Here is a 230,686-nt window from a genome sequence, read left to right as displayed (position 1 = left end):
AGCCCGAACCGCAGCGCCCCCCGAACGCGCCGAACCGCTGGTGAATGCCCACGGCGTGGACGTACAACTGCAAAACAGCCTGCCCACGGCCCAAATTGAAAGTAAAAACCGCGTTTCTGAACACCATAACTATTTTTTGGGTAACGATGCCAACCGCTGGGCGAGTGCTGTTCCGGCTTTTGGCGAAATCGTTTACCACGACATTTATCCCGGTATCGATCTGCGATTATTTGCCTATTACCAGACGATGAAATACGAGTTTCTGGTAAAACCGGGCGCCGATCCGTCGGTGATCCGATTGCGGTATGACGGGGCGTCGTCGGTCCGTTCGGAAAAGGGACAATTGGTAATTGAAACTAGCCTCTTGCCCTTTCGGGAAGAAAAACCGTATTCGTTTACCGAAAAAAACAACAAAACCACAGAGGTTCCGGCGGATTGGGTGCTGGAAGATAAAACCGCCACGTTTCGTTTTCCAAACGGCTACGACAAACAGCAACCGCTCACCATCGACCCAACCCTGATCTTTTCAACCTACTCAGGCTCGGTCAGCGACAACTGGGGACATACCGCGACCTACGACAACGACGGCAATCTCTATACTGCCGGAACCGTGTACGGAACCAGTTTTGTGCCAACCACCGGCGCGTTTCAAACCCGGTATGGGGCCGAAATGGATGTGGCGATTATGAAATTCAGTCTGGACGGCAAGCAATTGCTGTATGCAACTTACCTGGGCGGAGCTACCGGAGAAACGCCTAATAGTCTGATTGTGAACAGCAAAAACGAGTTGCTGATCTACGGCGTTACCTCATCGGCAAATTTCCCGACGACCGCATCGGCCTACAGCCGGAAATTTGCGGGCGGTACGGGATACATTCCCATTGGAAATGGATTGCCCGAACCGGGCAGTCTCTACGGAACCATCTACTTCCGAACCGGAACCGATTTGTTTTTAGCCAACCTCAGCACCGATGGCCGGACCTTGAAAAGCAGTACGTATGTCGGCGGTTCGGCGAACGACGGCATCAACGTGGCCGATCAGTATCTCGGCATCTACAATTACGGCGACGACCTGCGGGGTGAAATTATGGTCGACAAAAACGACAATGTGTATGTGGCCACGGTTTCGTTTTCCGCTGATTTTCCGGTGACGGCCAACGCTCCGCAGCCCAAGCTCAATGGCCCGGCCGATGCGGTTTTGCTGCAATTGAGTCCGGATTTAAGTCAGTTGCGTTGGAGTACGTATTTTGGCGGAAGTGGTTACGACGTCGCCTACGCGTTGCGAATCGGCGAGTCGGGGTCATTGTACGCCGTTGGGACGACCCGGAGTGCGGATTTGCCCGGTATCGCTGGAGCTTTTAAACCCACCATCGGCGGTCGGGAAGACGGTTTTCTGGCCAAATTTTCCAACAACCAGCTCGAACGAAGTACCTATCTGGGCACTACTGCCGACGATGCCGCCTACCTAATCGACCTGGATCCGCAGGAAAATCCGCACGTATTCGGACTAACCCGGGGGACGTACGCGGTTACGGACAGTGTTTACCAAAATGCCCGAAGCGGCCAGTTCATTCACGCATTCGACCCCACGCTGTCAAAAACCATCTTTTCAACGGTGATCGGTTCCGGTAGGGTAGGGCCGGATATTTCGCCGACGGCTTTTCTGGTGAACGAATGCGGCAATATTTATTTGTCGGGCTGGGGCGGCAACGTGAACGTCCGGAGTGCCAATGTCAACAGCAGTACGCGTGGGTTGCCTGTCACGGCGGATGCCTTCCGAAGAACGACCGATGGCAGTAATTTCTGGCTGGCGTTGCTGGAGCAGGGCGGAAAATCGCTTTTGTATGCCACCTATTTCGGCAGCGAAAACCCGGTCGGGCGCGGTGACCATGTCGATGGCGGAACCAGCCGTTTCGACAAAAGCGGGGTCATTTACCACGCGGCCTGTGCCTGCGGAGGATCGTCCTTTCCGGCGACGGCCCAGGTGTGGTCGACAACCAACAAAAGCCCCAACTGCAACAATGCGGCCTTCAAATTTGACATCGACCGGCTGAAAGCCACCTTCGATGCCTATCAGGGAACGCAGAAAGACGTCATTCAGGGATGTACGCCATTGACGCTCAATTTTGTCAACACCAGCGAAGGCGGTATTACTTACGCGTGGGATTTTGGCGATACCGGCACCTCGACTAACCCGGCGCAGGTGAGCCACACGTTCGATAAGCCGGGGGAATACACGGTTACGCTGACGGCCTATAACCGGCTGACCTGCAAGCGGGTCGATGTGGCGCAGAAAGTGATTAAAGTCTTTCCTGCCAATTTCAAGATCAGCAAAGACACCACGATTTGTCCGGGGCAGCCGGTTCAACTATTGGCGGAGGGGGGCGCCACCTACGCTTGGACGCCCACGCAGGGATTGACCAGCGCGACGGTGGGCAACCCGGTGGTGAATCCCACCAAAACCACCACGTACTCCGTAAAAATCACGAACGAAAACGGGTGTTCGACCACCAAAAACGTGACGATTACCACCGATGATTCCTTCCGGCCCGTTGCCGAGGTGCGGCTCAGTTCGGAATGCGGGCGGCCCATGAAAGTGGAACTGGTCAATAAAACCACGGGAGCCACCGGCCTGGCGTGGGCGATGGGCAATGGTGACACTCTGCGGACTAATTCGCCCGAGCCGTATCAATATCCGCAATCCGGGCAGTATGAAATTACGGTAACGTCCTCCAAAAACGGGTGCAGTCTGGCACTCAATCTGCCGGTTATCATTGAGAATATGAGTGAGGTTCCGAACGTCGTAACGGCCAACAACGATGGGAAAAACGATGTGTTCAACGTGGGATTCACAGGAGCAAAGCTGGAGATTTTTAACCGTTGGGGCAAACTGATTTACCGCAGTGAGAACTACACGAACACCTGGGGAAATGAGGCACCGGGCGGCTTGTATTATTACCTGCTGACGACGCAACGGGGAACACAGTGCAAGGGTTGGGTGGAGGTGCTGGAGTGAGTTTTCGTAACCAATTGAAGATTCTTTAAGCTTCGTCATAGAATTTAATATTAGAATTCCCATTGAATTCCAACCTATATTTCTGCAATATATAAAGTTTACTTATATATTGCAGAAATATAAGCTGCTACCCTAAATTCTATGATAAAATCACTCTATTTATCCGCTCTAATCCTGGCTGCCGTGATCAGTGTAGCTGATGCACAGACCGTTGATGCGCAGGTTTCAACGGATAGTGTGTATACTAAAGTGGATCAAATGCCTCAGTTTTCGGGTGGGATGAAAGCGCTGATGAAACTGGTAGATGGAAATCATCATTACCCAAAAGAAGCCCGGAAGAATAAGATCCAGGGCAAAGTTTTTTTAGAATTTGTTATTCACGAAGATGGAACACCCGGCAACTTTAAAGTAACCCAAGGTTTGGGCTATGGGTGTGATGAGGCAGCGTTGGAGGCATTCAGAACCATGCCCAAATGGGTGCCGGGTAAACTGGCGGGAAAACCGGTAAAAGTAAAGTTAAGAACCGCTTATCTGTATGGGATGTAAGGAAGACAGGATTTGAAATATCCTGCTAAACAGTTGGGTAATTGATGTTTGCGGAAGTGTTCATCCTATGAACTTTTTAAGTACCTTTAATGGCACTTAAATTACCAACGATATGGTATTGGCATGGTTTATATCCGTCGTTATCCTGGCCTGGTATTGCGGAAAAGCACTGCGCGCCCCTGGCAAACCGAATTGGCATAAAGCAATTGTGTCTACTCTGTTCTGGCCCTTATCCATTCTGACGAACTGGCAGGCGGAAAAAGAGGAGAAAAAATGAGTGTAAATGCCTGAACCTTAAGCTGAGACCACGGTTTTGACGATGTCCTCTACGGTATAAAAAACCGTACTATCGGCGTATGCCTCCAGTACGTCGGCGCGGGTGTAGCCCCAGGCAACGCCACCGAAGGCAATACCGGCTTCTTTTGCAGCTTCCAGGTCCCGAATTTCATCGCCGACACAAAGAACTTCGCCGGGCTTAACGCCAACTTTTACCAGGGCTTTTCTGAATTTGTACTGTTTCCCGAACAGCGAGCTACCACAGCCGTAGTGCGTGATGAGGGCTGCGGTTTCGGGGCCCAGCACCCGGCGGATATTCTCTTCCGAATTGGAACTGACGATGGCCAGCCGGACGCCCTGATGCGACAACTGCTTTAACAGATCGGGCACACCCTCAAACAACGGAATTTGCGCAATGTCTTTGCCCATCTGGCGAATAAAGGCATTGGCAATGAGCGGTATTTTCCAAGCGGGCAGCCGGGCGTTTTTCATCAACTGACGGGCATCCATGCCCCGGAGCTGATCGACATTCTCAGGATCGATGGGTGGAAAATGATAGGTCTCTGCCAGCACGTTTACCGTTTTCAAAAAATAGGGAAAGGAATCAGCCAGCGTGCCATCGAAATCGAAAATAACCAGTTTGTAGTTCATAGTAATCGTTGTTTACTTGCAGATTTAAACGCCTGAAAGGCACTTTGGATTGGAACTTGTTCCGGGCCAATGCCGACAAACTCCCAAATGTCAGGCTGATAACCGGTTTTTCCATCCATTCCCATCCAACTTTCTTTTCTATTAAAAACTTTTTTTTCAAAACCGCGTAGGGGGAGAGCTTCCGACGCGGGTCATAGCAGCATACAACAGCAAATACATCCACAAATCGCTATGACAACCATGAAATTCACCACCATTCTTTCCGCTTTTTTTCTTTTCGCTCTGGTGTCGCTGACCTCCTGCGACTTTGAACACGTCGGCCCTTATGAAGAAGACGACCGCTCGTTTGGCCTGACCAACTTCGACCGGCTCGATATGGGCAGTGCCTTCAACATCAGCGTTGAACAAGGCAGTAACTTTAGTATTGAAGCCCGCGGAAACAGCCGGGATCTCGATGATCTCGAGATCTACACCCGGGCCGGTACGCTGTACGCCCGCTATCGCAATGGCTCGTCGCGGAACCGGCGGTACGACATGAACATCACCATTACGATGCCGACCCTGCGGGGCGTCGATTTTTCGGGCGCTTCGCGGTCCGACATCACCGGTTTTCAGGGATTGCGGGATTTCGACATCAAACTAACGGGCGCATCCCGTTCAACCGTCGATCTCGACGCCGACCGGACTAACATCGATCTGTCGGGCGCATCGGATCTCGACCTCAGGGGAGCGAGTGGGCTGCTAATCGGCGAACTGTCGGGAGCCAGCAAAGTAGAAGCCTTTGATTATCCGGTCGATGAAGCCGAACTGGATTTATCGGGAGCCAGCACGGCCCGTGTCCGGGTATCGAAACGGCTCGAAGTAAAAGCCAGTGGCGCCAGCAGCGTGCGGTATCGGGGCGCACCCGAGGTAAAAACCAACATATCGGGTTCAAGCACCGTGCGCAAGGACTGATTTCAAAGATGAAAGAAGTGAGAGTAGAGAAAAAAGACTTTTTAACCAAAAAGGAGCACTTGTCGGTGCTCCTTTCTTTTGTACTTGCTTTGCAAAAGCTCAGAAGTTGTTTGAATTAAGGCCGGAGGCCTGTCCTGTCAATAGGCAACCTACATCAGCTAGTGACAGACCGCCCTTCCAGGGCTCTCCCCGGTTAACTCAAACTGCTTGTCAGTCAATCGCCTGCGCTACTTCCAGTTCCTGCGGTTTTTTCGGTTTTACTTTCTTTCCGGTAAACCGGGCGATAATCCGATCGACCACCAGATACATCGATGGAACGATCAGCAACGTCAAAATCAGCGACGACGTCAGACCGCCGATGATGACCCAGGCCATCCCGTTTTTGGTTTCGGCACCGGCACCACTGGCCAGCGCAATCGGGAGCATCCCCAGAATCATCGCCAGCGTAGTCATCAGAATCGGGCGCAACCGCTCTTTTCCGGCTTCGATCAGGGCATCGACCACATCGTGCCCTTCGGCTTTCAACTGATTGGTAAAGTCGACGATCAGAATGGCATTTTTGGCCACCAGACCGAGCAGCATGATCATCCCGACAATCGAGAAAACCGTCAGACTTTCCATCGTCAGGGCCAGCGCCAGCAAGGCGCCTACCAGGGCTACCGGGATGGAGAACAGGACGACGAACGGATAAACCACGCTTTCGTAGAGTGCCACCATGATAAAATACACCAGCAGAATGGCAATCATCAACGCCAGTCCGAGGCTGCCAAACGCGTCGGATTGTTGCTGCAACTGACCCAGATACTGAATCGAAACGCCTTCCGGCAGCTTCACGTTCGCCATTTTGGTTTGAATATCCGTACCAACGGTTCCCACCGGACGACCCACCACCTGGGCGTTAACCGTCACCGAAGAAAGCCGGTCGATGCGTTCCAGCACGCTTTCGCCAATTTGTTCCTGAACCTGAGCAAACTGCGAGAGTTCAAACGTTTTGCCCTGGTTATTGACAAACGTCAACCGGCTGATGTCTTCCGGTTTGGTGCGATCGAACTGATCCAGGCTGATGAGAATATCATACTCATTCCCCTTCTGCTTAAATTTCGACAGGTCGTTACCCCGGAAAGCATTCTGCAACGCAATCCCGACTTCAGAAGCATTGATCCCCAATTGGGCCATTTTATCCCGGTCGAGATTAACCGTTACTTCCGGTTTTGGGTCTTTTACCGAATACTTCACATCCTGCGTGCCCGGCACCGACTGGGTCACTTCCTTCACCTGCGCAGCGGCTTTCCGGATGTCGGCCAGGTTCGTTCCTTTCACGGCAATCTGAATCGGCGCCTGCGAAGCTCCCACAAGACCCACCGGAACAACCGTTACTTTCACGCCCGGAATTTTTCCCACTTCTTCTTTCAGCAATTGACCGAAGCTCTCAGTCGATATGGTGCGCAGTTTTTTATCGATCAGTTTCACGTTCAGATCGGCAATATTGCTGTTCGAGGAGGTAGCAATCCCGCTGCTGGTATACCCCACATTGGTGAACACATTGGTCACTTCGGGGTGTTTCATAATAATTTGCTCCGCCCGCTGCGCTACGGCATTGCTCTGATAAATGGAAGCCGTTGGTGCGAGCTCAATCTGGATGCTCATTTCACCCTGATCACTGGCCGGCATAAAAGCGCCCCCGATAAAACCGGCAGGAACTAAGGCAATGGAGCCCACCAGCAAGGCAAAAATCCCGATGAACACGTAGCGTTTGTGGCCCAGTACCCAGACCAGAATCCGGCCATAAGCGGCCGTCAGCCGGTCGATCAGGCTTTCAAAGCCCAGGTTTAGACGTCCCCACAAAGAGCTTTTGCTGAGGACTTCGATCTTGCCGAAGCGCGATGCCAGCAAAGGCGTCAGCGTAAAGGAGACGAGCAAACTCATCAGAGTCGAGAAAACCACCACCAAGGCAAATTCCCGCAGGATGTTCCCGATCAAACCGCCGGTCATGGCCAATGGCACGAACACCACGACGTCCACCAGCGTAATCGCTAAAGCGGTGAAGCCAATTTCACTCCGTCCGTCCAAAGCTGCCGTCCGTTTGTCTTTCCCCATTTCGAGGTGGCGGTTGATGTTTTCCAGCACCACAATCGAGTCATCGACCAGAATACCGACCACCAGCGATAAGGCCATCAGTGTCATCAGGTTCAGCGAAAAACCCATGATGTACATGAGCGCGAAGGTCGGAATCATCGACGATGGCAGGGCCACCAGCACGAACATGGCCGAGCGGAAACTGTGCAGGAAGAGCAGCATGACCACCGACACAATCAGGATCGCCAGTCCCATGTCAAAGACGACGGCATTGGCCGAAGCCAGGGTGTAGATCGACTGATCGGAGGCAATGTTGAATTTCAGCTTGAACTGGCTGTACTGTTTTTCCAGTTGCGTCAGCTTGACCTGCGTCAACTGGCTGACTGATACCGCATTGGCATCCGACTGTTTCTGAATTTGCAGCCCGATGGCCGGCAGGGCATTGATGTGGTTGATGGCGGTCGGTTTGGTGGTTGCGTCCACCACTTCGGCCAGATCCTTGAGCAACACCTGGCTGCCGTTGGTTTTGCGGACAATGATCAACTCGCGCAGGCGGTTGGTCGTTTCGACGGAAGCATCAAAACGAATCGAATACTGTGACTCCCGCGTTTCCAACTGACCGGCCGGATAACTGGTATTGGCTGCGTTGATGGCCTGCGAAACCTGACCAATCGACACGCCGTAGGCACGGAGTTTTTCCGGGTTGACGTTCACCTGAATTTCGCGTTCGTTCCCGCCAATGACGTTGACCTGACCCACGCCGGAAACGTTCGACAACTGCGGTTTGATATCATTATCGATCAGGTCGTACAGCGCCGTCGGTGACATATCGGCCGTAACGCCCATCCGCAAAACCGGGATTTCGTCGGTCGAGAATTTGTTCAGAATCGGGCGGTCGGCTTCGTCGGGCAACAGGTTGACAATCTGCTCTACTTTGCGCTGGGCATCCTGCTGGGCCAGGGTGGTGCTGATGCCGTTTTTAAGCTGAATAATCACAATGGAGGCTCCTTCCTGCGAGGTTGAGGTCATGCGATCCAGCCCTTCCAGCGACGATAGGGCGTCTTCAATGCGCTTGGTCACGTTGGTTTCCACCTCGTCGGCGGAGGCTCCGCGGTAGGTCGTGGCCACGCTGATGACGTTGGCTTCGAACTTCGGCAACAGGTTGTAAGACAGTTGCTTGTAACTCAGTGCCCCAAACAGGATGAGTACAATAAAGATGGTGATTACCAGCAACGGACGTTTGACCGCTATTTCGGATATGGACATGGTTTGAGTCGTTTAAGCCGTGGGTACGGTTATTGGGTGATCTGTACGGTTTTGCCGTCGCTCAGGTTCAGTTGACCCGTCGTTACCACCTGATCGCCAGCCGATAACCCCTCCAGCACTTCGATGGAATCGTCGAATTCCCGGCCTACTTTGATGATACGTTTCTGCACGGTAGTGCCATTCACCACATAGACGTACGGATTCTTGATGCTCTCGACCAGGGCCATGCGCGGAATTTGCAGGGCTTTCTGGTTGGATTTCTGCGAGAAATCAACGTTGACAAACGTTCCGGCTTTCAGTCCACCGGCGTTGTCGATGGTGATCTCAACCGGGTAATTGTGTTCCTCGGTTCCCTGCGGAGCGATGTACGAAATGCGGCCGCTGAACGTTTTTCCCGGAAACACATCCGCCAACACGCGGACCGTCTGGCCTTCGCGCAACCGGTACACGTCGCTTTCGTTGACTGGCACCTGCACTTTCAGCCGGGCTACGTCCAACACCGTTCCCAACACCGTCCCGACCGTAATGTATTCGCCCGGTTCGATGTTTTTCTTCACAATCCGGCCGCTGATCGGCGCTTTCACGTTGGCATCCGCAATCTGCTTCTGAATCTGCTCGGCCTGATTGACGGCGTTTTCGTAGTTATATTTTGTCTCATTCAACTGAATTTCAGTGGTTGCATTGCCCGCCAGCAGCGTGGTATACCGCGTCACGTCTTTTTTCAGCTTTTCAATGTTCAGTCGGGTGGCTTCCAGCGACAGTTCTTTCAGTTTGTTATCCAGTTGAACCAGCGTCGCGCCCTGCCGGATCGAAGAACCCAGATCAAAATTCACCTGCGTCACTTTGCCGGCGGTTGTGGCCGTAATGTCGGCTTCCTTGAACGGAATCAAATTGCCGGTTTTGACCAGTTGCTGGCTAACGGTTCCTTCTTCAACCGGCGCAACGGTCACCGGAATGGCGGTGTTGGTGTTAGTCGGCATCTGGTTTTTTTCATCGATTTTCTTCTTGTTGGAAGCCAGCCGGAAGCCGATGAGCGACGTAATGGCCACGAGAGCGACGATGACGATAATGGTGGTCTTTTTCATTTTATTCGGTTGTATTTAGCAATCAGAGCTGGTTATAGAAAGTTAACAACGTGCCCTGCGATTGTTCCAGATCGAGCCGGGCCTGGTAAAAATTAATGAGCGAATTGATGTAGTTTGACTGTGCTTGCCGGTATGAATTGTCGGCGTTGATCAGATCCGTCAGCGGTTTGGTTCCCTGCTTATATTGCAAGGTCGTGATGTTGTAGACCTCCTGGGCCAGCTTCACGGTTCGTTCGTCGTTTTCGGCGTTCAGTTTCGCTTTCTGAATTTGCGATTGGGCATTGCTGAACTGGAGTTGATACGAAGCCGTATTCAATCGTTGCTGTTCTTCCTGCGTCAGCACGGTTAATTTCGCCTGTTGCACCTGCGCGTCCCGCTGGAATCCGTCGAAAATGGGCACATTCAAGCGAAGTCCAATGCTGCCGTACCCGATAAAGTTCTTGAAGGCATTGTCGAATTGATTTGCGAAGTTCAGCGTACCGTAATTGGCCGTAAAATTCAGTGCAGGCATATAACCGGCCCGGATCCGCTGGAGTTGCAGCCGTTGCAGCGCCAGGTTCGTCTCGGCCTGCTGAAAGGTCACCAGATTTTTGGCGTCGAACTGGGTTTGTTCCACCACGGGAGCCACTTTCATCAGCAACGAGTCCGACAGGGTCAGCGGCTGATCCTGCGATAAGCCCATTTGGTATTTCAGACGGTTCAGGGCCAGGTTTACATCGTTCTCAGCCAGCGACAATTGCGAACGGGTGTTGTTGTAACTCACTTCCGTATTCGTATAATCCACGGGTTGAATCACGCCGTTATCCCGTTGCAGTTTCAGAATGTTCAACACCTGCTGCGTCCGCTCCAGGTTGTCTTTCAAGAGGGCGATCTGTTGCTGGGAAATGAAGACCTGGTAGTAATTGCTCGTGATGTTGTAAATAACGTCTTCGCGGGTTTGCCGGTTGTTGAGGTCGGCCAGTTGCTGATTCGGTTTATTCGCCTTGAGACCGAGCAGTAAAGCTTTGTCGTAAAGCGGCTGAGTGAGCTGAGCGGAAACGTTGTTCTGGTATTTTTGACCGAAGGTCAGCCGGATTGGTTCGGGCGACAGCGGTCCCGCCGGGATGATGGACGTTTGCAACTTGACGTTATCCGTAAATGTCGCTGAGCCCGACACCTGTGGTAAATAAAGCCCCAACGCCTGACGAGCCTGCTGGTGGGCGGTTTCAACCTGATAGCTAGCAATCTTCACGGTTCCAAAATGCTGAAGACCGTAATCAATGCACTGTTTCAGCGACCAGTTCGTCTGCGCCAAACCGGGCAGCGAAGCGGTTAATGAGAGGGATAAAAAGAGGGCAACGATCTTTTTCATAATTGGGAATAAACGAAGAAAAACTTATATTGTTGATAGGTCTACTGTTGATATGTCAACAATATGGATAAATAAAAATCAACTTTCAACCAAAGCTGTCAACTTCCGGAGGAGTTTGAGCAGCGTATCGACCTCTTCCGGATCAAGCTGGCTTCGCACTTCCTCGTCCTGCCTTTTGGCCGCTTCGATAATCTGATCGATAATCATCTTGCCGGCCGGGGTCAACTGGATCAGGTTTTTGCGTCGATCGATGCTATCCGGGGTAATCCGGAGGTAGCCGTCGCGTTCTAGGGTACGAATAGAGCGTTGAATGCCTGATTTGTCCTTCTGTAACGCATTGGCAATGTCCTGTTGCGAAAGCAAGCCATCGGGCGCAAAGTTGACGACAAAAAGCACCGGAAGTTGTTCATACTGGAGCGTAAAACCGGCTTTTGCCAGATCCCGGTTGGCCTTCTTGGCAACCTGGTGTAAAAAGTGGTTGACATTGAATACCACGAATCCACCCATCTGATTGAATATCTTTTCCCGTATACTGATTTCTTCTTGCGTGATCATGGTCACAAACTTATAATAGGTTGATATATCAACCAAATTTATTCTGAAAAAGTTTTGTATTTTTTGAGGATGCGGTCAATGCAAAGGATGAGCGGTAAAAGCTACCCATTCTTCATCAGCCGGTCGGCCAACGCGGGTGAGAGACGCTGGAGTAGCCGGAGCAGTTTGGTTTTCCCGATCCGGCTTTCGAACTGGTTCTTCCGAAAATGGCGAATAAACTCATCCACCAGTTGCTGGGGCGTGAGTTTACCCGTTCCCCGGCCGGCCGTCATGGGCGTATCAACCAGCGCCGGAATAATTTCGAAGACGTTTATGCCGGTTTTCTCAAGCTGATACCGCAGGGCTTTCGTGGTCGTGTGAATAGCGGCTTTGGTTCCGCAATAGACCGGCGCCGATTTTTTAGGCGCATAAATCAAACCGGATGACACCGTCACCAGAGCGGCCTCGGGGTGTTTCAATAAGATCGGCAGAAGGCCGTAGGCTAATTGCAACGGGCTGGTCAGGTTAATCGTGATTTCGTCGCTGATTTTCTGATACCCATCCGATTCGGTTAGCCAATCGTACGGGTATTGAACCCCCGCATTGTTGATCAGCACATTGATGTCTGGATAATCCTCCCGGCACCGCCGGATCAGGGCCTTGACCTGCATCGAATCAGCAAGATTGCAGGGAATGGTGTCGATGTCAGGCAATTGACGGCGGAGGTTGGATAACTTGCCCGGATCGCTGGAAACCACAATCAGCCGGTTGCCGAGTTCATAGAACCGCCTTACCAGTTCATACCCAATGCCCGAAGTGCCGCCGGTCAGCAGAATCGTATTGTTCGTGACTTTCATAGAATAGGCTGTCAATTGATAGTAAACCACTGAAAGAGAGTTTACTGACGCATCTTTTGCCGCCAAAACTACCGGACACGAAATGAAAAAAAAATGACATAGGTAAAGGAATCAGCGCTGTGCTATTTTTCGCCGGATGCGGCTTAACTGCGTCGGGGTGACGCCCAGATAGGAAGCAATGTGGTATTGCGGAATGCGTTGTTCGAGGCCGGGATAGTGTTGCTGGAAGAGCGCATAGCGGGTTTGGGCATCCAGCAAAACAAGTTCAATTTCCCGTTCTTCTTTCTGAACAAAAAACCGTTCCGCCAGCATCCGGGCCGCCCGTTCGAGATCGGGAGCGCTGTCATAAAGGGCCGAAAGGGCCGCAAAATCGGCAACCAGCAAGCGGCAGTTGGTCAGGGCCTGCTGCCAGATCTGGTTGGGTTTGCCGGTAATCAGCGAGGCATAACCACCCGCGAAGGAATTCGGGATAAAAAAATGCTTGTTGTATTCCGTACCGTCCTGATTCCGGTAAAAGGCCCGGATGATGCCTTCCGTTAGAAAGCCAATCTGCGCGGCTTGGCGTCCCTCTTCCAGAAAAAACTGGCCTTTTGGCAACCGGATTTCCGAAAAAAGCGGTTCCACCCTTTGCCAGGTTTCAGGACGAAGGGGTGTGAGGGTGTTCAGGAAGGCTTTTAAGGTTTCCAAGAATCCACAGTGCCTAAACCGCATACCGGCCGGTAGCCGAGTAATGCTTCAGCTCGATGGTATCACCCGGCAGCGGTTTGGTATTCCAGTGGTGGTGAATCGCCAGGGCCGACCCCAGGGCCGTCGCCTGCGCCATCGAAGCGGCAAACACTTCAATTTGTGGAAAAGCCGATGCCAGCAAATTCATGTAAATCGGGTTTTTGCTGAAGCCACCATCCACAAAAATGCGCTTGACGGGCGAGTTTTCCAGCACCAGGTTGGTGGAGATCAACTGTTGCGACACAATGTCGAGCATCAACTGGTGATAAGCTTCTTCGTAGGACCGGAAAACCGACAAATCGCGGTGGCGGAACAACGATTCCTGGAGCGGGGGGGCTTTGACGCCCTCAAACCGGTTGTCGGAATTGGGCCGCGATTCCCGCAAATACTGAATCAGTTCCGAATCAAAATCGACCTGCTTGTACTGATCGACCGGTGTCTGGAAATGGGCGGCAATTCGTTTGGTCTGCTGTTCGTGTTCATACCCCGCAAACAGACGCGACGCCTTGATCGGCTGGCCCTGGTAATGCAGGTAACACAGGCAATCGTACTGCAACTCCTCCGCCGTCAATGGAATGGTATTGAACGGATTGAGGCTGATGGACCAGGTTCCGGTCGAAATCAGCACAAACGGTTCCTGAAAAGAGGCCAGATAGGGGATTAAAGCCGCCGAACTGTCGTGCAAACCGACGCCGACCTTGAGCGGATGGTTCAGCCAGATGGCGTTTAGCACACTGTCCGATGTGAAAATAGGGCCAAAAAGTTTATCCAGTTGCTCGGCAATGACCCAGTCGTGGTATTGATTTTTGTTGAAATCCCACAGCATCGTGTGGCAACCGATGCTGGTGACGTCTGTCAGCACCTGTCCGGTAAACAGGTAACTCAGGTACTGGGGTAAATGCAGCGAATACCAGATCCGGCGGAACAACTTCGGTTTGTCGTACTTGATCCGGTACAGCATCAGGCCCGAATTCAGGCTGTCCAAAGCCGGGGAAGCGGTTTGCATCGCCAGCGTCGTTTCGTCGCCGTACGTGCTGTAGAACTTTTGCCGGATTGCGGCCGGATACGGTTTCAGGTAATTATAAAGGTAGCCGATGGGGCGGCTTTCCTCGTCCAGATGGACAAAACTGGCTCCGTAGGTCGAAAAATTCAGCGCCCGGATGTCAAACTCAGGTAACTGCAAGACTTCCCGCAACAGGGTCTGCACCCAGCCTGTGAGTCGGGTCAGGTCTTCGCACGGATCGCCATCGTCGTCCACGATTTCGTCAAACGGTTCCGATCGCTCCCACACGATTTCGTACCGTTCGTTAAACAGAAATAGCTTCTTGTTCGTCTTCCCGACGTCGAAAATGGCAATAACGGGCGTTTTCATATTTAATGAGTGAATGAGTGAATGAGCGAATGAGTGAATAAAGTACCATGAATCCGGCAGGTTATTCACTCATTCGCTCATTCACTCATTCACAATTGAATTTAAAGTCCTGTGGCGATGGTTTTCAGGCCGCGTTCGCCGATAAGTTGCTGGCGAATGTTCAATTGTCGGAAGAGAGCCAGGGGTTGCAAAGCGCCACCGGCCCGCCGACGGGCTTCGGCCACCAGGGGCCGGACATCGGTGCGGTAGGCTTCCTGCAAAATCTCCTGCGCCTTCACCACATCGTTGGCGTCGCGGGCTTCTTCCAAAGCCGACCGGTCGACCAGCAGTGCCTGCGCGTACGCTAGCTGAATGGCTTCGACCGATTGCAGCAAATCTTCCAGCGGATCTTTGACGTTGTGGCTGGCGTCGATCATCCAACCCAAATCGGTCGCATGGTTCATGCCCTTGGCATCCATGCCTTCGATCAACTCGTTGAAAATCAGAAATAACTGATACGGTCGAATGCTACCCACCGTCAAATCATCGTCGCCGTATTTGGAGTCGTTGAAGTGAAAACCGCCTAATTTGCCTTCCATCAACAGCAATGAAACGATTTGCTCGATGTTGGCATTCGGCAGGTGGTGACCCAGATCGACCAGCGTGTAGGCTTTCGGTCCAAGTTTATTGGCAAATAGGAGTGATGCACCCCAGTCGCCGACGGTCATCGAATAGAAATTGGGTTCAAACGCTTTGTATTCGACGAAGACCTTCCAGTCGTCGGGCAAAGCTGCGTAGATTTCCTGCAAACTTTCCTGCGTGCGTTCAAACGCTTTCCGGAAATTAAGCTGTCCCGGAAAACAGGAACCGTCGGATAGCCAAACCGTTAATGAGGTGGAGCCCAGTGCCACGCCGTGTTTAATCACGTCGATGTTGTGGTCGATGGCCTGTTGCCGAACCGCCCGGTCGACGTGTTGCAGGGAACCAAATTTGTAGCTGTGTTGCTGATTGGGCTGATCCTGAAACGTGTTGGAGTTCATGGCGTCAAACCGCAAGCCGAAACTGGCCGCCAGACTTTTGATGGCTTCGCCGTCCTTCGGAATGTCCCACGGAATGTGCAGCGAAATCGCCCCGCTCGATTGGTTGAGGGCGTGCAATAGGCCCACGTCCTCGATTTTTTCTTCCAGCGAACGCGGTTCTCCACCGCCCGGAAAACGCCCGAACCGGGTGCCGCCGGTGCCGAGCGCCCAACTCGGAATAGCAATCTGAAAATCGATCAGCTTCTGAATGATGGGTTCGGCATTTGCGATTTCATCCGTCCAGTAGGATAGCTTACGCTGGTGCGCTTCCAGTGCCTTCTGGTTATGATCGGCTATTTTATACGCTTCGAGTTGCATAAGGATTTAGGATTTTAAAAGAGTTATTTCGCGGAGTTAAAAAGAGTTTATCAGAGAAAAAAACTCTGCGTACCTATGATTTACTCTGCTAAACTCTGCGAAATAACTTCTTTCTGCTTTCTATCGAACAAATGCCATCGCTACACCACCATCCACGTTCAGGACGTTGCCGGTGGATTTGCTCAACAGTCCGCCGACGAAGGCGAAACAGGCGTTGGCAATGTCGTCCGGCAGAATGATTTCGTTCAGCAAGGTGCGTTTGGCGTAATACGCTGGCAGTTCGGCCACCGTCACCCCGTAGGCTTTCGCCCGGCCTTCGGCCCAGGCACCCGCCCAGATTTTGCTGTCGGAAATCACCGCATCCGGATTCACGACATTGACCCGAATGTGGTCTTTGCCCAGTTCGGCGGCATTGAGTCGGCTCAGGTGCAATTGAGCGGCTTTGGCCGAACCGTAACCCGCATTGTTCGGCCCGGAAACCAAACCATTTTTGCTGGCAATGTTAATGACGTCGCCCCCCAGTTTCTGCTTCCGCATGATCTCAACGCCCTTCTGGGTGACCAGAAACTGGCCTTTTACCAGGACATCATACAGCAGATCCCAGTCTTTTTCGGTGTGCTCTTCAATCGGTTTCGAGATCGACAGACCGGCGCAGTTCACGACAATATCCACCCCGCCAAACGCCAGCGCAGCCGCTTCAAAGGCCTTGCTAATGGTTTCGGCACTGGTTACGTCGAGGGTTGCGGAGGTGTGCGTATCGCGACCGTATTGCTGGCGGAATTCCTCATCCGCGCCTTTCAACCGTTCCGGATCGTTGTCGTTGATAACCACCACCGCGCCTTCGGCGACAAACCGCTTGGCAATGGCTTTTCCGATTCCACCGGCACTGCCCGTGATCAGCGCAATTTTGCCCGACAGCGGTTTGGGCTTCGGCATCCGTTGCAATTTTGCTTCTTCCAGCAGCCAGTATTCAATGTCAAACGCTTCCTGACGCGGCAGGGAGGTGTATTCCGAAATGGCTTCGGACCCCTTCATCACATTGATGGCGTTGGTATAAAACTCAGCCGCGACGCGGGCGGTTTGCTTGTCTTTGGCGAAAGCGAACATTCCGACCCCCGGCCACAGAATAACTACCGGGTTTTTATCACGGATGCCCGGACTGTTCGGGTGTTTGCACGTTTCGTAATATTCCTGGTACATCGCCCGGTAGGCTTCGTACGCCGGAGCCAGTTTTTCCTGAATCGCTGCGGCATCCGTCACGTCCTCGTCCGGTTTCAGATCGAGCACCAGCGGGCTGATTTTGGTGCGCAGGAAGTGGTCGGGGCAGGAGGTTCCCAGTGGGGCCAGCCGCTCCAGGTCGTTGGAGTTGATGAATTCCAGCACGCGTTCATCGTCCGAAAAATGGCCGACCATCGACGTGTTGTTTGAGCAGAAACCGCGCAGAACCGGTGCCAGTGTGGCGGCTTGTTTCAAACGGGCGTCTTTGTCCAGGCTTTCCAGTTTGGAACCGCCGAAAACCGGGCGGGTTTTGCCGTAGTTTTCTTCCAGGTATTCCGCACATTTCTCAATGACTTCCAGCGTGTTGATGTAGCTTTCGTAGGCCGTATCACCCCAGGTGAACAAACCGTGTGAGCCCAGCATGATGCCCCGGATACCCGGATTTTGCTCCAGACATTCGGCCATTTTCAGGCCCAGGTCAAAACCGGGACGTTGCCATTCCACCCAGCCAATGGTGCCGTCGAACAGTTCCTGCGTAATTTTTTTGCCGTCTTTGGCAGCCGCAATGGCGATGGCCGCATCCGGGTGTAGGTGGTCGATGTGGGCAAACGGCAGAAAACCGTGCAGGGGGGTATCGATCGACGGCGCTTTGGAGGCTAAATCGAAAATGCAGTGGTTGAATAGCTCGACCATCTCATCTTCAAATTCGATTCCCCGGTAGATGTTTTCCAAACTCCGCAGCCGGTCGACGTAAAGAGCCGCCAAACCGCTGCGTTTCAACGTGCCGAGGTCGCCCCCGGAACCTTTGATCCACATTACTTCGGTATCTTTGCCCGTCAATGGGTCTTTAGCCGTTGTTTTGCAGGACGTGTTCCCTCCGCCGTAGTTGGTCAGCCGGAGGTCGGCACCTAAAAGGTTAGAACGATAGATGAGGAGGGCTACTTCGTCACCGGCCAGTTGAGCGGCTTTGGCTTCGTCCCACAAGTAGCTTACATGACGAAACTCGTTCGCCTGCCGTGTTTTGTTCGTACTGAGCATATCGAATTGATGTCGGAACGCCGACGCGATTGAAACTTCAGAGCCTTATTCTGTACTAAAAAGCGGTTTTAACCAAATTATACCCAAAGATAATGGCTTCCGACAGGCTTACTTTCATGTACTGTCCTATTTTGTGCCTGAAAAATGAATTTTCTGTCTGTCAATCTGTCCCTTTTCGGACGGCAATCCGCCAATTGAGTGCGTTTAAACTCTTTTCTGTTAATTGGGTTTTTTTAATAAAGAATATAAAAACTGTATGTTGACCGTCGCACCCGTAACCATTCGGAAAATTAGCCAAGCCCATGAACCTCAGGATCACAGCGATTTGCTGGCAGTGGAAGAACCACTGGAAATCCGCCTGGGGTTTGGCCCGCCCGACGACCGCCAGCAGCGCAGCGTGGCCGTGACGATGCGGACGCCGGGCCACGATGAAGAACTGGCCCTGGGCTTTTTATTTACTGAAAATATACTTTCTACGCCTTCCCAAATCATTTCCGTTCGCCATTGCGTCACCAATTCGGAGAAAAAAGGCAATGTTCTCCGTGTTGAACTGCAACCGGACGTGGAAATCGACTGGCACCGGCTCGAACGGCACAGTTATACGGCTTCCAGTTGCGGGATTTGCGGAAAAGCGTCGATTGAAGCCGTTCAAACCGTTTGTAAAAAACCGCTTCCCGGCGATTTTGCGGTCGATTCGGAAATCATCCACACCTTACCGGAAAAACTGCGGGCTGCCCAACGGACGTTTGACTATACGGGGGGGCTACACGCAGCGGCTTTGTTTGATGAAACCGGGCAGTTGTTGCTGGTTCGGGAAGACATCGGGCGGCACAACGCGCTGGACAAACTCATCGGTGCGGCTTTCTGGCAGGGCTGGTTGCCGTTGAGCCGGTTTGGGGTGCTGGTCAGCGGGCGCGTCGCGTTCGAACTGGTGCAGAAATGCTGGATGGCGGGTGTTCCGCTGCTGGCGGCTGTGGGTGCCCCGTCGAGCCTGGCCGTGGAACTGGCGAATGAAGCCGGGATGACGCTGCTCGGTTTTGTCCGGGAAAACCGGTTTAACAATTATACGCCGGTTAGGAATGTTGTATAGCCCTGAAATTGAATGAATTGGATTGGGTAGCCCACGGTCAGAACCGTGGGCATTGATGATTGCGATACCTACTGCTTCAGGGCCGCCAGCCCCTGCACAGCCGAGGAGTCGGTGGGCGTATTGAGCAAAGCCCGGTTAAACAGTCCGCGGGCTTCGTTCGCTTGTCCCAGCATGTATTTGGTCCAGCCCAGCATGAGCAGGCTGTCATGATCGAAGGGATACAGTTTGAGTACCTTCTGAAAATAGACCTCGGCGGTTTTGTATTCCTTGCGGTAATAAAATACCAGCCCCATTCGATAATTGGTAACGGTATGGTTAGGGTCGAGTTTTAATACCGCCTGGTATTGTTCCGTTACCAGGTCCCAGTGGTTAAGGCTTGAGGCCGGTAGCGCGTAGCCCAGCCGGGCTTCAATGGAAGTTGGTCGCTGCATGATTGCCTTTTCGTAGTAGGTAACAGATTCGGGTAATAAACCGGCGAGGTAGTGGAGCCAGCCTTGCCGCAGGTTGATTTCATACGAATTGTCATTCGTTTTCTTCAGAGCTGCGATGGCTTGTTTATACTCTTTTTTGGCTTCCAGTGTATAGCTTTCCTTGAAAGCATTTAGCGTTTGGGCGTGTAGTGATGCCAGAGAAATGGCCCAAAAAACAAGGATGGCAGCAGTTTTTTGTGTGGTTTTCATCGTGTTAGGTAATTTAAACAGAGATTAAAATGGAATGGTAAAACCGCCCGTAACGGTCAGGTAGTGGTAATTTTGATTCAGGATATTCGATCCTTTCCGTTCGTATTGGCCGAGCAAATAAAATGACGTGCGTTTGCCGACACCAAAGTTGAACAGCAGGGTGGTTTTATCGCGCGTCGGGTCGGGTACGTTGTTATAAATGGCCGTGGTCGATTCCAGAAAATTAGTGGTTTGGAAATAACCGTAGCCTGTCTTGATGCTAAACTTCGGCGAACTCGTAAAAACCGCATTCAGGCTCCAGAGTGGATCCCAGGTGCTTGTGAGCGATTTATTCTGAAGCTCATAACTCCCTTGAAACCGTACCCGATGAATGGCATATTCTCCGCCCAGCCCGATTTGCCATTGGCTTTCTTTGTTCGGAATTCCCCCTCCTGGTGGTGGTCCCTGATCAGGTGATGGGTTACCGCCATTGCTGATTTGCGAATATGTCAGCAACGGAAATACTTTCCATTCGTTTCCGCTTCGGGTCAGGTTGAGGTGAAAAACCGTTCCGCGCTGTTGAAAGCCGGTCATGGTAGTGCCGGTACCAGTGACCGAAAACCGATGAAAGGCGGGTGAAACGAGCCAACCGGGTGATAGACGCAGGTCCGTACGAATAAAATACTGGAGCTGAATGAGATGGATATCAGTGCCGTAGCCTTGCGAAAGTCGACTAAGCGACTGGTATAGGTGCATAAACGGACTAAGGCGGTGCTCCAGGCCAACCGTTAGATACGTGGCATTTCCGACCTGATCTGGAACCGAACTGACCTTGATTCCACTTTCCAGGTTCAGGGAGGTAATGAACTGGCGGGCGCGAAATCCCAGGCGTTGTTGCAAAACCGTCGGAAACGCATCGGCACGGGCTACGGCTTCGGCAGGGCGACCATCATACAGCAAATTATAGTAGAGATAAGCTTGTGCAACCGAATCGCGGTGATTGAATTGACGCGCTACGTTCAGATGCACAATACTTTGGCCGAAATCGCCCCGGAAAAAGCTGGCAATCCCGGCACGCTGGCGTAACGCCAGATAGTCGATTTGGTTGTTGATTGATAATTGGCTTATTTTCAGTACTTTCCACCAGTTTCGTTGTGCGTAGGTTTCCTGTATCTGGGCTTCAATACTGAGGTAATCCGGTTTGTTCTGGGCAAACCCATCCTGTATCACCACCCCAAAGAGGATGGTGATAATCAACACGGCGGCTTTTTTCATACGGTTTCCTCGATTAAAACAGGAGCGGGTAAAACGTCGGTAGAATCGGTAAACGGCAAAATCTGGCGGACAATCAGGGTGCGGTTCTGATGACGAATGGTGAATTGGGCAATGGTTTTGTTTTCGAGCAGCATCTCGAAATCGTATAGTTTCACCGACTTGCCCAGTACTTCCCTTTTTACAGAAGATTGGATCTGTATCATTTTCGGCCGGATGTAATTATCCATCTGTCCGTAGATCAGCCGGTAGGGGTAATGGCGGTAAATTGCAAAGGGAGCCAGAAAATCCTGCACCAAACGCCCCGGGCCCTGATCGATCTGATGGAGTGGAATCTCATCGTCGATTGTGGTATTCCTGTAAAATCCCAGCATTACTTTATAGGCAGCCAGGTAGAAATAGTACAAGAGCGTGTGGCGCGGACCCGTGTATGATGAAAAATAGAACATCGTTCCGTCATTGACAAAAAAAGCCGTCGAACCGGTTACAGCGCAGTGCAGATAAGCTTGATTCAGGCTCGTTGTGCCCACCACCCATTCCTCTGCAAAGCGTTCAGTCTCCGATTCTCCCTGAAATTGCAGCACCTGTCCAGGCACAAATCCGAAACTTTCGCGGAGCAGCGGGGTCGTCCGGATGTTGGCTATCGTCTCGTTCTCCTGCGGCACATCGTAACTTTTCAGGCCGATTTCGGGATTGTTTCTCAGCAGGTAATAGGTAATCGGATACTGAATCGTTGGTGCGCCCACGTCGGGTGTTGCCTGCACCTGAAAATGGATGTGTGGCTCTGGCGACCGACCCGAATTACCCAGGATGCCAACGACATCGCCCTTGCGTACATAATCGCCCAGCCGCACGGTGAAACTGTCTTTTTTCAGGTGTGCAATCTTGGAATACAGGTAATCGGCGTGTTTGATGACTATCGCGTTGCCCCAGTTTTCCTTCATGTTCATGTTGCCGATGGGGTTGTCTTCGATACCGTCTACAATGGTCACGACGTAGCCCGAAGCCGGCGCTACCACCGGCATGTTGTAGCCATAGTAATCGTCGGGGGTGAGGCCGGTGGTCCGGAAGGATTTTTCGGCGACATCCCGGATCACAAAGTCCCAGGCAAATCGGTAGGCGTCTTTGTGGGTGTGTTTTCCGTTATAGCCTTGATAAACAGTCCATTCTCCAAAAAAAGGCAGGCCGATTTCTAGGTAGGTCGATTTCCCGAACCGTTGCCGGTAGTTTCGAAACGAATACAGATTGATCTCCGGTGCATCGTGCTGATGGGTCACTTCCACCATTTCCGGAACCAGGCCACCCTTGCGCAGAGCATACATCACCAGCGGGACAATCATCACAAACGGCAGCGACAAAACGGGCAAATCCGCCTTGCCGAACAGGTTGGTGCCTGCAACGATCAACAACACGACCACTGGCATTACCAGTAAAACCAGCCCGTAGGTACGCCAGTTGGGAATGTACATAAATCCGCCCAGTGCAAGGGCTGTCAGGACGAAATTGAAGCCGATAAAATGGTCGCTGATGTGAACGGGGTTACCACCGAGGCTGCTGAAAAAACCGTATCCCGTCAGAAATCCCAAAACCGATAACGTAAAACTGATGCGGGAAGCCCACAGAATGCCCAGGACCACCAGCAAGCCGGCCACCACATTACCCTGAAACAAAATACCACCCAGCGATTGCAGGTAGAACCGTATCCAGTCGGGCAGCGGCCCGTATTGAACAAAACCGTACCACCGGGCTGACTGGTCGGCAGAAACCGGCTGGAGGTGCAGTTCCGAAAAACCGGTTACGGCCAGCATGACGATCCAGTAAACGCTCACAAAGGCCATGCTCAGTGAGGGGAGGTTCAGTTGGCTCATTTGATGAAAAAAGGCGATGGAAAGCCCTACCGTCAGCAGACAAGCGACCCCGAATAATCCAAGAAAAGCCCCGTTTACCTGAAGAGTCGATGCCAGCCCCAGCGAAACCAGCACACCATTGTAGCCGATCATTCCCTGTTTCAGCAGGGCCGGATGGGTTCGGATCAAGAGCCCCAGGAGGTTACATACTACCGCCCCCGTCAGCCCCCACAGGCCCACGGATGGGTTTGTGAACGATGCCAGCAGCACCAGCACACCCGTTACTTTGCTTTGCGTAAAAAACAATTGCGCATAGCTATTCAGGACCCCCGTAAAGAGGGTTTTGACGGTATTTTTCATAGATAAAAAGGATTGAAAGAACCTATAAATCGAGTGATTCCAGGTGGGTTGGGGTCGATTCCAACTGGGTGAGGTCTGCCACCGTTTCGTGTTTGCGGATGAGGTGTGGCTGGCCGTCCTGATCGATGAGCACGATGTTGGGGCGAAGGGCGATAAACTGCATCCACTGCGTCATGTTATAGGCCCCGACCCGGTGTACAACCATCTGATCGCCTTTGTTCAGGGGTGGGAGTTTGACATTCTCGCGCACAACGTCGATGTTCATGCAAAGTGGCCCATACAAAACCGCATCTTCGGCATACTGACTGCAATCCTGGGCGGGCGAAACGGCGTGTTCATACCAGAATGACGTAAAGAGCAAATTGACCCCAAAATCCATGATGGTAGCCCGCCGACCGTCCGACAACCGCTTGTTGGCCAGTACAGTACCGAGCAGATAGCCCGCATCGTCGATTAAAGCCCGGCCCGTTTCCAGAATCAGCAATGGCAGTTCTTCCGACCGAAAACCGGCTTTAATGAGCGTTGTGCAGATCTGTTCGGCATAGTCGTGAAAAGAGGGGGTAATGTCGGTTCCGCTCAGATAAGCGCCTTTCAGCGTATTTTTCGAGGCAAATCCACCGCCCATGTCGAGGTACTGAATGTCTAAACCGAACTGCCGTTTGATATTCAGGGCGAGGTCGGCCATTTTCGAAGCCGCTACCGCATAGGCGCTGGTGGTCAGCATAAAAGTGCCAATGTGGCAATGCAAGCCCACCAGGTCCATTTTGTCGGTCTGGATGATTTTGGTAATGGCATCCCACGCCTGGCCATTTTCGTAGTTAAAGCCGAAGCGATCCCACATGGGCAGTACGCCCGTGTCCATGTTCACACGGATTGCTACTTTCGGACGTTTGCCAAGTTTGGTACTGACCTCGATTAATCCGTACAATTCGTCGAAATGGTCAATGTGGATCGGCGAATTATTCAGCACCGCCACTCGGTGGTCGTCAGCGGTTTTGTCGGGACCGTTAAATAGGATCTTGTCGCCGGGCACGCCGTTGCCCAGTGCTTTTTCATATTCAAAGCGCGATACCACTTCGGCCCAGGAACCTTCCTGGTGAAAAACGCGGCAAACGGCGTTCATGTAATTGGTCTTATAGGACCAGGCAAACTGCACATTCGGATAGCGGTTGGCGAACGCATTGTAAGCTTCCTGATACGTCTGGCGGATGGTGCGTTCTGAAATCACAAACAGCGGAGAGCCGAACCGGGCCGTCAGGTCTTTCACGGCCAGACCATCGATGTGTGTATGGGGAATAAAGCCGGTTTGGGCTCCGAATTTATTGGTAATACCCGCATTAAGTTGCTTAATGACCGGGCGTTCGTATTTTAATTTCTGCGAGGTTTCCATTTTTAGTGAGTGATTGAGTGAATGGTTTACGCCAGTTCCAGCGGATGGATGGCCACTTCGCCCGTGGTGGCGATTTCCTGAAAGCGGCTCAGGTCGCAAATCATATCCCAGGAATATCGAACGAACATTTTGCCCGCTTCATAGTCTTGCTGCGGGGCCACGTCCTGATCCAGGGCCAGCCGCACCAGCATTTCGGGGTGGTTTTGCCCGCAGGCCGTTGCCAGATAAACCCAGGCCGGAAAACGGGGATTGATTTCGATCAGGTAGACGTTGCCGGTGCTGTCTTCCTTCATCAGTTCAAGCTCCAGACCGCCACCCCAGCGGGTTTGCGTAACCACCCCACGGGCCATGTCAAGCAGGTTTTCATCGTCGATCGAAACACCGGCCCATCCTTTGCCCGTGGACGTTATATAGGTTTTTCGCATCGCTACGGCGCCCATAAGCCGCCCTTTTCCGTCGCCGAGGGCGGTGATGTTGTACTCCTGGCCTTTTATGAATTGCTGGAGAATGATCGGGGTGCCCCATTTGGTCGCCAGTTTATGGAAGTAACCCTGGGCCTGTTCGGCAGTTTGGGCGACGTAGGCTTCGTAAAATTTGCCTTTGACCACCACCGGGTAGCTAAATTCACTGAGTGCCAGCGCCAGTTCGTCGGTGTTGAAAACCGTCAAGCTTTTCGGAACGTCGATGTGAAAGCGTTCGCCAAATTCAACCAGTTTACCTTTGAGCCGGGCATCGAACTGCTCCTGCGTGGGCAGCAAAGTCCGTATGCCCATCCGCGTCAGCCGATCGCTGATTTTGATAAAACTGAACAATTCCGCATCAAAATTGGGGATAATCAAATCAAGTTGTTCCTGTTCGTGGATGTAGACCAGCCGCGCGAGCAGGGTCTCGTGGCCCAGCGACGGATACGGAATGGCGTAAACCATGTCAACCATGCCGTCCATGTAAATGCCTGGTTCGAGGTTTTCGTAAGAGAGCCCGATAATCCGGACGGCGAGGTGACGGCTTTCGCGCAGACTGCGGATGACGGGAATGCCGGGGCCGGGATTGTCGGAATTGTTCAGGCCCGTGACCGCGATGGTGAGGGGTATCTTTTTCATGCTTCGATCAGGTTTTGTTGGTTCAGCATTTTGATGAAGTCATACAGGTCTTTCTCACAGGTCGCTTCGTCGATTTCGTATTTTTTCAAAAGCAGCGCCTTCATTTCAGTATCCGTTTGGCCTTCCCGGAGCCAGTTAAGAATCTGGGTGCCAGTCGGGTTTGTCGAGAACGAATCCCCCCGCGACGCGTTAAAAACAAAGCCATTTTCGCTAATGGCAACGCTTTTTTTGAGTTTCATAAAGAAGTTGGCATTTAAGTGACATCTGCAGTAAAGACGACGTCTAATAGAGAAAGCCTTCGGACGATTCAACCAAAACACCGAATTGTTCAGTAAACGGACCTATCGTTTCAGCTAACGGAATATGACGACCAACGCCTTTGAATCTCTCCATTGTCTGATTTATGAAGACACTTTTGACGCTGGTCGCTGGCTCAAACATGGGCTGCCCGGTTTGTCGGAGAAACCGCTGATTCGGGTTGTCAGCGAAATAGGGCAATTGGAACAGCGGCTCCGGGAAGACGATTATCATCTGGCATTTCTGGTGGTCAGCCAACTGGAAATCAACGATTTCTTGTTTATCCAGAAGCTGGATTTCTGCCCTCCCTTTCTCGTATGCAGTTCCAATCGGGCCGTAGCCGCCGATGCCTTCGTATTGGGGGCATCCGGTTTTTTGTCCAGCGAAATCCAGCCGAAACACCTGAGCCAGCAGATTGGGCAGCTATTGGCAAAAAATACGATGAGCCTGGGTGCTAGTCAGCGCCACCGGCTTCAGATGCCTTTTATCTTTGTCAAATCGGATTATAAACTGGTTCGACTTAATTTCGACGATATTCTGTTTGTCGAAGGGTTGGGCGAATACCTCCGAATCTATACGGATACAGCCAAATATGTTGTATTACAGTCATTTTCCCGGCTTATGGAGGTCCTGCCTACCCAGCAGTTCCTGCGAATTCATCGTTCATACCTCGTCAATCTGTATAAAATCAATTTTATCCAGAACAATGTAGTATCGGTTGGAAACCATCAACTACCGATCAGCAAAAGTCAAAAGAAACCTTTTCTGGAATTGATTGAACAGGTGGGGCTCTTATAACAATACCTTGGATAGCAGCCAGGAATGAACGAAGGACAGGATCTATTTTTAGCGATTCAGGGCATTCGGGAAGGCAACGAAACGGATTTCCGGCGCTTTTATGAACAGACTAAAAACCGGGTGTATAACCTGGTGCTGGGCTATGTGCGCAACCGCGAAGACGCCGAAGAAATTATGCAGGATGTATTTCTGGAAGTATTTCTTTCGTCTCATACGTTCAAAGGCGATGCCAGCGTAACGACGTGGCTATACCGCATTGCGGTCAATAAGTCGCTCGATTTTCTGAAACACCGGAAACGGCAAAAACGCTTTGCTTTCTTTACGAGCCTGTTCGATACCCAATCGGGCGAAGTGCTGCACCATCCCACCGACTTTTTTCATCCCGGTATTGCGCTCGAAAACCAGGAGAACGCGGCCCGGCTTTTCCGGGCCATCGATACCCTGCCCGACAAGCAAAAAACCGCTTACCTGCTCACAAAAGTGGAAGGGCTGAGTAACATCGAAACCGCAGCCATCCTGGCCGCCAGCGTGGGGGCGGTGGAATCGCTTTTGCAGCGGGCAACCGAAAATCTGAAGAAACAGTTGGCCCGCGTTTACAAATCCGTACAGGAGGGCGGTTAAATTCAACCCGATTCGTTGGCACTATTGATGCAAAATAAGTTAAGTAACAAATCTTTATCGTAACCCGCAGGAATCGGTTACACTTGTCGTCTCAACCGCTATGGAACCAAAAAAAGAACAATGGATTAACGATATACTGAACAGTACGGATGGAATGCAGCGGGCGGAACCTGGTGCTTTTCTGTTTGCCAAAATCCGTAATCGGCTACCATCGGGTGCCCCGCCGGTGTATGTCTCGCCCATAACCGTGTGGCTGACCGTCGCTACTTTCGCCTTGCTGATCCTGCTCAACTGGCGGGTGGTTGATTGGCCGTCAAATGCTGCGACCTCCCAATCCGCAGATTTAACCAACGTTGCCACGGAGATGAATCTTTTCCCGACAGGCAATCAACTCTATTAAAAGATGGAGCGGACAAAATTGCTGACTTTTGCAGTTGTTGGACTGATCCTGCTCAATCTGGCAACCATTGGCTTTCTGGTGTTTAGCCCAGGCGGTGGTCCGCATTCCGGTCGGCCAAACGGCCCACACGGTCGGGAAGAACCCGCCCGAATCATCATCGCACGGCTTCGTTTCGATCCGAATCAGCAACAGGCTTACCAAAAACTGATCGAAGAGCACCGGAGACAGGGAAACAGGCTGGCTGAACAGATGAAACAACTGCACCAGCAGTATTACGGTCTGTTGGCAGCCACAACCACCGATTTGGCCCGGCAAACGGCTTTGAGCCAACAAATTGCCGACAACCAGAAAGCACAGGCGGAATTAAATTTCCGGCATTTTGAGCAAATCAAAGCCTTGTGTCGCCCCGATCAGCAAGCCGATTTTCGGGCGTTGGCAGCCGATTTGTCCGGTTTGTTCGGTCGGCCTCAACCACCCCGGCCGGGTGCCGGAGGGCCGCCAGAAAATTTTCCGCACAGGCCGTAGGAATTCCGTTGGTGGCATCGTCTAACGGTGAAATTAACCACCAACCACCATGAACCGACTCCTGTTCTGCGCTTTTTTCTCGGCCCTGGGCCTTACCCTTTCCGCCTGCCATAATACGGAAGACGAAGCGTCGCCTTCTACGGGCACAACAACCGGCACCGGCAGCACGACGACCACCGTTGGTTCTGGCGTTCCGGATGTGTATAAAAAAATTTATGGGGCCACCAGCATCACGACCGACGGAACGTATGTAACTATCAAAACCACCGGAACGCCCGACCACAAAAGTATTTATTATGCCACCACGAACAGTTTGTACGAAACTTTTTCGGGCAAAACCTTCGGCGATAACACGTTTTCCAAAAACCCCAACTCCATTGCGACGCAGAATTTTACGTTTAAGATACCGCTGAATCCGAAAGTGGCGTCCACGCACTCTGCCACCAACCTGGGCGCTATCGGTGTTTCGCTCAATGGGGTTCCTTTTTTTAATCAATACGCCGGTCCCAACCAGCCGCTCTCCGGCGAAATTGTCTCTTTCGATCAGTGGTGGGGCCACCCGGCTCCCACGAGCGAATACCACTACCACGTCGAACCGAAATACCTAACCACCGTCAAGGCAACCAAATCGTCCCTGCTGGGCTTTTTGCTGGACGGTTTTCCGGTTTACGGGCCGGAAGAGAATGGTGCTTTGGTCGTCAGTTCGTCGTTGGATGCGTATCACGGCCACGCGCACGCAACGGCTGATTATCCCAACGGTATTTACCATTACCACATCACGGCGTCGGACCCATACATCAACGGAAGTGGCTATTATGGCACGGCGGGTACATTTTCCAAATAAAATTCTGGCACTTCTGGCCCTGCTGGTTGCGTGTTCCGACTCAAACGAGTCGGAACAGATGCCGGTCGTTAACGCTGCGGACGTAAAAATTCAGGCGCAAAATGGCGTGGCTTTCGCCGACAACCGACCGTTTACCGGCATCGTCTACACCTTGTGGGCGAACAAAAAAGACACGGCGGAAATTGTCGGTTTCCGGAATGGCGTCGAACACGGCGAATGGAAACGGTTTTATGAGTCCGGAAAATTGATGGAAAGACGGTTTTTCAGAAACGGAAAAAAAACAGGGGACTATGTCGCCTGGTGGTCCAACGGCCGTAAAAAACTGGACTACCATTTTGAAAATGGCGAATACCACGGGGTTTGTAAAGAATGGTCGGAGTCGGGATTGCTCCTGAAAGAAATGACGTATAAACAGGGTTACGAAGAGGGGCGTCAAAAAGCGTTTTATGACAACGGTAAAGTAAAAGCCAATTACATCATCAGCGAAGGAAGAAGGTATGGGTTACTGGGAACAAAAAACTGCGTCAATGTGGCCGACAGCGTATTTAAGAACTAGTTTCTGGCTGTTTCTGGCGGTCTGTTTTGGCTGTCACCCGTCAGAAACCAGCCACAGTTTGCCGTATTACAACACCCCGGATTTTACCCCGGTATTTATTGGAACGGCTGACCGTGTGGCCGAAAAAATCCCGCACACCATCGGTGATTTTTCGTTCCGCGATCAGAATGGCGCGACCATCAGCCAGAGCGATATTGAAGGCAAAATTCACGTTGCCGATTTTTTCTTTTCTTCCTGCGGAGTCATCTGCCCTACGATGACCAAACACCTGAAGCTGGTCGAGAAGGCGTTCCCGAATGACAAAAAGCTGGTTTTGCTTTCCTACAGCGTGACGCCCTGGATCGACAGTGTAGCGCGGCTGAAGAAGTATAGCCAGGCCAACGATATCCAATCGGAAAACTGGCATTTACTGACGGGCCGAAAATCCGAGATTTACCAATTGGCCCGGCAATCCTACTTCGCCGAAGAAGAATTGGGGTATAATAAAGACAGCACCGAATTTCTGCACACCGAACATTTTTTACTGGTCGATAAACAAAAACGCATCCGCGGCATTTATAATGGAACCCTTGAACTTGAAATACAGCAACTCATTGCCGATATAAAGACTTTGCAGCAAGAGCGTTGAATGAAAGTTTCACCGGAATCGTACTTTTGTTTTTACGCTACCGTAAAGAAAGCCCGTTATGAAACTTGCTCCTGATACCTTAACCCATTTAAAAATTACCAAACCGAAAGAAACAGCCGCCGGTCTGACCGCTGTAACCGAATCGTTTCGACACGTGTTCCGCCAGACGGAACTGGTGCGCGGCTGGAAAGCGCTGTATCAGCTCAACCAGAAAGACGGCTACGATTGCCCGAGTTGCGCCTGGCCCGATCCCGACGACAACCGCTCATCGATTGCGGAATATTGCGAAAGTGGTGCCAAAGCCGTCGCCGATGAAGTGATGACGAAACACACGGCGTCGCCGGTTCTGTTTCAGCGGTATTCGGTGGCGGACTTACTGCAAAAAGATGATTTCTGGCTCGGACAGCAGGGGCGGTTGACGCAGCCGCTGGTGATTCGGAAAGGGCAGACGCACTACGAACCCATCGCCTGGAACGATGCTTTTCAACTCATTGCCGACCACCTCAATGCGCTCGGTTCGCCGGACGAAGCGGTTTTTTATACGTCGGGCCGAACCAGCAACGAAGCGGCTTTTCTGTACCAGTTGTTTGTCCGGCAATATGGCACCAACAACCTGCCGGATTGCTCCAACATGTGCCACGAATCGACCTCCGTTGCGCTGGCCGAAACCCTCGGGCTGGGTAAGGCATCGATTGTGTATGAAGATTTTGAAAAAGCGGAGGTAATCATGATCATGGGCCAGAACCCCGGCACCAACGCCCCGCGCATGTTGACGCCCCTCGAACAGGCCAAGCGCAATGGCGCCACCATCATCGCCGTCAATCCGCTGGTGGAAACCGGCTTGCTGGCCTTCCAGTTTCCGCAGAGTGTGCGGGATATGGTGCTGGGCGGACAGAAACTGACCGATCTCTACCTGCAAATCCGGATCAACTCGGACCTGGCTTTCCTGAAAGCCATCTGTAAACTGTTGCTGGAAGAGGAAAAGAAAACACCGGGCAAAGTCATTGATCACGCTTTCATTGAGGAATATACGGCAGATTACCAGGAGTTTATCAGTAGTTTGGAACACTATGACCTGAGCGAACTGGTGGGCCAAACCGGATTGTCGCTGGCGGAAGTTCAGCAGACGGTCGATCTGCTCAAACACAAAAAGAAGATCATCATTTGCTGGGCGATGGGGTTGACGCAACACCGCAATTCTGTTCAGACCATCAACGAAGTGATCAATGTGCTGTTGCTCAAGGGCAGCATTGGCATCGAAGGCGGAGGGGCGGCTCCCATTCGCGGGCACAGCAACGTGCAGGGCGACCGGACGATGGGCATCTGGGAACGACCAAAACCGGAGTTTCTGGACCAACTGAAAACCGTCTTTGGATTCGAACCCCCACGCGAACACGGTTTTAGTGTCGTCGAAGCCGTGAAAGCCATGCACGAAGGAGACGCCAAAGTGTTTTTCGGAATGGGGGGCAATTTCCTGATGGCGGTTTCCGATACGAACTACACTGCCGAGGCCCTGCAACGCTGCCAACTCACCGTTCAGGTGTCTACCAAGCTGAACCGCAGCCACCTGGTTCATGGCGAAACGGCCTTGATTCTGCCTTGTCTGGCGCGTTCCGACCGGGATGCGCAGGCTTCGGGCGATCAGTTTGTGACAACCGAAGCCACCACCGGCGTGGTTCAACAATCACACGGCACCCTGGAACCGGTTTCGAAACACCTGAAAAGCGAACCGGCGATTGTGGCTGAACTGGCCAAAGCGGTTTTCCAAAATCGTCCGAACACCGTCGATTGGGACAAGGCGATTACCAATTATGATTACATCCGCGACCTGATCGAGCAAGTCGTTCCCGGTTTTGACAACTACAACGAGCGTGTTCGAAAACCGGGCGGTTTTTACCTGCCCAACGGCCCCCGCGAACGGAAATTTCCGACCAAAGACGGCAAGGCGCACTTTTCGATCAATGTCCCCAGCCAGATCGCCTTGCAACCCGACGAACTGCTGCTGATGACGATCCGCAGCCACGATCAGTTCAACACGACGGTGTATGGCCGGGATGACCGTTACCGGGGCATTTACGACGAACGGCGGGTGGTGTTTATGCACGCCGACGACATCGCAAGTCGGGGCCTGAAACCGCAGCAGGTGGTGAATCTGCAAAGCCGGTATGACGGAAAAATCCGCACCGCCGAGCGGTTTATCGTGGTTCCCTACAACATTCCGCGCGGCTGCACGGCGGCTTATTTCCCGGAAACCAACGTGCTGCTGCCCATCGATCAGTTTGCCGAAGGGAGCCTGACGCCCACCTCGAAGTCGATTGTGATTACGGTATATCCTTCCTGAACCGAACGTCTTTGACTTCCATCAGGTCAATGACCGTCAGGCGGTTCCGGAAAACAATGTAGACGTCGTGTTCACCCGTCACCGGTTTGATGGGTAGGGTTTTCTCGACCCACACTCTCCGCTTTCCGGTTGCGGGCGCATCCATTTCGCCCACCAATTCACCGGCAGGGCTGTCGAGCCGAACTTCGATGCTGGTGCCTTTGGTTTCGGTCGCGAGGGTGAAGTCGACGGCGCGAATACCGGTGAGGTTGAACTGGCGCATCATCACCCAGCCCGCTTTGTGAATGTCGTACAGAATGTCACTGCGCTGAAGCTCGTAATGTGCATCAAAATCCTGGGCCGTCAGCACGGGTGGGCGCAGCACCACCGTCGACTGGCGGGTCAGCGGTCGGGCGGTTTTATTCCCTTTGTCGGTGTAGGTGGCCGTCAGCACATACGTGCCGTGAGCGGCCGGGTCGGTAGAAAATTTACCTTCGGCGGGTACTTTTTTCTCGGTTTTTTCGTCTGACAACGACAGGATATAGCGCACCATTTCCGACGTTACCTCATCCGAAAGCTGCGGGTGAGCGCTCATGTTGGTTGGCCCCCACACGCCGGAACCGCCTTTCAGAATCTTTTTACTGAGTTGCTCGATGAGCGCCGGATCGGTTTTTTTCGGCTGGTACTTCACGGCAATCTCCCGAAAACTCGGCCCGACGGATTTGTCGTTCAGCGCGTGGCAGGCTTTGCAGTCGTTCTCCTCGATCCAGGTGTAACCGCGTTGGTTAGGCAATGTCAGTTCGCCTTTCTCCGAAAGTGAAACGGTTTTTCGGGTAGGCAGATACGTCAGTTTCACCTGAATTCGGGCCGGATCGACGCGGCCATCTTCGGCATCCTCCACCTTTGTCCGGTACGAAACCGCCGGGCCATACAGCCGCCCCGGTTCGGCCAGTTCAATCGTTACTTTGGGCGGATTGTTGCCCGCATTCACCACGGTTTCTGTCGCCGAACGCAGCCCCGCCCGGTCGCTGACCACCAGTTTGACACGGTAATTGCCCGGTTTCCGAAACGTGTAGGAAAGGTCGGCGGTCGTCTGGCTAAGCGGTTTTCCGTTGATGAACCAGCGGTAGGTGAGTTGGTCGTCTTTGTCGTAGTCCAGCGAGTTTTTGGCCGAAAACTGAACCGGCAACGGTACGGCCCCAGCTTCGGTCGTTTTTTCCAGCTTCGCCACCGGCGGACGGTTTCCGGCAATGTATTCAATCCGGACCAGGCGCGAATCGCTGTTTCCACCCCACAAGGCTCCAAATTCGATAAGATACAAAGCGCCATCCGGGCCGAATCGCATGGCAATCGGCTTGCGAAAAGCCGTGGAAGGCATGAACGATTCGATGGCTTTCAGGTTTTTCTGGTCATCGAACGACACGGTTTTCATCCAGTTCCGCATCCATTCGCCCAGAAACAGTTTGCGGTCGAAATAGGCCGGGAATTTAATGGGGGAGGGGTTTTTCGGGTCAAAATAGTAAATCGGTCCGGCCACCAGCGTTCGCCCACCGGAGCCTAATTCCGGGTGTTCGGTCGACACGTCGTAGGGATACGCCAGAAAAGCCGGTTGGGCCGGGGGCAAATCCCGTAAACCGGTGTTGTTCACCGAGGTGTTGATGGGATGCTGCGGATCGAACTGAAACAGGACGGAATCTGTCGTAAAATCCACCTTGGCATAGGGTTCGTTGTTGCCGATGAAAAACGGCCAGCCGTGGTTACCGGCTTTGCGGGCCTGATTCAGTTCATCGTAGCCCCGGGGGCCGCGCGATTCGGTGTCGCTGGCATCGGGGCCGATTTCGCTCCAGTACACAAAATCCGTGTCCTGATCGACCGTCACTTTAAACGGATTCCGGCAGCCCATGACGTAAATTTCGGGCCGGGTTAAGGTGTCTTTGGAATCGGCAAACAGATTGCCCTTCGGAATGGTGTAAGTGCCGTCGGGTTCGGGGTGAATCCGGAGAATCTTCCCGCGCAAATCGTGCGTGTTGCCCGCCGAACGCTGGGCATCGAAGATTTCCCGGCCGGGCCGTTCGTCGAGCGGGGCAAAATTGGTGCCGAACGGATTGGTGTTGTCGCCGGTGGTCAGGTACAGATTTCCGTGTCGATCGAACGTCATGCCCCCGCCCGAGTGGCAGCATTCCCACGAATCGGGTACTTCCAGCATCATCTTCTCCGAACTCAGATCGAGTGAATCACCCCGGAGCGTGAAGCGCGACAGCACGTTGACGTTCTGGCGGGTTTTCGGGGCATAGTACAAATACAGGTGCCGGTTTTGCATAAATCCCGGATCGAGGGCAATGGATTGCAGCGTGGCTTCCGATGGCTGCGGATCGATTTTTCCAAGCAGTTTGTTTTCTTTGGTCGCAATCCGGTGGACATACAGTTCACCGCGGTGGCCGATGTAGTACACATCGCCATTCGGGGCAATGTCCAGTTCGACCAGATCGCGGAGGTTGCCGGTGAGTTCCACTTTCCGAAACCGGTGTTCGTCGGGTGCTTCGGTCGGGCGGTCCTGCCGAAAAGCAGCCGAAAGTATACCAACGAGGATCAGTGGCAAAAAAAGACGGACTATTTTCATAGCGTGTTTAGGGACGACTCATTTAGTCAAATGTAATTCAATCCGGTTTTGTTTTGGAATAGGCCCGTTCCATTCCTTACATTTGACTTTTAGCCTGATCAACACAACACCCTATGTCAACCGTATTATTGACCGGAGGAGCCGGTGGTCTGGGCCGCTCCATTACCCAACAGTTGCTGAAAAGCGGCCATACCGTCATTGCCACCCTCGAACCGGGCGGACACACCCTCGACGCGCAGTCCAATCTGGTGACGCACGAACTTGACCTGACCGACGAAGCGGGTTGTCGGGCCCTGGTTCAGAAGGTGGTGGCCGAACACGGTGGCATCGATGCGACCATCCTGCTGGTGGGCGGTTTTGCGATGGGGTCGATCACGGACACCGATTTTGCTGCCATTGACCACCTGTTCCGGCTGAATTTTCAGACGACCTACCAGGTGGCCCGCCCGGTTTTTGAGCAGATGAGCCAGCAGGCGCAGGGCGGACGGTTTGTGCTGATTGGTGCCCGCCCGGCCCTGGTTCCGTCGGCCGGGAAGAGCATGGTAGCCTATGCCCTCTCGAAATCGCTGGTGATCCAGTTGTCCGAAATTCTCAATGCCGCCGGCAAAGACAAGAATATAATTTCAACGGTTCTGGTGCCGAGCACCATCGACACGCCGACCAACCGCAAAGCCATGCCCGACGCCGATCCGGCCAATTGGGTAAAGCCCGAAGATATCGCCGAACTGATTGATTTTGTGACTTTTGGTGCCGGACAGATGCTGCGTGAATCAGTTTTGAAAGTATACAACAAGGCCTAGAGAAACCGCAATATCTACCCGTCAGTTGGTCCGCCGGATTTCGTCATCGGAGCCGGAGCGCCGTTGCCGGGCGGCTTTTACCTGCTGGTTGCCAAACGAATACGTCAGGTTGAGCAGGGCGATGCGCGTATCGAAGGTCAGAACGCCCTTCTGGTTGGCCATTGGGGTGTTGACGCTGGGTCGAAACCGGTTGGTGTGAAACACATCCTGAACGCTGAATTTCAGTTTGAGGTCCGACGAAACCGCTTTCTGAATACCGGTGTCCAGCGCCCCCAGCCAGGGCGATGTCCAGATGCCGTTCACGGCGGGGGAGCTAACCCAGCCGTTGAGTTCCGCCGTCCAGCCGTGGCCCAGTGTGAAGGCATTGTTGCCGTTCAGCCGGCCCGCAACGTTCTCGATTTGCAGGATCGTACCTTCGTAATGATACCGGAAGCGGTTGTAGTAGCCCAGCACATTGGTCTGCAGTTGCCAGCCTTTCATCACGGTTACCGGCCAGCTCAGGGTTCCGATGTAGCCCTGCGAACGGCCGAGATTCTCCATCGTGACGTACGTCTTATTCCCTTCGGTGGCATGGATGGTGAAAAACATGAGGTCGGTGGTATAATTGGCTCCCAGCGAGGTAAAAATGCCATTTTTGAAGCTGAGTTTCCCCTCCAGCGCGTGCGTAAACTGGGGTTTCAGGTACGCATTGCCCTGGCTGTAGGCATACGGATCGACATACCCCCGCGCCGGGTTCAGATTCTGGTAGTTTGGCCGGTCGATCCGGTAGCTATACGAGAAGGTCAGCGTCTGGTTGGGCGACAGCGCACGCGACACGAACAGGCTCGGGAACCACTTCAGGTAGTCGCGGGCGACGATCTGGTTCAGGGTCAGTGAATTGCCTTCCGAATGCGTATGCTCCGCCCGCAAACCCGCCTGGATTTCAGTCTTCGGGCCATCGCCACGGCCCAACTGCCCCGAGAAGCTGATGTACCCCGCATTGACCCGCTCGGTATACTGAAAGTGGTTCGACAGGGCCGGGTCCGGCACCAGCACCCCGGCGGGTCCGCTGCTCAGGCTGAGGTCGTTATCGGTTTTCACGAAGGCACTTTTCAGGCCCGTTTCCAGCTTCCAGCCGTTCGACAGCGTTCGGTTGTAGTCGGCTTTGAACGTCTGGATGTTCACCGTCGACGGCTGCGTAATCAGAAGCGCACCGGCGGGAGGCTGCACCTCGCTACCGCTGGTTAAAACGAGGGTTTCCGTGAGCAGGCTGTTGGTATACTGCCGGGTAAAATGGCCCAGGTCGACATCCATTGTCAGTTGCCCCTTCTTTTCCCCGAAAGCGTGCTGGAGGTTCAGATTGCCAACCTGATTCTGACTCAGCACGTCATAGGTTTTATGTGTCTGCGTTTGCAGATAAACCGGTCCGCCCGTATTTCGCCGGAACGTGGCGCCAGCGGGACCTTTTTCACGGTGATCGCTCCAGAAACCCGTCCAGACGACGCCGATGGTGGTGGTTTTGGTGGGCGAATAATCCAGTCCGGCCTTGGCGTTCTGGCCCAGATCCCGAAACGTCAGGTAGGAGTACTGGCTGACCAGATTGCGCCGAAAGGCATCCGACGGGCTGGGATCGGGCTGGTTGCGGACGAGCTGAAAATCCCAGTAGTTACCGCCCCGGTTCAGGCTGTAATTGCCGAAAAGGTTCATTTTCTGCGTGCGGTGGTTCAGTTGCAGGCTTCCCCGCTCCCGGTCAAACCGCCCCGAACCCCCGGCAACCGATACCGTTCCGTTCGTCCCCAGATTGCCGTTTTTCTTGAGTCGGATGTTGATGATGCCTGAATTGCCAGCCGCGTCGTAGCGGGCCGAAGGGTTCATAATCAGCTCAATTTTATCGATGTTGTCGCTCGACATGCTCCGCAGGAGGGCGATGACATCCTGGGCGGAAAGGTAGGTCTGCTTGCCGTCGACCTGCACGATAACGCCTTCTTTACCCCGAAGCTGGAGTCGTTCGTTTTGGTAGTCGACGGTTACGCCCGGCGTTTTTTCCAGCACTTCCAGGGCCGAACTGCCGCTGCCGACGATGCTGTTCGCTACGTTGATCACCATACGGTCGATCTGTTGCTCGACAAACGGTTTTTTGGCCGTTACCTGCACCTCGGCCAGTTTGCTGCTAACCTCAGACAGAGCCAGGGGCGGTACGGTGGTCACGCCGGTGGTGACGTCTACCACCGTTGAATGCGTTTTCTGGTAGCCCACTGCCGTCGCCCGGACCACATACCGGCCGGTTCGCACGTTTTCAAAGGTATAAAGCCCCTGCTGGTCGCTGGCGGTTCCTTTAGCCAGACTCGAATCGACGGCGTTGAGCAGCGCCACGCTTGCAAACGGCAGCGGTTTGTCGGTTCCGTCGCGGATCATCCCGTTCAGGGTGGTCTGGCTATGCGATTCGGTAGCTGCCAGCAGAAAGAATCCGATCAGGGCGATCAACCTAACTGAAAGGCCCGGGAATGCTCCACGGCTCCAGATGGAGAAGTCGATCCTGCCCTGGCAATAGAGCCTGTGTGATTTCTGGTTGTGGTGTAGGGTTGCCTTCATGATAAAAAAGGGAGATGACTGTAGACTGAGTCGTTAAAAACAGACCACAGGCAAACAGGATAGGATGGAGAAGAAAGCTGATACGAACTAGCAAATTCGTAGGTTTTAATCCTAAATGTCTGATAATGTTGCTATTAAACGGTTTTGGGGTTTGCTGCAAAGCCCCGTCTGATCGCCCGAAAGCCGGGTTGGATTTGAGATAATTCCTATTTATTTTGAAACAATTCGCCTTTGCTCACCAAGGTACTATCTCGCTTTTTGACGAAGGGACGGCCCCGATTCGGAGCGAAATGAGGTGAGATTCCGGAGAAACGGGAAAGCGAACGGTGAAAGGGGGCGTTCCCGGCGGTTTCAGGAATTCCCAAATCCGCCGGAGATACCGGGCGTTTAATTCAACCGGTCGAAAAGCGGATCTCTTTTCAGTAATCTCCTGCTAATCAGAGAACTATTGAGGGAACGGTCGGTGACGGTTTCTCCGAATCAGGCTTGCGCGTGGTTTAATGTGCTGTAAAGTCCTGTTCGTGTAGTAATTTGCAGCTTTCAAAGGCTTTTAAACACATGTCCTTTTTCATTCTTTTTTTTCGAAGACTCCATTCCCTAATTAATCGACGATTTATCTGGACCGGTTTGTTGTGGTTGCTTATTCGTGCGGTGTTTGCTCAAAACCCGTCGGCGATCTGGTATCGTCAGCCTGCCCGCAACTGGAACGAAGCCCTGCCGGTAGGCAACGGTCGGCTGGGGGCAATGGTTTTTGGCCGCGCCGGTGACGAACTGATTCAGTTGAACGAATCGTCGCTTTGGTCGGGCGGCCCGGTCAATCGCAATCCCAATCCCGGTGTTGCCAAGTATTTACCCGAAATTCGGGAAGCCCTTTTCCGGGAAGAGTATGAAGCAGCCGCCAAACTGACGCAGCACATGCAGGGGCTGTATACGGAAGCCTACCAGCCGCTGGGTGATCTGTTATTGAAACAGGATTTTTCGGGACAACCTACGGATTACTACCGCGATCTGAATATAAAAAATGCCACGGCGACTACCCGGTTTCGGGTAAATGGCGTCAACTATACCCGCGAAATCTTCGTCTCCGCACCCGATCAGGTCGTGGTCGTGCGCCTGACGGCGGATAAAAAAGGAGCGCTGACGGTAACGGCAGCCGCCCGCAGTCCGCATCCCGTTACGAAATCAGCACAGGGGCGCGATGAATTGGTTATTCGCGGAAAAGCCCCCGCCCACGCGGATCCGAATTACGTCAACTACAATCCGAAACCGGTTATTTACGGCGATTCTGCGGGATGCAAAGGCATGCGTTTCGACTGGCGGGTGAAAGTCCGCTCGACGGATGGCACGGTTTCGACCGATACGGCGGGGATTCGCATCCAAAATGCCACGGAAGCGGTTCTGTTGCTGACGGCGGCTACCAGTTTCAACGGTTTTGACAAATGCCCCGATCGGGAAGGGCGGGATGAAAAACAACTGGCTGAGGGCTACCTGAAAAAAGCACTCACCAAAACCGTCGATGCGCTTCGGAAGGCTCATGTAGCTGATTACCAACGGTATTTTAACCGCACTAGTTTTACGCTGGAAACCGCATCGGCGGTCAATATGCCGATGGATGAACGTCTGAAGCGGTATGCCGAAGGCGGTGCCGACCCGGAACTGGAAACGCTGTATTTTCAATTCGGGCGGTATTTGCTCATTTCCAGTTCCCGCCCCGGCGGTCCACCGGCCAACCTCCAGGGACTCTGGAATCCGATGGTTCGACCACCCTGGAGCAGCAACTATACCACCAACATCAACGCCGAAATGAATTACTGGCCGGCGGAAATGGTCAACCTGTCGGAATTGCACACGCCCTTGCTGACCTGGATTGGGTACATGGCAAAAACCGGTCGTGAAACCACGAAGACTTTTTACAACGCCCGGGGCTGGACGGTTCACCACAATTCCGACATTTGGGGCGCGTCGAATCCCGTTGGCGACAAGGGCAAGGGCAGTCCGTCGTGGGCCAACTGGGCGGTGGGCGGTGCCTGGCTGAGCCAGCATCTTTACGACCATTACCTGTTTACGGGCGACAAAAAATACCTGCAAACCTACGCCTACCCACTGATGAAGGATGCGGCCTTGTTCTGCCTCGACTGGCTGGTGGAAGACCCGCAGGGACGTCTGGTAACAGCACCGTCTACATCACCAGAAAACGTGTTTATCACGGATAAAGGCGTCAAGCAATCCGTTTCCGTGGCCACCACGATGGACATGGGCCTGATCTGGGATGTATTTTCAAACGTCATTCAGGCTTCGTCGCAACTGGGAATTGATGCGGATTTTCGGAAAACATTGTCCGATAAAAAGAGCAAACTGTTTCCATTGCAGATCGGAAAAAGTGGCAATTTGCAGGAGTGGTACAAAGACTGGCAGGACGAAGATCCGCAGCACCGCCACGTTTCGCACCTGTATGCACTGCATCCGGGTCGCGAAATTTCTCCGCTGACTACGCCCCAGTTTGCCGATGCAGCCCGCAAAACCCTCGAAATCCGGGGCGATGGCGGAACGGGCTGGAGCAAGTCCTGGAAAATCAACTTCTGGGCGCGGCTACACGACGGCAATCATGCCTACAAACTCCTGCGCGAACTGCTGAAGCTGACGGGCGTCGAAGGAACCGATTACGCCAACGGGGGCGGCACCTATCCCAACCTGTTCTGTGCGCACCCGCCGTTCCAGATCGACGGGAATTTTGGCGGCACATCGGGCATTGGTGAAATGCTGGTGCAGAGCCACGACGGTTTGCTCAACCTGCTGCCCGCCCGGCCCGATGCCTGGGCCACCGGCGAGGTGACAGGAATGAAGACGCGGGGCGGTTATGAACTCGATATGAGCTGGAAAAACGGCAAACTGACGCGCGTGGCCGTTCGCTCGGCGCTGGGTGGCAACTGCCGGCTGCGGGTGACGAGTGCGCTGAAGGGCGATGGGAAAACCCGGCTTCAAACCGCCAAAGGCACCAATCCGAATGCGTTTTTTCAACAGCCGGAAAACCGCTACCAAACGACCAAACCCGAAACCCCCGCCAACGGCGTTTATATCTACGACGTTCCGACGGAACCGGGGAAAGCGTATGTTTTGCTGGGTGTATAAGACAAAAGCGTAAAGAAGTGAGAACAGAGACCGGAGAAGGGAGATCAGTCGCCCGTTTTCCGTCTCAGATCTCCTGTCTCACCTCTTTACTCTTTTGTCTCACTTCTTTATTCTATTGTCTTATTCCTAACGAGTTACCCTTTCTTTTACGACCATGAAAACCCTGAAATGCCTGCTTGTATTGTTGTTGGTAACCGGTAACCTGATGGCCACCGAACCCGGTAAAAAAGACGAAAAACAGGCCGTTGAGCAAGCCGTCGAGAAGCTGCGGAAAGGCATTATCGATGCCGATCAGGCTACGCTCGAATCCCTCGTCACCGATCAACTGACGTACGGACACTCGAATGGATTGCTGGAAGACAAAACCGCCTTTGTTAAAGCCTTGGTGAGCAAAGAGTCTGATTTCGTGACGATCGACCTGGCCGATCAGAGCGTTTCCATCGTCGATAACACCGCCTGGGTGCGGCATAAGTTATCGGGAACGACCAACAACAAGGGCGTTGCCGGTACGGTCAAACTCTCGGTTTTGCTGGTTTGGGTCAAGCAGAAAGGCGACTGGAAATTGCTCGCCCGGCAGGCGGTTAAGATTTAAGTTTACGGTTTACGGTATTCGGTTTACGGTGGCTGACGCGAGAGAAAAGCATGCGTCAGCCACCGTAAACCGAATACCGTAAACCTCCCTTCACTTCTCCGTAAACTTTTGCTTTCTCAACAGCCGGTTGATGGTTTCGGCCAGGCGGTCAATTTTGGTTTCTTCCGTTTTAGCCGAATCGATCCAGTCTACGTACGCTTTTTGCTCGGCTTTGGTGTAGCTTAAAAACGTTTGATGGGCGGTTGGTTCGTCTTCCAGGCACAGCAGCAAGTCTTTTTGCGTATCAACCGGAGCCTGAGCGGGATATAAGACCACTTCTACCCAATCCCCTGCTTTCTTTCCGATCTGCTTCCTGATTTCGGCTTTCACCGCCAGGAACAGTTTGCCATTGCCCATCGGCATCAGGCTGTAGTTTTTTATTTCGTAACCGTCGATCGTGCCGTTCACCTTTACCCAGTTGAAATACGCTTTTTTATCCGGCTTCACTTCGGGCAGTGCGGCATACGTCCAGCCCCCTTTCCCCTGAAATTTTTCCAACAGATACGAGCCATTGACCAACGGTTTTTCCATAGCAGTAAGGCGGCCGATTCAACGCCATGGCCCAAAGATAGGCATAAAAAAAGGTGCTGAATAGTCTGCGAAGGCAGGAAAAAAACCGCTTTTATCGACCGGTATTCAACGCCAGAAAGGCTTCTTCGGGTGAAGAGAGGAAGAGTTTGTAGAGCGTTGCGGTGTTGCCGACATGGATTTCATAGGTGTCTGTTGCGAGGGCCGTCAGCAGATCCTGGGCTACCACCGTGGGCGAGATGCCGTTGATGCCGCCAATTTCCTGCGAGAAATCAGTATTGACCAACGGCGGCATCAATTCAAACACTTTGATAGATGTATCTTTCGCCAGCGTATACCGCATCGCTTGCGTATAGGCGTGTAAGGCGGCTTTGCTGGCCGAGTAGGTAGCCGTGGTGTGGCCGGGAACAAAAGCGACAATGGACGAGACATTGACCAGCGCGGCCTCACTTTGCTTTTTCAGAAGCGGCAGTAACTTTTCCGTCAGCCGGATGATGGAAAGGTAGTTCGTCGTCATTTCTTCCCCGGCTTTGTCGCTCGCCTGAATGCCGTCTTCGGACAGAGAATAATAGAACGCCCGCCCGGCGTTGTTGATGACCAGATTCAGGGTTGGGAAGTCTTTGTTCAAACGTTCCACCAACTGATCGACATCGGCCGGATTGCTGACGTCGGAGACGATGGCTGTGGTGTTGTCCAGTTGCGCTGCGGCCTGTTGCAGCCGTTCAGCATTCCGGCCGGTGATGATGACCTGATTGCCATTCTGAGCAAATAATTTGGCGATTTCAAAACCGATTCCGGCACTGCCGCCCGTAATTAAAACCGTGTTGTTCTGCGTTTTCATGTTTGTAAAATAGACTGTGAATTGATTGGATAACTAATATATACCGATCGGTATATTGGTGCTCAAAAAAAATTAAGGTGTTGATTTTGTTTCGATGTCGTGCACCATTTTCCGGGCGGTTTCCAGCACCGTATCCAGATAAAAAGGGTTCTGCGTCGTCCGGGCAATGAAAATACCGCCCTGAATGAGCGCAACCAGCGCAACGGCTGCTTTTTCGGCATCCGTATCTGCCTGAAACTCGTTTGCCTGAATGCCCATCCGAACGATGGAAGCCAGTTCGGTCTGGGTTTCGATCAGTTCTTCCGCTACGCGTTGCCGCAGGGGCTCGTGCGTATCATCGGCTTCAACGCCCGCATTCAGCAGGGGGCAACCGCCTTCCGGGAAGTGCTGAATTTCGTCCCGACTGAACAGATCGATAAAGGCCAGCAGCTTTTCTTTCGGGCGAGCGGCCCGGCTGAGTCGGTCCCGAACCAGCTTGTTTCGGCGGGCGGCATTGAAATTGAAAACTGCCAGGGCAACGTCTTCTTTGTTCTCAAAATTTCCGTAAATGCTACCCTTCGTCAGCCGCGTGGCCTCCGTCAGATCCGATAGCGATGTGCCCGCATAGCCCTTCTTGTTGAAAATGCCGGCGGCAGTTTCAATAATGAATTGGCGGGTAGCTTCCGATCGCGGGGTAAATTTCATGGTGCAAATATACCGATCGGTATATGAAGTGCAAACTATTTCTGGATTTTTTTTTCAGGACGGGCAGAAGATCAGGCCTTGATTAATACAAGTAGGACTTTCGTTTTTTGCCCCTAAATCCCCTAAAGTCCGGCAGCGGCCGCCCGTCCTTTAGGGGATTTAGGGGCAACACTCTATTTAAACCCAAACAGGATCGGAAAAAGAAAGGTCACAAGGATGGTCCACAGGGCGTAAACGGGGAGGTAGAAGGCGGTGGCTTTTCCGACGCTGGCTATCGTCGTCTTTTTGGAAAGGACCCTGAAAAGTTGCGCCGTTACCAGCAGAAGATGGATTAAAATTAAAATATTACTGCCCAATACTGCGGTTCTATTGGGCGTAATACCCCATTCTGAAATCCGGAACAGGATGGCCGACAACGCAATGCCATTCACCACGATCGTGACCACCGATAGCAGAAAAAGAACCCAGATTTCCATCTGGCTTTTTGTGCTCTTCGATGTTTCTGCCACGGAAAAAAAGATGATGGCCATAACACCAACCAATAACGCATTGAAAAGCAGCAAAAACTCCCGGTCGTTGTAGGGATCTTTTCCGGAATAAACGATGGCTATAAGATAAATAACCAGCATGACGACGACCAGCGGACTGAATATTTTAGCGATTACCGGTGAAACTTTACCGACTAATTGCGGATTGGTCTGGGTGAGATATGTGCCAATAATGGGCGCGGCAGAAAGCCCAAAAATGCCAAAATAGTCGAAATAAAGCTTTTCAATCTCAAAACCGATCAGCTTGAACAGGCCGATGGTTAAACCGGTCATGATGCCGCCGGCGATTAGGATGAGGGTGGTCATAACGATCAGGTCGCCGTTGTATCTCAAATAGTTAAGCCGTTTCTCATCGGCATTGCCCGTTTCACCAACAAAGGCGAAACCGAGTATCGACCATAGAAATAAGACAACGTGAATGCACGCTAAATCCAGGGTGTCGCTTCTCTTAACGTCGGGTAAAAAATTGATAAAAACTATTGCTACGAGGATTGAGATCGCTATAAAAATAAGCTTACCCATCGATAATTTATTCTTCCAGGCAAAGTAGGATGCCAGAACCGGGAAAATGATAAAACCGATGTTTCGGGTGTAAAAAAATTCCTTGTCGATGGATAAAAGTGCGGGTAACTTGGCGATGCCACCAGCTACGAGAGAAGCAATCAGGATAAAGATCAGGTCTTTGCGGCTGCCCCACGAAATGTCTTCCTGCGTGAAATTGATTCGTTCATTCCAAAAGGTGAGCAGAGCATTGTCTTTCAGTTCGGGATACAACGCTTTAAAGGCGCGTTTAAACGTTGGTTTGTCGGCTCTATACAAACGCTCAAGCTGTCCGGGGTTGTTGAGATTTGATAGAATTTCATCTTTCATGACACAGTAATTTAAAGTGAATACGATTTGTTTCTGCGCTTGTAAAAAAGGTTGACCATAGCCTTTCCGAACAGTACCGCACTAAAGGAGAGTATCTCAGCGGTATTCCGAACAGCACCCAGTTGTTGGTTTTTATAAAAGTACTTTGTGATTCAAAGTTAAAAAGAAATTTATAAGATGCAAGAGGCAGGCCAATTATTATTGACGGTTTTTATACCGGGCGTTCTGAAACAACCCCAGCAATCACTAGTTACGCCAAAAGCCACCCCGGGGAGTGGCTTTTGGCGTAACGGTCTTTTCAATTTCGGACTTATTTCTTTGGATTGGTCGACGACGCGCCACCCAGCGCGGCTGGTGTGGCGGTGCCTTCGGCCACGGCCGGATTGCCTTCCTTATCGAGTTCAACGACTTCGTAACCCAATCGCTGCAAACCCGGTTTGATAGCCGATTTATTACCCACCACCGTAATGATCAGGTTGTTGACCGGCAGACGCTTTTTGGCAATGGCGTCGATTTCTTTCTTCGTCATTTTTTGCAGAATCTGGCTCTGCTGCTCCACGAAGTTGCCCGGCAGATCGTAGTCGATGATCTGATTCAGGAAAAGTGCCTTCTGAAACGAGGTTTCGTACCGCAGCGCATCCCGCTGGCCGACCGAACTTTTCAGGAAGGCCAGTTCGTCTTCCGTAATCCCGGTTTTGCCGTAGTTGGTGATTTCTTTGATGAATTCGACCACCGAGCTATCCGTAGCGGCTGCTTTCACCCCGGCCTGGGCCGTGAAAGGGCCGGGCGTTTTGGTGCTGCCAAACGACGAACGCGCACCATACGTCCAGCCTTTGTCTTCGCGCAGGTTCATGTTGATCCGGCTGTTGAACGCACCGCCGAGGATGTAGTTGGCCAGCCCGGCTTTGTAATACTCGCCCGTGGCATCGTACGGCAAATCCGTCAAATACCCGATCCGGATTTCCGATTGAGCGGCTTTGTCTTTGTCAATCAAATAGATACGGGTCTTGTCGATTTTTTTGGCAACGGGTGCTTTGGGCAAGGAGACCGGTTTGGCGGCCCATTTTTTCAGAAAGTCAAGCTTCGGCAGAATGGCGGTTTTTTCGACGTCGCCTACGATGACGAGGTTTGTGACGGAGGGCGAGAAATTCTGCTGGTAGAACGCTTTCACGTCGTCCAGCGAGATGTTTTCAACGGTTTTAACCGTACCGCTGGTCGGAATCGCCCGGATGTTGTCCGCACCGTAGAGCAGGCGGCTGTAGGCTTTGTTGGCAATCACCACCGGCTGCGTGCTTTGATTCGAGATCAGTTCGAGCTGTTGTTTTTTCAGCCGGACAAAGTCTTCCGTGGCAAACTTAGGGCGGAACATTTTTTCTTCCACCAGCGCCAGCGTCGCGTCCAGGTTTTTGGTGAGTGACGAAACCGACACCTGAATTTCTTCCGTAGAGCCATAAATCTGGATGTTACTGCCCAATTTTTCCAGTTTGGCGTTGATTTCTTCGTTGCTGAAGTTCTGCGTTGCTTCGTTCATCAAAGCGGCCGTAAGCTGGGCAATCCCGGCTTTGGAAGGGTCTTTGGCCGATAGCGTGTGACCTCCTTTGACGGAAAACAGCAGCGTGACGCTCGGCACTTCGTCGTTTTTAGTCCCGATCATTTTCAAACCATTCGGCAGTTTGTCGGACCAGAACGGGGGCACTTTCAGGGTTGGGCTGGCACCGGGAGCCGGTTTTTTGCTCCGGTCGAACGAATCTTTCGCTTTGACGTATTTCAGGCCGTCGTAGCCGTAATCCGGAGCCTTGTAGCCTTCCGTCGCAACCGTATAGTTGTCGGGGTGCGCCACAATTTCCTTTTTATCTTTGGGATAAACCGTCAGAATAACGGCTTTTTTGCCCTTGATATACTGGTTGTAAACCCGCATGATGTCGGCTTTCGTCAGCGCCTGATAGCGTTTCAGCTCGGTCGGCAGGTAGTTGGGCGATCCGGTAAACGTCTGGAAAGAAGCCAGTTGGGACACTTTGCCGGAAACACTGGACAAATACCCGATGATGTCGGCTTCGCGGGTAGCTTTAAACTGGGCGAGATCATCGTCGGTGACACCCCGGGCTTCGAATTCGGCCAGCGTGTTCCGGACGATTGTTTCCGTACTGTCCAGCCGCATGTTCGGGAAAGGCAGTACTGTGAACGTAAACTCCCCGGCTAACTCATTGGCCGGATGGCCGACGTTGGCCTGAACGGCTTTTTCGGTTTTGACCAGGTTTTTGTAGAACAACGAACTTTTGCCCCCGCCCAGAATCTGAGCCAGCGCGTCCAGGGGGGCTTCGTCCGGGTGGAAACGCGCCACGGTCGGGTACGTAATCCGCAGCATCGGAAACCGGATGTTGTCTTCGTACGACACGTAGCGGTCTTTGTCGACCACCACCGGCGGAACAATGGTTCTGGTCACTTCCGGGCCTTTCGGAATGCTGCCGAAATATTTTTCGGTCAGTTGCACCACCTGTTTGGGGTCCACGTCGCCACCGATGGTCAAAACCGCATTGTTGGGGCCATACCAGCGCAGGAAGAAATTCTTCAGGTCATTGACACTCACCCGGTTCAGGTCTTCGATGTAGCCGATGGTGAGCCAGGAATACGGGTGGCCGTAGGGGTAGAGATTCTTGGCGGTATACTCATAGGACAAACCGTACGGGCGGTTGTCGTAATTCTGACCGCGTTCGTTCTTCACGGTCGCCCGTTGAATTTCGAATTTTTTCTGGGTCACAGCATCCAGCAGAAAGCCCATCCGGTCGGCTTCGAGCCAGAGCGCGCGCTCCAACTGGTTGCTGGGGACGGTTTCAAAATAGTTGGTGCGGTCACCGTTGGTCGTCCCGTTCAGGGTGCCACCGGCTTCGGTCACGAGTTTAAAGTGTTCATCATCCGCCACGTGGTCGGAGCCCTGAAACATCATGTGTTCGAAAAAGTGGGCAAACCCCGACTTGCCGATCTCTTCCCGCGCCGACCCGACGTGGTAGGTCACATCGACGTGAACAATCGGATCGGAATGGTCTTCGTGAATGACCAGCGTCAACCCGTTGGGCAGCACGTATTTCTGGTACGGAATAATCAGTTCACCCTCTTTGCGGGTGACGGTTTCCACGAGTTTCGTCTGTGACCAGGCCAGGTGGGTCAGCATCAGGCCAAGAAGCCCGATGCCGTAGCGTAATTTTCTCATTTGTATAGGCTGATGAAATCTATACAAATTAACTGGATTAAAAGCAGGATTGAAAGCGGTTTGCTTATTTGAGCGTACTCATTCCACCATCGACGCCCAGAATCTGGCCTGTGACCCAGCCGGACTCCTCCGACAGCAGAAACGTGACCATCCCGGCGATGTCGGCGGAGGTGCCGATGCGACCCAGCGGATGCCGTTTGCCAGCCGCTTCGAGCCGGTTGGGCGACACCAGCCCGGCGGCTTGTGCCAGGGGCGTGTCGGTGAGGGAGGGCGCCACGGTGTTGAACCGGATGTGGTGCGGAGCATATTCGGCCGCCAGCGATTTCGTCAGGCCTTCCACCGCCGACTTCGATACGCTGACCGACGAATGCAACCCGAAGCCGAGTTGGGCCGCTACCGTGCTGAACAACACCACACTGGCCGACTTGGATTGAAGCAGGGCGGGCATGACGGTTTTCAGGATGGCGATGGCTCCCAGCACGTTCAGCGTGAAATCTTCCTGAAAGTGATCGAGGGTCAGCCGGCCAAAGGGAGCCAGCCGGATGGAGCCGGGCGCATACACCAGCCCGTGTAACGTATCGGGCAAGCCGCTCAGGTCGGACTCCGCGGGTTGGGTGGCGTCCCACGTCAGGTGGGTGGATTGAATGCCTGCGGGTTGTCGCCGACCCGCCGTAAAAACCGTGGCCCCGGCCGCCTGAACCCGTTGGGCGGTTGCCTGACCAATGCCGGACGATGCACCGACAATCAGGATGTTTTTTCCTTCGAAACTGTTCATGAGGGGCCAACACGCTGTTGAGTGTTGTGGTTAGAAAAAAGTTGAAAGAAAGGGGAGGGGAAGGTACCTGAAGTCGTAAAAACAAAATAAGCCCATTAGAAATCTAAGGGGCTTATCCTACTAACCTATGATGAAATAGTATTCTACGGTGCAAAAGTATTGACTTAGGACGAGCTAACTATACCGTGGTCTCCTGCTCTGTACGGTCTTCTAAAAAAATAGTTCAGGGGCTGTATCGTTAGACCAGACCAACTTTTTGCTTTATGAATTCAGGAGAGCGCAGGAAGGTCTTTCTCCGGAAACTACACAGATTTGTTGAAAAATCACTATACATGGCCGTCATTTGGGGAGTAGTCTTGCACGCGCTCGGAGGGTTTGCTTCCGGCAGTTTCTATCTACCGTATAAAAAAGTACAGGGCTGGGCCTGGGAAAGTTACTGGCTCGTGGGCGGTATTTTCTCCTGGGTGTTTGCTCCGCTGATTTTTGGTCTGCTCACCGTCCCGAATCTGTTTAACGTACTGGCCGAAGCGCCAACCGAAACCAAGTGGTGGGCGTATTTCTGGGGTGTTCTCTGGGGGTTCGGCGGCTTGACGTTCGGCCTGACGATGCGGTATTTGGGATTATCACTGGGCATGGCCGTTGTACTGGGGCTCTGTGCGGTTTTCGGAACCGTCGTTCCGCCCATCTGGCAGGGGCAATTCGGCACGCTGATGAGTACATTGTCCGGTCAGGTCATCATTCTGGGCTTAGCGGTCTGTGTGCTGGGCATTTCAATTTGCGGGATTGCCGGCATGATGAAGGAAAAGTCGATGACGGATGATCAGAAAAAAGAAACCATCGCCGAATTTGATCTCAAAAAGGGCGTTCTCGTGGCGGTTTTCTCGGGCATCATGAGTGCCTGTTTTTCGTTTGGACTAACGGCCGGACAACCCATTGCCGAACTGGCGGTGCAGAACGGCGCCGACCCGCTCTACATGAACAATGCGCCCCTCGTGTTCATCCTGCTGGGCGGTTTGACCACCAACGCCATCTGGTGTATCTACCTCAATATCAAGAATAAAACGTATACCGATTACGGCAATGTAACGGCCCCCGCCGTGCGGAATATCATTTTTTGCGCCATGGCCGGGGTGACGTGGTACCTGCAATTCTTCTTCTACGGTATGGGCGACAGCAAAATGGGCGAGTACCGGTTTTCGGGCTGGACCCTGCACATGGCGTTCATCATTGCCTTCAGCAGCTTCTGGGGGCTGTATCTGCACGAGTGGCGGGGTGCCAACCGGCAGACCATGCGCACCATCACATTGGGAATAGCCACCGTGGTCTTTTCGACGGTCGTGGTCGGTATCGGGAATTATCTGGCGGAATAAAAACCGGATGAAGCCTCGGATTGTACCGGTTCTCCTGCTGATTCTGTGTTTAGTCAGGACGCACGCCAGCGTTGGTCAGCCGGGCCAGCGAAAGGTGTTGTTTGTCATTGTCGACGGCATTTCGGCGGATGTGATCGAAAAGATTGCCAAACCGAATCTGGACGCGATTGCCCGGGAAGGCGGTTATGTCCGGGCGTACGTCGGCGGACAAAAAGGGACGTATTCGCAGACGCCGACGATTTCGGCGGTGGGCTACAACAGCCTGCTAACGGGGACGTGGGTCAACAAACACAACGTCTGGGACAACGACATCAAGGCCCCGAATTATCAGTACTGGACGATCTTCCGGTTTTTTGAATCGCAGTATCCCCAGAAAAAAACCGCCGTTTTCTCAACCTGGCTCGACAACCGCACCAAACTGGTGGGCGAAGGACTTCCGGCCACGGGCCACCTGCGGCTCGACTACTCGTTCGACGGGTTTGAGCTGGACACGCTCCATTTTCCGCACGACAAAGACAAACTGTACATTCACCAGATTGACGAAAAAGTGGTAAACGAAGCCGCGGCTTACATTCGGCAGGAAAGCCCGGATCTGTCGTGGGTGTACCTGGAATACACGGATGACATGGGCCACCGGTACGGCGATGGTGAGCGGTTCCATGAGGCCATCCGGATGATGGACGATCAGATGGGGCGGTTGTGGAAAGCCGTGCAGTACCGGCAAAAAACGTTCGGTGAAGACTGGCAGGTGTTCATCACGACCGACCACGGTCGGAGTGCGGATACCGGCAAAAACCACGGCGGGCAGTCGGAGCGGGAGCGGAGCACGTGGATGGTGACGAATGCCAAAAACCTGAATCCGTATTTCCGAAATTCAACCCCCGGTATTGTCGACATCATGCCGACGCTGGCCCGGCACCTGCAGGTTTCCATTCCGAAAGAGCAAGCCTTTGAGATTGATGGTATTCCGCTTACTGGCAAACTATCGCTGACCCAGCCGACGGCGAAAAAAGAAGCCGGGAAAATCGCCCTGAGCTGGAAAGCCGCCGATCCGGAAGGCACCGTGAAAATCTGGCTTACGACCACCAACCACTTCGAAGAAGGCCAGCGCGACCGGTATTTGCTGATGGACGAACTCCCCATCAAAGCCGAAAAAGCCGTGATCGACGTCTCGAAACTGCCCACCGGTTTTTACAAGATCGTGCTGGAGGGGCGGTATAGTACGTTAAGCCGCTGGATTGTGGAGTAATGCCGGGAATGAAACGGTTAAAACCGTTGGGCTGGTAGCCGGTTTTACGTCCTGTTTCCTACGATTCAAATCGTGGGCTGGTTCAATGGAACGCAGATTCGGCATTTTTTCAACATCCCATGACCGCATCGGCTGCTCGGTTCAGTCGTGCGTGGGGTTGAAAGGCCCGATGCCATTGACAAAAAATCCATTGTCATCTTTTCTAACAATGGATTTTTTGTCAACTACTTTCAATCCAATCCATCACGCCAGAATATCCCGCACCACCTTCCCCGAAACATCCGTTAGCCGGTACCGGCGGCCGAGGTGTTTGAAAACCAGCTTCTCGTGATTGAGGCCCAACTGGTGCAAAACCGTCGCCTGAAAATCGTGGACGTGAACGGGGTTGGCAATGGTGTTATAGCCGAATTCGTCGGTTTCGCCGTACACCATGCCGGGTTTGATACCGCCCCCGGCCATCCAGATCGTGAAACTGCGCGGGTGGTGGTCGCGACCGTAATTCTCTTTCGTCAGCTTGCCCTGGCTGAAGCAGGTGCGGCCAAACTCACCGCCCCAGATCACCAGCGTTTCGTCGAGCAGTCCGCGTTGTTTGAGGTCGGTCACCAGAGCCGCCGATGCCTGATCGACGTCTTTGGTCTGGCCGGTAATCTCTACGGGCAAATTGACGTGCTGATCCCAGCCCTGGTGGTATAACTGTACAAACCGCACGCCGTTTTCGGATAACTTCCGGGCCAGCAGGCAGTTGGCGGCAAAGGTTCCGGGAATCAGACAGTCGGAGCCGTAGAGCTTGATGATGTCGTCCGGTTCTTTCGACAGGTCCGTAATTTCCGGCACGGCGGTTTGCATCCGGTACGCCATTTCGTACTGCTTGATTTTGGCATTGATCTCCGGATCATGCACTTCCTCGTAGGCCAACTGGTTCAATTCCGCCAGGCGGTCAAGCATTTTTCGGCGCGACTGGCGGCTCATGCCTTCCGGGTCGCGCAGGTACAACACTGGATCTTCGCCCTTGCTGAACTGCACCCCCTGGTGAATCGAATCCAGAAAACCGTTCGACCACAGCTTGGAATATACCCCCTGGCTGTTGCCTTTTCCCCGAGAAATCAAGACCGTGAAATTGGGCAGGTTTTTATTTTCATTGCCCAGCCCATAGCTCAGCCACGACCCCATGCTCGGGCGGTTGCCCTGCTGGGCACCGGTCTGGAAAAACGTGATGGCCGGGTCGTGGTTGATGGCTTCGGTGTGCATGGATTTCACGATGCACAGATCATCCACAATGCTGGCCATGTGCGGCAACAGATCGCTCACCCACGCCCGCGACTGCCCATACTGCTTGAAATCGACGAACGATCCGGCCAGGGGCAGGGAGGCCTGGGTGGCCGTAAAACCGGTGAGTCGCTGCCCACCCCGCACCGACGGCGGGAGGTCTTTGCCAAAAAGCTCCCGTAATTTGGGTTTGTAGTCGAACGTTTCGAGCTGAGAGGGAGCGCCATTCTGGAACAAATAAATGACCCGCTTGGCCTTCGGGGCAAAATGCGGGGTTCCGGGAATGAAATCAGGCTCGTCGGAATCGCTGTTTTTACTAAACAGATCCGGTATCAGCAGCGAACCCAGCGCAGCACTGCCCAGGCCCAGACTCAGTTTCGAGAAAAACCGACGCCGGTTGAAGGTCAGCAAATGGTCCAGCAGTTCTTTTTCCATAGCGGTCAGGATTTAGTAATGGATTCTTCCAGGTTGTAAATCATCGATACCACGCGCATCAGGGCCGCCAGCCGCTTTTTATCGATCTTTTCGGGAACCGGATACTCCCCGACGGCCAGCACGTTTTCAATCTCCGTCGTTTTTATCGTTTGCATTTCCTCCCCGAAATAGGTCACGAGTACGCTCAGTTCCGGCTGGGTCGGTTTTCGATTCACAATCAGCCGGAAGGCTTTGCCGATTTTGGTTTCCATCCCGGTGTTTTCCTGCAACAGACGGGCCGCCAGCACCCGCGAGGCTTCCAGCACCGTGGGGTCGTTCATCATCACCAGGGCCTGCAAAGGCGTATTGGTTTTGCTCCGTCCTACCTCGCACTGGTCGCGGTTACTGGCATCGAAAATGGCCATAGAGGGGGGCGGAACGGTTCGCTTGATGAACGTGTACATGCCGCGCCGGTACAAAGCCGGGCCGTGATCCTGGTTGTAGGTCGACAACATGCCGTCGCCCCCGGCGGTGGCGCTTTCCCACAGACCGGCTGGCTGATACGGTTTTACACTGGGGCCACCGATGGTCCGGTTGAGCAGACCGCTGCTGGCCAGCACCAGATCTTTCACCAGTTCGGCCGGTAGGTGGTAACGCGGTGCCCGGGCCAGCAACACGTTCTCCGGATCGGCCCGCAGCTTTTTGGGCGTAACGACAATCGACTGGCGGTAGGTGGCCGATGTGACGATCTGCCTGACCAGCCGTTTGATGTTCCAGCCGTGCTGCATAAAGTCGACGGCCAGCCAGTCCAGCAGTTCCGGATGGGAAGGAAGCTCGCCCTGCATGCCGAAGTCGCCGGCGGTTTTGACAATGCCCCGCCCGAAGAATTCCTGCCAGATGCGATTGACATAAACGCGGGCCGTTAGCGGATTTTTCCGGTCAACCAGCCATTGGGCCAGTCCCAGCCGGTTTTTGGGATAAGTAGCATTGAAAGGCAGAATGGACGCGGGAGTGCCGGGCTGTACTTCGTCGCCGTAAGCATCGAAAACCCCCCGTTTCAGAATGTACGTTTTGCGAAGCGTGTCCAGATCGCCCATGACGGACACAATCAGGCGGCTGGTGTCCGGTTTGTTGATGAACTTTAACAGGCTCTTTACGTCGTCGTTACTGATTTCCATCAGCGGTTTTTTGGCATACGACTCCGGTTTGCCGACATCGGGGTCGATGGCCGTGTATTTGGAGCGCATTTCATCGACGTTGTTGAAAAAGGCGAAGAGCTGGTAATATTCTTTCTGCGAAAACGGGTCATACTTGTGGTCGTGGCAATGCGCACATTCCAGCGTGATGCCCAGCAGCCCTTTGCCGAAGGTGTCGTTGCGGTCGGTCACGTAGGTCACCCGGTATTCTTCTTCGTCGACGGCCCCTTCTTCGGTGATTTTATGGTTGCGGTTAAAACCGGTGGCCAGGAGTTGCTCCTTGCTGGATGCACCACCGGGCGGTACGGGCAGCAGGTCGCCCGCCAGTTGCCAGGTGATAAACCGGTCGTACGGCATGTTCTGGTTGAAGGCATGAATGACCCAATCCCGCCAGGGCCACTGCGTCCGGAAATTATCCATCTGATAGCCGTAGGAGTCGGCATACCGGGCCAGATCCAGCCAGTGCAGCGCCATTTTTTCGCCGTAGGCCGGACTTTTCAGCAACTGATCGACCGCTTTTTCGTAGGCTGTTGGACTGTTGTCGGCCAGAAACTGATCCATCATCGACAAGGTGGGCGGCAATCCGGTCAGGTCCAGACTGACGCGCTTGAGCAGGCGTTCCTTATCGGATTCTTCGTTGGGGGCCAGCCTTTTCTGCTCCTGTTTGTGGAGAATGAAATAATCGATTTCATTCCGTGGCCACTCCGTCTGATCGATGGGCGGCAGGGCGGTTTTTTTGGGAGCCACAAATGCCCAGTGTTTTTCGTACTTCGCCCCCTGTTTGATCCACTTTTCAATCAGGTCGATTTCGCGGGTGGAGAGCTTCAGGTTGGACGACGGGGGCGGCATCAGCAGGGAGGTATCCGGCGTAGTAATGCGCCGGAAAGCCTCCGACAGTTCGGGCTTCCCGGCCACCAGCGCGTGGGCCGTCGGGTTTTCGGCGAGGGCTTTGAAGGCGCTTTCGGCGACATCGAGCCGCAGACCGGCTTCCCGTTTGTTGGCATCCGGTCCGTGGCAGGCCAGGCATTTATCCGACAGAATGGGCCGAATGTCAAAGTTGTAGCTGACGGTTTCCGGTAGTTTCTCCTCCGCTGACCCGCTCGACAAGCCCGTAGAGCAGGATTGGAAAGCACCTGCACCACCGGCCACCATGAACAGCAAATAAGAAAGCCTTTTCATTGTAACGTCTGGACTGACTAAAATTTAAATGACCTGTTTTATTAGGACTTACGTCTAATAATTCTGTTGAACTTACAAATTGCCCCTAAATCCCCTAAAGGCCGGGCGGCCGGAGCCGGACTTTAGCATCTGGAAAATTCCGCGTTCAAGTCCCCTTTAGGGGATTTAGGGGCAAAAGCGAAAGACCTGTTTTATAAACAAACCGCCCTGGAGCGTCTCATTCATAAAACAGGTTAATCGTGTTTTTTACCTACATTCCGCGTTAATAACCCGGATTTTGTTGCAGCTTTCCGATTAATATTTCGCGGTTGGGTATCGGAAAAAGCAGACGGTTCTGGGTCACTGCGTAACTGGTACCGGGCAGATACGATTCGCCGGCATGAAACGCCTTGATGTACTCCCCGTTCTTGTTCATCACCTCGATGGCTTTGCCGGTGCGGACCAAATCCAGCCACCGTTTGTTTTCAAAGGCAAATTCAACGCGCCGTTCGTGGGCGATCAGGTCCCGCAAAGCCGCCTGACTGGTTTGCGTCGACGGGGCCAGACCCGCCCGCACCCGAACCGGGTTTAGGTAGGTCAGCGCTTCGGCACCTTTATTTTGTTCATTGAGGGCCTCGGCCAGCCCCAGGAGCACATCGGAATAACGATAAACCGGGAAATTGTCGTCGGTATTCTGCTCCAGGCTGTGGGCGTGCAGGTACTTTTTGATGTACGGGTACGCCCTTTTACCCGCCGGTTTGACGTAGCCAACCGGGCTTTTCAGGGTTTCAATGGCCATATCGCCCACCACGCCGGTGCCTTCCGCAATGCCAATCGACGCTTCCAGCCGCTTGTCGCCGGGTTCGTAGGTGCCGATCATCTCGAACGTCGGCACGTTCCAGCCGCCCCCCTGGCGGTTTTGGGAGGTGATGCCGGTGATCTTGCTGACATCCGAAGCCAGGGGCAGAAACGGATACAGAAAGTTGCTGTTTTGCCCCTGATTGCCCTGCTGGTACTGAATCTCGAACAGCGACTCCCGGCTGTTTTTATTCGACAAACTGAAAACCGAGGCATAGTCGGGCAGGAGTGAAAAGCCCATCGGGGTAATCCCTTTCAGTTCGGTTTCGGCCAGCGCAAAATTCTTCTGCGTCAGATACACATCGGCCAGCAGCATTTTAGCCGCTGCCTGCGTGGCGCGTCCCGTTTGCGGAAACGCCGGTGCCGGTAGTTTGGCAATGGCGTCTTTCAGATCGTCGACAATGACTTTATACACCTCGTCGACGGACGAACGCGGAAGATAGGCATCACCGGCGCCCGATACGGCTTTCAGGTACAGCGGAACCCCGCCAAAATACCGTACCAGATCAAAGTAAAACAACGCCCGCAGAAACCGGGCCTGCCCCGTCAGCCGGTCGGCCACCTGTTGGCTCAGCCCCGCGCTAGGCAAATAGTCGATGATGCTGTTGGCGCGGGCAATGCCGACGTAACACCGGTTGTACTTGTCGGCGACGAGCGTACTGGTCACATCATCCAGAAAGAAATCGGTGTATTCCCGTTCGATGTAGGCCGGTCCGCGGTTGGTGTTGTTGAACTCAAGGTGCGTGTTGTCCGATCGCATCTCGCCCATGCACCAGGCGGCAATCGATCCTTTGGCGTCCCGGACAGCCGCGTAGGCACCCACCATGGCCTGTTCGAACTGGGCTTCGGTCTGGTAAAAATTACCGGAGGTGACGGAGCTTTCCGGCACGCGTTCCAGAAAATCTTCGGAACAGCCCATCAGGAGCAGGGTCGTTAAAAGCGATAGATACAGGAGCTTTTTCATGTCTTTGATTTTCGATACGATTAAAAATTCAGATTCAGGCCCAGCGCAAACGTCCGTGGAACCGGATACGGGCTGATGTCGACCCCTTCGCTCAGGCCGCTCAACCCGTTGAAACTGGCTTCCGGATTGGCTCCTTTGTATTTGGTCAAGACCAGCGCCTGCTGCACACTCAGAAAAATCCGGGATTTGGTGATGTAGCGCGATACTTTCGGCAGGGTGTAGCCCAGTGTGATGTTTTTTACGGTCAGGTACGAAGCATCGAGCGCCAGACGGTCCTGCACATTACGCGGAAATTCGGTGGTTCCTGACAGTGACCGTCCAACAATACCGGCACCGGGGTTTTCGGGCGACCGCCAGCGGTCTTTCATGTACGTTTCGACATTGAAAATCCCTTCCAGGGTTTCGGTCCATTCCGCCAGCGCATAGTACATTTTTCCACCGTAGGCCCCCGAAATCACAACATTCAGATCCAGGTTTTTGTAGGCAAACGTATTGTTGATGCCATACACAAATTTCGGATTGGGGTTGCCGATGTACGTTTTATCCAGGGTGTTGATGATGCCGTCGCCGTTGATGTCTTTCATGCGCATGGTGCCCACCTTGGACGTGCTGTGTTTGGGCTGCGAATCAAACTCCTCCTGCGTTTTGTAGATGCCATCGAACACATAGCCGTAGAACTGCCCGATCGGATGGCCCACTTCGGTTTTCCAGATCGTGCTGGAATAATTACCGATGCCGCCGATGGGCGTGTCGTTGGTTCCTAACTTGATGACCTTGTTTCGGTTGAACGAAATATTGAAATCGCTGGTCCATTTCAGCGTACCAACCAGATTCCGGGTGGTGGCGCCAAATTCATACCCCCAGAAATGGAATTCGCCAATGTTGTCCTGGATGTTGGAAAAACCGGTACCCGTCGGAATATCCACCTGATACAGCATGTTCTTGGTTCTTTTGTTGTAATAATCCGCCGTCAGCGAAATCCGGTCGTTCAGCAGCCCCACATCCAGCCCAATGTCCATCCCGGTGGTGGTTTCCCAGGTCAGGCTGGTATTCCCGATCGTGTTGGGGCTTCGTCCCTGCACGAGGGCGTTTCCGAACAGGTAGTTGGTGGAGACGATGTTACCAAACTGGCTGTAATTACCGATGTTAAAATTGCCGGCATCTCCGTATTCGGCCCGTAATTTCAGGTAACTCACGCTGCTCCATTTCTGAGCGAAACTTTCGTCCGAAATAATCCAGCCCGCCGATAGGGAGGGGAACGAACCCCAGCGGTTGGCCGACCCAAACCGCGACGAGCCATCCCGGCGAATGGAAGCGGCCAGCAGGTATTTTCCTTTGTAGTTGTAGTTCACCCGGCTAAACATCGAGAGCAACGACCATTCGGTGGAACTGCTGTTTCCGTTTTTGATGGCAGCCGCGTCGATCCAGGTAACGGCATCGTCCGGAAAGCTGGTGCCCGTGAGCCGGTTGGTTTCCTGCCGGAACTGCTGGGCCGAATACCCCACGAGCGCTTCAACATGGTGGTCTGTTGCAAAAGATTTACTGTAATTGAGGGTGTTCTCGGTCAGCCACGAGGTATATTCATTCGTTTCGTACGAGCCGGTGGCCAGTTTGGGCGGGGGCGCAAAAATACCACCCGCCGTCGACGGGTTGAAAATCCGCTGTTTGCGGCTCTCCAGATCCAGCGAGAGGGAGCTTTTAAACCGGAAATTTTTCAGAAAGTCGATCTCGGCGTAGGCATTGCTCAAAATCCGGGTTGAGTTGGTCCGGTTGGTGGTTTCCAGCAAGGTTTTTTTCCAGTTCGGAAACGTAAAAAGCCCCGGTCCGGTAAAACTCAGTTTGACAGAACCGTCGGGGTTTTTGTCATCGGGCGAAAAGATGGGGGGCGTGATGATGGCCGAATAGAGCGTGCTGTAAAAACCGTCGGTTTCCTGATTCAGACTGCGCTGATAGGTTGGGGCAATGTTGATGCCGACCCGGGCGAAGTCGTTGATCTTGTACTGATTGTTAGACCGCAGTGAAAACCGCTCGTAATTGGTGTTCAATACCACCCCTTTTTCCTTGTAATAGCCGAGAGTGGTGGCCGAACTGAAATTGTTCTTGTTCGACAAAATGGAAAGGTTGTAGCTGTTCTGCCCGCCTGTCTGCAACAGTTCGTTATACCAGTCGGTGCTTTTCCCGGTATAGGCTTCGGGGTTTTGATACAGCTCCGGTATGCCGCCCGTGTAGCCTTCGTATTTAATTTTGTCTTCAAAAATTTCCTTCCGGTCCTGCAAAAACTCCTTCGCATTCATGAGCTTGGCCCGCCCCCGCTGCGGAACCTGGGCAAGGCCGTAGGTGGCGCTGAACTGGATGGTGGTCCGGCCTTCTTTGGCCTGTTTCGTGGTAATCAGAATCACGCCGTTGGCCGCCCGCGAACCGTATAAAGCAGCCGCCGAAGCGCCTTTCAGGACGGAGAAATTTTCGATTTCGTTGGGGTTGATGTTGTTGATACCGCCCACAATCGGAAAGCCGTCGACCACATACAGGGGTGTGTTACCGGCATTGATGGAGGCCGCCCCGCGAATCCGGATGGCCATTCCGCTGCCGGGTGTGCCCGAAGCCTGGTTGATCTGGACACCGGCAATGCGTCCCTGAAGCTTTTGAGCCAACTGACCCACCGGCTGGTCTTCCAGTTGGGCCGCGGGTAGTGATGCAATGGAACCGGTGACTTCCCGTTGTTTCTGCGTTCCGTAGCCCACCACCACGATTTCTTCCAGCGCCCGGTCTTCCGGAGCAAGCGTAATGGAAAAGGTGCTCTGGTTGCCCACGGTCATTTCCTGGCTTTTGTAGCCAACGAAGCTAAAAACGAGGATGGCATTGTCTTCCGTTTCCATCTGAAAATCCCCCTCTCCGTTTGTAATCGTACCCCGCTGCGTTCCTTTCACAACGACACTGACACCGGGTAATCCTTTGCCGGTTTCATCGAGCACTTTTCCGGAAACCGTACGCTTGGGGGCGACCTGGCCCACCGGCGGGAGTGGTAGCGGTGCCGCTTCTTCGCGTCTGATAATAATGACTTTTCCGGTCAGTTCGTACTGCAAGCCCAGCGGGCTCAGGATGTGGTCCAGTACCTGTTGAAGCGGTTTGTTTTCGGCAGAAAGGGTGATTTTCCGGCTGGATTGAATCAGTTTCGAGCTAAACACAAAACGGACGTCTACCTGCCGTTCCACCTGGCTCAGAACGGTTTTAATCTCCATTTCCTGCGCTCTGACCGTGATTTTCTGATTAAGAAGCGACTGGGCTATGCCGTCGCTGGCGTAGCCCAGACCGGCGAAGCAAAAAGCGAACAAGGTCTGAATCGCAGTAAGACCCAGCGTTCGGCAGGCGATTCGATAGACGAACTGCTGATACCGTATGGTTTTTTTCATAAAAGTTAAGGGTATAGGAGTTTGAACAGGCAATAGTTTCCCAGGCTCCCCTTTTTCGGGGAGTAGCATGAAAAGCAGTTTTGAAAGGAAGCGTTGGAAGTTAACCGGATCGAACGAAATCAGCCCGGCACCTTTTCAGATTGCAGGTTTTTGGGATCATCATACCGCATAAAGTTTTAAGGGTTTAGGTTATTTCGATCAGAAAAAGAATTCAGCCAGTTTATAAACCCGCTTGACAGGTACGCTTTAATTCGTTTTACATCCCTTGCCGTGAATAACAATTTGCCCTTCCACCAGCTCATACCGGGCCTCAATGGCTTTACAGATAATGGTTAGCTGATCATATAATGCCATACTGTCCAGGGAAGCCGTTAAGGGGCAGTCCATCATCAGGTCTTTGTCATAAATGATCGGAACACCGTAGGCTTTTTCGAGCGCAGCAAAAACTTCGCTCACGGGTTTGTCTTCAAAGTGAAACGAAGGCTGAACAACGGTCTTGAGCAACACGGGTTTTTCCACCAGGGTCTTTCGCATCCGTACCTCATCGGTTTTATACACAATTTTCTGATTGGGCGAAAGAACGACCCCGTCCAGTTCGCGGTTGACGGCTTTCTCCTGTGCTCTGGGGTCCGACTGGGCAAACACCGAAACGCGTCCGGTCTTCACTTCAACGATCACTTCCCGCGAACGTTCGTAGGCTTTCACTGTAAAACTGGTTCCTAAAACTTTGGTAACCAGTCCATTGGCATAAACTAAAAAAGGATGGGCCGGATCTTTGGCGACTTCAAAAAATGCTTCTCCGGTGAGGTAGACTTCCCGTTTGGAGGTTAAAAAGTTTTTGGCGTAGTGAATCCGGCTGGCGGGCGCGAGGGTAACGCTACTGCCATCGTCGAGGTGGATCACGACGTGGTAAGATGAGGTATTCGCGGTATCGGCAACGGCCGATGTCTGATTGGTAGCAATCGTGGAGGGCGCATCCAACCGGGTGGAAGGCCGCTCGGAACGGAGATAGGGGAAAGCCAGCCATCCTGCCAGCAGAATAAGGCTTACCGACGCGGCTATCTGGAACCAGCTACGGTTATAAACCGGTAAAGGCCGCTGCCTGTATTCCGGAGTTGAGGATGACGGCTGATTGATTCTGGAAATCGTCGATTTGACAACCTGCTCAATTTCGTGTGCGGGCAGCGTAGGTTCGTTTACCTGAAGAGACAGCACAACGGTTCGGGCCTCGTGAATCCGGTCGGCGCGGTCCGGATTTTCCTGCATCCATTGATGCCAGAAGAAATCCGTCTCGCTGCTGGGCGAAAGAACCCACTGCCGAAAAAAAGGATCCCAGACAAAATCGCCGGTTTTGAAACTTCTGTACTGATCCATACCTACCTGTGCATCTATACCATACGATAGACGAAATCACGGCCGCGATACCAAAAGAAGTAGAATTATTTTGAAAAAAAATAGAATCTTGCCAATTGACCTGGTCCGGTTATCCGTAAAAATGGGCCAGAAGCAGCGTTAAGAATTCCACTTTCCAGTATTCCTTTAGTTGTCTGATGGCAATCTGAAGCAGATTGGATACCGTTTGGGGAGAAATGTCCATCACCTCCGAAATCTGGTTCCGGTCCATTTCCTGAAAGAATTTTAGATAAATAACTTCCTTCTGCCGTTTGGGAAGTTCATTCAGCAGCTTTTTGAAACGTTGGGTGATGACCCGGACGTTTTCCTGTTCAATGTACTCCTCTTCGACCGAATATTCAATATCAAATACCTCTTCGTTATCGCTGGGAAGTTCGTCCGATAATCCGGTTCGGGATTGTCCGCTGCGGTTCATCAGCCGTCGGAGCGACGCCATCAGGTAGGGCTTTACCGCCACCTCCGCACTGAGTCGGTCACGACGTTCCCAAATGATCAGAAACAGGTCCTGAATGCAGTCCTTGACAAACTCCTTGTCTTTCGAAAATTTACTGCCATACCGAAACAGAACCTGAAAATGAGAAGACATCAGATAGGCAAAAGCCACGGTATCGCCTGACAAAAACTGTTGCCATACAACAAGTTCTGCGGGTCGATTGAAGGGGTGTTTCTTCTGATCCATATGCCATTACCCGGTAACATGCGGTTCTAAACACTTGAAAGCGTGCGTGTCTTCACTGGCCTGTTTTCAATTCACAAACATCTCATCCACCAGCACCAGCCCCGGTTTTCCTTTTCCGCCGTGCCATTCGGGCAGCGTACACGGTTTGGCAACCACTTTGAGGTACGCGACGGTTTGCGGTTTGAAGGGGCAGCTAACGGTTTTTAATTCGTGCGGTTCGCCTTTGACGGGCATTTTCGGCCTGACCGTCGTGAGCAGTTTCATCTGCTCGCGGCTGTCGCCCCCCCAGATTTCGACGGTGCCCGGCGGAAAAATACCCGTGGCTTCTTCCACCATGATCCGCAGGGCCACGGAGGAAACCGTGACCGGTTTTTTATATTCGGCCACCAGCACCATGTCGTTGTTGCGAACGCCCGTCCAGTTGTTGGCCCAGGCCGGGCTGTTGGCGTTGAACGTGCCGAGTTTGTAGTCAAACAGCGATTTGGCACCCTCGGCCTGGTGAACGCGGTTGAGCGGCAGCAACAGATTGACGCTGTCGGGTTTGTAGGCACTTTTATAAAAATCGAAGGTGGCCGTACTGCTGCCAAACCAGCCATCTTTGAACGCCCGGGCCTTGATGGTGGTCATGTCGGTCAACACCGTCTGGTTGTTGAAAACCGGCGAGTGGATGCTGTCGGGCTCGGTGCCGTCGGTGGTGAACCGGATCTGAACGCCTTTGATCGGGTGTTTCAGTTGCAGGGCCGTCGGTTTGTCAAAAATAGTCGAGCTGTTTTTAATCTGCGGAGGGTTCAGCGTGATCGGGTCTTTGCCGTCGTCTTTAAAGCCGGCAATAAACGCGATGTTTCGATTGGCTTTTTGCAATTGCTGAATCTCAGAAACCGACAGTTTGGTTTCCCAGAGCGAGACGGTTTTCAGACTTTTGAAATCGCCGATCTGTTTCTGCAAGTCGGCATACGTTACTTTGGTGCCCGACAAGGTCAGGGTGTTGAGGTGTTTCAGAGCCGCCAGTTCGTTCAGGTCTTTGCCGGTGATGTCGGTGAAATTCAGGTCCAGCTTTTGCAGGTTTTCAAACTGGGCAATCGTTTTCAGATCCGCATCTTTCACCGGTAATTTATTCAGACTCAGCGAAACGACCTGTTGTTTGATGTCGCTCAATTCCTTCAGTTTATCCACGGAATACGTGTTCCGGTTATACAGATTGACCGCCAGGGCCGGTGACTCCCGGGCCAGGGGGGCAATCGTCCGGTAATCGTTGTTGAGCTTCTGCACGGTTTCTTCATCAGCCGCATCGAATTCATAGACCGCTTCCTGCTGTTCGGCGGGTTTGAGCAGGGTGGCAGCGATGCGCCGTAAGGAATCGGTGGGCGGTAAATCGATGACCTTTTTCTTGAAATCCGGTTTGCTTTTCACCCAGAGGGCCAGCAGCGTCATTTCGTCGGCCGTCAACTGTGTTTTACCCGTCGGCGGCATGTGTTTTTTCTCTTCCAGCGGCAGGTGAATACGCTGCAGCAACAGGCTCTGGTCGGGGAAACCGGCTTTGAACAGTTTGCCGGATTTGCCGCCTTTCAGCAGGGCATCGACGTCGGCCATGTTCAGTTCGCCTTTCAGCTTCTCCGGATTGTGGCAACTGATGCACTTCTGCTGGAAAATGGGTTGAATGACGTGGTCGAACACCAGCGCCTGATCGAGGGCCACCGGTTCAACGGTCGGGTTGCTGATCGGGCCGGTAATGAAGTTGTCGCCGTGCGTTAAAACCGCCCCGTAATGCCCCGCGCCGATCAGGAAAACAACGGCCAGAATGGCCCCCGATCGGGCCACCGTGGCCTGGTACCAATCCCGGTTGCGGCTCCAGTAAATCAGGCAGGAGAGGTAGAACAGGCCGACGCCCGACCATTTGTGCCACTGCAACACTTCTCCGGAATAACCGTCTTCTTTGGACAGAAACAGGCCCATGATGACCGTAATACCGGCTGATAAAACGCCAACCAGGAGCAAGTTGGATAAAAAACCGCGGTAAAACTCGTTAGCGGCATACGAAGCGTTGAACCGAAACAGTTCCATTGCCATCGCCAGCAACAGGATCACGATGGGGAAATGGAGAAAGAGCGGGTGCATCCGCCCAAGGGGCTGCACCCAGGTCGGCACCACAATCTTACTCTCGAAAAGCAGAAGAAACAGAATAAAAATGGCTGAAGCAAACAACGCCTGCTCGGCCAGACTTTTGACCTTTTTAGTCATCACAACAAGGAATCCAGTGGGTTAGGAATAGTAGGGTACTGATCAGGCCAGAATATCCCGGACCACTTTGCCGGAAACATCCGTCAAACGGTACCGGCGACCCAGGTGTTTGAAAATCAATTTTTCGTGATTCAGACCCAACTGGTGCAACACCGTCGCCTGAAAATCGTGGACGTGAACCGGATTCTGGGCGATGTTATAGCCCAGTTCATCCGTTTCGCCGTACACCATTCCGGGTTTGATACCACCCCCGGCCATCCAGATCGTGAAGCAGCGCGGGTGGTGATCGCGTCCGTAGTTGTCGGCCGTCAGTTTGCCCTGGGTGTAGCTGGTCCGCCCAAATTCACCGCCCCAGATCACCAGCGTTTCGTCCAGCAAACCGCGTTGTTTGAGGTCGGTCACCAGAGCCGCCGACGCCTGATCGACGTCCTTGGCCTGTTTGGCAATTTCGAACGGCAGGTTGCCGTGCTGATCCCAGCCCTGGTGATACAACTGCACAAACCGCACGCCGTTTTCGGATAACTTCCGGGCCAGCAGGCAGTTGGCGGCAAACGTACCGGGCACCAGACAGTCCGGGCCGTAGAGCTTGATGATATCGTCCGGTTCTTTCGACAGGTCCATTACTTCCGGAACCGCCGTCTGCATCCGGTACGCCATTTCGTATTGTTTTACTTTGGCCGTAATTTCCGGATCGCCAAATTCCTGATACGCCAGATCGTTGAGTTCCGCCAGATTGTCCAGCATATCCCGGCGCGCGTGCCGGTCCATGCCTTCGGGATCGCGCAGGTACAACACCGGATCTTCGCCCTTGCTGAACTGCACGCCCTGGTGAATCGAATCCAGAAAACCGTTCGACCACAGCTTGGAATACACGCCCTGCCCGTTGCCGATGCCGCGTGACAGCAGCACCGTAAAATTCGGCAGGTTTTTGTTTTCATTGCCCAGCCCGTAGCTCAGCCAAGACCCCATGCTCGGGCGGTTGCCCTGCTGCGAGCCGGTTTGCAGAAACGTGAGCGCCGGATCGTGGTTGATGGCTTCCGTAAACATGGATTTCACGATGCATAGATCATCCACGATTTTAGCGGTATACGGAAACAGGTCACTTACCCACGCCCGCGACTGACCATACTGCTTGAAATTCACGAATGATCCCACCAGCGGAAACGACGCCTGGTTGGCGGTCATCCCGGTCAGCCGTTGTGTTCCCCGCACCGACGGCGGAATTTCCTGCCCCAGCATTTCCCGGAGCTTGGGTTTGTAATCAAATAATTCCTGCTGCGACGGCGCACCATTCTGGAACAGGTAAATAACGCGTTTGGCTTTGGGCGCAAAATGCGGAATGCCGGGCGTAAGCCCTTCTTCATCGGTACTGTTGCCGCCAAACAGATCGGGGATCATCAGCGATCCTAAAGCCGCACTGCCCAGTCCTAAACTCAAGCGGGATAAGAAGCGACGCCGGTTGAAATTAAAGCCGTGTTCTAAGATTTCCTTTTCCATGATCACTACGTCTTTGTAATGGTTTCTTCCAGGTTATAAATTGTCGAAATCACCCGCATCATCGCGGCCAGTTTCGTCTTGTCCACTTTCTCCGGAATCGGGTATTCGCCCACTGCCAGGGCCTTTTCCGCGACCGGTTTTTTGATTTCCTTCAGCCCTTTTTCGTAATAGGCCGTCAGCATGTCGATTTCCTTTTCTTTGGGTTTTCGACCCACAATCAGGCGGAACGCCTTGCTGATTTTATCCTTCGACGCGCTGTTTTCCTGCAACAGATTGGCCGCCAGCACGCGGGACGCTTCCAGCACTGTGGGGTCGTTCATCATCACCAAAGCCTGCAAAGGCGTGTTGGTCTTCAACCGTTTCACCTCACACAAATCCCGGTTGCTGGCGTCGAAAATGGCCATCGAGGGGGGGGGGACGGTTCGCTTGATGAGCGTGTACATGCCCCGGCGGTACAGACTCGGCCCGTGATCCTGGTTGTAAGTCGACAGCAGCCCGCGGCCCGAAGTCGCGCCTTCCCACAAGCCGGGGGGCTGATACGGTTTGACGCTGGGACCACCAATTTTCCTGTTCAGCAAACCGCTGCTCGACAACACCAGGTCTTTGATGAACTCGGCGGGAATCCGGTAGCGGGGGCCACGCGCCAGCAAGACATTGTCGGGATCGTTTTTCAACTTTTCGGGCGTCACCACCGCCGACTGGCGGTAGGTAGCCGAGGTCACCATCTGTTTCACCAGTCGTTTGATGTCCCAGTTGTGCTCCATAAAATCGACGGCCAGCCAGTCCAGCAATTCCGGATGCGACGGCAGATCGCCCTGCATCCCGAAATCGCCGGAGGTTTTGACGATGCCTTTCCCGAAGAATTCCTGCCACAACAGGTTGACATACACGCGGGCCGTCAGCGGATTTTTTTTGTCGAACAGCCACTGCGAAAGGCCCAGGCGGTTTTTAGGATAGTTTTTGTTGAAAGGCAGAATGGACGACGGCGTTCCGGGTTCCACTTCGTCGCCCGGCGCGTCGTAAACACCCCGCTTAAGGATGTACGTTTTGCGCATCGTATCGGGGTCCATATCGCCCATGACCGACACAATCAGGCGGTTGGTATCTGGTTTGTTAACAAACGTCAGGATGTTTTTGACCTCGTCGTCACTGATTTCCATCAGCGGTTTTTTGGCGTAGGTTTCGGGGCCGCCAATCACCGATTCGATCCCCACTTCTTTCACGTTGTTAAAGAACGCAAAGAGCTGGTAATATTCTTTCTGGGAGAACGGGTCGTATTTATGGTCGTGGCAGTGCGCACATTCCATCGTGACGCCCATGAGCCCTTTTCCGAACAGATCGGTCCGGTCCGTGACGTACATGATCCGGTATTCTTCCGGAATAACCCCGCCTTCTTCCGTAATTTTATGGTTCCGGTTGAAACCGGTCGCCAGCAGTTGCTCTTTCGAGGCATTGGGCAACAAATCCCCGGCCAATTGCCAGGTGACGAAGTCGTTGTAATGCATGTTTTTGTTGAACGCGTGGATCACCCAATCGCGCCAGGGCCACTGCGTCCGGTAGCCATCGTCCTGATAACCATGCGAATCGGCGTAGCGGGCCAAATCGAGCCAGTGCAGGGCCATTTTTTCGCCGTAGGCCGGATTTTTCAGCAACTGATCGACGGCTTTTTCGTAGGCATTCGGACTGTTGTCGGCCAGAAACTGATCCATCAGGGGCAGCGACGGCGGCAAACCGGTCAAATCCAGGCTCAACCGTTTCAACAACCGTTCTTTATCAGCCTCTTCATTGGGAGCCAATCCTTTTTGCTCCTGCTTGTGGAGTATGAAATGGTCAATCTCGTTTTTGGGCCAGTCGGTCTGGTCAACCTCCGGAACAGCCGGTTTTTTAGGGGCCACAAACGCCCAGTGTTTTTCGTATTTCGCTCCCTGCTTGATCCACTTTTCGATCAGGTTGATTTCGCGGGTAGAGAGCTTCAGATTGGACGCCGGAGGAGGCATCAGCAGGGATGTATCCTGCGTAGTGATTCGCATGAAAGCCTCCGACAATTCGGGCTTCCCGGCGACCAGCGCGTGAGCCGTCGGGTTTTCGGCCAGCGCTTTGAAGGCACTTTCGGCCACATCGAGCCGCAAACCGGCTTCCCTTTTGTTGGCATCCGGGCCGTGGCAGGCGAGGCATTTGTCCGACAGAATGGGGCGAATATCGAAATTATAACTAACGACATCCGGCAACTTTTCGTCCTCAACGCCATGCGTCGAACCCGTATTGCAGGCCTGGATCACCCCGAGAACACTTGCCAAAACACCGATCAAATAAAAGGACTGCTTAAGCATAGGAAATAAATTAGTTCGGTAGTAGTTGAAGAATCCTACTGGTTTAGGAAGATGTGAAGCGTTGGTGTTACGCTAAAAACGCGTCCAATTTCGTGAAATAATGTAACAATAGATGATACAATTTGGTGCCATAGTGATATTATTTCATAAATTTAGCCAAGTTCTCTTTGGTTACCAACTGGAATGGAATCAACGTTTCCTTCGCGTAGGCCTCACCTTTCGCAATCTTGATGGCGGTTTCGATGGCTTTGGCGCCCTGCTGTTCGGCATTCTGAAAAACCGTGGCATCGAGCGTCCCTTTCTTGACAGCCTGCAACGCATCTGGAATCGCATCGATGCTGACCACGATGACTTTTTCTTTCAATCCGGCGTCGGTTAATGCCTTGACGGCACCCATGCCCATTTCATCATTCTGGGCAAAAACCGCGTTGATGGTTGTGCCGTACGATTGAATCCAGTTCTCCATCAGTGACATGGCCTTCGCCCGGTCCCATTCGCCGGTCTGGTGGGCAATCAGTTTCAGGTTCGGATACTGTTTCAGAATTTCCCGCGCACCCTGTTCGCGTTTGATCTGAGCCGCCTGGCCCATGTAGCCGTGCATCATCACGACGTTGCCTTTTCCGCCCAGTTTTTCGGCAATGAACTTCATCGCAATCCGTCCGGATTCCACGTCGTCGGAACCGATGAAGGCCGACGGTTTGGCGGTGGTTTCGGAGTTGACGTTGATGATCGGGATGTTGGCGGCCAACGCCTTCGTCACCGCGGGCGAGCTGGCTTCCACTTCGCAGGGATTCATGATGATCACATCGACTTTCTGCGCAATGAAGCTCTCCACCTGCTCAATCTGTTTCAAAGCCGACCGCTCGGCATCGACGGTAATCAACTCCACATCCGATTCTTTCGCTTTTTTGTCGATCTCGTCACTGACGTTGACAATGAACTCGTTCTGCATGCTGAGCATCGTCACGCCCACGGTCAGTTTTTTGTCGCCGGTTTCGCCGGTTTTTTCGCCCGATGAAGATTGATTGCAACCTGTTAGCAGGCTGGTAGTGAAGAAGGTAACAAAAATAGAAAAGAAGGTAATTGGTTTCATCTTGTTTTATTGTTCCTGTTCCGTGCAAGGTTTGTAAACTTGATTTCTGTTAAACTGATTCAGTTCAAACCCCGGCGGGGTTAAATGTCAATAGAACGTTTTCCATAAACCTCAAAGCCCCGGCGGGGCGTCCTAAAAATGGATTTGCCTTCAGTACGCCCCTGCCGGGGCTTTGCACATGGACTTTTCAATTGGCTATTGACATTTAACCCCTCCGGGGTTGTAAACTATTAGCTTTTCGGTTGATTCAAACTATCCAGAACCACGGCTCCGATGATGATAACGCCCATCACGACCTGCTGGTAGTACGAGGTAACATTCATCAAATCCAGCCCGTTGCTGATGACGCCGATCAGCAACGCCCCAATCAGCGTTCCGGTCATGGTGCCGGTTCCGCCCGAGGTGCTGGTTCCGCCGATGATGGCGGCCGCAATCGCGTCCAGCTCGAAACCGACGCCGGCGTTGGGCTGGCCCGTGGTGATGCGCGACGTCAGCAAGATACCGGCCAGAGCCGCGAGTCCTCCGCAAAGCGTGTATACCACCATTTTGACTTTATTCAGTTGAATGCCTGATGCCTGAGCGGCCTGTTCATTGCCACCCACGGCGTACATGTAGCGGCCCAACACGGTTTTTTTGAGCACCACCGAGCAGATGATAAAAAACACGATCAGGATGAGAATCGGGGTCGGAATGCCCAGCAGATGCCCGCCACCGATGAAATTAAAGGAATCAGAGAGGTTGGACACGGGACGGCCCTTGCTCAGAATGAGGGCCAGGCCCCGGCCGATGGTCATGGTTCCCAGTGTCACAATAAAAGGCGGCACTTTGCTTTTGGTGATGACCAACCCGTTGAACGCACCGAGGATCAAACCGGCGGCTAAACCGGTCAGAATGGGTACGACGACGGGATAGGTATCCGGATGGGCGAAGGACGCGGCTACCACACTCGTAACGGCCACGATGGAACCGATGGACAAATCAATGCCGCCCGTAATGATCACAAACGTAACCCCAAAGGCCAGCAGCGCATTGATCGACACCTGCGTGACAACAATCGTCAGGTTGGAAACCGTCAGAAATTTGGGCGTGACGACCGAAAGAACCAGGCAAATCAGGATGAAGGCAATGAAAATACCGTATTGGCCGATCCCCCGGATGCGTTTTTTGGTCGATATCCCAACCGGGTTGCGGTCGGTTTGAACAGGGTTTTCCATTCAGGTTTAGGATGCGTAATGATTCAATGCACGGCGTACTGCAGGATGGTCTCCTGCGTCGCTTCTGCCTTGGTCAGTAAAGCGGTTTGTTTTCCTTTCGACAGCACCAGAATCCGGTCACTCAGGCCCAGAATTTCGGGCAATTCGGACGAAATCATGATCACGGCAATGCCATCGGAAACCAGCCGATTAATCAATTTATAAATTTCAAACTTGGCCCCCACGTCAATTCCGCGTGTCGGTTCATCCAGAATAACCAGGTCCGGTGACGCCAGCAATACCTTTCCAATCACAACTTTCTGCTGGTTTCCACCACTCAGAAATGTCACTTTCTGATCCGCTCCGGCGGTTTTGATCCGCAGGTCAGCGATCATTTGGGCCGCCGTTGCCGTCTCGCTTTTGTCCTGAATAAACAGGCCTTTGGCGTGGTTCGGCAGACTCGCCAGCGTCATGTTGTGCTTTACCGACATGCCGGGAATAAACCCCAGTTTTTTCCGATCTTCGCTAACATACCCAATGCCGGATCGAATGGCATCCTGTGGAGTCTTGATAATAAGTTGATTTCCTTTCAAATATACTTCACCACTGTCAACGGGGTCCAGGCCAAAAATGGCACGGGCAATTTCGGTGCGGCCCGCGCCCATCAAACCGGCGATACCCAGCACTTCCCCGGCGTGAACCGCAAACGTAATATTAGAAAATTTCCCGGCACGGCTGAGGTTTTTAACTAACAGAATTTCAGCGCCTTTCTGCGCAACCGAAGCCGGAAACAGGTTCTCGATTTCCCGGCCCACCATCAGCTTGATCAGCGTTGGCGTGTCCAGCTCGGCGGCCGGTTTGGTGTCGATGTAGTTGCCATCCCGCAAGACCGTTATGGTGTCGGAGATTTCAAATATTTCGTCCATTTTGTGGGAAATGTAAATGATGGCGACGCCTTTTTTCTTCAAATCCCGGATGATGCCGAAGAGGGTAGCCACTTCTTTGTCGGACAGCGCGGAGGTCGGCTCGTCCATGATAATCACTTTGGCGTCGTTGGAAATGGCTTTGGCGATTTCAACCATCTGCATTTCGGCAACACTGAGGTATTTCATGGGGGTCGTGGGCGAAATCGTGACGCCCATTTGCTCCAGCAGAACACCGGCTTTTTGATTCAGTTTTTTTTCGTCGATCCAGCTAAAGAAGCCCCGGTTCGATTCCCGGCCCAAAAAGATGTTCTGGGCAACGGTCAGTTCCGGAACGATCAGAATCTCCTGGTGAATCATCGAGATGCCTTTTTTCAGAACCTCGTTCACATCACTGGCTTTTAATTCGCTGCCTTCGAAGACGATTTCCCCGGAATCGGGCGTGTGAAGCCCAATCAGAATCTTCATGAAGGTGGATTTTCCGGCCCCATTTTCGCCCATCAACGCATGAACCTCGCCTTTCCGCAGGTTCAACTGCACCTGATCCAGCGCTTTGACGCCCGAAAAAGTTTTGGTCAATCCGCGTACGGTGAGAATGTAGTAGGGATTCATAACGACAGCCCACGGTTTAAACCGTGGGAATGAGGGATAACTAATGGCTAAATCAAAACCGTTTTAACGGTTTTCCGGTATGATTCGGAAACTGTTAAAACGGTTTGGTTTGTACGGTATGATTCGGTGATTGGTCCCCTGGTTAAAACCGGGGGCTGTTATAAATACGTGTTATTTCTCCGTCCATTCGACGCCCGTATCCTGCCAGCTTCTCGATTTGGCGGAATTGATCACGGCTTCACACACTTTCTGGGTTTCCAGCGCGTCTTTGAAGGTGGGTGAACAAGGCTCACCGGTTTCTAAACTTTTCAAGAAATCGGCCACCTGGTGCACAAAACCGTGTTCGTACCCAATGCCCAGACCCGGCACCCACCACTTGTCCATGTAGGGTTGGTCGCCGTCTGTGACGTGGATGGAACGCCAGCCGCGCACAATCGACTCGTCGGAGTGATCAAAGTATTCCAGGCGGTTCAGGTCATGCAAATCCCAACGGATCGACGCGTGCTCACCGTTGATTTCAAGCGTATACAACGCCTTATGACCACGGGCATAGCGGGTCGATTCAAACAAACCCAGCGAACCATTTTCGAAGTGGCAGTGAAAAATACAGGCGTCGTCGATGCCAACCGGTTGCACTTTCCCGGTCAGGGCGTGCATCCGTTCTTTCACAAACGTTTCCGTTACTGCCGACACATCCGTAATGCCGCCGTTGATCCACATCGCCGTGTCGATGCAGTGGGCCAGCAAATCACCCGTTACGCCCGAACCAGCGGCTTCCAGGTCCATGCGCCAGGTGCCGGTGCCGCCCTGTGGAACGTCGGCATTGATGGTCCAGTCCTGCAAAAAGTTGGCGCGGTAGTGGAAAATCCGGCCCAGTTTCCCGGAAGCCACGATCTGTTTGGCCAGCGAAACGGCGGGCAGACGACGGTAGTTGTACCAAACCGTGTTGGCAACCCCGGCTTTGTCAACGGCTTCCACCATCTGTTCACCTTCGGCCAGATTGCGGGAGAGCGGTTTTTCGCAGAGAATCATTTTACCTGCCGCAGCCGCAGCAATGGCAATTTCAGCGTGGGTGTCGTTCGGTGTACAGATGTCCACCGCGTCGATGTCATTCCGGGCGATCAGGGCTTTCCAGTCCGTTTCGATGGATTCGTAGCCCCACTGATCGGCAAAAGCCTGTACTTTTTCGGCGTTGCGCGAGCAAACCGCCTTCAAAACCGGGGTGTATTCCAGTTCAGGGAAAAAATTGGGTACGCGATTATATCCGTTGGAGTGCGTCCGGCCCATGAAACCGGTCCCGATCAATCCAATTCTGAGTTCTTTTTTCGTTGCCATTCGTTCAGTTTATGGTTTTAGAGTTTGTCGTTTACGGTTTTCAGTTTACGGTTTTCGGTTGGCTGACGCATTCTGTTAAAGCTGGCGTCAGCCAACCGAAAACCGTAAACTGAAAACCGTAACCCTATTCTGACCAGCCGTGCTGATTACGGACTTTAATCAAAGCCGCGAGGATGTCGTTCCAGGTCTGTTGTTTATACATAACCTCGTTCGGGAACATACAGCCATCCCAGCAGATGTGTTTGAAGGCTTTGGTCAATTGACCGGTATCGTCGCGCAGCCAGTAGCCCGCGTCGTGGGCGATGTCCAGTTTGCCGTTGGGGTCGGTAGCCAGGCAATGGCGACCGGTTTTGTCGTGCGAGCCGGTTCCGTGAACGGTTCCGTCGTTTTGCGCGACGTGGAAGTCGATGGTCCAGGGGCGCAGGGCGTTGGTCAGTTTTTTCAGACCTTCTTCCAGCGTGGCCCGGTCGCTCCACTCAAAATCGGCAGGCAAAATCCGGTCCTGCGGGCTGTTGTAGCCCAACAGATACAGGAAGGTATGGGACATATCGGCCTGAAAGCCCATGTTGGGCCGATCGACGGCTTCGAGCGTGTCAAGCATCGCCCGCCAGCTGTGCATACCGCCCCAGCAGATTTCGCCTTCAGCCGCCAGTTTTTCGCCGTATTCAGCCGCCACATCGCAGGCTTCGCGGAACGTTTCGGCAATGATTTTGGTGTTTCCAACCGGATCGGCCGCCCAGACTTCGGGCGAGCTGGCGGAGTCGATGCGAATGACGCCATAAGGCCGAATGCCGATTTCTTTCAGGTATTGACCATATTGACAGGCTTTGCGCACCATGTCGACAAAAACGGCGCGGTCTTCTTTCGTCCCCAAAACCGGGCCTCCCCAGATGGGAGCCACCAGCGAACCGATCACCAGACCGTGCGCGGCTACTTTGTCGGCTAGTTTTTTAGCCCCCTCTTTCGGGTCATTGATATCGATGCTGGGATCGAAAAGACCGACATCGACGCCGTCGAACTTCACTCCGTCTACTTCCGCAGCCGCTGTCAGTTCCAGCATCGTGTCGATTGGAATCAGGGGTTCAGAATCCGGTCCTTTTCCGACAACACCAGGCCAGGTGGCGTTGTGGAGTTTAGGATAATTATTCGTGCTCATGAAGGGTATATGGTTTAAGGTTTTTATGCGGTTTACGGTTTTTAGTTTACGGTTTACGGTTTTCGGTGGCTGACGCATTCAGAGCGCGCGTAGCCACCGAAAACCGTAAACTGAAAACCGTAAACTACAATACTAGATCAGGATTCGCCGGGCCGAAGTGTTTCAGCATGACGATGGGGTCGGTGGACGACGGGTTGACAATCGTAACGCCTTCGACAGCCGCTTTTTCGCTGATGAAAAACTCGTCGTTGGTCAATTGGCCGTAGCGGATCAGGGCCGGGGTTTCGATGTCCCAAACGCCCATTTTGCCGTGTCCCTGCATCACGATAATGCCGTAAGCCGCGCTGTCTTTGATGGTTACGGTTTGTCCCGGTAATACCGTCAATTCCTTGGCACTGAACGCGTCCGATTTGTAGCAAACCCAGACTTCGCGGTAGCCTTCGGCTTCCATTTCGGCGGTATCTTTCACCGGTTTCGGAACCATGTACCGGTTGGCCATCATCTGCGGATCGACGTTCAGGTCCCAGTCGATGGCTTCCATCAGTTGGTCGTAGTCGCCGATGCGGTCTTTTGGGGTGCCGTTCCAGAGCAGTTCTTCCGGAATGATGGCTTCGTTGACCAGCGACTGGTACATCGCGAAAACGTCCGATGCTTTCTGCGGTTCGTAGGTACACAAACTGCCCGGTGCGTGGAGCAGTCCGGGCGGAACATCCCAGCCGGTTCCCGGTTCGAGCCGGTACGCCATCGAATAATTCGTGATTTTATTATCGCCTTTGGTGAAATTCTGCAGGCATTCCTTGATCTGCTCCTTGCTGGTGCCGGGGGCAATACCGATGAATGTATACGGAAAATCACCGCCGTGGTTGTTCAGTTGCGGGGGGAAATAATAGGCCTCCGGTTTTCCCAACTGACCGATCAGCGCAGCCTGCTCGTCGTTGTGGTGGAGGTGGTGGGGGAGTGGCCCCATGTTATCGAAAAACTTGGAATACATCGGCCACGCACCGTATTCGTTCCAGAGCCGGTCGCCAATCAGGTCGCCTTTCAGCTCATCGATGGCATCTTTCAGCAAGATTTTCTCTTCGGTGGTTCCGTCCGAATACACCACCTGGCTCAAGCCTTCGTTTTCGCCGGTCAGCGGGCCGTTTTTGGCGGGGGTTGTTGAGGACAGCCAGCGTTCGTCGATGCCACCGCGTTCACCGCCCAGCACGTAATAATCATCGGGGTGCAACTTGATCCGGCGTCCGGGTACGCAGAAAGACCGCGGCACCCAGGTCGGAGCCAGCCGCAGAATGCCTTGTCCCTGTTCTAATGCTTTTTGAGCTACACTCACTTTTTCGGTTGTTTCCATGAAAGGATCACTTTTTAATCTACCTAAACTTATTTTCCTAAAAAACGCGTGATGGAGTCCTGTTCGGTTAAAATGGACAGTTCGACTTCATACTGGCGGCTTTCGCCCGGTGCCAGAAAGATGAGTTCGTTCAACTCCCGGGCTTTGGCCTGTCCCATGGGCGTGTGGGTTCCCGGTTCGATGCCCGTTACGTATTCACCCGCGCCCCAGTGTTGCCAGTTGGTCAGCCAGGGCAATTGCGCCTTCTGAAACCGCATCGACAGGGCAAAACCGAGTTGGGCGTTGTAGAGCCCGGTGGTACACCAGCCATCGGCGTCCGGCGTAGGGTCGATGAGGGCGACTTCCTCACCAAAACCGCTGTGGTCGTCCAGTGGGGCCGGGCATTTTTTGAAGTCGTTGCCTTCTACGAAAATTTTGTATTCCTGATCCGGGTGGCGGGGTTGCCACGACCCCTGCCACACTAGTTCCGTACCTTCATCGACCAGCGGCCAGCCGAAATTGAAATGGTACAGCAGCATGTGCGGGGCCGGGGTGTTAGCCCGGTTGATCACTTCGTCGTGAATCCGGATTGTCGGCTGGCCGAGCGTTCCCGAAATCGTGCGCCGGAGTTCGAGGCTGGGGCCGAAAACCCGCGTTTGCCGAATGATGCCCGTAATGCTCATGTCCAGCTTCCCCAGGGCGGGGTCGGGCTGAATGATGGAAACGATTTCGGCGGGAATGTTGCTGATTTCACCATGCAGACCGCGTTCGCCGTAGGCATCCGATTCGGGGCCACCCACGTGCGTGAGGCCGCAGGTGGTGAGCAAGCCGCCGTTGAACGTGCGGAGCCAGTCGATGCCTTTGTCCGAAAACGGTTGCGGGGGGGTGATCCCGGAATGACTCAGCCAGGCCAGACCGTGCTGGTTGTAAAACGCGTCGGCGATGTCCATTGCCCGGTCGATCACCACTTTGTAACGGAGTCCGGTGCCAGTATTGATCCAGGCAACTCGGGTGCCTCGTCCGGCGCCGTTGTCAAGCACGGCGGTTTCGATGCCTCCCCATTGGGCCGGATGAGAAAGTTTTTTATGCCAGTTTGGTGATGTCAAAACTACGTATCGTTTACGATTTACGGTATTCAGTTTACAGTGGGCTGACGCATGCTTTTCGCTCGTGTCAGTCCCGGCGGGGAACCGCACCGTAAACCGAATACCGTAAACCGGATACCAATTATTTACAACTGCTTCAGCATTAGGTTGCGGTATTGCACCTTCATGGGCGGTCCGACGTGTACCTGAACACCCAAGAGGCCTTTAGCGGCTCCGTTGACAGTATCTTCGTCCGTCACTTCACTCATCAGAATCCCGTTGATGTAATGCTGCAGTTTATTTCCTTTCACGATCAGGTGGAACGTGTTCCAGTCTTCCTTCTTAATAAAAGCCTTTAAGGAGTCAGAACTACCCAGTGAACCGGTTACGGTCAGGCCATTCCAGGCATTTTTGCTGACGTTGGACCGAATTCCTTCCGGCGTTGCGGGGCCGGTGTAGGGCTTGATGGTGGTTTTCTGACCGCGATACGCCAGCGTTGTCCGTTTGCGTTCTTCGTAATTCTGGCCGGTGTAGCGGCTGGCACCGTCGATGTCGGCCTGATACCCCCGCAGGGCAAACGGAATGTCGGTTAGTTGCTCACTGCGGTAATTGATGCCGGAGTTGCCGCTTTCGGTGATGTTGAATTCGCCTTTCAGTTCAAAGTCGGCCGGTTGACCGCCTTTCCAGATGATGAATGAGTTGGTTTTCAGGAGGGTGGTTGGCGTGATTTCCCCCACCAGATTGCCGTTTTCGGCTTTCCAGTAAACCGGATCGCCATCCCAGCCCTTCAGGGATTTTCCGTCGAATATTTTTACGAAACCCTCTTTCTTTTCTTTCTTCGTTTGCCCTACGCAGCCGGTGGTCAAACCGCCGGTTAGGACGGCCACCAGGAGAAATCCAACTGGAAGGAAGCTATACTTTGCTTTTTTCAACATCGCATTTTTAATTTTTACACTTGAACAACGAATGCCCCATTCTCCTGAAAGAGACTTGGATACAGATAAATCCGGATGCAGAAGTCCCCTTTAGGGGAACGGGGCAATTATTTACTTATCTCCTTTTGTGGCTCCGGTTCCGCCTTTGTAGACGGGGTTTTCGGGATTGCCACCGGCTTTCAGATACGCCATCAAGTCTTTCAGTTCCTCGGGGTTCAAACTGTTGATCAGACCCGGTAACATGACCGATTCGGTGGAATACTTGGTGGAGGTAACGTCTTTCTTCGGAATTTTCCGGGTTTGATCCGGTGCAAACGGGTTCTGCGAGATGGTGTAATTCACCTTGTCTTCCGAAAGCTGCCGACCCAATACCGACTGTCCGTTTTTCAGGTAATAGATCGTGGATGCATACTGATCGGAAACCGCTTTATTCGGGTTGATGATCGCTTCCAGCATGTCCTTGTTCGAAAACCGGGTGCCGAGTTGCGTCAGATCCGGGCCGATGTCACCCCCTGCCCCCTGGATGGAATGGCAACGGCTGCACAGAATAGCACCATAGATTTTTTTGCCTTCTTCGAAATTCCGTCCCGTCAATTCCGTCCCAACAGCCGCAACGGCGTCGTCGAGCTGCCAGCGCCGACCCGGTCCTTTCGGAGCGTAGCCCATTGCCAGATCATTTCCGTTTGTCGTTAGCAAATCTGCTCCCGACATTTTGTTGTATTTGTCGAACTGATCTTTGGGAACATGTGCCAGCGCCAGTTTCCGGGCCCGGTCGATAAAGCCTACGTAGCTGCGACCGCCCTGGTATTTGAAGGCATTGCCAAACCACGTGAAATACTTGTTCCGCAGTTCAGGAGTCCAGCCGGTTTCCTGGCGGCTCAACATGACAGCATAATAGGTCTGTTGCAACGGTGGTACTTTTTCCAGCATTTTGGCAATATCCAATCCGTATTGGGGGTTGCGCAGAATGAGGTCCGAAGAGGCCGTCGCCGGGGTCAGATTGAGGTCGGCCATACCCGGCTCGTCTTTTTTGTCCATCAACGCCAGGGTTTTGGCAACTACGCCCGGTGCTTCCAGGTAAATTAATACCTTACTCAAACCCCGGTTCATCAAAGCGGTTTTGGCCGGATAATGAGGATTCAGATACGCAATGACTTTGGCCTTGTCGGCATCGGCCGGCGCACCCATCCGCAGGAAAATCAATTCAAATGCCCGCAGAACGTCAAATTGTTGCGACTCCGGAAGTTGAGCGAAGTTAATTTTCAACAAGGTATTGATGGCTCCGCTTTTGGCGGATTCACTGCCTTGCCGCGCCAGAGCAACAATGGCCTGCGTGGCCCGTTGCGGGTTGGTTTCGCTGAGGGCTTTTTCCTGCCATTGGGCTACGGGCTGGTGTTCAACCGCAATCCGGGCAGCATAGCGAACAAACCGGTCCGGGTGGCTCAGGTGGGGCCAGGCGGCTGCCAGTGCTGCCGGGTTGGGTTCCAGGTGGTATTGTTCCAGACTGGTCCGGAGCTTATGCTCCGCCGTAACGGTTGGTGTCAGCGGGGTGGTCGAAGTGGATTCAGAACCGTTGTAATAAACCCGGTACAGATCGGACTCCAGCCGGCGACCGCCCACCAGAAAATACATGGCACCATCGGGGCCAATCGAGCCATCCGTGAGTGGAAGTGGCGAGCCCGAGATAAATTCTTCCCGCTCGCCCTCGTAGGTTGCACCTTTCGGTTTCAGGTGGATGGAATAGATGATCCCGAAACTCCAGTCAAACGCATACAGGGACTGGCGGTATTTTTGGGGAAACTTCGCATTCGCTCCGTAGAACACGTTGGTCGGCGAACCCTGACCAATGTTCAGCAAGGGCGGTAAGTTGTCCGGATTGCCGGGTAACCATTTGCTGTTCCCGGTGCGCCAGCCAAATTCGGCCCCACTGGGAACGTGGCAAATCCGGGTCGGGCGATACCAGGGCGTGCCAAAATCCCACTCCATGTCCGAATCGTAGGTGAACATATCACCGTTTTCGTTAAATGCCACATCAAACTCGTTCCGGAAACCGGCGCCGAGCAGTTCCCAGCGCTTGCCTTCGGGGTCGGTTGTGGCAACCCAGCCGCCGGGGGCCATCCGGTCGTTGGCGTGGCCGCGTGGGTCCTTGATGAGCGGAAACAGGTTGTCCTCCTTCCAGTTGGAAGGAAGCCGATACGCATCCATCGGGGGGACGTCGGTGTGGTTACCTGCCACCACAATCAGTGATTTTTTATCGGGTGACAACACGATGCTGTGCGGACCGTGTTCGCCTTCCCCTTTCAATTCTCTCAGCAAGGTTACCTTGTCGAATTGATCGTCGTTGTCGGTATCCTGCAGGCGGTATAAACCGCTGGATTTGGGAAAACGGGGGTTTGACCGGTTGTTGACCATGACATAGAGGCTATTGAACGCATACAGCAACCCCTGAGCATAACCCATTCCTAATGTATCCTTGCTAACGCTGAGCTTTTCGACGGTTGGTTTGGTTGAACCGGAACCGATTGCCGGAATTTTGAGCCGGAAAAGTCCACCATATTGATCGGAAGTGATCATACGCCCTTTGTCGTCGAATGTCATCGAAACCCAGGAACCCTGGTTATTTTCGGAAGGGCTGTACAAATGTTCTGCCTTGAAACCGGGCAGTAGTTTTAGTTTGTCGACCTTCGGACTTTCGGCCCCCTGCCGGTTCGTTTCCGGGTAGTTTAAACCGACCCACGAAACGCCCACTAGAGCAAGTGCCGAGACCGATAGAATTAACTTGACCGATCTGTACGTAGAAAACATAAGTAATTAGGGTTTATACAGTAAAAAATGCTTGTCGACCCGGACGTCGGGCAAAGCCGTTGAGTAGGGTGTCAGTTCTGCGAGATGGTTCAATTCTATACGATACTGCTGACTGGATAAAATGGGCCTTGCGGCTCCGGGTTAGTTGGGTTTGGCGTTGAACGTATTCCCGGCGGCTAAACCGTGGTATAATAAGGTAAAAGAAAAGCCTTCTTACTGATTGAATAAAAAAGAAAGCACACTGAAAACTCGGGTCATGGGTAAATTGAACCATCCGACCGGTTTCAGCGACGAAACCGGTCGGATAAGGAACCTTAAAAATTGGGCGTCAACGCCGATTCAACTGCCGGCAGACCGTAATAATCATCCAAAACCGTGAAGGCATTTGGAGGAGGAACGGCTCCTTTCGGGAAATAATAATCCTGCGGATTGGCTTTCACCCGCGCACCGTATGCGCCGATGATCTCTTTCACCCGCCCCGTCCGGGTCAGGTCGAACCACCGTTTGTTTTCGAAGGCCAATTCAACGCGTCTCTCCTTGAAAATGGCTTCCCGCATGGCGGTTTGCGAATTGGCGGTTGTTGCCGCCAGCCCCGCCCGGGTGCGCACCTGATTGAGGTAAACGGCCGCATCGGCGGTTTTGGCTTGTTCGTTCAGGGCTTCGGCCATGAACAGCAGCACTTCTGCGTAGCGATACACCGGCCAGTTCTGACCCGTATTGTTGTGCAGCGAGTGGGTCCGGGCGTATTTCTTGATATATGGATACGTTTTGTTCTCCCGCAAACTCTGGCTCAACGTTACGTAGCCGATGGAGATGTCTTTCCGTTTGTCACCCACTTCATAAGCCGCAATCAGATCCGGGGTCGGAATGTTATTGCTTTCCTGAGACGTCGGCTGTGCGTTCGAGGTGCCGGTGATGGGCCGAATCTCATCGGCTGTGATGGGGGAGGGGATAAACCGGTAAATCTGGTTGCCGTTATAACCCGCCGATCCTTCCATATACTGGACTTCAAAAACCGATTCCGCGTTGTTTTTGTTGGTCGCCGTAAACGCAAAGGCGTTGTTGTAATCCGGCATCAGCGAATACCCGTCGTTGGTAATCACGTCTTTCAGCAATGCTTCAGCCTGGGCCCATTTTTTCTGGGTAATGTAGAGGTTGGCCAACAGCGTTTTGGCCGCTCCCGACGTGGCCCGTCCTGCTTCCTGTTTAGCCTTGTTGAGCAACAGTTTGCTGGCTTCCGTGGCATCTTTCTCAACCTGCGCGTAGAGCTGATCAGTGGTTGCCAGCGGCAACGCGGCATCCTCACGACCCGTAACCGGGGTCAGGTGCAGGGGCACTTTGCCGAACAAACGAACCAGATCAAAGTAGGCAAAGGCCCGGAGGAAATACGCCTGGCCTTTCAGGTTGTTCTTGGACTCGGCCGCGAAATTCACCGCGTCGATCGTGGTCAGGATCTGGTTGGTCCGGGCAATGATCTGATAGTTCAGACGGTATTGCACCAGAACGTTGTCATTGGCCGTCACCCCGTTGGCCGTCGGAACGGCAAAGTCGGCTACGTTTTCCGTCGGATCGACCGCCCCGTACAGTGTATTACGGCCGTAGTAGGTATTGTCGGAGTGCATTTCTTCCAGAACCCACGCCCGTTCGTTGAACATCTGGCGGAGGGGTACGTAGGCGCCGTTTACGGCCTGCTGGAAGTCGGCTTCTTTGATGAAAAAGGTGGCCGAACTCAGAGCGGTTTCGGGCACTACGCTTAAAAAATCTCCTTTGCAACCCGCCAGAGCAATCGCTAAAAGCCAGGCTGCTATATGGTTTGTTTTCATTCTGATCAACATTAAATGAGTTTAATTCCCTTCGTTCTGGCTTAGAAATTCAGATTGACACCGAGTGTATAGGTACGTGGAACCGGGTAGTTGGAGAAGTCAACTCCCTGGCTCAAGTTACCACCGTCGCCGTTTCCGTCGCCCTGGGCGCTGGTTTCGGGGTTCGGTCCACCCGTATACTTCGTGAATACATACACCTGCTGAACCGAAGCATAGAGACGGGCCGACTTGAAGAATTTGTTGACCGCGCCAATGTTGTAGCCGAGGGTAATGTTTTTGATCGTGAAAAACGAAGCATCCGCCAGGAATTGCGTGCTGTTCCAGTCGCGCTCGATACCGGTGAAGTTTCCTCCGTTATTGGTGGCGCCAAACTGACCGTTCCCCTGCGTAATGACCGTGGTTGCCTTGTTGGTAATGGGGTCGTTCTTTACCCGGAAGCGGTCTTTAACCCCCGCTACCATGTTGAAAACGCCGTCCAGGTTGGCCGTACTGTAGAGGTGACGAACCCAGAGCTGGTTGCCATACGAACCGGAACCGACGATGGAGAAATCCCAGTTGCCGTAGGTCAGGTTGTTCGTGATCCCGTAGGTGAATTTCGGAAATGGCGTACCGATGATGGTCCGGTCATCCGCATCACCGCCGTAGGTAATGACGCCATCGCCGTTCACATCCCGCATTTTAATGGTACCGATTGCCGAGCGGCCCGGAATGATGGGGGAGTTGGCGAGTTCTTCTGCACTCGTGTAATACCCCAGTTTTTCCAGTCCATAAAACTGACCGAAGGGCTGCCCTACCTGTGTGATGTGGAAGCTACCGTAGACCCGGTCGATGCCCGGAGCCAGTTCTACCACCTTGTTGCGGTTGAACGAGATGTTGGCGTTGGTCGTCCATTTCAGTTTTCCTTCCGTGTTCCGGGTGGTCAACGCAAATTCATGGCCCCAGAATTTAATCTCGCCAATGTTGTCGTTGAAGTTGCCGAAACCGGCTTCCTGCGGAATTTGAACGGCATACAACAAGTTGGTTGTCCGTTTCGTGTAGTAATCGTACGTAAACTGAACCCGGTCGTTGAACAGACCCAAGTCTAAGCCCAAATCGAATTGTTTGGTTGTTTCCCAGCCTAAGTTATTGTTTGCCAGGGATGTAACAACAGCACCCGTGGCAACGGTACTTCCAAAAACCGCATTGGTGGTGTTGTTCACCAGCGCATACTGGGTGTAGTTACCGATGTTGTTGTTACCGATTACCCCGTAGCTGGCCCGCAGTTTGGCAAAGGACACCTGTGGTGTACTTTTCAGGAAATCTTCGTCCGAGATAACCCAGCCCGCCGAAACGGATGGGAACGTACCCCAGCGGTTGGCGGTCCCAAACCGGGAAGAACCATCGCTCCGAATAGCTGCCGTAAACAGGTATTTCCCTTTAAAATTATACGACAGGCGCGACAGATAAGAAGTCAGTGTCCATTCGTTCACCCCATTGATCGTTCCGCCCCGGTTGATGTTGAGGGCACCCTGAATCGTTGGTAGCCGGTCGTCGGCGTAGGTGTCGGCCTGAACCCGTGAGAACTCCTGGCGATACCGCTGGTTGGTAAAACCGCCCAGCAACTCAAAGCTGTGATCGCCAAAATTCCGGGAGTAAGTCGCCGTATTTTCGTTCAGCCAGCCTACGTTTTCCAGACTCTGCCGGATCGAAACGGCGGTGGTCGGAATCGGAACGTTGATGGCGCTGGTGGCCGTCGACGGGTTGAAGAAGAAAAACTTGTTGTTTTCAAATTCGACGTTGATGGTCGATTTGAGGTTCAGGCCTTTGATCGGACTATACTGAATATACGCATTGCTCAGCAGCTTGGTCTGTTTGGTTTCGTTGACCAGTTCTTCCGCAGCGCGTACCCAGTTCGGGTAGGCAAAAATGTTACCCGTGCTGCCCGGAAACTGATTGAATTTGGTCAGATCGCCGTTGGCATCGTAAATCGGCATCACCGGCCAGGTATGCAGGGCGTTGAACAGAATACCGGTTCCGCGGTCGCCGTCGGTTCGGGGCGTGTTGTCGAACACATACTGCGGGGCCACGTTGAAGCCCACCCGGACTTTTTCGGAGATGTCATAATCCGTATTCATCCGGAGTGAATACCGCTGGTACTTGTTGTTGAGCACCACACCCTCCTGGTTGAAAATACCGCCAACGATGGACGTTCTGGATTTTTCCGTGTTGGCCGAAATGCTCAGGTTGTAGCTTTGAATGGGGGCTTTCCGCAGCAAGGCACCATACCAGTCGTTGTCCTTTCCTTCGTATTGCGACGGATTCTGAAATTCGGTCGGAACCGCCTGGTTCTGGTCTTCGTAGAATTCCTTCTTAAACTGCGCAAATTCAACGGCATTCAGCATTTTTACCCGGCCTTTTTCCGGTACCTGCTGCATCCCATAAAAAGCACTGAAACTCACGTTGGTCTGCCCGGCTTTTCCGCGTTTGGTCGTGATCAGCACCACGCCGTTGGCGGCCCGGGACCCATACAGGGACGTAGACGACGCATCCTTCAATACCGTAATGTCTTCGATTTCATCCGGGTTGATGGCGCCAATGCTACCGGTAATCGGGAAACCGTCGACGACATACAGCGGGTCACTACCGGCCGAAACCGACAATTGCCCCCGAATCCGAACCGACATCCCCTGTCCGGGTTTACCGGTGGTCTGGTTGATTTGTACCCCGGCCAGACGACCCTGCAATTTTTGAGTGACCTGCGAAACCGGGATGTCTTTCAGTTCTTTGGCCGAAACCGTCTGAACAGCACCGGTTACTTCTTTTTTCAACTGACTACCATACCCCACGACGACGACTTCCGACAGTGTCTGATCGTCCGGAACCAGTTTAATGGTCAGGCTGGTCTGGCTTCCTACGGTGATTTCCTGTTTCAGATACCCCACCGAACTGAATACCAGAACGGCTCTTTCGCCCGGTACGGAGATTCTGAATCGGCCTTCCGCGTCGGTGGTCGTTCCGGAGCTGGAACCCTTTACCACAACGTTGACACCCGGTAAACCGGTGCCGGCTTCATCGGTTACCTTGCCGGTAACATCAGCCACGAGAACAGCCCGGTTTAACGTTGCCCTGTTTTCCAGGCCATTTTTATTCCCGTCGGTATTGGCCCACGCGGGAGTGGTGAATAAGCTTGCGAACAGGCACGGTACCAGGAGCTGTTTTGCATAGCGTTGGGAGTTGCCCAATGAGGTAATGCGTTTTTTCATAATAGAGATGTTGGAAGGTTTAGGGATCTTGAAGTCCCAGGGTTCAAAAAAGATGCTCTCGTCAAGCATCGATCCGGTCGCTGAAACCATGACGACTCAGCATCATAGGTTTTTCTAACGGGTTTTGATTAACACATGGTGATAAGTGGTTAAATGTACATTTCAGGTTACAGGGATGGTCTTGCTTCGGATTAATAAATCACGTGGAAAAATCACTATGATCCAATTAATTGAATGAGCAAATTGCAAGTATTTATAAAATTAGTTCAATTAACAAAAAGGCAAGTCAATGACTATCCTTTACTCTACTGTTTTGAGTAAAAAAGCCTGTTTTTTTAGCTGGGGGGATTTTTTGTCCTGCTCCCAACGCGTTGGGAGCAGGACAAACGAATGGTGTGAATCAGGCTAGTAATTCCATAACGGCTTTCCCTTTTCCGTCAGGCGTTGTGTAGAAAGGCCGTTTTTCAATTTCATACTGGGTATCCGGTGAGATGCCCAATGCGTGGTAAATAGTCTGGTGGATACCGTCAATTTTGACCGGGTTCTCAATGCTTTTGCAGGGCCGTTCATCGGCGGTTTTTCCATACGCAAACCCCCGCTTGATGCCCCCGCCAAACATGAGCACGGAAGCTCCGTCGGTAAAGTGGCGGTGCATCCCGTAGAATTTCATGTCGGAGAGAATGTCCGGCTGATTTACTTGTTCCTTCACTTTTTCGCCGGGGCGGCCTTCTACCATCATGTCGCGGCTGAACTCGCTGGCCAGAATCACCATCGTCCGGTCCAGATGCCCGGTTTTATCCAGATCCTTGATGAGTTGGGCAATAGGCCCATCGATCATTTTCTTCATATCGACCATCCGGGTGTGGCCGTTTTCGTGCGTGTCGAACCCTTTAAAGGGTTCGTATTCGGTCGTTACACTGATGAACCGGGCACCTTGTTCCGTCAGCCGACGTGCCAGCAGACACCCCAGCCCAAACTTGCCGGTATTGTAAATGTCATAACTTTCTTTCGGCTCGGTGCTCAGGTCGAACGCCTTGGCTTCCGGTGAATTCAGGAGCATATAGGCCTGTTCCATCGACCGCTTGAGCGATTCTTTCTGGTAATCACTACCAAATTCACCAATCGGACTGTTGCTCACCAGATCGTTGTAGAGCTGGTTGCGACGCTCGAACCGGCTGGCGTTCATGCCCACCGGTGGCCGGACGCTTTCCAGCCCCTGGCTGGGGTCAGGAATGAAGAAGGGGCCAAATTCATTGCCCAGAAAACCGGCGGTATGAAATGCCTTCAGTTCTTCCGCTTCGCCCACCGTAAACCGCTGGCCGATGTCGATGAAGGCCGGAATCACCGGGTTTTTGGGCCCCAGCTCTTTGGCAATCCAGGAGCCGATGTGCGGAGCCGCCACGGTTTGGGGCGGTTCGTAGCAGGTGTGCCAGTGGTACTGGTGACGCGAGTGCAGAATATGTCCCAGGTCGGCCGAGACATACGAGCGAATCAGCGTCCCTTTGTCCATGACGTTGCCGATGGACTGGAGACCTTCCGAAAAATGAATGCCGTCCAAAACCGTAGGAACCGATTTGAACGTACTCAGCACCCGGTTGCCCTCCATATCTTTTTCGTAAGGCGTATACCGCTTCGGATCAAACGTTTCGGTATGGGCCATGCCGCCAGCCATCCAAAGCAGAATAACCGTGTCGGCGGTTCCGTCGGTTTGGCCGATTTTCTTGGTTTTACAGCCTGACAGGAGGCTTGCCATGGGAGCCCCTGCCGCCAACGCGGCCATCGTAGCGGCACTGGCGCGTTGCAGAAATTCCCGTCTGTTCCAACTGTTCTTCATGGTGTTCTATTTTAAAACCTGTTAGGTCTCCAAGACCTAACAGGTTTCGTGATTTTTAATTGATCAACTGAAATTCAGGGTGTAAGCTAATGGCCCAGACCAGATCCTGGATGCCTTCGATACTGGGGGTTTTGCCGACAATTTTCTCGGCAACGGCCAACTCCTTCGGTTGTGGTTCACGTCCCAGAGCGTTTCGATAGAGTTCTTTCACGATCAGGTCCGACGAAGGATATTTGGCTTTCCAGATCTGCGCGCCTTTTTTCAGGGCGTCGTTGAACTTGGCCCCGTTGGTCAGCTCCAATGCCTGCAACAAATTGGCCTGCGAGGTCCGGCTGGTGCTGACGGTTTCGCGGTTGGGTCGTCCCAAAGCGGTCAGGAAGGGGTCGTTTTTCACCAGAGACGCCCGCGGGAAGGGAATTTCCTGTTTGATGGTTTCCGGTAAAAGCTTGGTAGCCAGCGAAGAATCCCCGTAAACCGGGTTAAAGGCAATGCTGACGGCGTCGGCAAACTGCTCGGCCGAAAGCCGACGGCGCACCATGCCTTCGAACACGAAGGTCGGCGCTGTGAGCAGAGCCGGATCTTTCACGCTGATGGATGGCAACTGGTAGGTTTTCGAGGTCAGAATGGTGGTCATCAATCGCTTGATGTCGTAACCGTTGGCTGCAAAATCAGACGCCAGCCAGTCCAGCAAATCCTGACTCCACGGTTCATTGTCCATCATATCGACCGGTTCGACCAGACCGCGGCCCATCAACTGCGCCCAAATCCGGTTCACGAGCGTCCGGTAGAGTCGGCCATCTTTCGGCTGCACCATAAACTCGGCCAGTTCGCGGAGCCGCTGCTCGGTGGGGGCTTTCCCGTTGATGGTCCCCAGCTCTTTGAACAGAATACCCGTGCTGGCCATTTTGCCCGTCGGCTTGTCGCAACGGTGAATTTCCAGGGTGGTGTCGGAAAACACATTGGCGAAAGCGTAGGCGTCGGCCAGTTTCCAGTCGCTGATGAAGCTGTCGTGGCACGAAGCGCACTTCAGATTCAGTCCCAGCAGCACCTGCGACACGTTCTGAGCCGCCTGCATTTCGGTGCTCTGGCTCGAGTTGATCGTTCCGCGCCATTTGATGCCTTTGATAAAGCCCGCCGATTCTTCCGTCGGGCTGATCAGCTCGCGCACAAACTGGTTGTACGGTTTATTCGTTTTGAGGGAACTATAGAGCCACTTCGTAATGTCGAAGCGTCCTTTGGTGATGTAACCGGTTCCGGAATAGTCATTGCGCAGCGCATCATTCCAGAACGTGATCCAGTGCTGGGCGTAATCTTCGTTGCGGTTCAGCAGTTCGGTCACCAGAATTTCCCGCTTGTTCGGGCGGGTATCCGCCGTAAACGAGGCAATTTTATCGGGCGTCGGCAGCAAACCAACCACGTCCAGATACACCCGGCGCAGGTAGGTTCGGTCGTCGACGACGGTTTTCCAGGCCACTTTGTTCTTCTGGAAGTAAACGTTGACAAACCGGTCGACCGGGTTGATCAGATCGCCGGTAGCGGCCGGAATTGCGGGCATCCGGGGTTCCAGAGCGGCCACGCGGTAAATGCTTTTTTCGGCACCGCTGGGCCAGGGGGCGCCTTGTTTGATCCAGAATTCGAGGATTGCTATTTCTTTGTCCGTCAGTCGCTTGCCTTTGGTTGGCATGGCGTCGTCGTGGCCAGCCGGCAGTTTCACCCGCCGGATCATGTCGCTGTCTTCGGGGTGACCGGCTTTCAGAATGACGCCGTTTTCGCCCCCTTTGAAGAGCAATTCTTTCTTATCCAGCCGCAGCTCTCCTTTGGTTTTGGTGGCACTGTGGCAACTGTAGCAATTGTGAGCGAGAATCGACCGGACTTCCAGGTTCAGGTCCTCGATCTGTTTGTCGGTAAGCGGTTGAGTGGTATTGCTGATGAAGGCCAGATTCGGGTCGGTGGTCGAAGGGGCTTTCGCATCTTTACCGAAAGGCAGAACGCTGGTCAAATAGTCTTCGCCGTGGGTCAGTAAGGCCCCATAATGGCCGGCGATGCTGACGCCAAAAACCGTCAGAAACAACAGACTCCGGTACAGCGCCAGACGGCCCGAACGGAGCGCAAATCCGGTCACAATGGCCAGGGCCATGGTGGTAAGTCCCGACCACTGGTGAATGGTGACGGTGTCTCCGCCGTATTCTTCCTGATTAATTAAAATGAGCCCCAGGACCGCGGCTACTACCGAACTGATGGCACCGATCCAGACCAGGGCCGTAATACCGGCGCGCATATCGTTGGATTTGCGGGACCAGCCAATGATTTCCAACAACAGGGCCACGCAGAGCAAACCGACCGGAAAGTGGACGATCAACGGATGCAGACGACCCAGAAACTGCCAAAGCCAAAAGGATTCTGTCAAAATGGTCACTTTGTAATAGGGATTAGTTGACGGGTTTATAGGAAATGCACCTCACTGCATGGATCAATCCTAATTTAACATTAATCCATCCAATAAGGTGCATTTTTTACGATTAACTATCCTGCACTTTCCTTTAGTAGCCGGGATTTTGGGTCAATTTGCTGCTAATCAGAATTTGTGGAGCCGGAATCGGAAGGTAATATTCGTTGTCCGTATACACATAATCCAGCGCGTTGAAGGCAATACCACCCCGGTCGACGGTCGGTTTTGCTTTTTCTTTCGCGCCATAGGCGTTCATGAAAGCGGTTAATTCGGCCGGGGTTTTCGTTCTCCGCAAATCAAACCAGCGGTGATTTTCAAACGCCAGTTCCACCCGGCGTTCTTTCATGATCGCGTCACGGAGTGCAACCTTATCCAGACCGGTTTTGGCCGCCAGACCCGCCCGCTTGCGCACCTGGTTCAGGTAATCGAACGCTTCCGCCGATGGACCGGTGGCTTCGTTGATTGACTCTGCCAGCATCAGCAGCACGTCGGCATACCGCAACACCGGCCAGTTGTTGTCCGTCCGGCCCGTAATCGTGTGGGGGTAAGTGAACTTAATGATGTATGGGATTGGGACCACAGTGCCATTCAAGGTATAGCTGGTTTTCAGCGAAACATCTTTGCGCAAGTCGCCGGTTTCATAGGCCGCAATCATGTCGTTGGTCGGAATGTTCCGGCCACTCGGCGTGGTGTTGGCAAAACCGGTCACGGCACCGGCCGACAGCCGGGGGGCAAACAGGTACGCGAAGTTACTTTGCTCGCCAAGGTCATTGCCGCCCTGATACTGAATCTCAAAGATGGATTCGGGGCCATTTTTCTTCGCCGGGTTGAAATTGTCGGCATAAAGCGGGTTCAAAGTGTACCCGGTGACCTGCTTCAGGGTAGTAACGGCATCGGCGTATTTCTTCTGCGTCAGATACGATTTGCCCAGCAGGCTCAGGGCGGCCCCTTTAGTCACCCGTCCCAACTGGTTTGCCGGGTACGTAGCTGGTAGCAGCGCAACGGCTTCTTTCAGATCTTTTTCAACCTGTGCCCAGACTTCAGCCTGCGGAGAACGGGTGAGATCAAAAGCGGGATCCGGATTGGCCAGCGTCTTCGTAACCAGCACAACATCACCAAAATACTGAACCATATTGAAGTAACCGTAGGCCCGAATGAACTTCAACTGGCCTTCAATTGGACCTTTTACGGCTGCATCGACCGTGCTCCCCTCCATTTTTTCCAGCGCATAGTTGATGTTGTACATCATGGAATAATACTGGTTCCAGACGTTCGCAATTTCACCATTTCCCTGGTTAACGGTCGAAAACTCAAAAGCCTCCCAGCCAGCCGCTCCCCCGCGGTCGAGCGGGTTGAAATCGAGGGTCGTATTGTCCGACGGAAACTCCTGAAAAATGTAGGCCGAGCCGGTAATGGTCTGTAGCTGACCATATACGCCATTCAGTGCCTGCAGCAACTGGGTTTCATTCTTGTAAAAAAGGTCCGTACCAATCCGGGTCGGGTCGGTGGTGACCAGCATATCATCTTTGCACGAAAACTGGGCAAGACAAAAAAGCAGCGTACCTATAGCGGTTATTTTTTTCATGTCTGTGTCAATTAGAAGTTTACTTTGAGACCAGCAGCGAATGTTCTGGGAATCGGATACGACTCGTCGTCGTTGTTCAGTTCGGTGCCACCGCGTACGCCCGCTTCCGGGTTGTTACCGGGGTATTTCGTGAACAGGAACAGGTTGTTGGTGGTCACAAAAATCCGCGCGTCGCTCAGAATGGATTTCACTTTAGGAAGTGTATAGCCCAGCGTGATGGATTTCAGCCAGACATAACTGCCGTCGTAAACATACCGTTCGCTGCTTTCCCGCGACCATTTGAAGTAGCTGGTGCCGCCCTGTGAGTTTTTCGCGTTTGGATTGGAACCCGGATTTTCGGGTGACCGCCAGCGATCTTTCGCTTTGTCCAATACGTTAAATACACCATCCATGTTCATCGTTGAAGCCTCGATGTTCCGGTAGACGTCAAAATCGTGCGCACCCACAAACAGAATGTTCAGGTCGAAGCGTTTGTAGTCGGCGGCCACGGTCCAGGCCCAGGTGAACGCCGGATTCGGATTGCCAATTTCCACCATATCCTGCGTATCGTAGGAAATAACACCATCGCCCGTGGCGTCGAAGAATTTCATCGCGCCCGGAATGGCACCGTCCTGCTTCGGAGCGGCATCGATTTCAGCCTGGGTGTTGAAAATGCCTAACTTCCGGTAGCCATAGATCATCCCGATGGGCCGTCCCACTTTCTGAACGTTGTAACCGCCGTAGAAACCACCATACCAGAGCATGTCGTTCGCGCCTTTGATCGCCAGAATCTTGCTGCGGTTGAACGTAATGTTGGCATTGGTGCGGAAATTGATTTGCCCGATGTTGGTCCGGAAATCACCACCGATTTCAACTCCTTTGTTCTGTACTTTCCCGATGTTGGCCAAGCTGGTGGTAAAACCGGATACGGCCGGAATCGAAATAGGCAACAGCATGTCGTTGGTAATCTTTTTGTAGTATTCGAGGTTAAACGTCAGCTTGTTGTTGAACAGAGCCAGATCCATCCCGATGTCCAACTGATTCGATTTCTCCCATTTCAGCTCGGAGTTGGCGAACGAACTGACCACTTTCCCGGCGGCAAACGCATTGCCCAGGATGTAGTTGTTAGCGCCCACGAAGGCCAGACTGGGGTAGTTACCGATGTCGTTGTTCCCCGTCACCCCAAAGCTCGCCCGGAGTTTCAGGTCGGTCAGCCAGTCGGTTTTGGGCATGAACGACTCTTCCGTCACGCGCCAGCCGATGGAAGCGGCCGGGAAATTTCCGTACTTGTTTTTGGCCCCAAACCGGGAGCTGCCTTCCCGGCGGAACGAAGCCGAAAGCAAGTATTTGTCTTTGTAAGAATAGTTTACGCGGGCCAGTGCTGCCAGGTTAACCCAGCCAAACTCGGAGGAAGTGGCAGATCGGATGGAAGCGGCTCCCAGATACGGAACCAGGTCATCCGGGAAGGTATTACCGGTTCCGGTAAACGCCCGTACGCGCTCCTGCTGAGCCGTGTACCCCACCAAAAAATCAAGGTTATGCTGTTCGCCAATTTTGGGTACATAGGTCAGCAACTGATCCAGCGAGTAGTTGATCAATTCGGCGGTATTGTCGTTTTCGGTGGCAATCCGCGGAGGAGCACCGGCCGTTCCTGTTGCCACCGACGCACCGATGGTCGACGGAATGTACTCTTTGTACGTATTGTTATTCAGTTTAACGTTCGCCGACGTTCTGAATTTGAAATCCTTCAGAAACGTAACTTCGACAAAAGCATTGGTCAACAGGTCGGCAATGCTTCTTCTGCGGAGCGCATTTTTCAACACAAACAGCGGATTCGGGAAGCCGAAAACACCATCGACGCCGTTGCTATACGGTTTTAGACTGCCATCGGGGTTGTAAGGCGTATCGCGCGGGTCCATCAGCAGGGCACCACCCAGCAAGGCACTCCGTCCGTCCGTACTGGCCAGCTTTTGGCGGGTATACGTTCCGTTGATGTTCAAACCAACATTGATGAACTTGTTGACTTGTCCGCCCAGGTTGGACCGCACTGAAATCCGGTCGTAATTCGTTTCTTTAATCACGCCGTTTTCCTTGTAATAACCGACCGACAGCAGCGCTTTGAGCGGCCCCTGACCGGAAGAAATCGTTAAGTTGGCATCGGTGTAGGGCGCACCATTGTTCAGGATCAGGCCGTACCAGTCGGTTGAGTATTTGGTTTGTTCCGGATACCGAAAACCGATGGGAACTTCTTCGAGGGTTGGCTCCCGTTTCTGAATAATCCGGATCTGATCTTCAAAAATTTCCTTTTTGAACTGCGCAAATTCCACGCCGTTCAGCATTTTTACGCGCCGGCTGTTTGGAAGCGACTGAATCCCGTAATCAAGCGAAAAGTTGATGTTCGTTTTTCCTTCTTTAGCATTCTTCGTCGTAATCAAAACCACCCCGTTGGAACCTCTGGCTCCATAAATAGCCGTCGAAGCGGCATCTTTCAGGACGGAAATGCTCTCGATGTCGTTCGGGTTCAGGTTTTGTCCAACGTCGGTTCCGACGGCAAAACCGTCGATGACATACAGCGGATTGCTACCGGCCCCCAACGAACCGACACCCCGAACCCGCACCTCGAAGACACCGCCGGGCGCACCGCTCTTCGATTTTACGACCACACCCGCGGCCCGGCCCTGCAACAACTGGTTCATGTTGTTGGAAGGCTGCTCGCCGATGTCTTTCATGCTGATCACCGAGACGGCGGAGGTAATATCCTGCTTCCGCTGTGAACCGTACCCCACAACAACCACTTCTTCGAGTGCCTTGTTGTCGGTCGCCAGTTGAACATCGACACGGGTCTGGTTGCCAACCGAAATTTCTTTGGACAGGTAGCCGACAAAGGAGAAAATCAGGGTGGCGTTGTTCTCCGGAACATCCAGGCGGTAGCTGCCGTCGGCATTGGTGGACGTTCCTTTGGTGGAGCCCTTCAGCACGACACTGACACCTGGCAATCCTTCGCCTTTTTCATCTTTAACGGTGCCGGTGATGGGCCGGTCGAGGGGGGCATTTTCATTCGCATACAGACCCGTTACGGCCAGCATCAACAGGCACAACAGGAGCGAAGCCCGAATGAAAGTACCCGGTATGGGTATGAATTGTAAGCGTTTTTTCATTGCTTTTTTGTTAAGGAAGTAGAACAATGGGTAATTTTTTGCTGTTTACGAACTAGCTTACAGTCAGAAAGTTCGGTGCTTGATTCAACGGAAAAGAGCAAATCATGGCGGAGCCGATCAGAATCGGTTGGGCCACTTTCGGGGGCATCGGTAGAGGGTCGTACGCATAGGTCTTGGGTTTAGTGAAAAAAAGGAAAAGGTCTTGGAGCAACTGGGCTTTATCCGTCATGCTGCCACCATTTGAGATTGATTGTGTGAGTATCAGTTTCGTTTTCCCGCTGAACCCGGTGCTGAATTTTCGTCCAGAGCAGTTCCTCCAGTTGCTGTCTGGAAAGGCTACCGGTTTTTTCTTCGTGATCCTGATCCAGCAAACTATACCAATAGTCCATCATCTGTTTTTCTTCAGATGAACAGACGCCATCCATGTAGCGCTGAAGCAGTTCCAAAAAGCTTTTGTGATTCGTTTGCATTCTCAGTCACAAACCCGGAATCGTTGGTAGAGGAAAAGGATTGACTATACCGTTACGTCAATCTTGAAAAGAGAAACCGCAAATCGTACTGTTAAATAATTAAATATTTATATTATTGTGACAGGAATTCCTAAAAATTCTTTGTTTTGTTATAGGAGGGGGCTAGAGGCTACGCCCAGCCGGTAAGAAAATGCCAAACTAAAATAGGACGAAACCAAGTGCTGGCTTAATGCGACTCATTTTACGGGTACGTAAACACAGGTAAGTACAGGATAGCGTGCAGGCATAAAATGGGAATCTTAGAATAATAATTTATTCTTTTTGGGGAGTATCCTCCGCAAAAATGTTCAGGCAGACCCACTATCGCTATCTTCTATGGACTACTCGGTTTTATGTGATGCCGTTTTGGTAAAACTCTTCCAAACTGGGGACGAAGAGGCTTTTCAGGCGATTTACCGCAAATACTGGCATCCACTTTTTGGGGTGGCCCGGAAGAAATTGTATTCGCAGGAGAACGCTGAGGAACTGGTTCAGGACCTTTTCGTCGACTTGTGGGAACGGCGGGAGATCATTCAGATTGAAGACCTGAAGAAATATTTATTTGGAGCGGTCAAATACAAAATACTGAATCACATCAAAGCCCTGTTGATTCGGCAGAAATACGAAAATTTCAAGATTGCCAGCCTGTCCGACCACGACTGCCATACCGAAGATTTGCTGGCTTACGATGATCTGACCAAGGCTCTGGAGTCAGGCATTGCGCATCTGCCCGATAAAACCCGGCAGATTTTCCGGCTGAACCGGATGGAAAACCACTCCGTTCGTGAAATTTCGGCTCAGCTTTGCATCCCGGAACGAACCGTCGAATACCACATCATGCAATCGCTGCGAACGCTCCGGTGTCATTTGAAAGAGTATGTAGGGGCGGTTTAAGGAATGGATACGAATCGGGTTCAAAGCCTGCTTTCTCATCCAATTTGAACCTGAAAAAGCCCTAAACGCCCGGAATCGTTGTAGATTTGACTAAAACCTACGTCCATGCGATTCCCTAAACCTGCCCAGTTTTCTGTTTTGTTGTTTTTTCTGCTGGTACTGATCGCCGGTTTTGCCCAAAACCAGCCGCTATCCACCAACATCCGCCTGAATCAGGTCGGTTTTTATCCTAATGCCGCCAAAGTTGCGGTGGTCGTTGGCGATGCCTCGGGTGAATTCCGGATCATTACGCCGGATTTGAAGAAAACGGTTTTTAAAGGCAAACTGAGCGAAGCCCGCCAGAATGCGATTTCGGGTAAAACCGCCCGGACGGCGGATTTCTCCGCGCTGAAAACCACCGGCACGTTTGTCGTCCTGATTCCCGGTCTGGGGTATTCCTATCCCTTCGATATCAAACCCCATGTTCACCGCGCCGTCGCCGTCGGTTCGCTGAAAGGCTTTTATTACCAGCGGGTTTCGACGGATTTGCCCGCCCGTTACGCCGGGCCGTGGAGCCGTCCGGCGGGTCATGTCCGGGAAGATACGCAGGTGCTGGTGCATCCTTCGGCGGTTTCGGACGGGCGTCCGGCGCGTACGGTTCTGTCGTCGCCGGGAGGGTGGTACGATGCCGGAGATTACAACAAATACATTGTCAATTCGGGGATTACGACTGGAACACTTCTCGCGCTTTACGAAGACTTTCCGCAGTTTTGCCAGACCTTCAAAACCGCTATTCCCGAAAGTGACAACGCGATACCGGACCTTCTGGACGAGTCGCTCTGGAACCTGCGCTGGATGCTGACCATGCAGGACCCGGCCGATGGCGGGGTCTACCACAAACTAACCAATGCCCGGTTCGACGGCATGGTGATGCCCGACCAAGCTACGAAGGAGCGGTATGTCGTTCAGAAAAGCGTGACGGCGGCTCTCGACTTTGCCGCTGTGATGGCGCAGGCCGGGCGGATTTTCAAACCGTTGAGTCGGGAATTGCCGGGCTTGTCGGACTCCTGTGTGACGGCGGCTGTTCGGGCGTGGAATTGGGCAAAGAAAAACCCCGACCAGTATTACCGACAGAATGCGATGAACGAAGCGTTTGATCCAGATGTGGTCACCGGCGAATACGGCGACCGCGACGCCAGCGATGAATGGATCTGGGCTGCCGCCGAATTGTACGTAACCACGAAGAACGATGCCTATTATACGGCGGTCAACCTGTTTCCGGACGACAAAATGCCCTTGCCTTCCTGGGCGCAGGTGCGACTGCTGGGGTATTACACCCTGGCCCGGTTTGAAAAGATCCTGACGCCACGGGGTCGGCAGGACCTCCCGCAACTGAAAAAACGGCTGACCGGTTTTGCCGACGAACTGATTCGTGACGTTGAAAAACAGGCGTACCAAACCGTCATGGGCAAGTCGGCACAGGATTACATCTGGGGCAGTAGCGCGGTCGCGGCCAATCAGGGCATTGCGCTGGTTCAGGCGTATCGCTTGACGAACGACAAAAAATACCTGCGCAACGCCCTGACCAACTTCGATTATTTGCTGGGCCGCAATGCCACCGGTTATTGCTTCGTCACCGGTTTTGGCGATAAGCCGGTCATGAATCCGCACCACCGGCCCTCGGTAGCCGATGGGATTGAAGCCCCCGTTCCGGGCCTGTTGTCGGGCGGTCCCAACGGCAATGCACCGAAACAGGACAAGTGCGAAGGCTACACGGCCACGTCGGCGGATGAGCTGTTCATCGATGCGTCCTGTTCCTACGCGTCCAATGAAATTGCGATCAACTGGAACGCTCCGCTGGTGTATCTGGCCGGGGCGCTGGAAGCTCTGCAGTCGGCTCACTGAAGAAGCTCGTCATCCGATTTTGCCATCTTTAGTCTCGCCTTGGCCCGGTAGCCCAGTGCCCCGGTAGCCCCGGTAGCCCCGGGTTGCACCCGGGGTTATCCAGCGTCAAGCCTTTCAGGCTAGGTTTTTATGACGGATCGGTATCAGCAGTTATTACTTAACCTTCAGTATTTTAACGGTTTGGGCTTGGCGGGAGCTGGCAACCCGAAGCAGCAAGATACTCGGTGCGGCATGGTGTACGGAAAACCGTTGGTGTTCCACTTCGGAAGCCCGAACGACCTCTTTTTCGGCCAGCACCCGGCCTTGCAGGTCGGTTAGCAGCAACCGCAAGGGTTCGCCTTCCGCCCCCCGGATGTCGAACGAAAGCTGGTCACCCTGGATCGGATTGCCGAGTACGACCACGTCGAGCGGTTTTGGCGTTTCGGCCGATTCGGTAGCGATGCGGCTTCCGTTCGGGCAGGTCAGGTTTTTGGGTGCCCACTTGAGCACATACGTACTGCCGTACACTTTCGCACTGATGGCGTACGTCAGGCCGTTTTTCAGACTGGCGGGGGTCGGGAAACTGTACGCGTGAACCCCGTTGCCTTTGCCCGAATCTTTCAGATCCTGCCGGAAAATGTTGGCGTCGACGGTGCCGATGGAATTGCCATTGGCGAAAAATTCGACCTTCATGACGGTGTTTGGCAGGTTTTTATCCCAAACCCAGCCGCGCATCGTGCCGCACTCCACCTTGTCGAGATACCCTTCGAAATTACCCGTTACCACCGGCCCGGGACCGGGGTTGCTGACGGCGGGCTGAACGATGACCGTTGCACTGGACGCCGGGCTGATGCAGCCGCTGACGACGCAGTGGGCAGTGTAAACGAAGGTGCCGGTCGCCGAGGTCGGAACGGTGATGTTGCCTGTGCCGGTCGCATTGTTTGGCCCGCTCCAGTTCAATTGTCCCGAACAGTTGGACGCCGTCAGGACCACCGCCGGGGCATTTTGGGTAACGGTTACCTTGTTTTGACCACCGGAAGCCAGGTTCGGCGCGGGTGGACTGACGCAGGGGTTCAGACGGAATAGTTGTTTGGTGCCACCCGCTCCGGTGGCGGCAAAATACAGAACGCCGTTGATCGGAGTCAGTTCATACGGTGATGAATCGGCCACACCCGGATTGATATCGGCAATCGGGAACGTTCCGGCTTCAGTGCCATCGCTTTTCCAGAGTTCAAAACCGGTCGTAGCGGTTTTGGCACTCATGTACAGCACACCGCCCAGCTCGGCGAAACTGGTCGCATCCGATGCTTCCTGGCCGGGGTTGATGTCTTTCACCAGCACGGTTCCGGCAGCCGTCCCGTCGCTTTTCCAGAGTTCCCGGCCTTTTCCTGCTGTATTGGCGGTAAAGAAAATCTGGTTGTTGACCACTGTCAGAAAACCGGGTACGCCGTTGGATTCGCCCGGTGCGCCGGGGAGAATGTCTTTCACCAGCACGGTTCCGGGAGCCGAACCGTTGCTTTTCCAGAGTTCGATCCCGGCATTCGGTTCATACGCTTTAAAATACGCGACGCCGTTGAGGTTGGTTAGAAAGGAGACTTCGGAAGGAGAAGGACCGGCGTAGATGTCTTTCACCAGCACGGTTCCGGCTGCCGTCCCATCGCTTTTCCACAGTTCGCTACCCGTCTCCGAAGTCCATGCCGCAAAATACAAGAGGCCGTTGATGTTGGCCGAGTAAGCAATGTTGGACCCACTGGCACCGGCATAGATATCTTTCACCAGAACCGTACCGAAGGAGGTGCCGTCGCTTTTCCAGAGTTCGGAACCGTTGGTGCCGTTGTTCGCTTTAAAAAAAAGCGTTCCATTGACGTTGACCAGGTACTGCGGGTCGCCATCGGCGGCTCCGTAGTTGATGTCTTTGACCAACACCGTTCCGGCTTCGGTGCCGTCGCTTTTCCAGATTTCACTGCCATGGGTGCCGTTGTTGGCCCGAAAAAACAGCGTGCCGTTGACATCGGTCATCCAGGCGGGATTCGACTCGTAGCCACCGCTGCGAATGTCTTTCACCAGCACGGTTCCGGCGGCTGTACCATTGCTTTTCCACAGTTCCTGGCCGTTGGTGCCGTTATTGGCCGCAAAAAACAGGGTGTTGTTGACCACGATCATGCGCACGGGTGACGAACTGGCCGCGCCGGGATTGATGTCTTTCAGCAACACGGTTCCGGCGGCTGTTCCGTCACTTTTCCAGAGTTCGGCACCGTTGATGCCATCGTTGGCGTTGAAATAAAGAGCGCCATTGTACTGAATGATTTCGGTAATACCGCCGGGAAATGTTTTGAGGGAAAGGGGCGCCTGAGCCTGAACGGGAAATGTACTGACAAAGCTGAGCCAGCACCCCAGAACGAGGTGAATAAAGGTAGATTTCTTCATGGTGTTCAAAAGTAAATGGTGTGGAGAACGTAACGATGGCGTAAAACTAGGCAGGAAAGGCGTCGGGCAGGAGCGCGAGTTAACAACAGGGGAGTCCGAACGAATAATCGGTGACATTTGGCAATAGCTGACAACAAAAGAAACGACGCCTACCCCGCTCGGTCATCGGGCGGGGTAGGCAAAACCGTACGGGATCGTTAGAGAGCGTGATCCGGTTGCAGGACTTTTTTGGATTTGTTGCTTTGGACCGACAGAAAGACGTAGTAACTCAGTCCAAGCAGCATGATGAGAAAGCCCAGATTGCCGTAAAAACCGGGCCAGCCGACGCCTTTGAAAAGGATCTCACCGATCAGCGTAAAGAAGATGGTGGTGACCTGCGTCGCTTCGACCGTGGCCAGGGCTGTGGGGTTTTTCCGAACCAGTTGAATGGCTTTGAAGAATAAAACGCTCCCCAGAACCCCCGAAAAAAGGGCGGCCATCAACGACGAAAACACCTGCACTTTGACCGGTGGGCCGGATTCGTAAAAACCGTATACCGCGAGGAGAATCAAAACCGGCAGACTCCCCAGACACATCCCCAGAACGCGTTGCCAGGCACTCAGGTGAATGTTTCGGTGTTCCAGATCGAGCATCAGTTTGCGGTTGCCGAGCGGCCACAAGAAGGCGGCCACCAGCGTTAACCCCAGGCTGATCAGCGTTGAATCGCCCAGGTGGAACGATTGCATTTTCTCAAGCTGCATCACCGCAATGCTGACCACGAGCAGAGCCGAAAGCAGCAGGGCCTTCCGGGGAATGATGGCCCGGTGATCTGAATAAATGAATGGCGCCAGCAGCAAACCCGCCAGAATGGTGATTTCAAAACCGGCGGCTACGAGCCAGCCGGGTGCGAAAAGCGAGGCAAACGTCAGGAAGGCGTAGAAAATTCCGAAGCCGACGTTGCCCCAGATCAGAAACGTGCCGGGCATCTGTTTCAGGACGACCAGCAGCGGTTTTAACTGACGGTTCCCGGCAACGATGATCAACAGAAAAGGAAGCAGCAGCCAATACCGGAGGGAAGCCGTCCAGGCCCAGTGTGAACCGGAAAATGCCATCAGACTGTTGACAATCAGCCCAACGGAGAGGAACAGGTTACTGACCAATCCCAGCGCAATGGCCTGGATTACGGTTTTGCTTTCTTTTGTCATTGATTTACAGTGGGTTGTATTCTTTTTGCCGAAACGCAACGCAATGACATGAACACAAATCCCCCTACCCGGTGTGTTCCGACCGGCCGCAGGCTGTATGGTAGGGGAATGAATTCGATCAGGCGGGAATCACGCCCAGTTCCTGACCAATTTTGGTGAAGGCAGCCACCGCTTTTTCCAGGTGCTCCGGCTCATGACCCGCCGAAATCTGCACCCGAATCCGGGCTTTGCCCTTGGGAACAACCGGGTAGAAGAAACCGATGACGTAGATGCCTTCTTTCAGCAACCGGGCGGCAAATTCCTGCGCCAGCGGTGCGTCGTAGAGCATGATCGGCACAATCGGGTGTTCGCCGGGGATGATGTCGAAACCGGCGGCCGTCATCGCTTCCCGGAAAAACCGGGTGTTGGTTTCCAGTTTGTCCCGCAGGTGCGTCGATGCATTCAGCAACTCCAGCACTTTCAGCGATGCGCCGACAATCGATGGTGCCAGCGTGTTGGAAAACAGGTACGGCCGCGACCGTTGGCGGAGCAGTTCAACGATTTCTTTCCGGGCCGCCGTAAAACCGCCGGAAGCCCCGCCGAGTGCTTTTCCGTAGGTGCCGGTGATGATGTCGATTCGCCCCAGAACGTTGCGGTATTCGGCGGTGCCGCGCCCCGTTCGGCCCAGAAAACCGCTGGCGTGGCATTCGTCGATCATCGTCATGGCACCGTATTGGTCGGCCAGATCGCAGATTTTATCCAGTTGGGCGATGGTTCCGTCCATCGAAAAGGCGCCGTCGGTAACAATGAGTTTGCGCCGTGACGAGGAAGCGGCCTGTAGCTGAGCTTCCAGATCGGCCATGTCGTTGTGTTTATACCGGAACCGTTTGGCCTTGCACAGTCGGATGCCGTCGATGATCGACGCGTGGTTGAGTTCGTCCGAAATGATGGCATCTTCTTCGGTCAGCAAAGGTTCGAACACGCCCCCGTTGGCATCGAAAGCAGCCGCGTATAAAATGCAGTCTTCCGCGCCGACGAACTCGGCGGTTTTTTGCTCCAGTTCCTTGTGAATGTCCTGCGTACCACAGATAAACCGCACCGACGACATGCCGAAACCGTGGCTCTCAAGGGCCTGGTGAGCGGCTTCGATCACATCGGGGTGGGAGGAAAGTCCCAGGTAATTATTGGCACAGAAGTTCAGTACTTTCTGTCCGTCTTTCACGGCAATAATGGCCGACTGCGGGGAGACAATGATCCGCTCGGATTTGTAGAGACCGGCTTCTTTGATGCTGTCCAGTTCCTGCTGAAAGGATGCGCGGGTGGTTTCGTAAGGAGTCATGTTATTTCAGTTGGGATTGTGGATCGTAAATTAGGGTAAGTTGGGTAATCATTTCGCGGGTCATGGCGGGCAGATCGTAGTGCGGTTGCCAGCCCCAGTCGTGCCGGGCCGCCGAATCATCGATGGTTTTGGGCCACGAATCGGCAATTTCCTGCCGGAAATCCGGTTTATAACGGGTAACAAAATCCGGAAAATACGTTTGAATGGACGCCGTCAGTTCGGCGGGCGTAAAACTCATGCCGGTCAGGTTATACGAAGTCCGCACCTGAACCCGATCTTCGGGCGCTTCCATCAGTTCCATCGTCGCCCGAATGGCATCGTCCATGTAGATCATGGGCAAGCGGGTGTTTTCCGACAGAAAACACTCAAACGGCAAGTGTTGAACGGCTTTGTGGTAAATATCGACGGCATAATCCGTGGTTCCTCCGCCGGGCATGGACTGGTAGCTGATGACGCCGGGGTAGCGCAGCGAGCGGATGTCCAACCCGTATCGCTTGTGGTAATACATCGACCAGTTTTCGGCGGCCACTTTGCTGATTCCGTACACCGTCGACGGGTCCATGTAGGCGGTTTGCGGTGTTTCGTATTTGGGTGAATGCTCGCCAAAAGCCGCAATGGAACTGGGAACGAACACTTTGTCGAGTTTATAGGTCCGGCCTACTTCAAAGACATTCAGCAGGGTTTGCATGTTCAGATTCCAGGCACTGATCGGGTCGGATTCGCCTTTGGCAGAGAGAACGGCGGCCAGGTGGTAAATCTGGGTAACGTTATATTTTCGGATCAACCGGGCCAGCTCGTCCGGTTGCGTGGCATCCAGGATTTCAAACGGCCCCTGCGGCAGGGTCGGCATTCGTAAATCCGACGCCACCACGGAGTCGACTCCGAAACGATCCTGTAGGCAGGGGAGCAGAGCCGTACCGATTTGTCCGTTGGCTCCGATCAGTAAAATAGTGTCTCGCTTCATGTACGTGTGGTCTCAGAAAGCTGAAAAAGGGTTGTTGATGAAGTCGTTCGTGCGTAAAAAGAGGATAAGATGCTTTTGATAATTTTCTTTACAAATCTAAATAATAAACGATTTTATCTTATACAGTGGGTAAAACTCAATAAATATTGCTGTGTCAATGCGTATTGGTAGGAATTAAATCGGAATCTGCTTTCCGCCGACTCTGCTGGCAGAAATTTTTTCTAAGCCTGATTGGCAGGAACCAGCAAAGCAGGGTAAAATGCCGGCAAAGAGGTGGTAATCGAGCGGGAAACGGGATGGAAAAACCATTCGGTAATGCGTTCCTGGTGGAAGCGAACGGTTTTATTGAAAACGGGACAGAGGGAACCCGGTAATGGGTTTTTCAATTCGTTCAGGCGGTTTTCGCCAGGAAATGCCTGAGGAAGAAATCTGATAAAATAAATAATTACCGGCGAACAGATTTCGGTTAGAATCGGGACGTTCCAGATGCCATACGGGTCGCTTAGCAACCGAATGTTTGTAGAAAGCAGATTGATTTTGATTTTTTTGGTCGCGTAGCGATCTGATAAAAGATGCCGTTCGGTCGCTACGCGACCAAAAAGGATGCTGCGGTGAAACGTGTGCTATAAACATCTGGTCACTATGCGACCTCCCAAAGTAGGCTTCGGTCAGACCTGGTCTATACATATTCGGTCGCTATACGACCTCAAGAAAAGTGAAAAGGTTGTTTTCTCAGGAAACCGCCTTGAAAACAAGTGGAGGAAAAGAAGAAAGTCGTGAAAGCTGGAAGAACAGGTCTTTGCTCTCACGTCTTTCTTCTCACCTCGCACAAAATCATCAGGGCGTAATGGCCGGGATGCGTTGCTCGGTTACCAGTCGGTTGAACTCCGGAACCTGCTGATTGATAATGTCTTTCAGTTTGGTCAGCGAACCGTCGACCTGTTTTTCCAGGGCTTCGTAAACCGTGTAAGACGCTTTGGTCGGCTTGGTGTCGGCGGAAGAAACCACCGAGCTAACGCCCGCCAGTTTGTCATTCAGCCGGATGGGATAGGCCAGGGCATCCTGTTGCGCTTTTGATTTGGGCTGCATCAGCTCCGACTCCAGTTTGTCCAGTGTTTCGAGCATCGGCTGCGTCACTTTCTTGAATTTTGCCGCTACCGCCGGGTCTTTTACGTCTTTCATATACCCGCTCACCTGATTCCGGATCTGGCGAATCTGGTTGACACCCTTGTGCGTTTCCGACAGCTTGTTGTTGATTTTCGACAACAGGTCAAACTGCGCCTTGTAGTCGGCATCCGTCAGCTTCAGGCGCGGATCTTTCAGGATTTCGAACGGTTGTTCGGCCACCAGCGAATCTCCCAGCAAAAGCCGGACTTTGTATTGCCCCGGTACTACTTTGGCGCCCGTTCCACGGCCCGTCCACATCACGTTGATGCCATCGACCGGGGTTACATCCGGATACCGCATGTCCCAGACAAAAGCGTTCATGCCCGAAAGCGCCGGAGCGGTTCCCGGTCTTTTGGCTGTCGCATCGTCGTAAAATTCCTTCGCGATTTTCAGTGGTGTTCCCTTTTTGTCTTTGGTATTGGAATACGTAATGATCGTGTCGCCTGCCGTAGTCATGAAGAGCAATTTCAGTTCTTTGGCTGGTTTGTTTTTCAGGTAATACCGCACCAGAACACCGTTGGGCGCGTTTTCGCCTTCGTCCAGCGAGGGGCCGCTGCGCAGGTTTTCGGTGCCGCCGTCCATCCGGTAAGCCGGTCGCGGTTTGAACAAATGAACCGATTTGCCAGCTAACGTGCCTTTGGCCTGCTGATCGGCGATCTCGTGCAGGGGCGTAATGTCGTCCATGATCCAGAACGACCGGCCGTGCGTGGCCACCACCAGGTCTTTTTCCCGTTTGTGAATCTGGAGATCGCGGATGGGCGTGATGGGCAGGTTGAGATTCAGTTTCTGCCAGGACGTTCCATCGTTGAACGACACATAGACACCACGTTCGGTACCGGCATACAGCAAACCGGCTTTGTTCGGATCTTCCCGAACCACGTGGCAATATTCGTCCGCCGGAATGCCCGCCGTGATCGATGTCCAGGTTTTTCCGTAATCCGTTGTTTTGAACAGATACGGTTTGCGGTCGCCCGACATGTAGCGTTTGGCCGCCAAATATGCTTTTCCGGTCGTGTGCTCAGACGGGTGAATCATGCTCATGATGGCCCATTCCGGCAGTTGCGAAGTCGGCGGGGTAATTTTCTGCCAGCTTTTGGCACCGTCGCGGCTGATGTGCATCAACCCGTCGTCGGAACCCGCCCAAAATACGTTTTTCTCGATGGGCGATTCGGCAAAGGTGAAAACCGTCGGGAACGTCTCGGCACCGGTGTTATCTTTCGTGATCGGCCCGCCCGTATCGCCCTGCGTTTTCGGGTCGTTGCGCGTCAAATCCGGACTGAGGTCTTCCCAGGTATGGCCGTAATCGTAGCTGCGGTGAACGTGCTGCGAGGTCACATACAGGGCTTTGGGATCGTGTGGAGAAAAAACTATTGGGAACGTCCACTGAAACCGGTATTTCCGGTCGGCGGAAGGCGCACCCATGCTGTAGTCCGGGTAGACGTTGATGCGCTGGTTCTGATCCGTTCCTTTGTCGTAGCGCGTAATCAAGCCGTCGTAGCTTCCCCCAAACGTCACTTCGGGATTGTTCGGATCGGATGTAATGTAGCCCGACTCGCCACCAGCCACCTGATACCAAGCTCCGGCACCGATTGAGAAATCCGTCGTGCGGCTGGCAATCCGGATCGCCGAGTTGTCCTGCTGCGCCCCGTAGAGGTTATACGGGAAGTCGTTATCCAGCGAGACGTGGTAAAACTGCGCCGTCGGAATGTCGATGTCGGAGAACGTTGCCCCGCCGTTGTAGGTCACTTCGGCCCCGCCGTCGTCGGCAATGATGAAGTTTTGCGGGTTCTTCGGATTCCACCAGATGTCGTGCGTATCGCCGTGGTGAACCGGAATCCGGGAGAAGGTTTTACCGCCATCATACGACTTTAAGGCATTCACGTTCAGGATGATCAGGCCGTTTTCGTTCTGCGGGTCGGCCGCCAGCATCATGTAATACCACGGCCGTTGCCACAGGTTTTTGTCTTCGTTGATCAGTTGCCAGGTCATACCCGCATCGTCGGAACGGTACAAACCGCCTTTGGCATTTTCGACCATCGCATACAGGCGGTTGGAGTTAACCGGCGAAACCGTGATGCCAATTTTTCCGAGCAGGCCTTTGGGCATACCCGGTTTGTCGTGCAGGCTGATCCAGGTGTCACCGCCGTCGGTCGATTTGTATAGACCGCAACCCGGTCCACCGCTGCTCATCATGTAGCTATTGCGGTAGGCCTGCCACATCGACGCATAAACGATCGACGGATTGTTGGGGTCGAGTTCCACCACGGCAGCTCCCGTGCTGTCGTTTTTGGCCAGAATGTGTTTCCACGATTTACCGCCATCGGTGGTCCGGAAAACACCGCGTTCCTTGTTCGGTGCAAACGGATTGCCCAGAGCCGCGACGTAGGCAATGTCGGGGTTTTGGGGATGGACTTCAATGTTGCCAATCGCATCGGCCATTTTCAGTCCCATGTGTTTCCAGGTCTTGCCGGCATCGGTCGATTTATAGACGCCGTCGCCGTACGAAATATTACTCCGAATGTCGGATTCGCCCATGCCGACGTAGATGATATTCGGATCGGAGGGCGCAACGACAATCGCACCTACCGAACTGGATTTGAATGTGCTGTCGGAAATCGAAAGCCAGTTGGCTCCGCCATTGACGGTTTTCCAGACGCCACCGCCGGTAGTTCCGAAGTAGTACGTAAGGGGTTGGTCGACGTGACCGGCTGCCGCCAGGGAGCGCCCACCCCGGAACGGCCCGATGTTACGCCACCGCAAGCCGTTGAAAAGGTCGCCTGAAATGGGTTTGACGGTTGGGGAATCGGTTTTGGCTTTTCGCTGGGCCACGGCCGGGTCGGGGATCAGGAGCAGACCCAGCACGATCCATGCAACGGCGGCTGAGGCCCGATTGCCCAAAAAAGAAGCGAATAAAGGATTTTTCATGAATGAACGATAAGAGTTGTGCCTGCCCCGTACACGTCAGGTCTGTGCCCAAAAACACGAAATCAGTGGGAAGTATTTTCTGGTAAAACACCGGGCAACGACTGCTCCGAACACGCCGGGTCAGGCCGCACATAACACGTCGGTCGGAGACAGTCGGGCCGGTATACCAATCAAGCAAGGTCTTCCGGTTCTTTTACAGATCCAAACCGCTTTTCGTGTGTTTTGCTGCTCCCCTTCCAGAGTGGCAATGCACACAGAAAATCCGTTAGGGCGGTAAAAACCCGTTACAATAATCAATGATGAATGATCAGGATTGTCAGTGACAACCCGATACAGTTGTTATTTCAACTGCTATTTTTCGAGACCGGCTTCGAGTGCGGCTGGAAGCTGGAATCGGGTGGTAAGCCTTGTAAGTATTTCGTAAACTCCTCCCAAATATTAGAAGCAATCCAACCGATGTCAAGTTTAATCGTATTTTAATTTTGACAAATAATGATTTTCGCAGATAGAAAAAACAATATAAAAGAATAGTGCAAAATTTGGTTTACTATGTTTTGCTCAATCAGGGAAATACCAATATATCTCCTCATCAATCCAATTGTTTCGATGTACAATATATTCCGTCTATTAACGAATGAATGGAGAAAATAATAAGCTGATTTTTGTTTTAACAATAAAAAACACTGTTGAAGATTGAAATAAAAGAAAATATTATTGATCATTTCCTTTGCATTAAAATTGGCTTTTTCCTAAATTTGCCAAAGAATATTCTTCGTAACTCTCCCAGTACATTTTCAGGGCTTGCTTTATCCGCCAGCTCTGTTTATTCCCTTCCAGTCAAGCAAGAAAAGTAGCCGTTTGGAACCAATTCAGACGGAGTTTCCCATTTCTAACCACAAGTTATCATGGCTACTACTTTCTTACAATCCGCTGCCAGGCCTACACACTAACAGCCGCAGGTTTTTCAAATACACGAATACCGACTCGTCTACGGCGTCCGATCTGCCCGTCCGGTACACTGGCTTGTGTGCCACGTGTGTCCGGCGAGAGCGTAACCTGTTTGCAAACGGAAATGAATCGACCCTACTCACCGGACTAGTAGATCCGGGAAGGCTGCTACGTCCGTTTCCCACCTCCACCGGAGTTTGTGTAACCCAAAATCAACTCATCCAATGAAGCAAATTGCTACTGTTCTTATTCTTATTTTTTCCGCCCATCTTCTGCAGGCGCAGGACCGCATCCTGAAAGGGATCGTGAACAGCCAGGAAGAAAATACCGGCATACCGGGCGTGAATGTAGTGCTGAAAGGCACTTCGATCGGCACGACCACCGATGCCAATGGGGCCTATCAGCTCAGCATCAGTACCAAAGGCGGAACGTTGGTTTTTTCGTCCATTGGGTTCCAGAATAAAGAAGTGGTCGTCGGAAACCAGTCGAAAATCGATGTGGCCCTGGTGACCGATACCAAGATCTTATCAGAAGTGATTGTGACCGGGTATGGCACACAGGCCCAGAAAACCATCACGGGTTCCATTGCGTCAGTGAGCGGCAAGGCCATCGAAAACATTCCGGCTCCCAGCAGCGACCAGCTCCTGCAGGGACGGGCCGCCGGGGTGCAGGTGAGCGCCAACTCCGGTACGCCCGGGGGCGGCATGATGGTGCGGGTGCGGGGAACGACCTCCATCAACGGCTCCAGCGATCCGCTGTACGTCGTCGACGGTATTCCGATTCAGTCGGGGAGCCTTTCGGCGATTGGCCTGGGCGGAAGCACTACCAACCCCATCGCCGACATCAACCCGGCCGACATTGCGTCCATGGAAATCCTGAAAGATGCCTCTGCCACCGCGATTTACGGGGCGCGGGCGGCCAATGGCGTCGTGCTGATCACCACCAAACGCGGTGCCAACAAAAAAGCGAAAATCAGCTTCGGTACCTACATCGGTACGCAGAACCTGTGGCGCAAACCCGCCGTAGTCGACGGAACGACCTTCGAAACGCTGATCAACGAAGCGTCGGTCAACAACGGCCAGGCGGCTCCGTATGCCAATCCGGCCGGAACCATCAACACCGACTGGCGAGAGCCGGTTTTCCAGAACGGACTCCTGCGCAACCACGACCTGTCGATTACGGGCGGTACCGACAAAATCCAGTACCTGGTTTCGGTCAACAACTTCTTTCAGGAAGCCGTCATCAAAGGCTCCGATTTCAAACGGACGAGCGGCCGGGTCAACCTCGACTTTACGCCCGTCAACAAGGTGAAAGTCGGAACCAGCGTGCTGTTCTCGCGGAACTTCCGGAACCGCGTTCGGAACGACGACAACATTTCCGGTGCGCTGGAAGGCTCCTTCTTTCTGCCGCCCAACTTGCCTTTCTACCAGACCAATGGGTCATATACCAAGTTCGGAACTTTTGAAAGCCCGCTGGCGGCTGTTGAACACAACGACATCACGATGTCGACCAACCGGTTTCTGGCCAATGTATACGCCCAATACGACATTATACCGGGTTTGAGTCTGCGGTCCAGCTTCAGCCTGGATTACAGCAACATCCAGGAAGATCTCTACGACGACACGTTTCTGAACAACGGTGCTGCGGTCAACGGCTCGGCCCGTTCGGTCAACACGCGGGATGATAACTGGGTGCAGGAGAACGTGTTGACGTTCCAGCGGAGCTTCGGCAATCACTCGATCAACGCGCTGGTGGGAACGTCGGTTCAGGAGTCGGTTTTCAGCCGGACGTCGGCGACGGGCCAGCAGTTTCCCAGCAACGACTTCCGCAAAATCATCTCGGCGGCTGTTCAAACCGGTACGTCTGAAGGCTCCAGTTGGGGAATCGCTTCGGTGTTTGGCCGGTTTGTGTACGACTACAAAAACAAATACCTGGCCACGGTGAACATCCGGCGCGATGGTTCTTCCCGGTTTGGGGTGGCCAACCGCTGGGGAACTTTCCCGTCGGTGGCCGTAGGCTGGCTGCTCTCCGAGGAGTCGTTCATGAAATCGGTGTCGGCAATCAACGTCCTGAAACTCCGGGCTAGCTACGGTTTTACGGGGAACCAGAGCGGGATTACGAATTTTCAGTCCCTGGGTCTTTGGGGTGGCAACCTGAACGATCTGGGCGATGTGTCCGGTTCTTCGGCGTATGTGAACTTGCCGGGAACGGCCCCCGTTCAGTTGGCCAATCCCAACCTGAAATGGGAAACCACGGAGCAAACCAACGTTGGGCTTGACCTGGGTCTGCTGAAAAACCGCCTGAAAATTACCGCCGATTATTACGTCAAGAACACGCGGGATTTGTTGCTGGCCGTTCCGGTTCCCCGGACGTCCGGTTTCAATACGCTGGTGCAGAACTACGGTTCGGTGCAGAACAGTGGGGTCGAACTGGGCATCAATGCCGACGTCCTGCGCGGTGGAGCGGACAAGCTCGACTGGAATGTGAACTTTAACATTGCCACCAACAGAAACCGCCTGACCAAGCTGGCCGCGCCGTTCACCGTTTACAACCGGGATATTTACCGCTACGAAGAGGGCTACTCCATGTATTCGTTCTATTTCCACGAGCAAACCGGCGTCAACCGGGAAACGGGAGCACCCATTTTTACGGATGTGAATGGTGATGGCAAGTTTGATGCCAACGTCGATCGCAAGATCGTGGGCAACGCCAACCCGGATTTCTTCGGCGGGATTACCAACACGCTGTCTTACAAAGGTTTCGACCTGATGTTCTTCTTCCAGTATTCCTACGGAAACATGCAGTTGCACTGGAACCGCTTCTTCCAAGAACACGGCGGTACGCGGAACACCAACTTCATGACGAGCCAACTGGATCGCTGGCAAAAACCGGGTGATGAAACGATGATCCCGAAAATGACGGCGGAAAACTATTCCGGCAACCTGCGCCCTTCGCGCTTTCTGGAAGATGGTTCGTACATGCGTCTGAAAAACCTGTCGATCGGCTACAGCCTGCCAGCTACGCTATTGAGCAAAATTAAGCTGTCGAGTGCGCGGGTTTACGTGTCCGGCCAGAATGTCCTGACGTTCACGAAGTACACCGGTTTGGATCCGGAACTGACCGGAACGGCGGCTACCAACCTCACGCAGGGCATCGAGTTCTACACGATGCCGCAACCACGGGTGTATATGGCTGGTATCAACGTGAGTTTTTAATCGTTCTCAACCGCTACGAATAGGATGTACCCATTTAAAATTGACGCCATGAAAAGACTGAATCATATTCTTCTGACCACTGCTTTGTGCAGTGTATTGACGGCCTGTGATGTGCTGGATCAGGAACCGCAGGCCGAGGTGTCGGAAAGCGTGGCCGTTACCAACCTGAAAGGTGCCACCGCGGCCATGGCCGGGATGTATAACCAGCTCCAGGACGGAAACTATTACGGACGAAACTTCATCCTGATGGGCGATGTCGCAGCCGATATTTCGCAGAGCGTGGGAACCTGGGATTTTTACCGGGAAATGGACACCTACGTCACGGCACCGGCCAACCGGGAAAATGCCGCGATGTGGACCCGGGCCTACCGCGCGGTCAACATTGCCAACACGCTGATCGAAGCCGTTCCGACCCTGACGGACATTCCGGATGCCACCAAGAACGCCATTCTGGGGCAGGCGTATTTTATCCGGGGCCTGACGTTTTTCGACCTGACCCGGTCGTACGGGGGCGTGCCGGGTGTGGTGGGGACGTTGGGCATTCCGCTGGTGCTGAAGCCTTCCAAACAGGTCGACGATTCGTTGTTTCCGAGCCGGTCTACGCTGGTGGAGTCCTATGCGCAGGTGGAAAGCGATCTTCTGAAGTCGCTTGAGCTATTGCCGGAAACGCACGCGAACATCACGACCACCCGTTCGCAGGCCGTGAAAGGAACCGCCCGGGCGCTGCTTTCCCGCCTGTATCTGTATACCAACCAGCCCCAGAAAGTGATCGAGTATGCCAACCTGGTCATCAACGACAGCAAATATGCCTTGCTGGGTTCTTACGAATCGATTTTCTCGGGGGCATTTTCCACCGAATCCATTTTTGAACTGGCCTTTGGTTCCACCGACCAGAGCGGTCTTCGCAACTGGTATTTCCCGTCCAGTATGGGTGGCCGGGGCGACATTGCCATTCACGAGGGATTCTACGCCGAACTGATTGCCAATCCGAACGATGTTCGGGGAAAAATGACGGCCCGTGACAATGTGGTCGGTGTCTATTACTCGACGAAATACCAGAAAGCCGGTAACATCGATAACGTTCATATTCTGCGGATTGCCGAGGTGTATCTGAACCGGGCGGAAGCCCTGGCCCAAACCGGAAACCTGACCGGTGCGTTGGCCGATCTGAACCGGATCAGAACGCGGGCCGGACTGGCCGCTTCGACGGTCACCGGTTTGCAGCCGACCTTGCAGGCCATCTGGCAGGAACGGAAAATTGAGCTGGCGTTTGAAGGCCACCGCTTCTTTGATCTGGTCCGGACCAACCAGGCCCTGACCAAACTGGTGGCTGTTGCCCGGAAAAATGGTCCGCCGATTACGCTCACGAACGCGGGGCGGCAGGTTTTTCCGATTCCCCTGGCGGACATCGATTCCAACAAAAACCTGGATCAGAACGAAGGCTACCGCTAGAGAATCGACCCGGAATTGGACGATCAATAAATAACCCATCCTGATCTGCTGATGAAGCGTTAAATTAACCCTACATACTTTTTTTGAAAAAACAGTCTATGAAATTACACCACTGTCTCATTCTGACGGCTTTAGGGGGACTTCTGCTGACCGAGCCGGCCGCGGCTCAGTCGTCTTCGCCGGTGCTGGCGACCGACTCCCTGCATTTTAAAGGAATGACCTGGCGCAACATCGGTCCCAACCGGGGGGGGCGTTCCCTGGGGTCTTCGGGAAGTTCCTCGCGCAAACAGGAATACTATTTTGGTGCGGTTGGTGGGGGCTTGTGGAAAACCGTCGATGGCGGGAACACCTGGGCACCCGTTACCGACGGGCAGTTGCAAAGTTCCTCGGTGGGAGCGGTGGCCGTTTCGGAAACCAACCCGGATGTGGTCTACATCGGAACCGGCGAAACCCAGTTCCGGGGCAACATCATGCAGGGCGACGGCGTTTACAAAACCACCGACGCGGGCAAAACCTGGAAAAACATCGGTCTGAAAAATACGCAGGCCATTGCCCGGGTTCGCGTGCATCCCACCGACCCGAATACGGTTTACGTCGCGGCTCTGGGTCACCCCTACGGCCCGAACGAAGAGCGGGGTGTTTTCCGGACAACGGACGGCGGTACGACCTGGAAAAAAGTCCTGTACAAAGGTGACAAGGCCGGAGCCGCCGACCTCATCATCGACCCCACGAATCCGAAAGTGATCTACGCGTCGATCTGGCAGGTGTATCGCACGCCCTACAAAATGTGGGGGGGCGGTGGTGCCTGTGGTCTGTTCAAATCGACCGACGGGGGAGACACCTGGACCGAACTGACCAATAAACCGGGCATGCCGAAAGGGCCGGTCGGTAAAATTGGCGTCACGGTTTCGCCGGTTGATCCCAACCGCGTCTGGGCCATTGTGGAAGCTAACGACGGCGGAGTGTACCGTTCCGATGATGCCGGGATGACCTGGAAATACGTTAACTCCGAGCGGAAACTGCGTCAGCGGGCGTTCTACTACTCGCGCATCTACGCCGATCCGAAAGACAAAGACGGCGTATACTGCCTCAATGTCGGTTTCTTCAAATCGTCGGACGGCGGGGTGAAATTTGACAAAACGATTACGGTGCCCCACGGTGACAACCACGACCTGTGGATCGACCCGACTGACCCGATGCGGATGGTGTCGTCCAACGACGGCGGGGGAACGGTTTCGGTCAACGGCGGCAAAACCTGGACGGACGAAAACTTCCCGACGGCGCAGTTGTACCACATCACGGTGACCAATGATTTTCCGTACCATGTGGCCGGTGCCCAGCAGGATAACTCGACTGTGGCCGTGGCCAGCGAAGGCTGGAATCACATGCAGGCCCGGTCCAATTCACTCAAGAAATCGGAACGGTATTACGATGTTGGGGGAGGGGAAAGCGGCTACATTGCTCAGGACCCGAAAAACCCGGATATTTTCTACGCCGGTAGCCAGGGGGCGTTGTTGACGCGTTACAACCGGGCCACCGGTCAGGTGCGGGATGTGCAGGTGTATCCCCGGTTTTTCTCCGGCGAACCCTCCAGTGCGTTGCCCGAACGCTGGCAGTGGACGTATCCCATCGTGTTCTCGCCGGTCGATCCAAACCGCTTGTACGTTTGTTCACAACACGTCTGGATGTCGACCAACGAAGGACAGTCGTGGCAGAAAATCAGCCCGGACCTGACGCTGGCCGATACAGCCTCACTCGGAAAAAGTGGCGGGGTCATTACGATGGACATGAACGGCCCGGAAATTTACGCGACGGTTTTTGCGCTGGCCCCTTCCTTCCACGATGTCAATACGATCTGGGCCGGTTCCGACGACGGGCTGGTGCACATCACCCGCGATCACGGCAAAACCTGGCAGAACATTACGCCGAAAGATTTGCCGAAACACACCCGGATCAGCATCATCGATGCCTCGCGACACAAGCCCGGAACGGCTTACATTGCCGCCAAACGGTATCAGATGGACGACCGTGCCCCGTATCTCTGGAAAACGGATGACTACGGCAAAACCTGGAAAAAAATCGTGACCGGTATTGCCGCCGGGCATTACGCCCACACGGTTCGGGAAGATATGACGAAGCCCGGTTTGCTGTATGCCGGTACGGAACACGGCGTTTATGTGTCGTTCAACGACGGCGACAACTGGCAGCCGATGCAACTGGGCCTGCCCGACACCCAAATCTCTGATCTGATCGTAACCGAAAAAGATCTGGTGATCGGTACCCACGGTCGTTCGATGTATGTGCTGGACGACGTGGCTCCGATTCGGGAGTTTTCGCCCGAAGTGGCCAAAGCCGACGTGCATTTTTTCAAACCGTATAGTGCCGTCCGTCGGGTTCAGAATGCGGTTTTCCAGTATTACCTGGCGAAACCGTCCGACAAGGTAAAAATTGAAATTCTGGATTCGAAAGGCAATCTGGTTCGCAGTTTTGAAAGCGTCGATGCACCGGCCGGAGGTGAAAAAGCGGCTGCGGCTGAAATGGATGAAGACAATCCACGCGCTCCACGCGTAAAACCGCCAACGAAAAATGCCGGTCTGAACCGCTTCGAGTGGGACATGCGGTATCCGGGAGCTACCGAGTTCAAGGGGATGATTGTCTGGAGTGCGCGGCCCACGATGGGACCGCTGGCTCCTTCGGGAAAATACCAGATCCGGCTCACGACCGCTGGCAAAACCCTCACGCAACCGTTTGAAATCAAGCTCGATCCGCGTTTGAAAGGCGTAACTGATGCTGATGTTCAGGAACAGTTCCAGTTGGCCATCAAACTGCGTGATCAAACCAGCAAGGCGAACGACGCGGTGGTTCAGATTCGGGATTTGAAAGAAAAACTGGGCAAAACCAACAGCCCGGCCAACAAAAAGATCATCGAGCAACTGAGCATCGTGGAAGAAAACCTGTATCAGATCCGCAACCAGAGTGGCCAGGATCCGCTGAACTTCCCGATCAAGCTCAACAACCGCCTGGCGTCGTTGTGGCGGAGCGTTGAAACCGGGGATGCCAAACCGACCGACGGCTCGTATAAAGTGTACGAAGAACTGTCGGCAGAACTGAATCAGCACCTGGGCGAACTGGAGTCGATTCTGAAGACCAAAACCATTAAGAGTTTGTAAATTGACTAACTAACCCTGCCCACTACCAGCTAATCAGGACGAAAGTTCCGGTTAGCTGGTTCCTGTTTTTTTGAAACCAACCCGTGTTCCGCTTGCTCTAACCTTTACCCATTTGCCGGATTGAGGACGTCGATACTCATACTGCTCCTGATGACGCTGGGTTTGCCTTTCTGGGGAACCTATACGCTCCTGCAATCCCAAAAATACCGGGTCAGGAAAGACGTGGAAAACCGTCTGGAAGAGGGCCGTACGGAATCGCAGCGGGTGATGCTGAAACTGGCGGTTTCCGAAATCAAAACCAGCCTGCGCTGGGAACACGACCACGAGTTTGAATACCAGGGGCAGATGTATGACCTGATCGCAACGACGGTGGTCGGCGACAGTGTGGTTTACGAGTGCTGGTGGGACAAAGAAGAAACCCGCCTGAACCGACAACTGGCGTCGCTGGAAATGCTCGAAAAAGACGCGCAGCAGGAAGAAGAATCGACCGAAGCCTCCCCCTTTTTACAACCGCTTTTCTGCCAGGAATTGCTTTCCTGGATTTATCCCCCAACCAACTGGTTTCCTGAACAAAGGGTCGGCGGTTTTATCAACCAGTTTGCTCTCTACGTGGCCCTCACCCCTCCGCAGCTTCCACCTGAACGGTCGTTTCACATCGTGTACGTTTGATTTCCGGGCTGACCATTTCCCGTCAGCTTCGAATGCGTGTGTCTGAATGCATGTGAAACGAATACCGAAGACAAGAGAATAAAGACAAAAGAGTAAAGAGCACGCCCTTGATGAACAAAGGGTTGTCGCTCTTCTCAGGTCTTTCGTGTCTTCCTAACCGGTAAGCTATGAAAAAAATTATAATTCTCTGGGCGTTGCTCGGGGCCTACGCGGAAAGCTACGCCCAGGTGATTGCCATCAAAGACCGGGAAGATTCCCGGCCGCTCGAACGGGTGACGCTTTCGAGCCAGGAACCGACGGTTTTGCTTCTTTCAGGAGCCAAAGGCAAGGTAGACATCACCGCTTTTAAAGGCGCTGACCGGATCGAGATCCGATCCGTTGGCTACCAGGCCCAAACCGTCAGTTACGACGAACTGGCGAAAGCCGGGTTGTCTCTGTACCTCAAACCGTCGTCGCTGTCGCTGGATCAGGTGGTGGTGACGGCCAATCGCTGGAATCAGTCGAGCCGGGATGTGCCGGTCAAAATTACGACAATCTCGGCCAAAGACGTAGCGTTTCAGAATCCGCAGACGGCCGCCGATCTGCTGGGCCAATCCGGCGAAGTGTTCATCCAGAAAAGCCAACAGGGCGGAGGAAGCCCGATGATTCGCGGGTTTTCGACCAACCGTCTGCTGATTACGGTCGACGGCGTGCGGATGAATACCGCTATTTTTCGGAGTGGTAACCTGCAAAATGTGATTTCGCTTGATCCGTTTTCCATCGAAAATACGGAGGTGGTTTTTGGGCCGGGTTCGGTCATGTACGGTAGTGATGCCATTGGGGGCGTGATGAGTTTCTACACGCTGATGCCCAAATTGTCGGACAGTGCAGAACCGCTGGTGTCGGGTTCGGCGGTGGGGCGGTATTCGTCCGCCAACAGCGAGCTGACGGGCCACGCCGACGTGCGTGTGGGCTGGAAAAAATGGGGGATTGCCACCAGCATTTCCCACAACGATTTCGGCGATTTGCGCATGGGTTCGCACGGGCCGGACGAATACCTCCGCAAGGAATACGTCGAGCGGATCGACAGCGAAGACCGGGTGATTCAGAACCAGGACCAGCGGGTGCAGCGTCCGACGGGCTATTCGCAGATCAATCTGATGCAGAAAATTCGGTTCAAACCGAATGACCGCTGGGATTTCAACTACGGTTTTCAGTATTCGACCACGTCCAACTACGCGCGATACGACCGGCTTCTGCGCTACCGCCGGAATCTGCCACGCAGTGCGGAATGGAACTACGGCCCGCAGGAATGGATGATGAACAACCTGACCATCACGAATACCGCAAGCGGAGGATTATACGACCAGATGAGCATCCGGCTGGCCCACCAGTTTTTTGAAGAAAGCCGCATCGACCGCGACCTGAATACGCCCGAACGGCGGACGACGCTCGAAAAGGTGAATGCTTTTTCGGCCAGTATCGACTTCAACAAGCAGTTGAACGACAAACAAAAGCTGTTTTATGGACTGGAAGCGATCTACAACGATGTGATTTCGACGGCTACGAATCTGAACATTGTCACGAATGCTTCCGTGCCGGGTGCTCCGCGCTACCCCAAATCGAACTGGGCATCGTATGCGGCTTACCTGACGTACCAGCTAAAAGCCAGCGACAACCTGACGTTTCAGGCCGGAGCGCGCTACAACCAGTTTGTCCTGAATTCGAAGTTCGAAACCACGTTTTACCCGTTCCCGTTTACCACCGCGAAACTTAACAACGGTGCCCTGACCGGCAGCGCGGGACTGGTTTATCACCCGGCCAGCACCTGGAGTTTGAGTGCGAATCTGTCCACCGGTTTTCGCTCGCCCAACGTCGATGATGTCGGAAAGGTGTTTGAATCGGAGCCGGGTTCGGTGGTCATTCCCAATCCGAATCTGAAGGCGGAGTATGCCTACAATGCGGAGGTGGGCGTTGCCAAAGTCTTCGGAAACCGGGTAAAAGTCGACCTGACGGCATATTATACGTATCTGGACAACGCGCTGGTTCGGCGGAATTTTACGCTGAACGGTCAGGACAGCATTCAGTACCATGGCGAATTGAGTCAGGTTCAGGCGATTCAGAATGCGGCCAAAGCGACGGTCTACGGGATTCAGGCTGGTCTGGAAATCAAGTTGCCAGCCGGATTCGGTCTGTCGTCACACTTTACTTACCAGAAGGGTGACGAAGAACTGGACGACGGCACCACCAGCCCGCTGCGTCACGCGGCTCCCTGGTTCGGCATCACGCGGCTGAGTTATACGGCCAAAAAGCTGCGGCTGGAACTCTACGGGATGTACAATGACAAGGTGGCCAACAACGAGTTGGCGCAGGAAGAGCAGGGCAAGGATTACATGTATGCCATCGACGCCGACGGAAAACCGTATTCGCCGGGTTGGTACACCTTGAATTTCAAGGCGCACTACCAACTCACGGATCTGTTGTCGATCAACGCGGGGGTGGAAAACTTCACCGATCAGCGGTATCGTCCCTACAGTTCGGGAATCGTGGCACCGGGCCGGAACGTCATCGTTTCGCTGCGGGCGAGGTTTTAGGGCGGTTTTAAGTCGGTTTTCAGTTTACGGTTTACGGTGGCTGACGCAAGTTAGCCACCGTAAACCGTAAACCGTAAACCGTAAACCGTAAACCGTAAACCGTAAACCGTAAACCGTTATTGAATCACCGGTTTGGCCGACCGCGTCAGCTTCTCCTGTCGAATCCGTTTCGGGCCGTAGTAGAGGTAAAAACCGGTGACAGAAAACAGGATCAGCGCGATGCCCATGATGCTGGTATAGAGGAGTTTGAACGGTTGTTCATCCAGTTTGACCAGGGCGTCGAGGTAGGAACCGTCGTGTAGTTTTTCGATGAAATCGGACCGGCGGGTTTCGATGTGTAAGACCTGGCCGGTGGCGCAATCCAGTTGAATGCCTGCGTAGTGATCGGCAAACACAAATTTCACCATGCCTTTCTGCGGACGAATGTCGATCCGGTCCAGTTCCGGCGACAGCTCGGCGGAAACCGAGTCCCGCAGCGTGTTGAACGCAATTTTCTGGAGCGAATCGACGGGCAGCCAGGTTTTCGGATCGGCCGAAACGCCTTTGTACGATTTGGCCAGTAATACCCCGCCGGAATGTTTTTTCCAACCCAGCAGGAGCCCCGTCACCGCAATGATTAAGAAAAAGAAGAAGAGGGTTCCGCCCAATACCCCGTGAATTTTCCGGTAGAATCGAAGCCTGCGCGAACGGTCTTTAAGGTCTTTCATATGTAAAAGCAAGATACCAAATTCGGCGCGGGAACCCTATTGTTTTTGCGTCAAAAACCGGCTTATTAGGCTGCAAACGCTGCCGGATCAGTTGTTGAGTTCCACCATCGCTTTGATCACGCCGTTGGCCGGATTCAGCCAGCCGGCGAATTCGTCCCGGACCTGACCGAACTGAACCCGGTGCGTAATGTAGGTGACCGGATCGATCAGCCCCTTTTTCTGACAGGCCAGAACGTGTTCGAAATCCTGCCGGGTGGCGTTCCGGCTGCTCATCAGCGTGGCTTCGCGTTTGTGAAATTCGGGATGGCTCAAAGAGACGTCGCCCCGTTGCAAACCGACCAGAACATACCGCCCGCCGTGGGCCATATACGGGAACGCGTTGTTGATGGCCGTCCGGTTGCCGGTGGCGTCGACAATCACGGTCGGCATGTCGCCGTTGGTTATCTCGCGGAGCTGTTCAGCCACATCGGCCGAACGGGCGTCGATGGTGTAGGGCACCCGGAGTTTCTCCCGACAAAACGCCAGCCGGGATTCATTCACATCCATCGCGATGACCTGACCACCCGCAATTCGGGCAAACTCCATGACCCCCAGACCGATCGGCCCGGCGCCAACCACCAGCACAAACTCTCCGGGCTGTACATCCGCCCGCCGAATGCCGTGGGCACCGATGGACAAGGGCTCGGCCAGCGCCAGTTCGTCCAGGCTCAGGCCGTCGCCGTGAATCAGCGAATAGCTTGGAACGCTCAGGTATTCGACCATGCCGCCGTCGATGTGAACGCCCGAAACCCGGAGCTGGGCGCAGCAATTGGTTTTTCCGGCGCGGCAGGCCACGCAGGTTCCGCAGTAGAAATAGGGCATGAACGTAATCCGTTCGCCTTTCTGAAAACCGGGCGCATCGTCGAAATCGACCAGCTCTCCCGCCAGTTCGTGACCCAGAATCCGGGGATATTCGAAAAACGGCTGCGTTCCTTCAAAGGCGTGCAGGTCGGTTCCGCAGATGCCGATGCGCTGAATTTTTACGATGGCGTGCCCCGGAGTCAGCTCCGGTTTTAGGCCGGGACGGTATTCAAACTGGCCTGGCGTGGTGCATACGAGTGTTTCCATAGTTTGTCGGGTGTCAATCGTCCCGCTTTCATTTCCACTGCAAAGGAAAAGCAAATAGTTGAAGATCGGTTCTGTTTTACTACCCGATTCGTATGCAATTTTATCCTACTTTCCCAAGACCGAACGCTTTTGGAGAACCGGACTGAAGACGAAACTAAAAGTGGTGTTAACGCAAACTGTGAGATTATTGACCCCGGAGGGATCCAATTTGCTCGTAACAGTACGTGCCGCTGGCACTTAAACAACTGTTAGGCAAGGGCATCATCTCATAGTTTGCGTTGGTATTAATATATATATTTCATAGACACAGTATAAAATACGGTTTTCATCGTTATAAGATATACATTGTTAGCAAAAGCAGCAAAACGCACAATTTAGAAGCAGGGGAGCGATACAGTCGTCAGTGGATAACCGGTTGACAAGTGCCTAGTAACCCAGGAAGTTGAATATGACGACTACAAACGTAAAATTTCTGAACAAAGACAAGTCTACTTTTTTTCCGGTACTCCGTACGAGAATTGAGCAGTACTTCCAGGAAAACGCCATTTGCAAAGCGGGTGGTTCGCCGATGGTGGGTAAAGCGATTTTTATGCTCAGCCTGTATCTGGTTCCTTACATCCTGATTCTGACCAATCTATTTCCAGCCTGGGCCATGCTCATCCTGTCGGGCATCATGGGAATCGGGATTGCCGGCGTGGGGATGTCGGTCATGCACGACGCCAACCACGGTTCGTTTTCAACCTCGCCCTGGGTCAACAATCTGTTCAGTGGTAGTCTCTATTTGCTCGGCGGCAACGTCTACAACTGGAAAGTTCAGCACAACACCCTGCACCATACGTATACCAACATCGACCAGTTGGACAGCGACATTACGGGCAAACCGTTCCTGCGGTTGTGCGACCAGCAACGCCTGCAAAAAATGCACCGCTACCAGCACATTTACGCCTTTTTGCTGTACGGTTTGATGACCTTCTCCTTTCTGGTGAAGGATTTTAAGCAGATCGGAGAGTTCAACCGGAAGTCCAAATCGAAACTGACCAAGCCGTTTTCGTCGCGCGAAATCCTGATTTTGCTGGCGGGCAAGCTATTTTACGTGGTTTTTGTCGGCGTACTGCCGCTCGTATTAACCGACATCACGTTCGGACAGTGGGCGCTCGGTTTTCTGCTGATGAACTTTGTCGCGGGCTTCGTGCTGAGCGTGATTTTTCAGTTGGCGCACATCATTGAAGAGGTGCATTCCCCGATTCGGAACGATCAGGGGAACATTGAAAATGCCTGGGCCATTCACCAACTGGAAAGCACCGCCAATTTCTCGGTTTCCCGGGTTTTGTCCTGGTTCATCGGCGGGTTGAATTACCAGATCGAACACCACTTGTTTCCGTCGATCGGCCACGTGCATTACCCCGCCATTGCGCCCATCGTGCAGGCCACGGCCCAGGAGTTCGGACTTCCGTATTACCAGAAAACCTCGTTGATGGATGCGCTGGGTTCGCACGTCAACATGCTGAAAAACCTGGGACGACACGCCGGGCAAACCGTTGTCGCCCCGCGTGTCGTCTGTGTTCCGCAACCCGTTGCCAGTTCGCAGCAGGTCTGAAATTTTCTGCTAAATTTGAGAATCAACCTGCTGATTCTCTATCATGACCAAATTCTTCATCAAGGCACTCCTGCTGCTGGGCATCGCACCCGGCGTCTGGGGCCAATCGCTTTCGCCGGTTGAAAAAAAAATACTTTCAACCGTCCGGCAAATTCACCCCGAAACGGAGAAGTTCCTGGAAAAAACCGTCAACATCAACAGCGGAACGCTCAACCTCGAGGGCGTCCGGGAAAACGGTAAACTCCTGGCCGATGAATTTGAAAAGCTGGGTTTCAAGACCGAGTGGGTGACCTTGCCCGATTCCCTCAACCGCGCCGGGCATCTGGTGGCTACCCGGCAGGGCAAACGCGGCAAAAAGCTGTTTCTGATCGGACACCTGGATACGGTTTTTGAAAAAAGTCTTCCCTTCGATCCCTTTACGCGGGTGAATGATTCGACGGCTACGGGTCAGGGAGCCAACGATATCAAAGGCGGTAACGTGCTCATTTTGGCCGCATTGAAAGCGTTACACGCTCAGAAACTGCTGGATGACGTCTCGATTACAGCCTATTTCACGGGCGACGAAGAAAGCAGTGGCGGCCCCGAAAGCCGCAGGGATTTCATCGAACGGGCCAAAAAATGCGACCTGGCCCTGGCGTTTGAAGGGGCACAGGGACTGACCCACGTCACCACCGGCCGACGCGGTTCGAGTAGCTGGACGCTCAAGGTGGTGGCCCGGACGGGGCATTCATCGCGGATTTTCAGTGATCTGGGCTACGGTGCCATTTTTGAATCCGCCCGGATTCTGAACGAATTTCGGCGCGCCCTGGGGCAGGAGCAATACCTGACGTTCAATCCGGGCCTGATGATCGGCGGTTCGGAAGTGCGGTATGACAACAAATCCGCCAAAGGCGAAACCACCGGAAAAACCAACATCGTGGCCCCGTCGGCGCTGGTAAAAGGGGATCTGCGGTTTATTTCAGAGAAACAGAAAGAAAGCGCCCGCGCCCGGATGCGCGACATTGTGGAAAAAAGCCTGCCGCTGACCAAAGCGACGATCACGTTTCAGGACGGCATTCCGGCCATGGAACCGTCGGAAAAGAACGAAAACCTGCGGAAAGTGGTGGATCAGATCAGCCGCGACATGGGCCTGGGGCCGGTGCTGGCGGGTGATCCGGGGTCGCGGGGGGCGGGAGACGTTTCGTTCGTGGCGGAATACCTGCCGTGTCTGGACGGACTCGGCGCATCGGGAAAAGGCGCGCACAGCATCGAGGAAAACATCAACCTGAAAGAATACCCGTTTCTGATTCAGCGGGCGGCTTTGCTGCTGTACCGCCTGACGCGCTGACGCATCCAACAAAACCCTGCAACTCTTGAATGACGATGAACCCTTCTCCTGAAACCCTGATCATTGGGGCCGGCCCGTTTGGGCTGGGCCTGGCATCCTATCTTCAAAACCGGCAGCACGATTTCCGGGTGATTGGGCACCCGATGGAATTCTGGAAACGGCACATGCCCGCCGGAATGCTGCTGCGCTCGGGTGTCGAATGGCACCTGGACCCCGACGGGCAGTGGACCATCGAACGGTTTCTGGCCGAACGCGGAGAATCGCCCAAGCCGGAAAAACCGCTCTCGCGGGAATTGTATCTGGCGTATACGGACTGGTTTCTGGAAAGAACGGAAATCCCGGTGCAGACGGCCTATGTGACGCAACTGAGTCGGGACAACGGCCATTTCCGGGCGGTGCTGGACGACGGCTCGACGGTGGAAGCCCGGCAGGTGGTGATTGCGACCGGGTTTTATTCCTACAGCCATATTCCGGCCCCGTTGTCGAACCTGATTCCTTCGGACCGGCTCCGGCATACCCGTGACGTGGTGAATATGGCAGATTATCAGGGTAAACGGGTGTTGATCGTGGGCGGTCGCCAGAGTGCGTTCGAGTGGGCGGCCCTCCTGCGCGAAGCCGGTGCCGCCCGGATCGATCTTAGTTACCGGCACGATACGCCCCAGTTCATTCCATCGGATTGGTCGTGGGTCGAACCGCTGGTCGAAGGCATGGTCGATCAGCCCGGCTGGTTCCGGAACCTGTCGGCCGAGGAGCAGGAAATTCATCGCCTGAATCTGTGGACGGAGGGGCGGTTAAAACTGGAACCGTGGCTGGCCGAGCGGATTTTCCGGCCGGAAGTGGGCCTCCATCCCCGGACGCAGGTGACGGCCGTGACCGAAAAACCGGATGGTTTAGGCGTAACGTTGGATTCGGGCGAAGAACTGGCGGTGGATGCAGTGATTGCGGCAACGGGCTACCAGGTCGACATTCGGCGGCTGCCCTTTCTGGATGAGTCGCTGCTGGCCGAACTGGCTGTCAGCAACGGGTTTCCGGTGTTGGACGAGGGTTTTCAGAGCAGCGTACCCGGTTTGTACGTTACCAGTTTTCCGGCCGGTTTGGCCTTCGGGCCTTATTTTGGGTTTACAATTGGCGTTCGGGCAGCGTCCCGCCTGGTTGGGGAGGCACTGAACCGAAACGAACCGACGCCCGTATAAATCGACAAAACCATTTGGTTCGTGAAGGGTTTAGCTTGTATCCACATGCTCAACGCTATGAATTTTCTTTCTTTTTCGCGGGTGCTTGCCCCGGTTTTATTGCTGCTGGTTACATTTTCCTCCAAGGCTCAATTTCGGCTTGATCTTGAATCGGGGCTGGTCCTCGGAACGAATTACACGGACGTTCGGATTCCCAATCAGGGGGGGACACTGGTTGATTTAGCGAAGCAGCTAAGCGCAGAACCCCAGGTTTTTTACCGCGTCCGATTGGGCTACACCATCGCCAACCGCCACACGATTTCGGCTTTGTATGCGCCCCTAACGGTTCGTTATCAGGGGAATTTCGATCAGGATGTTACTTTTAACAACGTCTTGTTTCCGGCCAACCAACCGACGACGGCTTACTACAAATTCAATTCATACCGGCTTACGTACCGCTACGACTTTGTGACCAACGACCGCTGGCGGGTGGGAGCGGGTTTTACGGCCAAAATCCGGGATGCCGATACGCGGTTTGAAAATGAGGTAAGTAAAGCCAATTATGACAACGTTGGCTTTGTTCCCTTGCTGAATTTTTACGCGGCCTATTCGCCCGGCGACCGCTGGAGCGTGCTGCTGGAGGGCGACGCGCTGGGGGCAAAGGCGGGTCGGGCCGAAGATATATTTCTGGGAGCGGTCTACAAAGCCAGCCCGAAACTGGGTTTCAAACTGGGCTACCGGGTCGTCGAGGGCGGAGCCGATACGGACGAAATTTACACTTTTACCTGGATCAATTACGCGTCGGCAGGGGTGTTGCTGACGCTGTAAGCTGAAACGAACAATCGTATCAAACAAAATGGCCAGCCTGAAGGAATCAGGCTGGCCATTTTGGTACTGACAAACCGAATCCAGTTAGTTCGTCGCGTTTAATTTGACGATTAACCCCGGTCCATAATACAGGACGTAGTACGTATCAGCCATGTCACTTCTCAGAATATCAACCGGGGTAGGAATGGCGGATAGCAACGACACCGCAGCATTGTCTCCACTGGCGATCCGGCCGGTTGGCGCTGCTGGAGGAGGAGGCCCAAATCCAAATTCCGTTACGATGGTTTTGCCGCCGGGCGTTAAGGTAATGTCGGTCAGACCTGTATAACCGGTTTTGTAAACGGAAACGGTTCCGGTCGTCCCATTCGGCATTACGTGATAGATATTGGCTATTCCCGCTATGAAAGGTGCGCCGGTCAGCGAGGTAACCCAGAATTTCGTTCCGTCAAAAACGATTCCGGTTGGTACGGGATCGCCGGAGAAAGGACCCACTACATCCGGGAAAACCGCGTAGATACTTAAGACTCCGGTATCCTTTTTTCGGCGAACGATGGCGTTTCCGCCGGCATCCGTGATATACAGGTCTCCTTCCGGTCCAAAGGTTAAATTATAGGGGTTCGAATCTTTTGGGTCGGGTGCATTCGGGTGCTCCTGCCGAACATACGTACCGATATCGACTTTGGTCAATGAACTGGCCGAGAGGGGGGGCGTCACGCCCGGAACGAACGACGAAACATCGGCAATGTACAGGGCATCGTCGACCCCGTGCAGGATGTAGAGCTTGCCATCTCTATAGGCCAAATGATTGAGCCCTTCGGGCGAACCTTCCGGACTTTCGGCCGATAGAAAGCCGGTGATGGCGGTGAAAGTACCACTTGGCGTGATGACCGAAACCCGGCCACTGGCGGGGCTGGCGGTTCCGCTTCCGGCTTCGGTGACCCACAGATAGCCTTTCGTGTCTTCGACCAGGCCAATCGGCGAGCTAAGCCCGGCGGCCACTGGTGGGCCCTGAACGGCCGCGAAGGTAGTCGGATTCGGGAACTGGTGATCCTGAATCTGTTTGAAGCAACTGGTAACGCCAAAAATCAGCGTGCTGACCACCAGCAGCGCCAGTAGGGATTGGAGTGTAAAACGTCTGGTATTCATGCGTAAAAATGGTTAGGAATTGAAAAAAATGACTTGCATTAAGTAGAACTCGGACAAAACTGCAAGAGCCGCAAGTTAGTCCGAGAATAGAGGGAATGTTACGCTAATTTATTATCTGGTGACTTTTTTTGAGCGTAGAACCGCATTTTTGGTCAGTCAACCGGTTTTTCGCTGGTTTTTCCGGGACCGGGCTTTGGATCCGGTCATAACTTCCTTCTGTTGCGGAGTCGGTGGCGGGCTAGGTAGTTGTACCTCCTGAGCCGCTGTCAGTGGACAATAAGGATTTTGAAGGGAAAGAATTGAAAAAACGGAGACTGGGAAAATTCCGGTATTTAGTCGGAAAAGTCCCGTAAAACCGCCTGAGGTTTGGGGGTGTTTGGCGGGCGGCTGGCCGTGCTGGGGCGGTTTCGTTTAAATAACCGGGAAAAGGTTTTATTTAACGGCAAAATGGCTCAGGTTAAACCCCAATCGCCCAATGGTATTGGCCGAGCGTCAGACTATAGGTAAAAGTACGGTCTGGTAATTGGGTAATATGACTTGCATGGAGTGCGGATTTGCCTTAATTTCAGGCCATTGACTAAACGCTATCTCTGTGGAAACCTCTATCGCCTTAAAAACCTCCATCGCCATTGTCGATGACCACCGCTTGCTGGCTCAGGCCCTGGCGGACCTGATTCAGAAATTCGACCACTACGAAGTACGGATTGTGGCCGAAAATGGCCGCGATCTGATCCGGCACCTGAGCCAGGGCGACTGTCCTGACATTGTTCTGCTGGACATCAACATGCCCGAGATGGACGGTTTTGAAACCGCAGCGTACCTGAAAGAACATTGCCCGGATTGTAAAGTGCTGGCCCTCTCGATGATGGACCGCGAAGAGAACATCGTGCGGATGATTCGGAATGGCGTTCGGGGCTACCTCCTCAAAGGCTGTCGGCCCGCCGAACTGCGTCTGGCGCTCGACGACCTGCGCACCAAGGGGTATCATTATTCCGAGTTCATGACCACCCAGCTCGTCCGGAGCCTGAATCCCTCCGAAAATGGTCCCCCATCGGCTCTTTTCCACCTCAACGAACGCGAACTCTCGTTCCTGAAGCTGGCGTGCAGCGAGCTGACGTACGTCGAAATTGCCGACAAAATGTGCGTCAGTGCCCGAACCGTCGATGGCTACCGGGAAGCGGTTTTTCTGAAAATGCAGGTGAAAACCCGCGTTGGGATGGTGCTCGAAGCCATCCGGTGGGGTTTGGTCCAGCTATGAACCGGTTATCTCCGATTTTTCCCGTACTTTTGCACCAACGCAAGGCTGGGTGGTAACTACAGCCTTGCCGGGTTTATTGTCGGTGCCGGGTGACCGGTATCGTTCTACTGTTCCAGATAAAAGCACATGGCTAAAGTTTCTGATCACATCCGTCAGGCGAACGGAAAGACGATCTTTTCAATTGAAGTTATCCCACCGATCAAAGGCGACAATCTCAAAAATCTGTTAGACAATATCGAGCCGTTGATGGCGTTCAACCCTCCGTTCATCGACGTGACGTACCACCGCGAGGAGTACATCGAACGGGTCGAGCCCGACGGGACGGTTAAGAAAATCATCACCCGAAAACGCCCCGGAACGGTGGGCATCTGTTCGGCCATCATGCACAAGTTTGGGGTCGATCCGGTGCCACACGTGCTTTGTGGCGGTTTTACGAAGGAAGAAACCGAAGATTTTCTGATCGATTTGCATTACCTGGGCATCGACAATGTGCTGGTTTTGCGGGGCGACCCGGCCAAACCTTTCGATACCTTTAAGCCCAAAACGAATGGCTATGCCTACGCCAGTGAACTGGTGACGCAGGTGGCCAACATGAACCGGGGCGTGTACCTGCACGAAGGTTCGCACGCCATGACCCCCAGCAATTTCTGCATCGGTGTGGCGGCTTATCCCGAAAAACACTTCGAAGCGATCGACCACGATACCGATTTCAGGTACCTGAAACTGAAAGTCGACAAAGGTGCCGATTACATTGTGACGCAGATGTTTTTCGACAACCAGAAATACTTCGATTTCGTCCGGCGTTGTCGGGAAGCGGGCATTACCGTTCCGATCATTCCGGGCCTGAAACCGCTGAGTACGCGCAAGCAATTGCAGGTGTTGCCCCGGCTGTTTCACCTCGAAATGCCGGCCGATTTGGTGAAAGCAGTAGAAGCCTGTGAGGACGACAAGCAGGCCCGGCAGGTCGGCATCGACTGGTGCATCCAGCAGTGCCGCGAACTGACGAAAGCCGGTGTGCCGGGACTCCATTTTTACACGATGGGAAAATCGGATAATATCGTTAAAATTGCCCGGGAAATATTCTGATCGACTGGCCGGATGAAAGGCCTCCCGTGAGCTGCAAACAACAGTCACCTGCTTTCGGGCCGTCACCGTCCGGAATATCGAATCCGTCTGGCCTTGAATTTTCCTTTACTAAACTCTTCTTTCCCATGAAATCGTTCCTTTTGCTCTGCTGCGTACTGTCTGCCTCGTTTGCTTACGCCCAGTCTTCAGCCGATGAAAAAGCCGTCCTGGACATTGAGAAACAACGTTTTGACGCGCAGATTACTAAAAACTACACGGTTTTGGAACAGGTACTAAGCGATGACCTGATCTACAACCATTCCAACGGCAATCAGGACTCCAAACAGTCGTACATTCAATCGATAAAAGACGGCAAGCAACGCTACGACGCCATCGAGGCACAGGAACAGAAAGTCCGCCTGTATGGTAATACGGCGGTCGTCAACGGTATTTGTCAGATCAAGGCCACCAACAATGGCCAAAGCATCAATACCAGACTTCGTTACATGGATGTGTATGTCAGAAAAGGCTCGCAATGGCAACTGGTCGCCTGGCAATCGCTGAAGCTGGCGAATTAGGAGTGAAGAGTTATGAGTGAAGAGTGAAGAGTTGGCTGACGCACCCTTTTAACTCTTCACTCTTCACTCATAACTCTTCACTACACAGCGTTCGTTTTTCAGGACTTCCCGCCCGCCATCTTCGACGCGCAGCCGGGATTTTTCGTTGTCAAATTCTTCCCGGTGAATTTCCTTGAGTTCTTTCCGTTTCATGGCTTCCAGGAACCGGCGGGTGTCGTCCGGTGATTCGAGCAGGAGGGGAGGCACTTCGGTCGGCTTGTGGTCGTCGTCAGTGGCCACCATCGTAAAATAAGAGGTATTGGTGTGTTTGACCGATCCGGTTCGGACGTTTTCGGCAATTACTTTGATTCCAATTACCATCGACGTCCGGCCGACGTAATTGACCGACGCCATCAGTGAAACCAACTCGCCCACTTCGACAGCCTGCCGGAAGTTGACGCCTTCCACCGAAACCGTCACGCAATAGGCTCCGGAATGTTTGGATGCGCAGGCGAAGGCGACTTTGTCCATCAGAGACAGCAGAATACCGCCGTGAATTTTACCACCAAAATTGGCGTAGGAGGGAATCATCAGCTCCGTGAGCGTGGTGCGGGAGGAGGTTACGGATTTGGGGGCCATGAAACTCAAATTACGGTGAAAGGGGCCTAAAGACGCCCTAATTTCTACAAAAGAAGGGAAATCATTGTTAGAATCAGCAAAATCAGCATACAAAAAAAGGCACCGCGTGGAAGCCGACGGTGCCTTTAACAAACCTAATCAAGAATAGTGTCAGTCGCTGCTTACACGGAGAAGCTTTCTCCGCACCCGCAGGTCCGGCTGGCGTTGGGGTTTTTGAACTGGAATCCTTTGCCGTTCAGGCCGTCGGAAAAATCCAGTTCGGTGCCGGCCAGGTAGAGCAGGCTCTTCCGGTCGACGTAAATTTTGATGCCTTTGTCTTCGACGATGTGGTCGTTGGGTTGCTGCGCCGTATCGAATTGCAGATCGTACATCAGACCGGAGCAGCCCCCGCCCTGCACCGCCACGCGGATGGCATAGTTATCGTTCAGGCCATCTTTCTGGCGGAGTTCAACAATTTTATCTTTGGCTTTATCAGTTACCGAAACCATAATCTTACGGAGTAGTTGGACGCTAAGGTAAAAACCGTGTACGGAAAAGAAAAGTTTCTCATCAATTCTCTGATAACCTCTGATGTACCCTGATAAACTCTGTGGAATAACTTTTAACTTGGGGCGAGTTGTTACACAGGGTTTATCAGAGAACATCAGAGGTAATCAGAGAGATGTTGACAAATGTAGAGCATATCGGGATTGCGGTGAAGAGCCTGGTGGCTTCCAATGCCTTGTTTACGAAGTTGTTGGGCGAAAAACCGTACAAGGCCGAAGCCGTGGAGTCGGAGGGGGTCACGACCTCGTTTTTCAAAGTAAACCAGACCAAGATCGAACTCCTGGAAGCCACCCACCCCGACAGCCCGATTGCGAAGTTTCTGGAAAAAAAGGGTGAAGGCATCCACCACATCGCCTTCGAGGTGTCGGATATCTACGCCGAAATCGACCGCCTGAAAACCGAAGGATTTACGCCCTTGAACGAAACACCCAAACGGGGTGCCGACAACAAGCTGGTTTGCTTCCTGCACCCGAAAGAGACGAACGGCGTGTTGGTGGAGTTGTGTCAGGAAGTGAAAGAGAGCAAGGAGTAAAGAAGAAAGAAAAATGAACAGCCCAAGGCTTTAGCCGTGGGTATAGATCAAAATCAACCCGTTCAATAAAAACCGTTTCAACGGTTTAGCCAGTACGATTATGCTAAAACGCGTATCCATCCAGAATTTCAAAAGCCTGAAAGATGTTAAACTGAATCTTGAGAAAGTCAATCTGTTGATCGGACCGAATAACTCGGGGAAGACGAATTTTTTGAAGGCGCTGGAGTCATTTGCAATAGGGGGTATAAACTCTCAGAATGTACTTGATTTCGAAGCTGTTTCTTACAAACATCAAAGGGGGAAGATTAAATATGAATTTGATTTTGCTCCCGATCCAACTGAGTACATGACTAAATCTTATGGGAAAGAAGGTAGAGAAAATTATCATTACCTTCAAACTTTAGAGGTGAAGGTCGGTGACGGATTTGTGAATATAGAGTCATTCAATGATGATTGGTTTACGGATAAATCTTATAACAAGATAGATACCTTAACTTATGGAGGTGATAAACGTGAATTTTTCGAGTTTGTTAATACCAAGATTTTTCGACCTGATCCGTCAAAATTTTCTCATACAGTTAAGTTTTCTGCAGATGAGACTAAATTACTAGCCGATTGTTCAAATCTCATTTCATTCTATTTCTACATAGAAAATAATTACAAAAAAAAAGCAATAGAAATTCAAGAGAATTTAAGAAAATGCATTCCTGAGTTTTCATTCTTTACAACACCACCAGTGAAATCAGGCAATGAAAGCTTGATTGGATTGAAATTTTTTGATAAAGATGAAAATGGTTATTGGGCGAATGAGGTATCGGAAGGTGTACTTTATTTTTTGGCTTTGCTCTGTACTATTAATCAACCAAACCCTCCTAAACTACTTCTGCTTGAAGAACCTGAACGCGGTATTCATCCACGTCGTATTTGGGAGGTAATGAAGTTTATTTTCCAATTGGCTGATGAAAAAGATATTCAAATCATTCTTACTTCTCACAATGAGAATGTTTTGAATGAATTCACGTCTATGCCCGAAGCGGTTTTTGTTTTTGATAAGGATGAAGAAGAAGGACACACTAAAATCCGAAACTTACAAACAGAAATCATCGAACCTTCTCATCGAAAAAGCGATGATCTAGGGCTAGATAGAATCAATTTTATAGAAAATTTGGGAGAGAACTGGATGTACGGTTTACTTGGTGGAGTGCCTAAAGACGAATTATGAAACGCAATAAACGCCTTAATTATACCATTATTGCCGAAGGATATACTGAATACAAATTTATTCCATTGTATTTACGCCAAGTTGCTGAAAAAGTAGATATTCAAGTTGTTCGTAGTAGTCTGGATTTAAAAGGTAAGCAACCAAGCAAATCAAAGGTTTTACAGGAAGCTAGTAAACTTTGCAACTTAGCCATTCAGCAAAATCATCACTTAATTATTGCAGGAGTAGATTTAGATGAAGCTGATCATGAATCCGAGTTGCCATTGCATAGTGCTGTCTGTGAAAATCTAAAAATAAAGTTAAAAATTTATAGTCAGTACAAAAATCGTATTATTCTATTTGTCCCGATGCAAGCAATAGAGCATTGGCTTGGCTATCAAGCTTACAAAGTTGGTAAAGCAAATAAGTTTGCAAATAACAGCCTTGAAAGTAAACCCCAAGGAGAATTAAAGAGAATATTGTATGGGAATAAAGAAGATGGAAGAACGATGGAAACGGTCGCTGAAAAAATAGCTATTGCTGCCGATTTTGACGAACTCGCGAAACAATCCCGTTCGTTTGACCATTTTCATAAACAAATCGTTACTTTTCTGGCGTCGTACAACAACACCACAAAACCATGAAATACTACAATTCCATCATAGATACCATCGGCGACACGCCCCTGGTGAAGCTGAATAAGGTAACTCAAGGCATCCGGGGGACGGTTTTGGCGAAAGTCGAGTATTTCAATCCCGGCAACTCGGTGAAGGATCGCATCGCCGTTCGGATGATCGAGGACGCGGAGAAGGCCGGAACCCTCCAGCCGGGCGGCACCATCATCGAAGGTACGAGCGGCAATACCGGTTTTGGCCTGGCGCTGGCGGCCATTGCAAAGGGCTACAAGTGCATTTTTACGATGGCCGATAAACAGTCGAAGGAGAAAATCGACATTCTGCGGGCGGTGGGTGCCGATGTGGTGGTGTGCCCGACCAACGTGGAGCCCGACGATCCGCGCTCGTATTACTCCGTGGCCAAACGCCTGAACCGCGAAATTCCGAATTCGATTTACCCCAACCAATACGACAACCTTTCGAACACGGCGGCCCATTACGACACCACCGGCCCCGAAATCTGGCGCGATACCGACGGTAAAATCACGCACTTTGCCGCGGGCGTCGGAACGGGCGGGACGATTTGCGGAACGGCCAAATTCCTGAAAGAACAGAATCCAAATGTGGTGACGGTCGGCATCGATACCTACGGATCGGTGTTCAAAAAATACAAGGAAACCGGCATTTTCGACCAGCGCGAGGTGTATCCGTACCTGACGGAAGGCATCGGCGAGGACATTTTGCCGCAGAACGTCGATTTCAGTTTGATCGACCATTTCGTGAAGGTGACCGACAAAGACGCGGCCATTATGGCCCGGCGGTTGTCGAAGGAGGAAGGGCTTTTCGTCGGCTGGTCGACCGGTTCGGCGGTGCACGGGGCGCTGGAATGGGCGCGGGAACACCTGACCGATGACGATGTGCTGATCATTCTGCTGCCCGACCACGGCACGCGCTACCTTGGCAAAATCTACAACGACACCTGGATGAAAGACCACGGTTTTCTGGAATCGCGCGAATTTTCGACGGCCCGCGACATTGTGCGCAGCAAAAACGGAAAGGGCGTGTTGACAACCGTCGGCCGGGAACTGAAAGTAGGCGACGCCATCCGGTTGCTTAACCAGCACAGCATTTCACAGATTCCGGTGACCGAAGTCAACGGCGACATCGTCGGTAGCCTGACCGACTCGACCATCTTGAGCAAACTCATTGAAGACCCTGCCGTGAAAGACCTCACCGTCGGCGAGGTGATGGACAAACCGTTCAAGTTTGTGGCGCTCGACAACACCGTCGATGTGCTGTCGTCACTCATCGACCGCGACAACAAGGCATTGCTGGTGCGCGACGAAAACCAGCAGGTTCACATCATCACGCAGGCGGATTTGCTGGCAGCGATCACGAATTAAATGATGAGTTATGAATGATGAACGATGGATGGAAAAGCGGCAATCGGGTCGACGAAATTTTCTAAAAACCGCCGTTGCTGGCGTGCCAATTCTGGTTGGTGAAACGCCTTCGGTGACTTCATTAATAGCGGACAAGCCGGAGCGCGTTCGGCTCAGTTGCAACCTCTACTCGTTTAACGAACCGCTGATGAGCGGGCAGATGACGCTGGAACAGGTGCTGACTTTCTGCGCGGAACTGGGCTTCGACGCCGTTGATCCGACTGCTTATTACTTCCCCGGCTACCCGGCTTTGCCCGACGATAGTTTTCTTTACGACATCAAACGAAAAGCGTTTCGTCTGGGCCTCGACATCAGTGGAACCGGGGTTCGGAACGACTTTACCTTACCCGACCCAACCCGCCGAAAAGCCGAAATCGAACTGGTTAAAAAATGGGTGGGCTTTGCGGCCCGATTCGGAGCACCCGTCTTGCGGGTTTTTTCGGGCGTTGGCAAAGAACTCAAAGCCGGGTATAATCGCGAAGAAGTTACGACCTGGGTTGTTGACGCGCTTCAGGAATGTGTCGAGTTCGCGGCCCGGCAGGGCGTGATCATTGTCCTGCAAAACCACGCGGATTTTATTCAGACGGCGGATCAGCTTCTGGACGTTGTCAGACGGGTAAACTCGGAATGGCTGGCGGTTAATCTGGATATTGGCAGCTTTAAAATCGGCGATCCCTACGCGCAGATCGCCAGCGTGGCTCCGCACGCAGCAACGTGGCAGATCAAGGAAAACCTGTTTGTCAACGGGCAGGAAGTCGTGACGGATTTGCCTAAAATCATGCAGATTGTCCGCGAATCGGGTTATCGCGGTTATCTCCCCATCGAAACGCTGGGCAAAGGCGACCCCAAACTGAAAGTCCCCGTCTTCTACGAAAAAGTCAAAAAAGCCTTAAAGAATTATGAATGATGAACGATGAATGTACGTGCAGCCAATTCATCATCCATCATTCATAACTCATCATTTATTACTACCTCCGGTTGTCATCCCCCGAAACCATCCCCAGATAGCTCCAGTAGCGGCTTTCGGCGATTTCTTCGGTGCCGACGGCTTCCTTGATGGCGCAACCCGGTTCGTTGATGTGCAGGCAGTTGTGAAACCGGCACTGGTTCAGGCGGTCGCGCATTTCGGGGAAATAATGGCTGATTTCTTCTTTCGCCATATCGGCCAACCCCAACTCTTTGATGCCGGGCGTGTCGATGATGTAGGTGTCGGGCGCAATCTCGAACATCTCGGCGAAGGTCGTGGTGTGAACACCCTTGTTAGCAAAGGTCGAAACCTCATTGGTGCGCAGGTGCAGATCGGGAGCCACGGCGTTGACCAAAGAAGATTTCCCAACACCCGAATGGCCCGCCAGCAGGCTGATTTTCTGGTCCAGTAAATTCCGGAACACGTCGACGTTTGCACCTTCCGTGGCCGACGTTTCCAGACAGCGATAGCCAATGTTTTCGTATAAGTCGATGATTTCACGCTGGTAGTCCAGGGCCTCATCTTTCAGAATATCAGCTTTGTTGAAAACCAGCGTCGTCGGAATGCGGAACGATTCGGAGGTGACCAGAAACCGGTCGATGAAACCGAGTGACGTGCGCGGAAAGGCCAGCGTGACGATCAATACCGCCTGGTCGAGGTTGGCGGCCAGAATGTGTCCGTGGCCGGTTTTGTGGACGGATTTGCGGATGATGTAATTGTCGCGGGGCTCGATGTCGGTGATGACCACGGTATTTTCGAGTTCATCTTCCAGGTCGAAGCGCACGCGGTCGCCCACGGCAATCGGATTGGTGACCTTCAGGCCCTGAATCTTGAATTTGCCTTTCAGCCGGGCGCGGTAGATGTGTCCGTCGTCGTTGCGGACTTCGTACCAGGAGCCGGTGGAGCGTAGGATTAAGCCGGTTTGCAAAGTTGTTTTTGTTTCGCAGAGTTGAGCAGAGTAAAATAGAGTTAAGCGGAGTTTCTTAGTTCCGGGTTTATGACTCTGCTGATTCCTTCTTTTAACAAGGTTACGTGAAAATTGATTAACAAACCTAATCGAAATTGACCTAATTTTAGATAAGTGAGCAGTTGAGCAAAATGAACATCCGTTAATGTCTCAACGGTTTTTGTTTCGACTACGATCCGACCTTCCACTAATAAATCCATTCGGTAACCGTGATTCAGCCGAACTTCTTTATAAACAATTAGCATGGGCTTCTCCCGCTCAACATACAACCCATACTCCGATAGTTCATACTGTAAGCACTCTTGGTAAGCGGATTCCAGCAAACCCGGCCCCAATGCCCGATGAACCTCAATCGCTCCCTTAATAATCTGATACGACAACTTACTATCCTCCATATACCTCCGCTAAACTCTGTGAAACTTCGCTTATCTCCGCGAAACAATTGTGTCCTTCACAATCTCCATCACTTTAGACGTACCACCGGTATTCAGAGTAACGTAATCACCGGAAATAGCGGAAGCCGCTGAAGAATCCGCATAAAGCCGCCGGAAAACCGTGTCCAGTTCAGCGGAGTTGGAAACCGGAAAAGCCGCCCCCGCCTTCACCAGATCCACCGCTTCCTGAAATTTGCCGTAGTTCGGCCCAAAAAACAGCGGCATCCGGAAGGTCGCAGCTTCCAGAATGTTGTGCAATCCCTTCCCGAACGCCCCCCCGATGTAGGCAAAGTCGCCGTACTGGTAAAGCGACGAAAGCATACCGACGTTGTCAATGATTAAAGTGCTAAATGGTTCAATGGTTTGATGGTTAAGAAATTGAGCTTCCGAAAACCGGATGGTCTGGCCGGGGAGTTGGCTGCGCCAGCGTTCAATTTCGTCGTCGTGAATTTCGTGGGGTGCAATGATGACTTTCAGCGGTTTTTCGAAGCGGTTCAAAAACGGAATCAGCACATCCATATCCGCCTGCCACGCGCTGCCGACCACCAGCAGGGGCGTACCGGCTTTGAACAGCCGGGCTACTGGAATATCCTTTTTGGCTTCGGCCACCTGCTTCACCCGGTCGAATCGCGTGTCGCCTGCCAGCGTCACGTTGGTCACGCCGATCCTTTTCAACAGATCGACCGATTCCTGATTCTGCACGAGAATGTGGTTGAAAAACCGCAAAAAGGAGCGATAAAAACCACCGTAGGGTTTGAAAAAGATCTGGTCGGGCCGGAAAATCGCCGAAAACGAAAAAATCGGAATCTGCCGGGCTTTCAGCTCCCGCAGGTAATGATACCAGAATTCATACTTGATAAAAAACGCAATCGCCGGGTTGACGCGCCCGACAAACTGCCGGGCGTTGGCAGCCGTATCGAAGGGAAGATAAACGATATAATCAGCCCCCGCATAGTTTTTTCGAACCTCATAGCCCGACGGCGAGAAGAACGTCAGCAGGATTTTATACCCGGGATACTGTTGCCGAAAAGCCTCCATCACCGGACGCCCCTGCTCGAATTCACCCAGCGAAGCCGCATGAAACCAAGCAATCGGTACTGTATTATCAGCCAATTTTGTGTTTATTTGTTCCATCCATCCACGTCGCCCCTCCACCGCCAGCCGGGCTTTGGGGTGAAACCGGGCTGCAACCTGAAGCGCAGCCTGGTAAAGTCGGATGGACGTCGTATACAGTGCAGAAAGCAAGCGGATGTTCGTTGGTTCGATCCGTAAAACTACAAACTCAATCGGTATATTTTAACTCATCAGCCCATGCAATCGTACGATACCCTCGTTGAAGCCCTCGACGACCTCACTAAAAAAGGCTACACGCACGACTTTAATATTGCCGACGACTGCCTGATTTGCCACACGCCGAATGTCCAGCTCCGGCCCGAGGAGTTTCACATTGTGGACGTGTTCCGTTTCGAAGGCATGAGCAACCCAGACGACAGCTCGATTCTGTACGTGATCGAGTCGACTGATGGCGTAAAAGGAACGTTGGTCAGCGCTTATGGGGCCTACGCAGACGAAGTGTCGAATGAAATGATGGAAAAATTAAAGATTCACTGATTCCGAAAGAAACTTTTCCGGCTCAATAGGGCTTATAAGCACGTAGTTACGTGTGAACAAGCATCATGAACTGGAACAAACTGCAAGACAACGCCCAATTAGCCCAAATCAAACAAGAGTCGGCCGAACAGCCGGTATTGATTTTCAAACACAGCACCCGCTGCTCCATCAGTTCGACGGCTTTAAGCCGAATGGAACGCAACTGGAGCAATTCGGCCGGCATTAAACCGTATTATTTGGACCTGATTGCATTCCGTTCCGTGTCGGGACAGGTGGCCGAAGAGTTCGGAGTCGATCATCAATCTCCTCAGGTTCTGTTGATTCAGAATGGCGAATGTATTTACGACGCTTCGCATTTTGAAATTTCGTTCGATGACCTGAAGCAACAGGTCGTATCGGCATAATCCAATTCCGATCGAATTGACAAGCGCCGTCTTCCCTGGAAGACTGGCGCTTTTTTTATGCACCCGGCTTCAAACTGCCCGGTTGTGCCGCAATAGATAACCGGACATTTTGCACTTTGGGCAAGACTACCGTACTTTCGGTTGTGAAACACTACTTTTTAGGGCGGAGTCAACTTCTCGGCAATCGGGCAGTGAATGGTTTTTATAGTTAGCAGCAGAAATGAAATCAAAATTCATTGCAATCAGCGATAGCATTATCGAGAAAATTAAAACCGGCGAGTTGCAGCCGGGTGACCAGATTCCTTCCGAAAATGAGCTGATTAAATTTTTTAACATCAGTAATACAACGGCGCGGAAAGCCCTGCTCGAAATCGAATCAAAAGGCTGGGCAAAGCGGATAAAGGGCAAGGGAACGTACGTATTAAACCGCACCGACGATCATCATTTAATCCGTACGCTGGGGTCCATTTATGCAACCCGGCGCGGTTTTCACGACAGTTTAATTGCCGAAGGTTTTACGCCTAAAAACATCGTTTTGGAAAAAACCATTCTGGACGACGGCATTTCTTCGGAGATAAACGGACGGCATTTTATCATCGACGGCCCGGTTTTAAAACTGCACCAACTCCGCTATGCCGATGATTTATTGATCAAGGATGAAGTAAAATACATATCCCTTACCTTGTGTCCGAAGATCAATAAAATGCCGACGGAAATTTCGTATTTCAAAGTTTACGAAAATAGCTATCACCTGAAAATCAACGAGGTGCAGCAAACGCTGGGCGTAACGATTATGCAGCCCAATACCAACAATTTCGAGATCAGTAAACCCACACCGGCTTTTGTGCTCGACAGTGCGGTGATCTGTACGGGCGAGAAAGTGGTTGAAATTGAACGCTCGTATTACCACGGTGATAAATACAAATTCGCCGTCATTGCCAGCCCCGAACACGACTACCGACCCGCCAAACCGATCACTTCATAAACCACTTGACCAATTCGTTGACAATCAGTTGATGCCCTTCCAGGTTGGGGTGATTCACGTGCGACATGTACTTGACTAAATCCCCCTTCGCAGCCACTTTTTTGAATTGGGCATACGAATCGACCAGGCCGATGTGGTGCGTTTCAGCCAGTTTTATAATCTGATTGGTGTGCTGTTCCAGCGGATTTCCGGCGGCCAGCATATCGATCCGCTGATCGGGTGAAGGCGTCAGTAAAATGATTTTTATATTTTTGGAAAGCGCCGACTGAATCATTTTTTCCCAGGCTTCTTTGGCTTTTTCCAATCCGGCTCCCCGGTCGTTCAGGGCGTAGTCGATGAACAGAACATCCGGTTTATGTACCAGAACATCTCGTTCAAACCGTTCCTGACCCTTCAACGAATTCTCTCCGCCGATCGCCGTCACAATCACATTGATGACCGCATAGGGATAGCGTTCCTTCAGTTTCGCCAGCACCAGATTCGGATACGATTCCAGCGTGTGGACTTCGTGGTTGTGCCAATATCCGGCGGGAACCGAGTGGCCGTGAAAAACCAGGTTGATCGTCCGGTTTTTGGGCCACTCGATGACCAATTCCTTCTGCAAATCCGCTAAATAGGTTTCCGGATCGGCTGCGGCCGGTTTTTGAGCTTTCGCCATAAAGGTAAAACTCACGACGAAAGCGAAAAGTAAATGGGTCACTCGGCTCATTTTACGGCTTGTGTTTTGATCGTTTGAATAGTAACCGGCCCTAATAAACCGGATTCGATGAGTGGAACCTGTTTCCAGGGCGTCCCTTTGTACCCAATGGCCATGTTGGTGTTGGTAAATTTTTCGCCGGTGATGGCGTCGCCCGTCAGCCGGTTCGACCAGGTGTTGGCCACTTCGATTTTCAGCGTATTCTCACCGGTTTTTACAAAATTCGTGATGTCAAAACGGTGCGGTTCGGCCCAACTGATTCCGAGGTACTGACCGTTCAGCCAAACATCCGCTAGTTCCGACAATTTTCCGAGATTTAAAAAGACCCGCTCGTTTTGTGACGAATCAAAAGCCGTGGAAAATTGAAAGGTTTTCTCGTAGGTGCCGATGCCCGAAAAATACCGGATGCCGGGTTGGTCGGATTCCGTCCAGGAGATGAGTTTGGGCAGTGTTACGGATTCGGGGGCGCCCCAACCCTTTGCAAAACCAAGCTGCCAGCCCCCCGTTAGTTCCTGTGTCCTGATTTCGTTTTTGATCCGCTCCGTTGCGCTTGTATTGTTACCCGTCAGTTCGACCGTTCCCGGTTGCAGAAACCGCACACCGTTGGGTGTGTACTCAAACAGCGGCAGTGGGTTAGCCGACGCAAAACCGGTATACAGCGGTTTGGAAACGGACGGATTGAATACGATAAAACAGGAGCCATATGCCGGTAAACTCAACGGTAAACGAATCTGTTGTTTCTCCTGATTAAAAATAGAAACCGGCACAATTTCGCCCGTAACCGGGTTCCAGAGTTCCGGTGTTTTACCCGTTTGCCGAAATGAAACGTTGGCCGAAAGGGGCTGATTAGTCGTGTTTCGAATCAGGTAATAATCCGTAGACTGGTGGCGGTAATGAATGAAATCCAAAGCGTTCGATGACGGATTGATAGCACTGAAATCCGGCCCAATATTGCGTTTTTTTAGCAAAGACAAAGCGGTTTCATTCGAAAAATTCGTACCACTGATCACCGCTCCTTTTTTCGCCAGCTCCCGGAGTTTAGTCCGGATTTTTGGCGATAGATTTTCCACATCACCCAACGCCAGCACGCTGAACGTTGCGCCATTCGATAAAGCCAGTTTTCCGTTTTTTACGGTCAGATCATTGAGCAGAATATCCGTGTTGATAATCTCGTAATCGTAGCCCGGTCCAACCGAAAATCGGGTGTTTTTGGGCGGCACAAAATTCGGGACTTTATCGCCGTAATAATACACCACATCGGCCACGAAATCCGTGTTTTGCAATACGTGCGAAATCCGGCCGAGGTAATCCGTGAACGGTTTTACTTTCGACCACCACGTCTGTTTGGTGTTGAAGTGCGTGCCAGCTCCGTAGACAATGCCGGGAAAACCGGTGCCTTCCGGATTGTGGCTAAAGCCGTGAATAACAACACGGTTCATGCCTTCGCAAAAAGCGCGGTCGGCGATGGATTTCAGGTCGAACGGTCCTTCCTGCCAGTGGTGAAAACTCGTAAACGATTCTTCTTCCACCATCCGGCGTTTATAAATATGAGCCGCTGCCGCCACTTCCTTCACCAGCCACATGATGTCCACACTGTCAGCGTCGTAATAGTGATACCGGCTCCAGAACTCCCCGCGCGGCACGTCCAGCGACCCCAGGGCCTTCAGCGTTTCGACCGGCACATTGTGCAGCGGTGGACCGGGGCCGCCCGCTTCCGACGCGATTTGCAGGCCATACTGATTCGCAATTTCTTTGGCTTTCCGGTAGTGATTCTGGATCATCAGCTCGGATAACGTCCGGTTATAATCCTGCTGAAAATGGGCGGTTCGTTCCGGACTAAGCAGCGTTTTGTCGAACAATACCGGCAGAAATTTGTCGATCGAATAGCCGTTTAGTTGAAAGAATTTATTCGGTAACGAAGGCGTCCAGACAAAACCGGTGGCTTCATAACTTGCCAGATACAAGGTCTTTAGGGCGGTTTTTGAAAAATCCCCGAAGAGCGGTTTCAGTCGGTCGATAAAATACTGGAAATGGGCGCGGGTGGCCGTCGAATCAAAATGGTCGATAATCGGTCCGGTGGAGTTGGGACTGGGCAGTTTTAACGGTTCGCCCGAATTGGAACAAACGTAGCGGTGAATTTCCCATTTTCCGGGCGGAATTTTCCAGCTTAATGTTTCACTTTTAGCGTCGAAATACCGGGAAAGCGAAATGATTTGCGTGGTGTCCAGAAAACCGGTTTGGCCCCGCACCGGCAGCGCAACCACGGCAATCTCCTGGTGAAAAACCGGTTTGCCATCCGCACCAAATTCGATGAGCAGCGGCTTGCCTTTGGCATCGGTTTTGGCAATGACCGGGAAGGGGAGTTTGATCGGTTTTTGCGTGGAACCCTCCACCATCAGCTTCGAAACATAAATCGATTTGGCCGCTTGTTGGGGCGATGTCCAGCTACCGCCCGCGTTCCAGCTACTGGCCAGGTTCAGGCCCACTTCCAGCTTTAACCGGGTGGCTTCCCGAATGGCGATTTCGATGGCTTTCAGCGATTCCGTCCCCATAAAAGCCGGTCCAGCCTTCACCATATTGTTGGGGTTGTTGTAGGCCGGAACGCCAATTTCAAAGATGTCCACCCCACCAATGCCAGCGGTTTTCATCGCTCGCAGTTCTTCCTTCAGCCGCACCGTATCGACGTTGCCGTTCAGCCACCACCAGTAGGTTTTGGGCCGGGCTTGCGGGGACGGGTTTTTGAAGCCGTCGCGAAGGGATTGACTCGTGGCGGTTTGCCCATTTGCACAGATAGTTACAAACATTAGGGCAACAGAGAGCAATACTGTTTTCATGCGATGAGTTGTTTCTACCAGACCTTTGAGATGCCGCTGTCAGGGCGGTCGCTACCGCTGTCAGGGTCTTCGACCGCTGACCGGGTAGCGACCGCCCTGGCAATCAACGAATGGTTTTAACCGTCTGAATCGTCACCGGCCCCAGCAAACCCGACTCGATCAAGGGCAACTCGCCCCACGGAACCAGATTTTTGTTGGCCTTCGTAATGTTGGTTTTGGTAAATTTCTCGCCGGTGAGCGCGTCGCCGGTGAGCCGGTTCGACCAGGTGTTGGCCACTTCCACTTTCAGCTTGTTTTCACCTGTTTTAACTACCTCCGTAATATCGAAGCGATAGGGGGGCGTCCAGACAATGCCCAGCGGTTTATCGTTCAGCCAGACCTCACCAACTTTCGATAACCGGCCCAGATCGAGGTAAATCCGTTGATTCTGAGCTAGATTAATGGCTGGTTTGTATGAGAAAGACGTTTGATAGGTGCCGGTTCCCGAAAAATACCGGATGCCTTTCTGATCGGATTCGGTCCAGGAAATGAGTTTCGGGAAGGTTGCGGATTCGGGCGCTCCCCAGCCTTTGGGAAAACGGAGTTGCCACGGGCCTGTGAGTGTTACGGCGGGTTGGTTATTGTCAATTTGCTCAAAACCGGACTCTTTTTTTACCTCGAAAGCCCCCGTCTGCAAAAACGCCAGGCCGTTGGGCGTAAAGGCCAGATGCGGTGGATTAGGCTCGGAACCCGTTACTTCGTTGTAGTGAACCAATATGGGTTCTTTGGAAAAGACAACAAAATACGTTCCGTACGGCGGCAGTGAAACCGGCAGTTGAATGCGTCCATCTGCCTGCTTATACACCGACACCGGAGCGGTTTCGCCGGAGAGCGGGTTCCAGATTTCGGGCGTTCTGTCCGCCTGACGGAAAAAACAGTTGCGGGAAACCCACTGATTCGTGGTGTTGCGGATCAGGTAAAAATCCACCTCGCCGGTTCGGTAGTGAATGTGATCCAGTGGGGTTTCGCGCTGGTCGGCTTTCTGGTCGGCGTAGCTGAAATCCGGCAGGATTTTTAGCTCGGTCAGGGCGGGCAATGCCGGTTTTTGATCAACCAAACGGCCACCCTGTTCCGCCAGCTTTTTCAGTTTTGCCCGAACGTCCGCCGGAATTCGCCCTTCCGTTCCGATGCTCAACACCTTGTAGCGACCGACACCCGGCAGCACCCATTCGCCGTTTTCGACGGTCAGATCCCGCATCAGAATTTCCGTGTTTACGACTTCGTAATCGTAACCCGGCCCAACCGAAAACCAGGTGTTTTTGGGCGGAATCAGGTTTGGTACGTTGTCGCCGTAATAATGCAGCACATCGGCGACGAAAGCGGTTTTTTGCAGGATGTACGAAATGCGGCCCAGATAATCATTGAACGGTTTGACTTTCGGCCAGTACGTTGTTCGGTCGTTGTAGTGCGTACCGGCAAAATAGGCGATGCCGGGATGGCCCATTTCCGCCGGATTGTGCGGAAAACCGTGAATCACCAGCCGGTTCATGCCCTCGCAGAAGGCGCGGTCGGCAATCACTTTCAGATCCGACGGACCTTCCTGCCAGTCCCAGTAACTCGTAAACGACTCTTCTTCAACGATCCCGCGTTTGTAAATATGCGAAGCGGCTGCGATCTCTTTCACGAGCCAGATTTTGTCCACCAGACTATCCTTGTCGTTTTCCATGAAAAACTCGCGGTTGTACCAGTATTCCCCACGCGGTACATCCAGCGCCCCGAGTGCTTTCAGCGATTCGACCGGAATATGGTGTAAATGGCCCGGTCCGCCCGACTCCGAAATGATTTGCAAGCCGTGGCTGTTGCAGATTTCCTTGGCTTTCCGGTAGTGGTTGTTAATCATCAGTTCGGACAGTGTTTTGTTAAAATCGAACTGAAAATTGTTGGCCACTTCCGGCTGATACCATTCCTTGTTGTAGATCGCGGGCAGAAATTTATAGAGATCGTAGCCGTGAAGGTTGCGGAAAGCGGCCGGTAAGGTGGGCGTCCAGGTAAACTCCTTGGCTTCGTAACTGGCTAGATACAAGTTTTTTAACGCCGATTTGCTGAAGTCGCCGATCCCGGGTTTCAGCCGGTCGATGAAATACATCACGTGCATCCGCGTCGCCGTGGAGTCGAAATGGTCGATGATCGGGCCGACGGAATTGGGCGTGGGGCGGATCAACTGCTCGCCGGAATTGGAGCAGACATACCGGTAAACATCCCACGAACCCGCCGGAGCCTTCCAGTTGAGCTGTTCGGTTTTGGCATCGAAATAGGCCGACACGTTGATCACTTTGGTGGTGTCCAGTTGGGACGTCTGACCGGCGGGCAGGGCAATGACGGCCACTTCCTCGTGGTAAGCCGGCTTGCCATCGGTACCGTATGGGATGGGTCTTGGGTTTCCTTTTTTATCGGGTGTAATGGGTGGAAAGGGCAATTTAACCGCCTGCTCATTCGTGCCTTTCACCGTCGTTTTGGAGAAGTAAATGGTTTTTGCCGCGTGTTGGGGCTGAACCCAACTGCCACCGGCGTTCCAGCTACTGGCCAGATTGAGTCCGACCTCCAGGTCCAGCTTACCGGCTTCCCGAATCGCCAGTTGGATGTTTTTGACCGACTCCTCGCTCATGAAAGCCGGTCCGGCGGGAATGATCTGGTTGGGGTCGCTGGCGGGCGGCAGTCCGATTTCGAACAGATCGACACCTCCCAATCCGGCGTTTTTGATGGCGAGCAGCTCTTCCTTCAACCGGAGGGTATCGACGTAACCGTTCAGCCACCACCAATACACTTTGGGCCGGGCCTGAATGGGCGGATTTTTGAAGCCTTCTTTTAAGGTCGAATAACTGATCGCTTCGGTTTCGGATGCGGTTTTGTTGCAGGAAACCAGTGAAACGAAAAGCCCAATCCCCAGCAGGCAGGAGGTGAATTTCATCGGGAGGAAGTAGTTAAGGGTTTAGGAAATCATGTATTTTGCCCCTAAATCCCCTTTAGGGCAGGGCTGTTAAGTTCTTCCGCTTTTCGCCCCCAACCCCCTAAAGGAGGTTTCGAAATCCGGATGTTTTAGCCCCCTTTAGGGGGTTGGGGGCGAAAAGCGGCTCGAAATTGCCAACTTTAACGCTCATGATTTTCAGAACTTAACAGCCTTGCCCTTTAGGGGACTTGGACTCAGCAACATCCGGATGCGTAAAGTCCACTAAAGGGGATTTAGGGGCAAAATTCACCAGAATGCGACTAAATCACCGCTTACGTTTTCAACGACGTAGTGCTTGCCGTACTTTTTGTCGCCGGATTTGAAGGCGGTTTTTCCTTTTTTCCAGGGATAACTGGCATTCGTGTAGACGTTCAGACCTTGGTCGGTTACCTCGTCGTCCGGGTAAATTCGCACCGTGGCGTTTTTCAGGCCCGTCAACCGCACGCAGCGTTTCATGTGTTTGACGCCCGACGTCATCTCCTGACACGAAACCATGCCCTCAGCCTGATCGACAAAAAAGCGGCTTTCGCGGTGCCAGGCTTTGGGCATCGCATACACCGAATAGCCATTGGCCAGTTCGGTTTCGTAACCCGTCAGAATGGGCGCGCCCTGGGGCAGCTTAAACCGGTGGGTGATGGTCGTGTTCGGGCAATAGCCGGAAAACATGAACCCGTTGCTGCTGCGCGAAATGGTCAATACCGGGTTTTTTACGGAGGGATTTCGCTTGTCGACCCGGTAATCGATCCCGAATTCGTTCAGCACATACCGCATCAGCAACGGCCCCGTGAACAGTTCCTCGGGATTGTCGGGCGTCAACAGTTTTCCGCCCGTAAACTTGCTCGAATTGGTACCGCGCACGTAGGCCACTTTTCCGCCTTTCCACGCTTGATTTTGCCGCACCCAAACCACGTCGCGTTCGCTGCCAGTCTGGGTCATTTTTGCCAGCACTTTGGTTCCGGCATCGGTTTTGTTTTTGACCTGCGTAGCGACCCCGCCCCCAGAAAACAGCGCCTGATGCACGATTTTGTTAGGGTACGGTTTGGTCAGTTGATCCAGCGTGATGCTGGATTTGACCTGAAATTCACCTTCGAGCGCCTTCGTATTCTGAAGATTCAGCAGGTTTAGAAAGGCCGCTCCGGCGTGGTCGGCGGGGCCGTAAACGAGCAGTTTGCCGCCGTTCTGCACAAAATCGATCAGCTTTTTTTCGAGCGACGAACCGGCTTCCGGCACAATGGACACCAGAACCGACTCGTTGAAATAGGCCGGTTTTTCGGTAACGACTTTCTGGAAAGAAGTGGTCGAAATGATCGTATTAAGCGGAAAACCGTTGTTGATGGCCTGCCGAATGAGCCAGTCGCCGTAGTAGATTTCTGGCAGTCGGTCCGGCTGTTTGTAGGCCCAGGTGTGGTATTCCTCGAACGGATAAACCCACACCAGCGGCCCCGGCGCCGTCGGCGAATCGTAGCGGGCTTTCAGAATGTGGGGCGTCACCTCGTCGGGAACCTGCGCGGGCATTTCGCCGTAGGAGTTGTCGGCCGTCAGAAAGTTCAGGTGCGTCGGCAACCGGATTTCACCTTTGGCGTTGATGCGGGCGACCGAAAGCGGCAAGTAAATGTCGTGCGGCTCCTGCCCGTAGCGATCGAGCCAGGGGCTGTTGACCCACCACGGATCGTGGGTGTAATACCGGAAAAGATACCGCTCGTCGGGCAGTTCGGCCATGCGCGACATATAGCCCACCATTTCCAATCCGAAATCGCCGTCCAGAGCCGCCCAGGGCGAATTGGGCGGGGGCAGCATGTTGTATTTTCCACCATAAATCTGTTTCAGATCGACGCCATCGCGCGCCAGATCCGCGCCGGTGGAGAGGTTCGTGCCGCGCGTCTGGATCTGGAAGTTCGGGCATTCTTTCCGAAACAGGTTCCAGAAACCGGCAACCAGTTCTTTCGTATTCGCGAGTTTTTCAGGTAAAAATGCCTTTCCCGTAAATGTCGCACCGGTTGAGGACCAGCCTTCGACGCCGAAGCCAAAACCGTTGCTGAGCCAGATGTAATCGTACCCCAGATCGGTCAGAAAGTGTTGACTCTGGCGACCCAGAAACGTACCAAAGGGCGTATTGGCCGGAATGCCTTTCGGAAAACCGGCGTACGAATCCGTATCGGCATTCAGTGTCGAGTAGCAACTGACCATCGTTTTGTGGCCCATCGCGTTGCCGCCCAGAATTTCCGGGTGTTTTTTGTACTTAAACTCCGACTTGGCAAATTCCGGACCGGGGTCGAACGTGGCCCCAATCATCACGGGTTTGCCGGTTATTTTTTGCCCGGTTTCTTTCAGCGTCCGGATGATGAATTTCAAATCGCCGTACGTAAACGCGGGCGGGTTTTCCATGTACAGGTAGGCCCGTTCGTGAAGCGACAATTCTTTCGGCCCCGACCCGACTTCGTGCTGCGTGTTGGGATTGCCGATGTACCGCGCCCACTCCAGCGGCTGTTTCAGGTCGCCTTTGTAATCCAGAATCTCCGATCCGTCCGACGTCCAGAGCATCACCGAAACCGTGTCGGTATGCCGCAGGAGCGACTGCCACTGGGTGAAGAGTTCCGTCACCACCTGCTGGATATACGCCTTGTCGTTTTTCTTGAATGGCTTGAGCGAGGCTTCCAGCGTGATGTTGTTAAACGGTTTTCCGCGTAAGGTCGAATTGTCCAGATTCGGGGTCTCCGTGGGAATGAAGCCGAACAGGAGGAGGGTTAGTAAGGTGGCTAGGCGCATATGATAAGGGTTGTTTCGCGGAGTTTCGCGGAGTAAAAGGGAGTTAAGCGAAGTTTTAATAAAAATCTCTGCGTAACTCTCTTTTAACTCCGCTTAACTCCGCGAGATAGTTTTCAATACCCCGGATTTTGCTTGATCAGCGTCGGGTTCAGGTCGACTTCGTTCTGCGGAATCGGGAAAAGCAACTCGAAATCGTCCACTTTAAAGGACAGATTCAGGCTGGCATAGTGGGCGTTCAGCACGGTTTGCGCCCGGCCCGTCCGCACCAGATCGAACCAGCGCTGGCCTTCAAACAAAAACTCGACCCGGCGTTCTTTCTCGATGGCGGTTCGTAGTCCGGCCTGCGTCAGACCGGTCAAGTCCGGCAACTTGACCCGCGTCCGCACCTGGTTGATAAAGGGCAGAGCCTCGGCGGTTTTACCCTGTTCGTTCAATACTTCCGCATACATCAGCAGCACATCGGCATGCCGAAGAACCGTGAACGTAATGGTGCCATCGGACAGGTCGATGGCTTTGAAATCCACGAATTTCAAACCGTAGCGACTGTACGATTTCCGGCCGTTGATCAGCAAAACCGAATCGTTGACCGAGATGGCCTTGCGGGCATCACCGGTTTCGTAGGCTCTGAGCAAATCCAGCGTCGGCACAATCCGTCCGGAGCCTTGCAGGTTGCCCGGAAAAATCGCCATGCTGGTGATGGCTGGCGTAAACAAGGCCGAATAGTTGTTGCCCATGCTGCGCCCCGCGACGTATTCAATTTCGAAAATCGACTCGGTCAGGTTGTTGTTGCCGTTGGTAAACAGCGTCCGGTAATCGGGCACCAGCGAATACGTTTTGGCGTCGATCACTTCTTTCAGTTTGGTTGCAGCCAGGTCGTAGTTTTTCAGCGTCAGGTAGACTTTTCCCAGCAAGGCTTTTACCGTCGGGCGCGATGCCTTCGTCCGGTCGGAATTGAGTGTAGCCGGCAACAGCGTTTCGGCGCTTGTCAAATCCGCCAGAATGACTTCATAGACCTGCGCGGCTGGTTTCAGGGCCAGATCGGCAGCTGCCACTTCCGCCGGGCTGCTGAACTCCTGGCTGATGAGCGGCACATTGCCGAACAGCCGGACGAGGTAAAAATAGCTGTAGGCACGCAGAAATTTGGCTTCCCCCTTGATGCGGTCTTTGGTCGCCTGGTCAAAATTGACGCCATCGATGCGGTTGATGATCGCATTGCTGCGGGAGATCGTGTATAAACACGTACTCCAGGCACCCTGAATGTTCGAGTTGGTCGAAACCACCGCATTCTGGTCGAGCTGCATCTCGTTGACCGAGGGCGACGACCACTGGATCTCGGTGTTGTCCGTCGTCAAGTCCGCCAGATACACCACGTTGCTGGTGTTAAACAGACCGCGAAAGGTGCTGTAAACGCCCGTCAGGGCCGTCTCGAAATCGTTTTGATTTTTGTAAAACGTTTGGTCACTGATCTGGTATTCAGGTGTCAGGGCCAGAAAATCCTTGCAGGAGGTGGCCGTAACGAGCAGGAGCAGGAAAACGATAAGGTTCTTTTTCATGGCGGTATCTGGAAACAGGATTAGAAAGTTACCCGCAAACCGATCGTGTACGTCCGGGGGTTGGGATACGCAAAAAAGTCGATCCCACTGCGGGCAATGTTGTCGCCCGTCGTGCTTCCTTCGGGGTCATAACCGGGGTACTTGGTAAAGGTGTAGAGGTTCGTCGCGTCGACGTAAACCGAGAGTGCCTGCAACTTCAGCTTGCTCACCACCGTTTGAGGAAGCGCGTAGGCCAGATTGACGTTCCGGATGCGGACAAACGAGCCGTCGAACAGATACTTGGTTGTACCGGCACTGAATCCGAAGGCGTAGTCGTTCCGAATGGCGCGCGACATCGTTCCCGCTCCGGGTTCCGTCGGCGATTTCCAGCGATCGGCCATGATGCCCAGTTGGTTCTGCACCCCGGCCCCGTTCAGCGACACTTCACCCCCCTGAAAATAAATCTCGTTCCCCTGCGAACCGTTCACGCTAATGTTCAAGGTCAAGCCTTTGTAGGTGAAGCGGTTGCCCATACCCCAGGTGAAATCCGGCCAGGGATTGCCCACGATGGTGCGGTCGTTCTGGGTGATGGTTCCGTTGCCGTCGGTGTCCTGATACCGGTAATCGCCGGGCTGCACCCGGGGGTGTTGTTTGGGACTGGCGTTCACTTCTTCCTGCGTCTGGAATACGCCCAGAATGTTGAGCAGCCGGAAGCTGGAGATGGGATAACCCACCTGCGCTACCTGATAATCAGACGTTTGAATCCGGGCGGTTTCGGAGTTGAGCGCCAGCACCTTGTTGCGGTTCCAGCTAATGTTAAAGTCCGTATTCCACTGGAAAGCGCCTTTGCGGATGTTTTCCGAATTGATGGTCAGCTCAATTCCTTTGTTCTCCACTTCGCCGATGTTCTGGAGGGAACTGCTGAAACCGGAGGCTGCGGGCAGAATGACATTCAGCAGAAGGTCTTTTTTGTGGGTTCGGTAGGCATCCACCACAAACGACAGGCGGTTCTGGAACAACGAGAGATCAAGACCGATGTTGGTTTGCACCGACTGCTCCCAGGTCAAAACGGTATTGGCCAGACTGCTGGGCACCACGCCCGAAATCACCTGCCCATTGGAAACGTTCCGCGAGATGCCCAGGAGGCCCTGACTGGCGTAATTCGGAATCAGGTTGTTGCCGGAAATCCCGTAGCTCGCCCGGATTTTCAGATCGCTGATGAAGCTGACCGGTTTCATGAACGACTCATCGGACAGGCGGTAAGCCGCCGAAAAGGAGGGGAAGGTTCCCCAGCGGTTTTCGCGCCCAAACCGCGAACTGCCGTCCTGCCGGATCGTGGCTGTAAACATGTATTTTCCGGCCAGTGTATAATTGACGCGGGCCAGCCACGACATCATCGACCATTCACTCAAGTAATTTGTTCCGGATGTAACGGCTCCGGCGGCCAGAAACGGCACGTCGTCGGTCGGAAAATCAGACGCGCCGGCCTGCAGGATTTCATCGGTATTTTTCTGAATGGTATAGCCCACCAGCGCGTCGAGGTCGTGTTTTTCGCCAAACCGGTGCCGGTAATTCAGGGTGTTTTCGTTCAGCCAGTTCAGGCTTTTGCCTTCTGTTACCCCGGCCGTAGCCGCGCCCGTTCGGCTGGTAGCCAGCCCCACTTTCGACGATTTCCACAGGCGGGTGATGTTATTGGAATAGTTGACCCCAATCGATGTTTTGAAAATCAGGCCGTTCGCAATTTCATATTGCAGGTAATTGTTGGTGAAAACGTTGGTATTGTTCCGTTTATCGGTGAACTCAGCCGCAATGATCAGCGGGTGTTCGACCGGGATGCCCGTCGGGTCGGAAAATTCGGAATAGTAGTTGCCGTTCGCATCGTAAACCGGAATGGTCGGATCGCTGGCCAGAGCCGCCGAAATCAAGCCCCGGTGTTGCAGGTGACCTTCGGCGCGGGCAAAATCACCGTAGGAGTGCGCCCCCGAAAACGACGCTCCCAGTTTCAGACGCGGAGTCAGTTGGGCGTCGATGTTGGTACGGAGGGTAAACTTCTTGAAATCAGAGCCGATGATAATGCCTTTCTGGTCGAAATACCCGCCCGAAACGTAGTAACTAACGTCTTTGCTGGTACCGCTGGCGGCCAACTGATAATTCTGCACCAGACCCTGTTGGAAAATAATGTCTTGCCAATCAGTGCCATACCCGGAGTTGGCAAACTGGTCCGGCGTCCGGAAACCCGGTTTTACCTGCGTGGCCGTACTGCGGAGGTTGTTGGGGTCCGTGGCTTTTCCGCCGGCAAACACCCAGGCGTTGTCGCGCCCTTCGGCCACATATTGAGCATACTCGCGGGGCGTCAGCAGGTCCAGTTTTTTGGCCAGTTGCTGAATCCCGGTCGAGTGTTCGAAGTTAATCGTTGTTTTGCCCTGCTTTCCGCGCTTGGTCGTAATGATCACCACGCCGTTAGCTCCCCGGGAACCGTAAATGGCGGTGGCCGAAGCATCTTTCAGGACCTGAATGGATTCGATGTCGGACGGGTTGATCGTGCTGAGCGGGTTGATCCGGTTGGTTCCGCTGCTGCTGGCAATGTTACTGGCTGAGTAGGAACTGGAGCTGAAACTGCTCAGATCGGAGCCACCACCGCCCGTTCCGATGGCGTAGCCGTCGACCACATACAGGGGTGAATTTCCGCCGGTGATCGAGCTGATCCCCCGGATGACGACATTGACGTTCCCGCCCGGTGCGCCCGAGGTTTGCGTGATCTGCACCCCCGCGACTTTCCCCTGCATCATCTGATCGACGCTCGTGGCCGATGGCACCGGGACAAGGTCCTTGCTGGACAGATTGACGATGGAGCCCGTCAGGTCCTTTTTCCGCTGGGTTCCGTAGCCCACCACCACCACATCCTGCAATTGCTGCTGATCGGTTTTCAGCGTGATGTTGATGGACGACCGGTTTTTGACCGCTATTTCCTGGGGCGTATAGCCAATAAAACTAACGACAACCGTGGCGTTGGGCGATACCGACAGTTTAAACGCGCCTTCGGTATCCGATGTCGTTCCGTTGGTCGTGCCTTTTTCCGTCACGGTGGCACCGATCAACGGCTGGCCGTCTTCTTCGGCGGTTATTTTGCCACCAATGGATACTTTGCCACCCGACTGGGCCAGGGCAAGGGTACTGGCGACCACAATAGCGAACACACTGACCAGCAGCAGTCGCAGACGATGGAAGAGATTAGGATTCATAGGAAGAGGGTTTAGTACTTTGATTTACCGGATGTTATCACTTGATAATGACGGATTCGATTTTGAGGTACTCGGCAATTTTCCGGATCGTTTCGGCGTGGTGGCCGACGCCCAGCGCAAAATGGTGCGTGGGGCCTTCTTTGATCCAGCGTTTCAGGAACGTCCGGACGTCCGGTTTGAAAAAACCGCGCGTGTTGGTGTTTCCCGTTGGCGGAATGGGTCCGGCGAGCGATTCGCCTTCGGCAATGATGAACTTCATTTTTCCCTCGTACGTCGAGTTGATGCTCAGCATCGTAATCGGCCCCTGTTTGATTTTGAACTCGACACCCGCGCCAAAACCGGGTTTGCCGTGGTATTTTTTCAGGCTCCGCAGAATGGGCTGGCCGTCGGCGATGGCGATGTTGTGCGGGCCGTCGTGGCCCACCAGCACAAAATCTTCCTTGAAATCGACCGGGTGAAACTCCGCGAAACTGCCGCCGATGCCCAGCCGTTCCATGATCAGCATGGCAATGCAGGTTTTCAGGTCCGACTCGCCACACATCGGGAAGCCCGCGCCCTGGAGCAGCGAATTTCCCACGATCAGATTCGACATCACCACTCGCGTGTCGCTGCCATCGGGGCCGTCGTAGTAATAGGCCAGTCCGTCCAGTTTTTTCGCCTTGACAAATTTTTCGAGAGCCACCGTCACCTGGGCGGCAATGCGCAGATCCGAGTCCCGCAGTTTTTCAGAGATGGGGTCCGAAACCGGGTCGGGCGTGTCGAAAAAAGCCAGAATCCGATCCTGAACAACTTCAATCTCTTCTTCCGTGGCTTGCTGATACTGCGTAACGATTTCGTGGGCTTCACACTGCACAATGTGGGCACCGAAGTGCGCCGTCAGCATCGTCGAGTCGGAATGCATGTCGAGCATGGCCTCGATGGGGTGGCCGATGTGCCCGATTTTAGCGGTTTTGAGATCGTGCAAAACGGCGGCAATCCGGCAATATTCTTCGATTTCAGCTTCCGCAGCCGGATCGTCATACAGCGTACCGATCACCATTTGCGGCACTTTTTTACCCATCCGAACGGCCACACCGGCAAATTCCGGCAAGGCACAGATGTCGTCATTGTAGAGTTGCAGATAAGTGGAGGCCCGGCTGTAATCCATCGCTTTATCGGGTTGCAGGGCGACGAGCACGATCGGGGTATCGATGCTTTTGATAATGACGCCGAATGTGCTGGAAGTGGCGTAGGTCAGCATGTCGCAGAAAATCAGATCGAGGTTGGCGGCCTGGAGTTTCGGGACGATTTCGTAGGCTTTCGTCACGTCATCGACCAGTCCAAAATCGACAATATCCACGCTCTCGAGGGCTTCGATTCGTTTGATGAAAACCGCCTGTTTTTTCAGTAAATCATCCAGCAAGCCGTCAAACTGACCCCAGTATTTGAAGTAGCCCACGCCAAAGATGCCAATCCGCGGGCGCGTTTTTTTTCGTTTTTCAAAACCCGTCTGTACGGAAGCCACGTGATTGAGCGATTCGTTTTCCATAGTTGCTAAGTTGTATCTTTTTTCTATTTAGTTAACGCACTAAGTTGATATTGGCAAACTGTTAAAACCGCACGGTTTTCGTTGCGAAGTAGGATAAGCGTCAAAAGGCGTTTGTGTTAACAGGGCCGGTTTTTGCACCAGCCCACGGTTTTAACCGTGGGTTCAAATGGTATCAAATGGGTATTCGTCAAACCGTTTTAACGGTTTTTGGATGGTTGCTGATGATTGGGCAAAACCGTTAAAACGGTTATTGAATCGCCCCATCGCCATTCGTTTCCCACGGTTAAAACCGAGGACTGGTGTTTATAAAACCACCGGACATGCTATTGTATTCGTCAATCCGCCCGAATGCCTTCCGGAACAACGGGAGCCGAATGAGTCTCTCCAAACAGCGGTTTAATTCTGGGAATCAGCCAGATGAACAGCACGAATGCCAGGGGATACAGCAATCCCGATGCAATCCAGAGCGGGCGGTAGGAGTACTGCTGAATCACCACCCCCATCAGCGGATTGAGCAACAGACCCGAAACCGCCCCCGCCGTTCCCGACAAACCCACCACGGTGGAGGTCGCTTTCTGGCCAAACATGTCGGAAATCGACGTGATGTAGTTGGTGATCCAGAAACCGTGGGCGAACATGAACAGCGCCATCAGCGCAATGGCCACTTCCACCGTCGATACCCACTCGATGGCTGGTGTCAACAGGGTGAGTCCGGCCGCAATGCCCATGACGGTTTTCCGGGCCTTGTTTACGGAGTAGCCACGGGCAATGAGTTGCCCCGAAAGCCAGCCACCGATGATGTTGGAAAGGCCCAGGGCCAGAAACGGAATCCAGAAAAGGCTGCCAATTCGCTCAAAAGAGACGTTCCGTACCGAACTCAGGTATTTCGGAATCCAGAACATCATGAAGTAAAAAACCGGGTCGAGCAGAAACCGTACCAGGATAAACACCCAGGTTGGACGGTTTCTGAGCAATTCCAGAAACGATACGGTTGCCTTTTTTTCAGGCAGAACCGACGACTCGGTAATCAGGTTTTCTTTCTTCCAGGGGATCAGCAACCAGATCACGACCCAGGCAATCCCGATCAAACCGGGGATCAGAAAACCGCCCCGCCAGCCATAATTAGATGATAGCCAAATGGTTAGTGGTGGTGCTACGACAGCTCCGATGGCCGAACCGCCAATGGCAATGCCGTTGGCCAGTGCGCGCTCTTTCTTGTCGAACCAGCGGTAAACCGTCCAGGCCGCGCCGGGAAAACAGCCACCTTCGCCCATACCGAGCAAAAACCGGAACGTCAGCAACTGCGTGAAACTGGTCATCACCGCGTGCAAGCTATTGGCAATCGACCACAGGCCGACGGAAAGGGCCAATCCCATTTTTCCGCCAATCCGGTCGATGAGCCAGCCACCCAGCGTAAACATAACCGCATAACTGATCAGGAAGCTGGTATTGATCATGCCGTACTGCACATCCGTGATTTTGAATTCTTCCTGAATCTTCAGAATCGCGATGGAAAGCACCTGCCGGTCCAGAAAGCTCAGACCGGTTGCGGTGAAAAGCAGAAAGACAATCAGCCAGCGGAGGTTGTTTTTCATTTTTTAGAGCAAAGAAGTTAGAAGTAAGAATAAAGACCTAACCTGATAATCATTTGAGAAATCGGTCTAGAATCTCATGTCTTTCATCTCTTATCTACGACAACTTAACGCACTAAGTTGATGCTTGCAAAGATAGAAGCTACGGAAGGAATAAATCAAGTCCCCGTGGTACTTTTTTTTAAATAAATTGCAGGAATCCAACCTGAATGGTAGCGGTGGGATTCAGCCGCGCAGGGTGATCTTCGCCCGGTGGCAAACGCCCCCGATGGGTGGATTGAATTTGGAGACACTCACCTCAACCGAATCGACGTTGGGGTAGCGTTTGCGGATTTCGGTGATGATGTTGTGGGAGATGTGTTCCAGCAGCCGGGCGGGGCGCTGCATGGCTTCGTGGGCAATGCGGTACAATTCGCCGTAGTTGACGGTGGTGCTCAGCTTGTCGACGCGGGCGGCTTCGGACAGATCGGCCACAACCGTGATATCGACTGAGTATTTGTTGCCAATCTTCTGTTCTTCGTCGTAGAAGCCGTGGTAGGCGAAAAATTCGAGACCTTCGAGCGCAATAGTTCCCATAAAGAGGGGCCAGACGGTTTTTGGGCCGTCTTTCCAACCGGTTAGATTTTCGCCCAAAAGTAGAACAAAAAAGCGGACTCGACGTCCGCTTTGTGTTAAATCTGATCAAAGAATGATCCGGAGCTTTTTTTCTTTTCGCCCGAATCCGATTCCTCGTGAACAGCCTGGGGTTCGGTGGTCTCTTCGTCTTCGGATTCCTGTTCGGCAATGGGCTCCGTAGCGGGCAATCCGGCTTCGGCCGCTTCGTCGCCCTGAGCGGCAACGGGATCTTCAACGGTTTCGCTGGCCGGTGTTTCAGCCACTTCGGCCGCGTGTTCCAGTGCGTCGTCTGTGGTTTCGACATGCAGGGTCTCCGGGTCTACCAGTTCCGTATCGGAGGAGTGGGTTTCGGATTCAGTCGTCGCAACCGGCTCGGTTTCGGTATGTTGTGCCGTCACTTCATCGATTTTGGCCTGCAGGGATTGCTGGTCAAACTTCTTTTCAAACCGGTCGACGCTTTCGATGGCATTGCCCGCCAGCGTGCGAATCTGTTTGATGAGTCCTTCCTTGTATTTTTCCATCGCCTTGAAGTCGTGTTCCATCGCCTTCAGGTCGTTTAGGATATTTTCTTTGATAAACCGGGCTTGATTTTCAGCGTCCTGCACCATCAGCGTCGACCGTTTGCGGGCATCGGCCAGGATTTCATCGGCTTTCTGCTTCGATTCGCCGAGGTATTTTTCCGCGGCCTTGTTGGCCTGATCGGTAATCTGGGTGCTGGTGTCGTCGGCGGTTTTCAACGTTTTGAACAACGTCATCTCGATGTCCTTGAACTTGCTGAGTTCTTTTTCGGCCAGTTCGAGCTGCATCTTCAGCATTTTTCCTTCACTCGTAACGCGTTCCCATTCCTGCGAAAGTGACGCCAGGAAGGCATCGACTTCGTCGGGGCGGTAGCCGCCGAATCCCTTTTTTTCAAATGTATGCTGCCGTATCTCGATGGGCGTAATTTTCATAACTGAAAGGGTTAATGGTGACAAATGGTCACTTGTCTGCTAAAAGTAAAGTTATCCGACCGAAAATATCAATTTTTTAGTTTGAAATTTGTCAAAAATCCGAAAAGTAACCAAATCATTTACCTAGCGGGTAATTTCCCAGACGGAGATCAGCCGGTCGTCGCTGGCCGAAATGAGTTGGTGCTGATACGGACTCCAGAGCAATTTGTTGACCGACGTCCCGTGTCCGGCGTGCCGGGCCCGGTCGATGACTTTCAACAGCCGGAAGGTCTCCGCATCCCACACTTTGATGGCTTTATCCATGCTGGCTGTAGCAAATAACGCGCCATCCGGACTGTAGCAGATGTGATTAATGGCGAATAAATGGGCCGCAATATCACTTTTTAGGCTGTATCGGTCGGCGACATCCCAGATTTTGAGGTGGGCGTCGCGCCCCGCCGAGAGCAAATACCGCCCGTCGGGCGAATAGTGGACGGTGAAAACGGAGTTCGTATGCGCCGGAATGACGGATTTGAGCGTCAGGCTATCCTGGTCAAAAATTCGGATGCCGTTGTCGCTGTAGCCCACGGCGACCTCCCGGGTTTTCGGATTGATAGCAATGGCCCGCGCGCTTTTATCGCTTACTTTGAGGTGTTTTTTAACGACAAACTCCGCAACGTCCATCACCACCAGAACGCCATCGGACAAAGCAATCCAGGCCGTTCCTTCGCTGATTTTGATGTCGAAGATAGCCGCCGGGGTGATCTGGGCCGAGCGAACTTCCTGTTTCTGAATGGGATCGATGATGTGAATACCGTCATAATTTTGTCCCACCCAGAGCTGTTTCCGTTCCGGATCGAACGCCAGGGCATAGACGGAAGCCGGAATGCGGGCCAGGAGCGACCCCAGATCCGGTTTGTCCAACTGCCAGCGAACCACCAGCCCATCGGCCCCGGCCGAAAAAAACTCGGTCGGCGAGGCCCCGGCATCCAGCGTATACACGCAGTCGCGGTGGCCGGCAAAAGTGTCAATTTTATGGACTTGCATTGCTATAGTTTCTGCAATGATAAAGGGAAAATATTGAATGATAAATGCAAAATGATGAATGTCGAATGGAAAAGTGAATAACGAACGAACACTTTTCCATTCAGCATTTGAAATTTTACATTTATTATTACATTTTAAATTTGAGGTATGTCCGTTTATCAAACCCATCGACTGGGGGCCGACTGTACGGCGGTGTTGTGGAAAATTGAAGAAAGTGAAGACGAACTGCGCGCGCTGCTAACGCTGACGATGCCCGAGCAACTGGAGCTGGTCGAGATTACGCACCCGGCGCAGCGTGTGGAGTGGCTGGCCTGTCGGGCTGCGGTTCGGGCGCTGGTTCAGGCACACTGGACCTATTCGGGTTTATACAAGGACGAATATGGAAAACCGCATCTGATTGGTCTGGCTGCGCATGTTTCGATTTCGCATACCTCCGGCTGGGCGGCTGCGGTGTTGCACCATACCAAAACCGTAGGCATTGACATCGAGCCTTTTCGGGAGCAGTTTATCCGGGTGGTGCCGCGCGTGCTGTCCGACGCAGAAATCAGCCACGCCAACGGCAATTTGCACCGGCTGGCGGTGTACTGGTGTGCCAAGGAGGCCCTTTACAAGCTCTACGGCAAACGCCAGCTTACCTTCCGCGAACACCTGCACATCGACCCGTTTGCCGACGGTTCGGGGCTTTTGACGGGCCACGTGCGCCTGCCCGACGATGTGCGGGCGTTAACCATTCATTATTTCGAAACCGGCCCGGGGATGCTGGCCGTAGCGTTTTAGGCCGGTTCAACCAATTCGCGTTTCAGAATTAGAATGGCAGCGCGCGACTGGCCTTGATGCATATTGGTTGAAAAAGAAGAGGCCATATCCCAGCCTTCTTTGCCAAGTTCATTTAATTTTTGCAACAGGGCCTCGCTTTCAATCTGGCCACCTCCCCAAAAACCGTGTGCTTTTACTTCCAGAATTCGGTATTCGAACTTTTTCATGGTTACATCTTAAATGAGTTTTACTCAAAGTAAGACGTCAGGAAAACCTACGGGTCACTTATTCGTGTAATCCGATAAGGGCGGGGTGGCATCTTCATCGTAAACCGCATCCAGCAGTTGCTCGACTTCCTTCACGCGACCGGTATCGCCGATTTTCTCGAACGCCAGCATCAGATTCCGAAGCACGCGCCGGATGATATCCAGGTTGGTGCAGGGCTGGTAGTAGGTGTCAGCCGGTTTGAGGTTCAACTGCCCGATGTAGTGATCGATGTCCGACTTCGAAAACACCAAGCCGCGGTTGAAGACATTGATGTAAAACTGGGTATGGTCCTTTTTATAGGTCAGCACAAACAAACTGGGCAGGTTCACGCCGTAGACGGGCAAATCGAGTTGCTGGGCGATCAGCATGTAAATCACACACAGCGAAATGGGGTTGCCGCGCCGGCTTTCCAGCACCACATTGATCATCGAATTGGAAGGCGAATGAAAATGTTTGGTGTTGGCGGCAAATTTCAGTTTGTTAAAAAAGACGGTATTTAAGGTTTTAATCTGATCGATGGGATGCATTTCGGACTTGCCTTCCAGCCACACATCCAGGTAGAGTTGCTTGATTTCCAGCCGAATTTTATCGAGCGACAGATCCGGGTATTGATACGTAGCCACGATCCACAAGCCCTCCAGCAGGTCGATTCCACCGGTTTCTTTCCAGAGTCTAATTCGATCCAGAACGGACTGGTATTGCAAATCATGAATTAACTCCTCAATTTTCTTCTGGTGAATAGGACTAAAACTATCTTCCCATTCACTTTCCAGGTAGGGGATCAACTGGCCGCCCAATTCGCGGATTTTTTGTTCAACGTGTTCGGTGATTTCCTGGTCTTCATCGTCCAGCAAAGAAATCAGGGCTTTTATTTCGTTGTCGTTTATCATGCCACTCCAATGGGTTGCGGTCCGGGGTTTTGCCGGGCCGGTGCTGCAACGCTATAACCCGAAGATAAAAACTTATTTTTAGAAACCTACTGAATTTTATACTTTTGCCCCGCAAGAAACGGGCTATATCCGAATTCTTAACACGATTTTACAAAAAATGATTTTCTTGTCCGGCGTGGGCGATAATCCGAACCGATCAACTATACCGGCAAGTTTTTTGCTTTATTCGATACCATACTCAACGTTTGAAATAACGCCTTAAATGCAATTACCCACATGAAAATCTTAGTCACTGGCGGAGCCGGTTTTATTGGTTCGCACACGGTCGTCGAACTGCTGAACGCGGGTTTCGAACCCGTTATTATCGACAACTTTTCCAACTCGAACCGCTCGGCACTGGCGGGCCTGCGCCAGATTCTGAACCACGATGTTCCGTTCTACGAAGCGGATTGCAACGATGCCGAAGCGCTCAACGCAATCTTTGAAAAAGAGAATTTTCGGGGGGTGATTCACTTCGCGGCTCACAAGGCAGTGGGCGAATCGGTGGCAAAACCGCTGATGTATTACCGCAACAACCTCGACTCAACTTTGTTATTACTGGAAACCATGCAGCGGTATGGCGTTCCGAACCTGGTTTTTTCGTCGTCGTGTACGGTGTACGGTCAACCCGAACACCTGCCCGTGACGGAGGAAACGCCCCGGCTGCCGGCGCAGTCACCCTACGGCAATACCAAGGCCATTTGCGAAGACATCATTCGGGATACCGTCAAGGCGGGCGGCCCTGTCAAATCGATTGCGCTGCGGTATTTTAATCCCATGGGAGCGCATCCGTCCGGGCTGATTGGCGAATTGCCGCTGGGCGTTCCGGGTAATCTGGTGCCGTTCATTACCCAGACAGCCGCCGGTATTCGCGAGAAACTGACGGTTCACGGGGGAGATTATGACACGGTCGACGGGACTTGCATCCGGGATTACATCCACGTGGTCGATCTGGCCAAGGCACACGTTCAGGCGCTGCGGTTACTCGATTCGCGCGGTGAGACCAGTTACTACGATGTTTTTAACGTAGGCACGGGCAACGGGCAAACCGTTCTGGAACTGATCCAGACGTTTGAAAACGTGAACAACATCAAACTGAATTATTCGATTGGCCCGCGCCGTCCGGGCGACGTGGAGAAAATCTACGCACAGGTCGATAAAGTCAATAACGTGATGGGCTGGCGCGCCGAAAAAACCCTGGCCGAAGGGCTGCAGGACGCGTGGCGCTGGGAACAAAATCTACAATTGAAAAACTCAATCGTTTCGGGGTAAAACTTATGTCTAAAAAGATTCTGATCACCGGCGGAGCCGGCTTTATTGGTTCACACGTCGTTCGGCTGTTTGTGACGAAATACCCGGATTATCAAATCGTTAATCTGGATAAACTAACTTATGCCGGGAATCTCGCCAACCTCACGGACATTGAAAATGCGCCGAACTATACCTTCATCAAAGGAGATATTACGGATGCGTCGTTTCTGGAGCAGTTGTTTCAGGATCATCCCTTCGATGGCGTCATCCACCTGGCGGCCGAATCGCACGTCGACCGCTCCATCACCGATCCGATGGCCTTCGTGCTGACCAATGTCGTAGGAACCGTCAACCTGCTGAATGCGGCCAAAAATAGCTGGAAGGCCGACTTCGCGGGCAAACGCTTCTACCACGTCTCGACCGACGAGGTCTATGGGTCACTGCACAATCCGGAAGATTTCTTCACCGAAACCACCTCCTACGATCCGCAGTCGCCCTATTCGGCTTCCAAAGCCGCTTCGGACCACTTCGTTCGCGCCTACGGCAATACCTACGGCCTGCCCATCGTGCTGTCGAACTGCTCCAACAACTACGGCCCCAATCACTTCCCCGAGAAGCTCATTCCGCTGATGATCCATAACATCCAGACCAACAAGCCCTTGCCGGTCTATGGCAAAGGCGAGAACGTGCGGGACTGGTTGTATGTCATCGACCACGCGCGGGCCATCGACACGATTTACCACCACGGCAAAACCGGCGAGACCTACAACATCGGCGGTTTCAACGAGTGGAAAAACATCGATCTGGTGCATCTGCTGTGTGGCATCATGGACCGGAAACTGGGTCGTACTGAAGGCACCTCCGCCCAGTTGATCACCTACGTGACCGACCGCGCCGGCCATGACCTGCGCTACGCCATCGACGCCCACAAGCTGATGAACGAGCTGGGCTGGGAACCTTCGCTGCAATTTGAAGAAGGCCTGGAAAAAACCGTCGACTGGTTTTTAGCCAACCAGGACTGGCTCGAAAACGTCACCTCAGGGGCCTACCAGAAGTATTACGATTCCATGTACGAAAACCGATAATTAATTGTGAATGAGTGAATGAGTGATTGAGTGAATGGAAAAGCGTGATCTTTGATCCTGTTCACTCAATCACTCATTCGCTCATTCACTCATTGAAAAACTATGAAAGGCATCATTCTGGCCGGGGGCTCCGGTACCCGACTGCACCCGTTGACGCTGGCCGTCAGCAAGCAACTCATGCCGGTTTACGACAAACCGATGATCTATTATCCGTTGTCGATTCTGCTGCTGGCAGGCATCCGCGAGATTCTGATCATTTCGACTCCGCACGATCTGCCGCACTTCAAAAAACTGCTGGGCGATGGCTCGCAGGTGGGCTGTTCGTTCGCCTATGCCGAACAACCGCTGCCGAACGGGCTGGCGCAGGCTTTCGTGATCGGCGAAGAGTTTATCGGCGATGACAAGGTGGCGCTGATTCTGGGCGACAACATCTTCTACGGTTCGGGGCTGTCGAAACTGCTGCAGGCTAACAACGATCCCGACGGTGGGGTGGTGTTTGCCTACAAGGTGAACGATCCGGAGCGGTATGGGGTGGTGGAATTCGATGATGATAATAAAGCGTTGTCGATTGAAGAAAAACCGGAGCAGCCGAAGTCGAACTACGCCGTGCCGGGCTTGTATTTCTACGACAACGAAGTGGTCAAGATTGCCAAAGAGCTGGCCCCCAGTCCGCGGGGCGAATACGAGATCACGGACGTCAACAAGGTGTATCTGGAGCGCCAGAAGCTGAAAGTGGGGATTCTGGATCGGGGGACGGCGTGGCTGGACACGGGCACGTTTGTGTCGCTGATGCAGGCGGGTCAGTTTGTGCAGGTGATCGAAGAACGTCAGGGGATGAAAATCGGCTCGATCGAGGAGGTAGCTTACCGGATGGGCTACATCGACGCGGAGCAACTGAAAACCATTGCGCAGCCGCTGGTGAAAAGCGGCTACGGACAGTATTTACTGAATTTGCTGAAGTAACCAAAAAGATTGGTTGAGACCAGGGGAGTGAAGACTTGACGAATGATTTTTAAATCATTCGTCAAGTCTTCACTCCCTTTTTTCCTAAAAAAAAAGCCTGGACAACGTCCTGGCCTTTTCCAAACCTAACCTATGAGATGAGAAAATCAGCTCATCCTATCGGAGACAGGACGCACCAACTCTCTGCAAATGTGCAGGGAAGATAATAAGAATGGCAGAGAAGAAATACAGGAACGGGAAAGAAGAAATACTTTTTTTTACCGGATGGTGACAAAACCCGGAAAAGTACGGGATATTCCCTGAATGGTTACGTATTTCTACCTGATTTTCCCGGCCCTCCACCCATCCCAATCGAATTCACTTTAACTTGGTAAAGCAAATTAATCTGCTCTACCATGCAAGAACCGCGTAAACCCTCCGACAAATTTCACGGCGATGTTGGCTCCTTCATTACGGCTGCTGACGCCAAAAGCCGTACCCGCCTGCACCGCGTTTACGAAGAAGAAAAGCTGGGTCTCAAGCCCGAAGAAGTTACGAAAGCGGAGTTTTTCGGCATCAACCGCATCAGTAAGCTGATGGGTCGCAAGGATTGTGTCGGCATCCGGGTGTATTACGGCAAACGCTACGAAGACGCCGATGGCGACCCCACCACCAAAGACCAAGGCGAACTCAAACCCCGGCTGGTGTTGGTGGGTGTCCGCGCCGACGGTTCCGATATCTTCGAAGATACCGAAGGATTGAAAGACCGGGGAGATGGTGATGCGCTGGCGGATGGTGTACCGTGTCCACAACATTGCTAAGTATTAAACATTTAAAGAGCAAATGCTCCAAAGGCTATACGAAATTTTTGTCAATCACCCTATAGACTTAATTGCCGAGCTAATCAGCTTTCTTCCTTTTACTTTTGGTGTTTCTCGTTTAAAATTTTTGAAAAAAGGGGCGAGGTTTTTGCCTTTGTATTTTTTTATTATTATTGGGCGAGACTTTACTTCTAATATTTATGCCATCAAAAAAATAAATAACCTATTTCTGTATAATTCATCAGCGTTTGCTGAAATCGTATTCGTTGCTTTACTTTTCTCTTTTGAAATACATAAACCTGTTGTCAAACGAATTGTTACTATTGGAGCTGCAATAACACTCTTTCTTAGTCTGTTCTTCTGGGAAAATACCGAACTTTCTGCCGGAATACTTACGTTATCCAGGGCTTATGCATTGTTAGTAGTTCTCGTATATTTTAACCAATTAATTCAGGATATGAATGTTAAGAATATTTTAAAACATTCTCTTTTTTGGATCAGTAGCGGATTAATTATTCAATTTACCGGTACTTTTTTTGTGTATCTTTTCGCCAATTATGCACTCTCCAGTAATACTGAATCTGATCTTTTTAATTTATACTGGAATGTAAACCAGTTTATGTATATGGTTTTTTGTCTTTTCTCAACAATTGGTTTTTGGGTCAGCAAATACGATAAAGAAAATTATACGTGATTGGTTTAGATCATAACCCATTAAGAGACAGAATACGGCGGCTATAAACCGGCTGGAATGGCAGGTCCCTCCGTTTCCGTTCGCTCAAAGGTGGGCCGTGCCGAATTGCTTTCCACCACAAGCCTGTGCAACTTTGGGAAACGATTTGAAACCTCACAAGTCCATTAAAACCTCTTTTTATCATGAGTAATATTAACCCCGGTGCGGGACGCTTTATTTCCAAAGACGAAGCCGATCAGTTCAAAGGTGCTTACCAGGAACGCAAAAAACTACAACAGATTCCGCAGGCCGACACGGTTCGCTCCGAGTTTTTTGGCAGCGATAATTTACAGCAAATCCTGGATCAGCCGGGCTGCATCGGCATCCGGGTTTATCACGCCAAACGCCGGGAAACCGTCAACGGAAATGAGCACCTGGTGCCGCGCGTTGTGTTGGTAGGGATCGACAAAAGTGGCCGGGAAATTCTGGAATTGACCGATCCTGCAGAAGCCGGAATGAAAGATATGCCGTCTGGTCGGGAAGGGCAGTTAGCCGACGGGCCGATATGTCCGCCGGAGTGTAATCCGTAAGGAAATAGAAGTCTGTTGAAACGATGATTGATCATCCTTACGTCAAGTTAATATTCAAGTATCCGGATTCATTTTTACCAGATCTGTTCCTGTTGCTAGCCATTGGAACAGGTCTGGTGAATTATTTTTTTCTGGACAAGTCAAATCGGTGGCTATTACGAATGCTAATTTTTTCATTCGTAATTAGTTTGATCCAAATTCACGATGCGGCCTATCGCCATAATAATACCTATTTATACAATTTAAATTCGCTCGTTGAAATGAGCGGCTTTGCCGCAGCGTACTGGATCGAGCTAAAATCCCGGCGAAACCGGATGCTGATTCTAAGCGGTTTTGTCGTGTATGTAATGGTATTTCTGTACGACTTTAGCTGGACCAATATTGCCGGTGTTGCCCTCGGTGTTCAACGAATCATCATGATTTTGTATGCACTGCTGTATTTTCATTACATCCTGACGAAGATGCAGATCCAGAATTTATTGATTCATTCCATGTTCTGGGTGAGCGCCGGGGCCATTGTCCACGCGGCTGGCACGCTGTTTGTTTTTCTGTTCGTCAAGGTGACGTTGGGAGACCTGAGTTCAAATGGCAGTTACTATTTATACATTACCATTGTCCGAACGTTCTCGGCTTTTTTCTACCTGGTCCTTCTCGTCAGTTTCTGGCTCCGCCGGCGGGAATTTCGGGTAACGGACCGGCTGACCGTTTAATACATCGTTCTTGCGGTTCTGGTGCCAGAGTTTTATATTTCGCAAATTGGTTTAATTATCCCCGTGTATGGGAACGCACTTCGCTTCGGGCTCGCTGTGAACGAGGACATGAAATTATATATTGCCGTAGGAACGGCCGTTTTGCTGGTGATGGCGATTTTCATCATCGTATTTGTCGCCTATTACCAACAAAAACAAATCCGTCAGCAACTGATTCTGAAGGAGTGGCAGGAGAAATACCGCAAAGGTCTCCTGGCTGCCACCCTTCAGGCGCAGGAACACGAACGCCGGCGGATTGCGCAGGATTTGCACGACGAGATCGGTACGATGTTGTCGGTCACCAAGTTGAGTCTGAATCAGTTGGGCCGAACCGTTGAACACAATGACCCCGGTTCGACGGTGCTGGTGCAGAAAACCCGCTCGCTTCTCGACGAAACCATTGCCAACGTCCGGCGCATCAGCCGCGATCTGGTGCCCACCACCCTCGAACGCTTCGGCCTCGTTTCGGCCCTCGAAGAACTGGCCGAAAAAGCCAGCAACGGCGAAGTCCACGTCGAGTTGTCGTGTTCGGATAAAATGCCGACCTTGCTTCCGCAACTGGATCTGACGCTGTTTCGCATTGCGCAGGAATTGATCAACAATGCCATCAAACACGCCAATGCCGAAAACATCATCATCGATTTGCACTGCCAGCCCACCGGAATTTTGCTGTCGGTGATCGACGACGGGCGCGGGTTTGATCTGGACGAAATTCTGAAAGACAAAAAGCGCGGGTTGGGTCTGCGAAATATCGAAAGCCGCCTGAACGTCATCGATGGACATGTTACGTTCGACGTGGAAGAAGGCCGCGGTTCCCGGATACACATCCAGGTTAAAAATTTGAAACCGGAAGTAGAGGTTGAAGTGGAAGCGGTATAGAATAGATGGTTAAAATGGCTGGATGGTTAAAATGGTTAAAAGCATGGCTTGCCAATTAACCATTTTTAACCATCCAGCCATTTTAACCATCTTTAACCATAACCCTAACCATGAAAAAGATCAAGATTGCGTTAGCTGACGATCATAATTTATTCCGGAAAGGAATGGCTTCCGTGTTGAGCCAGGTGCCTGATTTTGAACTGGTGCTCGAAGCCAGCAACGGGCAGGAACTCATCGACAAGCTCACCCGGCGAATGCCCGATGTAGTGCTGCTGGATCTGGAAATGCCGGTGATGGACGGGATTGCGACCACGGAATACATCCGGGAAAACCACCCCGATGTCAAAATCATCATGCTCACCATGCACGATGAAGACCGGTTTGTGCTTCACCTGCTCGAAAAAGGCGTGAGCGGGTACGTCCTCAAAGATGCGGATCTGGACGAAGTGGAAAAGGCCGTTCACCGGGTGATGGATGACGGCGTATACCTGAACGACTTCGTTTCCAAGGTCATGCACCGGAAAATGGTGAACAAACCCACCACCGTCATCAAGCAAACCTCCACCTCAACACTCTATAATAGCAAGGTGCTGCTGTCGGAGCGTGAAAAAGAAGTGCTTAAACTGATTTGCGAAGGGCTATCGACGGCCGAAATCAGTGAGAAAATCTTCCTCAGTCCGCGCACGGTCGAAGGCCACCGCCTGCGGATTCTGGAAAAAACCGGCACAAAAAACACAGCGGGGATGGTGGCCTACGCTTTCAAGAATAATCTGGTATAAGCAGGAAAAAGAAAAAAGGAAGAAAGCAGGAAACGAAGCGTGGATCAGGCGGCCGGGAGGCCCTTTTATCCGGCCTTCGTTTCCTGCTTTCTTCCTTTTTTTTAACTTATTTCGAGCGGCTCTTGTTACCAAAGCAAAACTGGTAGGTGTATTTATAAAGAATTGAATAAATAGAAGACATCTTTCTATTTGATCGTTTAACTTTGCCATTCGAACATGGGTGATCCCGAATTATGGACAGATTCTCGTATATAGCTAACTCAGAAGCAGCCTACATCGACGATTTATACCGGGCTTATAAACAAGACCCCGGCTCAGTGGATGGAAGCTGGCAAAAATTTTTTGAAGGTTTTGAATTTTCCCAATCGTATGGCGAAAACGGGAATGGCAACGGCCACAGCAGCACCGACCAAACGACCGCAAAACCGGTTATTGACACCAAACACGCTGAAAAGGAAGTATCGGTAGCCAGTCTGATAAAAGCCTATCGTTCGCGGGGTCACCTGTTGGCCAAAACCAACCCCATCCGAAACCGCAAAGACCGCAATCCGCGGATTGGTCTGGAAGATTATGCCCTGACCGAAGCCGACCTCGACACGGTTTTTGAAGCCGGGAGTCTGCTCGGAATCGGGCCAAGTTCGCTGCGGAAAATCATGGAATCGCTGGAGAAAATCTATGCCGGAACCATCGGGTTCGAGTATATGTACATCCGCGAGATTGACGTTAAGAACTGGCTTCGGAACAAAATTGAGAAAGAAGCGTTGGTTTTTGATCCAACAATTGAAGAGAAAAAACGGATTCTGGAAAAACTGAACGAAGCAACGGTTTTTGAGAACTTCCTGCATACCAAATATTTAGGCCAGAAACGGTTCTCGCTCGAAGGGGGAGAAACCACCATTCCAGCCTTGGACGCCATTATCAACTACGCGTCGGAACTGGGCGTTGAAGAAGTCATGATCGGGATGGCACACCGGGGCCGTCTCAACGTGCTGGTCAACATCCTGGGCAAATCCTACGAAAGCGTTTTCAGCGGTTTTGAAGGCAACGTTCCCGATCAGGTGTTTGGCGATGGTGACGTGAAATACCACCTGGGCTATTCGAGTCTGATCGAGTCGTCGACGGGCAAGCAAATCAGCTTGAAACTGGCTCCGAATCCGTCGCACCTGGAAGCGGTTAATCCAATTATCGAAGGGTTCGTACGGGCGCAGGCCGATGAAGAATACGCGGGCAACTTCGACAAGATCATGCCGATCCTGATCCACGGTGATGCGGCTGTGGCCGGTCAGGGCATTGTGTATGAAGTGACCCAAATGGCGAAACTGGCCGGTTACCAAACCGGTGGAACGCTCCATTTCGTGATCAACAACCAGGTCGGTTTTACGACGGATTTTGAAGATGCCCGTTCGTCGATCTACTGTTCGGATGTCGCCAAGATCATCGATGCTCCGATTTTCCACGTCAATGGCGACGATCCGGAAGCGGTGGTTTTCTGTGCCAAACTGGCGGTCGAATTCCGGGAAAAATTCAACCGGGACGTGTTTATCGACATGGTGTGCTATCGTCGGTATGGACACAACGAGTCGGATGAGCCCAAGTTTACGCAGCCGACGATGTACAACATCATCGAAAAACACGCCAACCCCCGCGAAATTTATAACAAAAGCCTGATCGACCGGGGTGAGGTTGACGCCCAACTGGCGTCGACTATGGATGCTGAATTCAAAAAAGAATTGCAGGATCGGCTCGACATGGTGAAGCAAAAGGCCGAAATTCCGTACAAACCGCTGCGGTTGGACCGGGAGTGGGCCGAGTTGCGGGTGAGTACGCCGGAAGATTTCGAACGGTCGCCCGAAACCGGGGTGCCGATGGAAACCCTCGAAAAAATCGGAAATGCCCTCGTCACGATTCCGAACGGTTTCAAACCGCTCAAGCAAATTGATAAATTGCTGAAAGACCGTCGGCAGATGGTTTTTGAGAGCAAGCAGGTTAACTGGGGCACTGCTGAGTTGTTGGCCTACGGTTCCATTCTGCTTGAGAATAAGGTGGTTCGGTTGAGTGGTCAGGATGTGCAGCGCGGCACGTTTTCCCACCGCCATGCCGTTCTGCACGATTCCGAAACCAACCTGTCGTACAGCTCGCTGGATCACATTCAGGATGGTCAGCAGAAAATGCAGATTTATAACTCCTTGCTGTCGGAATACGGTGTTTTGGGCTTCGAGTTTGGCTATTCAATGGCCGCTCCCCATGCGCTGGTGATCTGGGAGGCTCAGTTTGGTGATTTTTCCAACGGGGCTCAGGTGATTATCGACCAGTTTATATCGTCCGGCGAATCAAAATGGGGCTTGATGAACGGCCTGGTCATGTTGTTGCCGCACGGCTACGAAGGCCAGGGACCGGAACACTCCAACGCCCGTCCGGAACGCTATCTGCAGCTTTCTGCAGAATACAACATGGTAGTGGCCAATGTGACCACGCCGGCCAACTTCTTCCACCTGATGCGCCGGCAATTGACCTGGCCGTTCCGCAAACCGCTGATAGTGATGTCGCCCAAATCATTATTGCGCCATCCGCAAGTAGTTTCGCCCCTCGAAGATCTTACCAAGGGGAGTTTCAAAGAAGTGCTTCCCGACGGTTTTGCCACGGGCAAGAAAGTGAAACGGATTCTGCTCTGTACCGGTAAAATTTACTACGAACTGCTCGAGAAACAGCAGGCGGACAAGCGGGAAGACGTGGCCATTGTTCGGGTGGAACAACTGCATCCGTTCCCGCAGAAGCAACTGGATGCGATTCTGGCCGGGTATAGCAAAACCGCTGAACTGATTTGGGTACAGGAAGAACCGTCGAACATGGGGGCTTGGACCTTCCTGCTGCGTTCGGCACCGGAGTTGAAACTGCGCGGCATTACGCGAAAAAACAGCGCGTCACCCGCAACCGGGTATTCCAAAGTCCACGCTCAGGAGCAGGCCGACATCATCCGCCGGGCGTTTGAATAAGAGTTTACGGTTACCAATCGCAGGTAGCTGACAACTGAAAACTAAGAGAAAATGGCAATAGAAATGAAAGTACCCCCGGTTGGGGAGTCCATTACGGAAGTAACCGTTGGGGCATGGCATAAAAAGGAGGGCGATTCGGTGAAGAGAGACGAGGTGTTGTGCGAACTGGAGTCGGATAAGGCATCGTTTGAATTTCCGGCCGAAGCCGACGGCGTGTTACACATCATGGCCCAGGAAGGCGATGTGTTGCCTATTGGTGCGGTTTTGTGTACCATCGAGGCTGCTGGTGCGTCCAATGGCGCGGCTCCGGCGGCTCCCAAAGCGGAAGCACCGGCCCCCAAACCGGCTGAACAAGCGGCTCCGGCTCCACAGCCCGAAGCGCCCAAACCGGAACCTGCCTCCCAACCGGCTGCTGAACCCGCTGCTGCCGCAGCCTCGAAAAGCATTGAAATGAAAGTGCCCCCGGTTGGCGAGTCGATCACGGAAGTGACGATTGCTTCCTGGAATAAAAAGGATGGCGATCAGGTGGCTTTGGACGAGGTTCTTTGTGAACTCGAATCTGATAAAGCCACGTTTGAGTTGCCGTCTGAAGCCGCCGGAACCCTCCGGATTGTGGCCGAAGCCGGTGCCACCCTGGCCATTGGTGCCGTAATTTGCCGGATTGAAGTGGGAGCTGCCGTGGCTCAACCCGCTGCGCAACCGTCTGCTCCGGCACCACAGCCTGCTGCTGAGCCCGTCGCGGCCCAGGCGGATGGCTATGCGGCCAATCACCCATCGCCGGTGGCCGCTAAAATACTGGCCGAAAAAGGCATCGATCCGAAAGAAGTCAACGGCACCGGCATTGGTGGCCGCATCATGAAGGAAGATGCCGTGAAAGCCGAAAAACCGGCGGCACCAGCACCTGCTCCGCAACCGGCTGCTGCTCCGGCCCCCAAACCGGCCCCGGTCGCTTCGGCCCCGGCCCCCGCTGGTGGAAACCGGGGACAACGGCGCGAACGCATGAGTTCGTTGCGGAAAACCATCGCCCGCCGGTTGGTAGCCGTAAAAAATGAAACGGCCATGCTGACAACCTTCAACGAGGTCGACATGAAACCGATCATGGATTTGCGGGCCAAATACAAAGATAAGTTCAAGGACAAAAATGCGGTTGGTTTGGGCTTCATGTCGTTCTTCACCAAAGCGATTTGCATTGCCTTGCAGGACTTCCCGAATGTGAATGCCACCATCGACGGCGATTCGATTGTCTACAACGATTACTGTGACATTTCCATCGCCGTATCAACGGAGCGTGGTCTGGTGGTGCCGGTAATCCGGAACGCCGAGAGCATGGACTTTGCCGGAATCGAAAAGGAAATTATCCGGCTGGCGGTTCTGGCACGGGATAACAAACTGACGATCGAGCAGATGACCGGTGGTACGTTCACGATCACCAATGGCGGTATTTTCGGCTCGATGTTGTCGACGCCGATCATCAACGCCCCGCAGTCGGCGATTCTGGGGATGCACAACATCGTGGAACGGGCGGTGGTGGTCAACGGCGAGATCGTGGTACGCCCGATCATGTACGTGGCCCTCTCGTACGATCACCGCATCATCGATGGCAAAGACTCCGTGAGCTTCCTGGTTCGCGTAAAGCAGTTGCTGGAAGATCCGGCGCGGATTTTATTGGGCGTATAAGAATAAGTAGTAGGACGGATTGTAAAACCGCCTTTCGAGCCAGAAAATGCTCGTTGGCAGAGCGGTTTATACTCCGTCCTACATTTGTATAGAGACCATTTACCTGCAAATAGATCTGTAAATTTATGCAATACGACGTCATCGTCATCGGCTCCGGGCCGGGCGGCTATGTGGCCGCAATTCGCTGCGCCCAGTTGGGTATGAAAACGGCCATTGTGGAAAAATACAAGACGCTGGGCGGCACCTGCCTTAACGTCGGCTGTATTCCGTCGAAAGCCCTGCTCGACTCTTCGGAGCATTTCTACAATGCCGCCCATACCTTCGCCGAACACGGGATTAAACTGGCGGATTTGCAGGTCGATCTGCCCCAGATGATCAGGCGGAAAGAAGGTGTCGTGGAAGCCAATGTGACCGGGATTTCGTTTCTGATGAAGAAAAACAAAATCACGGTTCACCAGGGATTCGGGTCGTTTGTCGATGCCAATACGCTGAACGTCAAGAAAGATGATGGCAGCGAAGAGCAGATTACGGCGAAAAATTTCATCATTGCGACCGGTTCCAAACCAACCTCGTTTCCGTCGATGCAGATCGACAAAAAACGCATCATCAGTTCGACCGAAGCCCTGACGTTGCAGGAAGTGCCGAAACACCTCATCGTGATCGGGGCGGGGGTGATTGGGGCCGAACTGGGCTCGGTCTATGCCCGCATCGGTTCGAAAGTGTCGTTCGTGGAATTTGCCGATTCGATGATTCCGACGATGGACAAAACGATGGGCAAAGAACTGCAAAAAGCCGTCAAAAAGCTGGGTGCTGATTTCTACTTCAGCCACAAAGTTACCAGCGTTGAAAATACCGGCGAAGGTGTGATCGTGAAAGCCGATACGCCCAAAGGGGAACAGATTACGCTCGAAGGTGATTACTGCCTGGTATCGGTCGGTCGCCGTCCCTACACCGACGGCCTGAACCTCGAAGCCGCCGGACTGGCCGCCGACAACCGGGGGCGCATCGACGTAAACGATCATTTGCAAACCAAAGTCCCGAACATCTACGCCATCGGTGACGTCATCCGTGGGGCGATGCTGGCGCACAAGGCCGAAGAGGAAGGTGTGTTCGTAGCCGAAACTCTGGCCGGACAGAAACCGCACATCAATTATCGCCTAATTCCGGGCGTGGTCTACACCTGGCCGGAAGTCGCCAGTGTGGGCTTCACCGAAGAGGAACTGAAGCAGGAAGGCAAGGCCTATAAAGTCGGTTCGTTTCCGTATAAAGCCCTGGGTCGTGCCCGCGCTTCGATGGATGTCGACGGTTTGGTGAAGGTGCTGGCCGATAAACAGACCGACGAAATTCTGGGCATGCACATCATCGGTGCCCGCGCGGCCGACATGATTGCCGAATGCGTTGTGGCAATGGAATACCGGGCCTCGGCAGAGGACATCGCCCGGATTTCACACGCCCACCCGACCTACACGGAAGCCATCAAGGAAGCGTGTCTGGCAGCGACGGATAACCGGGCGATTCATATGTGATGGAAACCGGGAAAGCGATTGCCTTTCTTTTGGCCTCCGGGCAAGGGTTACTGCTCAGTTTGGCATTGGTCGTGAAAGGATTGCGCCAGGAACGGTCGAACCTGTTCCTGGGCCTTATTCTTTATGTCCTCGCGCTCGAACTGCTCAACGCCTGGGGTATGCAGGTGCGGTATCATAGCTCGCCTGCTTCTATTCCGTTTTGGAATCTGCAATCGTACCTGTTATTGCCTCCGTCGGTCTGGTTCTTGGCCCAATTAACGACGACGCCTGGTTATGCCTTTCGGCAAAAAGACTGGCTCTTTTACCTGCCTGCGGTTGTGGAAGTGCTCGTGCGGTCTGGCTGGAGTTTCTACCGCCGGTCTACCGGAGCACCATTGCCTTCGCTGCTCGATAATTCAGGCTGGTTTCTGGTTACGGAACTCCTGCCGATTTTTGGCACCGCCATCGCCCTTTGGTTTTATGGACGGAAACTGGTCTTTTTTCACCGATCGTTGAAAGAGCACGCATTCCGGTTGTCATTCAGTTTGTTTGTGCGGCTGTATAGCCTGTTTTGTTTTCTGCTGCTTACGACGGTTATCTGGGCCGCTGGCGTCCTATTGGAATGGCCGGTTTTTGCGGGTCTGGAAATCGTGCTGACCCTGTTTTTGTTTGCCTTCGGCTATATCGGGTATGCCAATCCCGTCTTTTTTACCCTGCCTGTTCTTCCTGATGTAAAATCGTCGGAAAAGGTTGAATTCCATCACTATGATGATACGAAACAACTGGAACGGTTGCAGACGCTCTTCCGGCAGGACGCCCTCTATACGCAATCGAAATTGACGGTGGAGGACGTGGCCAAACGGCTCCAGCTACCGCCCCGGTATGTGTCGTATCTGATCAACACCCGGTGTGCTGCAAACTTTACTCATTTTGTCAATGGCTTTCGGGTGGAGGCCGTCATTCGAAAACTGAACGATCCGGCAGAACACCACAAAACCTTACTGGCCCTGGCCCTTGAAGCGGGATTTAATTCGAAATCAACGTTCAATCAGGTATTTAAACACCACACCGGACAAGCGCCATCACACTTCCTGCTGGTTAAAAAATAAGGATAGTCAACAACCTTACGGGCTCCTATCAGGGGTCATAACGTCCGGAAACACGATTCCGGACGTCCGGAAAACCGTTTCCGAGCGCATGACGACGCTGGAATGAGTTGATTTGTGTTTCCATCAACGGTTCAATCTTCAGTCATGCAAAAGCTAGTGTTCGTTCTGGCGGCCTTCGTCTGGTCGCCCTTTATTTTCGGTCAGCAGTCCAACGGTTTCCCTGACCGCACCGTTCCCACCATTCAAATACAAACCAATCGGAATGTAGAGCTGTTGGGTTTTGCGTATTTCCTGGGCTATGAAGGCCGTCAGTTGGAAAATAACGATACCTATTTGCGAGGACGCGCGATCCGAAAAAGGGACTGGTATGGCTACGGGCTTAGCCTATACCGACACTACAAAACCTACGAGCACAGCAAACACCTGGCTGTTGTGGTGGCTTTTGCCGAGAACATTTGGCTGGATTATTTGATTCATCTGTTGATCCAACTGGACGATTTCCCCCATGCCAAACTGAAAGATGAGATAAGAGAAAGCGCTTACCTCCGGTTTTCCGCAAAAAGAGACCCGGAAGAAGCCAGAAAGAACGTTGCTCTTTTTATTGAAGCGATGAACCAACTCTATCGGGAAGTCGATTTTGATACCTACTTCCGGCAGAATCAAAGCAAGTATGCTAACGCTTTGGCTCAGGTGAAAAAGGGCCTGCCGGATAAACGGTTCATTCCCGCCCTGGAAGATTTCTATGGGCAACGTTTTGACCGGTACACCTTGGTACCGAGCCTTACCATCCCTACGGGTATGGGATTTGGAGTCAGCCATACGTTACAGGATAAAACCCTAATTTTTCACGTCTTTGGTCCTTTCGGACTTCAAAACTTTAGCAATGAATCCAATGTAGATATGGGCTTTGACGACAGAAAACACCTATTGGAACTTAGTACGCATGAGTTTGGCCATTCGTTTGTCAACCCCGCTATCGACCAGCTCCCCCCGGAACTCATTACCGGAACGGAAACGCTTTTCATACCCATTAAGAGTGACATGGCCAATCAGGGCTATACCCGTTGGAAGGCCTGTTTATACGAACACTTTGTACGGGCCGGGGAGATCATAATCGCTCAAAATCTTGGTAATCATGCCGATGCGCAACGGTTAAAAACCCATTACATCGAAGATCGAAAATTTATTTACCTGCCTGCGATCGTGGAGGAATTGGAAGTATACAACAAGATCCGAACGCGCTCTTACCAGCAGGTAGTAGAAACCGCGATGAAGAAGTTAGTGAAAACCGTTTCTGAAAAGTCAACCGAATAGCAATTCCCGGATAACCAATTGGACGAATTGCATAACTTTCAACCCGGCTTTGGAAATCAGGCCGGGTTTTCTTTTTTTAGGAGATACCCCGTCCCGAGATGAAAAAACTACTTCTTGCTTTCTGTCTGTTTGCAACCGGTGTCCATGCGCAGTCGACCGACTCCGTTACGATTCGCAAAATCTACAACGAAATCCTGACCAACAGTCCGTCGTACGAATGGCTGCGTGAGTTGACCCAGAAGATTGGTCCACGCCTGAGCGGTTCGGAAGGCGCGCAGAAAGCCGTCGACTGGTCGAAGCAGCTGATGGAAAAGGAGGGGTTCGACCGGGTGTTTTTGCAGGAAGTGATGGTGCCGCACTGGGTTCGCGGTGCCAAAGAAGTAGCGTATATCCGGAACGGGAAACAAAAAATAACCGTACCGATTGCGGCTCTGGGCGGTTCGGTAGCCACGGCTCCAAAAGGCGTTGAAGCCCAGGTGATTGAGGTAAAGAGCTTTCAGGAATTGCGGGATTTGGGGCCGGAAAAGGTAAAAGGCAAGATCGTGTTTTACAACCGCCCGATGGACCCGACCAAACTGAACACCTTTGAAGCCTACGCCGGGGCGGTTGAACAACGGGCCAATGGTGCGAACGAAGCCGGCAAACTCGGCGCAGTGGGGGCTATTGTTCGTTCGATGACCACCGTGCTGGACGACAATCCGCACACGGGCGGAATGCGCTACGCGACGGGGGTACCGCTGATTCCGACGGCGGCCATCAGCACCAACGGAGCCGAGTTGCTCAGTAAGTCGCTGAAAGAGAATGCAAACCTGACGTTTTACTTCAAACAGAATTGTGAAACCCTGCCCGACGCCAAATCCTACAACGTGGTGGGGGAAATCAAAGGCTCGGAAAAACCGGATGAAATCATCGTCGTGGGCGGCCACCTGGATTCCTGGGATCTGGCCCAGGGCGCACACGACGACGGCTCCGGCTGCGTGCAGTCCATCGATGTGTTGCGAACTTTCAAGGCCTTGGGAATCAAACCCAAACGCACGCTTCGGGCGGTGATGTTCATGAACGAGGAAAACGGGTTGCGGGGCGGAGTCGGCTATGCAGATTACGCCAAAAAGAACAACGAGAAACACATTGCCGCCGTCGAGTCCGACAACGGCGGTTTTACACCCCGGGGCTTCGGCATCGTCGGAACGGCGCAGCAACGGGCCAACGTGATGCCGTGGAAACCGCTATTTGCGCCCTACGGACTGCACGAAATCGGTGCGGGTTCGGGCGGGGCAGACATTGGCCCTCTGGCGCAACTGGGGACGGTTTTGTTCGGTTTCAAGCCGGATTCCCAGCGGTATTTCGATTTTCACCACACGGGAATCGACAATTTCGAAGCGATCAACAAGCGGGAACTGGAACTGGGTGCGGCTTCGATGACGGCGTTGGTGTATTTGCTGGATCAATACGGATTGTGAGTTTGAGAGTTGTTTCGCGGAGTTGAGCGGAGAAAAAGAGAGTTTAGCAGAGAAAAAATAAATTTAAACTCTGCTAAACTTCTTTCTTCTCCGCTCAACTCCGCGAAACAACTCTTTCAAACCAAGTCCAGCGCGACGATTTCGTGATCGAGAATCCGCGGCACGCTCACCGACACTTTACCATTCTTTAACTCAAATTTCGGTTTCTGATCGCTCATCAGCAGTTTCACGCCCGTCACTTTTGCCCCTGCCGGAACCGGCACGCTCACCTGCGCTTCGACCGGGATCAGTTCCCGGAAAGGCCCCTTCATCATCATCGGATTCGTCAGATTGACCAGATGAACCGTTAGGGAGTTGGCCTGCCGCCATACCGTCACATCCAGCACTCCTGGACCCGTTACGGTGGCAACCGGTTCCTCGTCGAGTGCCCAGTGCAGAACGTTGCTCAGGAGTTGACCGTGATCGGTAGCCATGAGTTGCCAGAACGAGCGGTCCAGGTCGCCGGGAATGTAGGCAACCCGGCCTTTACCGACCTGCCGCAAATACAACTCCCGCGTATCGGTTTCGGCAATCCGTGGATAGACGTCTTCCATCGGCAAATCCGGATACGTCGGAATGAGCGTAACCGGGCTGGGAAACGAAACCGTGGGCTTTACATCGACTTTATAAATCGCGTTGATAATTCGGGGCGTATCATCCAGTCCCTTTAGAATCCGTTGCGTCTGACTGTTTTGGGTGTCGTGCCGCAGTTGCAGGTAGCTGTTCCGCATGGGGCCTTCCACTTTCTGAGCGTATGAAACTCCGAACAAACCGGCCAGTCCGAAGTCGGGCCGCGGCTGGCCTTCTTCGTCATACAAGGAGGTTTCAAAGGTCGCGACCAGACTGCCTCCCTGGTCTACAAAGGCCTGCAATTGCTGGCATTGCCTATCGGAAAGGGCCGCAATATTGGGTAAAACCAGGAGTTTAAACCGCTTCAGATCGTCGGGTGTCAGCAGCCGGTCGTTCACCATATCGAACGGAATCCGACTTTCCACCAGCGCGTGGTACAGGCCGTCGAGGTGGTCGCCACTCTTCTGTTGCCAGGGTTTCCCGCCATAATTGCGGTCGGTTTGCTCGGAATACACCAGGCCGACCCGCGCCATCGGGGCCGTGTTGCGCAGATACGCTTCATTTTTGTGGTAGCCTTCATACAACTTCGCAACGGCTTCCATCCAACGTTTGTCGTAGATGTCGCCCCCAAACTTGACGAAACACGGACGCATGCCGTTGGCGGTTCCTTCGGCCACCCAGATCCGGATTTCGGCGTCGTTCTGCACCGAGTCTTTCCAGCGAAATTCTTCCTCGATGCCCACACTGAAAATGCCGATCAGCGGTTTTAATCCCAGCGTTGAACGCAGCTCTTTCGCGCCTTTTCCATTCGACCAGGGCGCCATCAGTCCGCGCCGGGCCTGTTGATCGGCAAAAAAGAGGTCGGCTTCTTTGCCGGTCACGATTTTGTCGGGAAAACCGTTGGGAATAAACCGGGATGTCGCCTTCTGTTTGCGGATGCCGGCATCCCAGAGCGCCCACAATTCCCGCAGTCGTTTCATCCGCCAATCCGCCCATTTCCGGTACGTCAGATCCAGTTTTTCTACTTTTTGGGGCAATGTCAGGCCGGATGCCGCTTTGAAATTACGCTGGCAATGTTCGCAGTAACAAATGTCGTGGCCCGCCCAGCGGTTGGAGAAAATGCCTTCCGGCTGAAACCGTTCCATGATTTCCCGGTTCACCTGTGGCATAAACTCGAAGTTGTAGGGCCCTAAGGAGCAGGTTACCCACAAATCCGGATTGGCCCAGTGACGGCGTTTTGCCCCGTCTGCGTTGACCGCGATCCAGTCGGGGTGGGCGTCGTAGACATTCTGCCGGGCCGCGTGGGGATCGGTGCGGAGCATGATTTTCATGCCCTGTTTTTTGCAGCCTTCCACCAAAAAACCGAGGGTGTCGGAATTGCCCAGAAAATCGCTTCGGTGGTGCAGCGGAACCTGGGTTGGGTAAAAGGCCACGACGCCACCAGCACTCAATAGGGCACCATCGGCATGAATCCGCTTGAAGTACCGGAGCCAAAAATCGGGGTCGTAATGCCCCGGATCGCGTTCCACAAAAGCCAGTTGCGCCCACCGCATCGGCCCGTCGAGCCAGAATGCGTTGGCGGGCGGCACCGGGTTAGCCGGTTTTGCCAGCGTGAAAGACCCGGAAAGGGCATAGGTACTACCGAGGAGACCGGCGGTTTTTATAAAATCTCGTCTTTCCATGCAGTCCTGTGAGCCAGGAAGCTCACCGTAAAAGAGTGGGTTTAGGGCGCGGTTTTAAACTTGTTTCGGTAATATAATTCAAAATTTTATGAGTTGAGTCTAATTTTCATTTCTGGTATAAACACCGCTGGGTCGATCAAAACCGACACATTCGACCTGTTCACCTCAAATGTGTTGGTTACGGCAACGTTTGGGGGGCGATGCGCGTATCGGTTTAGCAGTGAGTCTTCCAATCCATAATCACAATGATGAGACACCAACTAATTTTAAAGAGAGTTTTAGAGAAACCGTCTGTAAAACGCGTCGTTGGCCTGGGTCCCAAACTTTTATTGATGGCCCTGTTGTTTGCCTGCTCCAAAGAAAGCGAGGACCTAACGCCAACCGGAACGGGCACCACCGGAACCGGCACCACCACCGGCAGCTCCGTTGCCATCGACAGCACGACCACCTCCTCCGCAACGCCGGAAGGCAATACCGACAAGGCGGCCAATGCGGATGATTTGCTGGCGAACTCGACGTTTTCGTCCACCGTTAGCATTACGTTTGGCACGACGGTCAGCATTTCCAATCCCCTGGCGGGCAATGGCGTATCGATTGCTCAGACCAACGGCGATGTCGTCATTACTTCCACTGCAACGGGCGTCGACTTTGTGCTGGCCGGAACCACGACGAACGGTTCGGTCAAAATTTACTCCGATAAGAAATTCAAACTGACGCTGAACGGGGTCAACATGACGAATGCCGACGGCCCCGCCATCAACATCCAGTCGGAGAAAAGAGCCTTCATTGTGCTGGCCGACAACACCACCAACTCGCTGACGGACGGCGCGACGTATACCGACAGCAGTACGGAAGACATGAAAGCGACGCTGTTCAGTGAAGGGCAGATGATCTTCAGCGGCAACGGAAGCCTGAGCCTGAAAGGAAATTACAAACACGCGATTGCCAGCGACGATTACATCCGGCTGATCAGCGGAACCATTACCATCACCAGTGCCGCATCCGACGGAATTCATACCAATGACGCCTTTATTGCCGACGGCGGCACGGTTACGATGACCACGCTGGGCGATGGAATACAGTGCGAAGAAGGCTACATCGTCATCAACGGCGGCACGTTCACGATCAATGTGGTGGATAAAGGCATCGCAGCTTCGTACGACACCGACACGACGATCGACCCGTATCTCACCATCAATGGCGGCACCATTACGATCAACTCGTCGGCCGGAGAGGGCATTGAGAGCAAGAGTGTTCTGACGATCAATAACGGAAACATCATTGCCAAAACGAAAGACGATGGCATCAATGCCGGAACGTTCATCTACATCAACGGCGGTACGGTATATGCCTACAGCACCTCCAATGACGGCATTGACTCGAACGGAAAGATCACCATCACCGGAGGGAAAACCGTCTCTGTGGGTGCTTCTGCTCCCGAAGAAGGGTTTGACTGCGACCGGAATACGTTCAAAATAACCGGCGGCATTGCGGTCGGTGTGGCCGGTGCAACCAGTACGCCAACGGCGAGTGTCAGCACCCAGCCTTCGGTCCTGCTCGGCGGAGGATCTGCCAACCAGTTGATGCACATTCAGTCGGGCGAGGGCGCCGAAGTGTTGACCTTCCTGATTCCGAAAACCTACACGACGATGCTGTTTTCGAGTCCGAAACTGAAAACCGGTCAGTCGTACAAGGTGTATTCGGGCGGGAGCGTAACCGGGGGTACCAACCTAAACGGGTTGTATACGAGCGGAACCTACACGTTGGGAACGCAATCCACCACGTTCACCACGAGCAGTATGGTGACGAAGGTTGGCGGAAGCGTCGGACCGTAGCCGGTCACTGCGTCATAACTGGGGTCGGGGTGTTTATTTTGTCAACTTCCTGCGTATTTTTGGAAGAATTCACCCTTCCGTTGCCCTCGTGCACACCCCGACCCTTTATGAAAAAATGGCTTCTGTTCGTTTGCTTGTTCGTTTCCCTGCCTGGCGTTGCGGTGTTGGCCCAAACGCCGGTCGACTACGTCTGGTGGAACCCCGCCCAATCCGACTTTCCGGTGATCGAAGGACAAGCCTGGCGTGGAAAAGACATCCTGAGTCCCTACGACCGGTTGCCCGCTGAAGCCGAAAAAAGTGTTCGGAAAGCCGTCTGGGATTTGTCGCGCAATGCCGCCGGACTGATGATCCGCTTCCGGGCCAGCACCGACCGGATCACGGTTCGCTACGTCGTAAGCGGGAAACAGAGCATGCCGCACATGCCCGCAACCGGCGTCAGTGGTGTTGATCTCTACGCCGGTAACAGCGACGGCGACTGGCTGTGGTGCAACGGAAAATATGCGTTTGGCGACACGATCCAGTATCAGTTTGCCAACCTGGAACCGAATGATGCCTACCACCAGAAAGGCCGCGAATACCGCCTGTATCTGCCGCTTTACAACTCCGTTCAGTGGCTCGAAATCGGGGTTCCGAAAGGCGTCACGCTCACGCCCCTGCCCGTACGGGTCGATAAACCCATCGTCGTTTACGGAACCTCCATTGCACAGGGTGGTTGTGCCTCGCGGGCTGGTATGGCCTGGACGTCTATTTTGGGGCGCAAAATGGACCGGCCCCTGATCAATCTGGCGTTTTCCGGCAACGGTCGGCTGGAAAAAGAAGTGGTGGATCGGGTGGCGCAGATCGAGGCCAAAATCTACGTCCTGGATTGCCTGCCCAACCTGGTTGCCAACGCCGACCGCAAGCTGGAAGACGTCTATACCCTCATTGTGGAAGCCGTTAAAAACCTGCGGAGCAAACAGCCGACGACGCCCATTTTACTGGTCGAACACGCGGGCTACACCGACGGGGGCGTCAGTCCGCTCCGGCGGAAATATTACACGGATGTCAATGAGGTGATGCGAAAGGCCTTCACGCAGTTGAAAGGGGAAGGCTTCGGGCAATTGTATCTGTTGCCCAAATCACAAATCAACCTGGATTCGGACGCGATGGTGGACGGCACACACCCGTCTGATCTGGGCATGCAGCAATACGCGGAAGCCTACGAACGGAGTCTGCGCAGTATTCTCAACGAACCGTCCGGAACGGTTTCGACCACAAAACCGCGCACCCAATCCCGCGATTCCCGGATTTACGACTGGCAGACCCGCCACCACGAAATTCTGGCCCGACTGAAAACCCACCCGCCCCGAATCGTTTATCTGGGGAACTCCATCACACACTACTGGGGTGGTGAACCCATTGCGCCCCGTGCGGCTGGCGCCGATTCCTGGAAAACCGGGTTGGAACCGCTGGGGGTTCAGAACATGGGCTATGGCTGGGATCGCATTGAAAATGTGCTCTGGCGGGTATACCACGGCGAACTGGATGGCTATTCTGCCTCCCAGGTGGTGCTGATGATCGGAACGAATAACCTGCAGCACAACTCGGATGCGGAGATCACCGCCGGACTGAAGTTTCTGGTGCAGGCCATCAAAGTACGGCAACCCACGGCCGACATTCTGCTGATCGGGATTTTGCCGCGCCGAAATGAGGAAAAACGACTCACGGTTCTCAACGAAGACCTGGCGCAGATGGCCGGGGAAGCCAACATTCACTTTGCCCAGCCCGGTTTGGTTTTCCTGAAACCGGACGGCAAAATTGACGAAGCACTTTTCAGTGACGGGTTGCATCCCAACGCGGAAGGCTACCGGCAATTTGCGGCCAAACTCCAGCCTTTGCTGAAAGCTCCGGAACCGGTTTTGAAAACGAAGAAAGCCAGTCGCTGAACGATAAACGTTCATCCGACGAAGCCTAACAGGCTTACCTGTGGATAACCCCGGATGCAATCCGGGGGTCTCAATCGGTGCTTTCTGCCTGCCGGATGTGCGGACTTTTAATCTCCTTTTTCCCCAGTTTATATGAAAACGTGAGCCGGATGTGCTGGTTTTGCAAACGGTAAGTCTGGAGCTGATGGAAGGATTCGGCTGTTGTCTCTTCCCGAATAAACGTAAACGGTGTCAGGATGGTATCCAGTCGCAGGCTCAGATTAAACCGCTCATTGGCTGATTTTTTACTGACCGTCAAACTGTAATACGTCCAGCCCGACCGGTAGCCCTGCAACCGGAGGTTGTTCGCATCGAAAAAACCGTAGACATAGACGCTGAATCCTTTGGGAAATTTATACGTCCCGTTTACCACCAGCTCCCGCGTCAAGCCGCGATTGGATAGCGCCAGCACCCGGCTTTCCAGCCAGACATACTGGAGCGTGAGCGTTGCCCCCAGCGACAGTTTCGGCGACGGTTTCCAGGTCAGGTTGGTCGACAGCCCCAGCCGTCGATTCCGGCCGATGTTCTGCCAGGTATTTTCAAAAACACCGTCGGGCCGGGCCGTTCGGATGCCCTCAATGCTGTTGCGGTTGTGGTTGTAAAACAGGGCCACATCCGTGAATAACCGGGCTGTGTTTCGGGAATAGTTCAATTGATACCGGCGGGTAATTTCCGGACGCAGGTAGGGATTTCCAAATTGAATGGTGAGTGAATCGCTGTTGTTTACGGTTGGGTTCAGGTAGGAAAAATAGGGCCGCACCAGTTTGAGCGTATAGCCCAGCTTCAACGTACTTTCCTTGCTGAGGTTTCGGCTGATCAACAGGTTGGGAACCAGGTTGTCGAACGAAGGAATCCGGAGCGCCGTGTCTTTGAAGGCGGCTGTCAGATCGGTTTTTTCGTAACGCATCCCGGCTACAAGCTGCCATTTTTCAATTTTAAACTGGAAACTGGTGTAGAAGGCATACACGGAACTCTGGTAGGAGAACGCATTCGATCGAACCGGGTCGTTGGTATAGGATTGATTGTCAATGTTATAAATCCCGAACTGACTATCGCTATTGAGATTCTTCCGGGTGAATTTGCCTCCGGTTTCCCACTTCAGGTGATCATTGACCGTTTGCGAATAATCCGCCTGGAGAGCCAGGTCGCGGTTGGCGGTTTTACTGTCGAAATTCTCCCGGTAATCGGGGCTGCCGACGCCGGGTTGTTCCAGGTCATAGCGGCTGGTGCCTGTAAACCGGAAAAAGATGCCCAAAAATGAAAACTCCTTCTTTTTATCTTTTGACGTGCCGGTATACCCCACATTGAGCGTTCCGCCTTCATTCCCGATCGGGGTGTTGAGGTTGCGCCGGAAGGTGGGAATGAGCACACCGTTTTCTGCGTAAAAATGATCCGAAACCGTGTGCGTTTCGATGCCTGACCACCGGAGCCGGTACCCCACGTTGAGGGTGTTGTTTGAGTCCAGACTGTAAAGCACATTCGCCCCACCGAAGAAATAGTCACCCGTTTGCCGGGATTCGCTTTTCTGGACGAGGCTGAATCCGCCGGTTTCCCGTTCCAGCACCGCGCCATTCCGGTTCTGGTAAAGCTGGTGAAAACCGTCTGCTTTCAGGAGCCATTTGCCGCGTTTGTGCTGAAAATCAGCCATCAGGTTTGCGCTTCGGTTGCCCAAAACGCCACTCAGGTTGCCATTGGTGGCATTCGACTGGTTTTTGCGGGTAATGATGTTCACAACGCCGTCGGTTCCTTCGGCCTCGTAGCGGGCGGACGGATGGGTGATGACCTCCACCTTGACAATACTTTCTCCGCTCAGGGATTTCAGCGCATCGGCCACCGACGAGCCGTACATTTCGGACGGTTTTCCGTCGATGAAGACCCGGATTCGTGAACTGCCACGCATCGAAAGCGAACCGCCCGGATCGACGGACAGGAGCGGAACCTTCTGCAAAATATCCGCAGCGCTACTCCCGGCAATGGGCGGTAAACTTTCCACATTAAACGTGATGCCATCCGCCCGCGTTTCTACCAGCGGTTTTTGCCCGCGTACCGTGACTGTTTGCAAGGTTTTTACATCCAGGCTTACCGTCAGAATCCCGGCATTCCGCGACGGTGTCCGGGCGTCGATTACCCAGCTTGCCGTTTGAAATGGCCGGTAGCCCACGGCACTGAACGCCAGATGGTAGGTGCCATAGACCAGGTTTTTCAGTTCAAAATACCCCAGACTGTCCGTCAGCGTTCCATCGACCCGCTGATTCTTCCGGAACAGCGAAACCGTCGCCAGTGATACCGGTTTTCCGGTGGTGGAATCCCGGAAAAAGCCGGTTAGAACGCCCCGACGATCAGCGGTTTGTGCCTGCAAATGCAGTGAACCGATCACGGCAAGAAGTAGCAGGAGAACCCGTGATTTCATGAGAAAAGGGGTGTGATGAGGGAAAAAACCGGGCAATCGTTATCCCGCCCGGCCCATAGCCGGGAAACAAGGAGGTCCATTTGGCAGAATTTAGGGAGTCACCGGATAGTTCGGAATGTTCCTGCCGAGGTAGATGTTACGTTCGCCTTTGTACATGTTGCCGACATCAACCAGTTTCACTATACCGCTGCCGCCCCGGTTTTCGAGCTTTTGGCGTTTTTCGGCCGTCAGCAGCGGATCGTCGTCAAACAGAAACTCATCGATGTAATATTCATTAAGCCCTGGTTCTTTGATGGTAATGTGGATGTGGGCTGGTTCGTTGCGACCGGGATAAGGAGCTGGTCGGAGCGTGCCGAATTTATAAAAACCGTTCCCGTCGGTTCGCATCCAGCCCCGGATGGAACCGTGGCGTTTTTCCCAGCCTTTGGCATCGGCTTTGGCGGTATAATGCCCGGTTTCGTCGGTGTGGTAGATGTACAGGATAACACCGGCTGCGGGGGTTCCATCGGCTTTGTAGACGGTCCCGTTGATACCCAACGGTTTTTTGCCGTCCCAGGTAACACCCGGGAGTTGGATGAAGCTTTTCAGTTTTTCGACCGGGATGGTATTTTCAAAAATCGCTTCGCAGCCTTCGCAGGGGCCGCCCACTTTGGCCGTTTGGCTGAATGCGTTCAGAACGCTGAAAAGGAGGGTGATGAATACTGGAAAAGGATGCTTTTTCATGGTCGTTTGGCGGAATGGTAACGGGTTCTGACACAAACCAACCCGATAAATCCGTCATTCTAAAAATTAGTAGAGCAACGACCGGGAAAGTAGATAAACCGCAGGCCCCAATCCTTTCCTCTACTTTTTGGGTCGTTGGTCGATATAATTTTTAATCCACTCGCCTTTTGTATTCATTTACAGTCGACTACCACCCGGCGGTCTCACGTCAAGACCCGTTTTCAGCATGGACTTTCTGGACCGATCCATCAAACTGCCGCTTTCCAACCGAACTGTTCCGGTCAAATATGCGCTGGTTCATGCGGGCTACTGGATCCTGATTACCGGTTTTTTTCTCTACGAAAAAAGGTACCTGATCTACAAAGCCAGTCTGTCGTATTTTGCCCTTTGCGTTGTGGTCCGCATCGGGATGCTGATTGGAATCGCGTATCTGAACCTGCACTATTTCCTGCCCCGCTATTTGCTGAAAAAACGGTATGCCCGGTATTTTTCGATGGTGCTGCTTTCCATCCTCGGCTACCTGATTTTTCAGGGGCTTTTTGACTATTACCTCTACGGCTACGTCCTCGGACCGATGCGCAACAGCAACTGGGCCGAAACGCTTTCCTACAATTTTTTCAGTACACTCTGGTATCTGGGTCTCATGGTGGCCCTGAAACTGAGCATCGACTGGTATGAACAGCAGCGGATGTTGCAGCGGATCGTGGTCGAGAAACTACAGGCCGAAGTCAACTTTCTGCGGTCGCAGGTGAATCCCCATTTTCTGTTCAATATCCTGAATAATCTGTACGCCCTGACGCTCAAGAAATCCGAGCTGGCCCCGGAAATGGTGCTGAAATTGTCGGAAATGATGGAATACATGCTTTATGACAGCGACAATGCCTACGTGCCGCTGGAAAAGGAAATTAGCTATTTGCAGAATTACATCGACCTGGAGCGCATCCGGTACCGCGAGTATTCGGACATCAGCCTGAAAATCGACGGCAACACCAACGGCCAGGAAATCGCCCCGCTGTTGCTGTTGCCCCTGGTCGAGAATGCCATCAAACACGGTGTGGGCAAACAGGCTGCAAACGCCCGGTTACACAGCACGCTGTACGTCAACCCGTCCGAAGTGCAATTTACGGTGGAGAACAGCAAACCGGCGGCCAGTCCCAAAGCCGAAAAAGGCGGTATTGGTCTGGACAACCTTCGCAAACGACTGGAACTGCTGTACCCCGGTCGGTATACGTTTCAGACTGAAGACCGACCGGAGAGCTACAAGGCGTCACTGCGTATTGTATTTTCTGCGATAAATTGAGCTGGCCACACCTGCAAGGTCTTCAAGACCTTACAGGTGTAATCTATTAAAACTTGAAAACCATGAAAACACGGCTTCATTTGAAACTGCTAAAAAAGAGCATTCTGATCGTTCTGGCAGCCGGGTTTATGCAGGCGACTTCACCGGAACCGGCGGTTTATTTCGCCACCACCCCCTGCGACGGCATTCCCCGAATGTGGTTGTCGATTCCGGCCACGGCCGACTGTGAAATGATCCAATGGAACCTGGCGCTCCAGCGGGATCCGCGCAATCAGGCACCCACGTTTTACAAACTCAGCTACGCATATGGCATTTCGAAGCCCTCGACACAGACCCTGATGAATAACGGAACACGGGGCGTGAAAGAGGGCCAATGGAGCCTGGTAAAGGATCGCAAAAACCGGGACCTGTACCGGTTGACGCCAACGGCACCCGATGCCCCCATTTCTCTGGTAAAGCTGGATGACAGGCTGCTTCACTTGCTGGATCAGGAAGGGAATCTGATGATCGGACACGCGGGCTGGAGCTATACACTAAACAGAAAATGATCATTGTAGGTATGAAAGTTAAAGTGTTATTGTTGTTTCTGCTTGGATTTGCAGGCCAGCCAAACCGCGTCATTGCTCAGGAAACTCGGGCCACCAACGTTCCGACCAAAGCGAGTGTTCGTAACCCGGTGGACAGCGGACCGGCGGTATACGGACGGTTTGACGGGCGGTTTCCCTGCGCCGAAATTGCGAAAGACTGGAAGGTGACCGTCGGCCCGGAATGTACGAAAGTAAAATGGAGTCTCACCTTGTTTCAAGACCCGAAAACCGGCCAGCCAACCACCTACAAACTCCGCGGAACCTTAGACCGGTCGGCGGCTCGGGAGGGAAAATGGGCGCTGGTGCACGGCACGAAAACCGACCCGGAAGCGGTTGTGTACCAACTGGATTCGGATAAACCGGAGGTGTCTGTTTATCTGTTGAAAGGCGATGAACATGTGTTGTTCGTGCTGGATCAGGAACGAAATTTCAGGGTTGGGGATTCGTATTTGAGCTATACCCTAAACCGGATCGTTAATTGATTGGCAATATCTTATGCTGAACTGCATAGTGATCGATGATGAGCCGCTGGCGCGTGGCATTCTGGAAGATTACCTTCGCCGGTTGCCTTTCGTTGGATCGATCCACCCCTTCGAAACGGCCCGGGCTGCGCTGGCGTACTGTAAAAACCACGAAGCCGATGTGCTGTTTCTGGATATTGAAATGCCCGAAATGAACGGCATCGAGTTTCTGAACCGGATCGCCGGTGCGGCCTTGCCCCACCCGCCCATCACGGTTTTTACGACGGCCTACCGCGACTATGCGTTTGAAGGCTTTGAGCTGGGTGTCATTGATTTTCTGTTGAAACCCATTTCGTACCCCCGGTTTTTGCTCGCCATGGAAAAGATCCGGGACTTTTTGGCCCTGAAAGACCAAAACGCTAATATTGAAGAAAACGCGCAGGAAGCCCCGCTGGGGTCGGTTTTTGTGAAAAGCGGGGTGCAGCGGATCAAGCTGAACTTTGACGAGGTGACCCACATTCAAGGCTTGAAAGATTACGCCATTATTTACACCAACACCGGCAAAATCGTCCTGAAAGGCTCCATCAAATTCATGCACGACATTTTTCCGAAAAACCGGTTTCTGCGGGTTCACAAATCGTTCATCGTGGCCGTTTCGAGAATCACCCGGATCGAGCGGAACCGGCTGGTGGTGAACGGTAATCAGATTCCCGTCGGGCGAAATTACAAGGACGAAGTGGAGCAGGTGTTGTTGAATCGAAAAAGATGAAAGAGTGGAGACAAGAGAATAGAAACCATCGAAACATCACTAATTTCCGGTCTCTACTCTCTTGTCTTTGCTCTCACGTCTATTCTCACTCTTTCGTCACCACCTCATCCAGATTCAGCATCGTGTTGGCCGTAACTGCCAAAGCCGCCAGTTCGGGCGTGCCGTCGGTGCAGGCCAGCAGCTTCCGGGCTTCTTCGGGCTGTTGCTGGTAATGCGTTTTTGTCGTGCGGTATAACTGGGTGAGCACGGCCAGCTTGGCAGGGGAAAGCGGTCGGAGCATGATGCGCTGAAAACCGGCCTGAATCTGCTGTTCCGGTGTTTTTCCCTGATACCGCATCCAGTCGGCCAAGTGCTGGGCGGCTTCCACGTACACCGGGTCGTTGAGCGTCACCAGCGCCTGCAGGGGCGTGTTGGTTCGCAACCGGCGCAACTGGCAGAATTCCCGGCTGGGACTGTCAAACGTGATCATCGACGGATACGGGGCCGTCCGTTTCCAGTACGTATACAAGGCCCGGCGGTAGCGGTCTTCGCCCTGACTCAGCTTCCAGCTTTCCGGGCTGTAGGGCGATTGCCAGATGCCGTCGGGCTGGATGGGCATGACGCTGGGGCCAAACTGTTTCTTGCTCAGTAACCCGGTGGTTGCCAGCGCCTGATCGCGCACCTGCTCCGCCGTCAGCCGAACGCGGGGTCCCCGCATCAGCATTTTGTTCCAGGGGTCCAGAGCCAACGCTTCGGGCGAAACATTGGAACGTTGGCGATAGGTAGCGGAAAGAACCATACGCCGGAGCAGTTTCTTGACGCTCCAGTGATCGGTCTCCATGAACTCCACCGCCAGCCAGTCCAGCAACTCGCGGTGCGTTGGCGGGATGCCCTGCGTGCCCACATCCTCGACGGTTTCGACAATACCGGTTCCGAACAACTGCTCCCAGAAGCGGTTGACGGCCACCCGCGCCGTCAGCGGATGCTGACGACTCACCATCCAGCGGGCCAGACCCAGGCGGTTTCGGGGCAGATCGGCCGGCATCGGCGGCAGTGATTTGGGAACGTCGGCACGGACTTTCTTGCCCTTCACCAGCCAGTTTCCGCGCTCAAAGACGAAGGTTTCCCGCACCTGATCGCCAACGCCCTCCTGCATCACCGGAACCAGTTCGGCTTTGGCATTCAGAATTTCGGTCAGTTTGTGATCCATCTCACCCAGGGCGGTTTCCGGCTGGCCCGGCAAGGCGGGCTGCACCGAAACCCACTTGACCATCACCCATTCTTTCGGGTTTTTCGGACTGCTGAGCGTCAGGAACAGGTGATGCCGCCCCGACACTTTGGGAAGCGCGAAGACCAGCGTGGTGTCTCTCCACGGACTCCCGGTTTTCGGAACCGGCTGTTGGGTCAAAACCGGCCCGTTTACGCTGTCCTGACGAATGGTCATCACGGCATCTTCGGCCTTGGTACCCCACGCCAGAATCAGGCGGTTTTTTCCATTGAGGTCCATGTTTTTGATCCGCGCCGACCCGCCGTCCTGAATGGCGGTATACATCGCACCCATCAGCGACGCCTTCACGTACTGATCGAAACTGTGCGAATTGACTTTGGGTTCGGTGAGTCGTGTGAACCGATTGGCGGTTTTCACCTGCTGCGGATTCGTTGCGTGTTGACTGACCCAGGCGTTTAATTCCTGCACTTTGACGGAATCGGCTTCCTTGTAAAACCGCAAAGTCGGCGTGTCGCTGGGCACGTCTTCGTCGCGGGTGTTGTTGAAGAACGCCAGGTATTTGTAATACTCCTCGTGCGTAAACGGATCGTAGGGGTGGCTGTGGCACTGCACGCAGCCAAAGGTAGTGCCCTGCCAGACGTCCCAGGTCGTGTTGACCCGGTCCAGAACCGCAGCCACGCGAAACTCTTCATCCTGCGTTCCGCCTTCGTCGTTGGTCATCGTGTTGCGGTGAAAGGCGGTCGCAATCAACGGATTATCAATTAACGATTCGTTATTATCGGTTTTTCCGTTGGGGTCTGTTAACAAATCGCCCGCCAGTTGTTCGATGGTAAACTGGTCGAACGGTTTGTCTTCGTTGAAAGCTTTGATAAGCCAGTCGCGATACCGCCACATGGGCCGCGCCAGATCGGCCTCGTAACCTTTGGTGTCGGCATAGCGGGCCAGATCGAGCCACATGCCGGTCCAGCGTTCGCCGTAAGCCGGAGATTTCAGCGTGCGATCCACCATTTTTTCGTAGGCATCCGGTGAAGTATCCTTCAGAAAATCAGTTACTTCCTGTTCCGTCGGTGGCAAGCCGGTCAGATCGAGCGACACCCGGCGGATGAGCGTGGCGCGGTCGGCTTCGGGAGACGGTTTTAGCACCGGAGCAAATTCTTTATCCTGCGAAACCTTATTCAGCACGAAGTGATCGATCTCGTTTTTTGCCCAGTTTAATTCGTCGCTTTCAACGATTCCAAGCCGTGACCAGAACGTTCCGATTTGGGGTACTTCCGGTTTGTCAACGGGTTGATAGGCCCAGTGGTTGCCCCATTCGGCGCCCTGATCGATCCAGTCGCGGAGCAACTCAATTTCTTCCTTTTTCAGTGGGGGAGCCTCCAACGGCATGCGTTCGTCCGGGTCGGTGAGCGTGAGCCGGCGAATCAGCTCGCTGGCGTCGGCATTGCCGGGAACAATGGCGTGTTTGCCGGATTTGGCGGCCGCGAGGGCTTCGTGTTCGAAGAGGAGACTAAAATTCGATGCTTTCTTGACGCCACCGTGGCAGGCAATGCAATTTTTGTTGAGCAGCGGTTTGATTTGCGTGTTAAAATCGACACGATCTTCCCGGACGGTCAGCCAGACCACGGAGGACAGGGTGAGCAGAACAACGAGGGCAAGACTTAGTCGGAAGAGTGGTTTCATAAATCGAGAAAGTATTGCGCTTCGTGCTTTTTTCAGAAAAGGCGAAAACCGTCGGAAAATACTAAATAAACCTGAATTATGTGATTTTATCCCAGATTTTGGGTGAGTTCGGTACCGGGCAGAATTGTCGTAATGGCTAGCTGGCGCGCCCAATGAGTTGGTAAAACCGGGCGCGGTAGGTGTCCGAAACCGGAATGAGGGCCTGCTGAATGGTGATGCGGTCACGTTCGATGGATTCGATTTTGTCGAGAGCCACGAGCCAGGACTTGTGCACCCGGCAAAACCGGTGTCGCGGCAGGCATCGCTCCAGATCGCCGAAGGTTTCCAGCGTCATGATTTTTTCGGTGCGCAGGTGAATGCGCCGGTAGTCGCGCATGCCTTCAATGTACAGAATGTCATCAAAAGCGACTTTCTGGAGCCGGTATTCGGTTTTGACAAACAGAAACGGAGGGTGGTTTTCGATCGGGGCGGTTTTCACGCCTTCCTGCGCGCGGGTCACGGCCTGTAAAAACCGGTCAAACGTATACGGTTTTAACAGGTAATCAACGACTTGCAAGTCAAAGGCCTTGAGTGCGTACTGATCGAAAGCCGTGGTCAGGATCACGGCGGGGCGTTTGGGAAGGGCTTCCAGCAACTGGATTCCCGAAAAACCGTCCATTTCAATATCCAGAAAGACCAGATCGATGGGCTCCCGTTGCAGGATCGGAATGGCCTCCAGCCCATTGTCGATGGCATGGCTCAGGGTTAGAAACGGCACTCGTTGCACGTACGCTTTGAGCCGCAGCATCGCCAGGGGTTCATCTTCAATAAGCAGACAGTTCATGCGCTTTTACGGGTAGCAACAGGGTAACGCGGTATTCATCTTCCGTCGCCTGAATTGTTAATGTATACCGATCCTGGTATAAAAGGGTTAACCGCTGCCGGATCAGGTCATTGCCCAAACCGCCGGGCGTACCCAACCCGGTTTTGCCGGGGTCGACGACGTTGACGCACTGGAACCGGATCTGCCTTTCGTCGATCGAAATCTGAATGCGGATCGCGTCGCTGACCTTCTTGTTGGTCGCATACTTGAACGCATTTTCAAGATACGGCACAAAAAGCATCGGTGCAATGAGCACATCATCGGTTGGGCCGTCGATTTGCAGTTTCACAAAGCGTTCATTGGTGGTTCGGATTTTCTGCAAGTCGATGTACTTTCGGATGTAGTCCAGTTCCTGCGTCAACGGAATCAGGTCGGCCTGGGTTTCATACAACACAAACCGGAGCAGATCAGAGAGTTTGTTGAGATACAACGACGCTCTTGGTGCATCGTGTTCGATCAGAATGTCGATGTTATTCAGGGTATTGAACAGAAAATGGGGATTGATCTGTGCTTTCAGTAAAGCCAGTTCGGTCCGCAGCGTCTTGTTCGCCAGGGTTTCTTTGACGTGAATATCCGCATACCAGGCAATGAAGCCCCGGATGGATGTACCCAAAATGCCGTTGACCAGAGCAATTAGCGAGAGGATGATAAACAGGATTTGCAGATCATTTACGGAGAGCCTGATGAGGAAAAAATTTTCAAAGACCACCGAAAGCAGGACCGAAAGGGCCACCGCAATCAACGCTATAATTCCCCCGGTGACAGCAATCGTAACCACCAGTCCCCATCGGACGAATTTCTGTATCTTTTGGGTTGGCAGGTAGGCAGGAACCAGCCACGAATAAAAGGCGTAGAAACTAATCAATCCGGTTAGCAGCGAAATCGCCAGGATGGTCAGCCAGTCCTCCCAATCCCTGAATGCCAATTCAGGCGTTTCGTTGGATAGGGCAAAAAGCAACGAAACTACCACCGCATAGAGGAGCCAGTAGCCCACGTGCAGGAGAATAACCGTTGACTTTCTCATCGTTTCGTGGCGAAGAAATACCCCGCAATGGCTTCCGCTTCGGCTAGATTGATGCTGACACCACTCATATTCGCGGTAATGGCCACAACCAGATCATTTTCCGGATACAGCAGCAGAAACGTCCGGCCCCCGTCGATCAGTCCGCCGTGGTGAATGAGCTTCCGGTTCTGCCGGTCGGTGCCGTTGCGCCAGCCCAGACCATACTGCGTGTTTTTGCCATCCAGCAGGTGTTGGGGGGCAAAGAGCAAGGCTACCGTTTCTTTCCGAAGCGAGGTGTTCCGGATCAACCCTCCGCCCAGTTTCACCAGATCGACGGGCGTTGACAAAAGCCCGCCACCGGCCCATTTATAACTGTTGTCGACGGCCGCAGCATGAACCAGTTTCTTGTTGCGGTGTTCGTAAAACCGCACCCGGTTGGTCACGATGCTGTCGCTGTAGTCGGCGCCGGTGTTGGTCATCGCCAGGGGAGTGAAAACCGCCGTCTGCATGTACGACAAATACTCCGTCTGGCTCGCACCTTCGATCACCGCACTCAGCAGCGAATACCCATAGGTCGAGTAAGTATAGGCCGTACCCGGCTTGAACAGCAGGCTGTCCTGGCTGAAGATCGCCAGACCTTCCTGCACCGTGGCATACCGTTTGGGGCAAGCCAGCGGGTCGCTGTTCCGATAATGCCGGATGCCGGCGGTGTGCGTTGCCAACTGCCGGCTGGTGAACGGGTATTTTTTGGCCGGGAACGTCGGCACATACTGCTGAACCGGCGCGTCGAGATCCAGCTTTCCATCCTCCACCAGTTTTCCGATGGCCAGTGATGTCATAGATTTGGAGACCGAACCCATGCGGAATTTCGTGTCGATCGTCACGGGCAACCGCGCTTCCAGATCGGCGAAGCCGAAGCCTTCCGCCCAGAGAATTTTGTCGCTCGTGCCAACCGCCACCGAGAGTCCCGGGATGTCCTGCCGGTTTCGCAGGGAATCGACAAAGTGTTCGGCCCGCTGGATGGCCTGCCGGTAGGCCTTGTCTTTGATGGGGCCTTTGGGCTGTCCCAAAACCGGGTGGAGGGAAAGCAGGGAAATGAGGAAGAGAAGCTTTTTCATGATGCGAACAGTCTGGTTTTAAACTTGCATCAAAATTGGAAGAACTCCGCGCCGACTCAAAAATAGTTCTGCCAACCGGGGTAAATTGCCTGCAAAAAAACGGTTTCAGCCCGCTTCCAGATTTTACTACGTGATGAAAGCCCGCAGGACTGCACAATCCCGGCTGCGGCTGTCTACGTAATGACCAGATCGTATTTGGTTAGTAAACCGGGCAGACTGTGGAGCGAAAACCTGGTCTTTTTCAGCTTGTTCTGCTCCGGGTCCAGAACCAGGTTGTAGGAAGTTGAAAAGTCGGCCTGCGTCAGGGTGTTGTTGATAAACACCGCCGATTCCAGGTTACAGTCTTTGAAAACCGCCCCGTTCAATTCGCAATTGATAAAACTGGCCCCTTTCAGCCCGCAACTTTCAAACTTCGTTTTTTTCAGGTTTCGGTTGAAAAAGTAGGTCTGATCGAGGTTGCAGGCCTGAAAACCAACCGCGAAGGCAAACGGGTTACAATGCTCAAAGTTAACGCCAAGCAGTTTGCATTGCAGAAATTGAACCTCATTGAGCCTGGTATCTTTCAGTAGGGCCGCATCCAGCGTGCAGTTTTCAAACCGGCAGTTGACCAGGTTCGCATGTGAAAGGATGGCTTTGGAAAGCGTAAGATTCTGGAACGTACATTCCTCAAAATCCTGGTAAGCCCACTGGGCCGGGGCTCCCGTAGTCGGGTCAAAAATGTGGTTGAAAATATCCATGTAACGGGTTGTATGAACGGGGCCGTAGCAAACGGCCAGGGGGTAAAAATACGGATGCAACCGGAAGAAAAGAGGCTCAACCTTAAAAAAAGTCCCCCGACGAAGCGGTTTCATCGGGGGAGCTGGTCTGGAAGCGGTGTGGAACCGCTCCGTTATTTTTTCAGGGTCGCCAGAAACTCGACCACATCGCGGATTTCCCGTTTGGACAGAATGTAGCCCATCGGCGGCATGCTGGAGGGGAGGTTTTCGCGTTTGTCGATTCGGGCGACCGGCACTTTCAGGGGTTCGGCTTCAGACGTTTTCAGAACCAGCTCGTGCGCGTTTTCGGCGTTGAGAACACCACTGACGGTTTGTCCATCCTTTAGCGTTAGCGAAACCATGCCAAAACCGGGTGCCAGTCGCGCACTCGGCTCAATGAGCGCTTGCAGAATCTGCTCCCGGGTCAGCACATCGCCGATGCCTGTCAGCGACGGCCCAACGGCTCCGCCTTGTCCACCAATGGCGTGACAGCGAACGCATTGTGCCGTGGAGTTGGTATTGAAAATCCGGCGACCCGCCTGCGCATTTCCGCCAAACAGCGCATCCTGGTATTCTGCGACGCCGGTGCCGGTTCCGCGAAGCGGAGCCAGTTTGGCAATCAGAGCCGCTGATTTGGTGGAATCCACGGCTTCACCGAGTTCCAGCGCCAGGCTGGCCGGTAGTTGCTTGCTGATCATTTTATCGATGACACCAGCCAGAATCGGTTCGGTTTTTGCCGCGGGCATGCTCCCCAGAACGCGCAGCAGTTGCTGTTGTTCTTTCACGGTTCCCTTTTCAAAAATTGCTTTTGAAACGTCTGCCAACGCTTCCGTCGACAGATTCAGACCACTGACCAGACCCAGGGCCGTGGTGCGAACATCGGGATCGGCGTCGTTCATGCCCTTTCTGATCACCGTCTCAATCGCCGGGTATTTCAACTGATGCAAAGCCGTCAGCATGGCCGACCGAACTTCGGCGGATTGGCTTTCGTCCATAATTTTGGCGAGGCTGGCGGCTTTGTCGGTTATGCCTAAATTGCTCACCATCTGCGAAATTGCCACCAAAACCGTGGGGTCGGTTTCCTGCAAAAAGACATCGGCCTGCTCCTGAATTTTGGCTTTCACCATCGCCGGATTTCGTTCAACAACACCCCGGTAGCGTCCGTCGACGCGGTCCAGCGGGGACGGTTTGGCCCAGGTTCCGAGGGTCGCCAGGGCTTCGGCCCGCAGTTCCTTGTCCACGTCTTTGCGTTTGGCAAAGGCAATCAGCGTGTTCAGTTGCTCGTCGGTACCCACCCGCAGGGCCGCGTTGATGGCCCGGCGCAGGAGCGGTTCGGACGTAAACCGGGTATCTTTCAGCGTAGCCGCCAGGGCCGGTAATGCCTTTTCGATGGACAAATCGTCGTTAATGGCGCGAGCCGCTTCCGTCGCGATGTATTCGTCTTTGTCCTGCAAAAACAGCGCAACTTTTTCGCTACTCAACCGGCGCAAAACCAAAACCGCAGCCAGGCGCAGGGATTTGTTGGGATTGTTGGCCAGTGCCACCAGTGGTTCAACCTGCCCGATGCGCGACAGGGCCAAAACCGCAGCGTGACGCAGATACACATCCTCGTCGTTGTTGGCCTTGATCAGGTCCAGCAGCGGTTCGATGGCGGGCTGGTATTTGATGCGGCCCAATGCCTGAGCGCCAAAGAATTTTACGCGCGGGTTTTGGCTCGTCAGCAAAGGAATCAGCAGCGGCCCGGCTTCCGAAGCAGCCGCGTCGCCGAGGACTTTGGCGGTTTGGGCCACGATTTCGAGATCCGCATCTTTCAGCAAGGGAAGGAGGGAAGCCGTGTAGGATTTGTCCTGCCGTTCCAGTTGCCCCAAGCCCCAGATGCCGTGAATCCGGGCCAGTTGGTTGCCGGTTTGTGACACGGCTTTCTGCAACACAACCGCTCCTTTGGCCCCGCGTTTGACGAGTTCAAACTGCGATTTCTGGCGAATGCGCATGTCCGGGTTCGACAGCAGCGACAACAGCAGGTCGTCCGTTTGCGTCCCGTAGTTCAACACCATCAGGCGTTTCGTTTCGGCCCGCAATGCTTTCAGGTCGTTTTTGTCGTCGGTTACATCCAGTTTCCAGACCCGTCCGTAATTTTTGGCGTCCCAGCCGTTGATCCAGTCGGCGATGTACAAAGCCCCATCGGGGCCAAACCGGATACCGGTGGGCAAAATCCCGTTCAGAATATTCTTCTCGCCATCGAGCACGAACGATGCGCCTTTCGGTTTCAGGCCAAACGACCAGATGGGCGAGCGGGCCGGATTCCCCACGAATTCGACCAGGAAAAATTTGTTTTTCCATTCCGAACCCAGGGCCGTGCCGGGGTTGTAGACCATGCCGGTCGGGCCGTTGTGGAAGTTCTGAATCGGTGGAATGATGTAAGCCGCCTGACCTTCCCAGCGGGGCGTATACAGTTTCTCGTCCATCCAGACCTTATAACTGTTGTTCTTCGGATCGGTGTATTTGCCATACTGCCAGTTGGACCGCCAGCCCGCATCCGAGCCTTCGACAACGTGAACCAGTCGTTCGCTTTCGCCGGGGTGATCGCCGTCGTTGTCGGAACTGATCAGGTTGCCGTAGTCGTCAAATACAAATTCGTGGGTGTTGCGCAAACCGCCCGCAAATACTTCGAAATCAGTGCCGTCCGGGTTAGACCGGGCGATGATTCCCTCGTTAGGGCGTTTGTGGTTGACGCCTTCGGCGGTGGTGATGTTGGCACCGATGTCGCCGATGTTCCAGTAAATCTTGCCATCCGGTCCTTCAATCGGATTCGACATGCCGTGGCCACCGAAACCGATGTGAACGCCGTAGCCGTGGCTGATCGATGTTTTCTGATCCAGCATACCGTCGCCGTTGGTGTCTTTCAGCCGCCACAAATCCGGAGCAATGGCCACAAACGCGTCTTCGGCCCGGATTAGCAAACCACCCGCTACGTCGGAAACTTCTTCGAAGAAGTCGTTCAGAATCCGGGTTGCTTTGTCGGCAATTCCGTCGCCGGTGGTGTCTTCCAGCCGCCAGACTTCGTCTTTTTCAACGGCAAGGTCTTTCCAGTCGTGGCTGCCGTCGCCGTTGAGGTCTTTCAGCCATTCGTTTTCCTTGCTTTTCTCAGGTGCGAAGGTGCTGCGCAGAAACGCCCGACGTTCCTCAACGGATTGCAGGGCGATGGACGGCGTCATCCAGTCGCGGTGGCCCCGGATGTCGAACTCGGAGTTTTTCTGCCGGTTGGTTCGGGTCAGATACACCCGCCCCTGGTCGTCGATGGACATGGAAACCGGATCGGGCGCCAGCGAATCCGACGCCCAGAGGTCGACTTTGAGTCCATCGGCCAGCTTGATGGCGGTGTTGTCCCGGATTTCTTTCGCCCGGGTGCGGGCGGTCGCCGGATCTTCCTGAACGACCAGCGGTGTGCTGGCGGTTTTGGACGAGCCGGTTGGGCTCATTTTCATGCAGGACACGACTGCGACGGCGAAAAGCCCCGAAATGAGCAGCGGTGTTCGAAAGCGGTTGGGTTGAATCATTGAGTAGTTGTCCCTTCATCTGGTTTTCATCCACGAAGATAAAGGATAAGATCAATGATGTAGCCGGTTTTTCTATTTTTCAGTTACCAGCTTAGCCCTATAGAAGTCACCGCATCAGTAAAAACCGCTCCCAGGCCGGATTCGCGCCGAGTTGTGACAGCAAAACCATCCCTACGCTGGCGTCACCTTCCAGCAAACAGCGTTCTCCGCGATTGGGAAGGGGCGTAACGGACGACACCCCGTCGATTTCCGGGGAGGGCAGGGCCTGGTTCAAGGTGGCATCCAGCCAGTACCGGGCGGTTTCGTCGAAAACCGGGTTCGGGTACCATTTGGCAAATTTGGAAAACAGGTGGCCGAGTCCACTTGAGCCGTGGCAAAAACCCGTGTCGGACACCAGCGTTTCTTTCCGGCTGCGACGGATAGCGGCTTTCAGCATCGTGTGTTCTGCGATCTGTTTCCAGCGGATATTCCCAACGATTTCACCCGCCAGTTGAAACGTGTGCGCGATGCCCGGATCGCCGTAACACCACGCCAGCCGACTGAAGTCATCCCGGGTTTGATCATCCAGAAGTTGTCTGGGAAATACCGCCGGATGGTCGGTGTTGCGGACGCTCCACAACCACTGCAAACCGCCTTCAACCAATCGGGCGCATTGCGGCCAGGCGTAGCCATTCTGGTACAGCAGACTCAGGAGAGCGACGATGCTGGCCGTGCCGTGCGACAAGCCCGGGTTGTAGGAAACCGACTCATCGGCGGGGTTGTTAAAATTTCGAAAGTGCCAGGTGATCGATCCGTCGGTTTTTTTGATGGCTATTCTATCCAGCTGGGCGACGATTTCCGTCAAATAATAGACGATTTCGGGCGTACGAGGGCGTTCCAGGAAATACAGACAAGCTCCTAAACCGGCGTGTAAATAATCGAAACGGCCTTTGCTCAGGTCGTCCATCGAAAGCAGAAAGAGCGGTTCGTCGAGCGCGGCCACAATTTCCTGCGGATCATCCTGACTGTCGGCCAGAAAACCGTGGTTGTGAAGGTGCAGAAAACCCCAGGCAATGCCCGAAATGCCGCCCGCGAAGGTGTGATCGACGGCCCCCGATTGAATGGCGTCGATGCCCGCACTGAGTCGTTCCCAGACCCGACTGTTGTCGGTTAATCCGAACTGACGCTGGTAATACGCTTCAAAAATCGCGTAGCCGACCTGCCCCGATAACAGCGACGGGTTTTCGGCCACCGGTTCGGCCGCCACAGTATCGTATAGTCGGTGGAGTTCCGTTTCAATCCGGGTTTGGGTATCGGTCAACAGTGCGTTCATGGCTGGTAATTACTCCGTGAGTTCGGTGGCTACTTTTTTGAAGTTTCGGAACGTGTACTCATACAGCGTTCGTTCGTCGAAAATGATGTTGCAATTTCCCTGCATACCAATTTGGATGCGCTTATCAAGTCGTTGATAATCGGTGAGTTGCACCTGAACGTTGAAGAGGCCCTTCTCGTCGGGCGTAATCGAAACCTGGCTCACCCGGCCGCGCACGGTTCCCCATTCGTACACCGGGAAGGCATCCAGTTTCAGAATTACCGGCTGCCCGACTTGCACCTGCCCGATGCGCGACGAATTCACCTGCGTGTAGGCGTACAGGGGCGCTTCCTTGTAAATCAGTTTGAGGACAATCGAACTGGCTGCGGCTTCCTTCTCGCCGTCGAAGACAAACGAAACCGTACCGGCTCGCTCGGCTTTCAGAATCAAATGGTTGTTGGCCGTAATTTCATACTTCCCAAACCGCCCTTCAATGCGTTTGTGCATCGCATCCAGCGAGCTGCGGAGCTGCGCGCCCTCGCCCCGGAAGTCGGTATCTTTTTTGGTTAGCTGCTTTTCCAGGCTTACCATTTCCAGCCGTTTGGTCTCGATTTGCTGGCGCAACGTTCGTTCTTCCTGCCCGAAATTCTGCGTCCCCGACTGGTAGGCGGATTGCGCCCGCAACCAAGTGGCCTCGTAAGCATTCAGGTCGTTTTTGCTGATGTCGCCAGTGCGGTATAAATCCTGGTTGATTTTGAAAATCCGCTGCGCGTCTTCCTGCTCAAACTTCAGCTTCACCAGTTCCGACGCCCATTTGTTCCTTTGAACGTCGATCTGCGTTTCTTTCAGCCGGATGTCTTCCCGAATCTGCGCCATTGTCAACTCAATGATCTGCTGTTCTTTGCTGGCCGAAACCGTCCGGTATTTTTCGTATTGACCGACCGCCGTGTTGGCTGCGGAGAAATCGGCCACCAGCGCGGCCACATCCGGGGCACTTACTTCCAGCAAAGGCGCTCCGGCGGCCACGGTTTGACCCGGTTTGACGAAGGTTTTTTCCACGTAAATCGTCGAAGGAAACCGGTACATTGCTTCGGCCACTTCGGATTTGACCACGAACGGCACGGCAATCATGTCCGGAAATTCAATGACAAAACCCATCGCGCCACCGACCACCGTCAACAAAACCGCAAACCAGCCCAGACGACTCAAAATCCGCTGGCGAACGTCGGCAATGGGCGCATCATCGACGTGGTATAAATTCTCGAACTGGGTGATTTCCAGATCAGCTAACAACGGGTTCATGATTTAATAGTCGATGTACGTTTTGATGAAATCGTAGTAAATGCCTTGTTTATCAATTAGTTCGCTGTGGTTGCCTTGTTCGGCGATGGTGCCGCCGTCGAAAACCAGAATCCGGTCCACGTTTTTGAGCGTGTGCAGCCGGTGCGCAATGGAAATGATGGTCTTGCCTTTAAACCGCTCGTAAATGTTGTCCAGAATCTGGCGTTCCGTTTCCACATCCAGCGCGCTGCTGGCTTCGTCGAGAATGATGATGTCGGGTTGGTCGGCCACGAAAAGCCGGGCAAAACCGATCTTCAAAACCTGTCCGCCCGACAGGTTGCTGCCAAAGCTGCCGATCATGTGGTTATAGCCCAAATGATTCGCTTTGACAAACGGGTGCAAATCCGCCAGTTGGGCGGCTTCCGCGATTTGCTCCATCGAAGCCGACAGGTTGGCGCAGCGGATGTTTTCCTTGATGGTATCGTTGAAAACGTAGGTGTCCTGCGGAAACAGGTGAACGTGTTTCCGGAGTGTTTTCGGGTGAATGTTCCGCAGTTCGGTGTCGTCGCAAAAGATTTGGCCTTCGTAGTCGGGATAGAGGTTCATCAGCAGTTTGACGAAGGTGGATTTTCCGGTGCCGTTTCGTCCGACAATTCCGATGCGTTCGCCCTGCCGGATTTCGCAGTTCAGGTTCTTCAACACGTACTTCGCGTCTTTCTGCTGGTAGCGAAACGAAACGTTGTTGAAGCGGATGGACTTCCCTGAAAACCGGGAAACCTGCTCCTGAACATTCGCGGATTCTTCGTCTTCCAGAAAAATCTCGTTGACTTTTCCGAAGCTGACACTGAGTTGCGTCACCATCATCCAGAGCATACTGACGCTGTTGATCGAGTTCATCAGAATCATGAAAATGGCCGTAAACGCCATGTATTGACCAATCGTGAGTTCACCCGTAAAAATCTGGTACGCACCGACCCAATACACCGCAATCTGGCTGAAAATGAAAATCAGCCGCTGCATGGAGTTGATCAAAATCTGCTTTTCCTCGTCGGCCATCACCGAATTGATCGATTCGCGGTGAAGCTGTTTCCAGCGAACGAGTTTGTATTTTTCGAGCGATAGCAGTTTGACGGTTTTGATGCCCAGAACCGTATCCAGAAAACCGCCCAGTGACGCCTGATTTTTGTGGTATACTTTCGACCGCAGGTTTTTAATGATCGGGATAAAATAAACCGTCGTCAACCCATAGGCCACGAAACACACCAGCGCGATGGTCGCCAGTTGCGTGTTGAAACCGAAGAGAATCGGGAAGTAGATCAGCATGAAAAACACATCCAGAAACTGCTGGATGATGATTGGATTGGTCAGCGCCCGGATACCGATGCCTTCCTGAAACCGCGACATGAATTCTTCGCGCTTGCGGCTGTCGTAATACTTCTGTTTCAGCGAAATCAGCCGTTCGAAAAACTTGCCCATGAACTCGGTTTCGAAGCGGAACCGGTAGTGCATCATCAGCATACTGCGCCCGTAGGTCAGCACGACCTGCACGACAAAAACCAGCATCAAACCCGCCAGAATCCCGACCAGCAGCTTTTTGTTCTGGTTGATCAACACGTTGTCGAGCATCGTTTGCGTAAACAGCGGCAACACCAGCCCGACGAGTTCGAGCACCAGCGAAAACAGGAAAATTTCGGCCAGCACGCGCTTGCCTTCCTTCAGAATCGGGAAATACAATTGCCGGAAAACCGACGCCTTTTTCGCCTTGTGTTCGTTGGCAACTTCCTCCAGTTCCGTGTTTTCGAAAAACGTTGAGGTCGGTTTTAACTCCAGAACAATACCGCTGAATTTATTGCAGAATTCGTCTTTTTCGTACCGGGCCTTGCCAAAAGCCGGATCGGCCACGCGCACGTAAGCATCCGTGGCTTCGTACACCACCACGAAATGCTGGCCCTCGTAATGGGCGATGCACGGCAGTTGAATCTTCTGTAAATAGGGATAATCCAGTTCGTAACCTTCCGCCTTGAAACCGAAGCTTTCCGAAATCTCCATCAGGTCATACAAACTGCTTCCTTCGGTGTTGATTTCGGCCAGTTTGGTCAGTTGGTGCCGAACGTCCTGCGCGCCGTAATGCTTGAAAACCATCGCCAGACAGGTGGGGCCGCAATCCATCCCGGCGCTCTGATCGAGGTGCGGAAACCGGTCTACCAGCGCATAAGGGCTCATTTTTCCACCCAGAATGGTTCTCAAAACGTTTTTCATTGGTTTCATGGCTAAAACGTTACGGCTTCGAGTAGAGCGTTTTTCTTCGCCAGAACCGTGCGGCCATACGTAGTCCGGTAGTACTTGTGGAGGTGGTAGTAGAGCGAATATTCGACAAACCGCTGCCGGGTGCGGAACAACCGGTTGGTGGTCATGTGAATCAGACTGCCCAACAACGATGTCAGGGGAATTTCCAGTTGATTCTGTTCTTTCAGTTGAAGAATGGTCTGGATAAAGGGCCGTAATGTTTCCCGATGTTGTTGGTTCAGTTCGTAGAAAAACTGGTGATCCTCGTTGGTTTCAGCCCACAGCTCTGTGATGGCGGTTTCAATTTCTTTGTACCGCGTATCCATTTGCTTTTTCAATACCGAGTTGTAGCCAAATTCCTGACCGAATTGAGCGGCTTTTTCGTCCGCAAAATCCAGTTTCTGTTTCAGGTCAAAACCGATCTCGTCCAGCAGCGTGTCGATGAGTTTCATGCCAAACCGCCACCGGCATTCTTCGCCTTCCGACCCTTCGATCAGGCTCAGGAAGTGCAGAATCGTTTGACTGTCCCGGTGAAAATAGTTCTCCACGGCGTCGATGGAATTACGTCCGTAGCGTTCCAGTTCGCGGTTGTAGGTGTCGTTCTTAATGGCGGTGATCACGTTGGAGGCCAGAAAAGGGGCCAGCGCATCGTGCAATTCCTGAATGATCGTCCCCAGAAAAGCCGGGTCGATGACGTGGCAGCGGAACCGGATGTGGAAGTGCGGATCACCGTAGCGGATAAAGAAAAACCGGTCGGTCCAGCCGCGCTCGGCAAACCGTTCGGCCAGCGGATGCAACACCGTCGTCAGGATCGCATCGGCGGTTTTGATCCCGGTGTAAATCTTGTAATAGAGCCATTCGGAACCGGCGAAGAATTTGCGGTTTACTGTTGCCCCTAAAGTCGTGCGCGACCCTGGCATTGCCCCTAAATCCCCTAAAGGGGACTTGGACGCGGCAAAATCCAGATTTGCAAAGTCCCCTTTAGGGGATTTAGGGGTAAAGGCTGGCAAATCCGGCTCGTTTTTAAAAGCCACCACAAACTGATTCGTGTGCCAGCCCGCTGGCGACTGTGTAATGGCATTGTCGGCCCGGAACAGAAACTCCTTGATTTGAAACTGGTCCTGCGATTTGATCTCGTTAACGAACGTTTCGGCCAGCCACCGATTTTCCAGATCCACGTACAATTCGTTGTCGTAGTCCAGCAGGCAAATGTGCCGGGGAATGCCGTACTGGTCGCGCCAGCGGTCAATCTCGGTTTTCAGACCCGGCCAGTCTGCCTTTTTGAACGCCGTCACCAGTGGTTTGACCTGCTGCGCGCGGCAATTCCAGCGGGCTTCCGACAGAACGATGTTGTCGAGAACTATGCGGGGAACGTAGACAAACACCGAATTGACCGGCCCCAGCGACAAACCCAACCACGGCCGAATGGCCTGATTTTGCAGGGCGCACAGGAAATGATAGACATCCAGCGAATTGGTCTGGGCGTAATGATGGGCGTTGGAAAGCTGGGGAACGATGGTTTTGTTGAGCAACTTCGACCGCAACACCACGCGGTTTCCCACCACCCGAATCACCAAATCCGTCACCGGAATCTGGTGTTCGCTGTCAACCGACGCCTTGCCCAAGTACGGAATCTGGTAGTTTTTCAGTTGCGGTCGGATAATAATGTTGCCGGTTCGGGCTTCGGGCAGGTGAATAATGTCGGCAAAAATCACATCGGGCCGGATCGCATCCTCGGCGTCGCTGATCTGCTGAATCAGGTTCAAAATGGAGGGATCGGTATGACCAAAACGGCCCAGCAATGACGTGCCGGTGGTTCCGCCAAAACTATCGAGCACCAGCGTTTCCCGCCCGTTCTCGCGAATGACTGAAAACATGGCGGCATTCGTGGGCGGCAGGTTGGGCCGGGCGGGTTCAATGGCCAACAGATCCTCTTCCGTAATGGCAATCCGGGCGGTGCGGTGAAGTTGGGCTTCCGCTACTTTCTGGAACAAAAACGCCTGTTCGGGAGCCACCGTCCAGGTCTTTTTGGCTTTGGCCCGTGAGCCAGCCGCCACGCCGTCCACCAGCGGGGAATCGTCGAAGGACTCCTGATCGGCCGGGAAACCAATTCCAATTTCGGGGTCGAGCGCGACGACCAGCGGGATTTCTTCGTCTTCGTATTTTTCGGTAAAGCGGTTTCTGAAGTCATCCAACGCTCCCTCACTGGTGGTAGTCAGTTTGAGGAGCGTTGGAATTTTGGCGACTAATTTATTGAGAAGTCCCCGGTTCAACTGGCCGGAGAGCGTGGGTAAATAGGTGTCGATCTGGAAGAGAACTTTGCGGTCGAACGGGGTAGACAGGTGGCTCAGTTTGTGCTCTACCTGGCTTAGTAGTTCGATTGAAGTCTCGTGCTCCCCACTTTCCAGGGTTTTCAGATCAACGGTAACCTCCTGCAACAACGCCACAATCCGGGCGATTTCATCAGAAGGATGCTGGCTGCCAATCGTTTGCAGAATGGTCAGAATTTGGACTAAAAAATTTTCGCCCGTCAGCGACGGCTCCAGTTCGCTCACCAGCAACTGGGCATCGATCACCGATTCAACGAAATCCCGGGCATCGTCTTCACTGATTTCGTCGCTGATTAAAGCCGTATACAGGCTTTCGGCCCAAACGCCCGGTTGGCTATGCTCCAGAACCGCATCGAGATACGGGCTTTTTTCGGCGCTGCTCAGGTGGTGAACCCGTTGGCCCTTGTCATACCGATACGTGACGTAGCGGTATTGGTCATTGATTTCGTACAGGCTCGAATTCGGAAAAAAACGGAGATACGGCTTTACATCGGGGTGTTTTTCCAGATCCTGCGCCAGCGCGCAGAGGTAATTCATGTCGAGCCGAACGACCCGTTTCAGGCTAACGGTATCCGCTATACGGATATTCGAGTTGATGGTTTCGATGGGCGCGGTGGCAAAACCGCCGAACAAACCGAAAGGCGTGCAGCGGGTGGCGTAGCGGGACAAATATTTGATCAATGAATACAGTACCCGCCGGGATTTTTCGTCGGGCTGACGGCTGAAATCGAACTGGATCGCTTCTTCGTACAAAGCGGGTGAGGCAATGTAGAGGGCTTCAAGGAAAGCCGGATGTTGAAGTTGCTGGCTAAGCTGGGTCCAGTCCGGATTGTCGATCGCGGCAAAACCGGCAAGGGGAACCCGAACAAAAGCGGTTTCGAAAGCAGTCGTCTTCATGACCAGAAAGTGTAGCGTGTGTGTATGGTGTGGCACTGGTAATACGGGAAGAACGAAGGAGCTTTTACACCCCTTCGTTCCGCTTCGCGATTCAACTGGTAAAAGAAGAATCGGATCTATTTTCCGATCAGGCGTATCGCAAGCCGGTTTTGCTTACGGTTCGCAAATTTTGCTGGTACAAGCCGAAGCGGTTTGGTGAGAGCGACCACCGATGACATTCTGGGCCTGGTTTTTCGACAGAGCGATGATTTTGTCGGTTTTCAACGTGATTTTTGAAACTTGCTTTTTCATGATTTGTTGTTTTGAACTGGTGTGATTGATGTGCTTACTCTGTTGCGGTTTTCAGCGTCCCCGGCGGCTTTTCTGTTTAGCCGATACAAACTTGGCGGGTTTTGAAACGATTGTGAAATCGGAACTTGTAACTGGTCGGGATTTATTGATAACTAGTAGGAAATGGCAAAAACGTTGCTGGCAGCGTCTGTATACTGCGGCAGGGCTTGGGCCAGCCTTTCGATTCCGTCCTTTTTATGATCGGTTTCTTCCGCCATGTTCAGGAAAATGAATTCCGCCACGCCGTAGATTTCCTGCAACCTTGCCACTTCATCCAGGATGTAAGCCGGTGAGCCAATTAATTCATTATGAATGCTGACCGGGCGTTCCAGGGCTTCCCGGATCTGGCGGGCTTTCGCTCCCGTTTCGGCGCAGACACCGGCCACGGCGAGATTGATTTCCGGCTCCCGGCCGTGTTTTTCGTAAAAAACCGCCCGGTATTCCTGAATTTTCTCCGCATCCCGTTTGTGATCCGTAATTTCGGTATGAAACAGGGACTTGCAGAGCGCCGTCGGCCGACTGGCCAGAACCGCCGGGTTTTTCAGGCCCGCGCTCAGCGACCAGTAGGTGGGCAAATACCCGCCGACGGGCGCAATCAGGCTGGCGTTTTCGTCCGCAAAGAGATAGTCGTACAAGGCCCGGCAGTTGTCGGCAAACCGTTCCACTTTAGGGGCAGAACTGGACAAATCGAGATCCGGAGCCAGAAGCATTCCGATTTCCGGTGGAACCCCTCCGCCAGCCACACCCAGATCGATGCGGTTGGGAAACAGGTTGTTGAGGACCTTGAACGAAGCCGCCACCCGGTACGGATTGTGGAACGCCATCAGCAGCCCCGCCACGCCGACTTTGATGCGATCCGTCATCCCGGCGATGATGGGCAGCAGCACTTCGGGGTTGTGGTAGGCCGTCGGGGTGCCGTAATGCTCGCCTAGCCAAAACCGGGTATAGCCCAGTTCCTCGGCCTGCTGCGCATAGTCCAGTACATTTTCAACCATATCCATCGGACTGACGCATCCGGTTCCGAATTCAAGAAGACCCAATTTCATAATAACAAGGAGTTGAAAGACAAGCGAATGCCGCAGGCCGGGTTTATCAAAGAAAAGAAGACTCAACAGCCCTGGGTTAGAAAGGCCGCTGAGTCCGGAGATTGGTAGGTAGTATTTTTGCTTCCTGGAAGCGTGTGCGGACGGATTACAGTTCCGTTGGGCAATACCCCGCCGTGGTGCATCCGCCAATCGTTTTGTCTTTCGGCCGGCCGCCCATGACGTTAGAAGCCTGCGTTTTGGATAAGGCAATGATCTGATCGGTTTTCAGTGTCAATTTGGCAATTTGCTTTTTCATGATGGTAAAATATGGTGTGATGGTGTGCCTACTCTGTTCGGTTTTCAGCGTCCCCGGCGGCTTTTTGGTTTGGCCGATACAAACTTGGCGGGTTTTGAAAGGATAGTGAAACCGTAACTTGTAACTAGTTGCGATTTATTGATAACAGGCTGAAATTAGGCCGTAATTTGAAAGCGGGTTCAAAGTGATTTACTAGGGTTTTCCCTAATTTTCTAAAAACGGGGGTTTCCCCTATTTTATAACCTACCTCCTTTGTCCTATTTTTGCTAAACAATATTCAATTTATCCGTTTCGTACAATCGAAACAGTAAAGGGTTAAATTAAAAAGGTGGTTCCGTTGTTAAACTGAAAACCGGTTTTCTCCCCAACGGAGACGTCGAGTGCCCATCCGAGTTAACGCATACGAATTGATGATACGAGTGTTGATTGCCGATGACCACAATGTGTTTGTTGAGGGGATTGAGTCGCTGATTTCGGGGTCTTCGGAAATTGAAGTGACGGCGCGCTGCTTTGATGTGTCATCGGTTATTGAACACCTGGGCCATGCGCCGATCGACGTCGTTTTGCTGGATATTTCCTTTCCGCAGGTGGAAGATGGGCTGGCGCTTTGTGAACACATTACGCGTACGTTTCCGGCTACCAAAGTGATCGCCCTGACGATGCACGACGACGCCAGCCTGATCAAACGGGTGGTGAAAAAAGGGGCAAAAGGGTATTTACTGAAAAACACGACCAAGGTGGAGCTGTTGCAGGCGATTCGGACGGTCCACCGCGAAAAACCGTATTTCAACGAAATCATTACGAATATTCTGCTGCATGACGAGCCCCGAAACCGGAAATCGGGCAGCGGAACGGGCCTGAAACCCAACCTGACGCCCCGCGAATCGGAAGTGCTGACGCTCATTTCACAGGGATTAACGACGCAGCAAATGGCCACGCAACTGTTCGTGAGTGTCAAAGCCATCGAATTTCACCGCAGCAGTTTGCTCATGAAATTCAGCGTTCCCAATACTGCGCTGCTGATCAAAACCGCCATGGAAATGCAGTGTATTGATTGACAGACGGTTCAGGATTGATCGACAATAAAGGAAGCGATTCATTAGTTGTATAGCATTTAACGACTCTCAAAATGGCAGAACGGGTGCGCGAGCTAGTCCGACAAAAGTGCCTGGGTGCGGTGTTGCTCCTGTTGCTTCTGGGCATGGGACAAAACGTGCTGGCACAATCGGATTCTTCGGCCATTGTCAGCCTGAAAAACCAGATCCAGCAATGGGTGCAGGAAAAGCAGTATGGGAAAGCTGCCAAATCCTATGAAGAGTTGGGATGGCTTTATCACCAGCAATACGGTTACAACAAGTATACGCTCGATGCCAATTTCAACGGGATGAAATACTACCACCTGCAAGGCGATTCGCTGGGGTATTACAACGTCCACATTGCCATTGGCGATTACTATTCGCAGGATCTGTTTATGCAGCCCTACGCGGAGCAGTATCTGGGAAAAGCGCTGCAGTATTTCAAGCGAAAACATAACCACCCGAAGATCATCGAATGCCGCCTGGCGTTTGCGAATCTGGCGCAGAAAAACGAGTTGATTCCGAAGAAGTTGATCACCGAATTGCGGGAAACCGAGCGGATGAGTGCCCACTATAAGCAGGCGTACTCACAGGCTTTTGCTATGAATCTGCTGGCCAACAGCTATTTACGGAATAAACAACCGGATTCGGCACAGTACTTCGCCATCCGCAGTCTGAATATGGCCCGGCAGTTGAAGACCAACTGGATGATTGCCCTGAACTACTTTTATCTGGGGCTGGTCGAGCAATTCAAAAACCGCCCGGAAGCGGCCATTGCCGCCTATGAGAAAAGTTACAAGCTGGCCGAGTCGGAGAAAAACGTATCCATGCTGCGGGAATTGTCCCGGCATGCCGCCGACAGTTATTCGCACCAAGGCGACTTCAAAAACGCCTATCGGTCGTCGTTGAGGACGCTGGATTTTACGAACCAGTTTTACTATTCCGAGCAGACCAAAAGCATCCGGTTGCAGGAACTGGACAGTCAGGTGAAGACGCTGGCGGTTGAAAAGCAATTGGTTGAGGAGCAAAGCCGACACCAGCATATTCTGAATTCTATGTTGGCGGGTGGATTGGTCATCAGTGTGTTGGGGGTTGGGGCGTTGGTGTTTCTGCGACGTCAGCAGAAACTGATTTCGCACCAGCAGACGGTTATTGCGCAGCAACAGATTCGGGATCTGGAACTGAAGTCGTTGCAGGCCATGATCGAGGGGCAGGAGGGCGAACGGAGCCGGATTGCCCGGGATTTGCACGACGGTCTGGGCATTCAGCTCTCGCGAATCAAACTGTTTGTGGAGGCTCATCAGGAACTGTTGCCCCTGTCGGTGAAGGAACCGTTGAACCAGTTTCTGGACGAAGCCTGTACGGAAACCCGGCTGATTTCCAGCGATTTGAGACCCTATGCACTCTCGAATTTTGGACTGATTCCAGCCCTCGAAGACCTGGTGCAGAAGTTAAATCTGGTCAATGAAACCGCTCTGACGCTGGAACATTACGGCGAAGTACCCGATCTGGGCGACGAAGCTTCGGTGATGATTTACCGGGTTGTGCAGGAATTGCTGAACAATGCCTTGAAACATGCTGAAGCCGAGACGATTACCGTACAGATTATGACCAATGACGAAGCGGTGCTCATCAGTGTGGACGATGACGGACGGGGTGGCGATTTTGAAAACAACCCGTCGAAAGGCAATGGCATTGCAAATATCAAATCCCGGATTGCCTACCTCGGCGGTCAGGTGATGTGGCAGAGCGAACCCGGAAAAGGCACCTCGGTCATGATTTCGCTGCCGATGCAGAAACTGGTGAGGAACACACTGGCGGTTTTATAATTATACCCCCAACCCCCTGAAGGGGGCTTTGAAAAACCGGATTTTTTTAGCCCCCTTCAGGGGGTTGGGGGTAAGTCTGACAAATATACCTAAACCCATACTTTTTATTTTGCAGGCCATGCCGAACTAACTCCACTTGACTGACCGGGCACCTGATCTGCCAAGGGTCTGAATTTTCACTTTTATCCGATTGAATACTCCCTACTCTCAAGCTCAGCTTTTTGGAGAGGTGCTGCTTTTTTGTCCCTTTATTTTACTTACTATGATAAAACATGTGCTTTCGGGGGTTTTGGTCTTGGGCTACTGGACATCAGTTCACGCGCAGGTCCGAACCAATACCGTTGCCGAACCGGCGAAAAACCGGGTGGTGATGGCATCACTGAAGAATGCAACCGTCGGAAAATCCGATGTCAACGCCCTCATCAAAGGGGTGGTTTCCGACGACAAAGGCAACACGCTTCCTGGTGCAACTGTGTCTGTTAAAGGCACTACGCAGGGCACCACGACGGACGCCGAAGGGCGGTTTACGATCAACACCCCGGCGGGAGCCAACGTGCTCGTGATCTCGTTCATCGGGATGAAAACGCAGGAAGTCGCGATTGGCAACCGGACCAACCTGACCATTACGCTGCTCGCCAACGACCAGTCGCTGGATGAAGTGGTGGTGATCGGCTACGGAACGGCCAAACGCTCCGACGTTACCTCGTCCATTACGACCATCAAAGCCACCGAGCTGAAAGACATTCCGGCGGCCGGCATCGACCAGTTACTACAAGGCAAAGCGGCCGGGGTAACGGTAACCAGCAACGGCGGCCAACCGGGCGGTGGTGTTTCGGTGAAAGTGCGCGGAGTAACCTCCATCAACAGCAACGACCCCTTGTTCGTGATCGACGGCGTACCGTTTGTTGGGGGGAACACGTCGAACAGCACGGGCTACGCTGGTTTGGGCGGGGGCGATGGACAAACCGGGAACAGCGTCATGGCGATGCTGAATCCCAACGACATCGAAAGCATCGACGTCCTGAAAGATGCGTCGGCGCAGGCCATTTACGGTTCTCAGGCCGCCAACGGCGTGATTCTGGTGACGACTAAAAAAGGCAAGTCGGGTGAAGGCAAGATCAATTACGAGATGTACACCGGCGTTTCAGAAGTGGCCCGGCGGCTGGACCTGATGGATTTGCGGGATTTTGCCCGCTACCAGAATGAAGTGCTGCCGATCATCGGAAACCCGGTTTCGGACGAGTTCAGAAACCCGGATTTGCTGGGAAGAGGCACCGACTGGCAGGATGCCATGTTTCAGCGCGGAACAATCAACAACCAGCAGTTGAGCTTTTCGGGTGGACGCGAGAAAACGACGTACTATCTGTCACTCAACTATTTCGACAACAAGGGGATTCTGCTGGGTTCGGATTTTAAACGGTATTCGAGCCGGTTTAGCCTCGACACGCAGTTGAAAAGCTGGGCCAAAGTGGGCCTGAGCGCCAACGTGTCCCGCAGCATTCAGAATGTATCACTGGCCGATGCGGCTGAAGGGACGATCTGGTGGGGAGCCGTCACCAGTCCGCTGGTTCCCGTAAAAAACCTCGACGGTTCGTGGGGCGGTGGTCAAACCGTCGGCGGGGTGCAGTACAGCAACTCCAATCTGGTCGGAAACAGCCAGTACCGGGGCAATACCAAGACCTCGAACAACGTGTTCGGGAGTCTGTATGCCGAACTGCAACTGATGAAAGACCTGACCTTACGGAACGAGCTATCGTATTCACTGGGCCAGGACAACAACGTTGCTTTCCAGAAAGCCGGGAATGTGGGCGGCACATCGTTTCGGAGCAAACTGATCGACTCGCGCTCGGATAGCTACTACTATTCGATCACCAACTACCTGAATTACAACAAGTACATCGGCAAGCACGGTATTCAGGCTACAGTGGGGCATCAGGCGCAATCGTCGTATTACCAGTCGATGTCGGGCACGAAAGTGGATTTGCAGGCCAACATTTTTGACCTCAACACCGGCAGTGCCGACCAGACGACCTGGGGCCTGAGCGGTGGCAAAGGCCACTGGGCGATGGAATCCTGGTTTGCCCGGGCTAATTACACCTACGACGACCGCTACTCGCTTTCGGCCAGTTTCCGCGCCGACGGTTCGTCCAACTTTGGTCCGAATAACCGCTGGGGGAATTTCCCGGGCGTGTCGGCTGGCTGGACGGTTTCGAACGAAAAATTTATGAAAGGCAATGTGGCTAACGTGCTGAATTTCATGAAAGTGCGCGCTGGTTACGGAACCGTCGGGAACCAGAACTTCCCGAGCGGTGCGCCCAATCCGGCGTATGTGGGAGCGGTGCAGTTCTTCTCCGGTCCGGTGGGCTTCGGTTCCTCGAACATGATCAACGGGATTCCGAATCCGAACCTCAAGTGGGAATCCGTCAAAACCACCAACGTTGGGGTTGACCTCGGTTTCCTGAACGGCCGGATCGATGCGACCATCGACGTCTACAAAAAAGTGACGTCCGACATGATCATCTTCCTGACCGGCCCCAACCTGATTGGCGTGGGCGACCAGTGGGACGACCTGAAAGCGCCCTTGGGCAATGCGGGACAGATGACGAACACCGGGATCGACATCGGAATTACGACCACGAACATCAAGAAAGGCGACTTTACCTGGAAAACCAACCTGGTGTTCACGCAATTCAAAAATACCTACGACCGGGCGGCCAGTGCGGCTTCGGCGCTGGATGGGAAAGTGTATTACAACAACTACCTGATTACGCACACGACGCCCGGCAATCCGGTGGGTTCGTTCTGGGGGCTGGTGACAGACGGGTTGTTCCGCACGCAGGAAGATCTGGACAAGAGCTTGCCGCAGTTTGGCTACAAGGTGAACCAGAACGAAACCTGGCTGGGCGACATTCGCTACAAGGACATCAACGGCGATGGCAAAATCGACGCGCAGGATTACACCTTTATCGGCAGTCCGCTCCCGAAATTCACCTGGGGTTTGACCAACTCACTCAACTACGGGGATTTCGACTTCTCGCTGTTCCTTCAGGGGAGCCAGGGCGCCAAAGCTTTCAACTTCCTCCGCTGGCAATTGGAAGGGCTGAACAATGCCTGGTCGAACCAGATGCGAACCGTAACGGATCGGTATACCGAAACCAACACGGACGGCGCACTGCCCCGGTTTACGACCACCAACAAGAACAACACGGCTATGTCGGATCGCTACGTGGAGGATGCATCGTACTGGCGGATTCAGAACATCACACTGGGCTACCGGCTTCCGAGAACGCTGTTGAGCAAGGTGAAAATGACGAACCTGCGGATTTACGGGTCGATTCAGAACCTCAAAACGTTCACGAATTACTCCGGTTACGACCCCGAAATCGGCTCGTTCAACAACAGCATCAAGCTGATGAACGTAGACATGGGTCACTACCCGAACCCCCGGACGTTTACCATCGGTGCGAATGTACAATTTTAAAATGATTGAGTGAATGAGTAATTGAGCGATTGAGCGATACAAAACAGGACTTGCTCCTGGTAAATTATCTTCATGAGCTCCTTCACTCAACCACTCAATCGCCCAATCACTCAATAGGAAAAGTCATGAAACGAAAATCCATATACGCCCTGGCCATTTCGGCGATGCTGCTGGCTTCCTGCAAGGAAGACTTTATCGAGCGGCCTTCGCTCTCGGGGACGACCACCGGAAATTATTACAATAACGCGGAAGAGGTTCGGGCTGCAACCAGCACGCTCTACAGCGGTTTGCCCTGGCGGAATTACGAAAGCCGGGCGCAGGATGCCATCGGCGATGTGATGTCCGGCAATATGTTTACCTACACCGACGTCGAGTACCTGAACTTTACGGTTTCCTCAGCCTCCGAGCGGATTGGTGCCGCCTGGGGTGCGTTTTACAAAATCATCGGGTATTCCAACGTGATGATCAAGACGTTCGAGGAGAAAAAAGCCGCCGGGGGTGGTGCTTCCTACCTCGATCCGGCGATTGCCGAATGCCATTTTATTCGTGGAACGCTGTATTTCTACATCGCCCGGACCTGGGGTGCCGCCCCGATCATTACCGATCCGGGTGCCACGGCTTTGTCGGGTAATTTCAATATTCCCCGGTATTTGCAAAAAGACGTGCTGCGGTTTGCGCTGGAAGAACTGCAACAGGCCGAAGCTGGTTTGCCCGAATCCGACGTGCCCGGTCGCCTGACAAAAAATGTCGCCAAAGGTATGATGGCCAAGTTGTATCTGTACAACAAAGACTACGCGAACGCCAAAGCGAAGGCTGAGGAGGTGATCAATTCCGGGAAATACAGTCTGGTGGGCGATTACACAGGTATGTTCACCAAAATGAGCATGAACAACAACCCGGAAGCGTTATTTTCGATTCAGCACCAACTGGCGCAGGACCCCTGGGGAACGGGAAACATCAAAAATCCGGATCGTGGCGCCAGCGCTCTGCGGACGGCCGAAGCCGATGCCTGGGAGATGTACATTCCGTCACTGGATTTGCTGAAAGAATATGAGTTTGGAGATCTGCGCCGGAAATGGTCGGTGATGGAACACGGCTGGACCAATCCGAACTGGAAACCGCAGCGCGTCAACGCCCCGAAATACAACGAGTTCATGGCCACTGGGTTCAAATACGATACAATCCAGCCCACGGCAGACGGCGGAAGTCTGAGCCCGACCCGTTCCAACATCGTCAAATACTTTGCCGGTCCCGGCAAAAGTTTCGGTGGGGAGTCGGTTTTGGGTCAGAATTCGGGCAACAATGTGGTGTTGTTGCGCTACGCCGACATTCTGCTGATTTACGCCGAAGCCACGCTGGCCGGAGCGGCTTCCACCTCCGATGCCAAGGCGTTGCAGGCCGTGAATGCTGTTCGAACGCGGGCGGGTTTGTCGCCCCGGACGTCGCTGACGCTGGACCAGATCCTGCACGAACGCCGGGTTGAGTTTGCCTTCGAGGGCGACTACTGGTACGACATTCAGCGTCAGGGGTTTGCCAAAGCGAAAGCGATGATCGAAAAGCAGAACCGCGGAACGGTAACCGGTGCGAGTTACATCACCACCTTCACCGAAGACAAAATGTACCTGCCGATTCCAGCCGGCGAAATCGTTCAGGACCCCGAGTTGGGCAAAGATCCGGTACCTTATTATAACTAGACAAGAGAAGTGAGAAGTGAGACAAGAGAGGAAAGGGAAGTCAATAGTCTCTTGTCTCACTTCTATCATCTATCTTCTAAACGTAACCATTTCCAATGACATTCAATCGATTTAAACACCTGGCGGGCTTGTCGTTCGTGACCCTGATGACGGGCCTGACGATGACTGCCTGCGAAGAAGATACCGACGGTCGGCCGCAGTATACGGCGGGAAATCCCGTTGCTACCAAACTGGCTCCCGACTCGGCGGCTGGTGGAACGGTCGTTACGCTGACCGGCTCCGGGCTGGGCGATATGCGCAGCATTGTGTTCGAAAAACAGAACGTTCCCGCCGGTTTTCAACCGACCTTAAACACCGACAAGGCGCTCATTTTCCGGGTGCCGGACGAGGTTGTGGGTGGTGTGCAAAACGTCATTTTTACGAACAGCGAAGGCCGGACGGTTTCGGTGCCCTTCCGGGTGCTGGCCTATCCGACGGTTTCGGAGGTTTCTAATTATAACTTTACCAGGGGCTCGGAAATTACGATTACGGGCAACAACCTGGATGATGTTACCTCGGTTAAGTTAACCGGTACATCGGATGCCGCTACCATCGTTTCGAAGGAGAAGAAGAAGCTGGTGATCAAAATGCCAGCAACGACGGTGAACCGGGCCACGCTGGACATTACCAACGGAACGGGCCTGTTGAAAACAACCCAGGAACTGGTCAACGTCGACAAGTCGTATATGATCTTCGGCGATGCGTACGGGGCTGGTTTTCAGGATGGTTCCTGGGGTGATGCGGGTGCGGTTTCGACCAAAGAGTTTCGGTCCGGAACGGCGTCGGTCGGGAAGAACTTCCAGAAAGGCAACTGGCACCTGATCGCGTTTGCCAACTGGTCGGCTTCGGCCATTTCGTATTCCGCCGATTATACCTACGTCTCGGGCTGGATCAAAGGCGCTTCCGCCGACTATTCGCTTTACCTGACCACCGACGCCAGCAAAGCCGGTTTTGGCGGTTTTGACGACAAAAACAAGATCGACGTAAAAGCCGGGGTCTGGACGTATTTCAAAATCAAACTCTCGGATGTGGATTTCTGGTCGGCGGGCAAGAAACTGACGCAGGTCGGTTTTCGGATTCAGGGACCCGACAAGCAGGATGAGACCTTCTATTTCGATGATTTGATGTTGATTAAATAAGGTTTATTTTAGCGAGCTATTTTGCCCCATTGTCCTAAAGAACGGTCGGCCGCTGCCGGACTTTTGCACCCGGTTTATCTGGGTCCAAATCCACTAATTGATTTAACTTTAATAACTGCCGAATTACTAGTTTGGCTTATCAGCCCGCTGCTTTAGCTGTGGGGAAAGTGAAAAGTATTCCCTGCTAGCAGAACCGTTTTAACGGTTTGCTGGACGATGAAACCGTTAAAACGGTTCCAGAATGGTTCGGTTTCGCTTCAATTTTCCCACAGCTAAAGCAGTGGGCTGATAAACATTCGCTTTGGCAGTTATTAAAGTTAAATTAATGAGGGGCTAAAGACCCATAAGGCCCGCAAATCATAACATTCCAGATCCGCTTTCGACGGAAAATCTTCTTCGTAATGTTCCCCTTTCGTAAACGGGTCTTGACGGTTTTTCTGATCAGTTTGTTGGCGTGTACGTCTAGGAAAACTGTAACTCCTGCCCAAACCGAACCGGCTCTGATCCGGCTCGAAGCGGAGGTCGGTAGCCTGTCGGGCGTGGAAATTGCTCATTCGGTGGCCGGTTTTTCGGGAACGGGCTACGTAACCGGCTTCGATGATGCCACTGATCAACTAACACTTTCGTTTAATGCCACGGCGGGCTTGTATGAATTAGCCATCGGCTATTCAGCTCCTTCCGGCGATAAAGGCGTTGATTTTCAGGTGAATGACGAAAAGGCCAGCAGTACGCTCACGCAGAATACTGGCTTTGGTGTGGCTAAAACCGGCAAGTTCCGGGTGCGCGAAGGACAGAATACCGTAACTTTTTTCCGGGGCTGGGGCTACTTTAGCATCGATTACCTGCAACTGACGCCGACGACGGTGGCAGCGCCGGCAAAACCGTCTAAAGCTCTCGTTGATCCGCAGGCGACGGCATCGACCAAAGCGTTGTTTTCGTATCTGGTCGATCAGTATGGCAGCAAGGTGATTTCGGGGCAGCAGGACGATGTGGAATATGTACTGGAAAAAACCGGCAAGGAACCCGCCATCGGCTCGTTCGACCTGATGGACTATTCTCCGAGCCGGGTTCAGAACGGAGCCATTCCCCAGCGGTCCAGCGAAGCGTGCATGGCCTGGGCGCGGAAAGGGGAGGGGCGCGGCATCATCAGCCTGCTCTGGCACTGGAATGCGCCCACCGATCTGATCGATCAGGCTCCCGATAAGCTTTGGTGGAGCGGTTTTTACACCCGGGCCACGACCTTCGATCTGGCGGCTACCCTGGCCGATCCGCAGGGCGAACGGTATCAGCTTTTGCTCCGGGACATCGACACGATTGCCGGTGAACTCAAAAAGTTTCAGACTGCCGATATTCCCGTGTTGTGGCGGCCGCTGCACGAAGCATCCGGCGGCTGGTTCTGGTGGGGAGCCCGGGGCGCCGGGCCATTCAAGGAACTGTGGCGGTTGTTGCATGACCGACTGACGAACCATCATCAGTTGCATAACCTGATCTGGGTCTATACCGCCACCGACTCGATCCACCCGGACTGGTATCCCGGCGATTCATACGTCGATGTGGTCGGGCTCGATATTTACACCGATCCAACGGCGTCGCTGAGTGGCAACTGGACGAATGCGCAGAGGGCGTTTGCTGGCAAAAAACTGGTCACCTTGTCGGAATCCGGCAATTTGCCGAACCCGGATTTGATCCGGAATCTTGGCACCTGGTGGTCGTGGTTTTCCGTCTGGACCGGGGGCGATTTCATCAAAAAACAATCGGTGGAACAACTCAAGGCGGTGTATACCGACAAAGACGTCATTACCCGCGATGAGTTGCCCAACTGGCGACACACTCCGTCTTCGGGGCGGAAAACCGTGGCCGGGCACTAGATTCGACCGGTGGCTCAACCGAGCAGAACCGACTTTACAGCGACGGGTTGCCAGTCTTTTCATTTGTACTGGCATAAGAACATATGCTACTCAAGATCAGGGAGTTGTATTTGGATTTTTAGTGCCTATATTGCAGGCAATACAGGACATTCTCTTCCGAACCACTTACTACCTCTCTATCATGCAACGCCGAAAATTCCTCCAAAACACCGCCCTGTGTGCGGTGGCGGTTAGTGCAACGGGTTTCGTTCATTTCAATGGCGAATCCTACGCGGGTGACTGCGAGACGACCTCCGATATACTGGGTCCTTTTTACCGGCCCGACGCGCCACTTCGGAACAATCTGCTGATCAAAGGCGCACCCGGAATGGAAGTGCGTTTAACGGGAACCGTTAAACACAAAGACTGTACGACACCGAACCAGGGAGCGAAGGTGGAACTCTGGCATTGCGGGGCGGATGGGAAGTACGACAATGCTTCAGACGAATTCCGCTACCGGGCCACTGCGCTGTGTGACGCCAAAGGGAACTATGCATTTACGACGATTCTGCCGGTTCCCTACGACGTTGGAAACGGCATGATCAGGCCCGCTCACTTTCATCTGCTGGTTTCGGCTCCAGGCTATCAAAGTCTGGTAACGCAACTGTACTTCAGCGGTGATCCCAACATCGCGACGGATGAGTACGCGTCGGCTTCCACCGCCAAACGCCGGATTCTGGAAGTCAAATCAACGGCGAAGGGTGGCAAGATGGTTTTGTTCGATGTGACGATGACGGAGAAGTTGGCCGCCGAACCCGCGGCTCTTGATAAACTGACGGGAACGTATACAGATGAAAAAAATAAAAACCAGAAAACCATCTTTTTCAAACGCGATGGGCAGTTGTGGCGCAAAGCAGGTGAAATAATCTACGGAATCAATTATGATTACATCGGGAATAATACGTTTGCCCAATCCGGCTTGCCTTCTGGTCTGCAACGAACCTATGCTTTTGAAATTCTGGAAGGCGGCTCGGTGAAAGTGACGGATACCAGCCTGGATGCGAAAGGGAATAAATTAGTCAGGGTAGCTATAAAGGACTGATAAACAGGATTTTATTCGAGAATTGGCGTCAGGATTCCATACGCTCCTGACGCCGTAGACTAAACCTTACTTGAACCGCCCGGCTTCCGTTTTTCCCGGCCAGGTATCGGTTCGGAACGGCACCGCCGGAAGCCCTTCTTTGTTGTAGAGATTGACTTCGCCATTGTCGTCGGCCCAGCCGTAATGTACCGAAACGGGCGTTGTTACTTCGCTGGAGGACACGATGACTTTATCGCCCTGAATTTCGGCTTTGGCCCAGTGAAATTTCTGGTCGGCTCCGGCCACTTCAAACCCTTTCAGATACCCGTATTTGTCGGACGATTGCAGCCCTCCGCCCACGTGGTCGAACGTCAGCACGGCTTTGTTTCCGGTTACGTCCATGGCTTTGAAAACCGGTCCCGAATACACCCGGTTTTGGCCGTAAACGGTTTTTAGTGCATTCAAAGCCAGTCGTTTGCCCACATCCTGTTTGTTTTTTGGGTGAATGTCCTTACTCTCACCAATGTCGGAGGTCACGGCCATGCCGGTATTGGGCAAAGCCAGCGTCATGGTCTGGGCTTCGCGGAGTTCACCCCAGGTGCTGCCGGTGGCACTGGTTCCGTTGGCCGCGTTGAAGCTGGCGAGTTGTACGAACAGAAACGGGAAATCGCCCTGTCCCCAGCGGGTTCGCCAGTCGGTAATCATCAGCGGAAAGGTCTTGCGGTACTGGTAGGCCCGCCCGGCATTCGACTCACCCTGGTACCAGATCGCGCCCTGGATGGCGTAGGGAATCAGCGGGTGAATCATGGCGTTGTACAAAATCGTTCCGGTCATGTTCGGATTCACCAGGGCCGGATTTCGGTTGTAATCGGCAATGCGGTATTTCCAGTCGCCGACCAGTGAAATTTCCTGGCCAGCCCCCGACAGTTTAAACTGATCTTCTTTGGCCGTAAAACCGCCCGTTCCGTTCTGGTCGTCCACGCGAATTGCGATGACGTTCCGGCCCGGTTTTAACGTGCCGCCCCGAACGGTATACGTTCGGGCCTGACCCGTCTGCGTCGTAGTTCCCACTTTGACTCCGTTGAGGTAGGTTTCATCGGCATCGAAAACCGGCCCCAGCGTCAGCGTCATTTCTTTACCCGCCAACTCCGCTGGAACGGTGATTTCGCGCCGGAACCACACCACACCGTCGAAACCGGGAAGGGCTTTCCGGTCGAACAGGTCGGGCAACCGGAGCGTTTGCCAGTTGGCATCGTCGAAATCTGTTCCCGACCACTGCTGAACCTCGGCCACGCCGGGCAATTCGCCCTGTACCGACTTGACCTGCGTCTGCAACTGCTCCAGCCGTTTGCTGGCAAACTCTTCGAGCGTCTTTGGTATGGTGGACACAACGGGTTTGAACTCCTCGAAACTGTCCATCGCTTCCCGGCTCGTCCACGACTCGGACTGGGTGCCGCCCCAGGAGGTGTTGAGCAAACCGATGGGTACGTTGTTGAGTTCTTTCAGCAATTCGCGGGCGAAAAAATAACCGACCGCCGTAAAATTACCGACGGTTTCGGGCGTGGCAGCTTGCCATTCACCACCCAGTACATCGTCTTTCGGCGACAGGCTCAGGTCGTGCGGCACCTTGAAATGGCGGATGAGCGGATAATTGGCTTCCTGAATTTCCTGAGCGGCATTGGTCGAGGATTTGACCACCCACTCCATGTTCGACTGCCCCGAGCAAATCCAGACCTCGCCCACCAGCACATCGTCGAAGGTCACGGTATTCTTTTTTCCGGCCACCGCCAGAGCGAAAGGCCCCCCGGCTTCGATTGGGTCCAGCCGGACCATCCATTTTCCGGATTTGTCGGCCTTCGTGGTTTTGGTCTGATTATTGAACTGGACCGTTATCTTCTCGTTCGGGTCGGACCAGCCCCAAACCGGGACGGGTTTCCGGCGTTGCAACACCATGTGGGAACCGAAAATCTTGGGCAAACGGACATCGGCCCACGTTTGCAGAGCCATCAGCATGAATCCGATCGCGGCTGCGTAACGAAAGTTGAATCGCATAAAAAGAGGTTTAGGAACGGTTTTTTTGACAAAAAGACTTGTATAGGCGGGAAAAATACAGATATTTAGCCCAACGTGCAATTGACCTTGATGAAGCTAGAAGATTTTCTGAGACTCCCCCACGGACACCAGCAGGAACAATTGTGGTTCCGGGGTTCGGTACTGGCCAATCGCTACGAGGAAACGAATATCTACCTCCTCTACGCCCTGGATTTGTTTTACGTCGAGTTACAATACGATGCTGCGGGCAGTCGGCTGCTCCGGTTGTCGGCTTTCACCTCCACCGAACCCCTGACGCCGTATCTGCCCCTGCTGCCGGATGATTTGCTGGCGGAGTTGGGGTAACTATAGTTTACGGTATTCGGTTTACTGTTTTCGGTGGCTGACGCATTCCATTCGTGCGGTAGCCAGCATGCGTCAGCCACCGAAAACGGTAAACCAGCCTTTCACTCCGGCAAATCGTACGCTTTCCGGACTTCTTCGTACTTGCTGTAGTCGATGGCGGCTTTCCGGCCGTTGCTCTGCTTGTCGGCCGTTACTATCACCACGCGAATGGCTTCAAAGTGTTCGTTCCCGGTTTGAAAGTCGGAGGTTCGGCGCAGAAAAACCGCTGCCAGTGTCTGGCTATTGCCGGGAAAAACAAAATGCGTATAGGCGTTGCCCTTGATGGTTTCGCCCGGAATGGAGAACCAGAACGAATCCTCTTCGTTGTTGGCTTTTGGAACCGACTGTTTGACATAGACATAAAACGCGCTCCGGTCGACAATGTCCCGGTTGATCGTCTGGGGCAGCGGCAACAGTAAATCGGTCATTCCTTCATGGTTGCGGGCGGTATAATTGATCTGTTGCACGTTCGAACTGCCATCTGCCCCTTTCGCCCCCGTATCGCCTTTATCGCCTTTCGCTCCGGCTACTCCCGCCACACCTTGTGGCCCCTGTGGCCCCTCGGGCCCTTCAAGACCCTGGCAGGCACTAATCGCCACACACCCCATCATAAGGAATTTCGTCATCACGCGCACAACTTTTTTCATACAGAATTCGGACTAGGTTGTAGAATGAATAAATGGAAAACCAGCAGGTCTTTGTCGGACGAAGCCCGCCGGATCGGATGCCGGCATTCTGCTTCGGACAGAGCCAACACCTGGCAAATTATTCAAAAAATGTGGATGGGCAGCAGGAAGGCGGTCAATCTTTGCGTGTACGGATTTATACCGCATCGATTCAGTAGGTTTAAATTGATCTTGACTTTGAATGGATATAAAATTAATAAGGGGTTTATTGAATAAGTTTATTTTATTGCGTGAAAAATCCTGTTTTAGTAGGCAGTTTCTTTGCAAGCTGACTACGGTCTGTTTGTGATGCATTTGTTTCGTTTTAAGTCCCCTTAGTCTTTCTTTCATCCTGTTCAC

At 53.0% G+C, this 230,686-nt stretch carries 164 protein-coding genes (1 of these 164 only partly in view); 70 read left to right on the top strand and 94 right to left on the bottom strand.

All coding sequences use genetic code 11. From position 1 onward, the window contains the following. The 3 genes from F0P93_RS26760 to F0P93_RS31605 all read left to right on the top strand — a co-directional run. On the top strand, nucleotides 1-3,016 hold the 3' portion of the coding sequence (locus F0P93_RS26760; protein ID WP_225309658.1) for a T9SS type B sorting domain-containing protein. Its footprint begins 212 nt before the window's first position; 3,016 of the gene's 3,228 nt are visible here — the last part of the coding sequence; its start codon lies off the left edge, out of view; its stop codon occupies nucleotides 3,014-3,016. Nucleotides 3,017-3,157: 141 nt separating this feature from the next. Continuing rightward, the gene (locus F0P93_RS26755) at nucleotides 3,158-3,562 is read left to right on the top strand and encodes an energy transducer TonB (protein WP_150880798.1); all 405 of its coding nucleotides are present in this window, start codon (nucleotides 3,158-3,160) and stop codon (nucleotides 3,560-3,562) included. A 112-nt stretch (nucleotides 3,563-3,674) separates the two neighbouring features. After that, nucleotides 3,675-3,839 carry a hypothetical protein gene (locus F0P93_RS31605; protein ID WP_191908927.1) on the top strand — a complete coding sequence of 55 codons (165 nt, stop codon included), beginning with the start codon at nucleotides 3,675-3,677 and terminating at the stop codon, nucleotides 3,837-3,839. Nucleotides 3,840-3,856: 17 nt separating this feature from the next. Here F0P93_RS31605 and F0P93_RS26750 read toward each other — a convergent pair whose 3' ends face one another. Then, nucleotides 3,857-4,489, bottom strand: a complete 633-nt coding sequence (locus F0P93_RS26750; protein ID WP_150880796.1) for an HAD-IA family hydrolase — start codon at nucleotides 4,487-4,489, stop codon at nucleotides 3,857-3,859. A 231-nt stretch (nucleotides 4,490-4,720) separates the two neighbouring features. Between F0P93_RS26750 and F0P93_RS26745 the strand changes: the two genes are divergently transcribed. After that, complete coding sequence (locus F0P93_RS26745; protein ID WP_225309657.1) at nucleotides 4,721-5,443, top strand: head GIN domain-containing protein; 723 nt, start codon at nucleotides 4,721-4,723, stop codon at nucleotides 5,441-5,443. A 210-nt stretch (nucleotides 5,444-5,653) separates the two neighbouring features. On the opposite strand, the gene F0P93_RS26740 is transcribed toward F0P93_RS26745, so the two are convergent. The 9 genes from F0P93_RS26740 to F0P93_RS26700 form a co-directional block, all read right to left on the bottom strand. Then, a complete protein-coding gene (locus F0P93_RS26740; RefSeq protein ID WP_150880795.1) occupies nucleotides 5,654-8,785 on the bottom strand; it encodes an efflux RND transporter permease subunit in 3,132 nt (1,043 codons plus the stop codon). A gap of 29 nt (nucleotides 8,786-8,814) precedes the next feature. Next, the gene (locus F0P93_RS26735) at nucleotides 8,815-9,870 is read right to left on the bottom strand and encodes an efflux RND transporter periplasmic adaptor subunit (RefSeq protein ID WP_150880793.1); all 1,056 of its coding nucleotides are present in this window, start codon (nucleotides 9,868-9,870) and stop codon (nucleotides 8,815-8,817) included. Between the two features lie 22 nt (nucleotides 9,871-9,892). Then, nucleotides 9,893-11,221 carry a TolC family protein gene (locus F0P93_RS26730; RefSeq protein ID WP_150880791.1) on the bottom strand — a complete coding sequence of 443 codons (1,329 nt, stop codon included), beginning with the start codon at nucleotides 11,219-11,221 and terminating at the stop codon, nucleotides 9,893-9,895. A 78-nt stretch (nucleotides 11,222-11,299) separates the two neighbouring features. Continuing rightward, complete coding sequence (locus F0P93_RS26725; RefSeq protein ID WP_150880789.1) at nucleotides 11,300-11,776, bottom strand: MarR family winged helix-turn-helix transcriptional regulator; 477 nt, start codon at nucleotides 11,774-11,776, stop codon at nucleotides 11,300-11,302. A gap of 101 nt (nucleotides 11,777-11,877) precedes the next feature. Beyond that, a complete protein-coding gene (locus tag F0P93_RS26720; protein WP_150880788.1) occupies nucleotides 11,878-12,612 on the bottom strand; it encodes an SDR family oxidoreductase in 735 nt (244 codons plus the stop codon). A 111-nt stretch (nucleotides 12,613-12,723) separates the two neighbouring features. Then, nucleotides 12,724-13,299, bottom strand: coding sequence for a Crp/Fnr family transcriptional regulator (locus F0P93_RS26715; RefSeq protein ID WP_150880786.1), 576 nt, complete (start codon nucleotides 13,297-13,299; stop codon nucleotides 12,724-12,726). Nucleotides 13,300-13,312: 13 nt separating this feature from the next. Next, nucleotides 13,313-14,710: an FGGY-family carbohydrate kinase gene (locus F0P93_RS26710; protein ID WP_150880784.1), complete on the bottom strand. Its 1,398-nt coding sequence runs from the start codon at nucleotides 14,708-14,710 to the stop codon at nucleotides 13,313-13,315. Between the two features lie 101 nt (nucleotides 14,711-14,811). Further along, nucleotides 14,812-16,086, bottom strand: a complete 1,275-nt coding sequence (locus tag F0P93_RS26705) for a sugar isomerase (RefSeq protein ID WP_150880782.1) — start codon at nucleotides 16,084-16,086, stop codon at nucleotides 14,812-14,814. Between the two features lie 120 nt (nucleotides 16,087-16,206). Beyond that, on the bottom strand, nucleotides 16,207-18,342 hold the full coding sequence (locus F0P93_RS26700; RefSeq protein ID WP_150880781.1) for a bifunctional aldolase/short-chain dehydrogenase: 2,136 nt from the start codon (nucleotides 18,340-18,342) through the stop codon (nucleotides 16,207-16,209). 256 nt (nucleotides 18,343-18,598) lie between these two features. On the opposite strand from F0P93_RS26700, the gene fdhD reads away from it, so the two are divergent. Next, the gene (gene fdhD / locus F0P93_RS26695; RefSeq protein ID WP_150880779.1) at nucleotides 18,599-19,432 is read left to right on the top strand and encodes a formate dehydrogenase accessory sulfurtransferase FdhD; all 834 of its coding nucleotides are present in this window, start codon (nucleotides 18,599-18,601) and stop codon (nucleotides 19,430-19,432) included. 68 nt (nucleotides 19,433-19,500) lie between these two features. Here the strand turns inward: fdhD and F0P93_RS26690 are convergent, their stop codons facing one another. The 6 genes from F0P93_RS26690 to F0P93_RS26665 are packed head-to-tail and all read right to left on the bottom strand — an operon-like array spanning nucleotide 19,501 to nucleotide 26,299. After that, on the bottom strand, nucleotides 19,501-20,112 hold the full coding sequence (locus tag F0P93_RS26690) for a tetratricopeptide repeat protein (protein ID WP_150880778.1): 612 nt from the start codon (nucleotides 20,110-20,112) through the stop codon (nucleotides 19,501-19,503). Between the two features lie 24 nt (nucleotides 20,113-20,136). Further along, complete coding sequence (locus F0P93_RS26685) at nucleotides 20,137-21,366, bottom strand: hypothetical protein (RefSeq protein WP_150880776.1); 1,230 nt, start codon at nucleotides 21,364-21,366, stop codon at nucleotides 20,137-20,139. Continuing rightward, nucleotides 21,363-23,570 carry an urea transporter gene (locus tag F0P93_RS26680; protein WP_150880774.1) on the bottom strand — a complete coding sequence of 736 codons (2,208 nt, stop codon included), beginning with the start codon at nucleotides 23,568-23,570 and terminating at the stop codon, nucleotides 21,363-21,365. The genes F0P93_RS26685 and F0P93_RS26680 overlap by 4 nt, the downstream gene beginning before the upstream one ends. Nucleotides 23,571-23,592: 22 nt before the next feature. Beyond that, nucleotides 23,593-24,960, bottom strand: a complete 1,368-nt coding sequence (locus F0P93_RS26675; protein ID WP_150880772.1) for a type III PLP-dependent enzyme domain-containing protein — start codon at nucleotides 24,958-24,960, stop codon at nucleotides 23,593-23,595. A 26-nt stretch (nucleotides 24,961-24,986) separates the two neighbouring features. Beyond that, entirely contained in the window at nucleotides 24,987-26,060 is a 1,074-nt protein-coding gene (locus F0P93_RS26670) for an ATP-grasp domain-containing protein (RefSeq protein WP_150880771.1), read from the bottom strand. Then, nucleotides 26,057-26,299: a PqqD family protein gene (locus F0P93_RS26665; protein WP_150880770.1), complete on the bottom strand. Its 243-nt coding sequence runs from the start codon at nucleotides 26,297-26,299 to the stop codon at nucleotides 26,057-26,059. The genes F0P93_RS26670 and F0P93_RS26665 overlap by 4 nt, the downstream gene beginning before the upstream one ends. Nucleotides 26,300-26,423: 124 nt before the next feature. Here F0P93_RS26665 and F0P93_RS26660 point away from each other — a divergent pair, with 124 nt between their 5' ends. From F0P93_RS26660 to F0P93_RS26625, 8 genes are all read left to right on the top strand, one after another. Further along, entirely contained in the window at nucleotides 26,424-27,155 is a 732-nt protein-coding gene (locus tag F0P93_RS26660; RefSeq protein WP_150880769.1) for a LytR/AlgR family response regulator transcription factor, read from the top strand. 24 nt (nucleotides 27,156-27,179) lie between these two features. Beyond that, nucleotides 27,180-27,776 carry an RNA polymerase sigma factor gene (locus tag F0P93_RS26655; RefSeq protein ID WP_150880768.1) on the top strand — a complete coding sequence of 199 codons (597 nt, stop codon included), beginning with the start codon at nucleotides 27,180-27,182 and terminating at the stop codon, nucleotides 27,774-27,776. Between the two features lie 100 nt (nucleotides 27,777-27,876). Then, nucleotides 27,877-28,176, top strand: a complete 300-nt coding sequence (locus tag F0P93_RS26650) for a hypothetical protein (protein WP_225309656.1) — start codon at nucleotides 27,877-27,879, stop codon at nucleotides 28,174-28,176. 3 nt (nucleotides 28,177-28,179) lie between these two features. Further along, entirely contained in the window at nucleotides 28,180-28,701 is a 522-nt protein-coding gene (locus F0P93_RS26645; RefSeq protein ID WP_150880767.1) for a Spy/CpxP family protein refolding chaperone, read from the top strand. A 49-nt stretch (nucleotides 28,702-28,750) separates the two neighbouring features. Then, the gene (locus tag F0P93_RS26640) at nucleotides 28,751-29,545 is read left to right on the top strand and encodes a YHYH protein (RefSeq protein ID WP_150880766.1); all 795 of its coding nucleotides are present in this window, start codon (nucleotides 28,751-28,753) and stop codon (nucleotides 29,543-29,545) included. Further along, nucleotides 29,517-30,101: a toxin-antitoxin system YwqK family antitoxin gene (locus F0P93_RS26635; RefSeq protein ID WP_150880765.1), complete on the top strand. Its 585-nt coding sequence runs from the start codon at nucleotides 29,517-29,519 to the stop codon at nucleotides 30,099-30,101. Before F0P93_RS26640 ends, F0P93_RS26635 begins: the two co-directional genes overlap by 29 nt. Then, on the top strand, nucleotides 30,073-30,729 hold the full coding sequence (locus F0P93_RS26630; protein ID WP_225309655.1) for an SCO family protein: 657 nt from the start codon (nucleotides 30,073-30,075) through the stop codon (nucleotides 30,727-30,729). The genes F0P93_RS26635 and F0P93_RS26630 overlap by 29 nt, the downstream gene beginning before the upstream one ends. A 58-nt stretch (nucleotides 30,730-30,787) precedes the next feature. Then, nucleotides 30,788-33,070, top strand: coding sequence for an FdhF/YdeP family oxidoreductase (locus F0P93_RS26625; protein ID WP_150880763.1), 2,283 nt, complete (start codon nucleotides 30,788-30,790; stop codon nucleotides 33,068-33,070). On the opposite strand, the gene F0P93_RS26620 is transcribed toward F0P93_RS26625, so the two are convergent. Continuing rightward, nucleotides 33,051-35,669 (bottom strand): PQQ-dependent sugar dehydrogenase, encoded by a 2,619-nt coding sequence (locus F0P93_RS26620; protein WP_150880762.1) that lies wholly within the window; start codon nucleotides 35,667-35,669, stop codon nucleotides 33,051-33,053. The two genes, F0P93_RS26625 and F0P93_RS26620, sit on opposite strands and share 20 nt — an antisense overlap. Before the next feature lie 113 nt (nucleotides 35,670-35,782). On the opposite strand from F0P93_RS26620, the gene F0P93_RS26615 reads away from it, so the two are divergent. Continuing rightward, nucleotides 35,783-36,469, top strand: coding sequence for an SDR family NAD(P)-dependent oxidoreductase (locus tag F0P93_RS26615; RefSeq protein WP_150880761.1), 687 nt, complete (start codon nucleotides 35,783-35,785; stop codon nucleotides 36,467-36,469). A gap of 21 nt (nucleotides 36,470-36,490) precedes the next feature. On the opposite strand, the gene F0P93_RS26610 is transcribed toward F0P93_RS26615, so the two are convergent. Continuing rightward, nucleotides 36,491-39,040 (bottom strand): outer membrane beta-barrel protein, encoded by a 2,550-nt coding sequence (locus F0P93_RS26610; protein ID WP_150880760.1) that lies wholly within the window; start codon nucleotides 39,038-39,040, stop codon nucleotides 36,491-36,493. A 651-nt stretch (nucleotides 39,041-39,691) separates the two neighbouring features. Between F0P93_RS26610 and F0P93_RS26605 the strand changes: the two genes are divergently transcribed. Then, nucleotides 39,692-42,169: a glycoside hydrolase family 95 protein gene (locus tag F0P93_RS26605; protein WP_225309654.1), complete on the top strand. Its 2,478-nt coding sequence runs from the start codon at nucleotides 39,692-39,694 to the stop codon at nucleotides 42,167-42,169. A gap of 154 nt (nucleotides 42,170-42,323) precedes the next feature. Further along, the gene (locus F0P93_RS26600) at nucleotides 42,324-42,761 is read left to right on the top strand and encodes a nuclear transport factor 2 family protein (RefSeq protein ID WP_150880758.1); all 438 of its coding nucleotides are present in this window, start codon (nucleotides 42,324-42,326) and stop codon (nucleotides 42,759-42,761) included. A 90-nt stretch (nucleotides 42,762-42,851) separates the two neighbouring features. On the opposite strand, the gene F0P93_RS26595 is transcribed toward F0P93_RS26600, so the two are convergent. From F0P93_RS26595 to F0P93_RS26570, 6 genes are all read right to left on the bottom strand, one after another. Beyond that, complete coding sequence (locus F0P93_RS26595; protein ID WP_150880757.1) at nucleotides 42,852-43,331, bottom strand: YdeI/OmpD-associated family protein; 480 nt, start codon at nucleotides 43,329-43,331, stop codon at nucleotides 42,852-42,854. 91 nt (nucleotides 43,332-43,422) lie between these two features. Beyond that, entirely contained in the window at nucleotides 43,423-44,169 is a 747-nt protein-coding gene (locus tag F0P93_RS26590; RefSeq protein ID WP_150880756.1) for an SDR family oxidoreductase, read from the bottom strand. Between the two features lie 72 nt (nucleotides 44,170-44,241). Continuing rightward, entirely contained in the window at nucleotides 44,242-44,853 is a 612-nt protein-coding gene (locus F0P93_RS26585) for a TetR/AcrR family transcriptional regulator (protein WP_150880755.1), read from the bottom strand. A 173-nt stretch (nucleotides 44,854-45,026) separates the two neighbouring features. Then, nucleotides 45,027-46,271, bottom strand: a complete 1,245-nt coding sequence (locus F0P93_RS26580) for a hypothetical protein (RefSeq protein WP_150880754.1) — start codon at nucleotides 46,269-46,271, stop codon at nucleotides 45,027-45,029. Nucleotides 46,272-46,581: 310 nt separating this feature from the next. After that, nucleotides 46,582-49,479, bottom strand: coding sequence for a M16 family metallopeptidase (locus F0P93_RS26575; protein WP_150880753.1), 2,898 nt, complete (start codon nucleotides 49,477-49,479; stop codon nucleotides 46,582-46,584). Between the two features lie 64 nt (nucleotides 49,480-49,543). Then, nucleotides 49,544-50,254, bottom strand: coding sequence for an SDR family NAD(P)-dependent oxidoreductase (locus F0P93_RS26570; protein ID WP_150880752.1), 711 nt, complete (start codon nucleotides 50,252-50,254; stop codon nucleotides 49,544-49,546). A 332-nt stretch (nucleotides 50,255-50,586) separates the two neighbouring features. On the opposite strand from F0P93_RS26570, the gene rhaT reads away from it, so the two are divergent. Further along, nucleotides 50,587-51,624 carry an L-rhamnose/proton symporter RhaT gene (gene rhaT / locus F0P93_RS26565; RefSeq protein WP_150880751.1) on the top strand — a complete coding sequence of 346 codons (1,038 nt, stop codon included), beginning with the start codon at nucleotides 50,587-50,589 and terminating at the stop codon, nucleotides 51,622-51,624. Between the two features lie 7 nt (nucleotides 51,625-51,631). Continuing rightward, entirely contained in the window at nucleotides 51,632-52,873 is a 1,242-nt protein-coding gene (locus F0P93_RS26560) for an alkaline phosphatase family protein (protein WP_150880750.1), read from the top strand. A 243-nt stretch (nucleotides 52,874-53,116) separates the two neighbouring features. Here F0P93_RS26560 and F0P93_RS26555 read toward each other — a convergent pair whose 3' ends face one another. The 25 genes from F0P93_RS26555 to F0P93_RS26435 all read right to left on the bottom strand — a co-directional run bounded on the left by F0P93_RS26555 (nucleotide 53,117) and on the right by F0P93_RS26435 (nucleotide 97,300). Further along, nucleotides 53,117-54,574, bottom strand: coding sequence for a DUF1501 domain-containing protein (locus F0P93_RS26555; RefSeq protein ID WP_150880749.1), 1,458 nt, complete (start codon nucleotides 54,572-54,574; stop codon nucleotides 53,117-53,119). Between the two features lie 5 nt (nucleotides 54,575-54,579). Next, nucleotides 54,580-56,928 carry a PSD1 and planctomycete cytochrome C domain-containing protein gene (locus tag F0P93_RS26550; protein ID WP_150880748.1) on the bottom strand — a complete coding sequence of 783 codons (2,349 nt, stop codon included), beginning with the start codon at nucleotides 56,926-56,928 and terminating at the stop codon, nucleotides 54,580-54,582. 262 nt (nucleotides 56,929-57,190) lie between these two features. After that, on the bottom strand, nucleotides 57,191-58,729 hold the full coding sequence (locus F0P93_RS26545) for a RagB/SusD family nutrient uptake outer membrane protein (RefSeq protein WP_150880747.1): 1,539 nt from the start codon (nucleotides 58,727-58,729) through the stop codon (nucleotides 57,191-57,193). 20 nt (nucleotides 58,730-58,749) lie between these two features. Then, complete coding sequence (locus F0P93_RS26540; RefSeq protein ID WP_225309653.1) at nucleotides 58,750-62,139, bottom strand: TonB-dependent receptor; 3,390 nt, start codon at nucleotides 62,137-62,139, stop codon at nucleotides 58,750-58,752. Between the two features lie 246 nt (nucleotides 62,140-62,385). Next, the gene (locus tag F0P93_RS26535) at nucleotides 62,386-63,513 is read right to left on the bottom strand and encodes a FecR family protein (RefSeq protein ID WP_150880745.1); all 1,128 of its coding nucleotides are present in this window, start codon (nucleotides 63,511-63,513) and stop codon (nucleotides 62,386-62,388) included. 109 nt (nucleotides 63,514-63,622) lie between these two features. Next, a complete protein-coding gene (locus tag F0P93_RS26530) occupies nucleotides 63,623-64,231 on the bottom strand; it encodes an RNA polymerase sigma factor (RefSeq protein ID WP_150880744.1) in 609 nt (202 codons plus the stop codon). A gap of 66 nt (nucleotides 64,232-64,297) precedes the next feature. Beyond that, entirely contained in the window at nucleotides 64,298-66,469 is a 2,172-nt protein-coding gene (locus tag F0P93_RS26525; RefSeq protein WP_150880743.1) for a c-type cytochrome domain-containing protein, read from the bottom strand. A gap of 42 nt (nucleotides 66,470-66,511) precedes the next feature. After that, complete coding sequence (locus F0P93_RS26520) at nucleotides 66,512-67,966, bottom strand: DUF1501 domain-containing protein (RefSeq protein ID WP_114407376.1); 1,455 nt, start codon at nucleotides 67,964-67,966, stop codon at nucleotides 66,512-66,514. A gap of 5 nt (nucleotides 67,967-67,971) precedes the next feature. Continuing rightward, on the bottom strand, nucleotides 67,972-70,296 hold the full coding sequence (locus tag F0P93_RS26515) for a PSD1 and planctomycete cytochrome C domain-containing protein (protein WP_150880742.1): 2,325 nt from the start codon (nucleotides 70,294-70,296) through the stop codon (nucleotides 67,972-67,974). 139 nt (nucleotides 70,297-70,435) lie between these two features. Further along, complete coding sequence (locus tag F0P93_RS26510; protein ID WP_150880741.1) at nucleotides 70,436-71,389, bottom strand: sugar ABC transporter substrate-binding protein; 954 nt, start codon at nucleotides 71,387-71,389, stop codon at nucleotides 70,436-70,438. Between the two features lie 230 nt (nucleotides 71,390-71,619). After that, complete coding sequence (locus F0P93_RS26505) at nucleotides 71,620-72,603, bottom strand: ABC transporter permease (RefSeq protein WP_150880740.1); 984 nt, start codon at nucleotides 72,601-72,603, stop codon at nucleotides 71,620-71,622. Nucleotides 72,604-72,626: 23 nt separating this feature from the next. Further along, nucleotides 72,627-74,117 carry a sugar ABC transporter ATP-binding protein gene (locus F0P93_RS26500; RefSeq protein ID WP_150880739.1) on the bottom strand — a complete coding sequence of 497 codons (1,491 nt, stop codon included), beginning with the start codon at nucleotides 74,115-74,117 and terminating at the stop codon, nucleotides 72,627-72,629. 171 nt (nucleotides 74,118-74,288) lie between these two features. Then, nucleotides 74,289-75,452, bottom strand: a complete 1,164-nt coding sequence (locus F0P93_RS26495; protein ID WP_150880738.1) for a Gfo/Idh/MocA family protein — start codon at nucleotides 75,450-75,452, stop codon at nucleotides 74,289-74,291. A gap of 124 nt (nucleotides 75,453-75,576) precedes the next feature. Continuing rightward, nucleotides 75,577-76,608: a sugar phosphate isomerase/epimerase family protein gene (locus tag F0P93_RS26490; protein WP_150880737.1), complete on the bottom strand. Its 1,032-nt coding sequence runs from the start codon at nucleotides 76,606-76,608 to the stop codon at nucleotides 75,577-75,579. A gap of 124 nt (nucleotides 76,609-76,732) precedes the next feature. After that, the gene (locus tag F0P93_RS26485; protein ID WP_150880736.1) at nucleotides 76,733-77,956 is read right to left on the bottom strand and encodes a class I mannose-6-phosphate isomerase; all 1,224 of its coding nucleotides are present in this window, start codon (nucleotides 77,954-77,956) and stop codon (nucleotides 76,733-76,735) included. Between the two features lie 29 nt (nucleotides 77,957-77,985). After that, nucleotides 77,986-79,041 (bottom strand): aldose 1-epimerase family protein, encoded by a 1,056-nt coding sequence (locus F0P93_RS26480; protein ID WP_150880735.1) that lies wholly within the window; start codon nucleotides 79,039-79,041, stop codon nucleotides 77,986-77,988. A gap of 125 nt (nucleotides 79,042-79,166) precedes the next feature. Then, complete coding sequence (locus F0P93_RS26475) at nucleotides 79,167-79,955, bottom strand: 3-keto-disaccharide hydrolase (protein ID WP_150880734.1); 789 nt, start codon at nucleotides 79,953-79,955, stop codon at nucleotides 79,167-79,169. A 111-nt stretch (nucleotides 79,956-80,066) separates the two neighbouring features. Next, nucleotides 80,067-82,760, bottom strand: a complete 2,694-nt coding sequence (locus F0P93_RS26470) for a c-type cytochrome (RefSeq protein ID WP_150880733.1) — start codon at nucleotides 82,758-82,760, stop codon at nucleotides 80,067-80,069. 314 nt (nucleotides 82,761-83,074) lie between these two features. Further along, a complete protein-coding gene (locus F0P93_RS26465) occupies nucleotides 83,075-84,583 on the bottom strand; it encodes a RagB/SusD family nutrient uptake outer membrane protein (protein WP_150880732.1) in 1,509 nt (502 codons plus the stop codon). Between the two features lie 41 nt (nucleotides 84,584-84,624). Continuing rightward, nucleotides 84,625-87,825 (bottom strand): SusC/RagA family TonB-linked outer membrane protein, encoded by a 3,201-nt coding sequence (locus F0P93_RS26460; protein ID WP_150880731.1) that lies wholly within the window; start codon nucleotides 87,823-87,825, stop codon nucleotides 84,625-84,627. 400 nt (nucleotides 87,826-88,225) lie between these two features. After that, nucleotides 88,226-89,659 carry a DUF1501 domain-containing protein gene (locus F0P93_RS26455; RefSeq protein WP_150880730.1) on the bottom strand — a complete coding sequence of 478 codons (1,434 nt, stop codon included), beginning with the start codon at nucleotides 89,657-89,659 and terminating at the stop codon, nucleotides 88,226-88,228. A 55-nt stretch (nucleotides 89,660-89,714) separates the two neighbouring features. Further along, a complete protein-coding gene (locus tag F0P93_RS26450) occupies nucleotides 89,715-92,075 on the bottom strand; it encodes a DUF1549 domain-containing protein (RefSeq protein ID WP_225309652.1) in 2,361 nt (786 codons plus the stop codon). Between the two features lie 124 nt (nucleotides 92,076-92,199). Beyond that, nucleotides 92,200-93,693 (bottom strand): RagB/SusD family nutrient uptake outer membrane protein, encoded by a 1,494-nt coding sequence (locus tag F0P93_RS26445; RefSeq protein ID WP_150880729.1) that lies wholly within the window; start codon nucleotides 93,691-93,693, stop codon nucleotides 92,200-92,202. 11 nt (nucleotides 93,694-93,704) lie between these two features. Beyond that, a complete protein-coding gene (locus F0P93_RS26440; protein ID WP_150880835.1) occupies nucleotides 93,705-96,758 on the bottom strand; it encodes a SusC/RagA family TonB-linked outer membrane protein in 3,054 nt (1,017 codons plus the stop codon). A 290-nt stretch (nucleotides 96,759-97,048) separates the two neighbouring features. Beyond that, nucleotides 97,049-97,300 carry a hypothetical protein gene (locus tag F0P93_RS26435; protein WP_150880728.1) on the bottom strand — a complete coding sequence of 84 codons (252 nt, stop codon included), beginning with the start codon at nucleotides 97,298-97,300 and terminating at the stop codon, nucleotides 97,049-97,051. A 375-nt stretch (nucleotides 97,301-97,675) separates the two neighbouring features. Between F0P93_RS26435 and F0P93_RS26430 the strand changes: the two genes are divergently transcribed. Together F0P93_RS26430 and F0P93_RS26425 are read left to right on the top strand one after the other, a co-directional pair. Beyond that, on the top strand, nucleotides 97,676-98,233 hold the full coding sequence (locus F0P93_RS26430; protein ID WP_150880727.1) for an RNA polymerase sigma-70 factor: 558 nt from the start codon (nucleotides 97,676-97,678) through the stop codon (nucleotides 98,231-98,233). Between the two features lie 105 nt (nucleotides 98,234-98,338). Next, nucleotides 98,339-100,117 carry a glycoside hydrolase family 9 protein gene (locus F0P93_RS26425; protein ID WP_150880726.1) on the top strand — a complete coding sequence of 593 codons (1,779 nt, stop codon included), beginning with the start codon at nucleotides 98,339-98,341 and terminating at the stop codon, nucleotides 100,115-100,117. A 153-nt stretch (nucleotides 100,118-100,270) separates the two neighbouring features. Here the strand turns inward: F0P93_RS26425 and F0P93_RS26420 are convergent, their stop codons facing one another. The 5 genes from F0P93_RS26420 to F0P93_RS26400 all read right to left on the bottom strand — a co-directional run bounded on the left by F0P93_RS26420 (nucleotide 100,271) and on the right by F0P93_RS26400 (nucleotide 110,081). Then, nucleotides 100,271-102,523 carry an ELWxxDGT repeat protein gene (locus F0P93_RS26420; protein WP_150880725.1) on the bottom strand — a complete coding sequence of 751 codons (2,253 nt, stop codon included), beginning with the start codon at nucleotides 102,521-102,523 and terminating at the stop codon, nucleotides 100,271-100,273. A 197-nt stretch (nucleotides 102,524-102,720) separates the two neighbouring features. Next, complete coding sequence (locus F0P93_RS26415) at nucleotides 102,721-103,707, bottom strand: DMT family transporter (protein WP_150880724.1); 987 nt, start codon at nucleotides 103,705-103,707, stop codon at nucleotides 102,721-102,723. A gap of 118 nt (nucleotides 103,708-103,825) precedes the next feature. Beyond that, on the bottom strand, nucleotides 103,826-105,025 hold the full coding sequence (gene kbl, locus F0P93_RS26410; protein ID WP_150880723.1) for a glycine C-acetyltransferase: 1,200 nt from the start codon (nucleotides 105,023-105,025) through the stop codon (nucleotides 103,826-103,828). 1 nt (nucleotide 105,026) lies between these two features. Continuing rightward, entirely contained in the window at nucleotides 105,027-105,989 is a 963-nt protein-coding gene (locus F0P93_RS26405; RefSeq protein ID WP_150880722.1) for an NAD-dependent epimerase/dehydratase family protein, read from the bottom strand. A gap of 837 nt (nucleotides 105,990-106,826) precedes the next feature. Further along, entirely contained in the window at nucleotides 106,827-110,081 is a 3,255-nt protein-coding gene (locus F0P93_RS26400; RefSeq protein ID WP_150880721.1) for a WD40/YVTN/BNR-like repeat-containing protein, read from the bottom strand. A 1,172-nt stretch (nucleotides 110,082-111,253) separates the two neighbouring features. Between F0P93_RS26400 and F0P93_RS26395 the strand changes: the two genes are divergently transcribed. The 5 genes from F0P93_RS26395 to F0P93_RS26375 all read left to right on the top strand — a co-directional run bounded on the left by F0P93_RS26395 (nucleotide 111,254) and on the right by F0P93_RS26375 (nucleotide 122,108). Further along, on the top strand, nucleotides 111,254-114,244 hold the full coding sequence (locus F0P93_RS26395) for a SusC/RagA family TonB-linked outer membrane protein (RefSeq protein WP_150880720.1): 2,991 nt from the start codon (nucleotides 111,254-111,256) through the stop codon (nucleotides 114,242-114,244). Nucleotides 114,245-114,292: 48 nt separating this feature from the next. After that, nucleotides 114,293-115,696, top strand: a complete 1,404-nt coding sequence (locus tag F0P93_RS26390; protein WP_150880719.1) for a RagB/SusD family nutrient uptake outer membrane protein — start codon at nucleotides 114,293-114,295, stop codon at nucleotides 115,694-115,696. A gap of 98 nt (nucleotides 115,697-115,794) precedes the next feature. Further along, on the top strand, nucleotides 115,795-118,866 hold the full coding sequence (locus F0P93_RS26385; protein ID WP_150880718.1) for a VPS10 domain-containing protein: 3,072 nt from the start codon (nucleotides 115,795-115,797) through the stop codon (nucleotides 118,864-118,866). Nucleotides 118,867-118,986: 120 nt separating this feature from the next. Further along, nucleotides 118,987-119,535, top strand: coding sequence for a hypothetical protein (locus tag F0P93_RS26380; RefSeq protein ID WP_150880717.1), 549 nt, complete (start codon nucleotides 118,987-118,989; stop codon nucleotides 119,533-119,535). A 167-nt stretch (nucleotides 119,536-119,702) separates the two neighbouring features. Then, the gene (locus F0P93_RS26375) at nucleotides 119,703-122,108 is read left to right on the top strand and encodes a TonB-dependent receptor plug domain-containing protein (protein WP_150880716.1); all 2,406 of its coding nucleotides are present in this window, start codon (nucleotides 119,703-119,705) and stop codon (nucleotides 122,106-122,108) included. A 116-nt stretch (nucleotides 122,109-122,224) separates the two neighbouring features. Here F0P93_RS26375 and F0P93_RS26370 read toward each other — a convergent pair whose 3' ends face one another. Together F0P93_RS26370 and F0P93_RS26365 are read right to left on the bottom strand one after the other, a co-directional pair. After that, entirely contained in the window at nucleotides 122,225-122,815 is a 591-nt protein-coding gene (locus F0P93_RS26370; RefSeq protein WP_150880715.1) for a PepSY domain-containing protein, read from the bottom strand. A gap of 87 nt (nucleotides 122,816-122,902) precedes the next feature. Next, nucleotides 122,903-123,922, bottom strand: coding sequence for a zinc-binding alcohol dehydrogenase family protein (locus F0P93_RS26365; protein WP_150880714.1), 1,020 nt, complete (start codon nucleotides 123,920-123,922; stop codon nucleotides 122,903-122,905). A 448-nt stretch (nucleotides 123,923-124,370) separates the two neighbouring features. Here F0P93_RS26365 and F0P93_RS26360 point away from each other — a divergent pair, with 448 nt between their 5' ends. Genes F0P93_RS26360 through F0P93_RS26345 form a run of 4 tightly spaced genes read left to right on the top strand, consistent with a single transcriptional unit; the run spans nucleotide 124,371 to nucleotide 128,846 of the window. After that, on the top strand, nucleotides 124,371-125,519 hold the full coding sequence (locus F0P93_RS26360; RefSeq protein WP_150880713.1) for a fatty acid desaturase family protein: 1,149 nt from the start codon (nucleotides 124,371-124,373) through the stop codon (nucleotides 125,517-125,519). A gap of 43 nt (nucleotides 125,520-125,562) precedes the next feature. Further along, complete coding sequence (locus tag F0P93_RS26355; RefSeq protein WP_150880712.1) at nucleotides 125,563-126,846, top strand: M20/M25/M40 family metallo-hydrolase; 1,284 nt, start codon at nucleotides 125,563-125,565, stop codon at nucleotides 126,844-126,846. A 35-nt stretch (nucleotides 126,847-126,881) separates the two neighbouring features. Then, the gene (locus tag F0P93_RS26350) at nucleotides 126,882-128,039 is read left to right on the top strand and encodes an NAD(P)-binding domain-containing protein (RefSeq protein ID WP_191908926.1); all 1,158 of its coding nucleotides are present in this window, start codon (nucleotides 126,882-126,884) and stop codon (nucleotides 128,037-128,039) included. Nucleotides 128,040-128,096: 57 nt separating this feature from the next. After that, nucleotides 128,097-128,846 carry a hypothetical protein gene (locus tag F0P93_RS26345; protein WP_150880710.1) on the top strand — a complete coding sequence of 250 codons (750 nt, stop codon included), beginning with the start codon at nucleotides 128,097-128,099 and terminating at the stop codon, nucleotides 128,844-128,846. A gap of 84 nt (nucleotides 128,847-128,930) precedes the next feature. Here F0P93_RS26345 and F0P93_RS26340 read toward each other — a convergent pair whose 3' ends face one another. Continuing rightward, on the bottom strand, nucleotides 128,931-129,992 hold the full coding sequence (locus F0P93_RS26340; RefSeq protein WP_150880709.1) for a ScyD/ScyE family protein: 1,062 nt from the start codon (nucleotides 129,990-129,992) through the stop codon (nucleotides 128,931-128,933). A 592-nt stretch (nucleotides 129,993-130,584) separates the two neighbouring features. Between F0P93_RS26340 and F0P93_RS26335 the strand changes: the two genes are divergently transcribed. The 3 genes from F0P93_RS26335 to F0P93_RS26325 all read left to right on the top strand — a co-directional run bounded on the left by F0P93_RS26335 (nucleotide 130,585) and on the right by F0P93_RS26325 (nucleotide 132,893). Continuing rightward, on the top strand, nucleotides 130,585-131,250 hold the full coding sequence (locus tag F0P93_RS26335) for a response regulator transcription factor (RefSeq protein WP_225309651.1): 666 nt from the start codon (nucleotides 130,585-130,587) through the stop codon (nucleotides 131,248-131,250). A gap of 126 nt (nucleotides 131,251-131,376) precedes the next feature. Then, on the top strand, nucleotides 131,377-132,336 hold the full coding sequence (gene metF, locus F0P93_RS26330; protein WP_150880708.1) for a methylenetetrahydrofolate reductase [NAD(P)H]: 960 nt from the start codon (nucleotides 131,377-131,379) through the stop codon (nucleotides 132,334-132,336). A 125-nt stretch (nucleotides 132,337-132,461) separates the two neighbouring features. After that, entirely contained in the window at nucleotides 132,462-132,893 is a 432-nt protein-coding gene (locus tag F0P93_RS26325; protein WP_150880707.1) for a nuclear transport factor 2 family protein, read from the top strand. 63 nt (nucleotides 132,894-132,956) lie between these two features. Here F0P93_RS26325 and F0P93_RS26320 read toward each other — a convergent pair whose 3' ends face one another. Next, a complete protein-coding gene (locus F0P93_RS26320) occupies nucleotides 132,957-133,511 on the bottom strand; it encodes an acyl-CoA thioesterase (protein WP_150880706.1) in 555 nt (184 codons plus the stop codon). A 161-nt stretch (nucleotides 133,512-133,672) separates the two neighbouring features. Continuing rightward, entirely contained in the window at nucleotides 133,673-133,999 is a 327-nt protein-coding gene (locus F0P93_RS26315) for a HesB/IscA family protein (RefSeq protein WP_124879477.1), read from the bottom strand. Between the two features lie 173 nt (nucleotides 134,000-134,172). On the opposite strand from F0P93_RS26315, the gene mce reads away from it, so the two are divergent. From mce to F0P93_RS26290, 5 genes are all read left to right on the top strand, one after another. After that, entirely contained in the window at nucleotides 134,173-134,589 is a 417-nt protein-coding gene (mce, locus tag F0P93_RS26310) for a methylmalonyl-CoA epimerase (protein ID WP_150880705.1), read from the top strand. A gap of 100 nt (nucleotides 134,590-134,689) precedes the next feature. Further along, a complete protein-coding gene (locus F0P93_RS26305; RefSeq protein WP_150880704.1) occupies nucleotides 134,690-135,811 on the top strand; it encodes an AAA family ATPase in 1,122 nt (373 codons plus the stop codon). Next, entirely contained in the window at nucleotides 135,808-136,434 is a 627-nt protein-coding gene (locus tag F0P93_RS26300; RefSeq protein WP_150880703.1) for a DUF4276 family protein, read from the top strand. The genes F0P93_RS26305 and F0P93_RS26300 overlap by 4 nt, the downstream gene beginning before the upstream one ends. Beyond that, nucleotides 136,431-137,807, top strand: coding sequence for a cystathionine beta-synthase (locus F0P93_RS26295; protein WP_150880702.1), 1,377 nt, complete (start codon nucleotides 136,431-136,433; stop codon nucleotides 137,805-137,807). The genes F0P93_RS26300 and F0P93_RS26295 overlap by 4 nt, the downstream gene beginning before the upstream one ends. 10 nt (nucleotides 137,808-137,817) lie before the next feature. Next, nucleotides 137,818-138,753, top strand: coding sequence for a sugar phosphate isomerase/epimerase family protein (locus F0P93_RS26290; RefSeq protein ID WP_225309650.1), 936 nt, complete (start codon nucleotides 137,818-137,820; stop codon nucleotides 138,751-138,753). 61 nt (nucleotides 138,754-138,814) lie between these two features. On the opposite strand, the gene rsgA is transcribed toward F0P93_RS26290, so the two are convergent. Genes rsgA through F0P93_RS26275 form a run of 3 tightly spaced genes read right to left on the bottom strand, consistent with a single transcriptional unit; the run spans nucleotide 138,815 to nucleotide 141,459 of the window. Continuing rightward, the gene (gene rsgA, locus F0P93_RS26285) at nucleotides 138,815-139,741 is read right to left on the bottom strand and encodes a ribosome small subunit-dependent GTPase A (RefSeq protein WP_150880701.1); all 927 of its coding nucleotides are present in this window, start codon (nucleotides 139,739-139,741) and stop codon (nucleotides 138,815-138,817) included. Between the two features lie 41 nt (nucleotides 139,742-139,782). Beyond that, nucleotides 139,783-140,175 carry a GxxExxY protein gene (locus F0P93_RS26280; RefSeq protein ID WP_150880700.1) on the bottom strand — a complete coding sequence of 131 codons (393 nt, stop codon included), beginning with the start codon at nucleotides 140,173-140,175 and terminating at the stop codon, nucleotides 139,783-139,785. A 30-nt stretch (nucleotides 140,176-140,205) separates the two neighbouring features. Then, a complete protein-coding gene (locus tag F0P93_RS26275; RefSeq protein ID WP_150880699.1) occupies nucleotides 140,206-141,459 on the bottom strand; it encodes a 3-deoxy-D-manno-octulosonic acid transferase in 1,254 nt (417 codons plus the stop codon). A gap of 66 nt (nucleotides 141,460-141,525) precedes the next feature. Here F0P93_RS26275 and F0P93_RS26270 point away from each other — a divergent pair, with 66 nt between their 5' ends. From F0P93_RS26270 to F0P93_RS26260, 3 genes are all read left to right on the top strand, one after another. Further along, nucleotides 141,526-141,825 carry a phosphoribosylpyrophosphate synthetase gene (locus tag F0P93_RS26270; protein ID WP_150880698.1) on the top strand — a complete coding sequence of 100 codons (300 nt, stop codon included), beginning with the start codon at nucleotides 141,526-141,528 and terminating at the stop codon, nucleotides 141,823-141,825. 65 nt (nucleotides 141,826-141,890) lie between these two features. After that, nucleotides 141,891-142,229, top strand: a complete 339-nt coding sequence (gene ytxJ / locus F0P93_RS26265; RefSeq protein WP_150880697.1) for a bacillithiol system redox-active protein YtxJ — start codon at nucleotides 141,891-141,893, stop codon at nucleotides 142,227-142,229. Nucleotides 142,230-142,449: 220 nt separating this feature from the next. Further along, on the top strand, nucleotides 142,450-143,214 hold the full coding sequence (locus tag F0P93_RS26260; protein WP_150880696.1) for a GntR family transcriptional regulator: 765 nt from the start codon (nucleotides 142,450-142,452) through the stop codon (nucleotides 143,212-143,214). Here the strand turns inward: F0P93_RS26260 and F0P93_RS26255 are convergent. From F0P93_RS26255 to F0P93_RS26205, 11 genes are all read right to left on the bottom strand, one after another. Beyond that, nucleotides 143,204-143,923, bottom strand: coding sequence for an SGNH/GDSL hydrolase family protein (locus F0P93_RS26255; protein WP_150880695.1), 720 nt, complete (start codon nucleotides 143,921-143,923; stop codon nucleotides 143,204-143,206). The genes F0P93_RS26260 and F0P93_RS26255 overlap by 11 nt on opposite strands. Further along, nucleotides 143,920-146,715 carry a glycosyl hydrolase gene (locus F0P93_RS26250; protein ID WP_191908924.1) on the bottom strand — a complete coding sequence of 932 codons (2,796 nt, stop codon included), beginning with the start codon at nucleotides 146,713-146,715 and terminating at the stop codon, nucleotides 143,920-143,922. The genes F0P93_RS26255 and F0P93_RS26250 overlap by 4 nt, the downstream gene beginning before the upstream one ends. Nucleotides 146,716-146,848: 133 nt before the next feature. After that, nucleotides 146,849-149,692 carry a glycosyl hydrolase gene (locus F0P93_RS26245; RefSeq protein ID WP_150880693.1) on the bottom strand — a complete coding sequence of 948 codons (2,844 nt, stop codon included), beginning with the start codon at nucleotides 149,690-149,692 and terminating at the stop codon, nucleotides 146,849-146,851. A 285-nt stretch (nucleotides 149,693-149,977) separates the two neighbouring features. Continuing rightward, nucleotides 149,978-152,497, bottom strand: a complete 2,520-nt coding sequence (locus tag F0P93_RS26240; protein ID WP_150880692.1) for a hypothetical protein — start codon at nucleotides 152,495-152,497, stop codon at nucleotides 149,978-149,980. A 113-nt stretch (nucleotides 152,498-152,610) separates the two neighbouring features. Next, nucleotides 152,611-154,050 carry a RagB/SusD family nutrient uptake outer membrane protein gene (locus tag F0P93_RS26235; protein ID WP_150880691.1) on the bottom strand — a complete coding sequence of 480 codons (1,440 nt, stop codon included), beginning with the start codon at nucleotides 154,048-154,050 and terminating at the stop codon, nucleotides 152,611-152,613. 20 nt (nucleotides 154,051-154,070) lie between these two features. Further along, nucleotides 154,071-157,271 (bottom strand): SusC/RagA family TonB-linked outer membrane protein, encoded by a 3,201-nt coding sequence (locus F0P93_RS26230; protein ID WP_150880690.1) that lies wholly within the window; start codon nucleotides 157,269-157,271, stop codon nucleotides 154,071-154,073. Between the two features lie 37 nt (nucleotides 157,272-157,308). After that, the gene (locus F0P93_RS26225) at nucleotides 157,309-158,799 is read right to left on the bottom strand and encodes an L-fucose/L-arabinose isomerase family protein (RefSeq protein ID WP_150880689.1); all 1,491 of its coding nucleotides are present in this window, start codon (nucleotides 158,797-158,799) and stop codon (nucleotides 157,309-157,311) included. Nucleotides 158,800-159,134: 335 nt separating this feature from the next. Continuing rightward, nucleotides 159,135-160,394 carry an MFS transporter gene (locus tag F0P93_RS26220; RefSeq protein WP_150880688.1) on the bottom strand — a complete coding sequence of 420 codons (1,260 nt, stop codon included), beginning with the start codon at nucleotides 160,392-160,394 and terminating at the stop codon, nucleotides 159,135-159,137. A 222-nt stretch (nucleotides 160,395-160,616) separates the two neighbouring features. Further along, the gene (folB, locus tag F0P93_RS26215) at nucleotides 160,617-160,967 is read right to left on the bottom strand and encodes a dihydroneopterin aldolase (RefSeq protein ID WP_114407317.1); all 351 of its coding nucleotides are present in this window, start codon (nucleotides 160,965-160,967) and stop codon (nucleotides 160,617-160,619) included. A gap of 95 nt (nucleotides 160,968-161,062) precedes the next feature. After that, nucleotides 161,063-161,956, bottom strand: a complete 894-nt coding sequence (locus tag F0P93_RS26210) for a DivIVA domain-containing protein (RefSeq protein WP_150880687.1) — start codon at nucleotides 161,954-161,956, stop codon at nucleotides 161,063-161,065. A 123-nt stretch (nucleotides 161,957-162,079) separates the two neighbouring features. Then, on the bottom strand, nucleotides 162,080-162,982 hold the full coding sequence (locus tag F0P93_RS26205) for a WD40 repeat domain-containing protein (RefSeq protein ID WP_150880686.1): 903 nt from the start codon (nucleotides 162,980-162,982) through the stop codon (nucleotides 162,080-162,082). 147 nt (nucleotides 162,983-163,129) lie between these two features. Between F0P93_RS26205 and F0P93_RS26200 the strand changes: the two genes are divergently transcribed. After that, nucleotides 163,130-163,759, top strand: a complete 630-nt coding sequence (locus F0P93_RS26200) for a 4'-phosphopantetheinyl transferase family protein (RefSeq protein WP_150880685.1) — start codon at nucleotides 163,130-163,132, stop codon at nucleotides 163,757-163,759. Here the strand turns inward: F0P93_RS26200 and F0P93_RS26195 are convergent. Together F0P93_RS26195 and F0P93_RS26190 are read right to left on the bottom strand one after the other, a co-directional pair. Beyond that, nucleotides 163,756-163,965 (bottom strand): DUF4177 domain-containing protein, encoded by a 210-nt coding sequence (locus F0P93_RS26195; RefSeq protein ID WP_150880684.1) that lies wholly within the window; start codon nucleotides 163,963-163,965, stop codon nucleotides 163,756-163,758. The genes F0P93_RS26200 and F0P93_RS26195 overlap by 4 nt on opposite strands. 54 nt (nucleotides 163,966-164,019) lie before the next feature. Next, on the bottom strand, nucleotides 164,020-164,892 hold the full coding sequence (locus tag F0P93_RS26190; protein ID WP_114407449.1) for a transglutaminase-like domain-containing protein: 873 nt from the start codon (nucleotides 164,890-164,892) through the stop codon (nucleotides 164,020-164,022). A gap of 279 nt (nucleotides 164,893-165,171) precedes the next feature. On the opposite strand from F0P93_RS26190, the gene galE reads away from it, so the two are divergent. The 6 genes from galE to F0P93_RS26160 all read left to right on the top strand — a co-directional run bounded on the left by galE (nucleotide 165,172) and on the right by F0P93_RS26160 (nucleotide 170,296). Beyond that, nucleotides 165,172-166,206 (top strand): UDP-glucose 4-epimerase GalE, encoded by a 1,035-nt coding sequence (gene galE, locus F0P93_RS26185; RefSeq protein ID WP_150880683.1) that lies wholly within the window; start codon nucleotides 165,172-165,174, stop codon nucleotides 166,204-166,206. Between the two features lie 5 nt (nucleotides 166,207-166,211). Beyond that, a complete protein-coding gene (gene rfbB, locus F0P93_RS26180) occupies nucleotides 166,212-167,270 on the top strand; it encodes a dTDP-glucose 4,6-dehydratase (RefSeq protein ID WP_150880682.1) in 1,059 nt (352 codons plus the stop codon). 102 nt (nucleotides 167,271-167,372) lie between these two features. Next, nucleotides 167,373-168,233, top strand: a complete 861-nt coding sequence (gene rfbA, locus F0P93_RS26175) for a glucose-1-phosphate thymidylyltransferase RfbA (protein WP_150880681.1) — start codon at nucleotides 167,373-167,375, stop codon at nucleotides 168,231-168,233. A gap of 395 nt (nucleotides 168,234-168,628) precedes the next feature. Next, nucleotides 168,629-169,033, top strand: coding sequence for a hypothetical protein (locus tag F0P93_RS26170; RefSeq protein WP_150880680.1), 405 nt, complete (start codon nucleotides 168,629-168,631; stop codon nucleotides 169,031-169,033). A 22-nt stretch (nucleotides 169,034-169,055) separates the two neighbouring features. Beyond that, complete coding sequence (locus F0P93_RS26165; protein ID WP_150880679.1) at nucleotides 169,056-169,727, top strand: hypothetical protein; 672 nt, start codon at nucleotides 169,056-169,058, stop codon at nucleotides 169,725-169,727. Nucleotides 169,728-169,909: 182 nt separating this feature from the next. After that, nucleotides 169,910-170,296: a hypothetical protein gene (locus tag F0P93_RS26160; protein ID WP_150880678.1), complete on the top strand. Its 387-nt coding sequence runs from the start codon at nucleotides 169,910-169,912 to the stop codon at nucleotides 170,294-170,296. A gap of 54 nt (nucleotides 170,297-170,350) precedes the next feature. Here F0P93_RS26160 and F0P93_RS31920 read toward each other — a convergent pair whose 3' ends face one another. Continuing rightward, a complete protein-coding gene (locus F0P93_RS31920; RefSeq protein ID WP_255472463.1) occupies nucleotides 170,351-170,473 on the bottom strand; it encodes a hypothetical protein in 123 nt (40 codons plus the stop codon). Nucleotides 170,474-170,484: 11 nt separating this feature from the next. On the opposite strand from F0P93_RS31920, the gene F0P93_RS26155 reads away from it, so the two are divergent. From F0P93_RS26155 to F0P93_RS26115, 9 genes are all read left to right on the top strand, one after another. Beyond that, on the top strand, nucleotides 170,485-171,006 hold the full coding sequence (locus F0P93_RS26155) for a hypothetical protein (protein ID WP_150880677.1): 522 nt from the start codon (nucleotides 170,485-170,487) through the stop codon (nucleotides 171,004-171,006). Between the two features lie 108 nt (nucleotides 171,007-171,114). Next, nucleotides 171,115-171,924, top strand: a complete 810-nt coding sequence (locus tag F0P93_RS26150) for a sensor histidine kinase (protein WP_114407306.1) — start codon at nucleotides 171,115-171,117, stop codon at nucleotides 171,922-171,924. 110 nt (nucleotides 171,925-172,034) lie between these two features. Further along, entirely contained in the window at nucleotides 172,035-172,703 is a 669-nt protein-coding gene (locus F0P93_RS26145) for a response regulator transcription factor (protein ID WP_114407305.1), read from the top strand. Between the two features lie 233 nt (nucleotides 172,704-172,936). Then, complete coding sequence (locus F0P93_RS26140) at nucleotides 172,937-175,696, top strand: 2-oxoglutarate dehydrogenase E1 component (RefSeq protein WP_150880676.1); 2,760 nt, start codon at nucleotides 172,937-172,939, stop codon at nucleotides 175,694-175,696. Between the two features lie 51 nt (nucleotides 175,697-175,747). Further along, nucleotides 175,748-177,373, top strand: a complete 1,626-nt coding sequence (odhB, locus tag F0P93_RS26135) for a 2-oxoglutarate dehydrogenase complex dihydrolipoyllysine-residue succinyltransferase (RefSeq protein WP_150880675.1) — start codon at nucleotides 175,748-175,750, stop codon at nucleotides 177,371-177,373. A gap of 125 nt (nucleotides 177,374-177,498) precedes the next feature. Further along, nucleotides 177,499-178,899: a dihydrolipoyl dehydrogenase gene (lpdA, locus tag F0P93_RS26130; RefSeq protein ID WP_150880674.1), complete on the top strand. Its 1,401-nt coding sequence runs from the start codon at nucleotides 177,499-177,501 to the stop codon at nucleotides 178,897-178,899. After that, nucleotides 178,899-179,987: a helix-turn-helix domain-containing protein gene (locus tag F0P93_RS26125; RefSeq protein WP_150880673.1), complete on the top strand. Its 1,089-nt coding sequence runs from the start codon at nucleotides 178,899-178,901 to the stop codon at nucleotides 179,985-179,987. The genes lpdA and F0P93_RS26125 overlap by 1 nt, the downstream gene beginning before the upstream one ends. 144 nt (nucleotides 179,988-180,131) lie before the next feature. Then, on the top strand, nucleotides 180,132-181,301 hold the full coding sequence (locus F0P93_RS26120) for a DUF4932 domain-containing protein (RefSeq protein ID WP_150880672.1): 1,170 nt from the start codon (nucleotides 180,132-180,134) through the stop codon (nucleotides 181,299-181,301). Between the two features lie 98 nt (nucleotides 181,302-181,399). Next, nucleotides 181,400-182,761: a M28 family peptidase gene (locus tag F0P93_RS26115; RefSeq protein WP_150880671.1), complete on the top strand. Its 1,362-nt coding sequence runs from the start codon at nucleotides 181,400-181,402 to the stop codon at nucleotides 182,759-182,761. A gap of 116 nt (nucleotides 182,762-182,877) precedes the next feature. On the opposite strand, the gene F0P93_RS26110 is transcribed toward F0P93_RS26115, so the two are convergent. Beyond that, nucleotides 182,878-185,052 carry an alpha-amylase family protein gene (locus tag F0P93_RS26110; RefSeq protein ID WP_150880670.1) on the bottom strand — a complete coding sequence of 725 codons (2,175 nt, stop codon included), beginning with the start codon at nucleotides 185,050-185,052 and terminating at the stop codon, nucleotides 182,878-182,880. Between the two features lie 332 nt (nucleotides 185,053-185,384). Here F0P93_RS26110 and F0P93_RS26105 point away from each other — a divergent pair, with 332 nt between their 5' ends. Together F0P93_RS26105 and F0P93_RS26100 are read left to right on the top strand one after the other, a co-directional pair. Next, the gene (locus tag F0P93_RS26105; protein ID WP_225309649.1) at nucleotides 185,385-186,887 is read left to right on the top strand and encodes a carbohydrate-binding domain-containing protein; all 1,503 of its coding nucleotides are present in this window, start codon (nucleotides 185,385-185,387) and stop codon (nucleotides 186,885-186,887) included. Nucleotides 186,888-186,994: 107 nt separating this feature from the next. Next, nucleotides 186,995-188,812, top strand: coding sequence for an SGNH/GDSL hydrolase family protein (locus tag F0P93_RS26100; RefSeq protein ID WP_150880669.1), 1,818 nt, complete (start codon nucleotides 186,995-186,997; stop codon nucleotides 188,810-188,812). Nucleotides 188,813-188,882: 70 nt separating this feature from the next. On the opposite strand, the gene F0P93_RS26095 is transcribed toward F0P93_RS26100, so the two are convergent. Next, the gene (locus tag F0P93_RS26095; RefSeq protein ID WP_150880668.1) at nucleotides 188,883-191,261 is read right to left on the bottom strand and encodes a TonB-dependent receptor; all 2,379 of its coding nucleotides are present in this window, start codon (nucleotides 191,259-191,261) and stop codon (nucleotides 188,883-188,885) included. Between the two features lie 90 nt (nucleotides 191,262-191,351). Continuing rightward, nucleotides 191,352-191,984, bottom strand: a complete 633-nt coding sequence (locus F0P93_RS26090; protein ID WP_150880667.1) for a dioxygenase family protein — start codon at nucleotides 191,982-191,984, stop codon at nucleotides 191,352-191,354. 226 nt (nucleotides 191,985-192,210) lie between these two features. Here F0P93_RS26090 and F0P93_RS26085 point away from each other — a divergent pair, with 226 nt between their 5' ends. From F0P93_RS26085 to F0P93_RS26070, 4 genes are all read left to right on the top strand, one after another. Then, entirely contained in the window at nucleotides 192,211-193,284 is a 1,074-nt protein-coding gene (locus F0P93_RS26085) for a sensor histidine kinase (RefSeq protein ID WP_150880666.1), read from the top strand. A 62-nt stretch (nucleotides 193,285-193,346) separates the two neighbouring features. Next, a complete protein-coding gene (locus tag F0P93_RS26080) occupies nucleotides 193,347-193,832 on the top strand; it encodes a copper resistance protein NlpE N-terminal domain-containing protein (protein ID WP_150880665.1) in 486 nt (161 codons plus the stop codon). Between the two features lie 11 nt (nucleotides 193,833-193,843). Next, nucleotides 193,844-194,353, top strand: a complete 510-nt coding sequence (locus F0P93_RS26075; protein ID WP_191908923.1) for a copper resistance protein NlpE N-terminal domain-containing protein — start codon at nucleotides 193,844-193,846, stop codon at nucleotides 194,351-194,353. A 13-nt stretch (nucleotides 194,354-194,366) separates the two neighbouring features. Then, a complete protein-coding gene (locus F0P93_RS26070) occupies nucleotides 194,367-195,101 on the top strand; it encodes a LytR/AlgR family response regulator transcription factor (protein ID WP_150880663.1) in 735 nt (244 codons plus the stop codon). Between the two features lie 85 nt (nucleotides 195,102-195,186). Here the strand turns inward: F0P93_RS26070 and F0P93_RS26065 are convergent, their stop codons facing one another. The 13 genes from F0P93_RS26065 to F0P93_RS31595 form a co-directional block, all read right to left on the bottom strand. After that, nucleotides 195,187-197,988 carry a DUF1553 domain-containing protein gene (locus tag F0P93_RS26065; protein WP_150880662.1) on the bottom strand — a complete coding sequence of 934 codons (2,802 nt, stop codon included), beginning with the start codon at nucleotides 197,986-197,988 and terminating at the stop codon, nucleotides 195,187-195,189. A gap of 136 nt (nucleotides 197,989-198,124) precedes the next feature. Continuing rightward, nucleotides 198,125-198,811, bottom strand: coding sequence for a LytR/AlgR family response regulator transcription factor (locus tag F0P93_RS26060; RefSeq protein ID WP_150880661.1), 687 nt, complete (start codon nucleotides 198,809-198,811; stop codon nucleotides 198,125-198,127). Further along, nucleotides 198,792-199,874, bottom strand: coding sequence for a sensor histidine kinase (locus F0P93_RS26055; RefSeq protein ID WP_150880660.1), 1,083 nt, complete (start codon nucleotides 199,872-199,874; stop codon nucleotides 198,792-198,794). The genes F0P93_RS26060 and F0P93_RS26055 overlap by 20 nt, the downstream gene beginning before the upstream one ends. Next, a complete protein-coding gene (locus tag F0P93_RS26050; RefSeq protein WP_150880659.1) occupies nucleotides 199,871-200,971 on the bottom strand; it encodes a serine hydrolase domain-containing protein in 1,101 nt (366 codons plus the stop codon). Before F0P93_RS26050 ends, F0P93_RS26055 begins: the two co-directional genes overlap by 4 nt. A gap of 173 nt (nucleotides 200,972-201,144) precedes the next feature. Then, a complete protein-coding gene (locus tag F0P93_RS26045) occupies nucleotides 201,145-201,822 on the bottom strand; it encodes a pentapeptide repeat-containing protein (protein WP_225309648.1) in 678 nt (225 codons plus the stop codon). Nucleotides 201,823-201,860: 38 nt separating this feature from the next. Further along, a complete protein-coding gene (locus F0P93_RS26040; RefSeq protein ID WP_150880658.1) occupies nucleotides 201,861-205,283 on the bottom strand; it encodes a DUF7133 domain-containing protein in 3,423 nt (1,140 codons plus the stop codon). A gap of 106 nt (nucleotides 205,284-205,389) precedes the next feature. After that, complete coding sequence (locus F0P93_RS26035; RefSeq protein ID WP_150880657.1) at nucleotides 205,390-206,595, bottom strand: lanthionine synthetase C family protein; 1,206 nt, start codon at nucleotides 206,593-206,595, stop codon at nucleotides 205,390-205,392. A gap of 9 nt (nucleotides 206,596-206,604) precedes the next feature. Continuing rightward, nucleotides 206,605-207,876, bottom strand: a complete 1,272-nt coding sequence (locus F0P93_RS26030) for an HlyD family secretion protein (protein ID WP_150880656.1) — start codon at nucleotides 207,874-207,876, stop codon at nucleotides 206,605-206,607. Between the two features lie 3 nt (nucleotides 207,877-207,879). Continuing rightward, nucleotides 207,880-210,114 carry a peptidase domain-containing ABC transporter gene (locus F0P93_RS26025; protein WP_191908922.1) on the bottom strand — a complete coding sequence of 745 codons (2,235 nt, stop codon included), beginning with the start codon at nucleotides 210,112-210,114 and terminating at the stop codon, nucleotides 207,880-207,882. 11 nt (nucleotides 210,115-210,125) lie between these two features. Continuing rightward, nucleotides 210,126-213,368 (bottom strand): lantibiotic dehydratase, encoded by a 3,243-nt coding sequence (locus F0P93_RS26020; RefSeq protein ID WP_150880654.1) that lies wholly within the window; start codon nucleotides 213,366-213,368, stop codon nucleotides 210,126-210,128. Nucleotides 213,369-213,521: 153 nt separating this feature from the next. After that, on the bottom strand, nucleotides 213,522-213,659 hold the full coding sequence (locus F0P93_RS31600; protein ID WP_191908921.1) for a class I lanthipeptide: 138 nt from the start codon (nucleotides 213,657-213,659) through the stop codon (nucleotides 213,522-213,524). A 152-nt stretch (nucleotides 213,660-213,811) separates the two neighbouring features. Then, complete coding sequence (locus F0P93_RS26015) at nucleotides 213,812-214,744, bottom strand: LLM class flavin-dependent oxidoreductase (RefSeq protein ID WP_150880653.1); 933 nt, start codon at nucleotides 214,742-214,744, stop codon at nucleotides 213,812-213,814. A gap of 145 nt (nucleotides 214,745-214,889) precedes the next feature. After that, a complete protein-coding gene (locus F0P93_RS31595) occupies nucleotides 214,890-215,039 on the bottom strand; it encodes a class I lanthipeptide (RefSeq protein WP_165841074.1) in 150 nt (49 codons plus the stop codon). A gap of 410 nt (nucleotides 215,040-215,449) precedes the next feature. Between F0P93_RS31595 and F0P93_RS26010 the strand changes: the two genes are divergently transcribed. The 7 genes from F0P93_RS26010 to F0P93_RS25980 all read left to right on the top strand — a co-directional run bounded on the left by F0P93_RS26010 (nucleotide 215,450) and on the right by F0P93_RS25980 (nucleotide 227,246). Then, nucleotides 215,450-216,097, top strand: coding sequence for a response regulator transcription factor (locus tag F0P93_RS26010; RefSeq protein WP_114410117.1), 648 nt, complete (start codon nucleotides 215,450-215,452; stop codon nucleotides 216,095-216,097). Between the two features lie 71 nt (nucleotides 216,098-216,168). Then, nucleotides 216,169-217,944 (top strand): ATP-binding protein, encoded by a 1,776-nt coding sequence (locus F0P93_RS26005; protein WP_150880652.1) that lies wholly within the window; start codon nucleotides 216,169-216,171, stop codon nucleotides 217,942-217,944. A gap of 262 nt (nucleotides 217,945-218,206) precedes the next feature. Beyond that, on the top strand, nucleotides 218,207-221,425 hold the full coding sequence (locus F0P93_RS26000) for a SusC/RagA family TonB-linked outer membrane protein (RefSeq protein ID WP_150880651.1): 3,219 nt from the start codon (nucleotides 218,207-218,209) through the stop codon (nucleotides 221,423-221,425). Nucleotides 221,426-221,550: 125 nt separating this feature from the next. Then, entirely contained in the window at nucleotides 221,551-223,119 is a 1,569-nt protein-coding gene (locus F0P93_RS25995; protein WP_150880650.1) for a RagB/SusD family nutrient uptake outer membrane protein, read from the top strand. Nucleotides 223,120-223,214: 95 nt separating this feature from the next. Then, nucleotides 223,215-224,297, top strand: coding sequence for an IPT/TIG domain-containing protein (locus F0P93_RS25990; RefSeq protein ID WP_150880649.1), 1,083 nt, complete (start codon nucleotides 223,215-223,217; stop codon nucleotides 224,295-224,297). A 401-nt stretch (nucleotides 224,298-224,698) separates the two neighbouring features. Beyond that, nucleotides 224,699-226,165 (top strand): glycosyl hydrolase, encoded by a 1,467-nt coding sequence (locus tag F0P93_RS25985; RefSeq protein WP_150880648.1) that lies wholly within the window; start codon nucleotides 224,699-224,701, stop codon nucleotides 226,163-226,165. A gap of 181 nt (nucleotides 226,166-226,346) precedes the next feature. Continuing rightward, a complete protein-coding gene (locus F0P93_RS25980; RefSeq protein WP_150880647.1) occupies nucleotides 226,347-227,246 on the top strand; it encodes a dioxygenase family protein in 900 nt (299 codons plus the stop codon). Nucleotides 227,247-227,312: 66 nt separating this feature from the next. On the opposite strand, the gene F0P93_RS25975 is transcribed toward F0P93_RS25980, so the two are convergent. After that, nucleotides 227,313-229,277 (bottom strand): sialate O-acetylesterase, encoded by a 1,965-nt coding sequence (locus tag F0P93_RS25975; RefSeq protein ID WP_225309647.1) that lies wholly within the window; start codon nucleotides 229,275-229,277, stop codon nucleotides 227,313-227,315. 90 nt (nucleotides 229,278-229,367) lie between these two features. Here F0P93_RS25975 and F0P93_RS25970 point away from each other — a divergent pair, with 90 nt between their 5' ends. After that, nucleotides 229,368-229,622, top strand: a complete 255-nt coding sequence (locus F0P93_RS25970) for a hypothetical protein (protein ID WP_114410123.1) — start codon at nucleotides 229,368-229,370, stop codon at nucleotides 229,620-229,622. A 101-nt stretch (nucleotides 229,623-229,723) separates the two neighbouring features. On the opposite strand, the gene F0P93_RS25965 is transcribed toward F0P93_RS25970, so the two are convergent. After that, on the bottom strand, nucleotides 229,724-230,308 hold the full coding sequence (locus tag F0P93_RS25965; RefSeq protein ID WP_150880646.1) for a collagen-like triple helix repeat-containing protein: 585 nt from the start codon (nucleotides 230,306-230,308) through the stop codon (nucleotides 229,724-229,726). Nucleotides 230,309-230,686 lie beyond the last annotated feature (378 nt).

Source organism: Larkinella humicola (assembly GCF_008727875.1).
Classification (GTDB): Bacteria; Bacteroidota; Bacteroidia; order Cytophagales; family Spirosomataceae; genus Larkinella; species Larkinella humicola.
The sequence above is the reverse complement of the archived record's forward strand: the minus strand, read 5'-3'. Positions and strand labels throughout refer to the sequence as shown.

What these genes read in the sequence shown, in the direction of transcription:
- F0P93_RS26245 (WP_150880693.1), bottom strand. Translation starts at nt 149,692, where the DNA reads ATGAAATTCACCTCCTGCCTGCTGGGGATTGGGCTTTTCGTTTCACTG.
- metF (WP_150880708.1), top strand. Translation starts at nt 131,377, where the DNA reads ATGGCTAAAGTTTCTGATCACATCCGTCAGGCGAACGGAAAGACGATC.
- F0P93_RS26395 (WP_150880720.1), top strand. Translation starts at nt 111,254, where the DNA reads ATGAAGCAAATTGCTACTGTTCTTATTCTTATTTTTTCCGCCCATCTT.
- F0P93_RS26035 (WP_150880657.1), bottom strand. Translation starts at nt 206,595, where the DNA reads ATGAACGCACTGTTGACCGATACCCAAACCCGGATTGAAACGGAACTC.
- lpdA (WP_150880674.1), top strand. Translation starts at nt 177,499, where the DNA reads ATGCAATACGACGTCATCGTCATCGGCTCCGGGCCGGGCGGCTATGTG.
- F0P93_RS26530 (WP_150880744.1), bottom strand. Translation starts at nt 64,231, where the DNA reads ATGGATCAGAAGAAACACCCCTTCAATCGACCCGCAGAACTTGTTGTA.
- F0P93_RS26140 (WP_150880676.1), top strand. Translation starts at nt 172,937, where the DNA reads ATGGACAGATTCTCGTATATAGCTAACTCAGAAGCAGCCTACATCGAC.
- F0P93_RS26725 (WP_150880789.1), bottom strand. Translation starts at nt 11,776, where the DNA reads ATGATCACGCAAGAAGAAATCAGTATACGGGAAAAGATATTCAATCAG.
- F0P93_RS26230 (WP_150880690.1), bottom strand. Translation starts at nt 157,271, where the DNA reads ATGAATCCTAATCTCTTCCATCGTCTGCGACTGCTGCTGGTCAGTGTG.
- F0P93_RS26250 (WP_191908924.1), bottom strand. Translation starts at nt 146,715, where the DNA reads ATGTTTGTAACTATCTGTGCAAATGGGCAAACCGCCACGAGTCAATCC.
- F0P93_RS26550 (WP_150880748.1), bottom strand. Translation starts at nt 56,928, where the DNA reads ATGAAAAGGCTTTCTTATTTGCTGTTCATGGTGGCCGGTGGTGCAGGT.
- F0P93_RS26455 (WP_150880730.1), bottom strand. Translation starts at nt 89,659, where the DNA reads ATGAAGAACAGTTGGAACAGACGGGAATTTCTGCAACGCGCCAGTGCC.
- F0P93_RS26510 (WP_150880741.1), bottom strand. Translation starts at nt 71,389, where the DNA reads ATGAAACCAATTACCTTCTTTTCTATTTTTGTTACCTTCTTCACTACC.
- F0P93_RS26305 (WP_150880704.1), top strand. Translation starts at nt 134,690, where the DNA reads ATGCTAAAACGCGTATCCATCCAGAATTTCAAAAGCCTGAAAGATGTT.
- F0P93_RS31605 (WP_191908927.1), top strand. Translation starts at nt 3,675, where the DNA reads ATGGTATTGGCATGGTTTATATCCGTCGTTATCCTGGCCTGGTATTGC.
- F0P93_RS26320 (WP_150880706.1), bottom strand. Translation starts at nt 133,511, where the DNA reads ATGGCCCCCAAATCCGTAACCTCCTCCCGCACCACGCTCACGGAGCTG.
- F0P93_RS26115 (WP_150880671.1), top strand. Translation starts at nt 181,400, where the DNA reads ATGAAAAAACTACTTCTTGCTTTCTGTCTGTTTGCAACCGGTGTCCAT.
- F0P93_RS26630 (WP_225309655.1), top strand. Translation starts at nt 30,073, where the DNA reads ATGTGGCCGACAGCGTATTTAAGAACTAGTTTCTGGCTGTTTCTGGCG.
- F0P93_RS26650 (WP_225309656.1), top strand. Translation starts at nt 27,877, where the DNA reads ATGGAACCAAAAAAAGAACAATGGATTAACGATATACTGAACAGTACG.
- F0P93_RS26210 (WP_150880687.1), bottom strand. Translation starts at nt 161,956, where the DNA reads ATGAAAATTACGCCCATCGAGATACGGCAGCATACATTTGAAAAAAAG.
- F0P93_RS26110 (WP_150880670.1), bottom strand. Translation starts at nt 185,052, where the DNA reads ATGGAAAGACGAGATTTTATAAAAACCGCCGGTCTCCTCGGTAGTACC.
- F0P93_RS26270 (WP_150880698.1), top strand. Translation starts at nt 141,526, where the DNA reads ATGCAATCGTACGATACCCTCGTTGAAGCCCTCGACGACCTCACTAAA.
- F0P93_RS26160 (WP_150880678.1), top strand. Translation starts at nt 169,910, where the DNA reads ATGAGTAATATTAACCCCGGTGCGGGACGCTTTATTTCCAAAGACGAA.
- F0P93_RS26470 (WP_150880733.1), bottom strand. Translation starts at nt 82,760, where the DNA reads ATGTTTTCTACGTACAGATCGGTCAAGTTAATTCTATCGGTCTCGGCA.
- F0P93_RS26030 (WP_150880656.1), bottom strand. Translation starts at nt 207,876, where the DNA reads ATGAACCCGTTGTTAGCTGATCTGGAAATCACCCAGTTCGAGAATTTA.
- F0P93_RS26300 (WP_150880703.1), top strand. Translation starts at nt 135,808, where the DNA reads ATGAAACGCAATAAACGCCTTAATTATACCATTATTGCCGAAGGATAT.
- F0P93_RS26195 (WP_150880684.1), bottom strand. Translation starts at nt 163,965, where the DNA reads ATGAAAAAGTTCGAATACCGAATTCTGGAAGTAAAAGCACACGGTTTT.
- rfbB (WP_150880682.1), top strand. Translation starts at nt 166,212, where the DNA reads ATGTCTAAAAAGATTCTGATCACCGGCGGAGCCGGCTTTATTGGTTCA.
- F0P93_RS26290 (WP_225309650.1), top strand. Translation starts at nt 137,818, where the DNA reads ATGAATGATGAACGATGGATGGAAAAGCGGCAATCGGGTCGACGAAAT.
- F0P93_RS26595 (WP_150880757.1), bottom strand. Translation starts at nt 43,331, where the DNA reads ATGGAAAAACCGTTGGTCAATGGCTCGTATCTGTTGGAAAAATTTCAG.
- F0P93_RS26295 (WP_150880702.1), top strand. Translation starts at nt 136,431, where the DNA reads ATGAAATACTACAATTCCATCATAGATACCATCGGCGACACGCCCCTG.
- F0P93_RS26495 (WP_150880738.1), bottom strand. Translation starts at nt 75,452, where the DNA reads ATGGCAACGAAAAAAGAACTCAGAATTGGATTGATCGGGACCGGTTTC.
- F0P93_RS26430 (WP_150880727.1), top strand. Translation starts at nt 97,676, where the DNA reads ATGGACTACTCGGTTTTATGTGATGCCGTTTTGGTAAAACTCTTCCAA.
- F0P93_RS26485 (WP_150880736.1), bottom strand. Translation starts at nt 77,956, where the DNA reads ATGGAAACAACCGAAAAAGTGAGTGTAGCTCAAAAAGCATTAGAACAG.
- F0P93_RS26675 (WP_150880772.1), bottom strand. Translation starts at nt 24,960, where the DNA reads ATGGAAACCTCGCAGAAATTAAAATACGAACGCCCGGTCATTAAGCAA.
- F0P93_RS26575 (WP_150880753.1), bottom strand. Translation starts at nt 49,479, where the DNA reads ATGAGAAAATTACGCTACGGCATCGGGCTTCTTGGCCTGATGCTGACC.
- F0P93_RS26635 (WP_150880765.1), top strand. Translation starts at nt 29,517, where the DNA reads ATGGCACGGCGGGTACATTTTCCAAATAAAATTCTGGCACTTCTGGCC.
- F0P93_RS26420 (WP_150880725.1), bottom strand. Translation starts at nt 102,523, where the DNA reads ATGAAGAAATCTACCTTTATTCACCTCGTTCTGGGGTGCTGGCTCAGC.
- F0P93_RS26425 (WP_150880726.1), top strand. Translation starts at nt 98,339, where the DNA reads ATGCGATTCCCTAAACCTGCCCAGTTTTCTGTTTTGTTGTTTTTTCTG.
- F0P93_RS25995 (WP_150880650.1), top strand. Translation starts at nt 221,551, where the DNA reads ATGAAACGAAAATCCATATACGCCCTGGCCATTTCGGCGATGCTGCTG.
- F0P93_RS26500 (WP_150880739.1), bottom strand. Translation starts at nt 74,117, where the DNA reads ATGAATCCCTACTACATTCTCACCGTACGCGGATTGACCAAAACTTTT.
- F0P93_RS26240 (WP_150880692.1), bottom strand. Translation starts at nt 152,497, where the DNA reads ATGCGCCTAGCCACCTTACTAACCCTCCTCCTGTTCGGCTTCATTCCC.
- F0P93_RS26415 (WP_150880724.1), bottom strand. Translation starts at nt 103,707, where the DNA reads ATGACAAAAGAAAGCAAAACCGTAATCCAGGCCATTGCGCTGGGATTG.
- F0P93_RS26545 (WP_150880747.1), bottom strand. Translation starts at nt 58,729, where the DNA reads ATGAAAAAGCTCCTGTATCTATCGCTTTTAACGACCCTGCTCCTGATG.
- F0P93_RS26010 (WP_114410117.1), top strand. Translation starts at nt 215,450, where the DNA reads ATGATACGAGTGTTGATTGCCGATGACCACAATGTGTTTGTTGAGGGG.
- F0P93_RS26620 (WP_150880762.1), bottom strand. Translation starts at nt 35,669, where the DNA reads ATGAAAATAGTCCGTCTTTTTTTGCCACTGATCCTCGTTGGTATACTT.
- F0P93_RS26440 (WP_150880835.1), bottom strand. Translation starts at nt 96,758, where the DNA reads ATGCTGGCCGTAACGGGTCTGTATGCGAATGAAAATGCCCCCCTCGAC.
- F0P93_RS26490 (WP_150880737.1), bottom strand. Translation starts at nt 76,608, where the DNA reads ATGAGCACGAATAATTATCCTAAACTCCACAACGCCACCTGGCCTGGT.
- F0P93_RS26585 (WP_150880755.1), bottom strand. Translation starts at nt 44,853, where the DNA reads ATGAAATTTACCCCGCGATCGGAAGCTACCCGCCAATTCATTATTGAA.
- F0P93_RS26025 (WP_191908922.1), bottom strand. Translation starts at nt 210,114, where the DNA reads ATGAAAAACGTTTTGAGAACCATTCTGGGTGGAAAAATGAGCCCTTAT.
- F0P93_RS26700 (WP_150880781.1), bottom strand. Translation starts at nt 18,342, where the DNA reads ATGCTCAGTACGAACAAAACACGGCAGGCGAACGAGTTTCGTCATGTA.
- F0P93_RS26145 (WP_114407305.1), top strand. Translation starts at nt 172,035, where the DNA reads ATGAAAAAGATCAAGATTGCGTTAGCTGACGATCATAATTTATTCCGG.
- F0P93_RS26400 (WP_150880721.1), bottom strand. Translation starts at nt 110,081, where the DNA reads ATGAAAAATCCTTTATTCGCTTCTTTTTTGGGCAATCGGGCCTCAGCC.
- F0P93_RS26205 (WP_150880686.1), bottom strand. Translation starts at nt 162,982, where the DNA reads ATGCAAGTCCATAAAATTGACACTTTTGCCGGCCACCGCGACTGCGTG.
- galE (WP_150880683.1), top strand. Translation starts at nt 165,172, where the DNA reads ATGAAAATCTTAGTCACTGGCGGAGCCGGTTTTATTGGTTCGCACACG.
- F0P93_RS26385 (WP_150880718.1), top strand. Translation starts at nt 115,795, where the DNA reads ATGAAATTACACCACTGTCTCATTCTGACGGCTTTAGGGGGACTTCTG.
- F0P93_RS26390 (WP_150880719.1), top strand. Translation starts at nt 114,293, where the DNA reads ATGAAAAGACTGAATCATATTCTTCTGACCACTGCTTTGTGCAGTGTA.
- F0P93_RS26665 (WP_150880770.1), bottom strand. Translation starts at nt 26,299, where the DNA reads ATGAAACTCAAAAAAAGCGTTGCCATTAGCGAAAATGGCTTTGTTTTT.
- F0P93_RS26080 (WP_150880665.1), top strand. Translation starts at nt 193,347, where the DNA reads ATGAAAACACGGCTTCATTTGAAACTGCTAAAAAAGAGCATTCTGATC.
- F0P93_RS26655 (WP_150880768.1), top strand. Translation starts at nt 27,180, where the DNA reads ATGAACGAAGGACAGGATCTATTTTTAGCGATTCAGGGCATTCGGGAA.
- F0P93_RS26045 (WP_225309648.1), bottom strand. Translation starts at nt 201,822, where the DNA reads ATGAAACCGCTTCGTCGGGGGACTTTTTTTAAGGTTGAGCCTCTTTTC.
- F0P93_RS26685 (WP_150880776.1), bottom strand. Translation starts at nt 21,366, where the DNA reads ATGAAAAAAGCCGCCGTGTTGATTATCACCATCCTCTTTGGGGTGGTG.
- F0P93_RS26615 (WP_150880761.1), top strand. Translation starts at nt 35,783, where the DNA reads ATGTCAACCGTATTATTGACCGGAGGAGCCGGTGGTCTGGGCCGCTCC.
- F0P93_RS26555 (WP_150880749.1), bottom strand. Translation starts at nt 54,574, where the DNA reads ATGGAAAAAGAACTGCTGGACCATTTGCTGACCTTCAACCGGCGTCGG.
- F0P93_RS26165 (WP_150880679.1), top strand. Translation starts at nt 169,056, where the DNA reads ATGCTCCAAAGGCTATACGAAATTTTTGTCAATCACCCTATAGACTTA.
- F0P93_RS26280 (WP_150880700.1), bottom strand. Translation starts at nt 140,175, where the DNA reads ATGGAGGATAGTAAGTTGTCGTATCAGATTATTAAGGGAGCGATTGAG.
- F0P93_RS26535 (WP_150880745.1), bottom strand. Translation starts at nt 63,513, where the DNA reads ATGGATCAGTACAGAAGTTTCAAAACCGGCGATTTTGTCTGGGATCCT.
- F0P93_RS26520 (WP_114407376.1), bottom strand. Translation starts at nt 67,966, where the DNA reads ATGGAAAAGGAAATCTTAGAACACGGCTTTAATTTCAACCGGCGTCGC.
- F0P93_RS26645 (WP_150880767.1), top strand. Translation starts at nt 28,180, where the DNA reads ATGGAGCGGACAAAATTGCTGACTTTTGCAGTTGTTGGACTGATCCTG.
- F0P93_RS26255 (WP_150880695.1), bottom strand. Translation starts at nt 143,923, where the DNA reads ATGAGCCGAGTGACCCATTTACTTTTCGCTTTCGTCGTGAGTTTTACC.
- F0P93_RS26750 (WP_150880796.1), bottom strand. Translation starts at nt 4,489, where the DNA reads ATGAACTACAAACTGGTTATTTTCGATTTCGATGGCACGCTGGCTGAT.
- ytxJ (WP_150880697.1), top strand. Translation starts at nt 141,891, where the DNA reads ATGAACTGGAACAAACTGCAAGACAACGCCCAATTAGCCCAAATCAAA.
- F0P93_RS26590 (WP_150880756.1), bottom strand. Translation starts at nt 44,169, where the DNA reads ATGAAAACGCAGAACAACACGGTTTTAATTACGGGCGGCAGTGCCGGA.
- F0P93_RS26235 (WP_150880691.1), bottom strand. Translation starts at nt 154,050, where the DNA reads ATGAAAAAGAACCTTATCGTTTTCCTGCTCCTGCTCGTTACGGCCACC.
- F0P93_RS26005 (WP_150880652.1), top strand. Translation starts at nt 216,169, where the DNA reads ATGGCAGAACGGGTGCGCGAGCTAGTCCGACAAAAGTGCCTGGGTGCG.
- F0P93_RS26710 (WP_150880784.1), bottom strand. Translation starts at nt 14,710, where the DNA reads ATGAAAACGCCCGTTATTGCCATTTTCGACGTCGGGAAGACGAACAAG.
- F0P93_RS26505 (WP_150880740.1), bottom strand. Translation starts at nt 72,603, where the DNA reads ATGGAAAACCCTGTTCAAACCGACCGCAACCCGGTTGGGATATCGACC.
- rfbA (WP_150880681.1), top strand. Translation starts at nt 167,373, where the DNA reads ATGAAAGGCATCATTCTGGCCGGGGGCTCCGGTACCCGACTGCACCCG.
- F0P93_RS26670 (WP_150880771.1), bottom strand. Translation starts at nt 26,060, where the DNA reads ATGAAAAAGATACCCCTCACCATCGCGGTCACGGGCCTGAACAATTCC.
- F0P93_RS26040 (WP_150880658.1), bottom strand. Translation starts at nt 205,283, where the DNA reads ATGATTCAACCCAACCGCTTTCGAACACCGCTGCTCATTTCGGGGCTT.
- F0P93_RS26680 (WP_150880774.1), bottom strand. Translation starts at nt 23,570, where the DNA reads ATGAAAAATACCGTCAAAACCCTCTTTACGGGGGTCCTGAATAGCTAT.
- F0P93_RS26095 (WP_150880668.1), bottom strand. Translation starts at nt 191,261, where the DNA reads ATGAAATCACGGGTTCTCCTGCTACTTCTTGCCGTGATCGGTTCACTG.
- F0P93_RS26475 (WP_150880734.1), bottom strand. Translation starts at nt 79,955, where the DNA reads ATGTTGAAAAAAGCAAAGTATAGCTTCCTTCCAGTTGGATTTCTCCTG.
- F0P93_RS25980 (WP_150880647.1), top strand. Translation starts at nt 226,347, where the DNA reads ATGCAACGCCGAAAATTCCTCCAAAACACCGCCCTGTGTGCGGTGGCG.
- F0P93_RS26370 (WP_150880715.1), bottom strand. Translation starts at nt 122,815, where the DNA reads ATGAAAGACCTTAAAGACCGTTCGCGCAGGCTTCGATTCTACCGGAAA.
- F0P93_RS26125 (WP_150880673.1), top strand. Translation starts at nt 178,899, where the DNA reads ATGGAAACCGGGAAAGCGATTGCCTTTCTTTTGGCCTCCGGGCAAGGG.
- F0P93_RS26540 (WP_225309653.1), bottom strand. Translation starts at nt 62,139, where the DNA reads ATGAAAAAAACCATACGGTATCAGCAGTTCGTCTATCGAATCGCCTGC.
- F0P93_RS26105 (WP_225309649.1), top strand. Translation starts at nt 185,385, where the DNA reads ATGGCCCTGTTGTTTGCCTGCTCCAAAGAAAGCGAGGACCTAACGCCA.
- F0P93_RS25990 (WP_150880649.1), top strand. Translation starts at nt 223,215, where the DNA reads ATGACATTCAATCGATTTAAACACCTGGCGGGCTTGTCGTTCGTGACC.
- F0P93_RS26625 (WP_150880763.1), top strand. Translation starts at nt 30,788, where the DNA reads ATGAAACTTGCTCCTGATACCTTAACCCATTTAAAAATTACCAAACCG.
- F0P93_RS26200 (WP_150880685.1), top strand. Translation starts at nt 163,130, where the DNA reads ATGTCCGTTTATCAAACCCATCGACTGGGGGCCGACTGTACGGCGGTG.
- F0P93_RS26340 (WP_150880709.1), bottom strand. Translation starts at nt 129,992, where the DNA reads ATGAATACCAGACGTTTTACACTCCAATCCCTACTGGCGCTGCTGGTG.
- F0P93_RS26735 (WP_150880793.1), bottom strand. Translation starts at nt 9,870, where the DNA reads ATGAAAAAGACCACCATTATCGTCATCGTCGCTCTCGTGGCCATTACG.
- F0P93_RS31600 (WP_191908921.1), bottom strand. Translation starts at nt 213,659, where the DNA reads ATGAAAAAGCAAGTTTCAAAAATCACGTTGAAAACCGACAAAATCATC.
- F0P93_RS26705 (WP_150880782.1), bottom strand. Translation starts at nt 16,086, where the DNA reads ATGCAACTCGAAGCGTATAAAATAGCCGATCATAACCAGAAGGCACTG.
- F0P93_RS26720 (WP_150880788.1), bottom strand. Translation starts at nt 12,612, where the DNA reads ATGAAAGTCACGAACAATACGATTCTGCTGACCGGCGGCACTTCGGGC.
- F0P93_RS26075 (WP_191908923.1), top strand. Translation starts at nt 193,844, where the DNA reads ATGAAAGTTAAAGTGTTATTGTTGTTTCTGCTTGGATTTGCAGGCCAG.
- F0P93_RS26365 (WP_150880714.1), bottom strand. Translation starts at nt 123,922, where the DNA reads ATGGAAACACTCGTATGCACCACGCCAGGCCAGTTTGAATACCGTCCC.
- F0P93_RS26050 (WP_150880659.1), bottom strand. Translation starts at nt 200,971, where the DNA reads ATGAAAAAGCTTCTCTTCCTCATTTCCCTGCTTTCCCTCCACCCGGTT.
- F0P93_RS31595 (WP_165841074.1), bottom strand. Translation starts at nt 215,039, where the DNA reads ATGAAAAAGCAAATTGCCAAATTGACACTGAAAACCGATCAGATCATT.
- F0P93_RS26465 (WP_150880732.1), bottom strand. Translation starts at nt 84,583, where the DNA reads ATGAAAACAAACCATATAGCAGCCTGGCTTTTAGCGATTGCTCTGGCG.
- F0P93_RS26660 (WP_150880769.1), top strand. Translation starts at nt 26,424, where the DNA reads ATGACGACCAACGCCTTTGAATCTCTCCATTGTCTGATTTATGAAGAC.
- F0P93_RS26350 (WP_191908926.1), top strand. Translation starts at nt 126,882, where the DNA reads ATGAACCCTTCTCCTGAAACCCTGATCATTGGGGCCGGCCCGTTTGGG.
- F0P93_RS26015 (WP_150880653.1), bottom strand. Translation starts at nt 214,744, where the DNA reads ATGAAATTGGGTCTTCTTGAATTCGGAACCGGATGCGTCAGTCCGATG.
- fdhD (WP_150880779.1), top strand. Translation starts at nt 18,599, where the DNA reads ATGTTGACCGTCGCACCCGTAACCATTCGGAAAATTAGCCAAGCCCAT.
- odhB (WP_150880675.1), top strand. Translation starts at nt 175,748, where the DNA reads ATGGCAATAGAAATGAAAGTACCCCCGGTTGGGGAGTCCATTACGGAA.
- rhaT (WP_150880751.1), top strand. Translation starts at nt 50,587, where the DNA reads ATGGCCGTCATTTGGGGAGTAGTCTTGCACGCGCTCGGAGGGTTTGCT.
- F0P93_RS26120 (WP_150880672.1), top strand. Translation starts at nt 180,132, where the DNA reads ATGCAAAAGCTAGTGTTCGTTCTGGCGGCCTTCGTCTGGTCGCCCTTT.
- F0P93_RS26225 (WP_150880689.1), bottom strand. Translation starts at nt 158,799, where the DNA reads ATGGAAAACGAATCGCTCAATCACGTGGCTTCCGTACAGACGGGTTTT.
- F0P93_RS26060 (WP_150880661.1), bottom strand. Translation starts at nt 198,811, where the DNA reads ATGAACTGTCTGCTTATTGAAGATGAACCCCTGGCGATGCTGCGGCTC.
- F0P93_RS26020 (WP_150880654.1), bottom strand. Translation starts at nt 213,368, where the DNA reads ATGAAGACGACTGCTTTCGAAACCGCTTTTGTTCGGGTTCCCCTTGCC.
- F0P93_RS26730 (WP_150880791.1), bottom strand. Translation starts at nt 11,221, where the DNA reads ATGAAAAAGATCGTTGCCCTCTTTTTATCCCTCTCATTAACCGCTTCG.
- F0P93_RS26610 (WP_150880760.1), bottom strand. Translation starts at nt 39,040, where the DNA reads ATGAAGGCAACCCTACACCACAACCAGAAATCACACAGGCTCTATTGC.
- F0P93_RS26740 (WP_150880795.1), bottom strand. Translation starts at nt 8,785, where the DNA reads ATGTCCATATCCGAAATAGCGGTCAAACGTCCGTTGCTGGTAATCACC.
- F0P93_RS26445 (WP_150880729.1), bottom strand. Translation starts at nt 93,693, where the DNA reads ATGAAAAAAATAACCGCTATAGGTACGCTGCTTTTTTGTCTTGCCCAG.
- F0P93_RS26640 (WP_150880766.1), top strand. Translation starts at nt 28,751, where the DNA reads ATGAACCGACTCCTGTTCTGCGCTTTTTTCTCGGCCCTGGGCCTTACC.
- F0P93_RS26085 (WP_150880666.1), top strand. Translation starts at nt 192,211, where the DNA reads ATGGACTTTCTGGACCGATCCATCAAACTGCCGCTTTCCAACCGAACT.
- F0P93_RS26580 (WP_150880754.1), bottom strand. Translation starts at nt 46,271, where the DNA reads ATGAAAGATGAAATTCTATCAAATCTCAACAACCCCGGACAGCTTGAG.
- F0P93_RS26315 (WP_124879477.1), bottom strand. Translation starts at nt 133,999, where the DNA reads ATGGTTTCGGTAACTGATAAAGCCAAAGATAAAATTGTTGAACTCCGC.
- F0P93_RS25970 (WP_114410123.1), top strand. Translation starts at nt 229,368, where the DNA reads ATGAAGCTAGAAGATTTTCTGAGACTCCCCCACGGACACCAGCAGGAA.
- F0P93_RS26150 (WP_114407306.1), top strand. Translation starts at nt 171,115, where the DNA reads ATGAAATTATATATTGCCGTAGGAACGGCCGTTTTGCTGGTGATGGCG.
- F0P93_RS26570 (WP_150880752.1), bottom strand. Translation starts at nt 50,254, where the DNA reads ATGAACAGTTTCGAAGGAAAAAACATCCTGATTGTCGGTGCATCGTCC.
- F0P93_RS26220 (WP_150880688.1), bottom strand. Translation starts at nt 160,394, where the DNA reads ATGAAAAACAACCTCCGCTGGCTGATTGTCTTTCTGCTTTTCACCGCA.
- folB (WP_114407317.1), bottom strand. Translation starts at nt 160,967, where the DNA reads ATGGGAACTATTGCGCTCGAAGGTCTCGAATTTTTCGCCTACCACGGC.
- F0P93_RS31920 (WP_255472463.1), bottom strand. Translation starts at nt 170,473, where the DNA reads ATGAAAAAATTAGCATTCGTAATAGCCACCGATTTGACTTGTCCAGAA.
- F0P93_RS26690 (WP_150880778.1), bottom strand. Translation starts at nt 20,112, where the DNA reads ATGAAAACCACACAAAAAACTGCTGCCATCCTTGTTTTTTGGGCCATT.
- F0P93_RS26355 (WP_150880712.1), top strand. Translation starts at nt 125,563, where the DNA reads ATGACCAAATTCTTCATCAAGGCACTCCTGCTGCTGGGCATCGCACCC.
- F0P93_RS26260 (WP_150880696.1), top strand. Translation starts at nt 142,450, where the DNA reads ATGAAATCAAAATTCATTGCAATCAGCGATAGCATTATCGAGAAAATT.
- F0P93_RS26755 (WP_150880798.1), top strand. Translation starts at nt 3,158, where the DNA reads ATGATAAAATCACTCTATTTATCCGCTCTAATCCTGGCTGCCGTGATC.
- F0P93_RS26745 (WP_225309657.1), top strand. Translation starts at nt 4,721, where the DNA reads ATGACAACCATGAAATTCACCACCATTCTTTCCGCTTTTTTTCTTTTC.
- kbl (WP_150880723.1), bottom strand. Translation starts at nt 105,025, where the DNA reads ATGACTCCTTACGAAACCACCCGCGCATCCTTTCAGCAGGAACTGGAC.
- F0P93_RS26000 (WP_150880651.1), top strand. Translation starts at nt 218,207, where the DNA reads ATGATAAAACATGTGCTTTCGGGGGTTTTGGTCTTGGGCTACTGGACA.
- F0P93_RS26435 (WP_150880728.1), bottom strand. Translation starts at nt 97,300, where the DNA reads ATGCAAACGAATCACAAAAGCTTTTTGGAACTGCTTCAGCGCTACATG.
- F0P93_RS26375 (WP_150880716.1), top strand. Translation starts at nt 119,703, where the DNA reads ATGAAAAAAATTATAATTCTCTGGGCGTTGCTCGGGGCCTACGCGGAA.
- F0P93_RS26515 (WP_150880742.1), bottom strand. Translation starts at nt 70,296, where the DNA reads ATGCTTAAGCAGTCCTTTTATTTGATCGGTGTTTTGGCAAGTGTTCTC.
- F0P93_RS26460 (WP_150880731.1), bottom strand. Translation starts at nt 87,825, where the DNA reads ATGAAAAAACGCATTACCTCATTGGGCAACTCCCAACGCTATGCAAAA.
- F0P93_RS26100 (WP_150880669.1), top strand. Translation starts at nt 186,995, where the DNA reads ATGAAAAAATGGCTTCTGTTCGTTTGCTTGTTCGTTTCCCTGCCTGGC.
- F0P93_RS26325 (WP_150880707.1), top strand. Translation starts at nt 132,462, where the DNA reads ATGAAATCGTTCCTTTTGCTCTGCTGCGTACTGTCTGCCTCGTTTGCT.
- F0P93_RS25965 (WP_150880646.1), bottom strand. Translation starts at nt 230,308, where the DNA reads ATGAAAAAAGTTGTGCGCGTGATGACGAAATTCCTTATGATGGGGTGT.
- F0P93_RS26070 (WP_150880663.1), top strand. Translation starts at nt 194,367, where the DNA reads ATGCTGAACTGCATAGTGATCGATGATGAGCCGCTGGCGCGTGGCATT.
- F0P93_RS25985 (WP_150880648.1), top strand. Translation starts at nt 224,699, where the DNA reads ATGTTCCCCTTTCGTAAACGGGTCTTGACGGTTTTTCTGATCAGTTTG.
- mce (WP_150880705.1), top strand. Translation starts at nt 134,173, where the DNA reads ATGTTGACAAATGTAGAGCATATCGGGATTGCGGTGAAGAGCCTGGTG.
- F0P93_RS26055 (WP_150880660.1), bottom strand. Translation starts at nt 199,874, where the DNA reads ATGAGAAAGTCAACGGTTATTCTCCTGCACGTGGGCTACTGGCTCCTC.
- F0P93_RS26525 (WP_150880743.1), bottom strand. Translation starts at nt 66,469, where the DNA reads ATGACTAAAAAGGTCAAAAGTCTGGCCGAGCAGGCGTTGTTTGCTTCA.
- F0P93_RS26405 (WP_150880722.1), bottom strand. Translation starts at nt 105,989, where the DNA reads ATGAAGCGAGACACTATTTTACTGATCGGAGCCAACGGACAAATCGGT.
- F0P93_RS26170 (WP_150880680.1), top strand. Translation starts at nt 168,629, where the DNA reads ATGCAAGAACCGCGTAAACCCTCCGACAAATTTCACGGCGATGTTGGC.
- F0P93_RS25975 (WP_225309647.1), bottom strand. Translation starts at nt 229,277, where the DNA reads ATGCGATTCAACTTTCGTTACGCAGCCGCGATCGGATTCATGCTGATG.
- F0P93_RS26345 (WP_150880710.1), top strand. Translation starts at nt 128,097, where the DNA reads ATGAATTTTCTTTCTTTTTCGCGGGTGCTTGCCCCGGTTTTATTGCTG.
- F0P93_RS26065 (WP_150880662.1), bottom strand. Translation starts at nt 197,988, where the DNA reads ATGAAACCACTCTTCCGACTAAGTCTTGCCCTCGTTGTTCTGCTCACC.
- F0P93_RS26560 (WP_150880750.1), top strand. Translation starts at nt 51,632, where the DNA reads ATGAAGCCTCGGATTGTACCGGTTCTCCTGCTGATTCTGTGTTTAGTC.
- F0P93_RS26090 (WP_150880667.1), bottom strand. Translation starts at nt 191,984, where the DNA reads ATGAAAAAGCATCCTTTTCCAGTATTCATCACCCTCCTTTTCAGCGTT.
- F0P93_RS26360 (WP_150880713.1), top strand. Translation starts at nt 124,371, where the DNA reads ATGACGACTACAAACGTAAAATTTCTGAACAAAGACAAGTCTACTTTT.
- F0P93_RS26600 (WP_150880758.1), top strand. Translation starts at nt 42,324, where the DNA reads ATGAAAACCCTGAAATGCCTGCTTGTATTGTTGTTGGTAACCGGTAAC.